Source organism: Curtobacterium sp. 9128 (assembly GCF_007673775.1).
Taxonomy (GTDB): Bacteria; Actinomycetota; Actinomycetes; order Actinomycetales; family Microbacteriaceae; genus Curtobacterium.
Map to the genome: position 1 here is coordinate 229027 of NZ_VEAF01000003.1, position 230686 is coordinate 459712.

Annotated in this window: 218 protein-coding genes, 1 tRNA gene and 3 pseudogenes (1 of these 222 cut by a window edge); 111 read left to right on the forward strand and 111 right to left on the reverse strand. The window is 70.1% G+C overall.

The genetic code is table 11. From position 1 onward, the window contains the following. Positions 1–38: 38 nt before the first annotated feature. Together FS641_RS07340 and FS641_RS07345 are read left to right on the forward strand one after the other, a co-directional pair. Entirely contained in the window at positions 39–683 is a 645-nt protein-coding gene (locus FS641_RS07340; RefSeq protein WP_144762137.1) for a HEAT repeat domain-containing protein, read from the forward strand. Positions 684–1076: 393 nt separating this feature from the next. Further along, positions 1077–2411: a sodium:proton exchanger gene (locus FS641_RS07345; protein ID WP_260855728.1), complete on the forward strand. Its 1335-nt coding sequence runs from the start codon at positions 1077–1079 to the stop codon at positions 2409–2411. Positions 2412–2607: 196 nt separating this feature from the next. Here the strand turns inward: FS641_RS07345 and FS641_RS07350 are convergent, their stop codons facing one another. Next, positions 2608–3297, reverse strand: a complete 690-nt coding sequence (locus FS641_RS07350) for a metal-dependent transcriptional regulator (RefSeq protein ID WP_144762140.1) — start codon at positions 3295–3297, stop codon at positions 2608–2610. 21 nt (positions 3298–3318) lie between these two features. Between FS641_RS07350 and FS641_RS07355 the strand changes: the two genes are divergently transcribed. The 3 genes from FS641_RS07355 to FS641_RS07365 all read left to right on the forward strand — a co-directional run bounded on the left by FS641_RS07355 (position 3319) and on the right by FS641_RS07365 (position 7160). Then, the gene (locus FS641_RS07355) at positions 3319–4200 is read left to right on the forward strand and encodes a CPBP family intramembrane glutamic endopeptidase (protein WP_186317627.1); all 882 of its coding nucleotides are present in this window, start codon (positions 3319–3321) and stop codon (positions 4198–4200) included. Between the two features lie 135 nt (positions 4201–4335). Then, positions 4336–6096: a phosphatase PAP2 family protein gene (locus tag FS641_RS07360; protein ID WP_222122061.1), complete on the forward strand. Its 1761-nt coding sequence runs from the start codon at positions 4336–4338 to the stop codon at positions 6094–6096. A 188-nt stretch (positions 6097–6284) separates the two neighbouring features. Next, a complete protein-coding gene (locus FS641_RS07365; RefSeq protein WP_144762148.1) occupies positions 6285–7160 on the forward strand; it encodes a L,D-transpeptidase in 876 nt (291 codons plus the stop codon). Positions 7161–7292: 132 nt separating this feature from the next. Here the strand turns inward: FS641_RS07365 and FS641_RS07370 are convergent, their stop codons facing one another. After that, positions 7293–8081, reverse strand: a complete 789-nt coding sequence (locus FS641_RS07370; RefSeq protein WP_144762151.1) for a trans-aconitate 2-methyltransferase — start codon at positions 8079–8081, stop codon at positions 7293–7295. Between the two features lie 2 nt (positions 8082–8083). Continuing rightward, the gene (locus FS641_RS07375) at positions 8084–8881 is read right to left on the reverse strand and encodes an HAD-IIA family hydrolase (protein WP_144762154.1); all 798 of its coding nucleotides are present in this window, start codon (positions 8879–8881) and stop codon (positions 8084–8086) included. A gap of 70 nt (positions 8882–8951) precedes the next feature. Here FS641_RS07375 and FS641_RS07380 point away from each other — a divergent pair, with 70 nt between their 5' ends. The 8 genes from FS641_RS07380 to FS641_RS07410 all read left to right on the forward strand — a co-directional run bounded on the left by FS641_RS07380 (position 8952) and on the right by FS641_RS07410 (position 14476). Further along, positions 8952–9614, forward strand: coding sequence for a TetR/AcrR family transcriptional regulator C-terminal domain-containing protein (locus FS641_RS07380; protein ID WP_144762157.1), 663 nt, complete (start codon positions 8952–8954; stop codon positions 9612–9614). A gap of 196 nt (positions 9615–9810) precedes the next feature. Continuing rightward, positions 9811–9951 carry a hypothetical protein gene (locus tag FS641_RS18010; RefSeq protein WP_186317628.1) on the forward strand — a complete coding sequence of 47 codons (141 nt, stop codon included), beginning with the start codon at positions 9811–9813 and terminating at the stop codon, positions 9949–9951. Next, positions 9936–10259, forward strand: coding sequence for a hypothetical protein (locus FS641_RS07385; protein WP_144762160.1), 324 nt, complete (start codon positions 9936–9938; stop codon positions 10257–10259). The genes FS641_RS18010 and FS641_RS07385 overlap by 16 nt, the downstream gene beginning before the upstream one ends. After that, complete coding sequence (locus tag FS641_RS07390) at positions 10256–10762, forward strand: hypothetical protein (RefSeq protein WP_144762163.1); 507 nt, start codon at positions 10256–10258, stop codon at positions 10760–10762. The genes FS641_RS07385 and FS641_RS07390 overlap by 4 nt, the downstream gene beginning before the upstream one ends. A 17-nt stretch (positions 10763–10779) precedes the next feature. Continuing rightward, positions 10780–11526: an ABC transporter ATP-binding protein gene (locus FS641_RS07395; protein ID WP_186317629.1), complete on the forward strand. Its 747-nt coding sequence runs from the start codon at positions 10780–10782 to the stop codon at positions 11524–11526. Further along, on the forward strand, positions 11523–12956 hold the full coding sequence (locus FS641_RS07400) for a hypothetical protein (RefSeq protein ID WP_144762169.1): 1434 nt from the start codon (positions 11523–11525) through the stop codon (positions 12954–12956). The genes FS641_RS07395 and FS641_RS07400 overlap by 4 nt, the downstream gene beginning before the upstream one ends. Positions 12957–13023: 67 nt before the next feature. Next, on the forward strand, positions 13024–13692 hold the full coding sequence (locus tag FS641_RS07405) for a hypothetical protein (RefSeq protein WP_144762172.1): 669 nt from the start codon (positions 13024–13026) through the stop codon (positions 13690–13692). A 106-nt stretch (positions 13693–13798) separates the two neighbouring features. Further along, complete coding sequence (locus tag FS641_RS07410) at positions 13799–14476, forward strand: TrmH family RNA methyltransferase (RefSeq protein WP_144762175.1); 678 nt, start codon at positions 13799–13801, stop codon at positions 14474–14476. Positions 14477–14558: 82 nt separating this feature from the next. On the opposite strand, the gene FS641_RS07415 is transcribed toward FS641_RS07410, so the two are convergent. From FS641_RS07415 to FS641_RS07435, 5 genes are all read right to left on the reverse strand, one after another. Next, complete coding sequence (locus tag FS641_RS07415; RefSeq protein ID WP_144762178.1) at positions 14559–15548, reverse strand: LacI family DNA-binding transcriptional regulator; 990 nt, start codon at positions 15546–15548, stop codon at positions 14559–14561. 172 nt (positions 15549–15720) lie between these two features. Then, positions 15721–16521 (reverse strand): NAD(P)-dependent oxidoreductase, encoded by an 801-nt coding sequence (locus tag FS641_RS07420; protein WP_144762181.1) that lies wholly within the window; start codon positions 16519–16521, stop codon positions 15721–15723. A 174-nt stretch (positions 16522–16695) separates the two neighbouring features. Then, complete coding sequence (locus FS641_RS07425; protein WP_144762184.1) at positions 16696–18927, reverse strand: YhgE/Pip domain-containing protein; 2232 nt, start codon at positions 18925–18927, stop codon at positions 16696–16698. Beyond that, positions 18924–19625 (reverse strand): hypothetical protein, encoded by a 702-nt coding sequence (locus FS641_RS07430; RefSeq protein ID WP_144762186.1) that lies wholly within the window; start codon positions 19623–19625, stop codon positions 18924–18926. The genes FS641_RS07425 and FS641_RS07430 overlap by 4 nt, the downstream gene beginning before the upstream one ends. Further along, entirely contained in the window at positions 19622–20266 is a 645-nt protein-coding gene (locus FS641_RS07435) for a TetR/AcrR family transcriptional regulator (RefSeq protein WP_144762189.1), read from the reverse strand. The genes FS641_RS07430 and FS641_RS07435 overlap by 4 nt, the downstream gene beginning before the upstream one ends. Positions 20267–20425: 159 nt before the next feature. Here FS641_RS07435 and FS641_RS07440 point away from each other — a divergent pair, with 159 nt between their 5' ends. Both FS641_RS07440 and FS641_RS18015 read left to right on the forward strand, forming a co-directional pair. Beyond that, positions 20426–24034: a S8 family serine peptidase gene (locus FS641_RS07440; protein WP_144762192.1), complete on the forward strand. Its 3609-nt coding sequence runs from the start codon at positions 20426–20428 to the stop codon at positions 24032–24034. A gap of 127 nt (positions 24035–24161) precedes the next feature. After that, entirely contained in the window at positions 24162–24329 is a 168-nt protein-coding gene (locus FS641_RS18015; protein WP_186317630.1) for a hypothetical protein, read from the forward strand. A gap of 76 nt (positions 24330–24405) precedes the next feature. Here FS641_RS18015 and FS641_RS07445 read toward each other — a convergent pair whose 3' ends face one another. Together FS641_RS07445 and FS641_RS07450 are read right to left on the reverse strand one after the other, a co-directional pair. Then, positions 24406–25311, reverse strand: a complete 906-nt coding sequence (locus tag FS641_RS07445; protein WP_144762195.1) for a L,D-transpeptidase — start codon at positions 25309–25311, stop codon at positions 24406–24408. Between the two features lie 125 nt (positions 25312–25436). Next, positions 25437–26531, reverse strand: a complete 1095-nt coding sequence (locus FS641_RS07450) for a hypothetical protein (RefSeq protein ID WP_144762198.1) — start codon at positions 26529–26531, stop codon at positions 25437–25439. A 362-nt stretch (positions 26532–26893) separates the two neighbouring features. On the opposite strand from FS641_RS07450, the gene FS641_RS07455 reads away from it, so the two are divergent. After that, positions 26894–28183: an adenylosuccinate synthase gene (locus FS641_RS07455; RefSeq protein WP_144762201.1), complete on the forward strand. Its 1290-nt coding sequence runs from the start codon at positions 26894–26896 to the stop codon at positions 28181–28183. A 2-nt stretch (positions 28184–28185) separates the two neighbouring features. Next, positions 28186–28752, forward strand: coding sequence for a low molecular weight phosphatase family protein (locus tag FS641_RS07460; protein WP_144762204.1), 567 nt, complete (start codon positions 28186–28188; stop codon positions 28750–28752). A gap of 13 nt (positions 28753–28765) precedes the next feature. Here FS641_RS07460 and FS641_RS07465 read toward each other — a convergent pair whose 3' ends face one another. After that, complete coding sequence (locus tag FS641_RS07465) at positions 28766–29920, reverse strand: TDT family transporter (protein WP_144762208.1); 1155 nt, start codon at positions 29918–29920, stop codon at positions 28766–28768. A gap of 69 nt (positions 29921–29989) precedes the next feature. Here FS641_RS07465 and FS641_RS07470 point away from each other — a divergent pair, with 69 nt between their 5' ends. Then, entirely contained in the window at positions 29990–30934 is a 945-nt protein-coding gene (locus tag FS641_RS07470; protein WP_144762211.1) for a LysR family transcriptional regulator, read from the forward strand. A gap of 359 nt (positions 30935–31293) precedes the next feature. On the opposite strand, the gene FS641_RS07475 is transcribed toward FS641_RS07470, so the two are convergent. The 17 genes from FS641_RS07475 to FS641_RS07555 form a co-directional block, all read right to left on the reverse strand. Then, a complete protein-coding gene (locus FS641_RS07475) occupies positions 31294–32394 on the reverse strand; it encodes a M20 family metallopeptidase (RefSeq protein WP_144762214.1) in 1101 nt (366 codons plus the stop codon). Then, a complete protein-coding gene (locus FS641_RS07480; RefSeq protein WP_144762217.1) occupies positions 32391–33248 on the reverse strand; it encodes a nitrilase family protein in 858 nt (285 codons plus the stop codon). The genes FS641_RS07475 and FS641_RS07480 overlap by 4 nt, the downstream gene beginning before the upstream one ends. Positions 33249–33269: 21 nt before the next feature. Further along, positions 33270–34127 (reverse strand): ABC transporter permease, encoded by an 858-nt coding sequence (locus FS641_RS07485; RefSeq protein ID WP_144762220.1) that lies wholly within the window; start codon positions 34125–34127, stop codon positions 33270–33272. Next, entirely contained in the window at positions 34127–34897 is a 771-nt protein-coding gene (locus FS641_RS07490) for an ABC transporter ATP-binding protein (RefSeq protein ID WP_144762223.1), read from the reverse strand. Before FS641_RS07490 ends, FS641_RS07485 begins: the two co-directional genes overlap by 1 nt. Continuing rightward, complete coding sequence (locus FS641_RS07495; protein WP_144762226.1) at positions 34894–35562, reverse strand: M24 family metallopeptidase; 669 nt, start codon at positions 35560–35562, stop codon at positions 34894–34896. The genes FS641_RS07490 and FS641_RS07495 overlap by 4 nt, the downstream gene beginning before the upstream one ends. Beyond that, on the reverse strand, positions 35559–36317 hold the full coding sequence (locus tag FS641_RS07500; protein ID WP_144762229.1) for a glutamine amidotransferase: 759 nt from the start codon (positions 36315–36317) through the stop codon (positions 35559–35561). Before FS641_RS07500 ends, FS641_RS07495 begins: the two co-directional genes overlap by 4 nt. Further along, complete coding sequence (locus FS641_RS07505) at positions 36314–37345, reverse strand: ABC transporter substrate-binding protein (protein WP_222122062.1); 1032 nt, start codon at positions 37343–37345, stop codon at positions 36314–36316. The genes FS641_RS07500 and FS641_RS07505 overlap by 4 nt, the downstream gene beginning before the upstream one ends. A 150-nt stretch (positions 37346–37495) precedes the next feature. Next, on the reverse strand, positions 37496–38440 hold the full coding sequence (locus tag FS641_RS07510) for a PfkB family carbohydrate kinase (RefSeq protein WP_144762232.1): 945 nt from the start codon (positions 38438–38440) through the stop codon (positions 37496–37498). Next, positions 38437–39549: an AIR synthase-related protein gene (locus FS641_RS07515; protein ID WP_144762235.1), complete on the reverse strand. Its 1113-nt coding sequence runs from the start codon at positions 39547–39549 to the stop codon at positions 38437–38439. The genes FS641_RS07510 and FS641_RS07515 overlap by 4 nt, the downstream gene beginning before the upstream one ends. Beyond that, positions 39542–41044 (reverse strand): amino acid adenylation domain-containing protein, encoded by a 1503-nt coding sequence (locus FS641_RS07520; RefSeq protein ID WP_144762238.1) that lies wholly within the window; start codon positions 41042–41044, stop codon positions 39542–39544. The genes FS641_RS07515 and FS641_RS07520 overlap by 8 nt, the downstream gene beginning before the upstream one ends. Continuing rightward, the gene (locus tag FS641_RS07525; RefSeq protein WP_186317632.1) at positions 41041–41292 is read right to left on the reverse strand and encodes an acyl carrier protein; all 252 of its coding nucleotides are present in this window, start codon (positions 41290–41292) and stop codon (positions 41041–41043) included. Before FS641_RS07525 ends, FS641_RS07520 begins: the two co-directional genes overlap by 4 nt. Beyond that, positions 41282–42514, reverse strand: coding sequence for an MFS transporter (locus FS641_RS07530; protein ID WP_144762244.1), 1233 nt, complete (start codon positions 42512–42514; stop codon positions 41282–41284). Before FS641_RS07530 ends, FS641_RS07525 begins: the two co-directional genes overlap by 11 nt. Further along, positions 42511–43719 carry a condensation domain-containing protein gene (locus FS641_RS07535; protein WP_144762247.1) on the reverse strand — a complete coding sequence of 403 codons (1209 nt, stop codon included), beginning with the start codon at positions 43717–43719 and terminating at the stop codon, positions 42511–42513. The genes FS641_RS07530 and FS641_RS07535 overlap by 4 nt, the downstream gene beginning before the upstream one ends. Further along, positions 43716–44678 (reverse strand): aldo/keto reductase, encoded by a 963-nt coding sequence (locus FS641_RS07540; protein WP_186317633.1) that lies wholly within the window; start codon positions 44676–44678, stop codon positions 43716–43718. Before FS641_RS07540 ends, FS641_RS07535 begins: the two co-directional genes overlap by 4 nt. Then, positions 44675–45376, reverse strand: coding sequence for a hypothetical protein (locus FS641_RS07545; protein ID WP_144762253.1), 702 nt, complete (start codon positions 45374–45376; stop codon positions 44675–44677). Before FS641_RS07545 ends, FS641_RS07540 begins: the two co-directional genes overlap by 4 nt. After that, positions 45373–45963, reverse strand: coding sequence for an ATP phosphoribosyltransferase (gene hisG / locus FS641_RS07550; RefSeq protein WP_144762256.1), 591 nt, complete (start codon positions 45961–45963; stop codon positions 45373–45375). Before hisG ends, FS641_RS07545 begins: the two co-directional genes overlap by 4 nt. Further along, positions 45960–46574, reverse strand: coding sequence for a MazG nucleotide pyrophosphohydrolase domain-containing protein (locus tag FS641_RS07555; protein WP_186317634.1), 615 nt, complete (start codon positions 46572–46574; stop codon positions 45960–45962). Before FS641_RS07555 ends, hisG begins: the two co-directional genes overlap by 4 nt. A 323-nt stretch (positions 46575–46897) precedes the next feature. Between FS641_RS07555 and FS641_RS07560 the strand changes: the two genes are divergently transcribed. Further along, positions 46898–47890, forward strand: a complete 993-nt coding sequence (locus FS641_RS07560) for a LacI family DNA-binding transcriptional regulator (protein WP_144762263.1) — start codon at positions 46898–46900, stop codon at positions 47888–47890. Between the two features lie 16 nt (positions 47891–47906). Here FS641_RS07560 and FS641_RS07565 read toward each other — a convergent pair whose 3' ends face one another. The 5 genes from FS641_RS07565 to FS641_RS07580 all read right to left on the reverse strand — a co-directional run bounded on the left by FS641_RS07565 (position 47907) and on the right by FS641_RS07580 (position 54606). Further along, entirely contained in the window at positions 47907–48896 is a 990-nt protein-coding gene (locus FS641_RS07565) for a helix-turn-helix transcriptional regulator (RefSeq protein WP_144762266.1), read from the reverse strand. A 252-nt stretch (positions 48897–49148) separates the two neighbouring features. Next, positions 49149–49898 (reverse strand): hypothetical protein, encoded by a 750-nt coding sequence (locus tag FS641_RS07570; RefSeq protein WP_144762269.1) that lies wholly within the window; start codon positions 49896–49898, stop codon positions 49149–49151. Then, complete coding sequence (locus FS641_RS07575) at positions 49891–52584, reverse strand: FtsK/SpoIIIE domain-containing protein (protein WP_186317635.1); 2694 nt, start codon at positions 52582–52584, stop codon at positions 49891–49893. Before FS641_RS07575 ends, FS641_RS07570 begins: the two co-directional genes overlap by 8 nt. A gap of 35 nt (positions 52585–52619) precedes the next feature. Continuing rightward, positions 52620–53777, reverse strand: coding sequence for a hypothetical protein (locus FS641_RS18020; RefSeq protein ID WP_186317636.1), 1158 nt, complete (start codon positions 53775–53777; stop codon positions 52620–52622). Positions 53778–53784: 7 nt separating this feature from the next. Continuing rightward, on the reverse strand, positions 53785–54606 hold the full coding sequence (locus tag FS641_RS07580) for a hypothetical protein (protein WP_186317637.1): 822 nt from the start codon (positions 54604–54606) through the stop codon (positions 53785–53787). A gap of 40 nt (positions 54607–54646) precedes the next feature. Here FS641_RS07580 and FS641_RS07585 point away from each other — a divergent pair, with 40 nt between their 5' ends. Both FS641_RS07585 and FS641_RS07590 read left to right on the forward strand, forming a co-directional pair. Further along, complete coding sequence (locus FS641_RS07585; protein ID WP_144762277.1) at positions 54647–54976, forward strand: hypothetical protein; 330 nt, start codon at positions 54647–54649, stop codon at positions 54974–54976. Positions 54977–55043: 67 nt separating this feature from the next. Beyond that, positions 55044–55373 carry a hypothetical protein gene (locus FS641_RS07590; protein ID WP_144762280.1) on the forward strand — a complete coding sequence of 110 codons (330 nt, stop codon included), beginning with the start codon at positions 55044–55046 and terminating at the stop codon, positions 55371–55373. A 154-nt stretch (positions 55374–55527) separates the two neighbouring features. Here FS641_RS07590 and FS641_RS07595 read toward each other — a convergent pair whose 3' ends face one another. Together FS641_RS07595 and FS641_RS07600 are read right to left on the reverse strand one after the other, a co-directional pair. Further along, positions 55528–56835: a PP2C family protein-serine/threonine phosphatase gene (locus tag FS641_RS07595; RefSeq protein ID WP_144762285.1), complete on the reverse strand. Its 1308-nt coding sequence runs from the start codon at positions 56833–56835 to the stop codon at positions 55528–55530. Positions 56836–56949: 114 nt separating this feature from the next. Continuing rightward, positions 56950–57672 carry a CPBP family intramembrane glutamic endopeptidase gene (locus FS641_RS07600; RefSeq protein ID WP_144762288.1) on the reverse strand — a complete coding sequence of 241 codons (723 nt, stop codon included), beginning with the start codon at positions 57670–57672 and terminating at the stop codon, positions 56950–56952. 153 nt (positions 57673–57825) lie between these two features. Here FS641_RS07600 and FS641_RS07605 point away from each other — a divergent pair, with 153 nt between their 5' ends. The 15 genes and pseudogenes from FS641_RS07605 (at position 57826) to FS641_RS07675 (ending at position 74856) form a co-directional block, all read left to right on the forward strand. Further along, positions 57826–59274, forward strand: coding sequence for a polysaccharide biosynthesis tyrosine autokinase (locus tag FS641_RS07605; protein WP_144762291.1), 1449 nt, complete (start codon positions 57826–57828; stop codon positions 59272–59274). A gap of 11 nt (positions 59275–59285) precedes the next feature. Continuing rightward, on the forward strand, positions 59286–60248 hold the full coding sequence (locus FS641_RS07610; protein WP_144762294.1) for a hypothetical protein: 963 nt from the start codon (positions 59286–59288) through the stop codon (positions 60246–60248). Between the two features lie 8 nt (positions 60249–60256). Then, entirely contained in the window at positions 60257–61705 is a 1449-nt protein-coding gene (locus FS641_RS07615) for a sugar transferase (protein WP_144762888.1), read from the forward strand. A 389-nt stretch (positions 61706–62094) separates the two neighbouring features. Then, on the forward strand, positions 62095–62859 hold the full coding sequence (locus tag FS641_RS07620; protein WP_144762296.1) for a glycosyltransferase: 765 nt from the start codon (positions 62095–62097) through the stop codon (positions 62857–62859). A 19-nt stretch (positions 62860–62878) separates the two neighbouring features. Further along, the gene (locus FS641_RS07625) at positions 62879–64150 is read left to right on the forward strand and encodes an O-antigen ligase (RefSeq protein ID WP_144762299.1); all 1272 of its coding nucleotides are present in this window, start codon (positions 62879–62881) and stop codon (positions 64148–64150) included. After that, positions 64125–65249, forward strand: a complete 1125-nt coding sequence (locus FS641_RS07630) for a glycosyltransferase (RefSeq protein WP_144762302.1) — start codon at positions 64125–64127, stop codon at positions 65247–65249. The genes FS641_RS07625 and FS641_RS07630 overlap by 26 nt, the downstream gene beginning before the upstream one ends. After that, a complete protein-coding gene (locus tag FS641_RS07635) occupies positions 65246–66331 on the forward strand; it encodes a glycosyltransferase (RefSeq protein ID WP_144762305.1) in 1086 nt (361 codons plus the stop codon). Before FS641_RS07630 ends, FS641_RS07635 begins: the two co-directional genes overlap by 4 nt. Positions 66332–66357: 26 nt before the next feature. Then, positions 66358–67257: a glycosyltransferase gene (locus FS641_RS07640; RefSeq protein ID WP_186317638.1), complete on the forward strand. Its 900-nt coding sequence runs from the start codon at positions 66358–66360 to the stop codon at positions 67255–67257. After that, positions 67254–67934, forward strand: coding sequence for a hypothetical protein (locus FS641_RS07645; protein ID WP_144762311.1), 681 nt, complete (start codon positions 67254–67256; stop codon positions 67932–67934). Before FS641_RS07640 ends, FS641_RS07645 begins: the two co-directional genes overlap by 4 nt. Beyond that, complete coding sequence (locus FS641_RS07650; protein WP_144762314.1) at positions 67931–68809, forward strand: glycosyltransferase; 879 nt, start codon at positions 67931–67933, stop codon at positions 68807–68809. The genes FS641_RS07645 and FS641_RS07650 overlap by 4 nt, the downstream gene beginning before the upstream one ends. A gap of 290 nt (positions 68810–69099) precedes the next feature. Beyond that, positions 69100–69315, forward strand: a pseudogene (locus tag FS641_RS18025) (DapH/DapD/GlmU-related protein); the annotation flags it as partial. A gap of 55 nt (positions 69316–69370) precedes the next feature. Beyond that, positions 69371–70498 carry a glycosyltransferase gene (locus FS641_RS07660; RefSeq protein WP_144762320.1) on the forward strand — a complete coding sequence of 376 codons (1128 nt, stop codon included), beginning with the start codon at positions 69371–69373 and terminating at the stop codon, positions 70496–70498. Continuing rightward, complete coding sequence (locus FS641_RS07665) at positions 70495–71943, forward strand: lipopolysaccharide biosynthesis protein (protein WP_144762323.1); 1449 nt, start codon at positions 70495–70497, stop codon at positions 71941–71943. The genes FS641_RS07660 and FS641_RS07665 overlap by 4 nt, the downstream gene beginning before the upstream one ends. Before the next feature lie 175 nt (positions 71944–72118). Continuing rightward, a complete protein-coding gene (locus tag FS641_RS07670) occupies positions 72119–73867 on the forward strand; it encodes a DUF4012 domain-containing protein (RefSeq protein ID WP_144762325.1) in 1749 nt (582 codons plus the stop codon). A 443-nt stretch (positions 73868–74310) separates the two neighbouring features. After that, entirely contained in the window at positions 74311–74856 is a 546-nt protein-coding gene (locus FS641_RS07675) for a sortase (protein WP_144762328.1), read from the forward strand. A gap of 76 nt (positions 74857–74932) precedes the next feature. On the opposite strand, the gene FS641_RS07680 is transcribed toward FS641_RS07675, so the two are convergent. From FS641_RS07680 to FS641_RS07685, 3 genes are all read right to left on the reverse strand, one after another. Beyond that, positions 74933–75118: a hypothetical protein gene (locus tag FS641_RS07680; protein ID WP_144762331.1), complete on the reverse strand. Its 186-nt coding sequence runs from the start codon at positions 75116–75118 to the stop codon at positions 74933–74935. A gap of 147 nt (positions 75119–75265) precedes the next feature. Then, entirely contained in the window at positions 75266–75397 is a 132-nt protein-coding gene (locus tag FS641_RS18425) for a hypothetical protein (RefSeq protein ID WP_260855730.1), read from the reverse strand. A gap of 49 nt (positions 75398–75446) precedes the next feature. Then, positions 75447–76298 (reverse strand): VanZ family protein, encoded by an 852-nt coding sequence (locus FS641_RS07685; protein WP_186317641.1) that lies wholly within the window; start codon positions 76296–76298, stop codon positions 75447–75449. Between the two features lie 195 nt (positions 76299–76493). Here FS641_RS07685 and FS641_RS07690 point away from each other — a divergent pair, with 195 nt between their 5' ends. Next, positions 76494–82304, forward strand: coding sequence for an S-layer family protein (locus FS641_RS07690; RefSeq protein WP_144762337.1), 5811 nt, complete (start codon positions 76494–76496; stop codon positions 82302–82304). Positions 82305–82467: 163 nt separating this feature from the next. On the opposite strand, the gene FS641_RS07695 is transcribed toward FS641_RS07690, so the two are convergent. Continuing rightward, on the reverse strand, positions 82468–83127 hold the full coding sequence (locus tag FS641_RS07695; protein ID WP_144762340.1) for a peroxiredoxin-like family protein: 660 nt from the start codon (positions 83125–83127) through the stop codon (positions 82468–82470). Between the two features lie 125 nt (positions 83128–83252). Beyond that, a complete protein-coding gene (locus FS641_RS07700) occupies positions 83253–84077 on the reverse strand; it encodes an SOS response-associated peptidase (RefSeq protein ID WP_144762343.1) in 825 nt (274 codons plus the stop codon). Between the two features lie 135 nt (positions 84078–84212). On the opposite strand from FS641_RS07700, the gene FS641_RS07705 reads away from it, so the two are divergent. Beyond that, entirely contained in the window at positions 84213–84638 is a 426-nt protein-coding gene (locus FS641_RS07705) for an organic hydroperoxide resistance protein (protein ID WP_144762346.1), read from the forward strand. Between the two features lie 25 nt (positions 84639–84663). Continuing rightward, on the forward strand, positions 84664–85053 hold the full coding sequence (locus FS641_RS07710) for a YchJ family protein (protein ID WP_144762890.1): 390 nt from the start codon (positions 84664–84666) through the stop codon (positions 85051–85053). 9 nt (positions 85054–85062) lie between these two features. Here the strand turns inward: FS641_RS07710 and FS641_RS07715 are convergent, their stop codons facing one another. Then, on the reverse strand, positions 85063–85938 hold the full coding sequence (locus FS641_RS07715) for a shikimate dehydrogenase (RefSeq protein ID WP_144762349.1): 876 nt from the start codon (positions 85936–85938) through the stop codon (positions 85063–85065). A 58-nt stretch (positions 85939–85996) separates the two neighbouring features. Here FS641_RS07715 and FS641_RS07720 point away from each other — a divergent pair, with 58 nt between their 5' ends. Continuing rightward, positions 85997–87013, forward strand: coding sequence for an iron-siderophore ABC transporter substrate-binding protein (locus tag FS641_RS07720; RefSeq protein ID WP_260855731.1), 1017 nt, complete (start codon positions 85997–85999; stop codon positions 87011–87013). A 513-nt stretch (positions 87014–87526) separates the two neighbouring features. On the opposite strand, the gene FS641_RS07725 is transcribed toward FS641_RS07720, so the two are convergent. Next, the gene (locus tag FS641_RS07725; RefSeq protein WP_144762352.1) at positions 87527–87931 is read right to left on the reverse strand and encodes a DUF1304 domain-containing protein; all 405 of its coding nucleotides are present in this window, start codon (positions 87929–87931) and stop codon (positions 87527–87529) included. 78 nt (positions 87932–88009) lie between these two features. Here FS641_RS07725 and FS641_RS07730 point away from each other — a divergent pair, with 78 nt between their 5' ends. Together FS641_RS07730 and FS641_RS07735 are read left to right on the forward strand one after the other, a co-directional pair. Then, a complete protein-coding gene (locus FS641_RS07730; RefSeq protein WP_144762355.1) occupies positions 88010–88315 on the forward strand; it encodes a chorismate mutase in 306 nt (101 codons plus the stop codon). Then, positions 88312–89421 (forward strand): beta-propeller fold lactonase family protein, encoded by a 1110-nt coding sequence (locus FS641_RS07735; protein ID WP_144762357.1) that lies wholly within the window; start codon positions 88312–88314, stop codon positions 89419–89421. The genes FS641_RS07730 and FS641_RS07735 overlap by 4 nt, the downstream gene beginning before the upstream one ends. Before the next feature lie 195 nt (positions 89422–89616). Here the strand turns inward: FS641_RS07735 and FS641_RS07740 are convergent, their stop codons facing one another. From FS641_RS07740 to purS, 4 genes are read right to left on the reverse strand one after another with little or no spacing between them, the layout of a single operon-like run. Next, positions 89617–90537, reverse strand: a complete 921-nt coding sequence (locus FS641_RS07740) for a 2-hydroxyacid dehydrogenase (RefSeq protein WP_144762360.1) — start codon at positions 90535–90537, stop codon at positions 89617–89619. A gap of 9 nt (positions 90538–90546) precedes the next feature. Then, on the reverse strand, positions 90547–92928 hold the full coding sequence (gene purL / locus FS641_RS07745; protein WP_260855732.1) for a phosphoribosylformylglycinamidine synthase subunit PurL: 2382 nt from the start codon (positions 92926–92928) through the stop codon (positions 90547–90549). Between the two features lie 38 nt (positions 92929–92966). Then, positions 92967–93662 carry a phosphoribosylformylglycinamidine synthase subunit PurQ gene (gene purQ, locus FS641_RS07750; RefSeq protein ID WP_031263015.1) on the reverse strand — a complete coding sequence of 232 codons (696 nt, stop codon included), beginning with the start codon at positions 93660–93662 and terminating at the stop codon, positions 92967–92969. A gap of 5 nt (positions 93663–93667) precedes the next feature. After that, positions 93668–93931, reverse strand: coding sequence for a phosphoribosylformylglycinamidine synthase subunit PurS (gene purS / locus FS641_RS07755; RefSeq protein WP_056123105.1), 264 nt, complete (start codon positions 93929–93931; stop codon positions 93668–93670). Between the two features lie 144 nt (positions 93932–94075). On the opposite strand from purS, the gene FS641_RS07760 reads away from it, so the two are divergent. Further along, on the forward strand, positions 94076–94684 hold the full coding sequence (locus FS641_RS07760) for a PadR family transcriptional regulator (RefSeq protein WP_144762366.1): 609 nt from the start codon (positions 94076–94078) through the stop codon (positions 94682–94684). Beyond that, positions 94681–96336, forward strand: a complete 1656-nt coding sequence (locus FS641_RS07765) for a DHA2 family efflux MFS transporter permease subunit (protein ID WP_144762369.1) — start codon at positions 94681–94683, stop codon at positions 96334–96336. Before FS641_RS07760 ends, FS641_RS07765 begins: the two co-directional genes overlap by 4 nt. Positions 96337–96901: 565 nt before the next feature. Here the strand turns inward: FS641_RS07765 and FS641_RS07770 are convergent. Both FS641_RS07770 and FS641_RS07775 read right to left on the reverse strand, forming a co-directional pair. After that, positions 96902–97720 (reverse strand): cytochrome c oxidase assembly protein, encoded by an 819-nt coding sequence (locus tag FS641_RS07770; RefSeq protein ID WP_144762372.1) that lies wholly within the window; start codon positions 97718–97720, stop codon positions 96902–96904. Positions 97721–97860: 140 nt separating this feature from the next. Further along, the gene (locus FS641_RS07775; protein WP_144762375.1) at positions 97861–99153 is read right to left on the reverse strand and encodes an acyltransferase; all 1293 of its coding nucleotides are present in this window, start codon (positions 99151–99153) and stop codon (positions 97861–97863) included. Between the two features lie 168 nt (positions 99154–99321). Between FS641_RS07775 and FS641_RS07780 the strand changes: the two are divergent. Both FS641_RS07780 and FS641_RS07785 read left to right on the forward strand, forming a co-directional pair. Continuing rightward, a pseudogene (locus FS641_RS07780) lies at positions 99322–99744 on the forward strand (Fur family transcriptional regulator); the annotation flags it as partial. Positions 99745–99923: 179 nt separating this feature from the next. Further along, positions 99924–101438, forward strand: coding sequence for a catalase (locus FS641_RS07785; protein ID WP_144762378.1), 1515 nt, complete (start codon positions 99924–99926; stop codon positions 101436–101438). 156 nt (positions 101439–101594) lie between these two features. On the opposite strand, the gene FS641_RS07790 is transcribed toward FS641_RS07785, so the two are convergent. The 3 genes from FS641_RS07790 to FS641_RS07800 form a co-directional block, all read right to left on the reverse strand. After that, complete coding sequence (locus tag FS641_RS07790) at positions 101595–102161, reverse strand: GNAT family N-acetyltransferase (protein ID WP_186317642.1); 567 nt, start codon at positions 102159–102161, stop codon at positions 101595–101597. A 108-nt stretch (positions 102162–102269) separates the two neighbouring features. Beyond that, a complete protein-coding gene (locus FS641_RS07795; RefSeq protein WP_144762384.1) occupies positions 102270–103139 on the reverse strand; it encodes a VOC family protein in 870 nt (289 codons plus the stop codon). 51 nt (positions 103140–103190) lie between these two features. Then, a complete protein-coding gene (locus FS641_RS07800) occupies positions 103191–103967 on the reverse strand; it encodes an SDR family oxidoreductase (RefSeq protein WP_144762387.1) in 777 nt (258 codons plus the stop codon). A 107-nt stretch (positions 103968–104074) separates the two neighbouring features. On the opposite strand from FS641_RS07800, the gene FS641_RS07805 reads away from it, so the two are divergent. Then, positions 104075–104629, forward strand: a complete 555-nt coding sequence (locus FS641_RS07805) for a hypothetical protein (protein WP_144762390.1) — start codon at positions 104075–104077, stop codon at positions 104627–104629. A 73-nt stretch (positions 104630–104702) separates the two neighbouring features. Here FS641_RS07805 and FS641_RS07810 read toward each other — a convergent pair whose 3' ends face one another. Then, complete coding sequence (locus FS641_RS07810; protein WP_144762393.1) at positions 104703–105023, reverse strand: hypothetical protein; 321 nt, start codon at positions 105021–105023, stop codon at positions 104703–104705. A gap of 104 nt (positions 105024–105127) precedes the next feature. Here FS641_RS07810 and FS641_RS07815 point away from each other — a divergent pair, with 104 nt between their 5' ends. Next, positions 105128–106330 (forward strand): PP2C family protein-serine/threonine phosphatase, encoded by a 1203-nt coding sequence (locus FS641_RS07815; protein ID WP_144762395.1) that lies wholly within the window; start codon positions 105128–105130, stop codon positions 106328–106330. A gap of 76 nt (positions 106331–106406) precedes the next feature. Here the strand turns inward: FS641_RS07815 and FS641_RS07820 are convergent, their stop codons facing one another. Continuing rightward, positions 106407–107282: a phosphoribosylaminoimidazolesuccinocarboxamide synthase gene (locus FS641_RS07820; RefSeq protein WP_144762399.1), complete on the reverse strand. Its 876-nt coding sequence runs from the start codon at positions 107280–107282 to the stop codon at positions 106407–106409. After that, on the reverse strand, positions 107279–108559 hold the full coding sequence (gene purD, locus FS641_RS07825) for a phosphoribosylamine--glycine ligase (protein ID WP_144762402.1): 1281 nt from the start codon (positions 108557–108559) through the stop codon (positions 107279–107281). Before purD ends, FS641_RS07820 begins: the two co-directional genes overlap by 4 nt. 162 nt (positions 108560–108721) lie before the next feature. On the opposite strand from purD, the gene FS641_RS07830 reads away from it, so the two are divergent. Continuing rightward, entirely contained in the window at positions 108722–109084 is a 363-nt protein-coding gene (locus FS641_RS07830) for a sterol carrier family protein (protein ID WP_144762405.1), read from the forward strand. A 377-nt stretch (positions 109085–109461) separates the two neighbouring features. On the opposite strand, the gene FS641_RS07835 is transcribed toward FS641_RS07830, so the two are convergent. Next, complete coding sequence (locus tag FS641_RS07835; protein ID WP_144762408.1) at positions 109462–112035, reverse strand: LuxR C-terminal-related transcriptional regulator; 2574 nt, start codon at positions 112033–112035, stop codon at positions 109462–109464. 108 nt (positions 112036–112143) lie between these two features. Here FS641_RS07835 and FS641_RS07840 point away from each other — a divergent pair, with 108 nt between their 5' ends. Then, positions 112144–112539, forward strand: coding sequence for a hypothetical protein (locus FS641_RS07840; RefSeq protein ID WP_144762411.1), 396 nt, complete (start codon positions 112144–112146; stop codon positions 112537–112539). A gap of 84 nt (positions 112540–112623) precedes the next feature. Here FS641_RS07840 and purF read toward each other — a convergent pair whose 3' ends face one another. Beyond that, positions 112624–114081 (reverse strand): amidophosphoribosyltransferase, encoded by a 1458-nt coding sequence (gene purF, locus FS641_RS07845; RefSeq protein ID WP_144762414.1) that lies wholly within the window; start codon positions 114079–114081, stop codon positions 112624–112626. A 72-nt stretch (positions 114082–114153) separates the two neighbouring features. Between purF and purM the strand changes: the two genes are divergently transcribed. After that, entirely contained in the window at positions 114154–115248 is a 1095-nt protein-coding gene (gene purM, locus FS641_RS07850; RefSeq protein WP_144762417.1) for a phosphoribosylformylglycinamidine cyclo-ligase, read from the forward strand. Between the two features lie 289 nt (positions 115249–115537). On the opposite strand, the gene FS641_RS07855 is transcribed toward purM, so the two are convergent. Next, positions 115538–115759: a DUF3073 domain-containing protein gene (locus tag FS641_RS07855; RefSeq protein ID WP_144762420.1), complete on the reverse strand. Its 222-nt coding sequence runs from the start codon at positions 115757–115759 to the stop codon at positions 115538–115540. Between the two features lie 161 nt (positions 115760–115920). On the opposite strand from FS641_RS07855, the gene FS641_RS07860 reads away from it, so the two are divergent. Next, entirely contained in the window at positions 115921–117036 is a 1116-nt protein-coding gene (locus FS641_RS07860; RefSeq protein ID WP_260855733.1) for an NAD(P)/FAD-dependent oxidoreductase, read from the forward strand. Positions 117037–117086: 50 nt separating this feature from the next. On the opposite strand, the gene FS641_RS07865 is transcribed toward FS641_RS07860, so the two are convergent. The 7 genes from FS641_RS07865 to FS641_RS07895 all read right to left on the reverse strand — a co-directional run bounded on the left by FS641_RS07865 (position 117087) and on the right by FS641_RS07895 (position 123440). Next, positions 117087–117527 (reverse strand): DoxX family protein, encoded by a 441-nt coding sequence (locus FS641_RS07865; protein ID WP_144762423.1) that lies wholly within the window; start codon positions 117525–117527, stop codon positions 117087–117089. Positions 117528–117651: 124 nt separating this feature from the next. Continuing rightward, positions 117652–117894 (reverse strand): DUF3072 domain-containing protein, encoded by a 243-nt coding sequence (locus tag FS641_RS07870; RefSeq protein ID WP_144762426.1) that lies wholly within the window; start codon positions 117892–117894, stop codon positions 117652–117654. A gap of 77 nt (positions 117895–117971) precedes the next feature. Continuing rightward, a complete protein-coding gene (locus FS641_RS07875) occupies positions 117972–118706 on the reverse strand; it encodes a hypothetical protein (RefSeq protein ID WP_144762429.1) in 735 nt (244 codons plus the stop codon). Between the two features lie 30 nt (positions 118707–118736). Next, complete coding sequence (locus FS641_RS07880) at positions 118737–120995, reverse strand: APC family permease (protein ID WP_144762432.1); 2259 nt, start codon at positions 120993–120995, stop codon at positions 118737–118739. A gap of 207 nt (positions 120996–121202) precedes the next feature. Next, entirely contained in the window at positions 121203–121775 is a 573-nt protein-coding gene (locus FS641_RS07885) for a PadR family transcriptional regulator (protein WP_144762435.1), read from the reverse strand. Continuing rightward, positions 121772–122689 (reverse strand): DUF4097 family beta strand repeat-containing protein, encoded by a 918-nt coding sequence (locus FS641_RS07890; protein ID WP_144762438.1) that lies wholly within the window; start codon positions 122687–122689, stop codon positions 121772–121774. The genes FS641_RS07885 and FS641_RS07890 overlap by 4 nt, the downstream gene beginning before the upstream one ends. 112 nt (positions 122690–122801) lie before the next feature. Then, positions 122802–123440 carry a YitT family protein gene (locus tag FS641_RS07895; protein ID WP_144762441.1) on the reverse strand — a complete coding sequence of 213 codons (639 nt, stop codon included), beginning with the start codon at positions 123438–123440 and terminating at the stop codon, positions 122802–122804. 61 nt (positions 123441–123501) lie between these two features. Between FS641_RS07895 and FS641_RS07900 the strand changes: the two genes are divergently transcribed. The 3 genes from FS641_RS07900 to FS641_RS07910 all read left to right on the forward strand — a co-directional run bounded on the left by FS641_RS07900 (position 123502) and on the right by FS641_RS07910 (position 129063). Continuing rightward, the gene (locus FS641_RS07900; protein WP_144762444.1) at positions 123502–124947 is read left to right on the forward strand and encodes a PLP-dependent aminotransferase family protein; all 1446 of its coding nucleotides are present in this window, start codon (positions 123502–123504) and stop codon (positions 124945–124947) included. A gap of 155 nt (positions 124948–125102) precedes the next feature. Continuing rightward, positions 125103–125771: a DUF6518 family protein gene (locus FS641_RS07905; RefSeq protein ID WP_144762447.1), complete on the forward strand. Its 669-nt coding sequence runs from the start codon at positions 125103–125105 to the stop codon at positions 125769–125771. Positions 125772–125865: 94 nt separating this feature from the next. Beyond that, positions 125866–129063: an efflux RND transporter permease subunit gene (locus tag FS641_RS07910; RefSeq protein ID WP_144762449.1), complete on the forward strand. Its 3198-nt coding sequence runs from the start codon at positions 125866–125868 to the stop codon at positions 129061–129063. Between the two features lie 24 nt (positions 129064–129087). Here FS641_RS07910 and FS641_RS07915 read toward each other — a convergent pair whose 3' ends face one another. Both FS641_RS07915 and FS641_RS07920 read right to left on the reverse strand, forming a co-directional pair. Beyond that, on the reverse strand, positions 129088–129333 hold the full coding sequence (locus FS641_RS07915) for a hypothetical protein (RefSeq protein ID WP_144762452.1): 246 nt from the start codon (positions 129331–129333) through the stop codon (positions 129088–129090). A 258-nt stretch (positions 129334–129591) separates the two neighbouring features. Next, positions 129592–130593 (reverse strand): alpha/beta hydrolase, encoded by a 1002-nt coding sequence (locus FS641_RS07920; protein WP_186317643.1) that lies wholly within the window; start codon positions 130591–130593, stop codon positions 129592–129594. A gap of 147 nt (positions 130594–130740) precedes the next feature. Between FS641_RS07920 and FS641_RS07925 the strand changes: the two genes are divergently transcribed. Next, positions 130741–131595 (forward strand): polyphosphate kinase 2 family protein, encoded by an 855-nt coding sequence (locus FS641_RS07925; RefSeq protein WP_144762458.1) that lies wholly within the window; start codon positions 130741–130743, stop codon positions 131593–131595. Positions 131596–131861: 266 nt separating this feature from the next. Further along, on the forward strand, positions 131862–134000 hold the full coding sequence (locus tag FS641_RS07930) for a DEAD/DEAH box helicase (RefSeq protein ID WP_144762461.1): 2139 nt from the start codon (positions 131862–131864) through the stop codon (positions 133998–134000). 91 nt (positions 134001–134091) lie between these two features. Here FS641_RS07930 and FS641_RS07935 read toward each other — a convergent pair whose 3' ends face one another. Next, positions 134092–134601, reverse strand: coding sequence for a mycothiol transferase (locus tag FS641_RS07935; RefSeq protein ID WP_144762464.1), 510 nt, complete (start codon positions 134599–134601; stop codon positions 134092–134094). A 25-nt stretch (positions 134602–134626) separates the two neighbouring features. Beyond that, entirely contained in the window at positions 134627–135124 is a 498-nt protein-coding gene (locus FS641_RS07940; protein WP_144762467.1) for a MarR family winged helix-turn-helix transcriptional regulator, read from the reverse strand. A gap of 119 nt (positions 135125–135243) precedes the next feature. Here FS641_RS07940 and FS641_RS07945 point away from each other — a divergent pair, with 119 nt between their 5' ends. Beyond that, a complete protein-coding gene (locus FS641_RS07945; protein ID WP_144762470.1) occupies positions 135244–136413 on the forward strand; it encodes an exonuclease SbcCD subunit D in 1170 nt (389 codons plus the stop codon). Beyond that, entirely contained in the window at positions 136413–139469 is a 3057-nt protein-coding gene (locus tag FS641_RS07950) for an AAA family ATPase (RefSeq protein ID WP_144762473.1), read from the forward strand. The genes FS641_RS07945 and FS641_RS07950 overlap by 1 nt, the downstream gene beginning before the upstream one ends. 527 nt (positions 139470–139996) lie before the next feature. Here the strand turns inward: FS641_RS07950 and FS641_RS07955 are convergent. After that, positions 139997–140179, reverse strand: a complete 183-nt coding sequence (locus FS641_RS07955) for a hypothetical protein (protein ID WP_260855734.1) — start codon at positions 140177–140179, stop codon at positions 139997–139999. Beyond that, the gene (locus tag FS641_RS07960; RefSeq protein ID WP_260855735.1) at positions 140176–140988 is read right to left on the reverse strand and encodes a class E sortase; all 813 of its coding nucleotides are present in this window, start codon (positions 140986–140988) and stop codon (positions 140176–140178) included. The genes FS641_RS07955 and FS641_RS07960 overlap by 4 nt, the downstream gene beginning before the upstream one ends. 110 nt (positions 140989–141098) lie before the next feature. Here FS641_RS07960 and FS641_RS07965 point away from each other — a divergent pair, with 110 nt between their 5' ends. Further along, a complete protein-coding gene (locus tag FS641_RS07965) occupies positions 141099–141563 on the forward strand; it encodes a GNAT family acetyltransferase (protein ID WP_144762476.1) in 465 nt (154 codons plus the stop codon). Positions 141564–141590: 27 nt separating this feature from the next. Here FS641_RS07965 and FS641_RS07970 read toward each other — a convergent pair whose 3' ends face one another. After that, complete coding sequence (locus FS641_RS07970) at positions 141591–142604, reverse strand: EamA/RhaT family transporter (RefSeq protein WP_144762478.1); 1014 nt, start codon at positions 142602–142604, stop codon at positions 141591–141593. Positions 142605–142640: 36 nt separating this feature from the next. Here FS641_RS07970 and FS641_RS07975 point away from each other — a divergent pair, with 36 nt between their 5' ends. The 6 genes from FS641_RS07975 to FS641_RS08000 all read left to right on the forward strand — a co-directional run bounded on the left by FS641_RS07975 (position 142641) and on the right by FS641_RS08000 (position 149060). Next, positions 142641–143771 carry a CPBP family intramembrane glutamic endopeptidase gene (locus FS641_RS07975; RefSeq protein ID WP_144762481.1) on the forward strand — a complete coding sequence of 377 codons (1131 nt, stop codon included), beginning with the start codon at positions 142641–142643 and terminating at the stop codon, positions 143769–143771. Positions 143772–143780: 9 nt separating this feature from the next. Next, complete coding sequence (gene recQ, locus FS641_RS07980) at positions 143781–145640, forward strand: DNA helicase RecQ (RefSeq protein ID WP_144762484.1); 1860 nt, start codon at positions 143781–143783, stop codon at positions 145638–145640. Positions 145641–145736: 96 nt separating this feature from the next. After that, entirely contained in the window at positions 145737–146465 is a 729-nt protein-coding gene (locus FS641_RS07985; protein ID WP_144762901.1) for a 1-acyl-sn-glycerol-3-phosphate acyltransferase, read from the forward strand. A gap of 111 nt (positions 146466–146576) precedes the next feature. After that, positions 146577–146969, forward strand: a complete 393-nt coding sequence (locus tag FS641_RS07990; RefSeq protein ID WP_144762487.1) for a hypothetical protein — start codon at positions 146577–146579, stop codon at positions 146967–146969. A 17-nt stretch (positions 146970–146986) separates the two neighbouring features. Further along, positions 146987–148105, forward strand: coding sequence for a M23 family metallopeptidase (locus FS641_RS07995; RefSeq protein ID WP_222122063.1), 1119 nt, complete (start codon positions 146987–146989; stop codon positions 148103–148105). Between the two features lie 112 nt (positions 148106–148217). After that, positions 148218–149060, forward strand: a complete 843-nt coding sequence (locus tag FS641_RS08000) for an NAD(P)-dependent oxidoreductase (RefSeq protein ID WP_144762490.1) — start codon at positions 148218–148220, stop codon at positions 149058–149060. Here FS641_RS08000 and FS641_RS08005 read toward each other — a convergent pair. Continuing rightward, the gene (locus FS641_RS08005; RefSeq protein WP_144762493.1) at positions 149057–149272 is read right to left on the reverse strand and encodes a hypothetical protein; all 216 of its coding nucleotides are present in this window, start codon (positions 149270–149272) and stop codon (positions 149057–149059) included. The two genes, FS641_RS08000 and FS641_RS08005, sit on opposite strands and share 4 nt — an antisense overlap. A 9-nt stretch (positions 149273–149281) precedes the next feature. Further along, positions 149282–149800: a MarR family winged helix-turn-helix transcriptional regulator gene (locus tag FS641_RS08010; protein WP_144762495.1), complete on the reverse strand. Its 519-nt coding sequence runs from the start codon at positions 149798–149800 to the stop codon at positions 149282–149284. A 132-nt stretch (positions 149801–149932) separates the two neighbouring features. Between FS641_RS08010 and FS641_RS08015 the strand changes: the two genes are divergently transcribed. After that, entirely contained in the window at positions 149933–150829 is an 897-nt protein-coding gene (locus tag FS641_RS08015; protein ID WP_186317645.1) for an alpha-E domain-containing protein, read from the forward strand. A 150-nt stretch (positions 150830–150979) separates the two neighbouring features. On the opposite strand, the gene FS641_RS08020 is transcribed toward FS641_RS08015, so the two are convergent. Beyond that, positions 150980–152326, reverse strand: a complete 1347-nt coding sequence (locus FS641_RS08020; RefSeq protein WP_144762499.1) for an MFS transporter — start codon at positions 152324–152326, stop codon at positions 150980–150982. A gap of 125 nt (positions 152327–152451) precedes the next feature. Next, positions 152452–152643 (reverse strand): annotated as a pseudogene (locus FS641_RS18570) (MarR family winged helix-turn-helix transcriptional regulator); the annotation flags it as partial. Positions 152644–152908: 265 nt separating this feature from the next. On the opposite strand from FS641_RS18570, the gene FS641_RS08030 reads away from it, so the two are divergent. Further along, positions 152909–153661, forward strand: coding sequence for an SDR family NAD(P)-dependent oxidoreductase (locus tag FS641_RS08030; protein ID WP_144762503.1), 753 nt, complete (start codon positions 152909–152911; stop codon positions 153659–153661). A gap of 91 nt (positions 153662–153752) precedes the next feature. Here the strand turns inward: FS641_RS08030 and FS641_RS08035 are convergent, their stop codons facing one another. The 3 genes from FS641_RS08035 to FS641_RS08045 are packed head-to-tail and all read right to left on the reverse strand — an operon-like array spanning position 153753 to position 156139. Continuing rightward, positions 153753–154682, reverse strand: coding sequence for an acetamidase/formamidase family protein (locus FS641_RS08035; RefSeq protein ID WP_144762505.1), 930 nt, complete (start codon positions 154680–154682; stop codon positions 153753–153755). Between the two features lie 29 nt (positions 154683–154711). Further along, the gene (locus FS641_RS08040) at positions 154712–154981 is read right to left on the reverse strand and encodes a hypothetical protein (protein ID WP_144762507.1); all 270 of its coding nucleotides are present in this window, start codon (positions 154979–154981) and stop codon (positions 154712–154714) included. Positions 154982–154993: 12 nt separating this feature from the next. Further along, positions 154994–156139 carry an inorganic phosphate transporter gene (locus tag FS641_RS08045; protein WP_144762509.1) on the reverse strand — a complete coding sequence of 382 codons (1146 nt, stop codon included), beginning with the start codon at positions 156137–156139 and terminating at the stop codon, positions 154994–154996. Positions 156140–156218: 79 nt separating this feature from the next. Between FS641_RS08045 and FS641_RS08050 the strand changes: the two genes are divergently transcribed. From FS641_RS08050 to FS641_RS08060, 3 genes are all read left to right on the forward strand, one after another. Beyond that, entirely contained in the window at positions 156219–157091 is an 873-nt protein-coding gene (locus FS641_RS08050; protein ID WP_144762511.1) for an alpha/beta fold hydrolase, read from the forward strand. A 9-nt stretch (positions 157092–157100) separates the two neighbouring features. Next, positions 157101–158150 carry a biotin/lipoate A/B protein ligase family protein gene (locus tag FS641_RS08055; RefSeq protein WP_144762513.1) on the forward strand — a complete coding sequence of 350 codons (1050 nt, stop codon included), beginning with the start codon at positions 157101–157103 and terminating at the stop codon, positions 158148–158150. Between the two features lie 308 nt (positions 158151–158458). Then, entirely contained in the window at positions 158459–158794 is a 336-nt protein-coding gene (locus FS641_RS08060; RefSeq protein WP_144762515.1) for a hypothetical protein, read from the forward strand. Between the two features lie 41 nt (positions 158795–158835). Here the strand turns inward: FS641_RS08060 and FS641_RS08065 are convergent, their stop codons facing one another. After that, entirely contained in the window at positions 158836–159120 is a 285-nt protein-coding gene (locus FS641_RS08065; protein ID WP_144762517.1) for a GNAT family N-acetyltransferase, read from the reverse strand. A gap of 151 nt (positions 159121–159271) precedes the next feature. Here FS641_RS08065 and FS641_RS08070 point away from each other — a divergent pair, with 151 nt between their 5' ends. The 3 genes from FS641_RS08070 to FS641_RS08080 all read left to right on the forward strand — a co-directional run bounded on the left by FS641_RS08070 (position 159272) and on the right by FS641_RS08080 (position 162784). Next, positions 159272–160552 carry a hypothetical protein gene (locus FS641_RS08070; RefSeq protein ID WP_144762519.1) on the forward strand — a complete coding sequence of 427 codons (1281 nt, stop codon included), beginning with the start codon at positions 159272–159274 and terminating at the stop codon, positions 160550–160552. A 79-nt stretch (positions 160553–160631) separates the two neighbouring features. Next, the gene (locus FS641_RS08075; protein WP_144762521.1) at positions 160632–161858 is read left to right on the forward strand and encodes a hypothetical protein; all 1227 of its coding nucleotides are present in this window, start codon (positions 160632–160634) and stop codon (positions 161856–161858) included. Between the two features lie 26 nt (positions 161859–161884). Beyond that, a complete protein-coding gene (locus FS641_RS08080) occupies positions 161885–162784 on the forward strand; it encodes a site-specific DNA-methyltransferase (RefSeq protein ID WP_144762523.1) in 900 nt (299 codons plus the stop codon). A gap of 249 nt (positions 162785–163033) precedes the next feature. On the opposite strand, the gene FS641_RS08085 is transcribed toward FS641_RS08080, so the two are convergent. The 9 genes from FS641_RS08085 to FS641_RS08125 all read right to left on the reverse strand — a co-directional run bounded on the left by FS641_RS08085 (position 163034) and on the right by FS641_RS08125 (position 173501). After that, entirely contained in the window at positions 163034–165619 is a 2586-nt protein-coding gene (locus tag FS641_RS08085; protein WP_144762525.1) for an MDR family MFS transporter, read from the reverse strand. A gap of 238 nt (positions 165620–165857) precedes the next feature. Continuing rightward, positions 165858–166751, reverse strand: coding sequence for a hypothetical protein (locus tag FS641_RS08090; RefSeq protein ID WP_144762527.1), 894 nt, complete (start codon positions 166749–166751; stop codon positions 165858–165860). A 3-nt stretch (positions 166752–166754) separates the two neighbouring features. Further along, positions 166755–168374: a phosphoglucomutase (alpha-D-glucose-1,6-bisphosphate-dependent) gene (gene pgm, locus FS641_RS08095; protein WP_144762529.1), complete on the reverse strand. Its 1620-nt coding sequence runs from the start codon at positions 168372–168374 to the stop codon at positions 166755–166757. Between the two features lie 191 nt (positions 168375–168565). Continuing rightward, positions 168566–168817, reverse strand: a complete 252-nt coding sequence (locus tag FS641_RS08100) for a hypothetical protein (RefSeq protein ID WP_144762531.1) — start codon at positions 168815–168817, stop codon at positions 168566–168568. A gap of 130 nt (positions 168818–168947) precedes the next feature. After that, positions 168948–169616, reverse strand: a complete 669-nt coding sequence (locus tag FS641_RS08105) for a bifunctional 2-polyprenyl-6-hydroxyphenol methylase/3-demethylubiquinol 3-O-methyltransferase UbiG (protein ID WP_144762533.1) — start codon at positions 169614–169616, stop codon at positions 168948–168950. Continuing rightward, positions 169613–170266, reverse strand: coding sequence for a DUF2064 domain-containing protein (locus tag FS641_RS08110; RefSeq protein WP_222122064.1), 654 nt, complete (start codon positions 170264–170266; stop codon positions 169613–169615). The genes FS641_RS08105 and FS641_RS08110 overlap by 4 nt, the downstream gene beginning before the upstream one ends. Beyond that, positions 170263–171135, reverse strand: a complete 873-nt coding sequence (locus tag FS641_RS08115; RefSeq protein WP_260855737.1) for a glycosyltransferase family 2 protein — start codon at positions 171133–171135, stop codon at positions 170263–170265. The genes FS641_RS08110 and FS641_RS08115 overlap by 4 nt, the downstream gene beginning before the upstream one ends. A gap of 366 nt (positions 171136–171501) precedes the next feature. Then, positions 171502–172572 carry an NAD(P)-dependent oxidoreductase gene (locus FS641_RS08120; RefSeq protein ID WP_144762535.1) on the reverse strand — a complete coding sequence of 357 codons (1071 nt, stop codon included), beginning with the start codon at positions 172570–172572 and terminating at the stop codon, positions 171502–171504. Then, entirely contained in the window at positions 172569–173501 is a 933-nt protein-coding gene (locus FS641_RS08125; RefSeq protein ID WP_260855738.1) for an MTAP family purine nucleoside phosphorylase, read from the reverse strand. The genes FS641_RS08120 and FS641_RS08125 overlap by 4 nt, the downstream gene beginning before the upstream one ends. Positions 173502–173607: 106 nt before the next feature. Between FS641_RS08125 and glp the strand changes: the two genes are divergently transcribed. From glp to FS641_RS08155, 6 genes are all read left to right on the forward strand, one after another. Further along, positions 173608–174846, forward strand: coding sequence for a gephyrin-like molybdotransferase Glp (gene glp / locus FS641_RS08130; RefSeq protein WP_144762539.1), 1239 nt, complete (start codon positions 173608–173610; stop codon positions 174844–174846). After that, the gene (gene moaC / locus FS641_RS08135; RefSeq protein ID WP_144762541.1) at positions 174843–175358 is read left to right on the forward strand and encodes a cyclic pyranopterin monophosphate synthase MoaC; all 516 of its coding nucleotides are present in this window, start codon (positions 174843–174845) and stop codon (positions 175356–175358) included. Before glp ends, moaC begins: the two co-directional genes overlap by 4 nt. Continuing rightward, entirely contained in the window at positions 175355–175867 is a 513-nt protein-coding gene (locus FS641_RS08140) for a molybdenum cofactor biosynthesis protein B (RefSeq protein ID WP_144762543.1), read from the forward strand. Before moaC ends, FS641_RS08140 begins: the two co-directional genes overlap by 4 nt. Further along, complete coding sequence (locus FS641_RS08145) at positions 175864–176298, forward strand: molybdenum cofactor biosynthesis protein MoaE (RefSeq protein WP_144762545.1); 435 nt, start codon at positions 175864–175866, stop codon at positions 176296–176298. Before FS641_RS08140 ends, FS641_RS08145 begins: the two co-directional genes overlap by 4 nt. Before the next feature lie 45 nt (positions 176299–176343). After that, complete coding sequence (locus FS641_RS08150; protein WP_144762547.1) at positions 176344–176742, forward strand: PLDc N-terminal domain-containing protein; 399 nt, start codon at positions 176344–176346, stop codon at positions 176740–176742. A 480-nt stretch (positions 176743–177222) separates the two neighbouring features. Next, positions 177223–179076: an ABC-F family ATP-binding cassette domain-containing protein gene (locus FS641_RS08155; protein WP_144762550.1), complete on the forward strand. Its 1854-nt coding sequence runs from the start codon at positions 177223–177225 to the stop codon at positions 179074–179076. 85 nt (positions 179077–179161) lie between these two features. Here the strand turns inward: FS641_RS08155 and FS641_RS08160 are convergent, their stop codons facing one another. Continuing rightward, the gene (locus FS641_RS08160) at positions 179162–179656 is read right to left on the reverse strand and encodes a MarR family winged helix-turn-helix transcriptional regulator (RefSeq protein ID WP_144762553.1); all 495 of its coding nucleotides are present in this window, start codon (positions 179654–179656) and stop codon (positions 179162–179164) included. 77 nt (positions 179657–179733) lie between these two features. On the opposite strand from FS641_RS08160, the gene FS641_RS08165 reads away from it, so the two are divergent. Further along, positions 179734–179805, forward strand: a tRNA-Gln gene (locus FS641_RS08165). Between the two features lie 245 nt (positions 179806–180050). On the opposite strand, the gene FS641_RS08170 is transcribed toward FS641_RS08165, so the two are convergent. Both FS641_RS08170 and FS641_RS08175 read right to left on the reverse strand, forming a co-directional pair. Then, on the reverse strand, positions 180051–181895 hold the full coding sequence (locus FS641_RS08170; protein ID WP_144762556.1) for a hypothetical protein: 1845 nt from the start codon (positions 181893–181895) through the stop codon (positions 180051–180053). Beyond that, the gene (locus tag FS641_RS08175) at positions 181892–182785 is read right to left on the reverse strand and encodes a hypothetical protein (protein WP_144762559.1); all 894 of its coding nucleotides are present in this window, start codon (positions 182783–182785) and stop codon (positions 181892–181894) included. Before FS641_RS08175 ends, FS641_RS08170 begins: the two co-directional genes overlap by 4 nt. Before the next feature lie 453 nt (positions 182786–183238). On the opposite strand from FS641_RS08175, the gene FS641_RS08180 reads away from it, so the two are divergent. Then, positions 183239–183808 (forward strand): helicase associated domain-containing protein, encoded by a 570-nt coding sequence (locus FS641_RS08180; RefSeq protein ID WP_144762562.1) that lies wholly within the window; start codon positions 183239–183241, stop codon positions 183806–183808. 16 nt (positions 183809–183824) lie between these two features. Here the strand turns inward: FS641_RS08180 and FS641_RS08185 are convergent, their stop codons facing one another. Beyond that, positions 183825–185018, reverse strand: a complete 1194-nt coding sequence (locus FS641_RS08185) for a hypothetical protein (protein ID WP_186317646.1) — start codon at positions 185016–185018, stop codon at positions 183825–183827. Positions 185019–185124: 106 nt separating this feature from the next. Here FS641_RS08185 and FS641_RS08190 point away from each other — a divergent pair, with 106 nt between their 5' ends. The 5 genes from FS641_RS08190 (at position 185125) to FS641_RS08205 (ending at position 188309) form a co-directional block, all read left to right on the forward strand. After that, on the forward strand, positions 185125–185538 hold the full coding sequence (locus tag FS641_RS08190; RefSeq protein ID WP_144762568.1) for a hypothetical protein: 414 nt from the start codon (positions 185125–185127) through the stop codon (positions 185536–185538). 112 nt (positions 185539–185650) lie between these two features. Beyond that, positions 185651–186211: a hypothetical protein gene (locus FS641_RS08195; RefSeq protein WP_144762571.1), complete on the forward strand. Its 561-nt coding sequence runs from the start codon at positions 185651–185653 to the stop codon at positions 186209–186211. A gap of 884 nt (positions 186212–187095) precedes the next feature. Then, complete coding sequence (locus FS641_RS08200) at positions 187096–187557, forward strand: hypothetical protein (RefSeq protein WP_144762574.1); 462 nt, start codon at positions 187096–187098, stop codon at positions 187555–187557. 231 nt (positions 187558–187788) lie between these two features. Next, positions 187789–187956, forward strand: a complete 168-nt coding sequence (locus FS641_RS18030) for a hypothetical protein (RefSeq protein WP_186317647.1) — start codon at positions 187789–187791, stop codon at positions 187954–187956. Positions 187957–187988: 32 nt separating this feature from the next. Further along, the gene (locus FS641_RS08205) at positions 187989–188309 is read left to right on the forward strand and encodes a hypothetical protein (RefSeq protein ID WP_144762577.1); all 321 of its coding nucleotides are present in this window, start codon (positions 187989–187991) and stop codon (positions 188307–188309) included. A gap of 271 nt (positions 188310–188580) precedes the next feature. On the opposite strand, the gene FS641_RS08210 is transcribed toward FS641_RS08205, so the two are convergent. Continuing rightward, on the reverse strand, positions 188581–188955 hold the full coding sequence (locus FS641_RS08210; protein WP_144762580.1) for a hypothetical protein: 375 nt from the start codon (positions 188953–188955) through the stop codon (positions 188581–188583). A 237-nt stretch (positions 188956–189192) separates the two neighbouring features. Between FS641_RS08210 and FS641_RS08215 the strand changes: the two genes are divergently transcribed. Then, positions 189193–189489, forward strand: a complete 297-nt coding sequence (locus FS641_RS08215) for a VanZ family protein (RefSeq protein ID WP_186317648.1) — start codon at positions 189193–189195, stop codon at positions 189487–189489. Between the two features lie 196 nt (positions 189490–189685). Continuing rightward, positions 189686–190102, forward strand: coding sequence for a helix-turn-helix domain-containing protein (locus FS641_RS18575; RefSeq protein WP_395879260.1), 417 nt, complete (start codon positions 189686–189688; stop codon positions 190100–190102). A 374-nt stretch (positions 190103–190476) separates the two neighbouring features. Here the strand turns inward: FS641_RS18575 and FS641_RS08225 are convergent, their stop codons facing one another. After that, positions 190477–190884: a MerR family transcriptional regulator gene (locus tag FS641_RS08225; RefSeq protein ID WP_144762590.1), complete on the reverse strand. Its 408-nt coding sequence runs from the start codon at positions 190882–190884 to the stop codon at positions 190477–190479. An 89-nt stretch (positions 190885–190973) separates the two neighbouring features. Between FS641_RS08225 and FS641_RS08230 the strand changes: the two genes are divergently transcribed. Then, the gene (locus FS641_RS08230) at positions 190974–191957 is read left to right on the forward strand and encodes an aldo/keto reductase (RefSeq protein WP_144762593.1); all 984 of its coding nucleotides are present in this window, start codon (positions 190974–190976) and stop codon (positions 191955–191957) included. 67 nt (positions 191958–192024) lie between these two features. On the opposite strand, the gene FS641_RS08235 is transcribed toward FS641_RS08230, so the two are convergent. Then, positions 192025–193080, reverse strand: a complete 1056-nt coding sequence (locus tag FS641_RS08235) for a hypothetical protein (RefSeq protein ID WP_144762596.1) — start codon at positions 193078–193080, stop codon at positions 192025–192027. Positions 193081–193257: 177 nt separating this feature from the next. Here FS641_RS08235 and FS641_RS08240 point away from each other — a divergent pair, with 177 nt between their 5' ends. Both FS641_RS08240 and FS641_RS08245 read left to right on the forward strand, forming a co-directional pair. Further along, a complete protein-coding gene (locus FS641_RS08240; protein WP_144762599.1) occupies positions 193258–193854 on the forward strand; it encodes a hypothetical protein in 597 nt (198 codons plus the stop codon). 112 nt (positions 193855–193966) lie between these two features. Then, on the forward strand, positions 193967–194659 hold the full coding sequence (locus tag FS641_RS08245) for an MFS transporter (RefSeq protein ID WP_186317649.1): 693 nt from the start codon (positions 193967–193969) through the stop codon (positions 194657–194659). 159 nt (positions 194660–194818) lie between these two features. Here the strand turns inward: FS641_RS08245 and FS641_RS08250 are convergent, their stop codons facing one another. Then, the gene (locus FS641_RS08250; RefSeq protein ID WP_144762604.1) at positions 194819–195685 is read right to left on the reverse strand and encodes an AraC family transcriptional regulator; all 867 of its coding nucleotides are present in this window, start codon (positions 195683–195685) and stop codon (positions 194819–194821) included. 92 nt (positions 195686–195777) lie between these two features. Here FS641_RS08250 and FS641_RS08255 point away from each other — a divergent pair, with 92 nt between their 5' ends. The 6 genes from FS641_RS08255 (at position 195778) to FS641_RS08280 (ending at position 204896) form a co-directional block, all read left to right on the forward strand. Further along, positions 195778–199089: a DUF5107 domain-containing protein gene (locus tag FS641_RS08255; protein ID WP_186317650.1), complete on the forward strand. Its 3312-nt coding sequence runs from the start codon at positions 195778–195780 to the stop codon at positions 199087–199089. Positions 199090–199147: 58 nt separating this feature from the next. Next, on the forward strand, positions 199148–200158 hold the full coding sequence (locus FS641_RS08260; RefSeq protein WP_144762610.1) for a substrate-binding domain-containing protein: 1011 nt from the start codon (positions 199148–199150) through the stop codon (positions 200156–200158). Positions 200159–200232: 74 nt separating this feature from the next. Continuing rightward, positions 200233–201834 carry a sugar ABC transporter ATP-binding protein gene (locus FS641_RS08265; protein ID WP_144762613.1) on the forward strand — a complete coding sequence of 534 codons (1602 nt, stop codon included), beginning with the start codon at positions 200233–200235 and terminating at the stop codon, positions 201832–201834. Then, entirely contained in the window at positions 201831–202880 is a 1050-nt protein-coding gene (locus FS641_RS08270; protein WP_144762617.1) for an ABC transporter permease, read from the forward strand. Before FS641_RS08265 ends, FS641_RS08270 begins: the two co-directional genes overlap by 4 nt. A 1-nt stretch (position 202881) precedes the next feature. Continuing rightward, positions 202882–203973: a zinc-binding dehydrogenase gene (locus tag FS641_RS08275; RefSeq protein ID WP_222122065.1), complete on the forward strand. Its 1092-nt coding sequence runs from the start codon at positions 202882–202884 to the stop codon at positions 203971–203973. Then, a complete protein-coding gene (locus tag FS641_RS08280; protein WP_144762620.1) occupies positions 203970–204896 on the forward strand; it encodes a DUF4380 domain-containing protein in 927 nt (308 codons plus the stop codon). Before FS641_RS08275 ends, FS641_RS08280 begins: the two co-directional genes overlap by 4 nt. A 104-nt stretch (positions 204897–205000) precedes the next feature. On the opposite strand, the gene poxB is transcribed toward FS641_RS08280, so the two are convergent. Beyond that, positions 205001–206725, reverse strand: coding sequence for a ubiquinone-dependent pyruvate dehydrogenase (gene poxB, locus FS641_RS08285; RefSeq protein ID WP_144762623.1), 1725 nt, complete (start codon positions 206723–206725; stop codon positions 205001–205003). Between the two features lie 294 nt (positions 206726–207019). Next, positions 207020–207499, reverse strand: a complete 480-nt coding sequence (locus FS641_RS08290) for a heme-binding protein (RefSeq protein WP_186317651.1) — start codon at positions 207497–207499, stop codon at positions 207020–207022. Between the two features lie 279 nt (positions 207500–207778). Here FS641_RS08290 and ctaD point away from each other — a divergent pair, with 279 nt between their 5' ends. Then, entirely contained in the window at positions 207779–209521 is a 1743-nt protein-coding gene (ctaD, locus tag FS641_RS08295; RefSeq protein WP_260855740.1) for a cytochrome c oxidase subunit I, read from the forward strand. 11 nt (positions 209522–209532) lie between these two features. Here ctaD and FS641_RS18035 read toward each other — a convergent pair whose 3' ends face one another. Beyond that, positions 209533–209790, reverse strand: coding sequence for a hypothetical protein (locus FS641_RS18035; protein WP_186317652.1), 258 nt, complete (start codon positions 209788–209790; stop codon positions 209533–209535). Positions 209791–209845: 55 nt separating this feature from the next. On the opposite strand from FS641_RS18035, the gene FS641_RS08300 reads away from it, so the two are divergent. After that, positions 209846–210742 (forward strand): AraC family transcriptional regulator, encoded by an 897-nt coding sequence (locus FS641_RS08300; RefSeq protein WP_186317653.1) that lies wholly within the window; start codon positions 209846–209848, stop codon positions 210740–210742. A 1-nt stretch (position 210743) separates the two neighbouring features. Here the strand turns inward: FS641_RS08300 and FS641_RS08305 are convergent, their stop codons facing one another. Beyond that, positions 210744–211331 (reverse strand): TetR family transcriptional regulator, encoded by a 588-nt coding sequence (locus tag FS641_RS08305; RefSeq protein ID WP_144762633.1) that lies wholly within the window; start codon positions 211329–211331, stop codon positions 210744–210746. Between the two features lie 93 nt (positions 211332–211424). Here FS641_RS08305 and FS641_RS08310 point away from each other — a divergent pair, with 93 nt between their 5' ends. The 9 genes from FS641_RS08310 to FS641_RS18580 all read left to right on the forward strand — a co-directional run bounded on the left by FS641_RS08310 (position 211425) and on the right by FS641_RS18580 (position 218398). Further along, on the forward strand, positions 211425–212639 hold the full coding sequence (locus tag FS641_RS08310) for an MFS transporter (RefSeq protein ID WP_144762636.1): 1215 nt from the start codon (positions 211425–211427) through the stop codon (positions 212637–212639). A 33-nt stretch (positions 212640–212672) separates the two neighbouring features. Further along, the gene (locus FS641_RS08315; protein ID WP_144762639.1) at positions 212673–213620 is read left to right on the forward strand and encodes an aldo/keto reductase; all 948 of its coding nucleotides are present in this window, start codon (positions 212673–212675) and stop codon (positions 213618–213620) included. 82 nt (positions 213621–213702) lie between these two features. Continuing rightward, positions 213703–214413 carry an SDR family oxidoreductase gene (locus tag FS641_RS08320; protein WP_144762642.1) on the forward strand — a complete coding sequence of 237 codons (711 nt, stop codon included), beginning with the start codon at positions 213703–213705 and terminating at the stop codon, positions 214411–214413. Next, complete coding sequence (locus tag FS641_RS08325) at positions 214410–215174, forward strand: SDR family NAD(P)-dependent oxidoreductase (RefSeq protein ID WP_144762645.1); 765 nt, start codon at positions 214410–214412, stop codon at positions 215172–215174. Before FS641_RS08320 ends, FS641_RS08325 begins: the two co-directional genes overlap by 4 nt. 20 nt (positions 215175–215194) lie before the next feature. Then, positions 215195–216010 (forward strand): heme-binding protein, encoded by an 816-nt coding sequence (locus tag FS641_RS08330; RefSeq protein WP_144762647.1) that lies wholly within the window; start codon positions 215195–215197, stop codon positions 216008–216010. Beyond that, the gene (locus FS641_RS08335; protein ID WP_222122066.1) at positions 216007–216939 is read left to right on the forward strand and encodes an alpha/beta hydrolase; all 933 of its coding nucleotides are present in this window, start codon (positions 216007–216009) and stop codon (positions 216937–216939) included. The genes FS641_RS08330 and FS641_RS08335 overlap by 4 nt, the downstream gene beginning before the upstream one ends. Beyond that, positions 216936–217769 (forward strand): aldo/keto reductase, encoded by an 834-nt coding sequence (locus tag FS641_RS08340; protein ID WP_144762653.1) that lies wholly within the window; start codon positions 216936–216938, stop codon positions 217767–217769. Before FS641_RS08335 ends, FS641_RS08340 begins: the two co-directional genes overlap by 4 nt. Continuing rightward, positions 217766–217918 carry a hypothetical protein gene (locus FS641_RS18040; protein ID WP_186317654.1) on the forward strand — a complete coding sequence of 51 codons (153 nt, stop codon included), beginning with the start codon at positions 217766–217768 and terminating at the stop codon, positions 217916–217918. Before FS641_RS08340 ends, FS641_RS18040 begins: the two co-directional genes overlap by 4 nt. 30 nt (positions 217919–217948) lie before the next feature. Continuing rightward, positions 217949–218398 carry a kelch repeat-containing protein gene (locus FS641_RS18580; protein ID WP_144762656.1) on the forward strand — a complete coding sequence of 150 codons (450 nt, stop codon included), beginning with the start codon at positions 217949–217951 and terminating at the stop codon, positions 218396–218398. Between the two features lie 122 nt (positions 218399–218520). On the opposite strand, the gene FS641_RS08350 is transcribed toward FS641_RS18580, so the two are convergent. The 10 genes from FS641_RS08350 to FS641_RS08395 all read right to left on the reverse strand — a co-directional run bounded on the left by FS641_RS08350 (position 218521) and on the right by FS641_RS08395 (position 228681). After that, positions 218521–219279: an SDR family NAD(P)-dependent oxidoreductase gene (locus tag FS641_RS08350; protein ID WP_144762659.1), complete on the reverse strand. Its 759-nt coding sequence runs from the start codon at positions 219277–219279 to the stop codon at positions 218521–218523. After that, complete coding sequence (locus FS641_RS08355; protein WP_144762662.1) at positions 219276–219590, reverse strand: muconolactone Delta-isomerase; 315 nt, start codon at positions 219588–219590, stop codon at positions 219276–219278. Before FS641_RS08355 ends, FS641_RS08350 begins: the two co-directional genes overlap by 4 nt. Beyond that, the gene (locus FS641_RS08360; RefSeq protein ID WP_144762665.1) at positions 219587–220696 is read right to left on the reverse strand and encodes a mandelate racemase/muconate lactonizing enzyme family protein; all 1110 of its coding nucleotides are present in this window, start codon (positions 220694–220696) and stop codon (positions 219587–219589) included. The genes FS641_RS08355 and FS641_RS08360 overlap by 4 nt, the downstream gene beginning before the upstream one ends. Next, complete coding sequence (locus tag FS641_RS08365) at positions 220689–221660, reverse strand: hypothetical protein (protein WP_144762668.1); 972 nt, start codon at positions 221658–221660, stop codon at positions 220689–220691. The genes FS641_RS08360 and FS641_RS08365 overlap by 8 nt, the downstream gene beginning before the upstream one ends. Continuing rightward, complete coding sequence (locus FS641_RS08370) at positions 221657–222541, reverse strand: SMP-30/gluconolactonase/LRE family protein (protein WP_144762671.1); 885 nt, start codon at positions 222539–222541, stop codon at positions 221657–221659. The genes FS641_RS08365 and FS641_RS08370 overlap by 4 nt, the downstream gene beginning before the upstream one ends. Then, on the reverse strand, positions 222538–223317 hold the full coding sequence (locus tag FS641_RS08375) for an SDR family NAD(P)-dependent oxidoreductase (RefSeq protein ID WP_144762674.1): 780 nt from the start codon (positions 223315–223317) through the stop codon (positions 222538–222540). The genes FS641_RS08370 and FS641_RS08375 overlap by 4 nt, the downstream gene beginning before the upstream one ends. Before the next feature lie 47 nt (positions 223318–223364). Further along, positions 223365–225353, reverse strand: a complete 1989-nt coding sequence (locus FS641_RS08380; protein WP_260855741.1) for a thiamine pyrophosphate-dependent enzyme — start codon at positions 225351–225353, stop codon at positions 223365–223367. A 91-nt stretch (positions 225354–225444) separates the two neighbouring features. Next, entirely contained in the window at positions 225445–226221 is a 777-nt protein-coding gene (locus FS641_RS08385; protein ID WP_260855742.1) for an IclR family transcriptional regulator, read from the reverse strand. Between the two features lie 287 nt (positions 226222–226508). Beyond that, complete coding sequence (locus tag FS641_RS08390) at positions 226509–227696, reverse strand: Gfo/Idh/MocA family protein (protein WP_260855743.1); 1188 nt, start codon at positions 227694–227696, stop codon at positions 226509–226511. Between the two features lies 1 nt (position 227697). Beyond that, positions 227698–228681: a sugar phosphate isomerase/epimerase gene (locus tag FS641_RS08395; protein WP_144762677.1), complete on the reverse strand. Its 984-nt coding sequence runs from the start codon at positions 228679–228681 to the stop codon at positions 227698–227700. A 117-nt stretch (positions 228682–228798) separates the two neighbouring features. On the opposite strand from FS641_RS08395, the gene FS641_RS08400 reads away from it, so the two are divergent. Both FS641_RS08400 and FS641_RS08405 read left to right on the forward strand, forming a co-directional pair. Further along, positions 228799–229317 carry a hypothetical protein gene (locus FS641_RS08400; RefSeq protein WP_144762681.1) on the forward strand — a complete coding sequence of 173 codons (519 nt, stop codon included), beginning with the start codon at positions 228799–228801 and terminating at the stop codon, positions 229315–229317. An 825-nt stretch (positions 229318–230142) separates the two neighbouring features. Beyond that, positions 230143–230331 carry a hypothetical protein gene (locus FS641_RS08405; RefSeq protein WP_144762684.1) on the forward strand — a complete coding sequence of 63 codons (189 nt, stop codon included), beginning with the start codon at positions 230143–230145 and terminating at the stop codon, positions 230329–230331. Between the two features lie 127 nt (positions 230332–230458). Here FS641_RS08405 and FS641_RS08410 read toward each other — a convergent pair whose 3' ends face one another. Continuing rightward, positions 230459–230686 carry the 3' end of a hypothetical protein gene (locus tag FS641_RS08410; protein WP_144762686.1) on the reverse strand. Its footprint extends 801 nt past the window's final position, so the window shows 228 of its 1029 coding nt (coding positions 802–1029); its start codon lies off the right edge, out of view — the gene reads right to left on this strand; its stop codon occupies positions 230459–230461.

The window sequence follows — 230686 nt, forward strand, 5'->3', positions numbered from 1 at the left end:
TTGACAACGTCGTCATGCTCGACTGTGGTGGAGGGGACATGCCGACGCTCGCCTCGTACCTCGCCGATCCCCGACCGATGGTGCGGCTGCGTGCCGTGATGGCCGCCGGTACCGAGCCGTCGCCGGACGAGCTCGAGCTCCTCGTCGAGCAGTGCGCTGTCGAGCCGGACCTGCAGGTGCGGGAGATGCTCACGTGGGCGCTCATCCGCCTCCCGGCCGAGGTCGTCGTGCCGCGACTGCTCCGGGAGCTCGACCGGCCGGAGCCGCAGGCACGCAGCCAAGCACTACACACCCTGTCGAAGCTGCACGACTCCGCCGTGTACCCGCAGGTCGCCGAGCGGCTCACCGACATCGACCCCGGCGTCGTCCGGACGGCCTGGCGCGCAGCCGTGGTGCTCGCGCCGGCGGAGGACCGTCCCGACCTCGCCCGCACGCTCGCCGTGCAGCTCGGCCACGGGGACCGCGAGACCCGCCTTGCCCTGAGCCGCGCGCTCGTCGGGCTGGGTGCCGAGACGATCGCGCCGGTGCTCGCCGCGGCCGCCACGCACCGCACCGAGGCCGTCCGCGAGCACGCCGCCGACACGGAGCGGCTGCTGCACGACCCGGACGCCGGGTCGGCGCTGGCGCGCGAGCGCGCCCGACGCGAGGTCGCGCTCGGCCGCACCCGCTCCGCCAAGGGCTGACGCGACCGTCCGGCGCAGCCGGACGACAGATGCGCAGGCGGGCGCGTGCGCAGACGTCGCTGCGGTGCGCACGGTGCGGACGGGAGGCCCGTGGCGGGGCCGACCCGAGCCTCCAGTCCGGTGCCGCGCGGTTCCGGGGCGGACGCACCAGTCCTCGGATTCGGGTCGCCGAACAGGGCGGATCGGCTTGCGCGTGCGGATCGGAGCGCGCCACAGTGGGTGTCGAAGGGGAGTAGCTCCCAGCGCGCGCATCGACACACTGGCCATCAGGACGATCGGCCCGGTGCGCCACCCCGACCGGTCCCACGCCGGTCCGGGCGAGCGAGACCTTCGGCCGTTCCGCCATGGCCGAAGCGCTCCCGAGCCGCGTCATGGCTCGACCACGAGGACACCATGACGAACACCCTGACCCCCGCACCGGCAGCTCCGCCGGCAGCGCGGATGAGCGCCAGTGCCTGGGGACGCATCGCGATCTGCATCGCGATCGCCCTCCCCGCCGTGGTCTTCCGCATCGGTGGCCTCGCACCGAGCCCCGTCGTCGACCTGCTCGTCTTCGGTGCCGCGGTCGTCGCGGCGTCGTTCCTGCTCGCCTGGGCCGCCGAGGCCGCACAGAAGGACATCTCCGGCGCGCTCGCCATCGCGATCCTCGCGCTCATCGCCGTGCTGCCCGAGTACGCCGTCGACCTGTACTACGCGTTCCGGTCCGGCCACGACCCGTCGTACGAGCAGTTCGCGGCGGCGAACATGACCGGCTCGAACCGGCTGCTGCTCGGGTTCGGCTGGCCTCTCGTCGTGGTCATCTCGTTGCTCGTCGCGCGGCGGTTCGTCCGCGCCGGGTCGATGCCGCCCGTCGCGACGAAGGTGCTCCAGCTCGAGCGGTCGTCGCGTCTGGACATCGGCTTCCTGGCGCTGCTGGCGCTCGTCGCGTTCCTCATCCCGCTGATGGGTTCCATCCCGATGTGGTTCGGGTTCGTGCTGCTCGCCGCGTTCGTCGCGTACCTCTGGCGGGCGTCGAAGGTGTCCGACGACCCGGACGACGACGACGAGGAGCTCGTCGGCATGGCGGGCAACATCGCGTCGATGCCGCAGCGTGCACGCCGGTGGACGATCGTGGCGCTGTTCGTCGTCGCGGCGGCCGTCATCCTGTCGTCGGCGGAGCCCTTCGCGGACGCCCTCGTCGAGTCCGGGAGGGCCCTCGGGATCGACAGCTACTTCCTCGTGCAGTGGCTCGCGCCGCTCGCGACCGAGGCGCCGGAGTTCATCGTCGCGGCGCTGTTCGCGCTCCGGGGCATGGGCGGCGCGGCGATCGGTACGCTCATCGCGTCGAAGGTCAACCAGTGGTCGCTGCTCGTCGGGTCGCTGCCGATCGCGCACGTGCTCGGTGGGGGCACCACGGGCGGGCTGCCGCTCGACTCCCGGCAGGTCGAGGAGTTCATGCTGACCGCGTCGCAGACCCTGCTCGGGGTGGCGATCATCATCGCGCTGCGCTTCCACCGCTGGTCGGCGATCGCGCTCGCGGCGCTGTTCGCGGTGCAGTTCCTCGTGACGGACACGAGCGGGCGGTGGGTGTTGAGCGTCGTGCACCTCGTCGCGGCCCTCGTGGTGTTCTGGATCAACCGGCGGGACATCCTCCCGACGCTCGCGGCCCCGTTCCGCCGGGCGTCGTCCGAGGTTCCGGTCGAGCGTTCGGTCGTGGGTCCCGTCGAGCGTCCCGTCGAGGTTCCGTAGTTAAGGCATCTCGGCGGGGCTGCAGCGCGAGTCGTGGAACCTCCGCGGACCTGAGCGGCGAGTTGTGGAACCTCGAGAGGCGACCAGGCAGCGCGGGACCAGGCAGCGCGGGACCAGGCGCGGGACCAGGCAGCGCGGGGCCACGGCGGCGCGGCAGCGCGGGGCCCGGCGGCACCGCGGGCAGCGCTCCCGAGCGTCAGTCGCCGTCGGGAGCGAGCCAGATCGCGCCGGCGGCGGCAGCGGGCAGGTCGACGAGCGACTCCGTGCCGTCGGCCGAACGCCGAGCGACGGCGATCACCCCCGCGTAGTCCCGCACCTGCTCCACACGCAGGTGGGTCCCGAGCCCGACACCGAGCTCGTCGAAGTACCGCAGCAGCGAGGGGTCGTCGTCCGAGACCCGGTCGACGGTGCCGCACGCTCCCGGCTCGATCGTCCCGAGGAGCGCTCCGGGGGAGTCCGGCAGCGAGCCGTCGGCGCGGGGGATCGGGTCGCCGTGCGGGTCGTGCGTGGGATGCCCGAGGTCGGCGTCCACCCGGTCGAGGAACGTCTCCGACACGGCGTGCTCGAGCGCCTCGGCCTCGGTGTGCACCTCGTCCCACGTGTAGCCGAGCCGCGACACCAGGAACGACTCGATGAGCCGGTGCCGGCGGACCATCGCCACGGCGACCTGGCGACCGAGCGGGGTGAGCACGACGCCGTAGTACGGGGTGTGCTCGATGAGGCCGTCACGGTCGAGCTTCCGGAGGTTGCCGGACACCGTCGAGGCCGAGACCTTCAGCGCGGCGGCGATGTCCCGGGTCGCGAGGCCGTCGTCCCCACGCTCCTGGGCCTTCCACACGAGTTTGACGTAGTCCTCCGCCATGGTCGAGAGCGAAGGGAGGCGCATGTGTCAATGGTACAAACAGGCATGCCGACGAACCGACGCCGCTGGCCCGTCCCGCCGTCCCTGCTGATCGGCCTCGCGCCCCTCGTGGCGTTCGCCGGCGTCAGCGCCTGGCGTTCCCGCCCGAGCGACGACTACCCGACGCTCGGCACCACGGTCGACAGTGTCGTCCGCTCGCTGCTCGTCCCCGAGGGCATCGCGGCGCTGGCGCTCGCCGTCCTCGTCACGGCGCTCGGCTGGTGGCGGATCGCGACGGTCGACACGGAGCGCGGCCGCCCCCGCTGGACGTGGATCGCCCCCGCGCTGATCCTGGTCGTCTGCCTCGTGCGGCTGCCCCTGGTCGACTGGGGTGCGCTGCCCTGGCACTACTTCCCGCTGCTCGCCATCGGCGTGCTCTTCGTCGGCGTCTTCGAGGAGCTCCTGACCCGCGGCGTCCTGCTCGTGGGGCTCCGCCGCCGGCTGCCGGAGTTCGGCGTGTGGATCGGCTCCTGCGTGCTGTTCGGGCTGCTGCACCTGCTCAACGTCCTCGCGGGCGCCGGGGTCGGGCCGACGCTGATCCAGGTCGTGTTCGCGGCGTCCTTCGGGTCGACGCTGTACCTCGCTCGACGCCTGACCGGGAACCTGCTCGCCCCCGTGCTGCTCCACGCGCTGTGGGACTTCGGCTCGATCGCGGTGTCGGCAACCTCCCGCCAGGGCTTCGACGACGTCGTCGTGGTCGGGACCATCGGACTGTTCGCGTTCGCGGTGCTCGCGCTCGGCGTGGTGGCCGGCGGTGTGGTGGCGTGGCGCGACGACCGCCCCCGACGCCTGCGCCGGCGGTGGCGCGACGTGCCGCGCAACGAGGTCGCCGGGACCGCAGCCGACCTGCGAGTCCCCACAGACACTCCGGCCGGTTCACGCAGCTGACGGCAACCGTTCTCCTGACCGACACCGGGCCTCCTTACCGTCGCTGCGATCCCAGCCGGAACGCCGGCCGGTCCACAGGAAGGAGCGCCGCCCCGCCCGGGGCGGCAACCACGCATGCGCACATCCGCACGCGCCATGGCCACGGGGGTGACGGTCGCAGCGATCGCGACGTCCCTGGTCATCGGCAACCCCCTCACGGCGAACGCCGCGGGGTACCCCAGCGACGACGCCAAGCCCGACCTCATCTCCCTGCTGAGCGGCTACGACTCCTTCTGGAAGTCCAGCGGCAGCAACGACCTGCACGGCACGGTCGTCAGCGGTGCCACGCTCGCCCAGAACGACGAGCTGACCAGCTGGATCAACCAGAACGCCACGAAGGCGCAGCAGTTCACGGCGCTCCAGGACTCCGAGTACAAGAACGACCCGACCGGCTACGACCAGTCCTCGACGGTCGGTCAGGGCCTCGGCGACGCCCTCGAGAAGATCTACCTGCAGGGTCGACAGAGCGGTGCCCTGCCGCTGACCGAGGCGCTCATCAACAGCAACACGGGCACGACCGGCGCGTACGTCAGCACCGGCGCCGCGAAGACGCACTTCAGCTACCCGCGTCCGTACCTGCCGACGGACCCGGCGGCGACGCTGCCCGCCGGCGACGACCAGGCGTCGTGCAACCCGGCGACCGTGAACGCCTCCTCGCTCGCGGGCAACCGCACGGGCAAGGCGTGGGCGGACGCGAAGGGCAACCTGACGATCACGCGCGTGCCGGTCCAGACCGACACCACGCACGAGTTCTCGCCGAGCGACGTCGTGCTCGACGCGGGCTACGGCACCAAGGGCATCTGCCAGGGCGGCTCGTACCCGAGCGGCCACACCACGACGGCGTACCAGGCCGGCATCACCCTCGCCACGCTCGTCCCCGAGCTCGCGCCGGAGATCCTCGCCCGCGCGTCCGAGAACGGCAACGACCGCATCGTCCTCGGCGTGCACTACCCGCTCGACATCATGGGTGGTCGCATGGACGGCGAGGCAGCCCTGGCCGCCCGCTGGTCGGACACGCAGTTCCGCACCCAGGTCCTCGAGCCGGCCCGCGCCGAGCTGACGAAGTACCTCGAGGCGCAGTGCGGCAACACCCTGGCGAACTGCATCGCAGCCGAGAAGCCGTACCAGAACGACCCGTACGGCGGGAAGGCCATGCCCGGCGGGACCGCGCAGGTCGTCACCGACCGCGCCTCGGCCGTGGAGGTCTACCGCGAGCGCATGGACTACGGCTTCGCGAAGACCGGCGCGACCGGCCTCGCCCCGAGCGTCCCGACCGGCGCCGAGAACCTGCTGCTCAGCACGTTCCCGACCCTGACCGACGCGCAGCGCACCGCCGTGCTGGCCCAGACCGAGATCGCCTCCGGTGACCCGCTCGACCAGTCCGGCACCGCGAACGGCTCGTGGGAGCGCCTCGACCTCGCCGCGGCCACCAGCGCGACGGTCCACGTCGCAGCCGACGGCTCGGTGAAGGTCGTCGCGACGGGCGGGACCGCGAAGGTCGTGTCCGGCGTGCTCACCGCCCCGAACGGCACCACCGTGCGGGCCGGGTCGCAGCTGGCCCTCGCCGCCACCGGCCTGACCGCCGGAGCGACGTACCAGGTCGTGCTCCACAGCGACCCGACGGTCGTCGGCACGCTCACCGCCGACGCGACCGGCGCCGCCACCGGCAGCGTCACGGTCCCCGCCGGCACCACGGCCGGTGCGCACACCGTCGACCTGGTCGACGCGACCGGTGCGTCGGCGCTCGTCGACCCGCTCGCGATCACCGTGACCGCGGCACCCGTCACCGGGACCGGCACCACCCCGGGTACGACCACTGCCCCGACCGGCATCCACCTGCCCGTCGTCAGCGGCTGAGTCACCCCACCGCGGCCGGCCGACGCCCCGTGCGTCGGCCGGCCACACCCGTCCCGGTTCCGGCCACCCGGACTGGAGGCTCGGCTCGCCGCCGCCACGGACCCCACGTCCGGCTCGGCTCGCCCCGCCACGGACCCCACGTCCGACTCGGCACACCCTCCGTCCGCCCCACCGTTGAGGAAGACCCCGTGCAGAAGCGCACTCTCTGGACCTCCGTCGGCATCGCCGCCGTGGCCGTCGCCGCCGCCGGCGCGATCGCCGTCCCGCTGCTCGGGAGCGCCTCCGGAACGCCGCACACCGCGGCGGCACCGCCGACGCCGAGCGCCACGGCGACCGCCCCCGCGGTGCCGTCCGTCAGCGCCCAGGCCCTCGCCGCGCTCCCCGAGGCGCAGTACTCCGCCGTCGTCCCCGGCCTGATGCCGTTCGCCGAGACCGTCACACACGACACCGTGTTTCACCTCCGCTCCGACGCCCCGCTCTTCGGTGCCGACCGGACGACGCCCGTCGCCCGGTTCGCCGCGCAGGACTTCCTCCAGCAGCCGAGCACGGTGGTCGGGCTCCGCCGTGAGGGAGCCTGGGAGCTCGTGCTGACCCCGGCACGGCAGCAGCTCCCCTCCGCCGCGGGCGCATCGGGTGCCGCGGCGCAGACGTCGGCGTGGGTGCCGGTCGCCGCGCTCGAGGAGACCGCGACACCGACCTCCCGCGTGGTCATCTCGACGAAGGACCAGCGCGTGTCGATCGTCACCGCGTCCGGCACCGTGCAGCAGTCCTTCGCCGCCGGCGTCGGCACGGCGGACACCCCGACGCCGACCGGGGTCACCGGCTACCTCGAGCAGCGCTACGTGGACCCGACGCAGGGCACCGGGACGCACCCGATCCAGCTGACCTCGCTGCACTCCGCCGCGGCGGACGAGCCGTACGGCGGCCACGACGGCGGCCTCATCGGCGTGCACTGGAACGCCGACACCTCGGGTGCGGTGTCGCACGGCTGCGTCCGCCTCGACGCCCAGGCCGTGGCGGCGATCGACGCCCTGCCGCTCGGCACCCTCGTCACCGTGGAGTGACCCCGCCGCACGCGCGTCGCGCGGTTCGCCGGAGTGCTCCCTCCCCGGTTCGCACCCCTGCACGGACATCGCGCCCCGTCGACCCGGGGCGCGATGTCCGTGGCGGGGTGCGACGTCGAGGTGACGGGGGTGTCAGCGCCGGTGGGCGACGGCGAACACCCTCCGGAAGGGGTAGACGGTCCCGTGTCGAGAAGCCGGGTACGCCTGACGCAGGCGCTCGGCGTACGCGGCCTCGAACGCGGCGGTCGTCGCCCCCGTGGGGTCGGCCTGGTCGAGCGCCGCCAGGGCCGGCCGCAGCCCGGTGCCGCGGACCCAGGCGAGCACCGGGTCCTCGCCGGGGAGCAGCTGCATGTACGTCGTCTCCCACGCGGTCGTCGCGAACCCGGCGTCCTCGAACAGGTCGAGGTACGCGGCCGGGTCGAGCACCGGGTCCGCGCGGAGGACCCCGTCGAGCGCGGCCGCCCACGGGCCCTCGGCAGCGACGGCACGCATCAGGGCGTGCGAGGGGGAGTCGAAGTTCCCCGGGACCTGCATCGCGAACCAGGAACCCGACGGCATCGCGGCGAGCCACCCGGGGAGCAGCTCGACGTGCGACGGGACCCACTGGAGCGCGGCGTTCGTCACGACGACGTCGTCCTCGGCGGTCGGTGTCCAGTCCTCGATCGCGCCCTGTTCGAACGACAGGTTCGGGAGGCGCTCGGCCGAGGGTGCCGCCTCCGCCAACATCTCCGCCGAGGAGTCCACCCCGATCACGTGCGCCGACGGCCAGCGTTCGGCGAGGGTGGCGGTGAGGGCCCCGGGACCGCAGCCGAGGTCGACGACGCGACGGGGAGCCTCCAGGCCGACCTGGGCGACCAGGTCGTGGAAGGGACGCGACCGCTCGTCGCGGAACGCGGCGTACCGGGTCGGGTCCCAGCGCATGGTCACATCTCCACTTCGATGGGCTCCGTGCGCACGAGCTCGTGGACGCCGGAGATCACCTCGCTGGGGCGGAACGGGTAGCGGTCGATCTCGGCCTGGTCGCTGATGCCCGTCATGACCAGCACGGTGTGCAGACCTGCCTCGATGCCGGCCTGCACGTCGGTGTCCATGCGGTCGCCGATCATGCCGGTGTTCTCGGAGTGCGCGCCGATCCGGTTCATCGCGGAGCGGAACATCATCGGGTTCGGCTTGCCGACCACGTAGGGGTGCTTCCCCGTGGCCTTCTCGATCATCGCGGCGATCGCCCCGGTCGCCGGAAGGACGCCCTCGGCGCTCGGGCCGGTCGCGTCCGGGTTCGTGACGATGAAGCGGGCGCCGTCGCGGATCAGGCGGACGGCCTTCGTGATCGCCTCGAACGAGTAGTTGCGGGTCTCCCCGACGACGACGTAGTCGGGGGCGGTCTCGGTCATGATGAAGCCGGCCTCGTGCAGCGCGGTGGTCATACCCGCCTCGCCGATGACGAACGCGGAGCCGCCGGGCATCTGCGAGCGGCAGAAGTCGGCGGTCGCCAGGGCGCTCGTCCAGATGCGGTCCTCGGGCACCTCGATGCCGGACCAGCGCAGTCGCGCACTCAGGTCACGCGGCGTGAAGATCGAGTTGTTCGTCAGCACGAGGAACTCCGTGCCCTCGTCGAGCCACTGCTGGATCAGCTCGGGTGCGCCCGGGAGTGCCTGGTTCTCGTGGACGAGTACGCCGTCCATGTCGGTGAGCCAGCACTCGACCTCGTCGCGGGATGCCATGGGCTCAGACTACTGCTCGCCGGTGTCGTAGCATTTTCGGTACACGTACCAGAAGAAGGAGGCAGAGGCCGTGCTCGCCGAACCCGGATCCCCGACCGAGACCCCGCGACCGAGCGACGAGGCCCGACCGCGTCGACGCCGTGGACGTCCGAACGTGCTCAGTCGGGAGCAGGTGATCGACGCGGCCACCGCGATCGCCAACGAGGAGGGCCTGGACCGTCTGTCCTTCCGTGCGCTCGGAGTGCGGCTCGGTGTCGCTCCGATGACCGTGCACCGGACGATCGGCGGGCTCGACGACCTGCACGCCGAACTGGTCCGCCGCACGGTCGACGAGTTCACCGCCACCTTCGTCTGGCCCGCCGACTGGCGCGAGGTCGTGCGGGTGTTCGCCTGCACCTTCCGCGACCTCCTCCGCACGCATCCGCTCGTGCTCGAGTCGCACAGCCGGCGCGCGCCGCTCGTGTCGAGCGAGTCCGACGCCGTCGTGGCGAAGGTCGTCGGGGCGCTCAGGGCCGCCGGACTGTCCGACACCGATGCCGTGTACGCGTTCTTCGTGGTCTACGACTTCGTGGTCGGGCACGCCAGCGTGCAGGTCGGGCGCGGGGAGTCCGACGCCGGGCGTCCGGAGCGGCAGCAGCTCGTCGGCCAGGTGCTCGGGACGCACTCGTACGACGCTCGGTTCGAGCTCGGGCTCGACGTGCTGCTGGCGGGGATCGAGGCCCGCGGGCGGTAGTGCCTGCTTCCGTGCAGGAGAGGTCCTTGACACTTCGGTTCTGGAGTTCCAGTATTCCAGACACCAGAACAGAAGGGGGTCACCGATGACCATCACATCACCGTCAGTTCGCGCCGCTCAACTGCAGTTGCTGCACGCTCGGCGCGATGCGCACCCCGCCGTTCGTTCGAACGGTGTCGTCCCCATCATCCTGGTCGTGGCAGTCGTCGTTCTGCTCGCACTCGGCGCGACGATCGTCATCGGAGCGGTCGCGCTCTGTGCGGCGAACGGTGGTGTCCTCGACTCCGTCGTCAGTCTCTCCGAGTGGACGGTGAAGGTGTCATGCCACAAGCTCTGAGCGGCACGGCCGCGTCTCCGCACCGCACGGCGTTCTCCGTGCTGCTCGGCGGTCTGTTGGGGCTGCTCGCTGGCATGGTCCTCGACGGTGCGCTCTGGTTGTGGGCCTTCGCATCGGTCCTCGACGGAGCAGGGGCGGTGGACGTCGGGCCCGTCGTGCATGCGTCCGATGCGGGAGGAACCGTCACCGCAGTGGGTGGTCCCGGGGTCTTGCTGCTCCCGCTCGGCCTCGCCTGCGTCGGTGCCGTCGTCGTCTGGCTGTTCCGGGGCCGTGCCGCCCGGCACCCGGCATCGGTCGACGCTGCGTGACCCCGTCGCGACCTGACGTCTGGTGGGCGGCGCTGTCCGCCGCCCATCAGGCGTCCTGGCGGTTGGTCATCGCGGTCTCGGCCGTTGTCGCTCTCCCCGGCAGCGTCATCTGCATCATCGGGGTCGCGGTGTCGGGGGCGGACGTGCTCGTGCCGATGATCCTGGCGTTGGTGCTCGTGTCCCTGTCGCCGTTCGTGCACGAACTCGGACACGTGACGGTGCAGGTCGTGCTCGCCGATGCGGCTCGACAGGTCGTGGCCGGGCGCGGCACATGGTCGTCGGGAGCGGTGCTCCGCTGGGGTCTCGACGTCCACGGTGACGGAGCCGTGGCGATCGCCGGACCACTCGCAGCACTCGGCTGCGGTGTGGTCGTGCTCGCACTTCCCGTCCCGTTCGTCCTCTCCGGCCCAGTGGCGGCGCTCTCCTGGGTCCACCTCCGCAGCCTGCGCCGCACCGCTCCCGACGGCGTCCAGGTGCGTCGAGCGATCCGAGCGAGGTACTGATGCTCGACGTGTGCGCAGTGAGCAAGTCCTACGGGCACTCCGCGGTCCTGCACGACGTGACCATGACGATCCCGGCCGGTGAAGTGGCAGCCTTGGCCGGACCGAACGGCGCGGGCAAGAGCACGCTCATCCACGTGGTCACCGGGCTCGTCGAGCCCACCGCGGGGCAGGTGATCGCGAACGGCGTCCGCATCGGGGCGGGTGGACACACTGGCCTCGGGTTCTGTCCCGACGACCTCCCCATGCCCGAACTCCTGACCGGGCACGAGTACCTCGACTTCGCTGAGACGCTCCACGGATCGAGAGTCGGCAGCCACCACCGCGAGCGGCTGCTCGAGTGTCTGCGGCTGGACGACGCGGCTGACCGGCTCATCGCGACGTTCAGCCACGGGATGAAGCGGAAGCTGCAACTCCTGGCAGCGCTCCTGCGTGTCCCGAGCGTCTTGGTCCTCGACGAGCCGCTGCGTGGGCTGGATCCCGAGTCGGCCGCGCTGCTCCGCGCGGTCATCCACGACTTCGCCGCGCAGGGCGGCGCGGTGCTGCTCTCGACCCACGATCTGTCGTCGGCGCAGTCGATCGCAACCCGGATCCTGGTCCTCCAGGAAGGGCGCCTGATCCTCGACGACGACGTGGCCCGGATGAACGAGGAAGGGCGGTCGATCGAGGACGCGTTCCTCGATGCGACCGGGATCGGCGACTCAGTGGCACGCTCGAGCGCGTCGTTCATCGATGCACTTGCTCGAGCGGAGCGGACGCGGCGGTGAGGCCGACGCTCGCCGTCGCTGCCGTGACCGGCCGTGTCCTCGTCCGACATCTCGAGCGCACGGTCGGTGGCCGGTCGATCGCGCTCGTCGTCGCGACGACGGCGGTGATCGCACTCGTCGCGTACAACGTCACGGTCTTCTCGTTCCTGACGCGGTTCCTGCCGGCGGACACCATCGGCGCGTCACTGCTCGACACGGGGCAACTGGTGGCGACGCTCGCTGCCGCGCAGGTCTCGAGCGCCGGAGGCGTCGCCGTCCTCGTCATGGTCCTGGCGCCAGGGCAGTCCGCAGTCCGGATCTCCGCTCAGGTCCTGTCAGCAGGCCGGTGGGCAGCGCGCGTCGGCGAGTCCGTGCCGTTCGTGGTGCTCGTCGCTGTGTCGTCGGGGAGCCTCACCATCGGCCCGTCCGTCTACCTCGCGACGCTGGTCCCCGATGGGTTGCTCGCTGCTCCGACGTTCATCGCCGTCGACGTCGCGACGGCACTCGGCATCGTCCTCGTCGCCGAGGTCGTCCGGTGGGTCGGGGCAGCTGCGCGCCTGAACCCGTCCGCGCTCCAGCTCATCGCAGTCCTGAGCGCTGTGGCCATGGTCGCCGTGTCCGTGCTCGACTCCATCGCGGCGGCGCGTGCGGCGAGGACGCCCGCTGCCGCAACCTGGACCGCGGTACTCACAGGGATGCGCGGGGTCGACGCGTCCGTTGCGGCCTTCGCAGCGACCCTGTGCTGCGGTGCGGTCCTGCTGGCAGCGGTGCTCCTGGTCCGCTCGTTGCAGCGTTCGGAACCACTTGCTCACCCGCAGAGGATCCTCACCGTGCGATGGTTGCCGCGGCGCTGCTCGTGGTTCGCCCGCGAGGTCGTCATGACCGTGCGACATCCCATCGGTCAGGTGTCGCTCGCCGTCGCGATCGTGGCGGTCGTGCTGCTCGGATGGGCGGCCCGGAGCGGCACAGTGCCCGTGTCAGTGGCGCTGTCGATCGTGGCGATGCTGGCCGCGGCACCGCTCGAGCTCTCCTGGGGCCGAACGGCGAAGTGGCAGTGGCTGTACCGCTTCCACCGGGTGTCTGCTGCTCGGATCGTCGCCGCGCAGTCCGCCGTGGGTCTGCTGTGGGCTCTGGTGCTCGGCGCGCTGATGTTCGGCCTCATCGGAGCTGTGCCACGACTCGCGCTGGTCCTTCCGCACGCGGTCGTGTTCCTCGCCGTGGCGTGCATCGCCTACGAGGCCGGGGTCCTCGCGCCCGCAGACGCCGAGGTACCCGCGTCGGTCGCGGTGACGTCCGTGCTCGCCGTGCTGGGTGAGACGGTCGCGGTCTGGGCCGGGTCGGAGCTCGACGGTCTGCGGCCAGGACTCGGCTCAGCATTCTTCGTCGTGGTGGCCCTTGCCGCGTTCTTGGGATCGTGCGCGAGGGTCCGTCGTCGCCTCTACGCGGATTGATCGAGCATCGAACGCGGCCAGCATCGCACCCGAGCGGCGCGGGGGCAGTGCGCTACGGTCGTGCTCCGTGGGGACACCGACAGCCGAGGAACGCGTCGCACGCGCGCTCGCCGTGTTCGAACGTGGAGACCGTCGTGCCGCGTGGGAGTCCCTCCGTGCGATGGCGCGGCGTGAGCCCGGAGAACCGGCCTACCGCCGTGCGCTCGTCACGACCTACCGAGCGGCCGGACACATCGACCAATCCGCGCGCTGGGGAGCCGCCGACCCCGCGTCCCTGGACGATCGGGAACGCCGGATCCTGCGGCGGCGAGCGGCATCGTCGGCGTCCGAGGAAGCGCTCCGCGCCTACCTGGTGCTGCCCGGCGTGCTGCCGGCCGAGGTCGCCGAGGCACTTCCGTCCCGGGCCAGGCGACGACGGGGTCGCTCGGAGTCGGCCGCCCAGGGGCTCGTGCAGGCGGCGGCCATCACGGCAACGCTGCTGGTGGGGCCGGCCGTGGCGATCGGGATCGGGATCACGCTCGTGCAGGCGTTCCTCGGGCACGGTGCCGCGTTCGGTGCCGCGCAGATGACCGCGGTCATCGTGCTGCTCGGTGTCGCCTGGTTCGGTGTGCTCGGGCTGCTCGTGTCGGTCCTGCGTGGTCGGTGGATCCGTGCAGTCCTGATGCTGGTACCCGTCGTGGTCGCGGTGGTGGTGCTCGGTCATGCCGACATGACGACCACGACACCGTTCGGCTGACCAACGGACCGCCCGGGCTCTGGAGCCCGTGGAGCCCGGCCCCGCGAGCCCGACCGACGCAGGCCCGTCGCGCGGTCCACGACTCCGACGCACCTACGCTGGAGCGGTGACCGACCAGCCCGAACCGTCGCAGGAGCGCACCGAGGACGGCCAGCACCCCGAGCCGTCGCACGAGCGCACCACGCACGGGGTCGGCCCGCACCCACGACCCTGGCCGGACGACCCCCGGCTCGACCCGGAGCTGCTCGAACACGGCGACACCCGCAACGTCGTCGACGCCTACCGGTACTGGTCGATGGCGGCCATCGTCGCCGACCTGGACACCCGCCGCCACGGGTTCGACGTGGCGATCGAGAACTGGCAGCACGACCTCAACATCGGGTCGATCGTCCGCTCGGCGAACGCGTTCCTCGCCGGCACCGTGCACATCATCGGACGCCGACGCTGGAACCGCCGCGGGGCGATGGTCACCGACCGGTACCAGCACGTGCGGAACCACCCCGACGTGACGTCGTTCCTCGCGGCGATGCACGCCGAGGGGCGTCCCGTCATCGCTATCGACAACACCCCTGGTGCGACGATGCTCGAGTCGACGGCGCTCCCGGAGCGGTGCGTGTTCCTCTTCGGGCAGGAGGGGCCGGGGCTGACCGACGAGGCCGTCGCCGGCGCGGACGGGCACCTCGAGATCGCGCAGTACGGGTCGACACGGAGCATCAACGCGTCGGCCGCCGCCGCGATCGTCATGCACACCTGGATCGTGCAGCACGCGACGCCGCCGCGCTGACCCTCGAACGCGCAGACGGTCGGGGCGCCCGCTCCGGCCGAGCGTGCCTGTCGGCGGCGAGCCGAGCCTCCAGGCCGGCGCGTCAGCGCTGCGCGGTCGTGCGGCGTGCGACCAACCGGGGCTCGACCAGGTGTTCCTCGGCGACGAGCGACGGGTCGGCGATCCGGGCGAGCAGGCGCTCCCCGGCCCCGCGGCCGATCTCGACGCTGCGGTCGTCGATGCTCGTCAGCCCGACGTAGCGGGTGGCCGCCACGGGGGTGTCGTCGTACCCGATCACGGAGACGTCCTCGGGGACGCGGAGGCCACGTTCCGCGAGTGACGACATCACGCCGAGCGCCATCACGTCATTCGCGCCGAACACGGCCGTGACGTCGGGGTGCTCGTCGAAGAGCGTCCGCGCCGCGCGGAACCCGGCGTCCTCGGTGAGGTCCTCCGCCAGGGTCGACACGTGCACGACGCCCGCCTCGCCGACCCCGGCGCGGAACCCGGCCAGGCGTTCGGCGGCCGCGGCGGACCGGGCGCCGACGAAGCCGAGCCGCGTGTGCCCGAGGGCGAGGAGGTGCTCGGCGACCACCCGGCCCCCGGCCCGGTCGTCGTTCGCCACGGTGTCGGCGCGGGGGATCGCCACGCGACCACCCGCGATGACGAGGGGCATCCGTGCGGGAATGGCGAGGTCGGTGTCGGGCTCGCCGGCGATGACGATGCCCTCGACGCGCATGGACAGGAAGCCCTCGACGGGGGAGACGTCGAGCCCGGTGTTGAGGAACCGGTCGGCCACGACGAGGCGGTGTCCCTGGTCCTGCAGTGCCTCGCGGAGTCCGGTCAGCAGGTCGACGAACCACTGGTTCCGGAAGTCGTCGAGCACGACCCCGATCGTCCGGCTGCGCGTGCCGGCGAGCGACACCGCGGCGGTCGACGGCCGGTAGTCGAGCTCCTGGATCGCCTGCAGCACGGCGGCCCGGCGTTGCTCGCTCACCTTGGGGGACCGCTGCAACACGAGCGAGACGAGCGACTTCGACACCCCCGCCCGGGCAGCGACGTCGTAGATCGTCGCGGGCTTCGCGGCTCCCATTGTCAGCATCGACCTCCGGTTTGCGTCCTGGCGATCGTATCGGTGGAGGCTGTGGCCCCGGTCGGCCGCGCCGCCGCCGGCCCGGCAGGTGGCAGCAGCCGAGCCGCCACCGGGCCGGCAGGTGGCAGCGCTCCGAGCACGCCGAGCGTCAGCGCCCCGGACACGCCGAGCGTCAGCGCCGTGGGTGCCCGAGCGGCATGTCGGCCATCCCGCCGCCGAGGAAGGTCATCTCCTCCGGCGGCAGAGCGGCTCGTTCGTCAGCGTCGAGGACGGTCGACGCGTCGTCCTGCGGGTGGAAGCCGATCCGTTCGCCAGCCGTGAAGTCGGCCGGGGCGCCGGAGTTCCGCGACACCGCCCACACCACGTGGTGCCCGGGGTCGGTGAGGGCGACGGTCGCCTCCACCAACCGCGCGAGGTCGTCCGGGGAGCTCCACATGAGCAGTGCCCGACGTGATCCCGGCCGGTCCCCGAACGCACCGATCCGTGCGGAGACGATCGACATCGCGTGCCGGTCGGCGAACAGGCTGCCGAGGAGCTCCATCGCCGCCTTCGTCACGCCGTAGTACGAGTCGGGCCTGGGGAGCCGGTCGCCGGGGACGCTGCCGGCGGGGGTGTCCTCGGGGACGCGCCCGACGGCGTGGATCGAGCTGGCCTGCACGACGCGGAGCACCCCCGCGGCCGCCGCTGCCTCGAGGACGTTCTTGGTACCGGTGACGTTGGCGTCGACCAGGGCGTCCCAGGTGTCCTCGGTCGGGATGCCGGCCAGGTGCACGACCGTGTCGACGCCGGGGAGCGCGAGCTCGAGTGCGTCCCGGTCGTTCACCGAGCCGGGGACGAACCGTTCGCGTTCGCCGACGGCCGGGTCCGGGCTCCGCTCGTCGAGCAGCACGAGGTCGTGTCCGGCGTCGAGCAGCCGTGGTCGCAGCGCAGTCGCGATGCGTCCGGCCGCGCCGGTGATGAGCAGCGTCGCCATGCGTGCGACCGTACGCGGTCGTGTCGGCGACGGGCCGGAGCGCCGCACGGCACCTCGGAACGGACACAGCACCGCGGCGATGCGCGGTGCTGTGTCCGGAACCGGGTTCGGCGGCGAAGGGAGTGGGCGAAGTGGGCGGAGCGGGCGAGCGGCGGGGCGAGCGAGCGCCCCGCGCTACCCGATCAGGCTCGGCCGCAGGTCGCGCAGCGTCCGGGAGCGGCCCTGGCGGGCGGCGACCACGAACGTCACGAGCAGCGCGCCGAGCAGCCAGCACGCGAGGGTCGCCGCGTCCGACCACGTCGCACCCACCGACCCGCCGTACATCGTCTGGCGCAGCGCGTCGACGGAGTACGTCATCGGCAGGGCGAAGTGGAGCGCCGCCAACGGTCCGGGCAGGGTCTGCCACGGGAAGGTCCCGCCGGCGGTGACGAGCTGCACGAGCATGAGCACGAGCCCGAGGAACTGTCCGACGGACCCGAGCAGCACGTTGAGCGCCATCAGGATCGCCGCGAACGTCGCCGACGCCAGCACCATCACGCCGATGGTCGCCCCGGGCCGCACGACGCCGAGGTCGAGCGCGAACCGCACGATGAGGAACAGCGCGACCATCTGCACGACCCCGAGCACCACGGGGGTGAGCCACCCGCCGAGCACGATCCGCAGCGGCTTCCGCACCGCGGTGATGGCCCGCTTGGAGATCGGCTTGAGGATGAGGAACAGCGCGTACATGCCGATCCACGCCGCCAGCGAGATGAAGAACGGTGCGAGTCCTGCGCCGTAGTTGTCCGCCGCCGCGACGTTGTCGTCGCCGACCTTCACCGGGTCGGAGATCACCGACGCCTGGTCGTTGCGCTGCGAGGCCGTCGACGCCGGGATCTTCGTCCGTCCCGCGTCGAGCTTCGAGGCCAGCTCCGACGAGCCGGACTGCAGCGAGTGCAGGCCACTCGCGAGTGACTGCGCACCGTCGTTCGCCGAGGCCGTGCCGTCGGCCAGGGTCGCAGCGCCGTTCGACAGCGTCGGTGCCGCGGCGGCGAGTGCCGACGTGCCCGAGGCGACCTGCGAGGCGCCGTTCGCCAGCGTGGACGCGCCCGACGCGGCCGAGCCGATGCCCGAGGTCAGCGCGGGAGCCGCGCCGGCGAGCTGGTCCGTCCCGGCCACGAGCGTGTCCGACCCGTCGGAGAGCTGCTGGATGCCCGAGGTGAGCTTCGGCGCCTGCGCGGCGAGCTGTCCGGCGCCGGCGGAGACCTGCGCGCTGCCGGTCCGGAGGTCGCCGAGGCCCTGCGACACCGCGGTCGCTCCGGCGCCGAGCGTGGCGCTGTCCGTCTGCAGCGTGTCGAGCTGCGCGAGGAGCGCGGCCTTCTTCGTGGCGTCGAGCGCAGAGTCCTCGACGATCGGCTTGAGCGTCGCGACCAGGGCGGGGGAGTCCTGCGCGAGCTGCTGCACGCCGCTGATGAACGGCGCTGCCGTGTCGGCAACCTTCGCGTTGCCGTCCGCGACCCGAGCCGCTCCCGCCGCGAGCTGCTGCGACTGCGCGGGCAGCGAGGCCGTCTGGTCGCGGGCGTCGTGCAGGCCGCTCTGGAGCTGCTTCGCCCCGGTGTCGAGCGCGGCGGTCTGGGACGGCAGGTCGGCGGTCCGCTGCTGCAGCGTGGACAGCCCGGACGCCAGGCTCGACGCGCCGGAGGCGACCTGCTGCGCGCCGTCGTTCAGCTTCGTGGTCTGGGACGGCAGGTCGGCGGTCCCTGATGCGAGCTTCGACGCACCGGTCGCCAGCTGGGACGTCCCGGACGCGAGCTGGTCGGCGCCCTGCGACGCCGTGGACGCCCCGGATGCGAGCTGGCCCGCGCCGTCGACGGCGTCACCGAGGCTGTCGCGCACGTCGGCGAGCCCGACGAGCAGGGTCTTCGCCGCCTTCTTGCCGACCTGCTCCGCGACGGCGGTCCGCATGGTCTTGCCCGCCTGCTCCGCGATCGTGGAGGCGAGGTAGGAGTTCGTGTCCGCGGTCGTCATCACGAGCTCGGCACGCTTCGGGTCGTCGGTCTGCGCGGACACCAGCGACTCGGAGAAGTCGTGCGGGATCGTCACCACGAAGTCGTACGTGCCGTTGCGGACACCGGAACGGGCCTCGGCCGCGGAGGCCTTCTCCCACTTGAAGTCGCCGCCGTCGATCGCCCGCTTCGTGACGTCGTCGCCGTAGTGCACGGTGTCGCCGTCGAGGGTCGCGCCGGCGTCCTGGTCGACGATCGCCGCCGGCACCTGGTCGAGCTTGGCGTACGGGTCGCGGTTGGCCCAGAGGTAGGCGCCGCCGTAGAGCAGCGGCACCACCATGAGCGCGATGAACGCGAGGCGGGCGAGCGGGGTCGCGGTGAGGCGCGCGAGTTCCGCGCGGATGAGCGAGGTGATGGTCACGAGCGGGTCTCCAGGGAGTCCGACGGGAGGCTGTGGTCGCCCCCGTCGTCGGAGGTCGCGTCGTCGGGACCTTCGGTGGTGGTGGGTTCGGGGATGGTCGCCAGGAGGTGCTCGGCGGTGGTCGCCGCGGCCTTCGAGGTGACGAGGAGGACGGTGACGCCGCGCATCGCGACGTCGCGGACGACGGCGAACCAGCCCTCGACGGCGCCGCCGTGACGTTCCGGCGAGGTGATCACGACGCCGGTGACGCCGTCGCGGAGCAGCGCGAGCTCGACGAGGAGCCGCACGCGGACGTCGGTCGGCACGCGCTGCACGTGCGTGTCGGCGTAGGCGCCCATGCCGAGCTCGTCGAGCACGGTGTCGACGTGCTCGCGGGAGGGGCGCTGCCCGGCGAACGCGAGCTCCTCGCGCACGATCCGCCGGAGCGTCATCACGGGGAAGGGCTCGGCGACGCCGGGGGTGTCCACGAGCGCGAACGCCCGCCGAAGTGCGGCCGGGTCGTCGTGCCCGTCGATGAGCACCCGCCCGGTCTCCGGCTTCATCCGACCGCCGGCGACGAGCGACGCCAGCACGGGCGCCTGCTCGGTCTCGACGGCGACGATGCCCGGACGGTGGGGTCCGGCGACGGCGGACACGACGGGCAGGGCCGCGCCCGGCTCCTCGCCGATGCCGGCGGTGTCGATCTCGAGCGTGGTCATGCCAGGTCCTCCGTCCGGGTTTCGACGGGCTCGGACAGGAGCGCCGTGCGCCAGTCGACGCCGGCCATCCCGAGCGCCGAGATGACCACCATGCGGCGGCCGTCGTCGTCGGGGGTCGCGGAGCGGGTGGCCTCGTCGAGGACGGCGATGCACGCTCCCTCGACCAGGCGACCGAGCGTCGCGGCGTCGACATCGGCGCGCATCGAGCCCTCCGCGATGCCGATCGCGCACGCGTCACGGACCTGCGCCCGCAGCGGCGCGAAGACCTCGGCGACGGACTCGGCGAACGGGCTGCGGACGGCGATCCTGGCCATCGAGCGGACGTGCGACACCTCGGACCAGAGCGTCACCGCGAGCCGGGCGATCCGCGCGGCGGCCGGCAGGTCGGCGAGGTCTGCCGAGGTCGGCATGGCGGCGGCGATCCGGGTCGCCCCGGCGGTCACGACGGCGCGGACGAGGTCGTCGCGGGAGGGGAAATGTCCGTACACCGCACGCCGGGAGAGTCCGGCGACGGCCGCGATCGTCTCGATCGAGGCGTCCGGATCCTGCTGCAGCGCGGTCTTCGCGGCGTCGAGCAGGGCCGCGCGGTTCTCGGTCGCGTCGCGGCGGGGCGCGCGGACTGGGGCGTCTGAGCTGGTCACCCGCCCATCGTACTAAGTTGCACAGTGCTGTGCAAGATCGCAGGACGAGCACCCCCGAACGAGGGCCGTCCCCCAAAGTGCCGACTGCCGGACCTGAACGTCGACCCATAGCTTCTGAGGAATTCCCCAGCAACACGCCACGGAGCCAGGAGGGCCCCAGTGAACCGTGCAACTCCCCTGAACACACCCCACCCGAACCCATCCCGACAGCACCACGCGCGACCCGTCACCCGCATCCTCACCGCACTCGTCGCGGCCGGCGCCCTGACCTGCGGCGGACTCGCCATCGGCGGCCCCGCATCGGCCGCGCCGACCGGTCGGTCCTCGGCGGAGCTCAAGCTCGCCGCGCCGCTCCGGAGCGCGAAGCCCCAGACGACGATCGCCGCCTTCGTGCGGACGACCGGCGAGGGGGCGCTCGCCGTGGACGCGAAGGCGAAGGGCGGCGACCTCACCCGGTCGAAGACCCCCTCGGCCGCCGCGAAGCAGCGTGTCAGCGCGATCAAGTCCACGACCGCCGACGTCAGCGACGCCGTGCAGTCCGCCGACGCCGACGCGAAGCAGCTGTACACGACCGAGTACACCGTCCCCGGTGTCGCGGTCGTCGCCGACGTCGCCGCGCTCCGCGAGATCGCCGCGCGTCCCGACGTCGCGAGCGTCATCCCGCTCACCCCGAAGAAGATCGTCGACCCGACGGTCGCCGACAGCGCGGACGCGGCCCCGAGCGGCGTCGACCCCGACACGGTGAAGCCAGGCGCGGACGGCGTCAGCCCGAAGAACGCGGCGAGCGACGTCTACACGCGCTCCCTCGACGCCTGGCAGCAGACCGGCCACACCGGCAAGGGCGTCAACGTCGCCGTGCTGGACACCGGCCTCGACTACACGCAGGCCGACTTCGGCGGCCCCGGCACCACGGCCGCCTACGCCGAGGCGCTCGCGAGCACCAGCGCTCCGGACCCGAGCTGGTTCGACGCGGAGAAGTTCCTCGGTGGCCACGACTTCGCCGGCCCGACCTACAACGCGGACTCGAGCTCGGCGGCCTACCAGCCGATCCCGGCGCCTGACGACAACCCGATCGACGGCAAGGGCGGCGACCACGGCACGCACGTCTCCGGCACCATCGCCGGCTACGGCCTGGCCGCCGACAAGACGACCTTCCACGGCGACTACCGCAAGCTGACCACGCAGTCCGTGCAGGACATGTGGATCGGCCCGGGTACGGCTCCGGAGGCCGGCCTCTACGCACTCAAGGTGTTCGGTGACGGCGGCGGCTCGACCGACCTCACCGGCGCCGCGCTCGACTGGGTGGGCCAGGCGCTCACCGAGGGCAAGGACATCAACGTCCTGAACCTGTCGCTCGGCTCCGACTACGGCGCACCGGACGACCCCGACAACGCGAAGATCGACGCGCTCACCGCCCGCGGTGTCCTGCCCGTGATCGCCTCGGGCAACGCCGACGACTTCACCGACATCGGTGGCTCGCCGGGCAACGCCGAGGGCGCCCTGACGGTCGCCGCCAGCGCCACCGGGCAGAGCCTCTACGACGCCGTCCGCGCCACGGCCCCCGCCGACGTCGCGAACACCTACCGCGCGCAGTACTCGCAGAACTACCAGGGCACGCTGCCCGTCGAGGGTGACGTCGTCGTCCCGACGAGCAACGTCGACGGCTGCTCGGCGTTCAGCGCGGCGGACGCCGCAGCCGTCAAGGGCAAGGTCGTCTGGCTGAAGTGGACGGACGGCGCCCTCGAGTGCGGTTCCGGTGTCCGCTTCAACAACGTCCAGGCCGCCGGCGGTGTCGGTGTCCTGCTCGCCGGGACGATCAACACCTTCGACTCGGGCATCGCGGGGAACGCGACCATCCCGGGTGCTGAACTGACCAAGGACAGCGTGGCGAGCCTCCAGTCCGCTGCCCAGGCCGGGACCCTGCACGTGCAGTTCGCGAACGAGCTCAAGGGCTACCAGCTCGCGACCGACGCCGACACGGTGAACACGCTCGCGCCGTTCACCAGCCGTGGCGTGCACGGCTCGTTCGACGACATCGTCAAGCCGGACATCGCCGGCCCCGGGGTCAACGTGATCTCCGCGGCCAACGGCACCGGCGACGGCCGCCTGTCGATGAGCGGCACCTCGATGGCCACGCCGGACGTGGCGGGCATCGCCGCCCTGACCTTCGAGTCGCACCCGACGTGGTCGGCGCCGGACGTCAAGGCGACGCTCATGAACACCGCCACGCACGACGTGCGTGACGGCGACGGCACCGCGACCCTGCTCCGCCAGGGGACCGGCCGCGTCGACGCGCTCCAGGCGGTCACCGCCGGCACCACGGTGCGGAGCATCGAGAACGACCAGCTCGTGACGGCCTCCTTCGGTGTCGTCGAGGTCGCCTCGCCGACCACCGAGAAGCGCACGCTGCAGATCACGAACACCGACGGCCGACCGCACACGTACGCCGTGGCGTACGAGTCCCGCGTGGCGCAGTCGGGGGTCGCGTTCTCGGTCGACAAGTCCCGCGTCACGGTCGTGCCGCACGGCACCGCCACCGTCACCCTGACGATGACGATCGCCGACCCGACGAAGGTCGGGCGCACGATCGACCCGACGCAGGACGCGGTGCAGTCCGGCTACGAGCGCGAGTTCGTCGCGGCGGCCACCGGCCTGGTCACGTTCACGCCGACCGACTCCAAGCTCAACCCGCTCCGGCTGGCGACCTACGCCGCGCCGAAGGCGGTCAGTGCCGTGCACGGTGCCGACGTGTCCTTCGCGGCGGACGCGACCCAGGCCTCCGTCCCGCTGACCGGTCGTGGCGTCGACGGCGCCCTGGTGGCACCGTTCGTCCTCGGCGGGACCGACCCGCAGGAGTCGTTCCCGGACGGCTCGGCCAAGCAGTCGCTCCAGGCGGCGGACATCCGGGCCTTCGGTGCGAACGCGGCTGACGGCACGCTGGCGTTCGGCGTCCAGACGAACGGTCCCGACGCCAACCCCGGCGCCGTGACCAACGTCGAGGTGTCCATCGACACGAACCGTGACGGCACGCCGGACTACCTGGTGTACGACGCGAAGTCGGCCACGGTGGACGCGACGTTCGCGACGACGATCGACCTGGCCACCGGTGCCACGGTCGACTCGCAGCCGCTGAACGGCGGGGCACCCGGGCAGGACGTCAACACGTTCGACAGCGCGGTGAAGGTGCTGACCGTGTCGCAGGACGCGATCGGCGTCACGGGCGCGTTCGACTACTCGGTGCTCACCGAGTCGGCGTACGCACCGGCCCTCGCCACGAGCGGCTCGTACGTGGTGGACGACACGAAGACGGCGACGTACGACCCGTCGGCTCCGGCGCTGTCCTTCGGCGGGGTGCTGTTCCCGGACTCCGGCTCGCTGCCGGTCACGCGGACGGCGACCACCACCTCCGCCCAGGCGCTGCTGCTGCACCTGCACAACGCGGCGGGTGACCAGGCGGACACCGTGTCCGCCACGGTCGCGGCCCCGGTGCTGGCGCTCCGAGACGGCAGTGCGGTCACGGTCTCCGGGACGCCGAAGGTCGGCAAGAAGCTGACCGCCGGCCACGGGGACTGGAACGCCCGCGGTGTCTCGTACTCCTACCAGTGGCTCCGTGACGGCGAGGTCGTCCCGGGTGCTGTTGACAAGAAGTACAAGCTCGGCACCTCCGACGTCGGTCACCGGTTCCAGGTCCGGGTGACGGCGACGGCGAAGGGGTACCAGGACGGCACCGCGACGTCGGCGGCGACCGCGAAGGTCACCAAGAAGTAAGGAACGGCACGACAGGAGGCGCCGGGTCCGGTTCGGATCCGGCGCCTCCGGCGTTCCATGCGTCTGCATGTGCGTGTCTCGGACAGGTAGTTAGACAAACTAGTGAAACGGTGGCACCGTTGCAGCCATGCAGCACTCCACTCTGATGCAGCTCCGCCAGAACCCGCTCGAGTGGCGGCGTCGCGGGCTGACCCCGCCCGACGTGATCCAGGCCATGATCGAGGAACGGCTCGCCGAGCCGGGGCACAACGTCCCGATCGCCGACCCGAGCTACGCGGACTTCTTCCGCGGCTGACGCGGCGGGTCGCGTCGGCGGACGGGAGGCGCGGTGCCGGCTGGCACCGCGCCTCCCGTCGTTCGTGGACTCGCGGTCAGGCGACGATCTGGACCACGGTGCCGAGCGGCAGCTGGTTCACGGCGTCGACGGCGTCGCCGTCGAGACGGACGCACCCGTGGGACACTGCGCCGCGGGCGACGGACTCGTAGTGCACCCCGATCAGGCCGCCGTCGTCACCGCCGTACGGCTCGTCGGCTGCGGCCGAGTGGAGGGACGTGAGGTTGATCGGGTGCACGGTCTGGTCCTGGGCGGGATCGAGGTACCGCGCCTGGATGTACCCGGCGATGCCGGTCGGCGTCGGGGTGCCCCCGGCACCGATGCCGGCGGGGAACTGGTGGAGGGTCGTGCCGTCATGGTCGACGATGGACACGGTCTGCGCGCCGACGGCGACGACGACGTGGTCGGGGAGCGCGTCACCGCGCGTGAGCAGGTCGCGACGGATCCACGCGACGGTCTGGGCGGCGGCGGCGCCGTTCGTGGCGGACGGCAGCGCCTGGCGGGCGGGCGTCATCACGAGCGCCCAGGCGCCGTCGAACCGCACCGGCACGATGACCGAGGGCTGACCGAGGAAGTTGTGGGCCGCGAACCGCGCGACCGGTGTGGTCTTGTCGTCGCCGTAGAGGGGCGCGTCCGCGGTGATCGTGTACGCGTGGTCGGCGGCCTTCGGGACGTCCGGCTCGTACGAGGGCAGGAGCCCGCCGATGACCGCGTTGTACTTCGCCTCGGGCAGCGCTGCCACCGCGGCGGCGGACGGTGCCGTGGAGGGCGCGGCGGTCGGCGTCGCGGAAGCGGACGCGGTGGCGCTCTGCTTCGCCGAGGCGGTGTCGGCACCGGCGTGGCAGCCGGTCAGGCCGACGGCCAGGAGCAGTCCGATCGCGGCGGCCCCGACGGCGGCGCGAGCGCTGCGCCGGGTCCGCGGGGAGGGGGTGGTGTGGGACATCGGGACCTCGTCGGGTCGTCCGGCACCGGTCGTGACGGTGCCTGTTGCTGGGGTGTCGGGACGGAACGCCAGAGGGCGGGGGACCGGCGCGCGGTGCGCCGGACCCCCGCCCTGCCTGCTGTGTGTCAGCCGCTGACGACCGGGAGCGCCGGGGCGCCCGGGGTGGTGCCGGTGGCTGCGGTGGTGCCGGCAGTCGTGCCCGTGGTGCCCGCCGCGGTGCCGGTGGCTGCGCCCGTGCCCGTGCCCGTGCCCGTGCCCGTGCCGGTGCCCGGCTGCGTGCCGGTGCCGCCGCCCGGGGTCACGGCGACCGCGGGGAGCGTGATGGTGAAGTCGACCTCACCCTGGCCCTGTGCGCCGCCGATCTGGTTGACCGAGAGGTTCTGCACGGTGGCGGCCGAGTCCGAGAACGTGCCCGTGGTGGTCCACGTGCCGTCCGCGGCGACGAGCACCTGCGGGGCGGCACGGTTGCCGGACGCGTCGAGCACGTTCACCAGGTCGCCGGGGGTGCCGGTGCCGGTGTACGTCACGGTGCGCGAGGCGACGGTGCTGCCGTTCTTCGGCGAGGTGAGCGAGAACTGCGACGCCGGGGTCGCTGCCTCGGCCGCCGCGGTGAAGGACCCCTGCGCCTGGACCCGGAAGTTGTTGTCCTCTTCCAGGACCGTGTACTGGTGCGTGTCGGTGTCGGTGCCCGGGATCTGGAACGTGAACGACCAGGAGCCGTCCGCCGCGATCTGGTGGCGCACGATCGGGGCCGACTGCGGGTCGATCTGGACCGTGTTGTCCGGGTTGCCCGTGCCGGACACCGTGACGGTACGGCCGGAGACCGTGTGGCTCGTGATCGCGAACGCGGGCGTGGTCGGCTGGGCTGCGGCGGTGACCGTGGTCTCGCCGTCCTGGTTGAGGCCGGAGGGCAGGACCTGCTCGATCGTGTAGGTGTGCTGGGCAGTGTCGGTGCCGGGGATCGTGTACGTGATCGTCCACGAACCGTCGGTACCGATGGTGTGCCGTGTGCCACGGACGTCGTCGTCGAGCTGGATGTACTCACCAGCGGTGCCCTGGCCCTGCACCGTGAGCACACGACCAGCGACGGACTGGGACGTGACCTTGAGGTCGGCCGGGTCGGCGTTCGCGGGGCTGGCGACGAGCGTCATGCCACCGATCACGATCGCGGCGCAGGCCGGGATGGCCAGCGCCTTCTTGCTCCAGAGAGCCTTGTTCATCGTCGAACTCGTTCCTGTGCCCCGGAGGGCACGGTCAATGCGCGTTCCGGCGTGTGGTCACGCCGGTCCGCAGCCCGGCGTGCGGGCACGCCGAACAGGCCGCGCGGATCTCGCACGGCGTCGATCTGCACGCAGGGACGTGCGACCGTCAGATGCGCTCCGTAGGGAAACGACGGAGCGTGGCGGCGACGTTACGTGATTTTCGTTGCGCCCATACAACTCTTTCGTGATTGTCCCCCGTTCTGGGGACTCTCCCTCGTGACATCGTCCGGAACCCGCATCATGGGCGTCGTTCGATAGGGTGGGGTGGACCACCGGCCCGACGGTCGCGTGAGGTCCTCCGCCAACGTGAGGAGAACCAGATGCCCGCAGCAGTCATCATCGGCGCCCAGTGGGGCGACGAGGGCAAGGGGAAGGCCACCGACCTCCTCGGCAGCCGCATCGACTACGTCGTCAAGTTCAACGGCGGCAACAACGCGGGGCACACGGTCGTCGTCGGCGGCGAGAAGTACGCGCTCCACCTGCTGCCCTCCGGCATCCTGACGCCCGGCGTCACCCCGGTCATCGGCAACGGCGTCGTCGTCGACCTCGAGGTGCTGTTCCAGGAGCTCGACGCGTTGAAGGCCCGCGGCGTCGACGTCTCGAAGCTCCGCGTCTCGGCGAACGCCCACATCATCACGCACTACCACCGCACGATCGACAAGGTGACCGAGCGCTTCCTCGGCAAGCGCCAGATCGGCACCACCGGCCGTGGCATCGGTCCGTCGTACGCGGACAAGATCAACCGTGTCGGCATCCGGATCCAGGACATCTTCGACGAGAACATCCTGCGCCAGAAGGTCGAAGCCGCGCTCGACCAGAAGAACCACCTGCTCGTGAAGGTCTTCAACCGACGCGCGATCGACGTGGACGAGGTCGTCGAGTCGCTGCTGTCCTTCGCGGACCGCCTGCGCCCGATGGTCGCCGACACCGCGCTCGAGATCCACCGTGCGCTCGAGCGTGGCGAGACCGTGCTGTTCGAGGCCGGTCAGGCGACCATGCTCGACGTCGACCACGGCACGTACCCGTTCGTGACGTCCTCGTCGGCGACGGCCGGTGGCGCGGCGACCGGTTCGGGCATCGGCCCGGGCAAGCTGCAGCGCATCATCGGCATCGTCAAGGCGTACACGACCCGCGTCGGCGCCGGCCCGTTCCCGACCGAGCTGTTCGACGAGTCGGGGGAGTTCCTCCGCGCGAACGGCTTCGAGTTCGGCACGACGACCGGGCGCCCGCGGCGATGCGGCTGGTACGACGCCCCCATCGCCCGCTACACGGCGCGCATCAACGGCGTGACCGACTTCGTGCTCACCAAGCTGGACGTGCTGACCGGGCTCGAGACGATCCCGGTCTGCGTGGCGTACGAGGTGGACGGGGAGCGCGTGGACGAGGTCCCGGTGTCGCAGTCGGACTTCCACCACGCCAAGCCGATCTACCAGGAGTTCCCGGGCTGGACCGAGGACATCACCGGTGTCCGGACGTTCGAGGACCTGCCGGCGAACGCGCAGGACTACGTGCTGGCGGTCGAGGCGATGTCCGGCGCCCGCATCTCCGCGATCGGCGTCGGACCCGGCCGTGACGCCATCGTCGTGCGACACGACCTGCTGGAGTCCTGAGTATGCGGGTCCTGTTCGTCTGCAGCGGCAACATCTGTCGGTCGCCGCTCGGCGAGCAGCTCCTCCGCAGCATGCTCGGCGCGGACCCGGTGTCCGCCGACGCGTTCGTCATCGAGTCGGCGGGCACCATCGCGCAGGACGACATGGCGATGGACGCCACCGCCGCGGCGCAGTCGACGCGCCTCGGCGGTGACCCGTCGGCGCACCGGTCGCGCTACCTGACGGAGTCGATCGCCGCCGGTGCGGACCTGGTGCTCACCGCCGAGCGCGCGCACCGCGCGGACGTCGTGCGGCTCGCCCCGCGCGCCGCCAAGCGGGCGTTCACGGTCAAGCAGTTCGCGCGGGTGCTCGACGGCCTCGAACCGTCGGACCTGGCGGATGTGCGGTCGCCCCAGGAGCTCGTCGAGCGGGTCGCCCGACTCCGCGGCACCGTGCCGCCGCCGGCCGACCCCGCGGACGACGACGTGGACGACCCGTACCGCCGCTCGGAGGCGACGCACGTCCGCGTCGCCGACGAGCTGGACCGGGCACTCCGGACCATCGCTGACGCCCTGCGCGCGGTCGCGTAGCAGGACCTGCGTCTCACGCCGGTCGCGGCGGTGCGAGCAGTGTGCCCCGGATGACGGAACCGTGGAAGGTGCGGACCGCGACCGTGCCCCACGCTGCCACCAGGCCCGCGTCGTAGACGACCGCGAGGACGGACACGACGGTGAGGCCGGAGTGCAGCGCGAGTCCGTTCAGGCCGGTGACGCAGGTGCCGACGGGGAACGTGAACGACCACCACGTCAGGCTGAACGGCAGGTGCTGCCGGACGGTGCGGGCGGTGACGGCGAGGGCGATGATGGTCCAGAGCAGCGCGAAGCCGAGCATCCCGAACCCGTAGACCAACCCCACGATCAGGAGCGCGTGCGCGGTGCTCGCGTCGACGACGGTGGGCGCGTTCGACGCCAGCAGGTTCACCGCGGTGATTGACTGTCCGACCGGGCCGAGGACAATCCACAGCGTCGGCACCATGCCGGGTGCGCCGACCCTGTGCTGGACGAGCCGGTTCCAGATGAGGGTGATCACGACCAGGGACGCGATGAGGCTGAGACCGAAGAAGCCGTAACAGGCCCACAGCAGCGTCGCCCGCGCCTGACCAGCGGGCGCGTAGGGCACCAGGAGCGCTCCGGTCGAGGCCGAGACCATCGGGGGGACGATCGGCATGAGCCACCCACCGAACGCGGAGTCGGGCGCGTTCTCGTGCCGGGTGAACGCAAGGTACGGCACCAGGGCCGCTGTGAGCAGTCCGCCGACTGTCCCGATCGTCCAGAGCACCCAGTCGACGGTCACCGCGGCGGGCAGCCCGATCCAGTCCTTGCCCAGCAGGAGCGTTCCGGCGCCGACCGTGAGGAACGCCATCGGCGGGGCGCCGTAGAAGTGCGACGCCACCGGGTGCAGGTGGTGGCGCGCGGCGATCTCGCGGTACCGCACCCAGTGCAGTCCGGTCGCGATGGTGAGCGCGACCAGCAGGACCGCAGCGATCGCCCAGACGACCGTCGCGCCGGTGCGCAGCGCCGGGAACTGCAGCGGCAGGGACGCGGCAGCGACGGCGACGATCCCGGTGCCCATGATCGACGCGAACCAGTTCGGGGTCAGGTTCGAAACGATCTCCCCCGGCCCCTCGAGCTCCCGGAACAGCCGTCTCGGTGAGCGCGCGGCTCGCTGCGGTGATTCGAGCGTGATGTCGACTGCCATGCGCCCAGCCTGATCACGGTCGTCCGCGCCCGGAACAGCGGTCGCGTTGTCGGGGCACAATGAGTCCTTGTGGCGACGCGGCGGCTGACGGACCGGACCCTGGACCTCGACACCCTCGAGGTGCTCGAACGCATCGCGGAAGCGGGCTCCCTCTCCCGCGCGGCGGACACGCTCGGTGTCACGCAGCAGGCTGTCTCAGCACGACTCGCCGTGGCGGAGCGGGCGCTCGGGCAACCGCTGGTGTCCCGTTCCGCGACCGGCTCCACGATGACGGAGACGGGACGGCTGCTGCTGAGCCTGGCAGGTCCGGTGCTCGACGCCTCACGTCGTCTCGAAGCGGCCCTGGTGGCGTTGCAGCGCCCGGTCGGGACGCTCGTCGTCGCCGCGTCCCAGACGATCGCCGAGCTGTTGCTCCCGGGCTGGCTGCTGCGGTTCCCGGAACGTGAGCCCGACGTGACCGTCCGGCTCATCGCCGGGAACTCAGCCGCCGTCACCGACCTCGTCCGTTCCGGTACCGCCCACGTCGGGTTCGTCGAGACGCCGATGGACCTCGTGGGACTGTCGTGGAGCGTCGTCGCAGAGGACGAGCTGGTCGTGGTCGTCGCGCCGGACCATGCATGGAGCAGGGTGACCGACATCAGCGCCGACGAGCTCGCTGCGACGCCGCTGCTGCTGCGGGAGGCAGGATCCGGGACGAGGGCGACGCTCGAGGAGTGGCTCCGACGGACCGGGGCGACGCTCGCGACACCGGCTGCGGTCCTCGAGACGACCGGGATCGTCCGTGCGAACGCCTGTGCCGGGATCGCGCCGGCGGTGATGAGTATCTGCACCGTCCACGCCGACCTGGCCTCCGGGGCGCTCGTCCGGGTCGCGCTCGACGGGCCGCCGCTCCACCGTCCGCTCCGTGCGATCTGGACCGGGGACCTGCAGGGACACGCGGCGACGCTGGTGGACGTCGCCCGTACGGGCCCCCATCCGCCGGCCGGGGCCGTCGACGGCGCGGCGCGGCGGTGACGTCGGGGCGGATGCTGCGCGTCGACTCACCCACGTCCGGGCACCGTTGACCGTGAGCGCCGTCGACGCACCGGGAGAGCGACCGTGAACGGCGTCCCAGACGCTCGCGTGTTCCGGCCCGTGCGGCGCCGTCGGGGACGACGCCGTCGAGCCCGGTCGGGGTCCCCGTGCTGGTCGCGTCCGGACCCCGTGCCCGTCTCGGCCGGGTGGCGGCCGGCGTCTTCGGAACGAGCGACCTGCCGTTCCCGGTGCTCGGGGTCACCGGCACGAACGGCACGACCTCGACCGTGCACCTGCTCGTCGGGAGCGTCAGCAGTTCATCGAGATCGCCGACGCGGTCCTGTCCAACAGCCCGCGTGTCACCGCCCCCCGTCGGGTCCCAGACCTTCCCGGCTCCAGCTGTCGAGCAACCGTTCGTAGATCTCGGTCGCCTCGCTGATCCGCGCCGTCGAGCACCACTCGTTCGCCGTGTGCGGTTGCGACGGGTCGCCGGGGCCGACGATGTACGCGCCGGCAGATCGTGGTGCGAGAACCGCCGCATCGGTGAAGTAGCTGGTGCCGGAAGGGTGTCCAGCTCGTCCGGTGGTGTCGGTGACGATCGAGGCGACCGCTGCGGACAGCGCCGATCCCGGATCGGTCCAGACCGGGCCGAGGCGGAGGAGTTCGTCGACCGTGTCGACCGCCGGCTGGTCACGCAGACGGGCGATGAGTGGTTCGAGATCCGTCCCGGGCGGGATGCGGAGGTCCACCATGGCCGATGCCGTGGCGGGAACGATGTTGATCTGCTGTCCCCCCGCGATCATGCCGAGGTTGCTCGTGGTGGTCCCGAGTACCGGGTGCGGCTCACGGGGGAGCAGGCGCTCGAGTTCCCCGAGCGCGCCGACGAGCGCGGTGATGGCGTTCACGCCACGTTCCGGCGTCGAGCCGTGAGCCGCCCTGCCGATCGTCGCGATCTCCAGCCAGGTCACCCCGCGGTGACCGTACCGGATGTCGTTGCCCGTCGACTCGGCCACGATGAGGATCGATCCGTCCGGGAGGTGACGCTCGATCTGCCGGGCGCCGGTGCAGCCGGTCTCCTCCCCGGTGGTGATGACGAGGTCGAAGCCCTTCCCGTTCGGGGTCCGCATCGCATGACGGGTGGCGGCAGCGCAGAGCGCCGCGATGCCGCCCTTCATGTCACTCGAGCCGCGGCCGATGAGACGGTCACCGGCCCTCGTCGCGGCGAGGGGGTCGGTGGCCCACTGTCCGCGGTCGAAGGCCACGGTGTCGATGTGCCCGCTGAGGACGAGGCGCCCTCCGCCGTTGAACCGCGCGACCAGGTTCCCGGCGACGGGCTCGTCGACGACGAACCCGTGGGGTTCGAGCACTCCGCGGAGCACGGCGGACGACGCACCTTCCCCGCCGTGCACCGTGTCGATCGCGATGAGCCGTGTGGCGAGTTCGACGGGGTCGAGGTTCATGCGTCCGCGGTGGTGTGCGACGGGTGCCCGTGCCCGGTCGTGTACGTCTCGGGCCGGCGGTCCAGCACGGGGTCGTTGTTGTCGTTCCAGGTACGGCTGGCCCGGATGGCCGCCACGTCGACGTCCGCGGTCAGCACGGCGGTGCCGTCCTCGGCGGCGGGACCTGCGAGCGGCCAGCCGGTGTGGCTGACGATGAGGCTCTGTCCGATGAACTTCTGTCCCCGTTCAGTCCCGGTACGGTCCGCCGCTGCCACGACGAGGCCGTTCGAGTGTGCGCTGGCCATCGACAGGATGGTGGCCATCGCCTGCTGCCCCTCGGCCTGGCCCGGGATCGGCACCCAGTTGGTCGGGACGCAGACGATGTCGGCCCCCTGGAGAACGAGGCTGCGGTAACTCTCGGGGAACCAGCCGTCATAGCAGACGAGCATGCCGACGCGACCCAGGTGGGTGTCGGCCACCGGGAAGCCCAGGTCGCCGGGAGTGAACCAGCGGGCTTCCGCGTCCCAGAGGTGCACCTTCCGGTACTTGGCGATCACGCCGCCGGGGCCGACCATGACCGCGGTGTTGAAGTAGCGGCCGTCGTCCTCCTCGGTGAGGCCAGCGACCACGTGGACACCCAGCCGTGCGGCGGCGGCGGTCCATGCGAGCGAGGCAGGTCCTTCCCCGACGACCTCGGCGAGGTCTGCGAGTTCGGTCTCGGAGGAGAACATGTACCCCGAGTTGCACAGCTCCGGGAGCACGACCAGTTCCGCGCCCTGTGCGGCGGCCTCCGAGATCAGCCGGACGGTCGCAGCGATGTTGCCGGCGACGTCCCCGAAGACGGGTTCGAACTGCAGGACGGCGATGCGGGCCATGATCTGTCCTCTCGTACGGGTTCAGTGGTTCGGTTGCGCGATGGTGAGGTTCGCCGTCGCCGCGGGTTCGTCGGCGGCAGTGCGGTAGCGTCGGCGCCTCGGCGCGATGCTCGTCCGGCGCCATGGGGTGATGGACAGCTCCCAGGCTGCGATGACGAGGAACGCGATCAGGCCGACGGCCGCGAGGACGACGACGGCAGCGAACACGCCAGGTGTGTCGAACCGCGACTGGTGGATCGACAGGTACACCCCGAGGCCCCCCGTGGTGGAGGCGGTCGACTCGCCGAGCACGGCACCGGTGACGGAGAACGTCGCGGACATCTTCAACGCGGAGAACAACGGCGTGTACGTGGCGGGGAGCCGGACGAGTCGGAACGTGCGCCATCTGCTCGCACCCATGGCACGGGCGAGGTTGACGGCGTCGACGTCCACCGACCGGAGACCGTCGAGGACGTTGACCAGGACGGGGAAGAACACGATGAGTCCGACGATGAAGAGCTTCGGAGCGAGCCCGAAGCCGAGCCAGATGACCAGCGCCGCGCCGATCGCGACGACCGGGATCGCCTGCGTCACGATGAGCACGGGGTACAGGAAGCGGTAGAGCAGCAGCGACTGCGACATCACGACTGCGAGCAGGAACCCGACGACCGTCCCGATCACGAAGCCGAGCACGAACGACTGGGCTGTGACCAGGACGTCCGACCAGATCGTCGGCCAATCGCCGGCCAGGGACGCGAACGTCTGCGCCGGCGTCGGCAACACGAACTCTGGGATCCGGAACGCCAAGACGACGCCCCACCAGATGACGACGATCCCGACGATCGACGCGATCGGGATGAGCAGGTCCACCCACCAACGGCGGCTGATCGTGGTGTCCATCAGGCGGTCTCCAATGCCGGTGCGCCGTAGATCAAGCTGAGGATGCGCCGTTTCAGCGCCATGAACCGCGGGTCCGTGAGGTCGTCGAGTGTCCGCGGTCGCGGCAGGTCGACGTCGATCACCTCCGTGATCCGGCCCGGTCGGGGGGACATGACGACGACACGATCGGCGAGGAACACCGCTTCCTCGACGTCGTGGGTCACGAAGAGGATCGTGCTGCCGAGCTCCGTCCACACGCGGAGGAGCCACTGCTGCATCTCGAACCGTGTCTGGCTGTCGAGCGCACCGAAGGGTTCGTCGAGGAGCATGACGTCCTTCGCGAACGCGAGGGTCCGCATCAGCGCCACGCGCTGGCGCATCCCGCCGCTCATGGCGTGCGGGAAGTGGTCGAGGAAGTCGCCCAGGCCGTAGCGCTCGGCCATGGCCGCGGCTTCGTCGCGGTCCTCCTTGGTCACCTTCCCGGTCAGCGCTGCACCGAGGGTGATGTTCTCCAGCGCTGTCCGCCAGGGCAGCAGCAGGTCCTTCTGGAGCATGTAGCCGACGTGTCCCGGTCGCCCGGTGACGTCGCGGCCGTCGATGCTCGCGCTCCCGGCGGTCGGTCGGAGGATCCCGGAGAGGATGTTGAAGAGGGTGCTCTTGCCGCATCCCGACGGCCCGACGACCGACACGAACTCTCCCGCCTGGACGGTCAACGAGGTCTGGGACAGCGCCACGTTCCCGCCGAACCGCTGTTCGATGTCGCGGAGCTCGATCTTGCTCGGGGCGGTCATGCGATCACCGTGCAGCGCTCGTCGCCGAACCAGATGACGTCCTCACGCTTGACGCCGTACAGATGATTGCCGATGAAGGGCTCCACTGCCCACGCTCCTGTCATGACGGTCTCGTTGTGCCGGTCGATGTAGCCCTCGTCGTAGGAGGACGCGTGCCCCAGCGAGTGCCCGATGTTCTGCAGTCGGTCGAGCAGCACCATCCCGGTCGGTGGCAGCAGGCGATCGAACACGGCGAACAGGTCACAGGCGCGCATCCCGGGCTGCGCTGCGGCGAGCAGCTCCGCGTGCAGCGTCTCGAGCGCGGAGAGCGCGCGCTGCTGCGGCACGTTGTCGCCACGGATGAAGGACCGGGTGCAGTCCCCGAACCATCCGTCGGTCGTGGTCGGGTGGACGTCGACCATCCCGAGGTCGAGGTTCCAGAGCGGCCGAGCGGACGGTACATCGGTCGGGAAGCAGCTGAGCGTGCCGGCTCCGAACCCGACGACCGTCGGGGTCCAGACACCGACACTGCCGAGCTCGGTCATGAGCGCGTCTGCCCGGTCGCGGACCTCGATCTCGGTCTGGCCGGCCTCCGTCGTGTCGCTGATGCGTTCCGCCGCCTGGATCGCGATGCGTTGCGCCCGGACGAGACCGTCAGGCGGCCCTGCTCCGACGGCCCGGTTCACGAAGCCTCACGCCCCGGCGCGACGGCGAGCCACTCGACGAGGCCCCGCATGAGGTCGCTGTACCCCGGCCACTCCAGGAACTCGGTCGGGACCCAGTGCGGGCCCATGTCGGTCCCGAGCGCGGCGCTCCTGCCGCGACCCACACGGCCGAGGACAGCGAGCGGGTGGCCTTCGATCTCAGCGACGACCGTGGCATCGGCCTTCGCAGAGAACCGGTGGTAGCCGAGCAACGGGGGCCACGGTCCCTCGGCGACGGGGAAGGGCGCTTCCGACGTCAGCGAACCGATGGCGCCGTGCGGAGCCTCGACGCGGTCGTCGCCGATCTCGAGTTCGACGGGGAGGGCTGCCGCGAGCGGGCTCCCGCGGTAGTTCGCCTTCGCTTCGATGCCCTGGAAGCTGAGGTACCCGCCGACCATGAGCAGCGCACCGCCGGCATCGACCCAGTCGGCGAGCACCTGCAGGCGGTTCGGCCGGCGGATGCCGTGCAGGAACACGCTGCTCGGGAGCAGGAGCGTGTTGGCGCCGATGTCGCTGAGGACGACCACGTCGTAGTGGTCCAGTTCCGTCGCCGTGTACGGGAAGCGATCTGCCGCGATGTGGTTCGGCTGGTACTCGACCTGGTGGCCGGCATGCTCGAGCACCGCGATGAAGTGTTCGGCCCCTTCTTCGTAGACCGAGGTCGTGAACGAGTCGAATCCCTTCGTGTGGACCGACGTCGTGGTCCAGGACTCGCCGGCGAGGAGGACGCGACTCATCGGTTCGTCACCGCGCTGTTCGTGAAGTAGGACGACGCGGATCCGGTGGTCTTGATGACGCCGTACTCCTTGGCCGCCGCGGCGATCTCCTTCCACTGCGCCTCGGACTGCTCGAGGTCGGACGCGGTGATCTGCTTCCCGGTCTCGCCGAGCAGGGGAGCGGTGTCAGCCCACTGCAGTGTCGAGAATGCCTTCGTCTCTGCGTCCGGGTACGCCTTGAGGAACATGGCGACGGCCTGCTTCGGGTGTGACCGGGCCCAGTTCATGCCCTTGATGGTGGCCGTTATGAAGCCCTTGGCGAGCTTCGGGTTCTTCGCGAGCCAGTCCTTGTTGGCGGCGAGCGAGAACACCGGGGCGTCCGGCGCGCCGTTGTCCTTGGCGAGCGCCACACTGTACTTCTTGCCCAGCGAGGTCAGCTCGCTGCCCTCCGCGTTCGTCACTCCGGTGATCGCCGCCACCTTGCCCTGCACCAGGAGCGGGACGGTGTCGTCGGTCGCGGTGACGAGGGTGACGTCGTCGAGCTTCAGGCCAGCGTGCGCGAGCATGATCTGCAGTTGCGCTTCCGACCAGGAATCGGTGTAGGTGCCGATCTTCTTCCCCTTCAACGACGCGGGATCGACGGGCTCGGGCGTGGAGGACATGAGGCCCCAGTTGTTGCCGCTGCCGTACCGCGCGATCGACGTGACAGGGACACCCTTGGAGGCACTGGTCACCACGTCGACGGAGGTCGCGAACGCGAGGTCCGCGCGCCCGGTGCCGAGGTACTGCATCGTCGCGGAGGTGTTCGGCGGAGCCATGATGTCGAGGTCGATGCCCTCGGCCTTGTAGTACCCCTGCTGCTTCGCGACGATCCACGGGATCCAGAAGCTGTCTCCGGTCGGCCACTCCTGGATCATCTTCACCGTCGTCGTCCCCGACGGGGCGGATGCACTCGAAGTCGCTGTGCAGCCCGCGAGTGCGAGTGCACTGGCGGCCGCGATGGCCAGAGCGGTGATGGCTCGATGCCGGAGGCTCGGGATGACGGACATGTGTTCTCCATCGGGTTGGTGGAACAACGGCGTGCACCGGCGGTGGACGTGTCTTCACGGTAAACGATTACCAAGACGAACGCGAGAGCCTTCGGGGATCTTCTCCCGCTGGAAACACCGGCGAAACACGCCGTCGCGGTGTCACCGGCGTCAGGCGCTGGAGTGGAGGCCCAGGTCCAGCTGGACGCGCGGCGGCGCCGTGGCCGGTCCGCGTCGTGTCACCGAGAGCGCCGCTGCGAGGTTCGCGCGCTGAACGGACTCGACCGCGCTGAAGCCCTCAGCGAGGCTGGCGATGAACGTCCCCACGTGGCAGTCACCCGCCCCGGTCGTGTCGACGGCTCTCCGAGGACCGCCGGGTACCGGCACGTGTCGACCGACACCGTCCGTCTCGGTGACCAGCCAGCAGCCGTCCGGACCGGTCCTGACGATGATCCCGGCGAGGGAGGGGTGGTCGCGCAGGAGCACCTGCGCCGCCGCCGCGGGTCCCAGACCGGTCATGAGATGCGACTCGCGTTCGTTCAGCGAGAGCCACGTCGCCCGTCGGAGGACGGGTTCGAGGAGGTGTGGTCGGAGTGAGGCCACGAGGGGGCCCGGATCGAACACCGTCGTCACACCGTCGGGGAGTGCCGTGAACCACCGTGCGGCGGTTCGCCCGTGGGCGAAGGCGAGCTCGTACCCCGACAGGTACACGACGTCGCCCTCGTCCGTGACGACGCCGTCCAGGTCGTCGTCGGTGAGGGAGCCGTCGACCCCGGGGACGGTGACGTAGGTACGTTCCCCGGACGCGTCCACGAGACCGATGCAGAACCCGGTGTCGCCGTCCTCGGTGGGGGGCAGGAGGAGCTCGATGTGTTCCGCGTGGAACGCGCCCCGGATCCTGTCACCGTTCGGTCCCGTTCCGTGCCGACCGACCAGGCCGGCGCGCATGCCGTGACGCGCTGCCGCCGCCAGCACGTTGAACGCACCGGCCGCCGACGTCTCGGACGCTTCCGCGAGGACGTCTCCGCCCTGCTCCGGCAGCGCCGGGACGAAGGCGACGACGTCCACCGCGGCGCTGCCGACGACGAGCAGCCGCCTCCCCGCCGTCGGCGTCAGCGCGCGCCCGACTGGGGGAGGTGTGACTCAGCGCCCTCGTACACGACGCCCAGGGGCCGGACGTCGACGGATCGGCGCCCGTCCTCGACATGCCCGGCGACGAGCGCGGGGAGGCCGACCGACTCGGCCGCTTCGACGATCGCGCGACCGCCGCCGGGCTCGACGATCACGACCATGCCGACGCCCATGTTCAGGGTCGAGTAGGCGTCACGCTCGTCCATGCCGGCTGCGTCCGTCAGGATGCGCAGGGCTTCGGGCACCGCGGGGAGGTCCTCGATGACGTACCGCACCTCCGCGGCGCTGCGCATGACCTTCACGAGGCCGTGCCCGGTGATCGGGTTCAGGTACTTGGGCCAGGCGTCCCGCTCGTGCAGCGCGCGCACGAACGGCGCGTAGATGTGCGTCGGTGTCAGCAACGCCTCGCCGAGTGTCTTCCCGTCGGACAGTCGTTGACTCCAGGACAGTTCCGTCGAATCGACGATGTGGCGCGCGAGCGAAGCGCCGTTGGCGTGGAGTCCGCTGCTCGCGACGAAGACGATCTCGTCACCGGCTGCGATCCGGTCGCCGAGGACGGCACGTCGTCCCTTCGGTACCTTGCCGAGCGCGCACCCGGCGAGTTCGAGCGCCCCGGGCACGACGACGCCGGGCAGCGCGGGGGACTCCCCGCCGCCCCAGCTCGCTCCGGCGAGCCGGCATCCCTCGGCCCATCCCTCCAGCAGTGAACGTGAACGATCGACGTCGGCGTACCAGTTCGCGTCGCCCGTGGCGAAGTACGCCAGCACGGTGACCGGGAGTGCGCCGACGGAGACCAGGTCGTTCACGATGGCGGCGACGGCGTCGATCGCGATCGCGGCGAAGTGGTCCTCACCGGTGGCGTCGAGGTACTCCTGCGCGAGCAGCGCCTTGGTGCCGAGGCCCTCCATGACGATCCCGAGCTGCTCGTCCCCTGTCTCGAGGACGTAGGCAGTCGTGCCTCGAGCGCCCGCGAGTTCGGACATCCCGGAGCCCTCGAGCGAACCTGCGGAAGCAGCGGCAGTCGTCACCGCCATTTGTTTGACGACGTCGAGGACGTCGTAGTCGACTCCAGCGTCCCGGTACAGATCAGCCACGGGTCTTCTCCTCGAGGGTTGGGTTGTCCGACGCTAGCAGCCGGCTGATCGCGCGTCGATCGACCTTGCTGCTCGCCGAGAGGGGCAGTGTCGGCACCAGGACGATGCGGACGGGGACGACGGGCAGAGCGATGCGGTCTACCAGCCGTGCGCGGATCTCGCGGCCCGTCATGTCGACCGCGTCGTCGAGGACGACGACGGCGCCGAGGCGCTGCGCGGAGCGCGCGTCCGTGAAGACGCCGACGGCGCAGTCAGCGATGCCGTCGAGCGACCGGACGGCCTGTTCGACCTCGCCGATCTCGACACGGTGCCCGGCGATCTTGACCTGGTCGTCGTCGCGACCGACGAACTCGAGACAGCCGTCCTCGCGTCGGCGGACGACGTCCCCGGTCCGGTAGGAACGGGCGCCGTTCCCGTCGAGCACGAACCGCTCGGCCGTGAGCGCCGGACGACCGACGTACCCGGTGGCGATCCTCGCACTGCTGATCCAGAGCTCCCCGGACTCGCCCTGGTGCACATCCGCTCCTGAGGGGTCGGTGATCCGTGCCGTGGTATCGGGCAGGATGTTGCCGATGCTCGTCCAACGTGCCTCCGTGGTGGCCAGGACGTCGATGCGTTCGAACGTGGCGACGATCGTGCACTCGGTCGGCCCGTACATGTTGACGACCTGCGGCGGCTCGCCGGGAACACGCCGGCACCAGGTGCGGGTCGCCTCCAGGTCGAACGCCTCTCCGCCCGTCACGAGGAGACGGCAGTCAGGCAGCCCCGAGCCGGTTCCTCGCTCGGCGTCGACGAGACGGCGCAGCACGGACGGTACGAGGTGCAGCACGCTGACCTGTTGCGTACGGAGGAAGTCGAGGAGCCTGTGCGGGTCGTGCACGACGTGGTCGTCGGCGACCACGAGGCAGGCGCCTGAGGCGAACGCATTCCACATCTCCCAGATCGAGTAGTCGAACGCCGGCGAGTGCACCATGGAGAACACGTCGTCGGGCCGGTACGCGAACTCGGACGTCGACCACTCGAGGAGCGATTCGAGGCTCCCCCGCGAGATCTCGACTCCTTTGGGCTCGCCGGTCGTACCGGAGGTGTAGATGACGTAGGCGGCCGTCTCGGCGAGCGGCCCCTCCACGTCGGTGAGCCGGCGAAGTGCGAACTCGCTCCCCGGCTCGATGAGCGCCCCGGCCCCGCTGTCAGCGAGCACGAAGTCACGGCGCGCAGCGGGCATGTCGGGGTTCACCGGGATCCAGGCGAGGCCGGCGTCGACGACGGCGAGGATGCTGATCACGGTCGTCGCCGACCGCTCCGCCATGACCGCGACGCCCGCGCCCGGCTGCAGCTCGAGGGCGCGGAGCGCTGCGGATCGTGCCCCGACCACTTCGGACAGCGCTTCGTACGTCCAGGTGGAATCGCGGGTCCGGAGCGCCGGACTCGTGGGACGTGCGCGGGCCTGTTCCCGGATGATCTGCGGCAGTGCGACCGAGGGGAGCGTGCTCACGTCGTCGGCTCGTCTCGGAGACGGCCGAGGGCCTCGGCCATCTCCCGCGGGGTGGACAGGGCGTAGAAGTCAGCCATCTCGGGTTCGATCCCGAGGTCGCTGTGCGCTCGTTCCGCGATCTCCTCGGCGGCGAGTGAGTCCCCGCCGAGCTCGAAGTAGTCACTGTCGACGCTGACCGGAGTGTCGAGGACGTCACTCCAGATCGCGGCGAGTCGGGAGGCTTCCGCCGTGTGCGGGTCAGTGGTCAATGGAGGTGCTCCGTTCTGTCTTCTGTGGGGCGTCGGGAACCCGGAACGCGGCGGTCGCGGCGACGGCGCCGGCTGCGGCGACCGTTGCGGCCACCACGAACCAGACAGGCGCACCGTGTGTCACGCCGAGTGCGGCCGTCGCGGGCATCACCGCAGCCACGATCTGTGCGGCGAGGCCGAACAGCGCGACGTCCTGAGCCTGCGAAGTGTCTCTGGCGATGTCGTAGGACATGGCCCAGGCTCCGGCGGCGGCCAGGACTTCGGCGCTCGTCGCGAGGAGCGTGATCAGTCCGATGCACACGGTGGCGCCGGCAGGGCCACCGTGCGTCGCGAGCGGGAGCAGCGACAGCGCTGCTGCCAGTGCGCCGGCGGCGAGTGCGTTCGCGGTTGCCCCCCGTCGGAGCGTGTCGACCCGGGAGGCGGCGCGGCGCTGGAGTGCGATGGAGAGCACGGCGTTCAGCACGAAGACCCCGCTGATGGTCCAGACCGGTGCCGCGGTGTTCCGCGTGATCTGCAGCGGCAGGCCGGTCTCGAGTGTGCCGGCACCGACACCGACGACCACCCCCGAAGCGAGCGCGAACAGCGCGAAGCGCATCTGACCGGCCGGCCGGGTCCGTTGCGGCGACGGGTCGGTGGTCGACAGCCGCCCCGCCCGCCCGCCCGGGAGCGTCAGCGTCGCGACGGACACCCCGAGGAACGACACCGCGTTCACGACGACCAGGGTCTGCAGTGCGGGGGTGGTGTCGATGGCGAGCGGGACCGACGCGACCAGCGCACCGACGGCCGCACCGATGTTGAAGCTGTTGCGGAGGGACGCCCTGGCGACCACACGCTGTGGTGCCGGCGTGAGGAGGAACAGCAGCCGGAGCTGTGCAGGCCGCGCGGCAGCTTCACAGCTCGCAGCGATGACCACGATCACGAAGTACGCGCCGAGCGAGTCCGCGGCGGGCAGGACGGCGAAGACGATGACCCTGGCGACACCGCAGAGCAACAGCAGCTGTCGGGGGCTGCGACGATCCGCGTAGCGACCTGCAGGGACGGTGACGAGGATGCCGGCCACGACCGCTGCGGAGGCGGTCACGCCGATGGCTCCGGTGCTCTGGCCGAGGACGTCCGATGCGTAGACGACGGAGCCGGTCAGGAACGCACCCGTCCCGACGGCGTCGACGAAGGAGATGACGATCAGGGTCCGCAGCGGTCCCTCTGCCCGAGGACGTCTCATGCGTTCTCCCTGCGGGCTTCTGCGAGGAGCGCTGACAGCCCGTCGTTGAAGGACCTGACGGCAGAACGCACCGCATCGCGGTCGTAGGCCGCGGTCCGGTACAGCACGTCGACGCTCACCACGTCGCCCAACGACACGTAGACGCACAGGTCCCGACGGGTCGCGTCGTCGGGCGGCACGATCTCGGACGCGGCTCCGCGCGGTGTCGCCGACCGGGCGCGGCGCTCGTCGACGACGGTGAAGAGCATCGTGTACGGGGCGTCCCGTCCGAGCACCTCACGCGCGACGGTGTCGACGTGCGCTCGCTGGTGGTCGGCTCCGGCGAGGATCTCGTCGCGGATCGTGTGGACCCGTTCCGAGGCGGACGCCCCCGGTGGGATCACCGGTGCGAGCAGGAGCGCGTTGGCGAAGTAGCCGACCGAGGTCCGAGCCTCGCGCGGGCGGCCGGCGGTGTGTGTCGCGATCACGGGCCGTCGGACGTGCGCCAGCGCGGACCCGGCCCAGGCCGCCATCGAGATCGCAGTCGCGGTCGCTCGGAGGGCCCCACCTGCCTGCCGGAGCTCGGCAGGCGAGACGTCGAGCTCCCGCTGGTACCAGGACGCCGACGGACGTGCGTCGTGCACGCCGGGGGTGCGGCCGACGATCCCGGTGGACCACTCTGCCTCCTTGATGCGTCCGAAGTGCGAGGCGTACTCGCTCCGGGCCGTCGGCCACCACTCCTGCTGGGCGACGGCGAACTGTTCGTAGTCTGAACTCCCCGTCGGCTTCCGTCCGGCCAGCACCGCTCGGACGTGGTCCGTGATGACGCTCTGACTGACGCCGTCCGTGACGAGGTGGTGCACGGCGACCCAGAGCACCGCTCCGGCGTCGACGACGCCGGGCGCCAACACGAAGCTCCGCAGCAGGGGTCCCGTCGAGTCCGCCTGCAGCGACCCGAGACGTTCCCGCGCCTCGTCGACCGTCGTCACGGTCACGATCGGCGCCGGGGGAGCGTCACGCTCCACACCGTCCTCACCGCTCGTGTACCGCAGTGCGCTGTGCGAGCCGACCAGAGAGGTGATCGCGTGCTCGGCGCGGGAGACTTCGTCCTCGGTCGGGAGGGGGAACGTGAGGTGCTCCCAGTACATGCGGAGCCCACGGCCCACGGTCGCGGTGAAGTCCGTCATCGCCTGCTGCTGTTGCGACAGCACGGCGGCGGTGGTCATGCTCGCGCAGCGGCGGACAACGCCGCCGCGGTGTGGGCGCGCAACGGCTCGGTGACGGCGGCGACGTTCCGCGCGACGTGGTCGGCGTTCGTGGTGCCGACCAGCGCTCCGGTCACGCCGCGCTGCGCGACGACCCACTGCAGCGCCGCATCGACGAGTTGCACGTCTCCCTCCGTCGCTGCAGTCGACAGCGCCTCGAGCCGCTGGTCGATCCCCGTGCGAGCCTCCGGCGCGAAGAAACGGAGGTAGTTCTCGTCGACGAAGAAGTCGTCCCGCGCCACCGCGCCGCCACGCCAATCGTCGTAGTGGCGGCGCTGTCGCTCGGCGAGGAGTCCGTATGCGAGGGTGCCGTACGTGACGATGCCGGTCCCGTACTGGGTCGCGCTGTCGACCTGGTCGTCGTACGTGTCCAGGTCCAGCAGGCTCATCGGCATCTGGAGGACGTCGACCGGTGCGACCGACCGGCAGAGCGTGACGTCCGCGGAGCCGTAGTTCGACAGCCCGATCGCGCGGACCAGTCCCTCGGCCTTCAGGTCGTTCATCGCTCCCCACGTCTCCGCGAGGGGAACGACGTCCGATGGCCAGTGCAGCAGGTAGACATCGACGTGGTCACGACCGAGGCGTTGGAGGCCGGCCTGGAGCTCGCGACGCATGCCGGCAGCTGTGTAGGCGTCGTCCGGCTCGGGAGCGAGCTTCGTCGAGACCTGGACATCCGGGTGGTCCGCCAGGACCTGGCCGACGATCGCTTCGGAACCGCCTCCACCGCCGTACACGTGCGCGGTGTCCACCCAGTTGACGCCGAGGTCGACGGCGCGGGCGAGGGCGCTGGCAGCCGCGTCGGCGTCGACCTTGCCCCACGTCGTCCCGCCCCCGATCTCCCACGCGCCGAACCCCAGGGTGGTCAGTTGCACGCCGGAGCGACCGAGGGGCCGCTGCTCGATGGTGTCCGCCCGGCTCACGTGAGCACCGGAACCGGGAGTTCGAGCGCGCGTTCCCATTCGTGGCCCTCCCCGTCGTCGCGCGCGGTGAGGCACGCGCTGAGGTGTCGTGCGTAGGCGTCCGCGTGGCTCGCGACGTGCGAACGGACGGCGTCTCGCGCGTCCCGGCTGATCTGCCTGCTCCACTCGAGTGTCGCGAGACGCTCGGCCAGGAGCCTGCCCCAGCCGTTCAGGCGACACTGACGCTCGACCGAGTGCGTGCCTCGGAACTTGTACGCCACAGGGAACCGGTACATGAGCTCGGCGAACTGGAGAGCGGTGAGGAGCTCGGCCAGGTCGTCCGCGCGCCGCGTGAGCTCGGCCACGCCGAGTACCGCATCCACCGCGGCCTCCGAGGCGAGGTAGACGTTGCCGACGAAGACACCCGAATCCCGGCACGCTGAGTCGAACGCGTCGAGTGCGATGACGAGTTGCGCGACCGCGTACAGGGGCGAGTCCTCCGCGGGTGGCGCGGCCCACCGCGCTTCGAGTTCGGCGACCAGGTCGTCGCCCGACTGGTCCGTCTCGAGCCGGGCGTCCGGGTCGGAGAAGGACCGGAGACGGAGGGCGGCTGCCGAGCCGTCCCGATCGGGCAGGAGGAGGTCGACACCGTCGACTTCGTCGAGCGTGAGTATCCGGAGGTCCGGACGGACCTCTCGGAGCGGGACACGGAAGGTCATGCGTTCTCCAGACGGTAGTTGCCGATGGTCCGTCCCGCCGCTTCGAGGAGCTCCTCGGGAAGGGTGAGGCCAGGTCGGGCGATGAGGACCACGCTGCAGCGCATCAGGTCGTCGACGGCCACGAGCCCACGCGCACGGAGCGTGTCGCCGGTCTCCACGCAGTCGATCGCCGCGGAGGCGAGACTCGGGACGTACGTCTCCGTCGATCCGTGCGTCGGGATGACCCGGACCGCGTTGCGCGTGTGCTGCGCGATGTAGCGGCGAGCGAGGTTGGGGTACTCGGACGCCACGGTCACGCCGGAGACCGGTGCGTCGAGATCGAAGTCGGGATCCCGAGCGATCAGACTGAGCCTGATCGAGTACCAGTGCAGGTCCAACAACTCGTCGACGACAGCACCGGACTCCGCGATCCACTCCTCGCCGGTGACACCCGCGTCGAGGTGACCCGTGGCGACCAGACCCGGGATGTCCTGCAGCCGGAGCGAGTAGACGACCGCGTCGATGCCTGCAGTCGCGATGGCTGCGGCCAGGTGGGTGGAACGTTCTCGGAGCCTGCCCTTCGGCAGGCCGATCCGGAGCCCGGTCACCGGACGGCACCGTAGGGACGGAGCTCACCGTACGCGGTGCGTTGCCGACGGACCTCGGCACGGACAGCGGCCTGGAGCGCGCTCTCCACGTCGACCCCCGTGATGTTGCCCAGGCAGTACACCCACGCAGCGAGCTGCCCCAGCTCCTCCGCGAGTCGCTGCGGAGACTCTCCCCGTCGCGCCGCCTGGGCGTACTCGCCGAGCTCCTCCATGGTCCAGGTCAACGCCCTGTCGAGCTCCAGACGCCCGTACACGGCGTCGATCGCGGCCTGCGTCCTCGATGCTGATGCACCCCGGAGATGGAGAGCAACCGACGTCGGTTGGTCGTCCCCGGCCCCGTCGTGGTCGAGCATCTCGCATGCGCGAGCCTCGTCGTCCTGCGCAGCGACGACGACGTCACGGTCCCACGCCAGGTCTGAGTACACGGAGATCGCGTCCTGACGCGCCTGGACATCTGCGAGCAGATCGAGGCCCTCGTCCTCGCGACGCGACATCGCCAGCAGGAGAGCGGCCGCTTCCTTCTGCGGGAGGAACCGCGGCTCTCCGGCCCGCCGCAGGGTCAGCACGAGTGGACCACCGGAGCGGAGCAGGTCCTCGGCGGTCGCCCGCACGGAGCCTGCTTGCTCCACCAGGGACACTCGCGTGTAGCGGAGCCCGCCCGTGGTGGAAGCCGTTGCAGCCCAGACCCACCGATCGGCTGCGATGGCGGGAGTCGGTTTCGACGATGGTGCCGAGAGCATTGCCACTGTGGTGACTCTTTCGGTCGGTGGTGCCTCATCCGGTCAGGTGCTGCGCCGCCTCCATCGCGGAAACTCCGATGGTAAACGTTTGCCCTCACTAGGATGAACGGGTAGCGATCGGCTTGTCAAGACCGCTGGACCCGGTGCATCCTCGTTCAGCCCGAGGGCTGCACCGATCCAGGAGGCACGACGCCATGGCGAGCACCGAGCTGTCACGAGCGAGCATCAAGGACGTGGCACGAGAAGCCGGAGTGTCGACGGCGACGGTCTCCCGCGTCCTCACCGGTGCTCGCGCAGTTCGCGAAGAGTCCGTCCAGGCGGTGACCGACGCCGTCCAGAAACTCGGGTACCGTCCGAACCAGCTCGGCCGTGCGCTGCGGCTCCAGTCGACGGCGACGGTCGGCATGGTCGTGCCCAGGGTCGACAACCCCTTCTTCCCAGCGATCATCCAACGCGTCGAACAGCAACTGCACGACGCCGGGTTCGAGATGTTGCTGTGCACGTCGAACGACGACCCGGACCTCGAGTCGGAGAAGGTGCGAACCCTGCTCGGACGGCAGGTCGACGCGCTCCTGATCAGCGCATGTGATGCCGTCAAGAGCGGCCCGATCCTCCAGGAAGCCTCGCGACGTGTGCCGGTCGTGCAGATCGACCAGGTGACCGCCGATTGGGAGGGGGACTTCGTCGGGGTCGACGACGACGGCGGGATCCGGGCCATCGTGGAGCACCTGCGTGGCAGTGGTCGACGGCGCCTGGCCTACATCGGGTCCGGCGACGAGAACTCCTCGGGAGCGGCGCGCAGTCGGGCGTTCCGAGCCCTCGTGCCCGGCGCGCCGATGCGACTCGGTGCGTTCAACGCGCAGTGGGGGGAGACCGCTGCCATCGATCTGCTCGATGGAGATCACCCACCTGACGCGATCGTCTGTGGCAACGACATGATCGCGCTCGGAGCACTGCGAGCGTGCGAGGCCAGGTCCGTCCGGGTGCCGGACGAGGTGTCCGTGACGGGGTTCGACGACGTCGAACTCGCCGCAGTCCTCCGACCTGCGCTGACGACGGTCCGGCAACCCGTGCAGGGCCTCGTCGACGAGGCGGTTCGGCTGATCGTCGAGCGCACGACGGGTGTGAGCCGCCCGGGCGTCCGCGTGACGTTGCAGACCGAGCTCGTGCAACGGCAGAGCGCCTGAGGGGCGCCGGCCGGTCCTACTCCGCGGCCAGCGTCTCCCGAGGGCTCTCGCCGAACCGCTCGCGGTACTGCACCGCGAACCGGCCCAGGTGCACGAAGCCCCAGCCGCGCGCGACCTCGCCCACCGACGTCTCGCCGACGCGTCCGGCTCGGAGCGCGTCGCGGGCGGCCTGCATGCGCACCTCGCGGAGGTAGTTCATCGGCGTGGTGTCGAGCACCCGGTGGAACGCCTCCTGCACCCCGCGCACGCTCAACCCGCACGCCGCCGCGATCTCCTGGACCGTCAGGTTCTCGGCGGCGTGCGCGTGCACGAAGTCCACCGCCGCGCGGAGGCGGACGTTGCCGGCGGCGGCGAAGGCGTCCGTGATCGGTTCCGCACGGAAGCGGTAGAGGTCGAGCAGGCGCCGAGCGACGTCCCGCTTGGCCTCGTGCCACGCCAGCGACGTCGGTCCGGCGCCGCGGAACGCCGCGACCGCAGCGGCGACCGCCTCCCGCCAGGCGGTGATGGCCGCCGGGGGTGGGCTCACCTCGCGGTCGAACGTGACCGCGCCGGTGACCAGGTAGCGCTCGGCCGCGACGTCGAGGAGGAGCGTGCGGCTGATGTGCACCAGCCGCTGGTCCCAGTCCTGGTACTCCATCTCGAAGCGCTGCTCGACCGGGAAGAGCGTCGGGACGCCGAGCTGCAGGTGCTTCTCGTTCTGGCCGACCTCGATGCGGGCGGTCCCGGAGTCGATCCACTGCACGACGACCTCGCCCTCGACGGCGACGTCCCCGCGCAGGTAGCCGTGCATCTGCGAGCGGCGCACGCTGAGGTCCGCGTCGCCGATCGCGACGTACCGGTACCAGTAGTCGTCGGCCAGGTGCCGGGAGTACCAGCGGCGCCCGGCGTACATCCCGGCGAGGTCCGTGATCGCGCCGTCCGTCTCGACGCCGGCGACGGAGACCAGCGGCGTCGGGGCAGCGCGGTGGTCCGACTCCGCGGCGTGGCCCGCTCGGTCCGTGCTCACGTGCCCTCCGAGAACTCGACGTCGGTCTCTGCGCGCTGCGCCTCGCCGTCCTCGACGACCCGGCCCAGCGGCCTCCCCCTCTGCGGAGGGTACCGCGACCGACGTCGTCCGAGGCCGGAACCTCCGCAGAACGCGGATCCGACAGTGATGGGGTGGCGGTACGGGGAGGACGGCGGTGAGCAGCGACCGGTTGCCGGCGCTGGCTCGTTCGACCTGCGACTGCTGTCCGTACGATCCTTCGGCTTCAGTACGTCATCGGAACACTCGGCTCACCCGGAACGCGGACGTCCCGATGAGCGGTGCTGCTGCCAGCACGATGATCCACATTCCGAAGCTGTCGAGGTGTGTGAGTCCCCCGACCAAGCACACGAGCCCGAAGACGAGTCGGAAGGCGAACCACACCCCGCGCTTGGGACGATCGTTCTGCTGCGAGCGCGTCCGGCCTCCGGCGAGTTCGTGGAAGAAGCGCCCACCGACGACGGCAACCGGGATCGTCGCGAACAATCCCGTGACTGCACCTTGCGTGAGCACGTCGAAGAACCCACCCCAACCACTGGCCGATCCGAGCACGCTGAGGATGCCGAAGAGCAGGAGGGCTCCGACGATGGGCAGTGCGATGGCGTCACGGCGCTGCGATCGGCTTCGCGCGCGGAGCGCAGGCAGCGCCTCGAACACCGCTCGCACTTCGTCGGCACGTCGCTGCAACGCAGCATCGACCATGCTTCCGTCGTGGTGTTCCGGGAGGTCTGCCGGTGGCTGCGGCTGCACGGTGAGTCGAGCACCAGTGGCCGTGACGGCCGTGCGGGCCTGCGTGACGACGCGGGCGTGGTCTGCCCCGGACCGTCGCCGCCGCGTTGACGCTGCTTCGGCCGAAGCGAGCCGCTCGTCGGCCTCCTGACGCAGCCGTGCTTCGTGCTTCCGCAACTCCATCGGCACGACGACGAGGGTCGCAGATGCTGCGGCAGCAGCACTCCGGAGGTCGGTCGCGTCGAGATCAGGCATCTGCGGCTCCCGTCAGGAACGGCTCACCGGGACGTCTCGCCTCGGCGAGTACCTCGAGTTCCGAGTCGGTGGGCAGCGTGTACGGCACGACTGTCCGAGTCGTGTTCGCGTCGTCCGCAGTCCAGGTCACGATGCGATCTCCGTCCGGCTTCGTGTGACGGGGGAGGGAGAGGGTCTGGCGATCGGTGACGCTGACGTCGACCTCGATCTGGGTCGCGAACAGCGGCAGCACCTTCGCGACGCCGTTGACCGGCTTGGAGAGGGCTCGGGTCACCAGGTCGGAGAAGGCTCGAACCCAGATGATCGAGTGGACTCCGCGCGCCGGACCTGCGTGGAGCACGTTCTCGAGGACCCCCGTCGGGTCGAACTGATGAACGTCGAGCACCACGAGGAGACGATCGCGCTCGAGCTCACCCTCGGCGATGGCCGAATCGAGTTCGGCGACGAGGAGGGACACCTCATCGCCCCAGATCCTGAGCGGGATGTCGGTGGCTGCTGCGTACCGTCGGAGCACCTCGGTCGCCTCTGCGATGCCGTCGATCTCCTCAGATGCAACGACGTCGATCTGCACAGGTCGCCTCCCGGAGGTCGCGCCGATGACCATCGGGACGACCGTTCGGCCGGCCAGTCGCGCGTCCCCGCCGAGAAGGACGGCGTTTCCGCCCATGCGGCGCCGGAGCAATGGACCGGACGGCACATCGATCGTGGTCGGAGCGCCGACCCAGGTCCGGCGTTGCAGCGGTCGCGCTTCGAGCGCTGCGAGGAGTGGATCGCATGTCGTGACAGGGTCTCCCGCAGCGTCACCGAACACGAAGCGTTCAACGACGGGAACACCGATCAGCCCGCGGCCCCGTGCCTCATCCGCGAGTTGGGCCACGCGGGAGGAGCGGTCCTCGCGTGGTTCGAACGCGACCTGGACGAGCTGCGGCTCGCCGCTGTCGTCGCCGAGACTGCGTTTGACGTACGCCTGGCCTGCGCCGGTCAACCGAGCTGCTCGGTGGTCTCCGCCGAGCATCTGTTCGCTCGTTGCTTCGTCAGATCGGAAGGCAACACGGAGCCCGAGGTTGTCGAAAAGGGCCTTGTTCTCACCGCGCGCGCCGAGTCCCGCGGTCGACTGCGTCGCCAGCACGAGGTGGATACCGACCGATCGGCCCTGCTTGGCGATGTCGGTCAGGTAGCGAGCGGCGGTCTCGCGGTAGCGGTCGTCGGTGAGGAGGACGTGGAACTCGTCGAGGACGGCGACGTATCTCGGAAGTCGCATGATCGGGTCGAGGCCGACGAGGTTGGCCAAGCCGTGCTGCTTGAGGAGCAGCGCGCGGCGTCGCATCTCGGCGTCGAGGTACTGCAGGACGGAGACGTACATCTCGACATCGGACTCGACGGCGACGACTCGAGCATGCGGGAGCCCTGAGCGCCCCGTCCGCGGATCGTGCGCGTACATGCCCATCTCGACGCCGCCCTTCCCGTCGACGAGGAAGAACTGCACGTCGTCTGGCGAAAAGCGCTCGGCGAGACCGAGGATGAGTGCGTGGAGCAGGCTCGACTTACCGGAACCGGTCTGCCCGACGACGAGCGCGTGGACGTCTCCGCCCTCGATGTGGAAACCGAGGTCGACGCGCTCCTCTCCTGCCATGCCGATCGGCGTCGTCGCCGCTGCGGCGGGTCGACTGGCCCAGCGGTTGCCCGAGGCGTGGAGGAGGTCGAGATCGATCCGCCGCTGCGAGAGTCGTTCCTTGTAGTCCCCGACGACGGCGTCGAGAGCGCGGTGGATGAAGGAGGTGACCGGTCGATCGTCGAGGCGAACGGGTATGCCGACACCGTCGCGGTGGATCACCGCGCCGTCTGCCCCGACCGTCACCTGGACACCCCCGTCCGGGCGGAACGGCGTTCCGTCCAACGAGACCGTGATCACGTGCAGTCCAGCCGCGTGGCCCGTGCGGATCAGTCTGGCGAGCTGCGATGACGCCCGCTTCTCCAGCCCTCCCGGGTTGATGACGACGACGAACCGATGCGCTTCGGGGAGCAACGACTTCGCGAGAGCCGCTCGGTTGTAGTCATCGATGTCCGCGTACGCGCCCCGCAACTTCGTGGTGGTGATCTCGGCGACGATCATCGACAGCTCGTCGAGCTGGTTGGCCGTGGCGTTCTCGGTCACGGTGGTCTTCGGGACGACGGCGCTCCGACCCGGCGAGAACGCGGCGACCAGACGCCCGTTGCCATGCGTGTCGACGCTGTGGAGCACGGGGTCGGACGTGGTGAGGAGTGCCCGCAGCAGGAGCGAGTCGAGGAGTCCCGCAGCGTCAGCCTCGGCGCCGACGCGAACGGCCAGGTGGATGTGCTGCTGCGCAGGGTGGTCCAGCAGAGCCGCTGCCGAGGTGCCGGTGACGGTACCGATCCGGACCAGCGCTCCCGGACGTGATCCCGGGGGTTCAGCGTGGAGACCATCGGACCAGATCGGATGTGTCCAGGTCGACGTGAGTCGTTCTCCGAGGGCTTGGACGATGCCCGCCAGTGCGATCTCGGCATCGCCCGTCCGGCTCGCCGCCGTCGCGCGAGCAGACGCGAGCGCCGCATCGGTCTGGGCTGCCGTACGTCGAGCGGTAGCGGCGAGCGACGCGCGTTCGATCTCGTCCAGTCGCCCGGCGAGCCAGAGCACCTCGGCGGATCGTTCATCGAACCAGCGCACCGCACTGTTGTGGTCCGTGGGGTACGACGCGCGCATCACGAGGAGTAGTCGTCGAGCATCGAGGCCTTCGTACGGACTTGCTCCGCGAGGGAGCTCGCGGTCTCGGCGGGATCGATCGATTGGAGCATCTGCGCCACTTCGCCGTCCGTCGTGTCGAAGAACGAGTCGTCCCATGACTCCTGCGCGGCTGTGCGTGCGCTCTCGAGCGTCGACTTCGCGGCCTCGATCTCTTCTGCGAAGGTGTCGAGTGCGTCCGCGTAGGTGCGGAGCGCTTCGGGATCGGCGTGGACAGCCATGGTGGTTCCTCCAGTTGTGGGGGGCGTTCCTGATGCGAGTCCAGCGGCGCCCCCGGCCGCCGTACCCGGAGCCGAGCTGGTGCTCGGTCCGCCCGCCACTGTCGGCGTGCCCGTCCCCGACGCCGCGGCCGTCCCCGCAGAGCCGCCACTGTCCGGAGCCGAGGCCGTCGCGGCTGCAACCACGCTGGCCACGCTCGCTCCGGCGCCCAGACCACTGATCGGCGCCGACGGCCCGGGCGTGGGAGCTCCTGGAGACGTTCCCGAGGTCTGTTGCGGGAGACCGGAGCCTCCGGTCGCCGATGGCGGTGGTGCCGTCAGCGTGTTCGTCGCCGCCGAGGCGGCGTCGAGTCCTCCCTGCCGCTTCTCCAGGTATGCGGAGAACCGTGACAGGGCGTAGGCCACCATCGGCGCGCTCATGCTGATGGCGATGACGGCGGTCGGATTCGACAGCGTGGCGAACTTCGCGAACTTCGGAGTGTTCCCGACGATGACTGATGCATGCTTCGCAACCTCGCTCAATGCACGGTTGCGCTCGGCCTTCGCGGCGGCCGTACCACTGTGATGCGAGAGCACGTTGGCGAGGTAGTGACTTGTCGCTCCGACGAGGCGTACGGCGCTGCTCAGGGTCTCCGGAGCCGCGATCGCCGCCTCGGCGATGTTCTTCACAGGGTCGAGGCTGAGTGCGTGGCGGACTCCAACCAGCGGGCCGTCCTCCGGCGATGCCTCGACGGTGTCCTTCGCGGCGGAGCCGAACCCCGTGTACGGCTCCGCGAGTTGGTCGACCCTGTCGGCCACCTTCGGGAGTGCTCGTCCTGCGCGGTCGAGGTGCTGTGCGGTCGTCAGCCGCATCGTGTTCGCGATGGACGCGGCTGCCGCGAGCTGTGTCGCGAGCGTCATGGCCCGCTCAGTCGTTTTCGAGTGCGCGGTCCAGCGTCACGCAGCTCGCGAGCACCAACGCCGGCAGGGCGACTTCGAACTCCGTGACGATGTCTTCCGCACTGCGGCCCGGGAGGAGCTGCGCGACGATCTGCGCCGCCTGCCGTACAGAGGCGGACGTCGTCGAGTACGCCCAGGTCCAGTAGACGGTCTCGCTCACGTTGGTCGTTCGTCCGCCCGGGCCACGGAGCCTGAAGGAGACCGTCGCATCGTCGAGGCCGTCTGCGGACCCGGAAGCCAGGACGCGCAGTCCCTCTGTGTCGATCCGTTCCGTCGCAGCGAAAGCGAGGAGAACACCTGCGTCGACGAGGCGACGGGTGTTCTCGTCGTCCTGGAACGGTGCGGCCGTGCCATGGCGTTCGAGCAGTGCTGCAGCGTCCGGAGCGAGCTCGATGACGCCGTAGCCCTGGCGGAGAGCACAGACTTCGACGAAGGTGTCGTTCTCACCGCTGGTGAGTACCCGTCCGAGTACTTGCCCGACCACGACCGCGTGAGTTCTGTCCTTCGGCATCCGCATCCCCCCGATTTCACGTGCGCGACGTCCCGAGAACGCTATCGGCCGGCGCGTCCCTCCGGTTAGACCCTCCTTCTGGGGGACCGACAGCGCGAGGTCCGATCCCCCGACTCTGTGGACTGTCCACGGAGCGAGTACCCCGGTGGGGGACGTGTACCCCGGAAATCTGACGCACTCTCCCGTGAATCCGGGAGCAGTCGATGGTGCGCATGAACAGAACCCGTGAATCGACGGGCATCGCTGGCGAGCGGACGTCGCGCCGTCATACGGTTGCACCACAGCACGATGTACCCCGGAACGCGACAGGAGCAGCGCCATGAGCACGACCGCCAGCACGAAGACGCAGCGTGAGGTCACCCTCGACACCGACACGGTCGACACCATCGCCGTGCTCGAGGCCGAGATGGAGAGCGCTGCCCGCCCGGCTCGCGCCAAGCTCACCTGGACGCAGGAGGACGCCGGCGAGTGGATCGCCAACTACGGCGGGTACTTCGGCGGCTCGGTCGACAAGCGCGACGGCCGATACGTCGCCTCGGACACCTTCGGCCTCGTCGTCGGCGAGTTCGCCTCGCTCGAGGACGCCCAGAGCCACCTGGCCGATCAGCTGCACATGATGCTGCCGCCGGTCATCCGCCCGGTCGTCTGACCCAGCACGTCCGCACCACCTGCACTGCAGCACCGCCCGCACCACCGCACGTCCTGAGGAAGGCACCATGAGCATCGCCGAGTTCCACCGCCCCACCACCGAGGCGAAGCTGGACACCGAGACGATCGACGTCATCACCGCGATCGAGGCCGAGGTCGTCACGCCCGAGACCGTCGACCACGCACGGATCATCTGGTCCCGCCCGGACACGCGCCTCTGGGCCGCGAACTACGGCGGGTACTACGGCGGCACCGTCGACCTGCAGGGCACGCACTACTTCGTGTCCGACACCTTCGGCCAGTACGTCGGCGACTACCGCACCATCGAGGAAGCCAAGGCCGCACTGGTCGAGCGCCTCGCCCGCGTGCTGCCGACGATCTCGCGCCCCGCGTCCTGACCGACTGACCGTCCCGCTCACGCCCCGCCGAACACCGGCGGGGCGTTCTGCTGTCCGGACACCGGCGAGCGCCCCGCCGGACACCAGCGAGCGCCCCGACGGAGATCAGCGAGTGCCCCGCCGGACGTCAGGGCGCACCAGCCCAAGACCCGCGTCAGCGCGCCGACACGTACCCGGTGTGCGACGGCTCCGACCCGGCGGCCTCGTCGTCCGCCGGCACCGGGTCTCGCCGCAGCGCGATGACCGTCACGTCGTCCTCCTGCTCGACCGAGCGCGCGAGGGTGATCAGGCGCTCCACGACCTGCTCCGGCCGGGTGTCGTCGCGGGCGATCTCGGCCACGCGGTCGACGGTGTTGAGCGAGCCGCCGAACAGGTCGAGCACGCCGTCGCTGAAGCAGACGAGGACGTCGTCCGGCCCGAGTCGGGTCTCGTTCGTCCGCCACGCCTCCTCGAGCCCGAGGCCGATCGGCAGCGACGAGGACGCCAGGCGTTCCACGGTGCCGTCGTGCCGCGCGATGACCGTCAGTCCGTGCCCGGCGTCGACCCAGCGGAGCACGTCACCGTCGAGGCGCGCGTGGAAGAGCGTCGTGAACCCGGCGGTCGCCTCCGCGCGGTCCGGGTCGGTTGCGAGGCCCTGCGACGCCCGCTCCACGGCGGCGGCGGGGTCGGGCTCGGTGCGCGCGCTGCGCAGCACCGCGCGCACCGCGGCGGCGAGCAGCGCCGAACCCACGCCCTTGCCCATCACGTCGCCGAGCGTCAGCGCCAGGCCGCCGTCGGTCTCGTACCAGTCCAGGAAGTCGCCACCGACGCTCTTGGCCGGGAGGCACGTCCCGGCCACCGAGAACCCGGACACCGTCCCGAGTTCCCGCGGGAGCAGTGAACGCTGGATCTCGGCAGCCCGCTCGATCTCGGCCTGCACCACGGCCTCCCGGTCGCGTGAGCGACGCAACTGTGCGCCGTGCAGCCGGCTGAGCTGGTTGACGACGACCGCGAGCATGCCGTAGGCGATCAGCACGACGCCGAGCCGGACGAGTTCGCGGGTCGGGTCCGTCACGGCGGAGTCGAACACGAACGGCATGAGGATCACGACGGCGACGCCGATCACCGCGTACGCCACGGCCCGGCGGACCTGCTCGGCCGCGAGCCACACCAGGGGGAGCACGACCATCGCGGTGAAGATCGACGTGGACGACCCGGTTGCGATCCGCATCATGCCGAGCGCCACGAAGTCGATGGCGGGGACGATGTTCGCCAGCGTCGACGCGGAGTACCCGCGGAGCGTGAGCGCAGCGGCCCAGAGGGTGGCGACGAGCGTCAGCACGATCGACGCGAGCAGGGCGTTGCCGTCGGTGACGGTGAGCTGGGGGAGCGCGAGCGAGAGCGCGGATCCCAGGGCGACGAGCAGGGCGAACGGTACCTGCTTGACCAGCGGTGTGAGCAGCCAGCGTTCTCCGCGACGCATGGGCTCCACCTCCAGGTGCTCAGCTCCGGACATGAGCGTCATTCGGAGTCGTCCGCATCAACGCTAGGTCGATGCGGGGCGTGGACGCACCCCCAGAGCGGGTGGGTCTGACGGTCATCGGGGCCAGGTCGCGACCACCGCCACGGCGTTGAAGACGGCGTGCGCCAGGATCGCGCCGCCGATCCGGTTGGTCATCGCGACCAGGGTGCCGGTGAGCAGCCCGAGGAGGAACGTGGTGACGAAGACCTGGAAGCCGCCGAGGGTCGTGGTCGACGCCCCGAGCAGCAGGTGCAGGACCGCGAACACGACGGCCGTCACGAGCACCGCCAACCAGCGCGTGCGCGGCGTCAGCTCGGCGGCGAGGCGGCGTTGGAAGAGCCCGCGGAACAGCACCTCCTCGAGGAAGGGGCTGACGAGCACGATGCCGATCGCCGCGACGACGAGCAGCCCGATGTCCGGTGTACCGAGGGTCGGCGCGGGGGTGAGCCCGGTCGTCCCGGTGAAGCTGATCGACATCGCGACGTCGACCGCGCGGCAGACGATCACGATGCCCAGGGCGAAGACGACGTCGCCGAGGTCGACCCGCAGCCGACTCCGGACCGCCGACGCCGTCGTGCCGCGGAGGACCCAGGCGATGCCCACGACGAGCGGGATCCAGACCGCCGCGTCCGCCGCCAGGACCTGCAGGACGGGGGACGGAACGTGTCCTGCGCGGGTGACACCACCGACGATCCGGGTGAGGACGACCGCCGCACCGAGGGCGATCACCAGGACGACGAGGTCGCGCTGACGTCGGGCATCCGGCTCGGCGGTGTTCGGGGCCGGCTCGGACAGCATGGCAACAACCGTAGGCCAACGAAGGCCGAGTTCGGCAGTGATCCGCGAGACTGACTCAAACGTGTGACAGTATTTCCCTGCCACGCGCTGGGATCAGGACCGGTGCACCTGTACGGGACACAGGATCGGCACGGGAGCGGGGAAGGTCAGCGCTTGGAGCTACGCGACTACATCACGGTGCTGCGCAAGGGATGGGTCCTCATCCTCGTGTTGGCGCTGGTCGGCGTGGCCGCGGCCGCCGGGTTCTCCCTGCTCAAGAAGCCCGTGTACTCGGCATCTGCCCAGGTCTTCGTCTCCACCGAGACGTCCGGCAGCGCGAGTGACCTCGCCCAGGGCAACACCTTCACGCAGCAGCGCGTGCTGACGTACTCGAACCTCGTGTCGACGCCGATCGTGCTCCTGCCCGTCATCTCGTCGCTCAAGCTCGACATGACCGCCGACCAGCTCGCGAAGATGGTCACGGCGACGGCACCGACCAGCACGACCCTGATCGCCATCTCCGTCAGCGACACCGACCCCGTGCAGGCGGCGGACATCGCGAACGCCACCTCGCAGAGCCTGACCAACGTCGTGCAGGACATCGAGGCCACCGACGCGAACGGCGCCAGCACCGTCAAGCTCACCCGCGTCAAGCAGGCGGACGTCCCGAGCGCGCCGATCAGCCCGAACGTGCCCGTCAACGTCGCGCTCGGCCTGCTGGTCGGCCTGGCGCTCGGCGTCGGCATCGCGGTGCTCCGCGAGACGCTCGACAATCGCGTCCGCACCGAGCTCGATGTCGAGAAGCTCAGCGACAAGCCCGTCGTCGGCGGCATCGCGTTCGACAGCAAGGCCGCCGAGCGACCGCTCATCGTCCAGGTCGACCCGCGCAGCCCCCGCGCCGAGTCCTTCCGCACGCTCCGCACGAACCTGCAGTTCCTCGATCTCGGCACCGGCTCCCGGACCTTCGTGATGACGTCGTCCGTGCAGTCCGAGGGCAAGAGCACCACGATCGCCAACCTGGCCATCGCCCTCGACAGCGCCGGCTTCCGCGTGATCCTCATCGACGCCGACCTCCGCCGCCCCCGTGTGGCGCAGTACATGGACGTCGACGGCAGCGCCGGCCTGACCGACGTGCTCATCGGCCGGGCCAGCCTGGAGGACGTGGCCCACCCGTGGGGTCGCGGCAACATGGTCGTGCTGCCGTCCGGTGCGATCCCGCCGAACCCGTCCGAGCTCCTCGGCTCCCGGGCGATGCAGGACCTGATCGCCACGCTCGAGCAGCAGTTCGACTACGTCCTCTTCGACGCGCCGCCGCTCCTGCCCGTCACCGACGCGGCGATCCTGGCGAAGAAGGCCTCCGGCGCCATCCTCGCCGTCGCCGCCGGCAAGACCCACAAGGGCCAGCTCAGCGCGGCGGTCGCCTCGCTCGAGAACGTCGGCGCCCCGATCGCCGGGTTCGTCATCACGATGATGCCGGTCAAGGGCCCTGGTGCCTACGGCTACGGCCGCTACGGGTACGGCTACGGGTACGGCAACGACGAGGACGACGCGACGCCGAACCGCGTCCTGCCGCCCAAGGGCGTCGGCAAGAAGGCCGGCGTCCTGCGCCGCGCCGAGCGCTGAGGGCCACCGGCATGGAGGATCGCCGAGGGACCCGTCGCCTCGGCCGTCTGCGCCCTCGGACGGCGCTGATCTGGATCGCCGCCGTGGTCGTGGTGCTCGTCGCCGTCGACGTCGTGCTGGTCAGCCTGGCGCTCGGCCGCACCGCGCCGGGTGACCACCGCGAGCCCGGTCCGATCCCCACCTACACGAGCACGCCCGCCCCCACCGCGCCCGCGACGCCCGGTGCCTCCGCCACCCCGTCCGCATCGGCGTCCGCCGGTTCGGCGGACGCCGCGTCTGGCCGCCGTCTGCTGTCCGCAGTCGACAGCCGGGAGGCATGGCGAGCCTCCAGTACGTCCTGTTCCGCCGCGCAGGCGGTGCTGGAGCACTCCGTGGACGGCGGGGCGACGTGGGTCACGGTCCCGCTCGCCGAGGACGTCCGCTCGGTCACGGGGCTGCGCGCCAGCGCGGGCAGCGTCTCGATCCTCGCCGGGGTCGGCAAGGACTGCACCCCGACCGTCCGCACCAGTGCCGACGGGGGCGACACGTGGATCGCCGGCAAGGCCGGCGCAGCAGGCGCCGGCATCAGCGGATCCTCGCTGCAGCTCGCCACCGGCAGCGTCGACGCACCGTGCGCGGATCCTGTCGACGCCTACCAGGGGCAGTACACGACCGTCGTCGCCTGCGCGTCTGAGGTCCAGTGGCGGAGCGGCACCGGCGCGTGGGTCGGCGTGCCGCTGACCGGCATCCTGGCGATCGCCGATGCGGGGAGCACGTACGCGCTCGCCCGGGTCGGGTCCTCGACCTGCGACGGCGTCGAGATCGTGCGGCTGCCGGCCACCGCGGTGACCTCACGCACCCCGGTCACGCCGATCGGGTGCTGGTCCGACGGGGGGAGCGCGGCCCCCGTGGCCATCGACATGGCCGGCACGGCGCTCTGGGCGTGGGCCGGCGACGAGACCGCGGTGTCGGGGAACGGCGGGGCGTCGTGGTGACCGTACCGATGCGAACCGCCCAGCGCCGAGACGGCTGGGAGATCAGCTACGCGCGCCGCCTCGTCGTCACGGATGCGCTGGCTCTCATCTGGGTGGCCTTCGGTGTGCAGATCGCCTGGTTCGGTCTGGACAGCCGGGTCGTGGACGGATCCATCGCAGACCTGGCCGTCGGGTACACAGCTGTCTCGGTCATCATCGTCGTCGCGTGGCTGATCGTCCTCGCGCTCTACGACACCCGTGATCCTCGGTACATCGGCACCGGAGCTGGTGAGTACCGGCGGATCGTTGACTCGGCGATCCGTCTCTTCGCATTCGTGGCGATCGCGGCTTACGCCCTGAAGGTCGACCTCGCGCGCGGATACATATTCATCGCGTTCCCGCTCGGCGTTCTCCTGCTGGTGCTCACCCGATGGATGTGGCGCCAGTGGCTCAACGCTCAGCGGCGGAACGGGCGATACTCGGCTCAGGTCGTCCTCGTCGGGTCGAGCGCATCCGTCGAGCACATCGCTCGCGAATTGATCCGCCATCCCGAAGAGGGGTACCGAGTCGTCGGAGCTTGCGTCCCCACCGGCGCGATCGGTCAGCAGCTCGGGACCACGGGAGTCACCGTGCTGGGCCGTATCTCGGACGCGGTGGTCGCACTCCGCAGTGTCGGAGCAGACACGGTCGCTGTGACGAGCTCGGATGACCTCGGAGCACAAGCGGTCCGCGAACTCAGCTGGGAACTCGAAGGAGGGCGCGAGCACCTCATCGTCGCGCCGAGTCTGACCGAGATCAACGGGCCGCGAATACACACCCGCCCGGTCGCCGGTCTGCCACTCATCCACGTCGAGATGCCGCGCTACGACGGATCGACGCTCTTCCGCAAGCGTGCATTCGACATCGTCGGGTCGTCGCTCCTCATCATCGCTCTGTCGCCGCTTCTGGTTGCGCTGGCACTCGCCGTACGGTTCACCAGTCCAGGGCCGATCCTCTACCGGCAGGAGCGCATCGGCCTCAACGGGCAGCCCTTCGACATGCTGAAGTTCCGGTCGATGCGGGTCAACGCCGACGACGAACTGGCTGCGCTCCTCGCCGCACAAGGCAAGGGGGACACCCCGTTGTTCAAGCTCGACGACGATCCACGGATCACTTCGATCGGCCATGTGCTGCGTCGTCACTCGCTCGATGAGTTCCCGCAGCTGTTCAATGTGCTCCTCGGGTCCATGAGCTTGGTCGGGCCCCGCCCGCAGCGAGAGGGAGAAGTGGCGCTGTACGACGACGCGGCTCGTCGCCGACTGCTGCTCAAGCCCGGTATGAGCGGTCTGTGGCAAGTAGGCGGTCGATCGTCCCTTGGATGGGAGGACGCGATCCGGCTTGATCTCTACTACGTCGAGAACTGGTCGATCACCGGAGACCTCGTCATCCTGTGGCGCACGGTGCGGGCGGTTCTGTCTCCGGGGAACGAGGCGCGCTGATGACCGGACCGGATTCACAGCAAGCCGGAGCGGCAGGGCCCATCGTCATCGTGTGTCCGACGTCACGCGGAGGGCACATCGAGCATGCGTTCGACCTGGCTGTCGCGGGCTACAGGCGGACGCGGCAGCGCTCGATTCTCCTCACGCGAAGAGGGGCTCACGAATACCTACCCCAGCGAGCAGGAGAGTTCGTCGACATCCGGGAAGTCCTACCGCCACTTCCGAAGCGACGTGGACCGGCCTCACTTCTGTGGTACTTCCTCAATCTTGTACGCGAGCACGCTGTGATCATGCGGGTCGTCCGAGCTGTTCGACCGTCCACGGTTCTCTTCGAGGAACCTCGTTACCCGTTCCCGTCGGTTCTCGGTCGGACCAGGGGTACAAGGCTCGTGCTTGTTCTGCACAACGTCGTCGAACATGACGGTCTCCGCTCATCGAACCCTGTCGTCGACTGGATACGACTGCGATCCGTCCGCAAGTTCCCGTCGGTCCTGGTTCACGGCCGAACACAGCAGCGGCTGCTTGCAACGCAGGTGGGTCGTGTTGCGGCGTGGTCTGATCTGCCTGCTGATTCCTACGCCGAGTGGCTTTGGTGCCAGGAGAAGTCAGGAGACCGCGCCACGAGGGTCGGGCCACCGGCGTTCCTGTGTCTGGGCGAGATCCGAGCCAACAAAGGCATCGAGACCGCCATCGGTGCCGCGCGTCTGGCCGGAGTTCGGTTGTCGGTGCGAGGCAAGGGTGTCGACGAACCGTACCTCGCTGAGCTCCGCCGACTTGCGGCGAATTCAAAAGACATCGCCATCGTGGACTCGTTCATGTCGCCCGTCGAATTTTCCGACGAGATCGACGCTTCGCTCGCTCTTGTGATCCCCTACACGTCATTCGAGGCCCAGAGTGGTCCGCTCGCGAAGGGGATGGCACGCGGGAAGTGGATCTTGTCGTCGCAACTCCCCTCGCTGATGGACCAGGCAAAGGGTTATCCGTCCATCTCGTTCTTCGGAGTAGGGGACGAGGAAGCTCTTGCGGAGCTCATGCGGAGCGTGGTGGAAAGCGGGACCACGCAGGGGCGCCCATCGCGCAGTGGTCAAGACCCAGCTGGCTCAGACGGAGACGCATGGGACGCGACGATTGAGGCGGTGTTGACGGATGGTTAGCGTCCAGAGGTACGGAGTAGTGCAAAGCGGGGTGAATGCCGCAGATGAAGGCGCGTCCCCGAGTCGTATCCAGATCCTCCAAGTATGGAGTCTCGTCGTTCTGACCTTCCTCCCGTACTTCGCTATACCGCTCGGAAGCAACACCAACGTCCCGCTCAGCTCGATCGTCGCACTGACAATGTTGCCCACTGCCGCCAAGTCGAAGCACATGCTGGGCCCACTGTTCCTGCTCATCATGATTCCGACGACGACGACCTTCGCGGGATACCTGACAACGCCTGGTGAGATCAACGTCCAGGCGCTCATCGCATGGCCGCTCCATGTGGTCGTACTGACAGGGTTCGCGGTTGCGGCTCGGGTGGCCCGCTCTCACCTGCAGCGTGTGGTTCGAGTATGCCTCTGGCTGACCGTTGTTCTTGCGGTGGTACAGAAGTACGTCTTCCTCGACCGCGGAAGCATTCCCTTCCTCGGATACTACTCGACACCCGGCTACGCCAGCGTTGCGAACAACGCTTTCGAGATCGCCAACTATGTTCGTCGGCCCTTCACTACTTTTCCGGAGCCGTCCTTCATGGCCGGTTCCGTAGCGCTCGCCTGCGCAGCGCTGCTCATCTTGTTACCGGAGCGACTCAAGATGGCGGACTATCTCCTCGTGGGTGGCTCTCTGATTGCCATCTACTTGTCCAGCTCCGGGAGCGGTATCGCTTCGATGGGGTTGCTACTCGTACTTGCGGTGTATCGCGGGCGTATCCGAGTGCGTCGCGCGATGCTCCTGGTGGTGGCACTCGTGTGCGCCTTCGTCCTCGGGTTGAGCCTGTACGGATCACGGTCGTCGGCGAGCAACTATTCCTGGGGAGACCGTCTGACGTCGATCGAGGCCGCGTTCCGTTACCTCGTGGGTCACGTCGGGCCGTTCCTACTGGGAACAGGCACCGGTACGGCGTCGACGCTCTACGAAAACGGCACCATTTCTCTTGACGGCCTCACTTACCACTCCGACATCCCGGACCTCTTCTCGACCTTCGGCCGCATCGTGCTCGAGACAGGTGTCATCGGCGGGCTCGCGATGATGGTGATCCTCATGCAACCCGTGGCAAGGGCAGTGCGGCAGGATCTCGGAGTCGTGGCCGCGATCGCTGGGGTGCTGATCGTGCTCATCGTCGGTGGCTTGACGATCTCCTATCAGTCGGCTGCTTGGTTGTGGGCCGTACCTGGGATCTGTATGGGGTTGTTGGCCAGTCGCGATCCGATGAGAGGGCAGATTGATGCGCATCGCATTCGTGGTCAATGACGCAGACACCGGGGGCGCGCAGACCCTCATCGAGGGACTCTCTCGTGCCTTCGCCGCATCGGATGAGGTACACGTCATCGTGTTGCTCGGTCGAGGTGCTCTCTCAGACAGGCTTGAACAGGCAGCTCATCACGTGCATCATCTCGGGATCGAGAAGCGATCGGTAGGTGCGCTCGATGCCGTGCGACGCTTACGTGCGTTATTGCGGCGGATCGCCCCGGATGTCGTGCATTCACACCTCCTTCAAGCTGACCTCCTGACGATATTCACATCCCCTCGCAACGCTGCGTTGGTGAGCACGCTGCACACGACGGGCATGACCACGAGCGATCCATTGCGGTCTCGGATGATCGGCTTGTTGGCAGGCTGGTTTGCTCGCGTCCGCACACAACGAGTCGTTGCGTGCGGTGCCGGAGCCCTCGCCTATGGGTTCAGATACGGGTACCCACGAACTCGACTATCGACGGTTGACAACGGGACGGAGCTCCCAGAGGCCGCAGTTGCCGGAAGGTCGAAGGCGGGATCCATACTGACTCTCGCGCGGTGGCATCCGATGAAGGACTACCCGAACCTGCTACGAGCGTTCAAGGCGACCCTGTCTGCGCATCCCGAAGCTGTCCTCACCTGCGCGGGCAGTGGAACGAACTGGGACAACCAAGAACTCACCCGGCTCATCGAAGAAGAACAGATACCGAGGCGGTCGCTCAAGTTGCTGGGCGTGACCACCGAGCCACGGGTGATCATCGCGGAAGCTGACGTGTTGGTCATCGCAAGCAGCTACGGCGAAGCGTTGCCCATGGCCGGTATCGAAGCTCTCGCTGTCGGCACTCCGGTCGTGTCGACTGATCTCGGAGATTGCGGGCGTCTGACGATGAAGCCGGAGTTCCTCGTCCCTCCCCGAGATCCAGAAGCGCTCGGCCGCGCCCTCACCCGAGTCCTCAGCGGATCGGAAGCGGAGTACCGGAGCCTGCAGGCAGCCGGCCGGGAGGCAGCCACCCGACACTTCGACATCGCGAAATGTGCCGCGGCCTACTACGCGCTCTACCTGGACGCTCGGGATGAACTCGGACGACGACGCAGGATGAGCGTGCTGCGGTGAGCGCCGTCGTGCACATAACAGACGCTACGGCGGCCGGTGTCCTGCATGTACTGGTCGGGTACGCAAATGGTCAGGTGGAGCGGGGCCAGCAAGTCACTGTTCTCTACGTGACGCGGGACGACACTCCGAACGACCTGAGCAGCTACTTCGACTCTCGTGTGTGCCTCAGAGAGATGCATGGACGCACCCGTCTGATGGCCCTCTGGAGAGCGGCCAAGACGGCGCGGGCGGCGATTGAGGACGATCCCGACGCCGTGGTCCACGCGCATTCGACGAGGGCGGGGATTGCTGTTCGAGCACGAGCGATGATCACAGGGTTCAGCGGCCAGGTCGTGTATTCACCGCACGGCTTCGGCTTCCTGCGCGAGGACCTGCCGAAGCCTGTCCGGATGCTGCTCAGGATGGCGGAACGCTTTCTAGTTCGAGGCTGCAGGCGACTCATCCTCGTCTCGCCTTCTGAATCGCGGGTGGCGCTCGGCCTTGCCGCGGTCGAGAAGTTGGCTGTCGTACCGAACTCTGTGCGCATCAAGTCCGCTGATGCCGCCCGCGTACCCAGGGATCCGGATCGTCCACTTCGAGTCGTCACAACGGGCCGGATCACGGCGCAGAAGGCCCCAGAACGTTTCGCTTCGCTCGCATTGAGCGAGCCTTCCCGAGCAGAGTTCGTTTGGGTAGGTGACGGTGACTCTGCGGCTCGCGAGGCGCTCCAGGAAGCCGGAGTCATTGTGACCGGCTGGGTCGACGGAAGCGAAGTGATTGAGCAGTTGGCGCAAGCCGACGTCTTCGTCCTGCTGTCTCGATGGGAAGGCATGCCGCTCGCGCTGCTCGAGGCGCAGGCGATGGCGCTGCCTTCGATTGCCTCCGATGTGATCGGCAATGTCGACCTCATTGCGGATGGCTCGAACGGCTTCCTCGTCTCCGATGGAGCTGGGGCCCGGGCCGCGCTCCAAGCTTTGGCGGCGTCCCCTGCCGAGCGTCTCCGTATGGGGCAGAACGCGCGCGCGAACGCAAGTTCCTACAGCCCATCGGCCACTCTCCGAGCGCTCGTCAGAGCGTATTCGCGAGAGGAGAACGTGCTATGAGGCCTCCGCAGCTCGTGGTGTGGATGGTGAACTTCTACTCCTGGGAATTGATCAAGGCGTCGATCGAATCGATACCCCCTTCTGCGTGCGGCAAGATCGTTGTGTTGGACAACTCGAACGACCTCGAGGAGTGGGCACGGCTGCTCGCGCTCCAATCAACAGACCGTCGCCTCAGCGTGCATAGATCCTCCTCGAACGTAGGATTCGGCGCCGCGATGAACAGCATCGCGAAACTTGACGTCGGGCACCCGGAGGACGTGATTTGGCTGCTGAACCCGGACACCGAGGTCCTGACATTGGATCCCGATGAGGTCAGGCGAGTACTGAACGATGGGCTTGCCATCGTCAGTCCGATGATCGTGCAGGGGAGAGCTTCTGAGGTGCACCGCGTTTGGTTCGACGGTGGGACTGTTGACATCGAGCGTGGGCTCGTGCAGCATCTCCGGTTCGGAGATGAAGTGCGCCCAGGCGAGCGGGAAGTCCACCGGACAGAGTTCATGACTGGTGCTGCACCATTGATGTACCGGCGTACTTTCGATCGCCTCGGCGGCTTCGACGAACGACTCTTCCTGTACTGGGAGGATGTGGACCTATCGATCCGTGCCGCACGCCTCGGGCTACACATGGCTGTTCTTCCCTCCGCAGTGGTCTGGCACCTCGAAGGCGGTTCCGGCGAGGGCGAAGCGGGACGGAGTCGGCGATATCACAGGTACATGGCTCGTAACCGGCTTGTTGTGAGCCGGCGGCACGGTGCTCGCCTGACGACTTTGCTGATTGGGGCAGGTGCGGTCGAGACTTTGAAAATCGTGGCACGCCCGCTCGTCCGTGAGCATCACGGGAAGCTTGGCAAGGCCCTCGCCGCGCTCGTAGGAACTCTAGAAGGCGCCGCATCGCCCGTTTCGAGTGAGGAAGTGACTCGGCCATGACAAGTCTCCACATCGCGGTTGTCGAGGATGGCCTTGGCAGTGATACCGCTGCACCACCAAGGCTCGACATTGTGTCTAGGGAGGGAACGGGCTTCGACGAGCTCCCAGGCTTCGAGAGGTACGGAAGCGCGCTCCTCGCTAATGACGTGGTGGCGGCGCAACGGGGATCGGTGGTGTTGATCGGTGCTGAACCTGAGCCACGCGCCGCTCTGGTCGACGCCTGCCTCAAACAGCTCGACCATGCGAGCCGCGGGCGCGCAGGATCATGGGCGGATGAGGTGGCTAGGTTGTGTGATGCCGAGGACAGGTCGTCCGGGTTGTTTGCCATCCGACGCTCTGACTGGGATCGCCTTGGCGGATTGTCCGAGCACCTGCCGTTCGGATTCATTGGGGACCTGGAGCGGCGAGCGAGGCACGCCGGGCTGCCGGTCGCGCAGACACCGGGCCGTTGGGGCGATGAGGCGGCGAGTGATGACCAGCTCGCGTATGGATTGACACTCCTCGCTCGAGTCTCGCGGAGCAGGGAGGGGCAGGCTGCGGCACGGAAAGCGATCAAGCGACTGATCCGAGAGGGACGACTGACGCGCGGAAGCGCCATGACGGACGTTCGCGCAGCGATCATTGCTGCCAGAGACGTTCTTTTCCTCAAGAGTGACGAACGAGGGACCCGCCGATGACGCCCATTTCTGCATCCGGTGCGACCGAGTCGCCCATCGTCGACGTGCTCATGATCAGTCATAAACGCGCCGATTACTTCCGGAGAAGCCTCGAGTCACTGCTCGAAGCGGCGAAGGGAGACGTGCGCGTCTGGTTGTGGCACAACGGTTCGGACCCTACGACGCAGCAGGTCTTCGATCAGTATCGAGACGATCCCAGGGTGTTCAGGTCCCACCATTCTGAGTTCAACGCGGGGCTGCGAGGACCGACCAACTGGGTCTGGGCCGAAGGCGAGGGACAGTACGTCTCGAAGGTTGACGATGACTGCGTTGAAGACCAGGGATGGCTCGACCGATTGCTCCGTGCCCATCAGGCTGAAGAACTGGGCGCGATCGCGGCATGGCGTTTCTACCCGGAGGACTTCCTCGGAGCACGATCTCTGGCCCGCGTCGCACGATATCAATCTGGTGTCCGTATCATGCGGAGCAATTGGGTGCAGGGGAGCGGCTACCTGTTGCCGAGGCGCACGATCGACCGATTCGGACTACTAGGAGATCACGAGAGTTTTCCGGACTGGTGTGTGCGCAGCTCGCGCGGCGGGGCGCAGCATGGATGGCTGTTCCCCTTCATTCATGAGGAACACATGGATGATCCTCGTTCGCCCCTCACGATGTTCACCGACGACGCTACGTTTGTTGAGAACCGCCCGCTGCATGCACGGCTCCGAGATGTTCGCACCTTAGGAGCATGGGAAGAGGAGCAACGGGAGGCGGCACGAATCGTCCAAGCCGCCGGGCTCGCCTGGTATGGCTACGAGTCACCGATGCGCCGCCGCGTGCAGCAGCTGCGAGCGCTTCCTTCGCGAGCGAAGCACGTGTTGAAGCGGAGTCGATGATGCAGATTCGAGAAGCGGTGTACGACCATGTTCACGGGCTGATCCACCTAGTGGGTTTTTGCGCAGGTCGCGTACCGGTGCATCAATTTCGACTTTTCGTGTACCGGCGGATCCTTCGCATGCAGATCGGAGCTCGGAGCTCGATGCACTGGCGTACAGTCTTCTACCATCCTCGGGGCGTTGCGATCGGCAGTAACACGATCGTGGGTAACGATGTGTTCCTCGACGGTCGCCGAGGGATCCGAGTGGGGAACAACGTCAACATAGGCGGGCACGTGCAGATCTTCACGATGGAACACGACCCGGATTCAGACACGTTCGCTGCGACAGGTGGAGAAGTCCGGATTGAAGATCACGCCTACATCGGAAGTCGCGCAACGATCCTGCCCGGTGTTGTCGTCGGCGTTGGCGCAGTCGTGGCCGCTGGTGCTGTGGTAACCAAGAACGTGGAGTCGGGCATGATCGTCGGAGGAGTGCCCGCCAAGATCATCCGCAAGCGGGCGAGTTCGCTGAAATATCGACTCGACTATCACCACCCGTTCCAGTGACGAGGCTCCCCGAATGACAGTCGCAAGACGACCACGCACGGGTCCGCGCGTTCTCTACTCTTTTCGTGCGGGGAACGTTGACGACAACGAGTATCTGGCGACTTTGCTCCCGGAACACGGGGCGAGTTCGTTCCGGTACTTCTCGTGGGGCTTTGCGGTGTTCGGGCGCTATCAAATCTTCCATCTGCATTGGCCCGAGCTGCTCCTGGCTTCGCCAGGCCGCATTCGTCGCTTGGGTAACTTGATCCTGCTTGGCATGTTCGTCCTGCGCCTCGTCGTCACGCGAACGCCGGTCATCCGTACCGTGCACAACCTGCGTGCCCATGAGGACGTCGGCCGAGCTTCCCGGTGGAGCGAAGCGCTCTTGCGGCGGCTCGCCAACCTGACAATCTTCCTCAACGAGTCGGGCGAGAATGATTATCGCCGCGGCGTTGTGATCCTGCATTCCTCCTACGCTCCGGCGAGCCTCGTGAAGCCTGCTGATCCTGCCTCGCCCTCGCTGCTCTTCTTTGGACTGCTTCGTCCTTACAAGGGCATCACGGAACTGATTGATGCATACAGCTCGCTCAGTTCCGCGGAACGTTCCCAGCCGCCACTTGTCATCGCGGGAGCCCCTGCCGATCGCGACTACGTTGCGGACCTCCGGACGGTCATCTCCGATCTACCGGGAGTAACGCTCGTTCCCGAATTCTTGCCGAAGGACGCACTCGAGCGCCTGGTCTCCTCATCGTCGATGGTGGTTCTTCCTTATCGGAACTTGTACAACTCAGGTGCTCTTCTCCATGCCCTGTCGTGTGAGAGGCCGGTGCTCGTACCCTCGACCGCGGCGACGTCGGCGCTTCGACGAGAATTTGGAGCGTGGGTGCAGACGTTCGTTGCTCCGTTGACGGCGCGAGATTTGGAGGTGCCGGACAGTGCGCAGTTGAACGGGGGTGCTCTGCGAGATGCGATGGGCCGGCGATCCCCCGCGAAGATCCGTTCTCTGCACGCGCTGGTTTATCGCGAACTCGGCGAAACGCCGTACTCCAGGAGGCGGCGGGGTGCCCTCCTGAACTCCTTCCGGGGTTCGACAGAAGTGCGCCGCGAACTCATCGCCCATTCCGACCGGAATAGTGTTTTCTTTTCGGAGCACGCGTCGTGAGGGGGGTTGGTTCCGTTGCGAGAGACAGCGCAAAGACGCTTGGCGGCCAATGGACTAGGTACATTCTTCAGATCATCGCGCTGGTGCTCTTCTCTCGATTGCTCTCTCCAGCGGACTACGGAATCATGACGATGGCCACCGCGATCACGAGCGTGGCCTTCGTGGTCGGTGACTTCGGATTGTCTCTGGCTGCGATCCAGGCTCCGTCTTTGTCCGACGGCCAGCGCTCGGCTTTGTTCTGGGTCAACACCGCGCTCGGAGTGGCGATAGCCGGCGCCGTGTTCGCGAGTGCTCCACTCGTAGCGGCGTTCTACGGCAACGAAGCGGTCGGCGCGGTCGTTGCGTTGCTGAGCGTTTCGTTCGTGTTCAACGGCGTCGGCGTTCAGTACCGGGTCGAACTCACTCGTCAAGGGAGGTTCGGGTTACTTGCAGGGCAGGACGTAATTGCACAGTTCATTGGGATGGTCGTTGCATTCGTCTGCATCCTCTGCGGCCTGCAGTACTGGTCTCTGGTTTGGATGCAGCTCACCATCGCGGTCGTTCCGCTGTTCGTGATGTTGTACTGCGTATCCTGGCGGCCCGGGCGTCCTCGCCTCACCGAGGGCTTGCGCCCGTTCATGACCTTCGGTGCCTACACGTTCGGCACGCAGGTCATCAACTACCTCAGTGCCAATCTCGACTCGATCCTCCTTGGCCGGGCGAGCGGGGCGTCTGCGCTTGGTCTCTACAATCGTGCGTATCAATTCGCCTTCACCCCGATTCAGCAAGTTGCTTCTCCTCTGACGCGAGTGTTCCTGCCTTCGCTCGCTGCGGCTGCACGTAACGGTCAGCTGTTGAGAGCGCAGATCGGACGTGTGCAAACAGTCCTGCTCTACGGCCTCGGGTCTGTTCTGGGGCTCCTCTTCGTCGAGGCACCAGTCGCTCTGCCGTGGATTCTTGGGTCGGAGTGGGTCGGCGCTGCGGGGTTGCTCCAGGTTCTTGCAGTAGCTGCGCTGTTCCAGGTAGGTGGCTACCCGTTCTATTGGGCGCTCCTCGCGCTCGGGAAGACGCGCGTCCTCTTCTACGCGGAACTCGGACCCCGTTTGATCATGTTGGCCGGTCTACTGTTCGCGGCTCCGCGAGGTCCTTCTGTCGTAGCTCTCGTCGTTGCAGGAGGGCAGATCCTCGTGTTGACGGCGCTCTTGGTCGTGTCCGTCCGTGCCATGGGCAATGAGGGTCTCCTCGGGAGCCTGATTCGCCCGATGCTGGTGTTGACCAGCGCGACTGCCGTCGCTGCGTTCCTTCGGCCCTTCCTGGGGCAGATCGGCGAATTGGGTCAGGTCGTCGGCCTCGGAGTCGTGTGGTCCGCCGTGTTCGCGTGTTCACTCCTGGTGCCGGCGGTGCGTCGGGACGTCGCTTCCCTTGCCAGTGTGGTGAGGTCCTTGGCGGGGCGATCGGGCGCGTGAAGCCACGCTCGCGCTGCGGGACGGTGAGAGTGGTGGCGTTCTGATGACATGCAGACTCTTTCCGCCAAGAGGCGTCAAGGCGGACGCACGACCGTAGACTCGCCCCATGTCCGACCTGCCCGAGTCGGGACACACTGCAGTACGCCGGGGGAACAGGGCCCGGATCGTTCTGTGGGTGGTCCTTGCCCTCGTCCTGCTCGTGATCCTCGCCGTCGCCTGGGTGGGGGTGCGTGGTGTGCTCGCGAAGGGGCACCTGGAGCGGGCCGTCGCCGACGTGAGCACGCTGCGGTCGCAGCTGACGAGTGGTGACACCGCGGGTGTGCAGCAGTCCGCGGCGAGGCTCGAGGACGAGGCGTCTGCGGCGCGGTCGTTGACGTCCGACCCGGTGTGGGGAGTCGCGCAGTACACGCCGCTCGTCGGGGCGAACTTCCGCGCGATGCGCGAGGTGTCCGCGGTGGTCGACGACGTCGCTCGAGGCGCGATCAAGCCGGTCGCCGGGGTGGTCGGGACCTTCGGCACCGACTCGTTCGCGCCGAAGGACGGCAAGGTCGACCTCGAACCGATCGAGCAGGCGCAGCCTGCGGTGGCGCGCGCGACGTCCACGCTGGCAAAGGCGGCCAAGGATGCGAAGGCGATCGACACGAGTGGGACGCTCTCGCCGATCACGACGGCCGTCGGGCAGCTGCGGAACGCACTGCAGTCGGCGTCGGCGCAGGTCGACGTGGCGAACCGAGTCGTGGAGTTGGCGCCGGCGATGCTCGGTCACGACGGTGACCGGAACTACCTGCTGCTGTTCCAGAACAACGCCGAGCTGCGCGCGGGCGGGGGGATCCCGGGAGCCGTGGCGCTCCTCCAGGCTCAGGACGGGTCAATCCACCTGCAGAACCAGGCGTCGACTGCGGACTTCGGGCACTTCGACGAGCCAGTCTTGCCGCTGAGCGACCAGACCGTCGGGCTGTACGGCAAGATCACCGGCGAGTACATGCAGGACGTCACCCTGACGCCGCGGTTCGACGTCTCGGCGAAGCTGGCCCAGGCGATGTGGCAGCAGAAGTTCGGCGAGCAGGTCGACGGCGTCCTGGCGATGGACCCGGTCACCCTGAGCTACCTGCTCAAGGCCACCGGCCCGGTGCAGCTGCCGACCGGGGACACCCTGACGTCGGACAACGCGGTCACGCTGCTGCTGAGCGACGTCTACGCCAAGTACCCGGACCCGAAGGTGCAGGACGCGTTCTTCGCATCGGCGGCGAGTGCCGTCTTCGACAAGGTCTCGAGCGGCGGCTTCGACCCCAAGGCGTTCATCGCCGCCATCACGAAGGGTGCCGGCGAGGGCCGCCTGCGGCTGTGGAGCGCGACCGAGTCCGAGCAGCGGCAGATCAGCGGCACGGTGCTCGCCGGTGAGCTGCCCACCGCCAGCGCGCAGACCCGGCAGTTCGGCGTCTACCTCAACGACGCGACCGGCGCGAAGATGGACTACTACCTGCAGAAGACGATCTCGGTCGGCGCGGGGGTGTGCCGGAAGGACGGCCGCCCGACGTCGATCGTCGAGGTCACGCTCAAGAACACCGCGCCGGCGGACGCCGCCACGGCACTGCCGGAGTACGTCACCGGTGGCGGGGACTTCGGTGTCGAGCCGGGCAAGGTCGGCACGATCGTCGGTGTGTACGCGCCGACGAACGCGATCTACCTCGGGTCGACCGAGGACGGCAAGCCGGCCACGGTGCACACGGCGACCGACGACGGCTACCCGGTCGCGCAGATCGCCACCTTGCTCGCGCCGGGGCAGAGCACGACGCTCCGCGTCGCGTTCCTCGGCGACGCGAAGTTCGCGAACGCCGCGCTGCAGGTCCGGTCGACGCCCGGGGTGCAGCAGAGCACGGTCGAGCCGCTCACGGTCGACTGCTCGGACCCGGCGATCGGCTGAAGCGGAGCGGACTCTAGCGCAGGTCTGACGGGCGAACGGACCAGATCGGCCTGCGATTCGTCCAGAACGCGCGATCATGCTGCCCCCTCTTCGGGGGGCCTCGATTTCGAAGCTGGTCGCGCAGACAGCATTCCCAGGGGGACCCCAGCGATGACGCAATGGCCGAGATGAAAGACGCAATCGCACGTGAACTGGGGTTTTCCTGGTCGCGGTAGAACGACCGTTCCACTGCTGCCTCCGAGGGCAGCCATCCCCCGAAACAGGGACGACATGTAAGCCCGAGGAATTCATCCGGGAGAAGTGGCAAGACGCTGGGAGCGTCAGGTACCTTGAGGGAACTTCGTCATGACGCCCGCCACTTTCACCACGGCCAGGGCAGGTTGCGACGGGGGTGCGGGCCTTGAACTCAGGGTCTGAAGGATCAGATCACTAGGGGAAACTTCATGAAGAAGCTCATCGCTGCGATCGTGCTGGCAGGCGCAGCACTCATCGCAACGCCGGCTGCTGCCAACGCCGCCGGTTACGTTCCGTCGTCCAACGTCTCGGTCTCCGGCAGCTCCGTCGCCGGTGGCACGACGATCATCACCTTCGGCCCGGGCTCCTTCGTCGGCAACGAGACCGTCAACATCTCGGTCACCGGCGCCGGTGCGGTCACCCTCGGTGCCCTCCCGACCACCACGGTCTCGAAGGCCTACACGGCTTCCGCCAACGGTTCGGTCTCGCCGCGCGTCACCCTGCCGGTCGGCGCCTCGGGCACCTACACTCTGACCGCGACGGGCGCGACCTCGGGCAACGTCGGCCAGGCGGCCATCACGGCGCGTCCGGCTGACGCTGCTGGCGCTGCTGCGACCGGCACCAACGGCACCCTCGCCTTCACCGGTTCGACCGTCTCCGCCCTCGCCCTCTGGGTCGGCGGCGGCGCGATCGTCCTCGGCGGTGGCCTGCTCGTCGTCCGCGGTTCGGTCCGCCGTCAGCGCGAGACCGTCTGAGTCTCGACACACTGCACGACGCCCCCGGAGCCATCGGCTCCGGGGGCGTCGTCGTGTCGTGGGGCAGCGCGCCGGATCAGACCGCCTGGAGCATGGCGGCGACGACGCCCACCGTCAAGAACGGGGCGACGGCCCAGATCCACCAGGGGAAGACGGTCGCACGCTTGACCTGTCGTTCGGTCAGCGGCACGGACGAGTGGTACGCGTAGGCCGAGCTCGCACGTGTCGGGTACACGTCGCTCGTGCTGCGGGTTCGGGTCATGATCGGGACGATACGGAGCGGTGTCGGCTTGGCGGAAGGTGCGCGGCCCGCTCCTGCGGTGCCCCGCACGCGCAACTGCGGGATCCCCGGTCGGTTGCGGGCTTCCGCAGCGGCGCGGGTGCCGGAGGCTCCGCTGACGCGGGCGGTTCAGCGCGTCAGCAGCGCCAGCACCACCAGGACGACCGCCGCCACCGCCACGACGGCGAGCATGACCCACAGCCAGGGTGGGGTGCGACCCGGGCGCTTCGGCGGGCGGGAGCCCTGCGAACGGTTGCTCATGCGGGGGAGTGTGCGGCACGAACATGTGCCGGGACCCCGCCGTGCCCGCTCAGCGCCTGCGGAGACGTGCAGCCCACCCGAGCACGACGGCGCCCACGAGTGCCCCGACCACGGCCCCGCACGTGTTCGACAGCACGTCGTCGAGCGAGGCGTACCGCGCCGGCAGGAACAGCGCCTGCCCGGTCTCGATCACGGCGCTGACGACCAGTCCCGCTGCCGCGCCGACCCACCACCGGCGAGCCCCGAGCCGCAGCACCACGAGCAACCCGAGCGGCACGAAGAACAGCACGTTCGCGCTGAACTCGAGCGCCCCGTACCCGAACCACCCGGGGACGCCGACCCGGTGCACGCGGTCGAGCAGCTGCAGCAGCCACGGGTGCGCCCCCGCGTCGACGGGTGACCCCCAGAACCCGACGAAGGCCACCCCGATCCCGTAGAGGACGATCACCCACGTCGCGACCCGCCGGCTCCGCTCCGTCGGCAGCGCCCCTCGCGCGTGCACGGCGCCGAGCGCCAGCCACCCCAGCAGGATCCCGGCCGCGGCCGCGAGCACGAGTGACCGCCACGTCGCCCCCGGTGTCGTCGACCGGATCGCCAGGACGCTGACGACGAGCAGCGTCCCCACCGCCGCCCACCCCGTCGCACGCCGAGCGTTCGTCGGCACAGCGGCGGCGAGCAGCGCGGGCAGCGGGATGGTCACCGCCGTCACGGCCATCGCGTCGACGAAGCCGTCCTCGACGGACAGGAGGCCGTGCCCGGCCTGTCGGAGCACCGTCACCACGGCGTGGAACGCGTCCAGGGCCGCGGTCACCACCCAGGGCAGCGACGCGAGCGCGATCACCACGGCGAGCCCGAGGGTCAGGACCGCGCGGGCGAGCGCGGTGCGGGCCGAGGGCGTCATGTCGGCTGACGTTACCGTGCCACGGCTCCTGGACGGGGGAGCGGCGGGGCGTCTGGTGGACATGTCTGTACCCCGATCTGGGGCGCTGTCACAGCCGTCTCGGAGTATTCACAGCCACTAGCGTGAGAGAGCCTCGGAATGCAGCACGGTCGGGGTCGTCTTCTTCCGCCCTGACCCGACAGGACCTCTCTTCTCGTGTTCGCATTTGCGAGCGCTCGTCATCGAGCGCGCCCGAAGTACGCCCGCCGTCTCGCCGTCCTCGGCGCGGCCCTGATCCTCGGCGGTGTCTCCGTCGGCATCACCACGACGGCGGCCAGCGCGGCGACGTCGTTCGACCCGACCAACGTCTCCGGCTACGCGGCCGAGACCTTCACGAACGCCACGGCCTCCGGCGTGCAGGCGCCCGCCGTGCCGAACAACGGCTCGACCGTGATGACGAACTCCGCGTGCCTGACGGCCTCGTCCACCACGGGGACCGCGAGCGGGACCACGATCCCCGGGTGTGGGACCACCCCGGACGCCGCCGGCAAGGGCGCCCTGCGGCTCACCGACAAGACGCAGGACAAGGAGGGCGGCATCGGGGCAACCGGTGCGATCCCGACGGGGCAGGGCCTCGACGTGACCTTCAACTCGTACCAGTACGGCGGATCCCGGGCGGACGGCATCGTCTTCTACCTGGCCGCGACCGACCCGTACGACCCGAAGGTCCCGATGAAGATCGGTGCGAAGGGCGGCTCGCTCGGCTACTCGGCGTCGTACTTCTCCGACACCACCAACGGCACCCCCGGGCTCGCGAACGGCTACCTCGGCTTCGGCCTCGACGCGTTCGGCAACTTCCGCGCCTCCACCTACCAGGGCAAGACCTGCGCCGCGTCGAACGCTGCCCCGAGCATCTCGGTGCGCGGCCCCGGCAACGGCGTCAACGGCTACTGCCTGCTCACCCCGGACACGGACACCACCGGCACCCTCGCGAACACGAACCTCAGCTCCGGCAGCGGCGGTACTCGCGCGAACAGCACCGTGCCGGTCGAGGTCGTCGTGAACACCTCGGACACCGACGTCACGTCCTCCGGCTTCGGCGGCACCCTCACCCAGCAGACCGTCAAGGCCAAGCACTGGGCGATCATCGCCAAGCCCCTCGGCCAGACGACCACGAAGATCGTCTCCGGCGTGCTGCCGTCCCTCGCCACCACGCCCGCCGCCGGTGTCTCCTCCGACTGGTACGACCCGAACACCGGCCTGCCCTACAAGCTGACGTACGGATGGGTGGCCTCGACCGGCGGCTCGACCGACGTCCACGAGGTCAACCAGTTCACCGCGACCTCCGCGAACGGCCGCACCCCGGTGCTCTCCGGCACGGCCGAGGTCTCCGACGCCACGCCGCAGCAGGGCGCTCCCGGCACCTACACCGTGCACCCGGCCGTCACGACCGACGGGGGCGCCGAGCTCGGCAAGGTCCGCATCAGCACCACGTTCGACTCCGGCGTGACGCCGAGGTCCGGCACCTTCAGCACCGACGCGTACTCCTGCTCGACGACCGGCCAGACCGTGGTCTGCACGACACCCTCCGCGCTGAACGTCGGCGCGGGCAAGGCCCTGCCGGACCTCGCGATCCCGTACACGGGCACCGCGGCGATCGGCACCACCGTGAAGGCCGCGTCGACCATCGCCTCGACGGACGCGCTGCGCTCGGCTCCGGCCGGCGCCCAGCTCACCGTCGCGAAGGTCCCGACGACGACCACCGCCTCAGCGTCCAGCACGAAGGTCGTCGCCGGCGACTCGACCACGGTCACCGCGACCGTGGTCGACGGTTCGGGCACCCCCGTGTCGTCCGGCACCGTCACGTTCTCCGAGGGCTCCACCGTCCTCTGCGCGAACGTCGCCGTGCAGAACGGCACCGCGACCTGCGCCTACGTGCCGACGAGCAAGGGCGACCACACCATCACCGTGACGTACAACGGCGACGCCACCCACGCCGGGTCGACCGCGACCCAGGTGGTCAGCGCCTCCGCCCGCAGCACGTCCTTCTCGGTGCAGGCGTCCCCGGCGCAGGTCGAGTACGGCTCGCCTGCGACCGTGACCGCGACGGGGCTGCCCGCGGGTGCGACCGGCACCGTGACCTTCACCTCCGAGGACCCGAACGGCACGACGACCACGCTCTGCACCGTGCCGGCATCCGACGCAGCGACGGGCTGCGCGACCCCGTCGGGGTACGCGATCGGCAAGCACGTCGTGACCGCCGCGTACGAGGGCGACCAGGCCAACGCCGCATCGACCTCGACGAACGCCGCCCGCATCGTCGTCACCACGATCAGCTCGACGCCGTCGGTGACGATCGGCGGCTCCGCGTCCGCGACCACCACCTACGGCCAGACGGCACCGCTCGCGACCACGGGCCTCCCGGCCGACGCGACCGGCACGCTCACGTACTCCGTCGACGGCACCGTGCTCTGCACCGTCGCGGTCGGCAGCGGCTGCGCGACCCCGGCCGACCTGCCCGCGGGGCAGCACGTCGTGACGGTCGCGCACTCGGGCGATGCCACCCACGCCGCGTCCACCTCGGACGCCGCGACGCTGACCGTCGAGCGGGCCACGGCAACCATCACCGTCGTGCCGTCGACGACCACCCCGGTCCACGGCGACACCGTGACGTTCAGCACCGGCGGTCTGCCCGCCGGCGCATCCGGCACCGTGACGTTCCGCGACGGCACCACCGTCCTCTGCACGGCGACCATCGCCGACCAGGCGGCCTCGTGCACGCCGGCCGCGCCCCTGACCACCGGGCAGCACACGGTCACCGTGAGCTGGGACGGCGACGGGAACCACACGGCGACCACCAGCGCGCCGGTGACCCTCACCGTCGCGAAGGCGACCTCCGCGATCGGCGCGACCGTGCAGGACGCCCAGACCGCCACCGTCGCGTACGGGACGGCTGCGACGTTCCGTGCCACGGGCCTCCCGGCCGATGCCGATCCGGCCAGCACCGTGACGTTCCGCGACGCGGACGGCGCGACCGTCGCGACGGCGACCGCCGGCGACCCGACGTACGCGACCCCGACGGACCAGCCGGTGGGTGACCTCGCGCTCACGGCCACGTGGGCCGGCGACGCGGACCACACCGGCAGCACGTCCGGCGCGGCCACGCTGACGGTGACGAAGGCGACCGTCGCGATCACGCAGACGGTCGACGGCGCCACCACGTCGACGATCACGCACGGCGACACCGCCGCACTCCGCACCGTCGGCCTGCCGAAGGGCGCCACCGGCACCGTGACGTACACGGGCGTCGACCACGACGGCACCACCGTCGCGCTCGGCACCGGCGACGCCTCCACGGCGGGTGCTCCGGTCACGACGTCGAAGAAGCTCTCGACCGGCGACTACACGGTCACCGCGGTCTGGTCGGGTGACACCCGCTACACGGCGGCGACCGCGCCGACCGTCGAGCTCGTCGTCGCGCAGGCCAAGCCGACCCTGACCGGGTCCGCCGGGGGCTCGGGGCAGTCGACGTCCACGCCGTACGGCACGCCGACCACCGTCTCGGTGAGCGGCCTCCCCGACGACGCCACCGGCACCGTGACCTTCACGACCGGCACCGGCACGGACACCGTGGTGCTCTGCACCGTGACGCTGCCCGCGACCTCGTGCACGACGCCGGCCGGGCTCCCCGCCGGGACCCACGAGGTCACCGCGACCTACAGCGGCGACCACGACAACGCCCCGAACACCACGCACGACGCCGTGACCATCACGGTCGAGAAGGCCGTCGCACCGATCACCGTCGGCACCTCGGACGCCACCCCGATGTACGGCGACCCCGTCACGCTGACCGCCGGCGGCCTGCCCGCCGACGCCACCGGCAGCGTCGAGTTCCGCGACGGCGACACCGTGCTCTGCACCGCCCCGATCACGAACGGCACGGCGAGCTGCTCGCCGGACGCACCACTGACCGCCGGCACGCACGACGTCACCGCGTCGTGGCAGGGGGACGCGAACCACGCCGCCGTCACCAGCACCCCGGTGACGGTGACGGTCGCGAAGGCGACCGCGGCCATCGGCGCCACCGTCGACGGGCAGTCGACCGCCACCGTCGAGTACGGGACGTCCGCGACCGTCGCGGCCACGGGCCTCCCGGCCGACGCCGACCCGTCGTCGGTCGTGACGTTCACGACCGCGGACGGCACCGTCGTCGGGACGGCGACGGCGGCGAAGCCGACGATCACCACCCCGACCGACCAGGCCGTCGGTACCGTGCAGGTCACCGCGACCTGGAAGGGCGACGCGAACCACGAGTCCGCGACCGCTCCCGCCGTGTCGCTGACGGTCACGCCGGCCACGATCGCCCTGAAGGAGACGGTCGACCGGACCTCGCTGCGGACGATCACCTACGGGAACACCGCGGCCCTCGAGGCGTGGGGGCTGCCGACGGCGGCCACCGGCTCCGTGACCTACACGGCCGTCGACGCCCACGGCACGACGACCGAGTTCGGGACCGGCGACGCCTCCGCGACCGGGGCGCCGTTCCACACGTCGAAGAAGCTCCGCACCGGCGTGTACACGTTCACGGCGGTCTACTCCGGGGACGCCAACCACCGCGCGGCCACCGCGGAGCCCGTCACGCTCGCGGTCGCCAAGGCCTCCGCGGACCTGACCATCGTCACCGGGGCACCGGCGACGCCGTACGGCACCGGCACCTCGGTGACGATCGGCGGCGTGCCCGAGGACGCCACCGGCACGATCACGGTCGCCGCCCGCACGGGCGACACCACCGTCGTCATCTGCACCATCCCGCTGCCGGGCGACAGCTGCACCACGCCGGTCGACCTGCACGCGGGCACGTACACGCTCACCGCGACGTACTGGGGTGACGACCAGCACGAGGTCGACACCACCGCCGAGCCGGCCACGCTCACCGTGACGAAGGCCGCGACGAACGTCGGCACCGGCACGGGCGGCAGCGGGCCGCTCACCGGCACCTACGGCGACCCGGTCACGCTCCCCGTCACCGGGCTGCCCACCGACGCGACCGGCACGGTCACGTTCGAGGACGAGCACGGCGACCCGGTGTGCACGGTCACGCTCCCGGCGACCTCGTGCACCACGCCGACCGACCTGCCCGTCGGGGAGCACACGGTCACGCCGGTGTACTCCGGCGACCAGGACCACGCCGGGTCGACCGGGGCGCCGGTCACCGTCGAGATCCGGAAGGCGGCGACCGCGCTCACCGTCACGGCGAGCCCGTCGCACGTGTGGGGCTCCGCCACGCTGCTGACGATCGGCGGCCTCCCCACCGCAGCGACCGGCAGCGTCGCGCTGACCGTCGACGGGGCACCGCTCTGCACGATCACCCTGCCGGGGTCGACCTGCACGACGGACGTCATCGAACCCGGCACGGTGACGGTCACCGCGACGTGGGACGGCGACGCGACGTACCTCGGCTCGACGGCCACGACGCCCGTCACGGTAACCGCAATCCACACCGTGAACCCGACCCACGTGCAGTCGCCCTCGCGCACCGCGGGGCAGCTCGTCTGGCCGTCGGTCGTCGGCGCCGTGTCGTACCAGGTCACCATCGCGACCGACCAGGGGCTGTCGAAGGACGTCAGGACCGTCACGGTCGCGGCTCCGCTGACGGGCTCGGCGATCGACGGGCTCACGGCCGGCACGACGTACTGGTACCGGGTCACGGCGACCTCGGCCGCCGGCACGGTGCTGTCCACGCACGACGCCGTCCTGGTGACCGCGGCCGCGGCAGGGGCGACGGGCGCCGCCGGTGGTCCGACCGCCGGGCCCGCTGCCGCCATCACTCCGGTGGTGCCGCCGAGGACCCTGCAGGTGGGGCAGCTCGCCTTCACCGGTCCGACCGTGGCGGTGGGCATGATCGGCCTCGGCGCGCTCCTGCTGCTGATGGCCGGTGGGCTGCTGCTCCTGGCGCGGCGCCTCGGCGAGGAGCAGGGACCGGTCGGTCCGCTCCGGACCGGCGTCGGTGCCGTCCCGGAGCGGTAGCGCGGGCTGACGGACTGGAGGCCCGGATCACCGCCGCCGTGTGGCGGACGTGATCCGGGCCTCCCGTCTGTCGGCGCTCGCGCGCCGGGCGCTGCCGTCGTGTGCGGTGCGCTGCCGTTGGGCGGTGCGCTGCTTGCGTCCGGTGCGCTGCTTGCGTCCGGTGTCAGGCGAGCGCGTCGACGGCGGTGAGGACGGTCTGGACCTCGGTGCGTTCCGTGTAGTCGACGTGGACGTCCACGAACCGGACCACGCCGGCCGCGTCGAGGACGAAGACCGAGGGGAACGGGATCCCCGCCGTGTGGTCGGCGTTGCTGTCCGCGACGTCGAAGCCGAGCTCCGTGTGGGCCTCGCGCGCCTCCGGGCTGGGTGCCGTCAGGATGCCGAGCTCCGACGCCAGGGCGTTGCCCGGGTCGGAGCGGACCGGGAACGCCAGGTCGCCGTTCGCGATCGCCTGCTCGGACGCCTCCGGGGTCTGCGGGGAGACGGCGACGAGCTGCACGCCACGGGCGGTGAGCTCCGGGAGCAGGTCGCGCTGGTAGGTGCGGAGCGTCAGGTTGCAGTACGGGCACCAGGCGCCGCGGTAGAACACGATGACCGCCGGGCGACCGCGCAGTTCGTCGGAGAGGGTGACCTCGGTGCCCGCGGGGGTGAGGAGGGTGGCGTCGGGGAAGCGCTGCCCGACGCCGGGGACGGCGGACGGGAGGCCGTCGGCCCGGAGCGCTGCCTGCTCCTGGTCGAAGACGGCGGACAGCGTCGGGCCGATCTGGGCGGTGAAGCCCTCGTTGAACGAGGCGACCTGGTCGGCGAGCAGGGGTTCGGGCATCGGGACTCCTCCGGGAGCGGGCCGGCGCGGGTCGCCGGTTCCCGGAGCATAGGCACGCCGGTGCGTCGTGTGACACGGGTGGTGTCACGGGGTGTCACATCGCGGTCGCGGGTCGCGCGTGCGCTTCAGAACAGCGTGGCGTCCGTGGCTGGCTCGCGCGGCTCGTCGTGGTCCACGGGGTCGATCAGGTGGGGGCCGTCGTTGCGGACGCTGTTGACCGTGCGGGCGACCTCGTACTGCTCCAGGCCGGCGGCGACCGCGAGGGACTCCCGGTCGAGCAGGGCGAGGAGGTCGTCGGTGCTCGGGCCCGTGCTCTTGCCGGTGCCGGTGCCGGTGCCTTCGCCGGTGCGCTCGCCGCCGTCGCCGAGCCAGGCGTCGTAGCCGTCCGGGGTGAGGAACGCCGGCATCCGGTCGTGCACCTCGCCCGGGGCGACGTGGGCGTCGCGGGTGATGATCGCCAGCGACAGCCGCCACTTGTCCGGGTCGTCCTCGGGCTTGGTCGGGTCGGGCCATGCGCTCACGAGGCCGGCCATCGCGAGGGCGCCGCCCGGTTCGTGCACGAAGTGTGGCTCCTTGCCGTCCTCGCGCACGACCCACTCGTAGTAGCCCAGCGCGGGGACGATGCACCGGCTCGTCGCGAACGCCCGCTTGAACATGCCGCTCGTCGCCACGGTCTCGATGCGGGCGTTGATCGGCTTCGGGCGCTGCCGGGTGAAGTCCTTCGCCCAGCTCGGCACGAAGCCCCAGCTGATCGCGGCGAGTTCCCGGTCGCCGTGGCGCTGTCGGACGGCGGACACCGGGTCGGTCGGAGCGACGTTCCAGCTCGTGAGCAGACCGGTGCCGACGACGCCGGTGTCCTCGTCGACGTGCTCGGTGCGGTCGGCGAGCTCGCCGATGAGCTCGGGGAGCAGGTCAGCGGTGGTGTCGGAGACGACGAAGCGGCCACACATGGGTCCAGTGTGCCGCGGGGCACCGACGTGCGCTCGGCCCGGACACGCCCGACGCGTCCGCTCCCGGTCGTCCGCGGTCCGCACCGGGGAGCCGCTCGTCAGCATTCGTCCAGACAGGGGCGGTCATCTGCTGCCATGAGTCTCGACATCGTCTACACCGCCGTCGCCCACGCCTCCGGAGGCGGCCGCGACGGGCACGTCCGCAGCGAGGACGACCGGCTCGACCTGGACACCCGTCCGCCGAAGGAGATGGGCGGCAGCGGCGAGGGCACCAACCCCGAGCAGCTCTTCGCCGCCGGGTACGCCGCGTGCTTCCTCGGCGCACTGCACGCCGCCGGCCGCGAGCTCTCGCTCGACACCACCGGCGCCGAGGTCTCGGCCGAGGTCGGCATCGGCGGGAACGGCTCCGGCGGCTTCGGCCTCGCCGTGGAGCTCGACGTCTACGTGCCGAGCGTCGACGGACCCGCGCGGCAGCGGCTGGCGGAGCGGGCGCACGAGATCTGCCCGTACTCCAACGCCACGCGCGGCAACATCACCGTGACGCTGTCGCTCGTCGACTGAGGTGGCCTTCCCCGTGACCCCGGCCCTGGACGCAGGCGCTCGCTGCCCGTGCCTGAGCGGCAATCCCTACGGCGAGTGCTGCGGCCCCCTGCACGCCGGAGCCGCGGCCCCGACGGCGGAGCGGCTGATGCGCTCCCGGTTCTCGGCGTTCGCGCTCGGTCTGCCCGAGTACCTGCTGCTGTCGTGGCACCCGAGCACGCGGCCCGCGTCGCTCGAGCTCGACGAGGACCAGCGCTGGACGCGCCTCGACGTCCTGGACACCCGGGATGGAGGCCCGTTCGACTCCGCCGGGCAGGTCACGTTCCGAGCGTGGTGGCGCTCGCCGGAGGACCGCGGAACCCTGCAGGAAGCGAGCCGCTTCGTGCGCGAGCAGGGGCGCTGGTTCTACGTCGACGGGGTCGTCGCGGAGGGCTGACCGCCGGCCTCAGGCGCCGATGTGCTCCGGCAGGCCCACCGAGGTGCGCATGGCCCGGCGGACGGCGGCCTCGTCGGGCAGGAGCTCGTCGTCGTCCCCGGAGAGGAAGAACCGGATCTGCCCGATCGCCTGCTCCGCCAGCATGTCGAGGCCGTTCAGCACCCGACCACCCGCGCCCTGCCACCGTGCAGCGGCAGCGGTCGGCCACGGCTCGTACGCCACGTCGAACAGCAGCGCGTCGGGGCCCGACGGCGTCAGCGGCAGGTCGTCGGCGGCGCCACCGGGGAGCGTCGAGACGACGAAGCCCTGCGGCCCCGCCTGCTCGAGGTCGTCGAGGGGGTGCACCTCGAGCGAGACGCCGAGCCGGGTCGCGAGCGTCACGAGGTCCCGCGCCTTCGCCGTGTCGCGGAGGAACACCCGGACGAGTCGGGCGCCGAGCCGCAGGGACGCCGTGAGAGCGCTCGCCGCCGTGGCGCCGCCGCCGAGGATCGTGGCCTCGCCCGGGACGTGCCCGAGCGCCTCGACGGGACGGACGATCCCCTCGACGTCGGTGTTCGCGCCGGCCCGGACGACACGGTCCCCCTCGGTGCGGAAGGCGAGCGTGTTGGCGACCCCGAGTTCGTCGACGAGCGGCGTCGTGCGGTCGAGCATCGGCAGGACCTCGCGCTTGAGCGGCATCGTCAGGCTGAGCCCGCGCTGCTCTGGACCCAGCCCCGCGACGAACGCGTCCAGCTCGCCGGACGCGACCTCGTGCCTCCCGTACGTGAACGGGACCCCGAGCACCTCGTAGGCCGCACGGTGCAGCGCGGGGGAGAGCGAATGCGCGATCGGTGAGCCGATCACGGCGAGGTGGGTGCGGTCGGGATCCGAGTACGTCGTTGCCACGATGCGTCAGCGTAATCGCGCTGGCTGGGCGCCCAGCCGTTAGGGTAGCCTTACCTACGTGATCCGTTCCTCCCTCTCCAAGCGGCGCTTCGGCCGCGTGCTCGCCGCGGCCGGTGCCGTCGTGGCTGCCTCGCTCGTCCTCGCCGGCTGCGCTTCCGGCTCGTCCACCACGTCGTCGTCGGCCTCGAGCTCGTCGTCGGACGGGGCCTTCCCCGTGAAGATCGCGACGGCGATGGGCACGACGACGATCGACTCGCAGCCGAAGCGCGTCGTCGCGCTCGGGTGGGGTGACGCCGAGACGGCACTCGAGCTCGGCGTGCAGCCCGTCGGCGCGAGCGACTGGCTGGCGTTCGGTGGCGACGGGGTCGGGCCGTGGCTCAAGGGGGCTTACAAGAAGTCGCCGAAGATCATCAACACCCTCGAGCCGAGCTACGAGGACATCATCAAGCTCAAGCCGGACGTCATCCTCGACGTGAAGTCCTCCGGCGACAAGGACCGCTACGACAAGCTGTCCGCGATCGCGCCGACCGTGGCCGTGCCGAAGGGTGCCGCGAACTACCTCGCCTCGACCAAGCAGCAGACCACGATGATCGCGAAGGCGCTCGGCAAGGTCGCCGAGGGCAAGAAGCTACTCGCCGGCGTCGACTCCGCCTACGCCGCAGCGCGCAAGGCACACCCCGACTTCACGGGCAAGACCGCCGTCATCGGTGCCTACACGTCCGAGGGCTTCGGGGCGTACGCCTCGGCCGACAGCCGCGCGCAGTTCATGCAGCAGCTCGGGTTCACGATCCCGTCGAAGATCGACCAGGAGGCCGGCAAGGAGTTCTCCGTGCACCTGTCGAACGAAAACCTCGACCTGCTCGACGCCGACCTGACGGTGATCCTGCCGATCTACGTGAAGGCATCGGCGGCGGAGTCCGACCCGCTGTTCCAGAAGGTCCCCTCGGTCGAGGCCGGCCACTACATCGTGTTCGACGACCAGGACGTGTCGTCGGCGTTCTCGATGGGGACGACCGCTGCGATCGAGTGGGCGCTGAAGCGTCTGCCGGACCAGTTCCAGGCGAAGCTGGGCTGACGCCCGGGAGCTCCGATGCTCGGAGGCCCGACTCGTCGCCCATGGGACCGGATGCGGTCCTGTGGGTGGTGGGTCGGGCCTCCCGTGCGTTGCGGCCACCGGTGCACGGTGCACGGTGCACGGTGCGGGGTTGCGTGGGGCGCGCGGGGGCGGTTGTCGCACGGTGCGGGGTTGGCTGGGCGCTCGTGCGGGCGGTTCTCGCACGGTGCTGGGTTGCTCCGCGTGGTGCGGGGTTGGTCGCTTGGTGCCGCGCAACGTCCGCGCACGGAGCGTGTACCGGCGCACGGGGTGACGACCTGCGCACGGTGCGGAGGGCGTGCCCGCGGAGAGCAGGCGGCGCCGTCCTCGCACGGTGCGGCGTTGCTGCTCGGTGCGGAGTTGGTCGGGCGGTGCCGCGCAACGACCTCGCACGGGGCGGGCAACGGCGCACGGTCAACCAACGGTGCACCGTGCTGAGAGCACGGTGCGGAGTTCGGGGCTCGGTGCGCTGCTCGCGAGAGGCGACCGCGAGGGTCAGCTGGCGAACATCGACCCGAGGAACGCGAAGAGCAGCGTGATGAGCGGGAACGCTCCCTGCAGGAACGCGGAGTTGAGGTAGCGGCGACCCGTGCCGGCGAGGACGACCGCGGCACCGAGCATGCTGGCGGTCGCGAACACGACGAGCGTCCACCCGGTGGCGCCGTTGCCCGCGATCACGAAGACGACACCGAGGATCGCGCCGATCGCCAGGAACAGGTTGTAGAAGCCCTGGTTGAACGCCAGACCCCTGGTGGCACGGGCCTCCGCGTCCGAGGCGATGCCGAAGATCTTGCGCACCCGTTCACTCGTCCACGCCACCGACTCGAGGAAGAAGATGTACACGTGCACCAGTCCGGCGAGGACTGCGAACACGCTCGAGATGACGAGGAGGGCCGACATGGACCCCATTCTCCCAGCCTTCTGCACCACTGCGTAACCGACACCTGGGGGCCAGGGTGCGGCCGTTAGGCTCGGGACATGAGCGAGTACGACGAAGTGGCCGTTGCGGAACTGCAGAGCATCCGCCAGAGCATCGACAACATCGACGCCGCCGTGATCCACATGCTCGCCGAGCGCTTCAAGTACACGCAGCGGGTCGGGTACCTCAAGGCCAGCGCCGGGATGCCCGCAGCCGACCCGGCGCGCGAACAGGTGCAGGTCGCCCGACTCCGGTCGCTCGCGGCGGAGTCGCACCTCGACCCGGCGTTCGCGGAGAAGTTCCTGAACTTCATCGTCGCCGAGGTCATCCACCACCACGAGCAGATCGCCGAGGGCGAGGCGTGACGCTCCCGCAGCTCCCCACCCTGCTCGTCGGCTCGTACACCGCGACCGGCGGCGGCACCGCGACCGGGATCTCGATCGTCGAGAACGGTGTCGCCTCGACCGTGGCGGTGCTCGACGACCCCTCGTTCCTCGCCGTCTCCGGCGACCGCGTGTACGCCGTGTCCGAGACCGCCGACGGCAGCGTCAGCGCGTTCCGCCGCACGGAGCACGCGCTCGAGCACCTGTGGGACGCACCCTCCGGCGGGGACGCGCCGTGCCACGTTCGGGTCGACCCGTCCGGTGCCCTCGTGCTGACGAACTACGTCTCCGGAACCGTCACCGCGGTCTCCCTCGCCGCAGCCGAGTCGTACGCGGCGTCGGTGCTCGCGAGCGACGGCGTCGTCGGAGCGCACGGTGCCGGGGACGTGAGCGTCGAGGTCCACGGCGCGGGGGACTCCGTCGTCGTGCCGCCCTCCGCGTTCGACATCGCGGTGCTGCCCGACACCGTCGGCCCCGTCGAGGACCGGCAGGAGGGACCGCACGCGCACCAGTCGATCGCGACGCCCGACGGCACGCTGCTCGTCGCGGACCTCGGCGGCGATGCGCTGCACGAGTTCCGCGTCGACATCGGTGCGGACGCAGACGCGGTCACGCTGCAGCTCGTCCGGGTGCACCACGTCGGCCCCGGCGTCGGTCCGCGGCACATGGCCTGGTACGACGGAGACCTCGTGGTCGCCGGGGAGCTCGACGGTCACGTGTACCGGCTGCGCCGCGACGAGTCGGGATCGTTCCGGGTCATCGCCTCGGCCCCGACCTTCGACGGCGCCGTGGGGGAGTCCCTGCTGAGCCACATCGAGGTCGACGACGACGGGCGCGTGTTCGTCGCCGTGCGCGGTCGGGACCTCATCGTCACGCTCTCCGCGGCCGACGGCGGGCTCGAGTTCGTCGGATCGGTGTCCTGCGGGGGCGTTTGGCCGCGACACTTCGCACTGGTGCCCGGCGCCGTGCTCGTCGCGAACCAGATGTCGAACGGGATCGCTGTCCTGCCGCTCGGGGACGACGGGGTGGTCGGCGAGGCCGTCGGCCAGATCGCCGTCGGCAGCCCCGCCTGCATCGTGGCCGTCTAGCGAGCTGCCCGGCTGCGTGCGCCGCTCGGCTGCGTGCGCCGCTCGGCGCCGAGCAGCGACTCCACGGCGTCACCGACACCTCACGCCCGCGAGACCGCGTGAAGTGTCGGTCAGTGCGTGAGGTCGTCGACGACGCAGGCGCGCGGCCCAGCGCCGGGCGCGCGGCCGCGGCTGACCAGCCACGCCCGCCCGGCGTCAGCGCTCGATGACGTTCTCGAACGGGCGGCCCTCGGCCAGCGCGGCCACCTGCCGCCGCATCAGCGTGATCGACCGCGGGACGCTGAGGTCCGTGTTCCCGCCCACATGCGGCGTCAACACGGTGTTCGGCGTCGTCCAGAGCGGGTGCCCCTCGGGCAACGGCTCCGGATCGGTGACGTCGAGCGCTGCCGAGAGCCGACCGCTCGTGAGCTCCGCGACGAGGGCATCGGTGTCGACGACCTTGCCGCGCGCGACGTTCACCACGAGTGCGCCGTCCGGCAGTGCGGCGAGGAGATCCGCGTCGACGAGCCCTTCGGTCTCGTCCGTCAGCGGGGCGATGAGCACGAGGACTTCCGTCGTGCGGGCGATCGACGGCAGGTCACCGAAGGCATGCACCTGCCGGCCGTCCTGCTCCCGAGCGGTCCGCGCGACGACCGTCACCTCGGTGTTGAACGCCTCGAAGCGCGTCGCGATGGCGCTGCCGATCGCGCCGTAGCCCACCACGGTCACCCGCCGGTCCGCCAGCGACCGTGTCTGCCGAGCGTCCCAGACGCCGTCGGCCCGGTCGAACTGGAACTGGCCGAGCTCCCGGAGGGACGTCAGCGCGAGCCCGACCGCGAGCTCGGCCGTCTCGTCGTCGTGGATGCCCCGACCGTTCGCCAGCAGAGCGTGACCAGGGACGTGCGGCACGGCGTGCTCGTACCCGGCGCTCGGCAGCTGCAGCAGCTCCAGGTTCGGTAGGTCGTGGACGTACTGCCACCGATGCCGCCCCTGGAAGTAGAACGGCAGGAACGTGATCGCGACCTGGTCGGGGTGCGGGTAGGGCGCCTCGACGTCCCACACGTCCAGCTCGACGCCGTCCGGGACGGAGCCGAACCGGTCGACGAGCTCGGCGAACGGCAGCGTGACGATCGACATCGCTGCCGCTCAGCCGTCGGTGCGCGGAGAGAACGTGCCGTCCGAGGCGAGCGGGCCGCGGCCCAGGACGCCCTCGGTCACGGTCTCCTCGATGACGTCGCCGAAGCGGGTCGGCAGCGTCGCACCGTGCGTGCCCCGGAGCTCGTCGACGCTCGCCTCGAACGCACCCTGGACCTCGAGCGCCTGCGAGGCACCGTCGGTCACGCCGATACGGAGCACCGGGAAGCCCCGGCCGTTGCACAGGCCCTGGAAGCGGACGTCGTCCTCGCGCCGGACGGTGACGATGACGCGGCCGGTCGACTCCGAGAACAGGGCGGTGGCGGTGTCGACGCCGTCGCGGGTCTCGAGCTCGTCGAGCACGACCCGCGCACCGACGCCGAAGCGCAGCACCGACTCGGCGAGCGCCTGACCGAGGCCACCGTCCGCCAGGTCGTGGGCACTCGTCAGCAGCTGCTCGTCCGCGGCCGCGTGGAGCAGCTCGGCGAGGGCCTTCTCGCGGTCGAGGTCGACCGCCGGCGGACGCCCACCGAGGTGCCCGTGCACGGTGCCCGCCCACGCGGAGCCGTCGAGCTCGAGGCTCGTCGTGCCGAGCAGGTAGATGTTGTGGCCGTCGTCCTGCCACCCCGAGGGGATGCGCTTGGCGACGTCGTCGATGATCCCGAGGACACCGACGACCGGGGTCGGGTGGATCGGGGTCGTGCCGGTCTGGTTGTAGAACGACACGTTGCCGCCCGTGACCGGGATGCCGAGCTCCATGCAGCCGTCGGCGAGGCCCTCGACGGCCTCGGAGAACTGCCACATGACCTCGGGGTTCTCCGGCGAGCCGAAGTTCAGGCAGTCGGTGACCGCGGCGGGGACCGCACCGGTCACGGCGACGTTCCGGTAGGCCTCGGCGAGGGCCAGACGTGCGCCCTGCTTCGGGTCGAGCTGGCAGTAGCGGCCGTTGGCGTCCGTCGCGATGGCGACGCCGAGCCCGGTCTCCTCGTCGACGCGGATCATGCCGCCGTCGTCGGGGAAGGAGAGCGCGGTGTTGCCGAGCACGTAGGTGTCGTACTGGTTCGTGACCCAGTTCTTCGACGCCAGGTTCGGCGAGCCCAGCAGCTGCAGGAACTGGGCCTTGAGCGCGGGGCCGCTGTCCGGACGGTCGAGTGCCGCGGCGGAGTCCGCCTGCAGCGCGTCGATCCAGGTCGGGTAGGCGACAGGACGGTCGTACACGGGGCCGTCGACGGCGACCGTGCGCGGGTCGACGTTCACGATCTCCTGGCCCTGCCAGTCGATGACGAGTCGGCCGGTGCCGGTGACCTCGCCGAGGACGCTGGTCTCGACCTCCCACTTGGCGACGACGGCCAGGAAGGCGTCGAGCTTCTCCGGCGTGACGACCGCCATCATGCGCTCCTGGCTCTCCGACATGAGGATCTCCTCGGCGGTGAGCGTGGGGTCGCGGAGCAGGACGTCGTCGAGCGAGATGTGCATGCCGCCGTCACCGTTGCTGGCGAGCTCCGAGGTGGCGCAGGAGATGCCAGCGGCACCGAGGTCCTGGATGCCCTCGACGAGCTCCTTCTGGAAGAGCTCGAGGCAGCACTCGATGAGGACCTTCTCGGCGAACGGGTCGCCCACCTGGACGGCGGGACGCTTGGTCGGACCGCCCTCGGTGAAGGTGTCGGACGCCAGGATCGACGCGCCGCCGATGCCGTCACCGCCGGTGCGTGCGCCGAAGAGCACGACCTTGTTGCCGGCGCCGGACGCGTTGGCGAGGTGGAGGTCCTCGTGGCGGAGGACGCCGACCGCGAGCGCGTTGACGAGGGGGTTGCCCTGGTACACGGAGTCGAAGTAGGTCTCGCCGCCGATGTTCGGCAGGCCCAGGCAGTTGCCGTAGAACGAGATGCCGCCGACCACGCCGTGCACGACGCGCGCGGTGTCCTCGTGCTCGACGGCGCCGAAGCGGAGCTGGTCCATCACGGCGACCGGACGCGCGCCCATCGAGATGATGTCGCGGACGATGCCGCCCACGCCCGTGGCAGCGCCCTGGTACGGCTCGACGTAGGACGGGTGGTTGTGCGACTCGACCTTGAAGGTCACCGCCCAGCCGTTGCCGACGTCGACCACGCCGGCGTTCTCGCCCATGCCGACCATCAGGTTCTTGGTCATCTCCGGCGTGACCTTCTTGCCGAACTGCCGGAGGTAGTTCTTGCTCGACTTGTACGAGCAGTGCTCCGACCACATCACGGAGTACATCGCCAGCTCGCCCGAGGTGGGGCGGCGGCCGAGGATCTCGCGGATCTTCGCGTACTCGTCCGCCTTCAGCCCGAGCGCCTCGTACGGCTGCTCCTTGTCGGGCGTCGCGGCGGCGTCCTGCACGGTGTCGGGCTTCGGGCGAACGTGGGTCGTCACGGTGTTGTCATTCCCTGTCACTGGAGTCGGTGCCGCGGTCACTTGACGAGCGTCGACTCGATCACGGAGGTGAAGAAGGTGAGGCCGTCCGTGCCGGAGGCCATGGCAGCGGGCGTGTCCGGCCCGAACCCGGGCTCCGTCGCGTGCTCGGGGTGCGGCATCAGGCCGACGACGTTGCCGCGCTCGTTCGAGACGCCGGCGATGTCGTCGATGGACCCGTTCGGGTTCACGCCGACGTAGCGGAACACGACCTGGCCGTTGTCCTCGATGCGCTTGATCTCGTCGGCGTCGGCCACGAAGCGGCCGTCGGCGTTCTTCAGCGGGATGGTGATCTCCTGCTGCGCCGTGAAGCCGGACGTCCACGCGGTGGCGGTGGTCTCGACGCGGAGCTTCTGGTCGCGACGGATGAACTGCTGGTGCGCGTTCCGGGTGTGCGCCCCGGGGACCAGGCGCGCCTCTGCCAGCATCTGGAAGCCGTTGCAGATGCCGAGCACCGGCATGCCCTTGCCCGCGGCGTCGATGACCTCGGCCATGATCGGGGCCTTCGCCGCGATCGCACCGGCACGCAGGTAGTCGCCGTAGGAGAACCCGCCCGGCAGCACGATCGCGTCCACACCCTGCAGGTCGTGGTCGCCGTGCCAGAGCGCGACGGGGTCGGCACCGGCGAGACGGACCGCACGCTGGGCGTCGCGGTCGTCGAGCGAGCCGGGGAACGTGATGACGCCGATGCGCATCGCGGTCACTCGGCGCTGCTGTGCTCGGCGACGCTGACCGAGACCACGTCTTCGATCACGGCGTTGGAGAAGATGTCCGCAGCGATCTCGCGGACCTCGGCGAGCTTGGCGTCGTCGACGGGACCGTCGACGGTCACCTCGAAACGCTTGCCGATGCGGACGTTGGTGAGGTCGTTCTTGCCGAGGCGGGCGAGGGCATTGCCCACCGCCTTGCCCTGGGGGTCGAGGATCTCGGCCTTCGGCATGACCTCGACGACGATCGTTGGCACGTGTTCACTCCAGCACGGGGGGTCGGGTGGGACCCGAACAGTCTATGCGGCGCGCACGGCGCGCCGAACCGGTTGTGGAGAACTGTTCCAAGGCGTATATTCCAAGTCGAATAGTTGGTCTGGAACACCGGTCTGGAGGCTCGGATGGCGTCGCTCACGCCCCTCGCGTTCGCCGCGCTCGGACTCCTCGCCGAGGCGCCGATGCACCCGTACGAGATGTTCCAGACCATGCTGCAGCGGCGAGAGGACGAGAACGTCAAGGTCCGACCGGGCACGCTGTACCACCAGATCGGGCGGCTCGTCGACCTCGGCTACGCCGAAGCCCTCGGCACCGCCCGCGAGGGCAACCGCCCCGAGCGCACCACCTACGCGATCACCGACCACGGTCGGGACGCCCTCGAGGCGGGCCTCCGCCGCATGGTCGCCGAGCCGGCGGACGAGTACCCCGAGTTCCACATCGCGGTCTCCCACGTCGACAACCTCAGCGCCGACGACGTGGTGACCGCCCTGCGGGCGCGCGTCCAGGCGCTCACCGCCCGACGCGACGAGTACGACGCAGCCGCCACGAGCCTCCAGGACAAACGCCTGGCCGAACGCTTCTGGCTGGACCTGTCGTACGTCCGTGCCATGCTCACCGCGCAGATCGAGTGGCTCTCCGCCACCGCCGAGCGCGTGGCGAGCGGCGACATCCCCTGGGACGGCCCCGCCGTCCCCGCACCGACCTCTCCGAACAGCAAGGAACCCACTCGATGAGCACCACGAGCGCCCCACCGTCCACCACCGAGAAGAAGCCGTGGCCCGCCCTCTGGGCACTCGTCGTCGGCTTCTTCATGATCCTCGTCGACTCGACCATCGTGTCGGTCGCGACCCCGACCATCGCCCAGAAGCTCGACGCGGACATCAACGCCGTGATCTGGGTGACGAGCGCCTACCTGCTCGCCTACGCGGTGCCGCTGCTCATCACCGGCCGCCTCGGTGACCGGTTCGGGCCGAAGGTGTTGTACCAGGTCGGCCTCGTGGTCTTCACGCTCGCGAGCCTGTGGTGCGGCCTGTCCGGTTCGATCGAGATGCTCATCGTCGCCCGCGTCGTGCAGGGCCTCGGTGCCGCGATGATGACGCCGCAGACGATGTCCGTGATCACGCGCATGTTCCCGCCGCAGAACCGCGGCGCGGCCATGGGCCTCTGGGGTGCGACGGCCGGCATCGCCTCGCTCGTCGGTCCGATCGCGGGCGGCCTGCTCGTCGACGGCTTCGGCTGGGAGTGGATCTTCTTCGTCAACGTCCCCGTCGGCGTCGTGGCGTTCGTCCTCGCGCAGCGCCTCGTGCCGCGCTTCGAGCGCAACCCGCACCGCTTCGACTACCTCGGCATCGTGCTGTCGGCGGTCGGCATGTTCCTGCTCGTCTTCGGCATCCAGGAGGGTGAGACCTACGACTGGGGCACCATCACCGGCCCGATCTCGGTCTGGGCGCTGATCATCGCGGGCATCGTCGTCCTCGCGGCCTTCGTGGTGTGGCAGGGCGTGCAGAAGTCCGAGCCGCTGCTCCCGCTCGGGCTGTTCAAGGACCGCAACTTCACGCTCGCGAACATCGCGATCACGGCCGTCGGTGTCGCGATCTCGTCGTTCGCCCTGCCGCTCATGCTCTGGGCGCAGGACGTCAAGGAGTTCTCGCCGACCCAGGCCGCGCTGCTCCTGGTGCCGATGGCCGTCATCTCCGCCGCGCTCGCACCGCTCGTGGGCAAGAACCTGCACCGCTGGAACCCGCGCTGGGTCGGCGCGTTCGGCCTCGCCTGCTTCTCGGGTGGCCTGTTCTGGTTCGCCGGACTCGTCGCCGCGAACGCCGGGTGGCAGCTCATCCTGCTGCCGAGCGCCCTGCTCGGCATCGCGAACGCTTGCATGTGGGGCCCGCTGTCGGTCTCCGCGACGCGCAACCTGTCGCCGAAGCTCGCCGGCGCCGGGTCGGGTGTCTACAACACGACCCGCCAGATCGGTGCCGTGCTCGGTTCCGCCGGGATCGCCGCGCTGATCGAGGCGCGCATCACGGCGAACTTCCCGGCACAGTCCGGCGGCGCCTCAACGGGAGGCGCGGAACAGCAGGTGGGCACGCTCCCGTCGTTCCTGATGGACCCGTTCTCGAAGGCGATGGGCCAGTCCCTGATCCTGCCGGCGGTCGTGCTCGTGGTCGCCATCGTGGCGGCGCTGTTCCTCGCGAAGCCGAAGCAGACCGTCGCGTGGTCCGGGTCCGGGTCCGGGGCCGTCGCGGAACCCTCGGCTGCCGGGTCGACCTCGACTGCGACTGCGTCGGCTCCCGCGGAGCACGGTGTGCACGCTGCCGCGGCGGCACCGGCCACGCCGGAGGAGGAGCTCGCGACGACCGACCACCACGGCCGGCACGCCAGCGCCTGACCTGCACCACGAGGAGCCCCCGGCCGAGCGTCCGGGGGCTCTGTCGGGCATCGGGCGTCGGGCGCGTGCCGACTGTGCCGCGTCGACTCGGAACGACGAGGTCGCTGTCGTACGACAACGACGCTGTCGCTACCCGGCGTCCGCAATGATTGCGTGCCGCAAGGTGCGACACCGTCGATGTCGTGCGACATCGACGCTGTCGTTCCGAGTCGGAAGTGGGGGAGTCGCCAGGGGGAGTCGGGAGGAGGAGGGCGCCGGGTCGGGAGCGGCGGACCGGGAGGGAGAGCGCCTTGGGCCATGCGCTCCCGAGTCGACTCGGAACGACGAGTTCGGCGCCCGTCCGCGTCGACTCGGAACGACGAGGTCGGCGCACATCCCGCGTCGACTCGGAACGACGAGGTCGCTGTCGTACGACAACGACGCTGTCGCTACCGGGCGTCCGCAATGGTTGCGTGACGCAACGTGCGACACCGTCGACGTCGTACGACATCGACGGTGTCGTTCCGAGTCGGAAGGGGGGGAGTCGGGCGGGGGGCGCCAGGGGGAGTCGGCGGGGCCCGTGCCCTCACCCCCGCCGCGAGAGGTGCGCCCGGGTCAGCTCGGCCATCTCCTCGTCGGAGAGCGCGTCGACGGCGTGGGCCTCGCGGCGGTCCGTCCGCTGCCACCGCACGAACAGCGAGATGAGCACGGGGATGTCGGCGACCTCCGCGATGAACCACAGCAGGTCACCCGCGAGGTGCTGGTCCCGCAGCGCCGACGGGAACCACCCTGGCCCCGACGCCATCACGGTCGCACCGTCCAGCACGTGCCCGGTGATCCGCAGCACGATGCCCGGGATCGCATCGAGCATGAGCTCCACGAACGCCAGCAGGAACTCCGCCGTGACGAAGGTCGAGGAGCGGAGCGAACCCGCCTCGGTCAGCGGTGCCAGCAGCCCGAAGCCCAGCATCGGCACGAGCACCGTGATCGCCACCGCCCAGACCGGGGAGGTGCGGATCGCTGCCGACAGCGGGGTGAGCAGCACGCAGAAGAGCGCCAGGGCCACCAGGGGCGAGACGATCGCGTTGCCGAGCACGCGCACCGGACGCGACCCCATGACGGCGGAGGCGGCGTCGGCGAGACGAGCCGGGCCTCCCGTCCGGAGCAGCGTGAGCGGCGCGGCGAACGCGGCGAACGTGGGGACCGCGAAGAAGAGCAGGGCGAGCCTCAGCACGAACGCCCACCGGAGCGTCTGGTCGTAGACGCCGACGATGCCGAACTGCAGGATCCCGAACAGCACCAGTGCGCCCAGGAAGGACAGCGTCCGCCACCAGGGCCAGCGGGCGCCGCGGTGGTGTGCGGCCACCACCCACCACCCGTAGGCGACTGCGGCGACGAGGATCATCGCGGCGGCCAACGGGTCGAGGTGCCAGATGCTCCAGAACTCGGACGGTGACGGCGTGGGGTGCCTCCTGCGGATCGTGCTGCAGGATCATCCTCCGCCCGTGACCCCGCCGACGGCAGGTCGGGGCGGTGAGAACCGGCTCAGATACGTCGGACGCCGACCGCCGGCACCGTGCGGGAGAGGACCCACACGCCGACCGGGATCGTCACGGCACCGATCGCGGCGATGCCGAACGACAGGTGCAGCTGCATCACGGCGAAGGCCGGGCCGATGGTGCACACGACCGCGAACGCCACCAGGGGCCACGCGGGTCGGTCGGCTCCGGGCACCAGGCGGGGGAGTGGCCGGTCGAACCGGCTCAGGGCCCTGGCGACACCGAGTGCTGCGGCGAGGAGCACGACGAGGGCGATCGCCCGCGTCGCCCACCACGTCGCGGAGCCGGGCGCGGGGAACGGCACGCCGATGAACAGGGCGATCCCGTTCAGTGCGATGAACAGCGGCAGGTGCCAGAGGTAGATCGTCATGCCGTCGCGGCCGAGCAGGAACACGGTGCCCTGCGCTGCCCGGGTCTGCATGAGCCGAGTGAGCGGCCCGTGCACGACCTGCACGAGGCACGCCTGCGCGACCGCGAGGAACGCCAGCGGCAGCATCGGCGGGTTGAGGTCCTGCAGCATGTCCGGCGCCCAGAGCCCGACGGAGGTCATCGGCACCAGGGCGGCGTACACCGCGGCGGCGACGGCGACCAGCACGAGCCGGGAGCGCCGAGCGAACCAGCCGTCGGCCCAGAGGAACCCGAGCTGCTGCGCGAACAGCCACACCGGACCGAGGTTGAGGAGCCCGACGTCGGCCGCACCCGTGCCGAGGCGGACACCGTCGATCGCGGCTGCGAGCACGAGGAGCGCGGCGAGCGTCACCCACGGGGACCGCTCGTGCAGGCGCGCCATGAGCGGCACGAGGCACTGCGTGATGCCGTACGCGGCGAGGAACCACAGCGGCGACCCGATGCCGAACGCGACCTCGGCGAGGAGGTCCTGCGGCGTCCCGAGCAGCGTCGCGACGCCGAGCCCCACGGCGAGCACGAGGAACAGCGGCGCCGCCGGGCGGAACAGCCGGACGAGTCGGGTGGCGACCCAGTCGCGGGCTCCACCGCCCCGGGCGACGGTGCTCCGCCAGCCGACGGCGCTCGCGAACCCGCCGACGACGAAGAACAGCGGCATCACCTGCCCCGCCCAGGTCGCCGCGACGTACCAGTCGAGCTCCTGCAGCGGGCTCGTGATGCGGATGCCGGCGTCGTCGGCCGCGACACCGACCATCGTGATGTGCACGAAGACGACGAGGACGACGCATGCCGTCCGGATGAGGTCGACGACCAGGTCCCGCTTCGCGATGATCCCCCGGACGTCCACGCTGGTCGGTGCCTGCTGAGTGGACATGCCGGGACGCTACCGGGCGATCGACCGTTCCCAGGTCCGTTCCAGCGGATCGCGACCGAACCGTGACACATCGTATTCCGGTGCGGGAATGTGCCGACACGCGGCTCCTCAAGCCGGGAGGGCTGTATGGTTGGCATTGTCTTGACCGCTGCAAAAGAGAGGTGCGCCATGGACGTCGACGCCGACCTGCTCCGCGGAGCCGGGCTGCGGGTCACGACGCCGCGCCTCGCGGTGTTGCGCGCCACGGCGACGATGCCGCACGCCACCGCCGACGACATCGTCACGGCCCTGACCGCGGAGCTCCCCACGACGAGTCACCAGGCGGTGTACGGCGTCCTCGCGGCCCTCACCGGTGTGGGGCTCGTCCGCCGCATCGAACCGGCGGGCAGCCCCGCGCGGTACGAACGGCGCACCGGCGACAACCACCACCACATCGTGTGCACCATGTGCGGCGCCATCGAGGACGTGGACTGCGCCGTGGGGCACTCGCCCTGCCTGACGCCCTCGGACGCGCACGGGTTCGCCGTCACGACGGCCGAGGTCACCTACTGGGGGATCTGCGAGCCGTGCGCCGCAGCCGAGCGCGACGACGTCCCGCCGACCGCAGCGGAGCGCGATGACGTCCCCCAGACGGCAGCGGAGCGCGACGCCGTCCCACCGGCGGCAGCCGAGTACGACGCCGTCCCATTGACGGCAGCCGAGCGCGACGCCGTCCCACGAACCACCCGAGCAACCCTGACCGAACCAACCGTTCCACGCTAGGAGGAACCGTGTCCGAACAGAACACCGAGCACACGCCCACCACCACGACCAACAGCGGGGCCCCCGTCTCGAGCGACCAGCACTCCATGGGTGTCGGCGCCGACGGGCCCCTCGCGCTCCACGACCACTACCTGGTCGAGAAGCTCGCCCAGTTCAACCGGGAGCGCGTGCCGGAGCGCGTCGTCCACGCCAAGGGCGGCGGTGCCTTCGGTACCTTCACCGTCACGAACGACGTGAGCAAGTACACCCGCGCCGCGTTCCTGCAGCCGGGCAAGCAGACCGAGATGCTCGCACGCTTCTCGACGGTCGCCGGCGAGCAGGGCTCCCCGGACACCTGGCGCGACCCCCGTGGCTTCGCGCTGAAGTTCTACACCGAAGAGGGCAACTACGACCTCGTCGGCAACAACACCCCGGTGTTCTTCATCCGCGACGGCATCAAGTTCCCGGACTTCATCCGCTCGCAGAAGCGCCTGCCCCACACGAACCTCCGCAACCACGACATGCAGTGGGACTTCTGGACGCTGTCGCCCGAGTCGGCGCACCAGGTGACCTGGCTCATGGGCGACCGCGGTCTGCCCGCGAGCTGGCGCATGATGAACGGCTACGGCTCGCACACGTTCCAGTGGATCAACGCCGAGGGCGAGCGTTCCTGGATCAAGTACCACTTCATCTCGGAGCAGGGCCACAAGACCCTGACGCAGGAGGACTCCGAGCGCATCGCCGGTGAGGACGCGGACTTCCACACCCGCGACCTGTACGAGGCGATCGAGCGTGGCGACAACCCGCGGTGGACCCTCAAGGTGCAGATCATGCCCTACGAGGACGCCGCGACGTACCGCTTCAACCCGTTCGACGTGACGAAGGTGTGGCCGCACGGCGACTACCCGCTCATCGAGGTCGGCACGATGGAGCTCAACCGCAACCCGGAGAACTACTTCGCGCAGATCGAGCAGGCCTCGTTCGCCCCGTCGAACTTCGTACCCGGCATCGCGGCGAGCCCGGACAAGATGCTCCTCGCGCGCATCTTCAGCTACGCCGACGCCCAGCGCTACCGCGTCGGCACGAACTACGCGCAGCTGCCGGTGAACGCCCCGAAGAACGAGGTGCACTCGTACTCGAAGGACGGCGCCATGCGCTTCGACTTCCAGAAGGCCGAGGTGCCGGTCTACGCGCCGAACACCCAGGGCGGCGCGCACGCCGACCCGAACGCCACGGACGAGACCCCCGGGTGGGAGTCCGACGGCACGCTGCAGCGTGCGGCCGCGACGCTCCACCCCGAGGACGACGACTTCGGGCAGGCCGGCACGATGGTCCGCGAGGTCCTCGACGACGCAGCCCGCGAGCGTCTGGTCGGCAACATCGCCGGACACGTCGCGAAGGTGACGCGCGACGACCTCCGCGAGCGCGTGTTCGCGTACTGGACCAACGTGGACGCCGAGCTCGGCGCACGCGTGCGCGCGGCGGTCCAGCCGAGCGCGCCCGGTTCGAACGAGGACCCGGAGAAGGTCGCCGTCGAGGCGTAGTCGGCACCATCCCAGACGGGAGGCACGGTGCGGGTCGGACCCGCACCGTGCCTCCCGTCCGTGGTTGCGGCGCGCAGCTGCGCACCGTGACGACGAGTGCACACGCGGGCGCGTGCGCACTCGTCGTCCTGCTGCGCAGGACCGGCCGCGCTCGCGCTAGACCTGCTGGCCGTTCAGCCAGATGTCGCCGGTCGGCCAGTCCTCGAGCTGTGCCGCCACGGGGAACACCATCCAGCCGCCCTGCTCGGTGTTGCTGAGGCCGGCGCCCTCGGCCGTGAAGGCAGAGAACGTGCCGACCGCATCCGGGAGCTCGTGCCAGCCGAGCTTCGCGTAGAACGGGATGCGGTTCTCGCCGGCGCCGAGGAAGCCGTACGGCACGCGGAGCCCCTCGAGGACGGCGTGCGCGCGGGTCATGAGCTCGCGGCCGATGCCCGTTCCCTGGAGTCGGGGTGCGACGGCCACGATGCCGGTGTCGCCGATGAGGACGTCCTCGCCGCCGACGCTGATGTACATGCGGCGGATGCCGACGTGCGCGAGGACGACCCCGTCCGCATCCCGTGCGAGCACCCGCCGTTCCGGTTGCATGCCGGACCAGCTCCGGCCGCCCACGTACCAGTGCGACCAGTCGGGGAACGCCTGCCCCAGCATCGCCGCGATTGCCTCGTGGTCGGGGAGCGTCAGCGTGCTCTCCTCGACCACCTCCCACCGGATGTCATCGCTCACATGCCCATCCTGCCCGGTGCGGCCCGCGGCGGCCCGGAGCGGCGACCCGACTCCACGCCCGCCGCGCGAGAACTCGACGGTCCAGCGCCGCAGACGCCCACCGCGCGCTCAGCCGCGGCCGGGCGCCGTGACCTCGATGCGGTTCGCCCACGGGTCCTCGAACGCCACGGTCCGTCCGTCGTCGGCGGTCTGCACGCCGGTGTCGTGCATCCGGGACACGAGCGCGCCGAGGTCGTCCGCCCCCGGGACCTCGATCCGCACGAGCCCGAGGCCGAGTGCGAGCTGCCGACGACCGGCGCCGCGGGAGTTCCACGTGTTCATCGCCATGTGGTGGTGGTACCCGCCGGCGCTGACGAACAGCGCCCCTCCCCAGCCGGCGGTGGTCGCGAAGCCGAGCCGGTCGACGTAGAACTTCTTCGCGGTGTCGACGTCGCCGACCGACAGGTGCACATGGCCGACACGACCGGGGCGCGCCGCCGCGTCCGAGAGCGCCGCCGAGGTCAGGTGTTCCTGCAGGAACGCGTTCGCGTCGACGTACTTCGTGTCCATGTCGATCGCACCGTGCGTCCACGACCACTCCGTGCGGGCCCGGTCCCAGTAGAGCTCGACGCCGTTGCCCTCGGGATCGGTGCAGTAGAAGGCGATGCTCACGAGGTGGTCGGCGCTGCCCGTGAACGACTGCGGGTACCGCGTCGCGACGGAGTACAGCGCCGCCGCGAGGTCGGCTCGGGAGTCGAACAGGATCGCGGTGTGGAACAGCCCGGCCTCGTGCGGCGCGGCGTGCTGCATCGCGGGCGCGTGCTCGAGCACCACGATCGGCGTCGTCCCGCGTCCGAGCACCGCGACGCCGGCGTCGTTCGAGAACAGCGACAGCCCGATGCCGTCCCGGTAGTAGCCGATCATCCGGTCGAGGTCGCCGACCCGCAGGGTGACGGCACCCATCCCGGTGTCCGCGGCGAGGAGGTCCTGCGTGTGCATGTGACCATCCTCCGCCCATTTGGTTGACGCGTCAACCAAATGGGCGGAGGATCACCGTGCGCTGAACCCGCCGTCCGACTTCAGGAGCTGCCCGTTCACCCACCCGCCATCAGCGCCGAGCAGGAACCCGACGAGCGCCGCGGTGTCCGACGGCAGCGACGGCCGCCCCAGCGGCGTCTGCTCGGCCGCGGCACGGCGGATCTCGTCCGTCATCCACCCGGTGTCGTTCGGCCCCGGGCTCACGAGGTTCGCGCTCACCCGGACGTCGCCGAGCTCCTGCGCGGCGCCGATCACGAGCCGGTCGAGCGCACCCTTGCTCGTGCCGTAGGGCAGGTTGAAGCCGACGTGGTCGCTCGTCAGGGCGACCACCCGACGACGGTCGAGCGGCGCGTCGACGCCGGCCCGCAGCCGAGCCGCGTACGCCTGCACGAGCAGGAACGGCGCGCGGACGTTCACCGCCATGTGTCGGTCGAAGGACTCGAGCGTCGTCGAGGCGAAGTCCGACGCCACCGACTCGCAGTGCGACAGCACGACGGCGGTCACGGGTGCGCCCGCCTCCGCCTCGGCACGGCCGACCAGCGCGGCCGCCTGGTCCGGATCGGCCAGGTCGACCGGGAGGCGCGTCACGGCCGCACCCGCGTGCTCGCACTCGGCGACGACGGCGTCGATGCCTTCCGGGTCGGCGGCACCGTGCACGCGGGCGTCGTACGGGCCCCACCACGAGACGGCGAGGTCCCAGCCGTCGCGCGCCAACCGCGCCGCGACCGCGGCGCCGATCCCGGCGCGGCGACCGACACCGGTCACCAGGGCGAGGGGTCTGTGGGTCATGGGTCGAGCCTCCCGTCTGGGCGCAGCGGTGCGCCGACGCCGCCAGGGTGGCATCGCACCCGGGGTCCTGTCGGGACGGCGCGCCCGGCGAGGGCCAGGATGGGGTCGTGCCCCGCTCCCGACCCGCGCCCGTGCGCGACCGCCGCCGTCGACCGGGGCCGGGCGACGTCCCCGTCGAGGCCGTGCGCGACCGGATGTCGTCGTACGTCTACGGCAACATCACCGTCCTCGCCGCCGCGATCGCCGTCGACCCCGAGGCGATCCACCACGGTTCGGCGATCTGGGCCGTGCTCGCGACCGCCGTGCTCACGTACCTGGCGCACGTGCTGTCGCACCTCGTGGCCCACGGCATCGGCGCGGAGGAGACCGACGACGCGGCCCGACGCGAATCCGTGGCGTCGATCGTGCGGAACGCGAACCCCATCGCCACGTCCGGGCTGATCCCCGCGGTCCTCTACGCCGTGGCGTGGGCCGGGTGGGTTCCGGCCCCGTGGGCGCAGACCGCGGCGCTCGTCATCCTCGTCGTGCGCATCGGCATGGTCGGGGTGTTCATGCAGCGCCTGAGCGGGCAGCGACCGACGTTCCTCGCGCTCTGGGGCGGCATCGTGCTCGCCGCGATCGCGTTCGTGATCGGCCTCGCGAAGGTGGTGCTGACGCATTGAGCACGACGTCGGCCGCGATCGTGGCCGACTGGAGTCGGTCGTGTCGTTCCGCTGGTCGTTCCCGGCGGCCCGGTCAGCAGCCGGTCGAACGCAGGGTGACGTCGGTGACCTGACCGCTCTCGATCGTCGCGGTCTGCTCACAGAGCCCGTCCGCCCGGACCGTGACCTTCCCGACGGCGACGCCGGCGAAGTCGACCGTGCCGCCGGCGAAGACCCGCTGGTGCGCGGCGAGCCGCCCGTTCGGCACGGACACCCGGACCTCGTACGCGTGGTTCGCCTCGTTCGACGAGACCGTCACCGAGATGCGACCGGTGGAGTCCTGCGCGCCACACCCGGTGAGCGTCAGGGCCGCCGCGAGACCGAGGACGAGGACGGGGACAGCACGGCGGAACACGGGGCAAGCCTACGCGGCGCCGTCGTCCACAGAGCGCACTCGATCGGGCGATGTCCTCCGCACGGGGGACAGGCAGTCTCCGGAGGGCGCGTTAGCGTGGAGGCATGACAGGCGAGACCGCGACGGCCCCGAACCCGAGTGCCGCGACCGACGCCGTCCGACGCGCCGCACTGCTCGCCGCACTCGACGTCGTGAACAGCGGACCGGAGGAACGGTTCGAGCGGATCACCCGCATCGCCCGGGAGGCGTTCGGCGTCTCCGGCTCGTTCCTCAACCTCGCCGGGGAGACCCACCTGCTGCTGAAGTCGCAGCAGTCCGGGCAACGCTTCGACCCGCTCATCCCGCTCGCCGACACCTTCTGCGGACGGACACTCGCCGAGGACGGCCCCGTGCTCGTCACGGACGCGCTGGCGGACCCACAGTTCGCCGACCTCCCCATGGTCACCGGCGACCCGAACGTCCGGTTCTACGCCGGCGTCCCGCTCCGGGCCGGAGCCGACCAGCTGAAGGTCGGCACGCTCTGCCTCATCGACCCGGCACCCCGCACGCTCGACGACGCCGACGTCGCCCTGCTCGAGGAGCTCGGGACCTGGGCCGAGCGCGAACTCGCCGTCGGGGCCGACGAGGACCGGATGCGCGCGGTGCTCGCCGGCCTGACCCCGCGTGACGTCACCGTGCCCGGGTACGCCATAACCGGCATGTCCGTGCCGCACGGCCTCGTCTCGGGCGACTTCCACGAGTGGCACCTCGCCGACGGCGCGCTGTACCTCACCGTCGCGGACGTGATGGGCAAGGGCATGTCCGCCGGGCTCCTCGCCGCCGGCATCCGCGGAGCCGTGCTCGCCCGCGGGGCCGCCGACCCCGTGTCGGCGCTCGCCGCCGTGGAGGACCAGGTCGCGCCGGAGCTCAGCCGCGCGGAGTCGTTCTCGACGCTGTTCCACGCGCGGCTCGACCCCGCGTCGGGGCGGCTCGACACGGTCGACGCCGGACACGGTCTCGTGCTGCAGCTGCACGCCGACGGCACCGAGACGATCCACCGCTCGACGGACCTGCCGCTCGGCTTGCACCCCGTCGGGATGGCACGCGCCGGAGAGTCGCTCGTCCTCGAGCCGGGCGACACGCTCATCGTGGTCAGTGACGGGGCGCTCGAGCTGTTCGACTCCACGCTGGCGTCGCTCTCGCGGCTCGGCGGCGTGTACCGGTCGGCCGGGTCGGCGGCGGCGTTCCTCGAGCGGGTGCGCGAGCGGGCGGCGACGCACGACCCTGGCGACGACCTGACCGTGGTCGTCCTGTCCCGCGACGCCTGAGCTGCGCGCCGTCCCGCGCGCGCTGTCGGTGCTGCAGGGGCGTCCGTCGGGCGTCGTCGGGCGCTTTCGGCGTCCGTCAGGCGCCGAGGCGGTCGATGAGCTCCCGGTAGCGCGCTGCCGTCCGCTCGACGATCTCGTCCGGCAGGACCGGCGGGGTGCCCTGCTTGTCCCAGTTCGCGCTGAGCCAGTTCCGCACGATCTGCTTGTCGAACGAGTCCGTGCGGTTGCCGTCGGCGTACGTCTCGGCGTCCCAGTACCGGCTGGAGTCGCTCGTCAGGACCTCGTCGCCGATCCGGATCTGCCCGGCGGTGTCGTGGCCGAACTCGAACTTCGTGTCGGCGATGATCACGCCGCGCTGGAGGGCGATGGCCGCCGCCTCGGAGTACACGTGCAGCGACAGGTCGCGGAGCTGTGCCGCGACGTCGGCACCCACGAGCTCCTCGGTGCGCTCGAACGAGATGTTCTCGTCGTGCTCGCCCTGAGGGGCCTTGTACGCGGGCGTGTAGATCGGCTCCGGCAGCCGGTCGCCGTTCGACAGGCCGTCGGGGAGCGGCACGCCGCACACACTGCCGGACTCCTGGTACTCGGTCCAACCGCTGCCGACCAGGTACCCGCGGACGACGCACTCGACCGGGAACATCGTCAGGGGCATCACGTGCATGGCCCTGGCCGCGACCTCGGCGGGCACCGGGGTGCTCGTCGCCGACGGGCCGAGGAGGTGGTTCGGCACGTCGCCGAGCTGCGTGAACCAGAACCGGGACAGCCGCGTGAGGAGCTCGCCCTTGCCGGGGATCGGCGGCTCGAGGGCGAAGTCGTACGCGCTCACCCGGTCCGAGGCGACGAGGAGGAGTTCGGTCGCGGTGGCGACGGACGCGGTGTCGGCGGGGACGTAGAGCTCGCGGACCTTACCGGACGAGACGTGCTGCCACCCGTCGACCTGCGGCGCGCTCACCGGGTCACCGCCGCGGCGATGTCGGTGCGGAACTGTGCACCGTCGAGGGTGATGTCGTGCAGCCCCGCGTACGCGCGGTCCCGCGCCTCGGTGAAGTCGGCTCCGGTCGCGACGACGCTCAGCACCCGACCGCCGGTCGCCACCAGATCGCCGTCGAGGACACCGGTCGCGGCGTGCAGCACCGCGACGCCCTCGCGCGCGTTCGCCGCGTCGATGCCGGTGATCGGTCGGCCGGTCCGCGGGTTCTCGGGGTAGCCCTCGCTCGCCAGGACGACCGTCACGGCGACGTCGTCGCGGAACTCCGGCGCGGGTGCTCCGCCGAGCTGCCCGGTGGCCGCGGCGAGCATGAGCGCGCTGAGCGGTGTCGCCAGGCGGGGGAGGACGACCTGGGTCTCGGGGTCGCCGAAGCGCGCGTTGAACTCGATGACGCGGACGCCCTGCTCGGTGACGATGAGCCCGCAGTAGAGCAGCCCGACGAACGGGGTGCCCTCGTGTTCCAGTTGACGGACGGTCGGCAGCGCCACCAGGTCGGTGACCTCGGCCACGAAGGCGGCCTCGGAGCCCCAGCGGTCGGCGAGCCACGGCAGCGGGGAGTAGGCGCCCATGCCGCCGGTGTTCGGACCGGCGTCGCCGTCGCCGAGCCGCTTGTAGTCCTGCGCGGGGCTGAGCGGGCGGACGTCGTGGCCGTCGCTCAGGAAGAACAGCGAGACCTCCTCGCCGTCGAGGAACTCCTCCACCACGACGGGCCCGTGCTGCAGCCAGTAGGCCGCGTGGTCGATCGCCGCCTGGCGGTCCTCCGTCACGAGGACGCCCTTGCCGGCGGCGAGCCCGTCGGCCTTCACGACGTGCGGGGCACCGAGCTCGTCGATCGCGGCGACGGCTTCGTCGATCGTGCCGGCGGAGACCGGACGGCCGGTGGGGACACCGGCGGCGGACATGATCCGCTTGGCGAACGCCTTCGAGCCCTCGAGCGCCGCCGCGGCCTTGCTGGGGCCGAACACCGGGATGCCGCGGGTCCGGACGGGGTCGGCCACGCCGGCGATGAGCGGGGCCTCCGGGCCGACGACGACGAGCTCGATGCCGTTCTCGATCGCGTACTCGGCGACGAGCGCACCGTTCGTCGGGTCGAGCGACACCGTCTCGACGTCGGCCGCGATGCCGGCGTTGCCCGGTGCCGCCGTGATGACGTGCCGCGACCCGTCTGGCGTGGACTCCGCCAGGAGCGCCGTGATGATCGCGTGCTCGCGGGCACCGGAACCGAGGACGAGGATTCGCACCCGATCACCCTACCGAGCCGGGGGAGCCCCACGCATGTGCGCCTCGGGACGACAACTGCACCTGCGCCCGTGCGCGCAGTCGTCGTCAGGGAGAGCAGGTCGGGAGAGCGGGAAGGAGAGCGGGAAGGAGAGCGGGAAGGACCGCGGGGCTAGCCTTGGAGCATGCCGAGCAGGACCATCGACGACGCCGAGGGAGCCGCCGCACTCCGCGCGGTCCTCGGGGGCGCGACCGACCGGCCGAGCACCGCCACCGCCGTCCGCTGGACGCTGCAGCGACTCGCCGAGGACGTCCCCGGCAACAGCGTCGAGGTCCGCGTCCCGCCGTTCGCGGCCGTGCAGGCGGTCCCCGGCCCCCGGCACACCCGCGGCACCCCGCCGAACGTGGTCGAGACCGACGCTGCGACGTGGATCGCGCTCGCGACCGGCACCCTGACCTGGCCCGAGGCGGTCGCGGCGGCCCGCGCGAGTGCCTCCGGGTCGCGGGCGGACCTGACGGCGTTCCTGCCGGTCCGGACGGACGTCTGACCCGGACAGCCGGAGGCTTGCATACCGGCCGGTCTCGAATTAGGTAGGACCTACCGATGTCCTCCGTGCAGCCCGCGCGTAGCGTTGTCGGCGAGCTGGATCGGCTCGGTCCCGCTGAAGTCGCCGGGATTCGGACCCGACCCGAACGGGTCCGAACCCGGCGACAGCGTCAACGGTACGCGATCTCTCCCGATCCGTGGGACTCATCCGGCGTGGCGTGCTGCATTCCGCAACTCCGCACGAGCGTGATGCGGCTTCGGGACGAACTCCGCATGAGCGCGATGCGGCTTCGGGACGAACTCCGCACGAGCACGGTGCGGCCTCGGGACGAACTCCGCACGAGCACGGTGCGGCCTCGTACTGCTGCCCGGCGCCGATCAGAACAGCTCGGCGAGCTCCGCCCTGGCGTGCAGGTCCCACTTCGTGAAGACCCGCGACAGGTGTGCGTCGATCGTGCGGACCGAGAGCCCGAGCTGCTCGGCGATCCGGCGGTTCGACAGGCCCTGCGCCGCGAGCTCCGCGACCTCGTACTCCCGCTTCGTCAGTGGCGCCCGCTGCGCCCGTCCGGCGGTCACCGCCATGCCGTGCGCGGCGAGCGCGGTCTGCGCGTCCGCGATCCGGGCACGGTCACGCGATCGGATCGCATCCGCGTACTCGACGATCGACGCAGCGAGGGGACCGTCGACGCGGCTCGCGGCCGTGCGCATCCGGTCCAGGCTCACGCCGGACTCCCGCCCGTGGAGCATGTCGATCGTGTAGTGCAGTGTCTGCGCGTACATCACGTGCGTCCAGGCGCCGCTCGCGGTCGCCCGCTCCGAGAGCTCGTCCGCGTGCCGGAGCCCCGCCGGGTTGCCGAGCACCGCCTCCGTCCACGAGATGGAGGTCGCGATCTGCTCGCCGGTGATCCGCATCGCCCGAGGCGGGGTCGTCCGGGCACGCTCGAGTGCAGCCAGCGCGGCCTCGGCCTGCCCGGCGAACGCGTACGCGAGGGCGAGCCGTGCCCACGGGTACGCCCCGAACCCGCCGTGGTCCGCCACGGCGTAGCGCTCGCACGCGGCGGAGAACGCGGTGATCGCGTCGTCCCACCGGCGCTGCCCGAGCGCCAGGTTGCCGGCGCCGATGAGCTCGAGGGTGAAGTCGTACTTCATGAACGGGCTCGACCGCTGCAGCGAGACCTGGGTGATGAGGTCGTCGACGTCGCCGCGCCACACCTGGACCTGGTGCATCACGGACATCAGCTCGCCGACGCTCCACGGCGCTTCCTCGACGTGTGCCGACGCGGTCGCGAGCGCGGCCGTCCCCAGCCGCATCGCGTCGTCGAGCCGCCCGGCCGTCGCGAGGGCCATCACGGCGCACGGCGCGATCGCCAGGAACGACGTCGGCACGGTCGGCGCGTCGACGATCCCGGAACGGGCAACCTCGTCGCGGACCTCCTCGAACCGGCCACCCCAGCCGAGGTGCGACAGGCGCAGCTGGCGGAGACGCTCCGCGGCCTCCGGTCCGACGAGCTCCATGGCGGTCTCGGTCAGGGCGACGGCGGCGTCGGTGTCGTCGTCGTGGAACTGCCGGATGTTCGCGAGGGTCTCACACGCCTCGATGACGGACTGGTCGTCGACGTCACCGCCGCACGCGATGCCCCAGGCAGCCTCCGCGTCGGCCCGCCCGGCCTCGCGCCCCAGGCTGTACCCCCGCGCCAGCGACCGGAGACCGTGCGCGGCGACCCGCTCGGACGCGGTGAGGTCGGCCCGCAGCGCGGCGGTGGCCAGGGCGACGGCGCTCTCGTGCTCCTGCAGGCGGACGGCGACCTGCGCGGCGTCGAGCAGCTGTGGCGCGGGCGGCTGCACGCCGCACTCGAGCGCCCACAGCGCGGCACGGAGTCGCGCGGCCGGCAGGGCTCCCGCGTCGTGGTCGGCCCGGAAGGCGTTCGCACGCGCGAACAGCGTCGTCCGTCGGGCGACCGGCACCAGCGACCGGATGACCTCGCCGACCAGGGGGTGCGACGGACGGACGGTCGGCTCGCCGTGCTCCAGGGAGTCGATGCGGGCGAGCCCGAGCGCGACGACACGGTCGACGTCCCCACCGCCGACGAGTCCGAGCAGCCGGGACAGCGGGATCGGGTCGGCCAGCGCGACGATGTCCACGACGTCGCGGAGGTCCTCGGGGAGCGCGCCGAGTTCGCTGCGGTACATGTCCGCGAGGCTGTTCGACGCGGTGATCCGGCCGCGCCAGTACCACCCGGACGCGGTGTGCTCCAGCGCACCGGACGCGAGCGCCGCCCGCACGACCTCGCGCAGGTACAGCGGGTTGCCGGCCGTCGCACGGTGCACCCGCTCCACCGACGCCGACTCGAGCGGTGCGTGCAGGGCGTCGCCGATGAGCGCCGCGGTGTGTTCGAGGTCGAGCGGCTCGAGGTCGATCCGCTCGAGCAGGTCGTCCTGCCACAGGGCGCGGAGCGGTTCGGCGAGGGCGGTGAAGTCCCGGCAGGTGAGCACCAACCGGGCGCCCTCGTTGCGCACGAGCCAGGCGACGTAGCGCGCGGAGATGGCGTCGAGGTGGTCGGCGTCGTCGATCCGGACGAGCAGGTCGTGATCGAGCAGGTCGGCGGCCTGGCGGAGTCGCTGCTCGGCGCCGGCCTCGTCGGCGAGGATCTCCTCCGGCAGCTCCCCGAGCCGCTCGGACACCGCCTGGAAGGGCATCGAGGCTCCGGAGGGCACCGCGGTGATCGGCACGACGAGCGTCCGTCCACTCGTGTCGGCCCGGGCGACGCGGTCGCTGACGCGTGCCGCAGCCGTGCTCTTGCCGAGTCCGGGCGCCCCGACGAGCGCGACACTGCACCCGTGCTCGGCCACCACCGCCACGGCGCGGTCCTCCTCGCCGCGCTGCACGATCGGCCACGAGATGCGCGCCGGGACGTCGGGACGCCGACGATCGGCCGCCGTCGATCCGGTCATGCAGCGTCACCTCCACCCCGGGACGCACCGCGCCCCTGCTCCATCCTCTCCCGGTCCGCAGTGCGCGGACCGGCTGGAGCACGTCCCACAGTGGGGGACAATGGTCGGGTGAGCAACACCGATCCGCACGACGCTCCGGTTCCCGCGCCCGGCACCGTCTCCTCCGCCGACGAGGTCACCATCCGCCGCGCGCCCAAGTTCGGCGTCTTCATCATCGGTGGCGCGCTGGTCGGCTTCCTGGTGACGCTCGTCGTCATCTCGCTCACGATGAACCTCGACCGCGGCGACCAGCAGGAGACGCAGAGCTTCGGCAGCCTGGTCGGCTACTTCGGCCTCTGGGGCGTCGCCATCGGCGGCTTCGTCGGCGCGCTCGTCGCGATCGTCCTCGACCGCGTGCTCTCGCGCCGCGCCGCGCGGCTCACCGCGGAGCGCGTCGAGGTGGAGATGCCGCCGGAGACGGTCGAGGGCGAGATCGAGGACCACGGCGACCAGCCGCGTCCGTAGACGCGACCACCAGCGGACTGGAGGCCCGGGTGCCAGCTGGCACCCGGGCCTCCAGTGCGTCTGGGGCTGCGTGAGCAGCGACGCTCAGCTGAGCTGGTTCGCCTCCACCCAGGCGAGGTACTCCGGCGTCACGGTGCCCGTGACGTACTCACCCGTGAAGCAGCTCATCTCGAGGTCGGTCACGTCGGAGCCCTCGATGATGGCGTCCCGCATGTCGCCGATCTCCTGGTAGATGAGGTGGTCGCTGCCGAGCACCCGGTTGATCTCGGGGATCTTGCGGTCGTGCGCGATGAGCTCGGCCCGCGTCGGCATGTTGATGCCGTACACGTGCGGGTAGCGCACGGGCGGGGCGGCACTCGTGAAGGTGACCTCGTTCGCACCGGCGGCACGGGCCATCTCGACGATCTCCCGACTGGTCGTGCCGCGCACGATCGAGTCGTCGACGATCAGGATGTTCTTGCCCTTGAACTCGGACGACATCGCGTTGAGCTTTTGGCGCACCGAACGCTTGCGCTCCGCCTGCCCGGGCATGATGAACGTGCGGCCGACGTAGCGGTTCTTGTAGAAGCCCTCGCGGTACTCGATGCCGAGCTTCTGCGCGACCTGCATCGCCGCCGGTCGGCTCGAGTCGGGGATGGGCATGACCACGTCGATGTCGCCGGTGGGGGCGTACTGCGCGATCGTGTCCGCCAGGCGGTTGCCGAGTCGGAGCCGGGCGTCGTACACCGAGATGCCGTTCATCACCGAGTCGGGACGCGCGAGGTAGACGTACTCGAACGAGCACGGCACCAGGCGCGGGTTCGCCGCGCACTGCCGGGCGTGCATCGTGCCGTCCATCTCGATGTACACGGCCTCGCCGGGGGCGACGTCGCGCACGATGTCGTAGCCGCCGGACTCGAGCACGAGCGACTCGGACGCGACGACCCACTCGGACGCGCCGGCGTCGTCGAACTTGTGCCCGAGGATGAGCGGGCGGATGCCGAACGGGTCGCGGAAGGCCAGCAGGCCGTGCCCGGCGATGGTCGCGATCGCGGCGTACGAGCCCTCGACGCGCTCGTGCACGCGTTCGACGGCGTCGAAGACCTGCCCGGCGTCGAGCTCGCGGCCGCGCACCTGGCCCTGCAGCTCGTGCGCCAGGACGTTCACGAGCAGCTCGGTGTCCGAGGTGGTGTTGAGGTGCCGGCGGTCGATGTCGAAGAGCTCACGCGTCAGTTCCCGCGTGTTCGTCAGGTTGCCGTTGTGGACGAGGACGATGCCGTACGGCGCGTTCACGTAGAACGGCTGGGCCTCTTCCTCGTTGCTGGCGGCACCCTTCGTGGCGTACCGGACGTGCCCGAGCCCCATGGTGCCGAGGAGCGCACGCATGTCACGGGTCCGGAAGGACTCGCGGACGTGGCCGCGGGTCTTGTGCATGTGGTGGATGCGACCCTCGACCGTGGCGATGCCCGTCGAGTCCTGTCCCCGGTGTTGCAGGAGGAGCAGAGCGTCGTAGATGGATTGGTTGGCTGGCCCCTGCGCAACGAGGCCGACGATGCCGCACATTCGCGGTGTGCTCCAGACCGTAGAATCGGGTGGTACCGAACAAGTCTGCCATGCCCCGACGGAGGACACCGCATGCCCAACCCGTACGCAGAGGCCGGTGTCGACACCGCCGCTGGTGACCTCGCGGTCGAGCTGATGAAGTCCGCGGTCGCGGCGACCCACAACGCCTCGGTGTTCGGCGGTGTCGGCGGCTTCGCCGGGTTGTACGACGTCTCGTTCCTGAAGGACTTCTCACGGCCGCTGCTCGCGACCTCGACCGACGGCGTCGGCACGAAGGTCGCCATCGCACAGGCGATCGACAAGCACGACACGATCGGGCTCGACCTGGTCGGCATGGTCGTCGACGACATCGTCGTGGTCGGCGCGAAGCCGCTGTTCATGACGGACTACATCGCCTGCGGGCGGGTCGTTCCCGAGCGCATCGCGGACATCGTCGCCGGCATCGCCCGCGGCTGTTCTGCGACCGGCACGGCCCTGGTCGGCGGCGAGACCGCCGAGCACCCCGGCCTGCTCGGACCGGACGACTACGACGTCGCGGGTGCGGCGGTCGGCGCGGTGGAGGAGTCCGCCGTGCTGGGCGCCTCGCGCGTGGTCGACGGCGACGTGGTCGTGGCCATCGCGTCCTCCGGGCTGCACTCGAACGGGTACTCGCTCGTGCGGCACGTCCTGTCGTCCCGCGGCGTCGCGGTCACGGACTCGCTGCCGGAGTTCGGCGGCCTCGTCGGCGAGGCCCTCCTCGAACCGACCCGGCTCTACACGTCCCCGCTGCTCTCCGTGATCGACGCACATCCCGGTGCCGTGCACTCGCTCTCGCACGTGACCGGCGGCGGCATCGCGGCGAACCTGGCGCGCGTGCTGCCCGTCGGCTCGTGGGTCGAGGTCGACCGGGCGACGTGGGAGCCCCTGCCCGTGTTCCGGGTGCTCGCGGACATGTCGGGCACGCCGATCGAGGACACCGAGGGCACGTGGAACCTCGGCATCGGGATGTTCGCGGTCGTCGACGCGGCGGCGGCGCCGGCCATCGTCGAGGCACTCGGCACCGCGGGGCTCGCGTCGTGGCTGGTCGGGGCGGTGTCGATGTCGGCGCGGGACCTCGAGGGCTTCGAGCAGGGGGCGAAGGGCGTCGACGGGGGCGCCGTCCGCCTGGTCGGGGCGTACGCGGGCTGAGGCGCTCGCGCGCGGGGTGCTCGCGCGCAACCCTCTCGCCGACTCGGGGCTCTCGCGCGCAACCCTTCTCGCCGACTCGGAACGACAGGGTCGATGTCGTACGACATCGACCCTGTCGTTCGTTGCGCGTGCGGGATGATGCGGGCGTGCAAGAGCGACATCGTCGTTGTCGTACGACAGCGACGTTGTCGCATCGAGTCGGCAGCGCGGGCCGGGGCGGGGCGGCGCGTCGCCCGCACGCGAGAACGCCGCGCCCCCGAGGGGAACGCGGCGTCGGCTGCCCGAGAGGTCAGGCGGACTTGTTCTGGTCCTGCTGGGGCTCGAACTCGTCGTCGCCCTCGTACTGGTCATCCCCGTACTGGTCTGCCCAGCGGTCGACGTAGGAGTTCTCGTCCGAGTCGTGCCCGGCGGAGAGCTCGCGTTCGAGCGCACCGTAGTTCGTCTCCGGGCTGAAGTACTTCAGCTCCCGGGCGACCTTGGTGTGCTTTGCCTTCTGACGGCCGCGCCCCATGCGTGACCCCCTCGTGATCGGCTCGTGTCCGGTGCTACGGGAGACGAGTCATCACCCGGAGAATCCGAACGGTTCGTGGTTGGAAATCTGCCGATCACTCTACCATGTACCCCTATCTGGACATGGCCGGGCGTCAGCCGCGTCCAGCACAATCGGATGTGATGACCGACGCGATGCCGACCTCTGACGACCAGCACGCCCGCGTGGTCGTGATCGGCGCGGGGCAGGCGGGACTGTCGGTCGCGTACCACCTCAGCCGACTCGGACTCCGGCCGGGGGACGAGCTGGTGGTGCTCGACCGGGCGCCGAGCACCGGCGGGGCGTGGCAGTTCCGCTGGGCGGCACTGCGGCTCGGGGCAGCGCACCGCGTGCACGACCTGCCGGGCATGCCGGCGATGGGCCTCCGCTTCGACGACGCCGACCGCGCCCGCCCCGCGCGGGACGTCGTCGGCGAGTACTACCGTCGCTTCGAGCAGCACTACGACCTGCGGGTCCGTCGACCCGTCGCGGTGACGAGCGTCACGCATGCGGGAACCGGACTGTGCGTCGCGACGACGACCCCGGACGGCCGGACGGGACGCATCACAGCGGAGGTCGTGGTGAACGCCTCCGGCACGTGGGGGACCCCGTTCGTGCCGTGGTACCCGGGCCGTGACAGCTTCCGCGGTCGGCAGATCGACACGACCGAGTACGTGTCGGCAGCGGAGTTCCGCGGGCAGGACGTCGTCGTCGTGGGTGGCGGCACGAGCGCGATCGGTTTCCTGCTCGAGCTCGACGGCGTGGCGCGGTCGACGCGGTGGTTCACGCGGCGGCCCATGGCCTGGGCGGACACCGCGTCGCTCGACGTGGAGTCGGCCGTCGCCGCCGTGCAGGAGCAGGACCGTGCGGCCCGGGCGGGGGAGGCCCTGCCGAGCATCGTCAGCGGGACCGGCGTCCCGGTGTCGCGGCGGATCCGCGCGGGGCTCGACCGTGGCGTCCTCCACGACGAGCCGATGTTCGCGGCGCTCGAGCCGGACGGTGTCGTGACGACCGGCGGCGAGCACGTGCACGCCGATGCGGTCATCTGGGCGACGGGGTTCCGCGCCGACCTCCGGCACCTCGCGCCGCTGCGGCTCCGCACGGCGAAGGGCGGGGTGGTCGTCGCGGACGGGCGCTCGGAGGAGGAACCCCGGCTGTTCCTCGCCGGCTACGGTCCCCAGGCCTCGACGATCGGCGCCAACCGGGCGGGCCGAGTGATCGCCCGGCAGGTGCTCGGCGCACTCGACCTCGCGCGCTGACCGACACCCCACAGGACGGTGCACGCGCGGAGCGTCGGCCGTCGCGACCGTCAGGCGGGCAGGGGCTCGGACGTCCCGCGCCGGCGTCGGGCGGCCCGCAGCACGAGCGCGTCGAGTGACAGACGCCCCGGCCCGGTCAGCGCGACGGCGAGGGCTCCGGCGGCCAGCACGAGCACGTACTCGAACCCGCCGTCCTGCGAGAAGAATCCCGACGACGCGTGCACGAGCAGCCCGGCGACGACCATGTCGAGCGCGAGCAGGACGCCCACGACCCGCGTCGCGACGCCGAGCACGAGGAACGCGCCACCGACGACCTCGAGGCCGGCGACGAACGGCGCCGCGACCGAGGCGAAGGGGACGCCCATCCCCGCGAATCCGGAGGCGACGGCGGGGATGCCCTGGCCGAACTTCTGCAGGCCGTGGGCGATGAAGACCACGCCGAGGACGACGCGGAGGACGGTCAGGCCGATCGATGTCGATGTGGTTCGCATGGCCCCGACCGTAACGGGTGACGTGTCATCGATCACCCTCGTTCGGGGGTCTGCCCGGGTCTCCCCAGGACCCACTCAGCCCCGGGTCCTCCGAACGGCGGACTCCGCCGCCGCCCGGAGTGCCTCAGGACTCCTGCTGGCCCCGACCGGTCTTCGACTGCAGGCGGTCGATGTGCTCAGAGGCCTCGGCCTTGGTCAGGTCGGCGGGGAGCTCCTCGCCGGCCTCACGCGCGAGGGTGTCGAGGTAACTCCGCTGCGGGCCGGTCATCGGCTCGTCGCCGGTGACCCACTGCTCCGGGTCCTTGCTCGCGGTGGTGGAGGGGTCGGGACGGGCGCCGCCCAGGGTCTCGCCGGTGTTGTCGCTCATGCGCGGAACGCTACGCGCCACCGGCGACAGCGCCATCAGCCCCGCGACGCGGCGGGGGACAAGGCCGACCGGCCCCGTCAGACCGGTGTCGCCGTGTACCGCACCAGGTCGGCCCCGACCTCGTTCGCCGCGATCGGCACCGACCGCCCGTCACGGGTCACCCACAGCGTGTTGGCCGGCTCGTCGAGACGTTCCACCGGCGACAGCGTCCCGTCGAGGAGCACCGACGCGGTCACGAGCACGGTGCCTGATGCCGGGCGGGGCGGCAGCCCGGGGACGTCGTCCGCGTAGGCCGGGTAGCGCCCCGGTGCCAGCAGCGGGCTGATCGGCGTCGTCACGATCTCCACGCCGGCAGCGCCCGACGCCGTCACCGCGTCGGCCGTCACGGTCACCAGGCGGACCACCTGGTCCTTCGGCAGCGGCATGTCCACGACGCCGGAGCCGGCCAGGGCGCGGAAGGCGGGCCGACCGTCGGGGCCGAGGTGGGCCTCCAGTCCGTCGATGCGGACGCGACCGCGTCCCCGGGTGTCCGCGTAGGTGCCCGGCTGCAGGTCGGAGCGGCGCGCCTCGATGACGGGCACGACCACGCGGTCGGGGCGGTACCAGTCGCGGAGGGTGGCCGGGTCGACCCAGCCGATGCTCGCGGAGCCGACCTCGCGCTCGTCGAGTGCGCCGAGCGGTCGCTCGCCGCGCACGGCGACGAGCCCCTCGTAGCGGTCGTCAGCGTGGTCGAGCACCTCGACGCGCTTGGAGACCTTGCCGTCGTGGCCGTCGAACGTCGCGAAGGTGCGCAGGTCGGGAGCGTCGGTCATGGGTCCAGATCGTATGCCGGGAGGCCCGGGTCACTCCACGGACGTCGGCGTGCGTCCCGGGGACGCCGGCACGAGCACCTGCATCTCGCCGGTGCAGGTGGCCGGGTCGACGCCCTCGGCGGGACCGGCCGGTCGGGTCGCTCGACGCGTCTGCGCACCGGGGCGCACGGTCGGCTGCAGGCTGTTCCGCTGGGCCGACCGGAGCAGGCGGTCGGCCTCGTCGTCCTCGTGCCGTGAGACACCGGCTCTGGCGGCTCCGACGCGGGCGCGGCGGAGCGGCGGGCGGACGGGCTCGCCGCGGCGCTCCTGACCGGGGAAGGGACGCGAGCGACGGCCGTAGAGGAGCTCGGAGGAGTCCAGGAGCCACGGCACGAGAGCGACGGTGACGCCGTGCACGAGCAGGAGCTTCTTCCGGATCCGACGGCCGCGGTGGTTGTGGAGCAGGCCCTCCCACCAGTGCCCGACGATGAACACCGGCGTGTAGACCGTCACCACCTCGGAGCCGTGCTCGGCGCGGTGTGCCTTGATGTAGGAGATGAGCGGCATCGAGATGTCGCGGTACGGGCTCGGCACGATGGTCAGCGGGACCTCGATGCCGTGCTCGGCCCACTGCTGCCGGAGCAGCTCGGCCTCGGCGTCGTCGATGGCGACGTGCACCGCCTCGAGTCCGGCGTGCTCGGCGGCGATCGCGTAGTCGAGGGCCTTCAGCACGGGCTTCTGCAGCCGGTTCACGAGCACGATCGCGTGGTCACCCGTCGCACCGAACTCGGTCTCGACGTCGGCCTCGATCTCGTGCTTGACGTCGCGGTAGTACCGGTTGACGCCGAGCATGAGCACGAACAGCACCGGCATGATGACGAACACCAACCACGCACCGTGCGTGAACTTCGTGATGGTGACGATCACGAGCACCACGAAGGTGAACGTCGCGCCGGTGGCGTTGATCAGGCGGGACCGCACGACCTGCCCGCGGTTGACGGGCTCCGTCGCGGTGCCGTCCCGGTCCTGGCGCAGCAGGCGCGTCCAGTGCCGCACCATGCCCGTCTGGCCGAGCGTGAACGACACGAACACGCCGATGATGTAGAGCTGGATCAGGCTCGTGACGTTCGCGCGGTAGAGCACCAGGAGCGCCGCCGCGACGAGCGCCAGCACGATGACGCCGTTCGAGTAGATGAGCCGGTCACCGCGGGTCGACAGGGCCTTCGGCGCGTACGAGTCCCGCGCCAGGATCGAGCCGAGCAGCGGGAAGCCGTTGAACGCGGTGTTCGCCGCCAGGAGCAGCACCGCGGCCGTGGTGGCCTGGATCACGAAGAACAGGACCGTGTCGTTGCCGAACGTCGCCGCCGCGATCTGGGCGATCAGGGAGCGCTGCGGGGTGGTCGCACAGTTCGCGAAGCCCCGGAGGTCGCAGGCGCTCTCGGCGTAGTGCACACGGGACACCAGCGCCAGCGTGATGAGCCCCACGAACAGCACGATCGCGATGCCACCCATGAACACGAGGGTCATCTGCGCGTTCTTGACCTTCGGGCGGCGGAAGGCCTGCACGCCGTTCGCGATCGCCTCGACGCCGGTCAGGGCGGAGCAGCCGGACGCGAACGCGCGGAGGAGCAGCAGGATGAACGCCGCCTGCGTGGTGTGCTCGACGTTCTGCACGGTGTACGCGGCCGACTCCGCCACCGGGGCGTTGCCGGCGAGCACCCGCACCAGGCCGGTGACGACCATCACGAACACGCTCGCGACGAACAGGTACGTCGGCACCGCGAAGGCCTTGCTCGACTCGCGGACGCCCCGGAGGTTCGCGGCCGCGAGCAGCACGACGAAGACGAGTGCGAGCTCGACGCGGAACTCGTTGAGCACGGGGAGCGCGGAGATGATGTTGTCCACGCCCGAGGCCACCGACACGGCGACCGTCATCACGTAGTCGACGAGCAGGGCGCTCGCCACGACGAGGCCCGCCTTCTCGCCGAGGTTCCGGTGCGCGACCTCGTAGTCGCCGCCGCCGGACGGGTACGCCTTGATGAGCTGCCGGTAGGAGGCGACGACGACCAGCAGCAGGAGCACGACCAGGGCGGCGACCCCCGGTGCGAACGTCAGGAACGACATCCCGCCGAGCAGCAGGATCATGAGGAGCTCCTGCGGCGCGTACGCCACGGAGGAGAGGGGGTCGCTGGCGAAGATCGGGAGCGCCAGGTGCTTCGGGAGGAGCTGTCCCTCGAGCTTCTCGGAGGGGAGCGGGTCCCCGATCAGTCGCGACTTCAGCGACCGGATCTCGTTCGTCACGAGCGGCAAACCTACTCAGTTCCTCGCGGGAGTCAACACTGAGTGGACGGACAGGTGGGCGCGGCGGGCCGGACGGGAGCGTGCGGCGCTCTGCGCCCCGGTACGGACATCGCACCCCGCGAGAACGGGGTGCGATGTCCGGGACGGGGCGCGATGTCGGCCCGATCCGCTCCGGACGGGAGGCGCGGGTCGGCTCCGGCGTCCGGCCGTCGGCCGTCAGAGGGACTTGCGGAGGGCCTCCAGGCCGTCGCGCAGGCGCGTCACCGTATCGGCGCTGAGGGTGCCGCGTGTCGCGCGGCGGCGGAGGTCGGCGCGGACCTGCTGCCGGAACGACGACAGGGCCATCTCGAGCTCCCGGAGGGCGCGGGCGCCGTCGGACGGGACCGACACCGGTTCCTCGGTGCTCGTCGACTCCGCCGAGGCGGCGAGGTCGGCGCGGAGGGAGCGCATCGCGTCGCTGACCGAGGCACGGACGCCGTCGGCGAGGGACTTGACCGAGTCGTTCACGCCGGCCTCGAGCGAGGCGATCTCGTCCGCACGGGCGGCGAGCTCGGCGCGGCCGGCGTCGGTGATCGCGTAGACGGTCTTGCGGCCGTCGGCGGTCTTCGTCACGAGGCCGTCCTCCTCGAGCTTGGCCAGGCGCGGGTACACCGTGCCGGCGCTCGGGACGTACGTGCCGCCGAAGCGGTCCCCGAGGGCCTGGATGACCTCGTACCCGTGCATCGGGTGGTCGGCGAGCAGCGTGAGCAGGTACAGGCGCAGGTGGCCGTGGGCGAAGACGGGGCTCATTCCGACACCCCGCTCTCCGGCGTCGCGATGGTGGGCGCCGTGCCGGTCGGCGTCGTGCTCGTCGGCGTCGTGGTGTCCGGCTTGGTGAGGTCCGGCGTGGTGCGGTCCGGGGCCGACGCGGGCGGCGCGTGCAGCACCGCGATGTCACCGGAGACGGAGTTCACGCGGAGGTCGAGCCAGTGGCCGGAGAGCTCCCCGCCCTGCTTGACGTAGGTGCCGCGGACGCCCTTGATCTCGGCGTCGTCGAACTGCAGCTTCCCCGAGGCGGTGCTCACCGTGCACTGGAACGGCACGCCGTCCTCGAGCCGGACGCTGACACCACCGGAGACGGTGTTCACCTTCGCCGAGTCGGGGGTGCCGTGCAGGTCGAGCACGACGTCGGCGGAGACGCCGTCGGCCGAGAAGCGCGGGATCTCGCCGGTCGCGACGACGTCGCCGGAGACGGTGTGCACCGTGAGGGCGCCGTCGAGCTCGCGGATCGTCGTCGTGCCGGAGACCGCGTTGACCGTGACGTCACCGGCGACGCCGTCCACGACGAGGTCGCCGGAGACGGTGTTGAGCGTCGCGCCGCGGTTCGTGCCGGAGACCAACGCTCCAGCCGACACCACGCCGAGGTTCACCCCGGCGTCGCGGGGGACCAGGATGCTGACGTCCGCGTGGGCCTTGCCGCGGAAGGACTTGAGGAACCCGATCGGGTCGTCCCAGCGGATCTGCGGGTGGTCGACGGTGAGGGTGTCCCCGTCGAGCTCGATCTTGAGCGGCTTGCCGGACACGCTGTGGACCTCCACGCGAGCGGTGGGCTCGTCGTGGGCGACCACGTCGACCTGCCCGCCGACCAGGCCGATGCGGAGTGACCGCACGATCCCGGTGTCGATGACCTTGGGCTCCTCGACGAGCCACTTCTCCTGCGCCATGTCGTCTCCTCGATTTCGCGATGTATCGCGTTGTTGCAACTCACGATATGTCGCGACTCCGGTGCGCGCAACGGTGCGACGACATGCACGGCCGATGTGCAGGTTCCGGCCCTCACGGGACGGGTGCGGGCTCCGTGACGGGGGCGGGTCGGGCCTCCCGTCCGGGACTCCAGGGGAACCGGCGGAAGTGGGGCATGAGCGGCTGCACCAGGGGACCGATCGCGAACGCGGCGACCACCGTGCCGAGGCCGACGTCGCCGCCGAGGAGCCAGCCGCCGGCGACGACGGTGAGCTCGATGACCGTCCGGGCGAGCCAGAGCGGCCAGCCGAACCGCTCGTGCACCCCGACCATCAGCCCGTCGCGCGCGCCGGTGCCGAGACCGGAGCCGATGTAGCACGCCGTGGCGACGGCGAGCAGGAGCAGGCCGGCGACGAACAGGCCGATCCGGGCGGGCAGGCCGTGCGGCGTCGGCACGAGCCACAGCACCAGGTCCGCCGCGGGACCGATCAGCAGGGCGTTGAGCAGCGTCCCGATGCCCGGTCGCTGCCGGAGTGGGATCCAGAACAGCAGGACCACACCGCTCGACACGACCGTGATGAGACCGAACGACCACGGCACCACGTGCTCGAGGCCCTCGGTGAGCACCGTCCACGAGCTGACACCGACCACCGCGCGGACCTGCAGGGCGGTGGAGGCGCCGTAGAGGAACAGGCCGACGAGGAGCTGGACGTACCGGAGTGCCATGGACATGGTGACGATGCTCTCCGCGATTGGACTGCTGGTCGAGAGCCAATCGGGCTACCGTGGTCCCATGACGCCGGTCCTCCTCAGTGCCCGATCCGCCGCCCTGCTGCTCCGCGAGTGGCGCGAGGGCTCCGAGGCGCCCGCGTACGAGGCGCTCGCCGACGCGGTCCGCGTGCTCGTCATCGACGGCCGGATCCCGCTCGGAGCGCGGCTGCCGGCGGAGCGCGGGCTGGCGGAGGCGCTCGGGGTGTCCCGGACGACGGTGGCGAACGCCTACGCCCGGCTGCGGTCCTCGGGCTACCTGGTGTCCCTCCGCGGTTCCGGGAGCGTCGTCCGGTTGCCGCGGGAGCTCGTCGGGCGGCCGGACCCGGAGCGACTCGGCGGGGTGGTCCCCGGCGACGTCCTCGACCTCCGCAAGGCCGCGATGCACTCCGCCCCCGGCGTCGCCGAGGCCGTGGAACGGGCGATGCAGCACGTGCCCGCGGCGCTCGCCGGGATCGGGTACGACACCGTCGGCGACCCGGGCCTCCGTGCGGCGATCGCCGACCGGTACACCGCCAGGGGACTGCCCACCTCGCCGTCGGAGATCGTCGTGACCGTCGGCGCGCAGCACGCCATCGCGCTGCTCGCGCGGGTGCTCGTCCGCCGTGGTGACGCCGTGCTGGTCGAGTCGCCGACCTACCCACACGCGCACGAGGCGTTCCGCGAGGTCGGCGGCCGCCTGGTCGGTGTCCCCGTCGACGCCCGCACCGGATGGGACGTCGGCGTGCTCGAGGCGGCCCTCCGCCGCTCGGCGCCGTCGGTCGCGTACGTCATGCCGGAGCTGCACAACCCGACCGGTGCGACGATGTCCGCCGCTGCGCGCTCGCTGCTGGTCGACGTCGCCGCGTCCGTCGGCACGACCGTCATCGCGGACGAGACGATGGGGGAGCTGCGGATCGACGGGGAACCCGCGCCGCCGCTCGCCGTGGCGTCGCCGGCCGTGGTGATGATCGGGTCCGCCGCCAAGGTCTTCTGGGGCGGCCTGCGGATCGGTTGGATCCGGGCGACGCCGGAGCTGCTGCAGCGCCTGCTGCTCGCCCGCCCGACGGGCGACCTCGGCACGCCGGTGCTCGACCAGCTGGTCGCGCGGGAGCTGATCCCACGGACGGCGTCCGTCCTGGAGGCTCGGCGCGCGTCCCTGCGTCAGGGTCGCGACGACGTCGTGGGCGCGTTGCGCGCGCGGCTCCCGGAGTGGGACGTCCCGTCGCCGGCGGGCGGGTTGACGACGTGGGTCGGGCTCGGACGGCCGGTGTCGAGCGCGCTGGTGCTCGCCGCGCGGACCGAGGGGGTGGTGCTCGCGTCCGGTGGGGTGTTCGGGCCGGACGGCGGGTTCGAGCGGTTCCTCCGGGTGCCGTTCACGATGTCCCCGGCGGACCGGGTGCGGCTCGTCGACGTGCTCGAGCGGGCGTGGGGTCGGGTCGGGGGAGCGGCGGGGCGCGGGGCGCGGGGGTCGCTGGCCGCGGTGGTGTGAGCGGGTGGGGTCGTGCGTGCGCGGTGCTCGTGCTTGGTGCTGGTGCGTGCGTGCGCGGTCGTGTGGTCGGGGTCATCCGATCGGGTGATCCTCCGGTCGGTCGGATCGCTCCGGAGTGGGACGCGCGCGACGCCGTCGTCGGCCAGGCTCGTGCCATGACTCCGATCGTCTCGACCCGCACGGCGACGCCCGTGCCTGCTGTGTCTGCCGTGCCTGCCGTGCCGGCGGCCGCCCGGGCGACGATGGCCCTCGGCGGCGCGCTGCTCGCCGGTGTCGCCACCTCGTACGGGCAGGCCGTCCCGGCGCTGTCCACCCTGGCGAACTCGGCCGGCCCGTGGTTCGCCGTCGCGGTGGTCCTGCTGCTGCTCGTGGGGGTGCGTGGTGGCCGGCGCGGGCTCGTGCTCGCGGCGCTCGCCGGGGTGGTGTTCCTCGAGCTCATGCACGTGGGCTACTGGGCCACCTCGAACCTCCGGGGCTACCCGGACACTCTGTCGATCACGAACCCGTGGGTGCTCATCGGCATCCCGGCCGGCGTGCTGGCCGGGCTCGTCGCGGTGCTCGTGCGGTCCCCGGACGCCCGGTGGCGGGGAGCGGCCCTCGGTGCGTCGGTCGCGGTGCTCGTCGGCGAGGGGATGCGGGCGCTCTTGCAGGTCGCCGGGTCGACCGGGGTGACGCCCTGGGTCGTCGAGATCGCCGTCGGCGTCGCCGTGCTCGTGGGCGGCGTGGTGACGGCGCGGTCCGCTGCGGCACGCGTCGTGACGCTCGGCGTCGGGGTCGTCGGCACGGTCGGCGTGCTCGGTGCGTTCCTGCTCTTCGCCGCGTAGCGACCTTCGGTCGTCGTCCTGTGGACGGCCGTCGTCGTCCACGGATGTGCGCAGTGCGCGCACCGGTGCCCCGTCCAGCTGCGAGGATCGGACCGTGCACCTCCTCTCGGTCTTCAGCCTGCGGAACCGCGCGCTCATCGCGCTCGTCACGATCGTCGTCGCGATCTTCGGCGGGATCTCGCTGTCGAGCCTCAAGCAGGAGCTCATCCCGAGCGTCCAGTTCCCGCAGATCGCGATCGTCAGCGCCTACCCCGGTGCCACGCCGCAGGTCGTGTCGAACGACGTCTCGACGAAGATCGAGCAGGGCATCCAGGCGGTGCCGAACCTCAAGTCCACGACGGCGACGTCGTCCACCGGGCAGAGCGTCGTCTCGGCCGAGTTCGACTACGGCTCCAACCTCGCCAGCGCCGAGGACAAGATCCAGACCGTCGTCAACGCGCTCTCGCTGCCGGACTCGGTCCAGACGCAGATCGTCACCGGGTCCTTCGACGACCTGCCCGTCATCCAGCTCGCGGTGTCCGGCGGCGGCGACCAGGAGCAGCTCGTCGACCGGCTCAACGCCACGGCGGTGCCCGACCTCGAGAAGCTCGACGGTGTGCGGGAAGCCGACGTCTTCGGCAACCCGGGGCGCCGCGTGCTGATCACCCCCGACCGCGACGCCCTCGCCGCGCGCGGGCTCGGCGAGACCGCCATCTCCGACGCGCTCGACGACAACGGCAAGCTCATCCCCGGCGGCACCATCACCCAGGACGGCTCGACGCTGTCGGTGCAGACCGGGCAGCGGATCGCCTCGATCGCCGACATCCAGGCGCTGCCCCTCGCCGGCGGCGTGCAGGCATCGACGATCGGCGACGTCGCCAAGGTCGAGATCGCCGAGTCCCCGCGCACCTCGATCAGTCGGGTCGACGGTCAGGAGTCGCTGACCATCGCGGTCACCAAGACGCAGGAGGCCAACACCGTCGACGTCTCGAAGACCGTGCGCGCCGCGCTGCCCGGCATCGAGTCGAAGATCACCGGGGGCTCCAAGTTCACCGTCGTGTTCGACCAGGCGCCGTACATCCAGCAGTCGATCGACTCCCTCGCCGAAGAGGGGCTGCTCGGCCTCGGCTTCGCCGTCGTCGTGATCCTGGTGTTCCTGCTGTCGGTGCGGTCGACGATCGTCACGGCGATCTCGATCCCGACCTCGGTGCTCCTCGCCGCGATCGGCATGCGCGCCGCGGACTACACGCTCAACATCATCACCCTCGCGGGGCTGACGATCGCGATCGGCCGCGTCGTCGACGACTCCATCGTGGTCATCGAGAACATCAAGCGGCACCTGCAACCCGGCGTCGACCGACGACAGGCGGTGCTCGACGGCGTGCGCGAGGTCGCCGGCGCGGTGACGGCGTCGACCCTGACGACCGTCGTGGTGTTCCTGCCGGTGGCGTTCGTCGCCGAGCTCGTGGGCGAGCTGTTCCGGCCGTTCGCGCTCACGGTCTCGATGGCCCTCGTCGCGTCCCTGCTCGTGGCGCTCACGATCGTCCCGGTGCTGGCGTACTGGTTCCTCCGTGCGCCGAAGAGCCACAAGCACGCGGGCACCGGGCCGACCCCGGTCGCCCGGTCCGGCTCGGCGGCGGACTCCGTCCTCACCTCCGCCGACGACCTGCACGACGCCGGAGCGCCGGACCGACTCCGCCGCGGGTACCTGCCGGTGCTGCACTGGGTGCTGCGCTTCCCGCTGCTCGTCGTGCTGCTCGCCGTGCTCGTCCTCGGCGGCACGGCGGCGGCGCTGCCGTTCGTCAAGACCAACTACCTCGGCGACTCCGGCCAGAACACCTTCACCGTCACGCAGGACCTCGCCCCAGGGGCCTCGCTCGATGTGCAGTCCGACGCGGCGCGCAAGGTCGAGCGGCAGCTCCGCGCGGTCGACGGCGTCGACACCGTGCAGACGACGATCGGGTCGAGCGGACAGTCGATCCAGGCGGCCTTCGGCGGTGGTGGCACCGCGTCGATCCAGTACGCCGTCACCACCGACTCCGGCGCGGACCAGACCCGGATCCAGTCCGACACCCGCAAGCGCCTCGACCGTCTCCGAGACTCCGGCACGATCACGCTGTCGTCCTCCGGCGGCGGCTTCGGCGGCAGCAGCGACATCGAGGTGGACGTCACCGCCCCGACCCAGGCGCAGCTCGAGAAGGCGGCGGACCAGGTCCTGTCCACCATGAAGGACGTCGCCCACACGACCGCGGCGTCGAGCAACCTGTCGGCAGCGGAGCCGTACCTGGCCGTCCGGGTCGACCGCAGCAAGGCCGCGTCGCTCGGGCTCACCGAGACCCAGGTCGGCGGGGTCGTCGCCGCGGCGATCTCTCCCCGGGACACCGGCACGGTCGAGATCGACGACGCCTCACTCGACGTCTACATCGCGAACCCGTCGCCGCCCACCACCGTCGACGCGCTCCGTGCCCTGACGATCCCGACCAGCACCGGCGGGGTCCCGCTGTCCGACGTCGCGACCGTCGAGCAGGCGGACGGCCCGACGACGGTGACGACGTCGAACGCCGTGCGGACCGCGACGATCACCGTGACCCCGGACTCGGCCAACCTCGGCGCAGCCGTGCAGGCGGTGACCACGGCGGTCGACCAGCTCGACCTGCCGAAGGGCGCCTCCGCGACCATCGGCGGCGTCGCATCGAGCCAGTCGTCGGCGTTCAACCAGCTGCTCCTCGCCGCCCTCGTCGCGATCCTCATCGTCTACGTGGTCATGGTCGCGACCTTCCGGAGCCTGCTCCAGCCGCTGCTGCTCCTGGTGTCGGTGCCCTTCGCCGCCACCGGCGCGATCCTGCTGCAGATCGTGTCGGGCATCCCGATCGGCGTCGCGTCCCTGATCGGCGTGCTCATGCTCGTCGGCATCGTCGTCACGAACGCGATCGTCCTGATCGACCTCGTGAACCAGTACCGGCGACGTGGGCTCCGCGTGCGGGACGCCATGGTCGAGGGTGCGACCCGACGGCTCCGCCCGATCCTGATGACCGCACTCGCGACGATCTTCGCGCTCCTGCCGATGGCCGTCGGGCTCACCGGGCAGGGTGGCTTCATCTCGCAGCCGCTCGCGCTCGTCGTGATCGGTGGACTCGTGTCGTCCACGCTGCTGACGCTCGTCGTGCTGCCGGCGCTGTACTTCCTGGTCGAGCGGGCTCGGGAGCGTCGGGCCGACCGGCGCGACGGAGCCGGTGCGGATGGGCGTCCTGCCGCGGATGGGCGTCCCGCTGCGGGGGCTCCGGAGGCCGGGGTCCAGCGGTCGGGGGTCTAGCGGTCGGGGTCTCGCGGTCGGGGTCTAGCGGTCGGCCTCGACCGGGTCACCCGCGCCGGAGAACCACGACACCAGCACGCAGGTCAGCGTTGTGAGGAACACGATCGCGCTGACACCGGCGAGGACCGAGGCGTGCCCGGTCAACGCGCCGAACCCGCCGAACGCCATCGTCGCGAAGAACGACAGGCCGAGCAGCAGCTCCGCGGCGGTGCGGACGGAGGTGTGCTGCCAGCTGGTCGTCTGCGCGGCGCGGGTGGTGGTGTCGATCACCGGGGAAGTCTGCGCGTGGACGACGTCCGACGGCAGTCCCGACTCCGGGTGCCACCCGTTCGGGGTACTCCGCGTGGAGCGGCCGGTCTGGTTGCACCCCAGCAGCCCTCACCCCGCCCGAGGTTCCACGACTCGCCGCTCATGTCCGCCGAGGGTCCACGACACACCCGTGCCAACCGCCGAGGTTCCAGAATTACGGAACCTCGTGCGCCGCCCGCCCGCCCGCACCCGCGCCCCGCCGCTCCCGCGCCCGGCGCCTCAGCCCAGGTGCCGCCGCAGGAACGTCACGACCCGCTTGCTCATCGCCTCGTCGAGCTGCGCGATCGAGTGCGCCGAGCCCTGGACCGCCACGAACGTCACGGGCACGTCCTCGGCCCGGAGCGTCGCGGCGAAGTGCTGCGACTCCCACAGCGGGATGAACTCGTTCGTCGAGTGCCCGATGAAGAACGGCGCCGTCTCCGAGGTCACGTGGTACTCGGGCGACGCCAACCGCGCAGCCGGGCATGCGTCGTAGGAGCTGCACCCGAGGTACAGCAGCTGTTTGCGCTGGAACGCCGCGGAGACCCCGTCCGCCTCGGTCGAGCGCTTCGTGAGGTCCGTCGGCCCGCTGAGGTCGACGACCGCGCGGATCCGGTCCCCGTCGGCGTAGGCGGGGGAGTCGTGGTCCTCGACCGCGAGCATCGCCGCGAGGTTCCCGCCCGCACTGCCCCCGAACACCCCGATCCGGTCGACGTCGACGTCGTAGGTGTCGAGCGTCGCCGGTCGGTACACCCAGTCGAGCGCCCGGCGGACGTCGTCGAGGCCCGCGGGGAACGGATCGGTCGGCGCCAGTCGGTAGTCGACGTTGAACGTGACGAATCCCTCCGACGCCAGGTACTTGCAGACCGACCGGTAGGCGGCGGTCGCCTTGTCACCGTGGGACCAGCTCCCGCCGTGCACCATCATCACCGCGGGCCGCGACCCGGACGACGCGGGCGCGGCGGACGGCGACGCGGTCGGAGCGACGGTCGGTGTGCTCGTGGTCCGCGGCGCACTGTCCGCCGGCAGGCACACGTCGAGCTGCTGCAGTCGGTCCGAGCCGTACGGCACGTCCGACACCACGTCGATGCCGTGGTAGCGCAGCGACAGCGGGTAGATCACCGGGTCCGCCGTGACGGTCGCGTTCTCGTCGCCCGTCGGGCCCGCGCTGCACGAGGCGACCACCCCGAGCACCACGGCCGCGGCGGCGAGCGCGGACAGCGTGCGACGGCCAGACTTCATCGCCGACAACGGTATCCGAGCACCGAGCCGCCGCGGTACGCCGGAGCGCGAGCCGCCGCGCCAGGCCCGACCGCCGCCGTTCATCGCCGGGTGCAAGGATGAGCGCAGAACCGTGGGCGCAACAGCCCCGCCGACGCAGGAGGACCCGTGAGCCGACGCAAGGCCTGGAACGCCGACCCCGAACCGCTCCTCCGCGTCGACGAGGGCTTCCGTCTCGCCGACGTCGACCCGGAGGGCGCCCCCGGGTTCCCCGGGCGCAAGATCGACGGCCTCGAGGCGCTCGCCGCCGGGGCCGATCGTCTCGCCGCCCTGCAGGAGCGACTCTGGGCCTCCGCGACGAGCGGTGACGAGCGCCGCGTGCTGCTCGTCCTGCAGGCGATGGACACCGCTGGCAAGGGCGGCATCGTCTCGCACGTCATCGGTGCCGTCGACCCGAACGGCGTGCACTACGCGGGCTTCAAGGCGCCGACGGCCGAGGAGCGCGAGCACGACTTCCTCTGGCGCGTCGAGCGACAGCTCCCCGCCGCCGGGCAGATCGGTGTCTTCGACCGCTCCCACTACGAGGACGTCCTCATCCAGCGCGTGCGCGCCTTCGCGCCGCCCGAGGAGATCGAGCGCCGCTACGGAGCCATCGTCGACTTCGAGGACCGGCTCGCCGAGCAGGGCACGACGATCGTCAAGGTCATGCTGCACATCTCGAAGGACGAGCAGCGTGAGCGCCTCGGCGACCGGCTCGACCGCCCCGACAAGCACTGGAAGTTCAACCCGGCTGACATCGACGAGCGCCTGCGCTGGGACGACTACCAGGACGCGTACCAGATCGTCTTCGACCGGACCTCGACGCCGGTCGCGCCCTGGTACGTGGTCCCGGCCAACCGCAAGTGGTACGCCCGGCTCGCGGTGCAGCAGCTCCTGCTCCGCACACTCGAGGACATGCACCTCTCCTGGCCCGCCGCCGACTTCGACGTGGCCGAGCAGCGCCAGCGGCTCGCCGAGTCCTGAGCCGCCGCCCGGACTGGAGGCGCGGGACGGCTCCGTCCCACACCCGTCGTCGGTCCGGGGGCTGGCCTCCTGGCCCGCGGTCGCGTAGACTCGCTCGGTCGGCCTTCGACACCGCGGCCAGTGAGTCGCGGACGTGTTTGGGTGTTGTGTAGTTCGAGGGCTGGAATCACGTCGATTCGACGACGGGATGAACCCCCTCTCCACGAGCCGCCCCCGCCGATGTCGCTGCCGGGCTGCGTGGTACGTCTGCACCCCGGAAAGTAGTCATGGCCCCGTACGACAAGGGCGCGAACTCCCGCGCCTCCGACCGTGTCCGTCACCCGAACGGCACCCCCGCCGCTCGCAGCAACAAGCACCGCGGTTTCCGCGCAGCCGAGCCGGCCGCTCCGCGTCAGAAGCAGCGCTGGGACGCCGAGGACCGCCGCAATCGCTCGTCGCAGGGAGAGCGCACCGGTCGCCCGAACTGGGAGCCGCGCGACGGCGCCCGCTCGTCGTGGGAGCCCCGCGGCGCCGGACGCCCGACGCGTGGTGACGACCGCGCGCCCCGTCGTGAGGACGACCGTGGCGGGCGTCGCTTCGACCGCGACGACCGTGCTCCGCGTCGTGACCAGGACGACCGTGCCCCCCGCCGCTTCGACCGCGACGACCGCGCTCCCCGTCGCTTCGACCGTGACGACCGTGCGCCCCGTCGTGACCAGGACGACCGTGCTCCGCGTCGCTTCGACCGGGACGATCGCGCCCCGCGTCGCTTCGACCGCGACGACCGCGCTCCCCGTCGTGACCAGGACGATCGTGCCCCGCGTCGCTTCGACCGCGACGACCGCGCTCCGCGTCGCTTCGACCGTGACGACCGCGCTCCCCGTCGTGACCAGGACGATCGTGCCCCGCGTCGCTTCGACCGGGACGACCGCGCTCCCCGTCGTGACCAGGACGATCGTGCCCCGCGTCGCTTCGACCGCGACGAGCGTGCTCCGCGTCGTTTCGACCGCGACGAGCGTGCTCCGCGTCGTTTCGACCGCGACGACCGCGCTCCCCGTCGTGACCAGGACGACCGTGCTCCGCGTCGTTTCGACCGCGACGACCGCGCTCTCCGTCGTGACCAGGGCGACCACGCCCCCCGCCGCTTCGACCGCGACGACGCCCCGCGCAGGGGGTTCGTCCCGGCCGACGACGTCAAGCTCGAGAAGCTCCAGGCCGAGGCGACCCTCGCGGCCGACGTCGAGGGTGTGACCTTCGCCGACCTCGGCATCGGCGGCAACATCTCCCGCGCGCTCGGCGAGCTCGGCGCCACCAGCCCGTTCCCGATCCAGGCGGCGACGATCCCCGACGTGCTCGCCGGCAAGGACGTCCTCGGTCGGGGCCGCACCGGCTCCGGCAAGACGATCGCGTTCGGTGCGCCGCTCGTCGAGAAGCTCATGGAGCACGGCGGCGGCACGAAGCGTCGTATGGGCCGTGCCCCGCGCGCGCTCATCCTCGCCCCGACCCGCGAGCTCGCCCTGCAGATCGACCGCACGGTGCAGCCCATCGCCCGTTCGGTCGGCCTGTTCACGACGCAGATCTACGGCGGCGTGCCCTACGGCCGTCAGGAGGGTGCACTCGAGCGCGGCGTCGACATCATCGTCGGTACCCCCGGTCGCGTGCAGGACCTCATGAACAAGGGCAAGCTCGACCTCAGCGAGGTCGTCATCTCCGTGCTCGACGAGGCCGACCACATGTGCGACCTCGGGTTCCTCGAGCCCGTCCAGGAGATCCTCGAGGCGACCGCCCAGGTCACCCCGCAGGGCGACCGTGCCCAGAAGCTGCTCTTCAGCGCGACGCTCGACACCCAGGTGGCGGCCCTCGTCGAGCAGTTCCTGCACGAGCCGAGCGTGCACGAGGTCGCCGGCGAGGACCAGGCGTCCTCGACGATCGACCACCGGGTGCTCGTGGTCGAGCAGCGTCAGAAGGACCAGCTGCTCGAGGAGCTCGTCGCCGGTTCCGGCAAGACGATCGTCTTCGCCCGCACCCGCGCCTACGCCGAGCGGCTCGCCGACCAGTTCGAGGACGCCGGCATCCGTGCCACGTCGCTGCACGGCGACCTGAACCAGTCGCGGCGCACGCGCAACCTGCAGCTCCTCACGAGCGGTCGGGTCAACGTGCTCGTCGCCACCGACGTCGCCGCCCGCGGCATCCACGTCGACGACGTCTCGCTCGTCGTGCAGGCCGATGCGCCGGACGACTACAAGGCGTACATGCACCGCTCGGGCCGGACGGGTCGTGCGGGCAAGGAGGGCACCGTCGTGACGATCGTCCCCCGCGGTCGCGTGCGCAAGATCGAGGGCATCCTCGAGCGCGCCGAGATCGAGGCGGACCTCGTCCAGGCCGCGCCCGGCGACGGCATCGTCGCGGAGCTCGCCGCGCGCTGATCGCGGAGCGACCACCTGACGGACTGGAGGCCCGGTGCCAGCTGGCACCGGGCCTCCAGTCCGTCCACGGTCGCGTCGGGACCGGACGTGCTCAGCGGTTGAAGAAGAGCAGTCCCCGGACGTAGCCGGCCTGGCCGGCGTGCTGCGTGCAGTCGTTGAGGATGCTCACGAGCCGCGCCCCCGCCGTGACGGGCGGGTCCCAGGCGTCGTCGACCACGGTGTCGAGGGCGTCGGGGCCGAGCGTGCGTAGGTGGGCGACGGTGCGTTCGTGCACGGCGTCGAGGTAGCCGGTGAGCAACGTGGCCGATGCGCGGACCCGGCCGACGTCCTCGCGGGACATCCCGTAACCGAGCGCGTCGGCGGAGAACGGCAGGTCGAAGCGGTCGTACCAGCCGTCGGCGGTCCAGACCTGCTCGGTCCCCGCGAGGTCGGCGACCTGGACGTCCTGTCCGCGCGCGATGTGCCACGCGAGCCAGGCGAGCGTGTTCGCTCCGGCCGCCGGGCGGGAGGCGAGCTGGTCCTCGGAGAGCCCGTCGACGGCGCTCCTGACCGTCGACGGGATCCGGGCGAAGGCTTCGATGAGGACGTCGGAAGGGGTCATGCCCCGAACCTACGCCCGACCGGAGTCACTGCCGCCGACGGGTGGTGGAGGCGCGTGCGCGGCCGGCTGGTGAACGTCGTCCGAGGGCATCGCCGAGTCGGACGAGCGCCTCGGCGAGGGACGCTCGCTCCGTCTCGGGCACGGCTTCGCCGAACGACGCGGCGTAGAGCGCGCCGATCTCCTGCGCGACGGCGTCGCCTGATCGGGTGAGGTGGAGGAGGACACTCCTCCGGTCGTCGGGGTTCGGACGTCGCTCGATGTGCCCGCGGTCCTCCAGCCGGTCGATGAGCGACGTCATCGCGCCGGTCGAGAGCTCGAGGTGCTCGCCGGCCTGACCCGGTGTGACCCCGGCCCCGCCCGCTGCGGCGAGGAAGAACACGAACCGGCTGTCCGTCGCGTGCAGTCCTCGGGCGGTGCTCTCGTGGTGCAGCACCCGGGCGTGCTGGATCTGCAGGTGCCGGAACGCCGTGACGAGCTGGACGACGTCCGTGTCCGTCGGCGCCGGTGCGGTCATGCTGCTCATCACACAAGTATCTCAATGGTTGAGATAGTTGGGCAAGTCCGCGGAGCGGTGTCCCAGGTTGTCCACAGGAGCCCGCGGGGTGCCCTGGGATGTCCGAGGACGGCGCTACCGTGGCGGGCATGCGCATCCTGCACACCGGCGACTGGCACCTGGGCCGGACGCTGCTCGGCGCCGATCTGCTCGAGCACCAGGCGGCCTTCCTCGACCACCTGGTCGGGGTCGTCGTGCAGCGGTCGGTCGACCTCGTGGTGATCGCTGGCGACGTCTACGACCGTGCCATCCCGCCGGTCGACGCCGTGCGCATGCTCTCCACCGTGCTCGAACGGCTCGCGGCCGTCGCCACGGTCGTCGTGACGCCGGGCAACCACGACTCGGCGGCCCGACTCGGGTTCGGGTCCGCGGTCATGAACGAGCGCGTCCGGATCCTCGCCGAACCGACCAGGGTCGGCGATCCCGTCCTCGTCGACGACCCGGACGGGCAGGTGGCCGTCTACGGCATCCCGTACCTGCAGCCCGACATGGTGCGGCACGCCCTCGCCCCGGTCCCCGACGAGCCGCTCGCGCGCTCGCACCACGCCGTCGTCGGCGCCGCGATGGACCGCATCCGTGCGGACCTCGGTCGACGTCCAGGGGCCCGCAGCGTGGTCGTCGCGCACGCCTTCGTCGGCGGAGCCGAGCCGAGCGACAGCGAGCAGGACATCCGGGTCGGCGGGGTCGACCGTGTGGCCGAGTCCGCGTTCGACGGCGTCGACTACGTCGCCCTCGGGCACCTGCACGGGCCGCAGCGGGTCGGCGGCTCGGACCGGATCCGCTACGCCGGGTCGCCGCTGGCGTTCTCCTTCGGGGAGCGCAACCACACCAAGTCGGTGACCCTCGTCGACCTCGATGCCTCCGGTGCGGTGACCGTGGAACTCCTGCCGACGCCGGTGCCCCGCCGTCTCGTCGACGTCCGCGGCACCATCGACGCCATCGAGTCCGGCCTCGGCGCCGAGGACGCCGATGCCTGGGTCCGCGTCGCCGTCACCGACACGGTGCATCCCGAGCGCATGTACGCCAGGGTGAAGGACCACTTCCCGCACGCGCTGGCGATCACCCACGAGCCCGCCGATGCCCCCACACACTCCGCCTCGCGGACGGTGACCGCCACGTCCGACCCGGTCGAGGTCGCAGCCGACTTCGTGACCTTCGCCACCGGTGCCGCCCCCTCGGACGACGAACTCCTCGTCCTGCGCGACGCGTACGAAGCCGCGGCCGCGACGATGTCCGACCACGACCGGACGGCGCACTGATGTACCTGCACCACCTCGAGCTCCGAGCGATCGGCCCCTACCCGGACCTCGTGTCGATCGACTTCGCCGCCCTCGCCGCATCCGGGGTGTTCCTGCTCGAGGGACCCACGGGGTCGGGCAAGTCGACCATCATCGACGCGGTCGTGTTCGCGCTCTACGGTGGACTCGCCGGCTCCGACGCCAGCAGTGACCGGTTGCACAGCCAGCACGCCGACCCCTCCGTCGAGCCGTTCGTCGAGCTCGTGTTCGAGACGAGCGCCGGTGTGTTCCGCGTCCGACGACGTCCGGCGCACGACCGCCCGAAGAAGAAGGGCGGTGGAACGACGCGCGAACAGGCCGCCGCACAGCTGCACCGCCTGTCCAGCCCGGGTGACACCGTCGGCGAACCCGTGTCCGCCCGCGCGCAGGAGGTCGGTGTCGAGGTCGCCCGCATCGTCGGGCTCGACCGTGCGCAGTTCCTGCAGACCGTGGTGCTGCCGCAGGGCGAGTTCGCCCGCTTCCTGAAGTCCCCGGGAGAAGACCGTCGGAAGCTCCTGCAGTCCCTGTTCGGTACCGAGATCTACGACCGCACGGCTGACGAGCTCGCCGCGCGACGCCGGGCCGCCGCGGCAGAGGTCGACGCCGCCGACGACCGCGTCCGCGATGCCATGGCCCGGTTCGCCGAGGCGTCCGGGCGACCCGACGTCGCCGAAGCCGACGTCGCTGCCGTCACGACGACCCTCCGGAGCGCGGCGGACTCGGCGGCGGAGGCCCGGGCCGCGGCCGTCGTCGCCGCACAGACCGCCGCCGAGCACGAGCAGGTGGTCGTGCAGCGCCTCGCAGCACTCGAGCGTCGTCGTGCGCTCCTCCGGCGGTCCGCCGCGCTCGACGACCAGGCGGAAGTGGTCGCCGACGCCCGCGCTCGGCTCGCGCTCGGCGAGCGTGCGGCACGGGTCGCGGTCGTCGCCGACGGACTGGACGCCGCACGGACCCGCGCACAGGCGGCCGCCGACCGCCTGGCGATGCTGCGTCGCGCACATGACCTCGACGTCGAGGACGCGGCTGCTGCCCGCGAACGACTCGTCGGCACCGTCGGCGCGGTGCGGCACCTGGTGCCCGTGGCCGACGGACTGCCGGGCCGTCGTCGCGCGATCGAGGCTGCGCGCACCGACGCCGAGACGCTCCGGTCCCGGTTGGCGGAGCTCGACGTGCTGCTCGAGGCACGGCCCGCCGAGCGCGCGCACATCGTCGAGGCCGCCCGAGTCGCCGCGGGGATCGCTGGCGACGCCGAGGCCGCTCGTCATGAGGCCGACGCCGTGCGTGAGCTCCGTCGTCTCGTCGCCGACCTCGCGGCGGTGCGGCAGCGCGTCGACGAGGCCAGCGCGGCGGTCGCGACGGCGCGCTCGGCAGCCCACGATGCCCTCACGACCGAGCAGCAGCTCCGGGAACGTCGGATCGCGGGACTCGCTGGCGAGCTCGGGCAGGCGCTCGAGCCCGGCGATCCCTGCCCGGTCTGCGGCTCGTCGACGCACCCCGCGGTCGCCACCCCGCAGGACGACCACCCGACCCCGGCGCAGATCGCCGCTGCCGCTGCCGCCGCTCACCGCGCCGACGAGTCCCTCGCCGATGCCGCCACCACCCTCGCGGTCGAGCGCGCGGAGCTGGACCGCCTCGCCGCAGCGGTCGGCACCGTCGACGCGGCCGAGCTCGACCGTCGCCAGATGCTCGCGGACGACCGACTCCGTGCTGCCAGCGCCGCCGCGACCGCGGTCGCCGAGCGCGAGCGCGAACGGGCCGCACACGACGAGGCCACCCGCGCGCTGGAGCAGCAGCGCAACGAGGTCGATGCCCGGTGGCAGGTGCTCCTCGCGACGACCGACGCCGAGGCCGAACGGATCGCGCAGGACACGGCGGCGGTGGCGGACGCACTCGCTTCGCTGACGGAGCACCTCGCCGGCGTTCCCGAGGCCCGCGGTGCTGCCGCGGAACTCGGTGCTCCTGCGGATCCCGGTGCTTCTGCGAACCGCGATGCTCCTGCGGACCTCGGCGCAGCAGTGGCGGAGCTCGACCGGCGGGCCGAGGCACTCCGGACGATCGCCGATGCCGCGGCGCAGGTCTCCGCGACGAGAACGGCCGTCGCCGAGCGGCAGGCCGAGGTCGACGTCGTGGTCGCCGGGACGGGGTTCCCGGACGTCCCGGCAGCGCGTGCGGCCGTGCTCGACGCCGACGAGGCCGCGCGCCTCCGTGCCACCGTCGACGCTGCCGACCGGGAGCGGGCCGTCGTGGAAGCCGGACTCGCCGAGCCCGCGGTCGTCCGGGCTGCCGAGGACGACGCCGCGGAGGACGGCACCGCCAGCCTCGACCTCGACGGCGCGCGGGCAGCGCTGGCGCGGACCACCGATGCGCTCGACGCCGCGACCCGGACCGCGGCGACGGCTGCCGACCGGGCCGAGGCCGCCGAGCGGTGTGCGGGGGACCTCGCGCGGGCACTCGCGGCGCGTGCGGCCACGTCCGCGCGCAGCCGAGCCGTGGTGCGGCTGGCGGACATCGCCGCCGCGGCGCCGGGACACAACCCGACCGGCATCACCCTCGGCACCTACGTGCTCATGCGCCGCTTCGAGGACGTCGTGGCCGCGGCGAACGACCGACTCCGAACGATGCTCGGCGGCCGGTTCACCCTCGAGACCTCCGACGAGCGCGAGACCGGTGCCCGAGCCCGGCGAACGGGACTCGCCCTCGCCGTCCGTGACCACGCCACCGACACCACCCGCGACCCGCGGAGCCTCTCGGGCGGTGAGACCTTCACGTTCTCGCTGTGCCTGGCGCTCGGACTCGCCGACGTCGTCCAGGCCGAAGCCGGCGGTGTCTCGCTCGGCACGCTCTTCGTGGACGAGGGGTTCGGGACGCTCGACCCGGAGACCCTCGACGACGTCATCGGGCAGCTGACCAAGCTCACCGCGGGTGGTCGGCAGGTCGGCATCGTCAGCCACGTCGAGGAGCTCAAGCAGCGGATCCCGGAGCGCATCGCCGTGCGTCGGGCCCCCGGCGGTGGCTCACTCGTGCACACGACGGTCTGACCGCAGGCCGCACCCCACCCCACCTCCTCCGGCGCCGCCGGCCGCCCGGGAGCACCGTGCGGAGTTGGGCGGGGGCGTCGCCCGTCTCCTGCAGCCCCTCCGTCGCACCGTGCGCAGTTGTTCGCGCGGCATCGCCCCGTGCCCCGTTGGTCGCCTGGTGCCGCGTCGTAGCGGGGCACCGAGCGGTCAACCTCGCACGGGGCGCTGACGGCGCACGGTGCGGTGCTGTGCGAGACGGTCATCGGCGCACCGTGCGGTGTTGCGCAGGACGGCCACGGACGCGCGGAGCCCTGACTGCGCGCACCGTGCGGAGTTGGACGGGGGCGTTGCCCGTCTCACCTGCAGCCCCTCCGTCGCACCGTGCGCAGATGTTCGCGCGGCGACGCTCCGTGCCGAGTTGGTCGCCTGGTGCCGCGTCGTAGCGGGGCACCGGGCGGTCAACCTCGCACGCGGCGCTGACGGCGCACGGTGCGGTGCGGTGCTGTGCGAGACGGTCATCGGCGCACGGCGCACCGTGCCGAGGGCGGTCAGGGCGTGGGAGCCGTGGACGTGTCGACGGTGCCGTCGGGTGGGGGGAGGATGTCGGCGGCGATCCAGGGGAAGACCCAGGTGAAGAGGGCGTACGTGATCGCGGCGAGGAGGATGACGAGTTCGAGGACCTTGAGGGCGGTGGGTCCGGGGAGGGCGCGCCAGACGAGGGGGAAGATCACGAGGGGGTCTCCGAGAGTTCCTTGGGGGTGCCGTCGGCGGCTTGCATCCAGTAGTCGAGTTTGGCGTGGACGATGTAGCGCTGTTTGGCGGACCACATCGGGTGGCAGGCGGTGAGGGTGAGCCAGCGGTCGTTCGTGGTGGGGGTGACGCCGGGCTGGTTGGGGACGGGGGCGATGGTCTCGATGTGGTCGGGGGTGACGATCTGGCTGTCGGTGACCTTGTAGACGTACCAGACGTCGAAGTCCTTGGCGGTGTCGGTGACGCGGACGACGATGCTGTCGTCGGTTTTGAGCTCGGCGATCTGGTTGAGGGGTTTGCCGTAGGTGACGCGGTGTCCGGCGACGGCGAAGTTGCCTTCGGAGCCGGGCATCGCGGTGTCCTGGTAGTGACCGAGGCCGATGGTGTTCAGCACCTTCTCGCGGTCGGTGCCCTCGCCGATCGGCTGGTCGTACCCGGAACCGAAGCGCGGGATCTGCATCGTGCCGAAGACGTCCGACACCGCCGGCGGTTCTGCCAGGACCGGCGCTGCGCCACGGTGCTCGGTACCGACGATCTTCTTCGGCTCGGGCTGCGCGAGGTCCTGCACGAGTGCGGCCTGGTGGTTGTTCGCCACCACGTCCGTCCACCACGCCGTCCAGACGACGTAGAGACCCGTCCCGGCGCCGGCGATGATGAGCAACTCCGCGATGAGCGAGACGATCGCGCCCCCGACGGTCTGGCGCGGGCGCGGCTTCCGCTCGCGGTCGCCACGGCCCGCACGGTCGTCCTCGGCGCGGTGGCGCGAGGGAAGGGTTTCGTGTGCAGTCACGTGACTCCCGATCCGGCAGAGTGAGCGATCGTCGTTGGTGGGCGACGGTCAGGTCTATCAGACCACGTCGACGCCCCGGTGACGAGCGTGTCCGCCGATACTGTGGAGACGTGGAGTACGTGATCCGTCAGTTCGTGCCGGACGACACCGAGGCCGTGGTGTCGCTGTGGGAGTCGTGCGGACTGGTCAGACCCTGGAACGACCCGCGGAAGGACATCGCGCGCAAGCTGACCGTCCAGCCCGAACTGTTCCTCGTCGCGATCGAACCCGACGACAGCGCCCACCCCGACAGCGCCGAGCGGGGCGGCGGCACCCTGGTCGGAGCCGGCATGGCGGGCTTCGACGGTCATCGCGGCTGGGTGAACTACCTCGCGGTCCGGCCGGACCTGCAGGGATCGGGGCTCGGCCGGACGTTCATGGGGGAGTTCGAGCGGCGCCTCACGGCGATGGGCTGCCCGAAGCTCAACCTGCAGGTGCGCGCCGGCAACGAGCAGGTGATCGGGTTCTACGCGGCGCTCGGGTACGCCGACGACCAGACGGTGTCGATGGGGAAGCGGCTCATCCCCGACGCCTGACCGGAGAGCCACCGGAGCGCACCGGGTTCACGCCAGCGCCAGCGCCACGGACGCCCCGAGCGCCAGCACGATGCCGAGGCCCTGCAGCACGGTGAGCCGTTCGCGGAGCACCACCCCGGCGAGCACCACCGTGCCGATCGGGTAGAGCGCGTTGAGCACGCTGATCACCGGCAGCGTCGTCGGGTCGGCGCTCGAGTGCAGCCCGGCCTGGATGAACACGTTCGCCATCGCGTCGAACACCCCGCACCCCACGACCACCAACGCGAGTCGACGGACCGAGCCGCCCACGGCAGTGGACCCGACCACCCCGTCGGCGGCGGGCGGCGACGGGACCGCAGCCGAACCTCCCGGCCGCGCCGGACCGGAACCGGCCCGCGCCGGACCGGAACCGGCCCGCGGCGGACCAGAACCGGCCCGCGCCGGACCGGAACCGGCCCGCGCCCGCGCCGCGACCACCGCACCGACCACCGCCGCGGCACCCAGCAGCACGGACTGCAGCACCCGCGCCACCAGCAGCGGCGCCACCCCGGAGTCAGCCGGTGTCTCGTTGAACGCCAGCACGATCCCACCGAACCCGCACCCGGCGATCGCGGCCGCACCGACTCCGCGGGCCGTGAGCCGGGCACCGCCCTCGTCCCGCACCGATGCGACGAGCACGACAGCGACCACCGCGACGACGAGCGCGCCGACCGCCACCGGCGACAGCACGGTGCCGCGCAGCAGGGCCACGAGCACCGGGACCACGGCTGCGAACACCGCCGTCACCGGCGAGAGCACGCTCATCGGACCGATCGCCAGCGCCGCGTAGAGCAGGAGCACCGCGACACCGCCGGTGACCCCGCCGACCGCGCCCCAGACCGTCGCCTGCCACGAGAACCGGCCGCCGACGACGGCCAGGCCGACCAGGAGCGGCGCGATCCCGACTGCCGCGGCGACGGCGGCCACCGTCACGGGTCGGACACGGCGGGAGGCGAGTCCGCCGAGGAAGTCCGCGAACCCGTACACGAGCGCACCGCTGAGGCCGAGCAGCACGGTGAGCACGGGTCCCATCCTGCCGTGCCCGGTACCCTGCGACACGTGAGTGTTCCCTACCACCGCATGTTCCGTGTCGACGGTCGCTGGCGATGGTGGCGCCCGCTGGCGGCGATCGGGGTGTTCCTCGGGTTCTACCTGGCGTCGCAGGTCCTCATCGCGGTCGCCTGGTTCGTCCCCATCGGCGTGCAGAGCGGCCCGGAGGGGCTCCAGCGGTTCCAGGAGAGCCTGACGTCGGGCGCCCTCGACCCGACGGACCCGGTGGTCCTGTCGATGACGATCGTCTCGCTGGTGGTGCTGCTGCCGTCGATCATGGCGGCGGTGCGGATCGTGAAGCTCGGCCCGTTCGGCCAGCTGTCGAGCGTCCGGACGCGGATCCGGTGGGGGTGGATGGCACGGTGCCTGCTGCCGCTCCTGGTGCTCGCGGTGATCATGGTCGGCCTGCAGTCGTGGGGGACCTTCACGGTCGACGGCTCGGGCGTGCACTGGGACACCGCGGTGCTCGGCCAGTCGACGGTGACCCTCGGCACGCTCACGCTGACCATCGTCATGGTGGTGCTGCTCGTGCCGTTCCAGGCCGCCGCCGAGGAGTACGTCTTCCGCGGCTTCCTCATGCAGACGATCGGCGCGTGGATCCCGTGGCGTCGCGTCGGTGCGGTGGTCGCCGTGCTCGTCTCGACCGCGGTCTTCGCGATCGGACACGTCCCGAACGGGTACAACGTCTGGGGCATCCTCGACGTCGGGTCGTTCGGACTCATCGCCGCCGTCATCGTGCTGCGCACCGGCGGCCTCGAGGCGACGATCCTCCAGCACGCGCTCAACAACGTCACGATCTTCGTGCTGCAGGCGCCCGGGTGGTCGAAGGTCGACATCGAGGCGTCCGACGGGACGTGGCAGGGCTGGCTCGTGACGCTCGGCACCTCGCTGCTGTACTGGGGGCTCGTCGAGCTGGTGGCGTGGCGGTCCGGCCTCGACCGCCGGTTCCCCGGCGAGGAGACCCCGCGGTTCCGCGGTGTGGCGCCGGCCTGGGCGGGCGGGTCCCGCTGGGTCCGGCCTGGAGGCTCGGGATGGTCCGGCGCACCGGCCCGCTCCGAGGGGGTGGCCGGTCCGGTCGCCGCACATGTCGGCGCGTCGGGGCCTGTGGAGGACGCTGCGGGTGTCGCCGGTCGCCCGTAGGCTTCCGGCATGAGTTCCACCTCGGCACCGCCTGCTGCTGCGGACGCGGCGTCGCCGACGCGCGCTGCCGCGCTCGACGTGCTGCACCGGGTCTGGGGCTACGACGACTTCCGCGGCGAGCAGGCCGCCATCATCGACCGGGTCGTCGCCGGCGGGGACGCCCTCGTGCTCATGCCGACCGGCGGCGGCAAGTCCCTGTGCTACCAGGTCCCCGCGCTCGTGCGGGACGGCGTCGGGGTGGTGGTGTCACCGCTCATCGCCCTCATGCAGGACCAGGTCGACGCCCTCGCGGCGAACGGCGTCAAGGCCGCGTTCCTCAACTCCACGCAGGGACCGGACGAGCGTGCCCGGTTCGAACGCGCCGTCGTGCAGGGCGAGGTCGACATGCTCTACCTCGCGCCGGAGCGGCTCCGGCTCGAGTCGACGCGCTCGCTGCTCGACCGGACGCAGATCGCCCTGTTCGCGATCGACGAAGCCCACTGTGTGGCGCAGTGGGGGCACGACTTCCGCCCGGACTACCTCGAGCTGAGCGTCCTGCACGAGCGCTGGCCGACGGTCCCGCGCATCGCCCTCACCGCCACCGCGACGCCGCAGACCCACCGCGAGATCTCCGGCCGGCTCGGCCTCGACGACGCCGCGCACTTCGTCGCCGACTTCGACCGTCCGAACATCCAGTACCGCATCGAGCCGAAGACCGGGGCGCTGCAGCAGCTGCTCACCTTCATCCGGACCGAGCACAAGGGCGACGCCGGCATCGTCTACTGCCTGTCGCGCAACTCCGTCGAGCGCACCGCGGCCGCACTCGTCGAGCAGGGGATCCCGGCGCTGCCGTACCACGCCGGACTCGACGTGCGGGTGCGGGAACGCAACCAGTCGCAGTTCCTCCGCGAGGACGGCATCGTCATGGTCGCCACGATCGCCTTCGGCATGGGCATCGACAAGCCCGACGTGCGCTTCGTCGCGCACCTGGACCTCCCGAAGTCGGTGGAGGGCTACTACCAGGAGACCGGTCGAGCCGGTCGTGACGGGCTGCCGTCGACCGCGTGGCTCGCGTACGGGCTCAACGACGTCGTCCAGCAGCGGCGGATGATCGACCAGTCCGAGGGCGACGCCGCACACCGTCGGCAGCTGAGCGCCCACCTCGACGCCATGCTCGCGCTCTGCGAGACGATCGAGTGCCGCCGGGTCCGTCTGCTCCGGTACTTCGGCCAGGAGTCGACCGCGTGCGGCAACTGCGACACGTGCATCGCGCCGCCCGAGTCCTGGGACGGCACCGTCCCCGCGCAGAAGCTCCTGTCGACGATCGTGCGGCTCGAGCGGGAGCGCGGCCAGCGGTACGGCGTCGCGCACCTCGTCGACATCCTCGTCGGCAAGCAGTCGCCCCGCGTGCAGGAGCTCCACCACGAGACCCTGGCGACCTTCGGCATCGGCTCGGACCTGTCCGAAGGTGAGTGGCGGGCCGTCGCCCGGCAGGTCCTCGCGCAGGGGTACGCCGCGGTCTCCGGCGACGGGTACGGCACGCTCGTGCTCAGCCAGAGCAGCGCAGACGTCCTCGCCGGTCGAGTGCAGGTCCGGATGCGACGCGATCCCGTCCGCGCTCCCCGAGCCGGTCGGGCCCGACGGCAGGTCGTCTCCGACATGCCGCAGGAAGCACTCGGTCTGTTCGAGGCGCTCCGTGCCTGGCGTGCGGCGCAGGCGCGGGAACAGGGGGTGCCGGCCTACGTGGTCTTCAACGACGCCACCCTCCGGGGCATCGCGGCGGTACGCCCCGCGGACGTCGACCAGCTCGCCGAGATCTCCGGCGTGGGCGCCGCCAAGCTCGAGTCCTACGGTCGTGCCGTGCTGGACGTGGTGGCCGCCGCGGAGTGATCCGGCGTCCATGCCCCGAGCGGCATGGACGCTCCGTTCGCCTGGCTACACTCGGGAACTCCCGTCCCGAGGAGGCTGCCGGTGCCCGGTCCGTCGATGTTCCCGTCCGTGTTCGCGCGTGCCGTGGTGGCACCGCTCGCGCGGGTGCTCTGGCGTCCGAGGATCGTCGGCCGGAAGAACGTCCCGAAGCGCGGACCGGTGATCCTGGCGAGCAACCACCGGTCGTTCATCGACTCCCCGGCGATCACGATCATGGCGCCGCGGAAGGTCTCGTTCCTCGCGAAGCAGGAGTACTTCACGGGGACCGGGTTCCGCGGAGCGGTGTCCCGCGTCTTCTTCGGCGGCATCGGCGCGATCGGCGTCGAGCGCGGGGCCGGTGCGGCGGCGCAGCACGCACTCGACCTCGGGCTCGAGCGGCTGCGGGAGGGCGAGGCCTTCGCGATCTACCCGGAGGGGACCCGGTCGCTCGACGGGCGCATCTACCGTGGTCGGACGGGTGTCGCGTGGCTGGCCCTCACGAGCGGCGCACCCGTCGTGCCCGTCGCGTTGACCGGCACGGAGGACGTGCAGCCCGTCGGGTCCCGCGTCCCGAAGCTCGCGCGCGTGACGATCGAGTTCGGGAAGCCGATGGACCTGTCGTCGTTCGGCGAGGCGTCCTCGGGGCGTGCCAGGCGGCACGCGACCGATGCCGTGATGGCGGCGATCCAGGAGATGAGCGGCCAGGAGCCGGCGAACGCGTACAACAACCCGCCGGCCACGATCGTGGAGCGAGTGCGTCGAGTCCTGCACCGGGACGACCCGAGCGAGGCCGTCGAACCTGACTGAGCGCACCAGCTGCATTGCGCATGTGAGATATCAGTGGTTCAATGGACGCACTCCTCCGCCGGAAGCCCGAAGCCGTCCGGCGCTCCGCCCACTGATCGGAAGGTCTGCAGCATGTCCACCACGCCGCTCTTCGACTCCATCGCACGGCGCCGTCACGCGGCCGACGAGGGCGGCGCCGCGCCGGCACGGACGGTTCCCGCCGTGCACGCTGTGCGTGTCGCCGTCCCCGGTACCGCGTCCCGCGCCTCCGTCCCGGTCTCTGCTCCCGACGCTGGCCGTACCGCCCCGGGCGCGCAATCGCAGCTCCTCGTTCCGCCGGCCCTCGTCGCCGCCATCGACGCGATCCCCGCGCGCCTGGCTGCCCGGCTGCCGGAGCGGCACCTCGTCAGCGACGAGCAGCTCGCGTTGGTCGAGGCGGCGGCGGACGCGATCACCCGAGCCGCCGTCGACGCCGTGGTGGCCGAGCTCGACCGGATCGCCGCCCAGGGCATCGTCCGCCGCTGACCCCGGTGGTGGACGACATGACGAACGACGGCCTCCCGATGCGCCCGCGCGGCGCAGCACGACGCGCGGCGAACGCCGCGGTCGCGTCCGGTGGTGCCCCCGACCGCGGGACCGTGCCGACCCTCCGGTCGCCGGCCCGCCGACCGACCCCCGGGGCGGCGGTGCCGACACCCGCCGCCTCGGGTCCCACCACAGCACGCCCGGGGAGCCGGACGGCACGCGCCCGGAGTGCGATGTCGACCCGCGGAGGGACGGCCCGGGGTGACCGTGCCCGAGCGGCGCAGTACCGCCGCATCGGGGTGGCGCAGTACCACCGAACCGGGGCGCCTGCGGCCGTGATGACGGCTTCGGCGACGGCGCCGGACGCGGACGGGCTCGGAGTGCCGCGGAGCAGGCGTGCCGCTCGGCGGGCGGAGCGACCCACCGCCGCACGGGCGACCCGGGCCGTCGCCCGCGCGGCGGCTCGCCCCGTCGCGGCCGTCGGCGAGGCCGTCGTGGCCGCGAGGGCCGTTCCGCTCACGGCGACGGCGATCGTCGCGTGTCTCGTGGTCACGGTCGCCTCGCCGCAGTCGGCGTTCGCCGCGCCCGCGACCCGCACGGCGGTCCCCGTCACGGACGTCCAGCGGTTCACCGCACCGGGTGCCGAGGCGATCGCGATCAGTCGGGACGGGTTCACGGTCGGCAGGACGGCCTCCGGTGCACGGGTGTCGTCGATCGGGCCCGGGGGCGTGGACGTCGTCCGCCCGGTCGCCGGAACGGTCCCGACGGCGGGCGGCTTCGGCTCGCGACAGGTGGCCGGATGCGGCGCCTGCTCCACCAGCCACCAGGGACTCGACTTCGCCGCACCCACGGGGACCCCGGTCCTCGCGGCGATGACCGGCACCGTGGTGTCCGCCGGGGTGTTCGGCGGCTACGGCAACCAGATCCTGCTCCGGCACCCCGACGGCACCGAGACCCGCTACGGACACCTCTCGCAGATCGGCGTCCGCGTGGGACAGCCCGTCATCGCAGGGGAGCGCATCGGCGCAGTCGGGAGCACCGGCGTCTCGACGGGGTCCCACCTGCACTTCGAGGTCATCGTGCGCGGCGTTCCGCAGGACCCGGCGCCGTGGCTCGCCGCCAGGGGACTGCTCTGAGCACGGTCGAATCCCGAGCAGGGTCTGTTCTGCGCGTCGTCGTAGGGAACGCGCGTAACGTCCAGCGCGTCGTCGGGCGGGTGCCCGACCGGAACGGAGGACGCTCGTGCGGGTGACGGTACTGGGAACCGGGGCGATGGGGGCCGGCGTGGCAGGATCCCTGCTGCGCGAGGGACACGACGTGACGGTGTGGAACCGCAGCCACGACCGCGCAGCACCCCTCGGGGAACGCGGTGCGACGGTCGCCGACGACCCCGGCGCAGCGGTCGCCGAGGCGGAGGTCGTCCTGCTGACCCTGTTCGACACCGACGCGGTCGTGGACGTCCTCGAGCAGGCCGCTGGCGAGGCGCCGGCCGACGCGGTGTGGGTGCAGTGCTCGACCGTGGGTGTCGAGGGCACCGAGACGGTGGTCCAGATCGCGGCGAAGTACGGCATCACCCTCGTCGAGGCGATGATGCTCGGCACGAAGGCCCCGGCCGAGCAGGGCACGCTCACGATGCTCGCTGCGGGTCCCTCCGCGGTGCTGGACCGCATCGACCCGGTGCTCGACGCAATCGGTGCGAAGACCGTCCGTGCCGGTGAGCGGGTCGGTGAGGGGACCGCCCTCAAGCTCGCCGCGAACGCCTGGATCGCGTCCATCACGGCGGCGACGGGTCAGTCGCTCGCCGTGGCGAAAGGACTCGGCATCGACCCGGCGCTGTTCCTCGAGGCGATCGACGGATCGGCGAGCGACTCCCCGTACGCCCACACGAAGGGCGAGTCGATGCTCTCCGGGCAGTTCCCCGCGCAGTTCGCCCTCGACGGACTCCGGAAGGACATCGGCCTCATCACGGACGCGGCGCGTGCGAGCGGGGTGTCGACGACGCTCCTCGAGGCGCTCGGCCGGGTCTACGCGGACGCCAGCGCCGCCGGGCACGGCGACGACGACATCGCCGCGGTGGGCACGGCCTTCTAGCGCCGGCGTCGGAACCACTCGCGGACGCGGGAGCTCAGACGCCCCACCGTCTCGTCGTTGAGCGTGTTCGCCAGGTCGAAGGCCTCCCGCGCGGGGTCGCTGCCGTCCCGGATCCGGCGGAGTGCAGCCTCGGCCCGTGCGCGGGCGTCGAGTTCGGCGGCGGGCATGTCGTCCTCGGGCTCGTGGTGCCGGGTCGGCCGTGCCTCGCTCATGCCACCAGGCTACGCGCGGCGGTCTCCGAGGTCGGCGTCGGTCTCGCTGACGACCGAGGTCATCTCGTCGAGGAAGTCCGCGACGATCGCCGCTTCGTCCGAGGGCAGGCGCTCGGCGACCTCGGACACGCGGCCGTCGAGGTCGTGGATGACGCGCAGGGCCTGCCGCATCGCAGGGCCGGACGCGGTGAGGATCACGCCACGGCGGTCGTTCGGGTCCGGCTGACGCTCGACGTGGCCGCTGCGGACGAGTCGGTCGACCAGCGCCGACGTCGAGGCGGCGGTGATGCCGAGCCGGTCGGCGAGCTCCTTCGAGTTCACCGTGCGCCCGGTGGCCTCGGCGTCGAGGAGCGCCCGGAGCGCGAGCATCGCGTTCTCGCCGATGCCGAGTGCCTCGCGCGCTCGGCGCTGGGCGGCGCTCTCCGCGGTGCGGTAGCGCCGGAGTGCGTTCAGCAGGTCGACCGCATCGACGCGGGCCCCGTCGTCGTACCAGAAACCCGCCGCGTGTGTCGTCACCTCCGAAGTCATGGACACAATGGTAGACGATCTAGTTAGAACGTCTAGGGATCGTGGCCGTCGGCAGGACGCAACATCGGTGACGCGGCGCGGAAACACCGACGCAACGAGCGGTCAGTAGGTTCGCGGCATGCAGGAGCCGCGGTGCTGAGCCGACTCGCCGGGAGTGTGTTCCGGGTCGGGGCCGCGGTGGAGCGGGCCGACGTGCTCGCCCGGTTGCTCGACGTGTACCTGGCCAGGGCGGAGCCGGTGGCAGGTGCCGAGGAGCAGACCGTCTGCCGGGAGCTCCGCCGGGTCGCCGGTGCGGTCGTCCGTCCGGGGATCGTGCTCGACCGGGTCACGACGTTGGAGTCGCTGGCCCTGGATCGGCACGAACCGGCCTCCATCGCGACCGCCGTCGCCGTCGCCCGGGACGACGCCCGACGCGCGCGGGACGTGGTGTCCACCGAGCTCTGGGACTGCCTCAACGTCACGCGGTCCCGCATGCCGCGCAAGATCGCCGGCGGTCGCGAACACGAGTTCCTGGGGTGGGTCCGCGAGCGCAGTGCCCTGGCGATCGGGGTCGTCGAGGCCGATGCCAGTCGCGACGAGGTGTGGGAGTTCTTCACGCTCGGCCGCTCCCTGGCACGGTGCGCGGCCACGGCGAAGCTCCTGGCCTCCGACCTGCTCGTGCCCGAGTCGGCGTCCTCGTGGGGCACGGCACTCCGTGCGTGCGGCGCGGGGGAGGCCTTCCAGCGAGCGACCGGGTCCGGCGCTCCCGCGTCCGACGCCGCCGCGTTCCTGCTCCTCGACGACCGGAGTCCCCGGTCCGTGCTGTTCCTGACGCTCCGTGCCGAGGAGTGCCTGGAGGACGTCGCCCCCGCGGTGGTCACCGAGGCGCTCGACGACCTGCGCGGTGCGCGGCGTGCGCTGCAGGCCCTGGCCCCGGCGGAGGCGATCGATGCGGCGCGGGCGGCCGGTCGACGGCTCGCCGAGGTCGCGGACCGTGTCGCCGGGGCCCTCGACGCCCGGGTCTTCGCCGCCGCCGGACCGACCCGCTGACGCGCCCGCTCCCGCTCGTCTTGACGACGACTGCGCACGCGCCCGCGCGCGCACCTGTCGTCACCGCGCGCACTTCGCGGGGAAGGGGTGGCAGGAGAAGGGCGGGGGCGGCAGGGAAGGGGACAGGGCTGCAGGCGGGGCGGGTGCGCGTCACACCCCGCTGGACCGCTGCGCGACCGCCTCGTCCCGCTCGATGTCACGGCGGACGGCGTCCCGTGACGCCGGGGTCCCGAGCACCGGGATCGAGTGCGTGAGGGCCATGTGCAGCCGGTTGTCGGCGTCGTAGCGCACGCGGTAGTGCTCGAAGCGGACGAGCCACACGAGCGCGATCCCGAGCGCGACGAACCCGGAGGCAGCGCCGACGCCGATCGCCCACCGGGGTCCCCAGGCATCGGCGACGGCCCCGACGATGGGCGCGCCGATCGGGGTTCCGCCGGCGAAGATCGCCATGTAGAGCGCCATCACCCGACCGCGCATCGCCGGCGCGGTCGTGGTCTGCACGAGGGCGTTCGCGGTCGTCATGAACGTCAGGGACGCCAGGCCGACGAAGACGAGCACGACGGCGAACGACCAGTAGGTCGGCGCGAACGCCGCGGCGGTGCACGCCAGGCCGAAGCCCGCACTCGCGATGACGAGCAGGCGCATGCGTGGACGGTCTCTGCGGGCGGAGAGGAGCGCGCCGAGCACCGAGCCGATCGCCATCACCGAGTTGAGCAGCCCGAACTCGCCCGCGCCCTTGTGGAACTCGACCCGCGCCATCGTCGAGGTGAAGATCGGGAAGTTCACGCCGAACGTGCCGACGACGAAGATCATGCAGAGCACGACGACGATGTCCGGCCGTTTCCGGACGTAGCGGACGCCGGCGAGGATCTGGCCCTTGCCGCGCTCGGCCTTCGGACGGTCCGCGAGCTGCTCGGGGTCCACGAACCGCAGCGCGAGGAGCACGGCCGCGAACGACGCCGCGTTGAGGACGAACACCCAGCCGGACCCGATCGCGGCGATGAGCACGCCCGCGACGGCCGGTCCGATGAGGCGGGCGGCGTTGAACGAGGCGGAGTTCAGCGCGACGGCGTTGGCGACGTGCTCGCCCGTCACGACGTCGGACACGAAGGCCTGACGTACCGGGGTGTCGAACGCGGCGACGATGCCGAGCGCGAGTGCGAACGCGTAGAGCCACAGCAGCGTGGCGGTGTGCGTGACGACCATGATGCCGAGCCCGAGGCCCAGCAGCGCCATCAGCGCCTGGGTCACCATGAGGGTGCGTCGGCGGTCGAAGCGGTCGGCGACGAGCCCGGTCCAGGGCAGCAGCACGAGCTGGGGGCCGAACTGCAGGGCCATCGTGGTGCCGACGGCGATCGCGTTGTTGTTCGTGAGCTGCGTCAGGACGATCCAGTCCTGCGCGGTCCGCTGCATCCAGGTGCCGACGTTCGACACCAGGGCACCCGCGAACCAGATGCGGTAGTTGCGTCCCGACAGGGACCGGAACATGGCCGTCACTGGTGGGCCAGCCTCCTCATGATCTCGGTGGCGTCGGCGAGGACGCGACGGTCGGCCGGGCTGAGCGCCGCGAGCCGCGGGGTGAGCCAGTCGTCACGACGACGACGGGTCTCGACGACGAAGTCCGCTCCGGCCGCCGTCGCGCCGATGAGCACCTTGCGGCGGTCGTCGCCGTGGCCGCCCTTCGACAGCAGACCGCGGTCGACGAGCGCGGCGACGGTCTTCGTCATCGACGGCGGCGTCACGCCCTCGTTCCGGCTCAGCTCGGCGAGCGTCATCGGGCCGTCGCGGTGGAGTCGGGCGAGCGCGGAGAACATCGCGTCGCTGACGCTCGTGTCCGCCTTCTGCGCGCGGAGCGTCCGGGACAGTCGGTTCACCGCGACGCGGAAGTCGGAGCTGAGGAGGGCGTGGGGCGCCGCGCGGGGGCGTTCAGCGAGGGGTTCGATCACGGACACGATCGTTAGCCTAGCAAATTAGTTCAGCGAACGAACTGGTTCGAGCGGGCCGGAAGCATGCAGGTGTATGGTTCTGGACTGTAGACAACAGGTGTTGCCGACGAGTCGAGTAGGAAGAAGCACAGACATGTCCGAGTTCGAGGGCAAGGTCGCCATCGTCACCGGTGGTGGCAGCGGGATCGGCGAGTCCATCGCGAAGGAGCTCGCCGCGGCGGGCGCATCGGTGGTGGTCACCGACGTGAAGCTCGACGCCGCACAGCGCGTCGTCGACGAGATCGCGCAGGCCGGCGGTACCGCGGCCGCGATCGACGCGAACTCCGCGGTGGCCGCGGACAACGAGAAGGCCGTGCAGTTCGCGGTCGACACGTACGGTGCGCTGCACCTCGCCGTGAACAACGCCGGCATCGGCGCCGCCCCGCAGCGGATCGGCGACTACGACGTGAGCGCGTGGGACCGCGTCCGTGCGGTGGACCTCGACGGCGTCTTCTACGGGCTCCGCTACGAGATCCCCGCGATCCTCGCCGCCGGCGGCGGCGCGATCGTCAACATGTCGTCGGTGCTCGGCTCGGTCGGCATCGCCCAGAACGCGGCGTACGTGGCGTCGAAGCACGCCCTCGTCGGCCTGACGAAGGTCGCCGCGCTCGAGTACACCGCGCAGGGCGTCCGCACGAACGCCGTCGGCCCCGGCTTCATCGACACGCCGCTGGTCCGGTCGTCCCTGTCCGCCGAGGAGCTCTCGGCCCTCGAGTCCCAGCACGCCAGCGGTCGACTCGGCACCGACGCCGAGGTCGCGGCGCTCGTGCTGTTCCTGCTGAGCGAGAAGGCGTCGTTCATCTCCGGCAGCTACCACCTGGTGGACGGCGGCTACTCCGCCCACTGATCCGGGGATCGGACTGGAGGCCCTGCTCACGTCGGCGACGTCGCGGAAGCGAGCAGGGCCTCCAGTGCGATCCGGTGGTGACGTGGTCCGGTCAGCGCACGATCGCGTCGTGGGGGAGCAGGGCGTGGACGCCCCAGGTGCGGTTCGCGACCTGTGTGACCCGCATGCTGACCGCGACGCTCGCCATGGCGAGCGCCTGGGCGCGGGTGACGTCGTGCAGGCCGGCGATCCAGTCGACCATCCGGTCGAGGGCCGTCATGGTCGCGGCGTTGAGGTCGGCGTCGAACCCGAACGTGATGCGTCCGGCCGGGGTGTCGGCGTGGATCCCCGCCACCGGCGCGGTGTCGAGGAGCGTCAGCGTCATCGTGGTCGTCATGCCGCACTCGACCGCGGTGCCGGACACCTCGCCGTCGCCCTGCGCAGCGTGGCCGTCGCCGACCGACAGCAGCGCGTCCGGAACGGTCACCGGGAGGTACAGCGTCGCTCCGGCGACGAGCTCGCGGCAGTCGACGTTGCCGCCGCCCACCGGACGCGGCGGGATCGTCGAGTGCTCGCCCGTCGTCTCCGGGGGCAGCCCGACCACACCGAGGAACGGCGCCGTGCGGACGCCGAGCCCCAGCTGGTTCCTGGCCGTGCCGGCGGTCGCGTCGATGTCCCACAGGAGCGGCCCGCGCGACGCCGGGTCGACGAGGTCGAGCGCCCGGGTGACCGGGGAGTCGACGCCGCCGGAGCCCGTGTACCCCCAGTCGTCCGGCACCAGGTCGTCGAAGCGGACCGCGAGCACCTGTCCGGGACGGGCTCCCGTCACCGCGATCGGACCGACCAGGCAGTGGCCGCGACGGGACGCGATGAGGGTCGGGGCCTCTGCGCCCGGTTCGGCGAGCCGTTCGGTGTAGCCGGCGGCGTTCAGGGAGTGCACCGTCACGGTGTCGCCGGGGTCCACGCGGAGCACGGGCGTGCGCTCCGCGTCGAACACGTCGGCGGCGGTGGCGAGCGAGGCGTCGATGCGGTGTGCGGTCATCGTCCGATCCTCGCAGCCGGACGCCCGGTTCAGTGGAACTGGGGGATGGTCAGCCAGATCCCGTACAGCACCGCGGCGGCGCAGAGGGCGAAGCAGAGCACCGCGCCCGCCGTCGCCCCGGCGGGGGTGCGGCCGGAGCGGGGCGTCTCCTCCGCGTACTCGGTGCGCTCGCCGGCGGCGTCCACCGGCTGCCCGGTGCCGAGCAGGCGCAGACCGATCGTGTAGAGCAGCACCACGCCCACCGCGGACACGAAGCCCACGCCGGCGACCGTGGCGATCGCGCCGAAGTCGATGTCCATCGTCGTCCCCGTTCAGTTCTTCGCGGCCGCCACGGGCTCGCGCTCCGTGTCGGCGTCGTGGATGTCCGCTGCCGAGACCGGCTTGCGCTTGGCGAGGGCGTAGAAGGTGAGCCCGGCGGCGAGGGCCATGACCGCGACGAGGACGAGCCCGATCACCGAGGTCGAGGCGAGCCAGGTGGCCAGCCCGCCGACGAGCGCGGCGGCGGGGAGCGTGATCACCCAGGCGATGACGATCCGACCGACGACGCCCCAGTGCACGTCCGCGAGCTTCTTGCCGAGGCCGGAGCCGACGACCGAGCCGCTCGTGACGTGGGTGGTCGAGAGCGCGAAGCCGAGGTGGGAGGACACCAGGATCGTCGCGGCCGAACTGGTCTCCGCCGCGAACCCCTGGGGGGACTGCACGTCGGAGATCTTCTTGCCGACGGTCTGCATGATGCGCCAGCCACCCACGTAGGTCCCGAGACCGATCGCCAGCCCGCACGCCAGGATCACCCAGAGCTCGGGGCCGGTGCCGGCGTCCTGGTAGTTCGCGGCGATCAGGGTCAGCGTGATGACGCCCATCGTCTTCTGCGCGTCGTTCGTGCCGTGCGCGAGGGACACCAGCGAGGCCGAGATGGTCTGACCGTGTCGGAAGCCCGTCGCCGCACCGTGCGTCGTGGCGTTCTTCGTGATCGTGTACGCCAGGTACGTCGCGACCAGGGCGATGACCCCGGCGATGACGGGGGAGAGCAGCGCCGGCAGCACGACCTTCGACACGACGGTGCCCCAGTCGACCGAGTTCAGCCCCGCGCCGATGATGGAGGCGCCGATGAGGCCGCCGAACAGCGCGTGCGTGGAGGACGACGGCAGCCCGAAGTACCAGGTGGCGAGGTTCCAGAGCACGGCCCCGACGAGCCCCGCGAAGATCATCGTCGGCGAGATGTGGATGCCGTCCTGCCCCTCGCGGATGATGCCCTGCGAGACGGTCTTGGCGACCTCGGTGGACAGGAACGCGCCGACGATGTTGAGCACGGCGGAGATGAGCACGGCGGTCCGGGGCTTGAGTGCCCCCGTGGCGACCGACGTGGCCATGGCGTTGGCGGTGTCGTGGAACCCGTTCGTGAAGTCGAACACGAGGGCCACCACGATCACGAGCACGACGATGACGAGGACGTCCATGGCCGCGACGCTAGGCCGGAGCGCGACCGGCCGCGTGAACGGCGGGTGAACAGGTACGCCGGTCTGCGAGGATCGACCCGTGCCCACGTTCTCAGCTGCCCGCGGTGACTCCTCGTTCGTCGACGCGCACGGGGTGGAGATCGTCTACTCGACCTGGCGTGCCGGCCGGCCGAAGGGGGTCGTCCAGCTCGCCCACGGCGTCGGCGAGCACGCGCTGCGCTACGACCGCCTCGCGCAGGACCTCGTCCGCGCTGGGTGGACCGTCGTCGCGAACGACCACCGCGGGCACGGACGGACCGGCCTCGGACAGTGGGGCGGCGACCACGCGAAGCTCGGCCGGCTCGGCGTCGGCGGGCTCCGGGCAGCGATCGCCGCCGTCGAGCAGATGACCGCCGTGGCCCGCCGGGAGACCCCAGGCGTCCCGCTCGTGCTCCTCGGACACTCGTGGGGGTCGCTCATGGCGCAGCACATCGTGAACACCTCGAGCGAGGCCTACGACGGTGTCGTGCTCTCCGCCACCGCCTACCGCCTGCCGGGGCTGATGAACGGCGGCGACCTCAACAAACGGCACGCCGCGCTCGGGACGACCCGGTTCGAGTGGCTCAGCCGCGACCCGGCGGTGGTCGCCGCGTTCGACGCCGACCCGCTCACGGTCGACGCCGCCGTGATGGCGCTGTTCGGCATCCCGGACACGCTGCGGCTGCTCGGCGTCCCGCGTCGGCAGATCCCGCACGACCTGCCCGTGCTGCTGCAGGTCGGGTCGGACGACAGCCTCGGTGGGCCACGGTCCGTCGAGCGGCTCGCGCGTGCGTACCGCCGACGCGGCGGCCTGACGGACGTGACCGTCCAGGTCTACGAGGGGGCGCGGCACGAGATCTACAACGAGACGAACCGCGACGAGGTGGTGGCGGACCTGGTGGCGTGGCTGGAGCACGTCGGCTCCCGCGCGTAGGCTCGCGGCGTGCACGGTGAGTACAAGGTCCCAGGTGGCAAGCTCGTCGTCGTCGACCTCGAGGTGGTCGACGACACCATCCAGGAGTTCCGGCTCGCCGGCGACTTCTTCCTCGAACCGGACGACGCCCTCCCGCTGATCGACCAGGCGGTGACCGGGCTGCCCGCGACCACGGACGCGGCCGGCATCGCCGCCGCCGTGCGTGCCGCGCTCCCCGAGGACGCCGTGCTGCTCGGCTTCACGCCGGAGTCCGTCGGCGTCGCCGTCCGCCGGGCGCTCTCACGGGCGTCGACGTGGCAGGAGTACGACTGGCAGATCGTGCACGAGGGGCCGATCAGCCCGAACGAGCACCTCGCGCTCGACCAGGTCCTCACCGAGGAGGTCGGTGCCGGTCGCCGTGGGCCGACGCTCCGCATCTGGGAGTGGGACCAGCCCGCGGTCGTCATCGGGTCGTTCCAGTCGTTGAAGAACGAGGTCGACCCGGACGGTGCCGCGAAGTACGGCGTGCAGGTGGTGCGGCGCATCTCCGGCGGCGGTGCGATGTTCATGGACGCCGGCGCGATCATCTCGTACTCGCTCTACGTCCCGACCGACCTCGTGCAGGGGATGACGTTCGCGGACTCCTACGCGTACCTCGACGAGTGGGTGATCGAGGCGCTGAAGTCCCTCGGGATCGACGCGTACTACCAGCCGCTCAACGACATCACCTCGACGAAGGGCAAGATCGGCGGGGCCGCGCAGAAGCGCCTCGGTACCGGTGCGCTGCTCCACCACGCCACCATGAGCTACGACATGGACGGCGAGAAGATGGTCGAGGTCCTGCGCATCGGGCGCGAGAAGATGAGCGACAAGGGGACGACGTCGGCCGCCAAGCGGGTCGACCCGCTGCGGTCGCAGACCGGGCTCTCGCGGGCGGCGATCATCGAGTCGCTGATCGGGACGTTCACGAAGCTGTACGGGGCGACCCCCGGGACGATCACGGACGCCGAACGGCAGCGGGCGCAGGAGCTCGTCGCGTCGAAGTTCGCGACGAAGGAGTGGCTCGAGCGGGTGCCCTGACGGGCTGCTCGCTCGCCGGCTGCGTGGTCGGCGGCCGGGCCGTGGTGGGGGCTGTGGGGATCCCGGCGTGCGTGGTCGGCGTCCGGGCCATTGAGGGCGCCGCGGGGATCCCGGCGTGCGTGGTCGGCGGCCGGGCCATTGAGGGCGCCGCGGGGATCCCAGCGTGCGTGGTCGGCGGCCGGGAGAGGGGGGATCCCGGCCGCCGCTCCTCGAGTGTGGACGTCATCCCCAAGAACGAGGCGTGTGGATCATGAGAATCCTCCGCGCGGCTGATCCGGCGCCTCGGACCGCCACGTAGCCTCGCTTGCGTGAACTGGTTGATCCTGCTGGGGGCGGTGGCCGCTGCGGTCGTCGTGACGTGGATCGCCGATCGCCTGGGGTGGATCGACCTGTCGAACAAGTCGACCAGCAGCGGGGGATCCGGTGGCGTCGTCTCGATGATGGACGAGGTGTTCGCGCCGACGCGCCACGAGACCCAGGCCGAGTACGAGCGACAGGCCCGGCTGCCGCGCGAGGCGCCGACACCCGCCGACGACGACCACGACCTGCTGAGCGGGACGGTCCTCATCAAGGTGCCGACCGTCCGGTCCTCCTCAGCCGGGCGCCACGAGGCGCGTCCGGGGACGCACGACCGCTCGTACTGAGCCGTCGTCGGCCGCACAGGGGGCCAGCACGGGGGTCGGGCTCAGCGCGTCGTGAGCTCCTGGTAGTCCGGGTGCCGTTCGATCCACGCGGCGACGTAGCTGCACTGCGGCACGACGCGGCGGGACGACTCCGAGCGGACGTCGTCGAGGGCGTGCTGAACGAGGACCGAGGCGTGACCGCCGCCGCGGTGCGCCGGGTCGACCTCGGTGTGCACGAAGCGGATCTCGTCGTCGTCGGTCTCGTAGGCGGCGAACCCGATCACGTCGCCGTCCTCGACGAGGGAGTACTGCTGCTGATCGGTGTCGTTGCGGACTTCCAGTGCCATGGCGGCGACCCTACGCCCCGCCGCCGGACACGGGCTGGAGCGGCCGATGCCGCTGGTGCCGTCGGCGATCGTTCCGTCCCGGAGGCCTGCGGCGCGCCGAACGCCCGAACGGGGGACACCAGGTGAGGCCGGATCGCACTACTGTCACTCCGTGCACGACCAGACCCCGCCCCTGCGCTTCCGGACCCCGCCAGGCTGGCCCACCCCGTCACCGGAGTGGACGGAACTGTTCCAGGGTGCCGAGCCCGCTCCCGGCTGGAGCCCGGCTGCCGACGTCCCGCCGGCGCCCTCGGGCTGGCCGTTCTGGCGCCCGACCCGCGCCCTGCGGCGTCGTGTGCCGCGGTCCTCTCTGGTCCTGCTCGTCGTCGGAGCTGCCCTCGCGATCGTCTCCTTCGCCGGCGTCGCCGTGCTCTGGACGGTCGACGGCCCGGCGGCGCTCGCACTGGCCCCGATGGTCGCCGGCATCGCGCTCTGGATCGTCGGCGCGAACCGGTACCGGGACGGGATCGTCGCCGCGTGGGACGACGTCCGGTCGTGGTCCGCAGCACGTCGCGCCGAGCAGCGTCCGGAGGACCCCGCCGCGTGGGACGCCGCCGCGTGGTCGGTGCCGGACGCTCGTCCCTTCGAGGAGGGCCCGCCGTCGCGGATCGTCGCAGTCGTCAACCACGCCCTCGTCGTGTCCACCGCCGTGGTCGCGACGCTGGTGCTCGTCGCCGGAGCCACCATCGCCGCGCAGCCGGCCGTCGACGTCGTCGCGCAGGCCGTCGGCGACGGGTCCGCCCTGGCCGACGACAGCCCGCAGCCCGAGTGGTCCTCGGACGACGGCAGCATCCAGACGTACTGGCTCGCGGCCGACGACGAGTGGGAGGCGACGTGCGACATGACGCCGGGCGACTCGAACTGCGACGCGTACGAGATCGACAGCGACACGAGCTGCACGGCGATCGTCACGGTCGGGTTCTTCGCCTCGGCGGACGACGACCAGCCGAGTCGCGTGGAGGAGCGGGCGGTGTCGCTCACCGAGGGCATCCCGCTCGTCCTGGTCGAGAACTACGACGAGGAGATCTCCGGGATCGGTGACGTCTCGTGTGCGACCGGGAGCGACGCGAGCGGGGACCGCGTGACCGCGACCCAGGAAGCCGACGACCACGTCGCCGACGCCGACACCCCGGCCGGCTGCGACGAGGAGGACTGCGTCGCGTTCGCCGTCACGCCGAGCGCGGACTGCGACGCGGCGACCGTCCAGTTCGAGGTCGACGCCGCGATCGGCTCGGTGACGGCGCCGCACGACCTCGCCGTGGTGACCCCGCTCGACGCGGGGAAGGCGACCGACGTGTTCGTCGGCGGCACCGACCGAGCGTCCGACGTGCTGCCGGGGCAGGTCACCTGCCGGGCGTCGTCCGACGGCAACGGCGACGCGCAGGACTCCTGAGGCCATGCGCGACCGACACCCCGCTCGACCCGTGCGGTTCCGTCCGCCTCCCGGATGGCCGACGCCGTCACCGGCGTGGGTGGAACGCCACCACCTGCTCGAGCCGGCGGTGGGCTGGGTACCGGCCCCGGGCCTCCCGTCCGCACCCTCGGGCTGGCGCTTCTGGGACGTGGACCGACGTGCGCTCACGGGAGACCCGCGCAGTCGCGTCCTCCTCTGGTCCGGGCTGGTGCTCGTGGCCGTCGGGCTCGCTGCGGTCGTCCTCAGCGTGCTGAGCTCGCGGCTCGGCGGCCTCGCCGCGTTCGGGCTGGTACCGGTCGTTGGTGGGGCTGCGCTCGCGGTGACGAGCAGCGTCCGTCGAGCCGCCGACCGGGAGGCCGTGGTGCGGCGGATCGCCGACCTCGCGCAGTCGTCGCGAGCCGTGGAGCCGGCGGAGGCCTGGGGCGTTCCGGACGCGCGGCCGTTCGTCGCTGCCGACGGCGCCCGGCCGACGTCGCCGGGACGTCGTCGCGATCGCGCCGTGGTCGCCGCCACGGCCTCGGTCGCAGTGCTCGCCACGGTCGTCGGTGCGTCGTTCGCCGTGGTGCCGCTCGTCCAGGCGGTCAGCGGCGGGACCGGCAGCATCGTTGCCGGTCGTCCCCGGGCCGACGCTCCTCCGCCAGCGCCCACGGTCCCCAGCACACCGGCGCCGGCCCCCACCGCACGACCGGCACCGTCGAGCATCCCGGTGGCCGGTACGCCGGAGCAGGGGACGGCGCTCGAGGCCGACTGCGCGGTCGCGGCCGGTCGCGACGGCGCTCCGCGGTGTTGGGCGTGGACGATCACCGCGCCGGCCGCGTGTGAGGCCGCGATCACGGTGCACTTCGGTCCCGACCAGGCGTCGCCCGCGACCCGGACCATGCGTCGCTTCGTGTCGCTCTCGCCGGGTGTGCCGCTGTCCCTGGTGCTCCGGGGCGCCGAGGCGACCGCCACGATCGACCACCCCGCGTGCGTGGCGGCCGGAGCGGCTCCGTACCCGATCTGGACCGGCGACTCCGGCGCCGAGCTGCCCGACGCGGACTTCCCGAAGGGCTGCGACGACTGGGGCTGCGAGGGGCTGGTCTTCGACGCCCTGTCGTCGTGCCCGGCGGCCACGATCGAGGTGCACGTGGACGACGCCGCCGCGGACCGGCTCTCGCGGGACTACGCCGTGGTCCAGGCCGTGGTGTCCAGCTCGAGCACGTCCCACAACGAGGTGTTCGTGCCCGCGGTGGACGGTCGGGAGCCGGCGGACGTGTCCGTGGCCTCGGTGACCTGCGAGGACTGAGCGCACCGGTACGCGAGGATGAGTGGGTGAGCAGGGACGATGACGGCCAGCGACCCGACCGGGGTGCACGCGACGTCGGTCGGGGCCCCGACCGGGTCGTCCTCGGGGACAACCTCGACGTGCTCGCCACCCTGGCGGACGGCTCGTTCACGGTCGTGTACCTCGACCCGCCGTTCAACACCGGGCGGTACCAGCGGCGGCACGCCTCCTCGGCGGTGCCGAGTGTCGGCGGACCGGTGACCGGGTTCCGCGGTCGCACCTACGAGCGCGTGCGTGGTGACCTCATGCGCTTCGACGACCGGTTCGAGGACTACTGGACCTTCCTCGAGCCCCGGCTGCTCGAGGCGTGGCGGGTCCTCGCGCAGGACGGCACGCTGTACCTGCACCTGGACTACCGCGAGGCGCACTACGCGAAGGTCCTGCTCGACGCCGTGTTCGGGCGGGACTGCTTCCTCAACGAGATCATCTGGGCGTACGACTACGGTGCGAAGTCCCGCTCCCGGTGGCCCACGAAGCACGACACGATCCTCGTCTACGTGAAGGACCCCGACCGGTACCACTTCGACTCGTCGGCGGTCGATCGGGAGCCCTACATGGCGCCGGGGCTCGTCACGCCGGAGAAGCGGGAGCGTGGGAAGCTGCCCACCGACGTCTGGTGGCACACGATCGTGTCGCCGACCGGCCGGGAGAAGACCGGCTACCCGACGCAGAAGCCCGAGGGCGTGGTGCGGCGGATGGTGCAGGCGTCGTCCCGCGAGGGGGACTGGGTCCTCGACTGCTTCGCCGGCAGCGGGACGACGGGGGCGGTTGCTGCTGCCCTCGGACGGCGCTTCGTGCTCGTGGACGACAGCCCGACGGCGGTCGAGGTGATGCGGAAGCGACTGCCCGGTGCGGCGTTCGAGGTCGCCGGGGGCGCGTCGGCCTGACGCGAGGGCTCGGTCGGGGTGCCGGCCGAGCGCGGTTCGGGGCCGGTCGGGGACGCCTGCCGAGCGCGGTTCGGCTCGGCCGCAGCGACACCGTTGATGTCGTACGACGTCGACGGTGTCGTCTGTTGCGCGTGCAACTGGTCGATGGCCTCGGAAACGACGAAGTCGCTGTCGTGCGACAGCGACTTCGTCGTTCTGCGTCGACCGGTCCCGGGGCTTCGAGGATCGGGGAACGGGCGACCGGGGCTCCTACTCCGCGGAGTGCCGCCCGTGCGGGTGCGGCGCGGACTGGGCCTGGCCCGGGTTGCCCTGCGCAGCGTCCGCCTGACCTGCCTCGGACTTGCCCGCGTCCGCCTGTCCTGCATCGGCCCGGGGCTCGACCGGGGCGGCGTGGGCCGCGTGCCGGGTCCGGAGTGCTCCCGTGGTGGTCGGCGGCTCGTCCACCGGGGCCGCGGCCGAGTGCGCACCGTGCGTCGGCGCGTCCGGGAGCGGCGCACGGGTGTCGGCGGACGACACGTCCTCCGGCAGGACCGAGACGTCGGGGGAGCCGACCCCGCGTGCGGAGCGGGGCTGTGCCGGGAAGTCCGACGAGCCTCCGCTCCGGGCGGAGCGCGGCTGCGCAGGCACGTCCGGCGACTCCGGCACCGTCACTGAGCGGGGCTGCGCGGCGACGTCGGGCGAGGTCGGCACGACGTTCATCGAGCCGGTGTCGGGCGAGACGAGCGAGCCGGTGTTCGCGGCCGCGCCCTGCGCGTCGACGGTCAGGCGGTCGTGGTCGCCGTCGCCCTTGCCGGCCGCGGCGGCACGGGCCGTGTCGGCCTGCTCCTGGAGCGCCGACGTCTTGCGGAGCGGCGGCACCCGGAAGAACCAGGTCAGGACGAACGCGATGAGGATCACGCCGAGCCCGACGTAGTACACGGTCACGGCCGAGCCGCTGAACCCGACGAGGAACGGCCGGGTGAGGCGCTTGTCGGCGCCGTTGAGGAACGAGGTGTCACTCGTCGCGGACGCCGAGGACGAGTCCGCCTTCGAGTCGCCCTTCTTCAGCTGCTTGATCAGCGTCGGAGCGACCGAGTCCACGACGTTCTTCCGCTGGGAGGCGTTGGAGTAGTCGACCTGGAGCGTGCCGTCCACAACGTCGGCCTTCGCTTTCGACGCGGCGGTCTCGAGTGCCTGCTGCTCGGCGTTCGGCTTCGCGGCGGCGACCTGCGCATCGATGACCGACTGCGCCTGGGCCGAGGGCACCTGGCCGGCGGCGACCTGCTGCTGCACGGCTGCCGTGACCTGCTGGGTGACGGCGGAGTCGGCCGCCTCCTTCGCCTGCACGGCGCCCTGGTTCAGGCCGTCCTGCACCTTCTGCTTCACCGGGCCGACGATGGGCGACCAGATCTGGTCCATGACGCCCTTGTTGTCCTTGGCGTTCGCCACGGACGGCGTCAGTGCGGCGTTCAGCGCGCTCGTCAGGTCCGACTTGTTCTGCATCGCCGTCGTGATGTTCGTCGGCATCAGCGTGAAGAGCACCGACAGCAGCACCGCGGTGCCCATGGTGCCGCCGATCTGGCGGAAGAACGTCGCTGCGCTGGTCGCGACACCGATGTCCCGCGGGCTCACCGAGTTCTGGGCCGCGAGGGTGAGGGTCTGCATGAGCTGACCCAGACCGAGCCCGATGCCGAACATGCCGAGCATGAGGAACCAGAGCGGGCTGTCCGCCGTGAGGAACGTCAGGACGGTGAACCCGAGCGCCGTGAACGCCGTTCCGGTGACCGGGAAGACCTGGTAGTTGCCGGTGCGGGAGATGATCTGACCCGAGGCGATCGAGGCGATCATCAGGCCGAGCACCATCGGCAGCATCGCGAAGCCGGACTCGGTCGGCGTGACGCCCTTCACGATCTGCAGGTACAGCGGGATGGTCAGCATCGCGCCGAACATGCCGAAGCCGACGAGCACGGAGAGCACGGCCGCCATGGAGAAGACGCGCGAGCCGAAGAGCTTCAGCGGCAGGATCGCGTCGTCCTTCATGGCGCGCTCGACGATGATGAACGCGACGAGTCCGACCGCGCCGGTGACGTAGCAGGCGATCGACCGCGGGGAGTCCCAACCCCAGGTGCGGCCCTGCTCGGCGACGAGGAGCAGCGGGACGAGCGTGACGATGACGAGCGCGGCGCCCCACCAGTCGATGCGGGGCTTCGACTTGCGCTCGCCGACCTTCGGCAGGTGCAGGAACGTCAGCACCATGATCAGCGCGATGATGCCGATCGGGACGTTGATCAGGAACACCCAGCGCCAGCCGGCGATGAACACGATCTCGTTCGCACCGGCGAAGACGCCGCCCACGAGCGGGCCGATGACGCTGGAGATGCCGAAGACGGCGAGGAAGTAGCCCTGGTACTTGGCGCGCTCACGCGGGGCGAGCATGTCGCCCATGATGGCCAGCGGCAGCGACATCAGACCACCGGCGCCGAGGCCCTGCAGGGCACGGAACCCGGCGAGCATGAGCATCGAGGTCGAGAACGACGCGGCGAACGACCCGACGATGAAGATGCCGATCGCGGTGAGGAACAGCGGCCGGCGTCCGAAGATGTCGGAGAGCTTGCCGTAGATCGGGGTGGTGATCGTCGAGGCGATCAGGTAGCCCGTCGTCACCCACGCCTGCTGGTCGAGGCCGTGCAGGTCGTCGCCGATGGTGCGGATCGCGGTGCCGACGATCGTCTGGTCGAGGGCGCCGAGGAACATACCGGCCATCAGGCCGTAGATCACCAGCAGGATCTGCCGGTGGTTCATCACGACGTTCGAGGTCGTGGTGGGTCCCGCGGGTGCGGTCGCCGTCTGGGTCATGTGCAGGGTCTCCCGGTACCGATGCGCTGTCGATCAGAATTTTGCGCTGTCTGCAAAGTTACATCTGCCGCAAGGTGTGTCGTCACGCCAGGGCCGCTTCCTGTGTGGATCAGCAGCAATGCGCGGGACGAACGTGGAGGTCGCACCGAGGTGCGCTCGACGGCATCACGGTACGCCGGACCCCCGTCACCGGTCCGCAGCTGACGGAGCGCACGGTGCAGCGGCACAGCGCCGAACCTCAGACGGCTCCCGCCTCCTCGAGGGCAGCTCGGAGCCGTTCGTCCATCAGGAGCCGCAGCGCCCCGCCGTCGCCGTCGAAGTCGGAGACGACGCTCACCTCGCCACTGCGCCAGAAGAGCAGGTGCGGCGACAGCACACCACCGGGGTGCGTCGCGTGTTCCAGCATGTGGACGAAGGCACCTGCCATCGTCCGGATGGCGGCGATGCTCTCGGGGCCGACGATCGGCACGGCCAGCAGCAGGTGTCGGTTCGGGACCGCGAACACGATCCCGTGGGGCACGGGCCCGAAGAGGGCCGGCATGTTGGCCGCCTTCGACGCGGTGAAGAGGGAGTCTCCCTCGACGACGTGCATCCCCGGTGCCATCTCGGTGTGGGCGTCGATCGGTTCGTCGTCCGTGCGGAGCTGCCCGATCGCGAAGAGCTCGTCGACGCCGAGTGCCAGCTTCGGGATCGTCGAGGCCGACAGCGTCACCACGGTGGTCGGGTTGTCCACGCAGAGACCGAGGACGAGCCCCGGTGCGAACGGGCGCGCGTAGGACAGGTCGGGCATCTCGCCCGCCACCGACTCGACCATGAGGCGCAGACGGATCCGGTCGCGCAGTGCATCGGCACTGAGGTCCTCGGCATCGGGCTCGCGCTCCGCTCGGAGCATCCGGTCGAAGTGCGCGGCCACGATCGCGTCCCGACGCCGGGGACGCTCGTCGCGGACCTGCTCGGCGAGGTTGCCGAGCAGGTACACCTGGCCGCTCGCTGCGACGAGGCGGACGCTCCCCAGGTCGTCGGCGTCCCCGTCGATCCGGGTCTCGACGCCGAGCTCGGCGAGGGTGCGGTGGGCGAGTTCGACGAGCGACGGCGCATTGCCGTCGCCCTTCCCCCGGCCGAACCACCCCAACCGTCAGGCGCCCAGTGCGGCGTCGACGATCTCCTTCGCCTCGCGCTGCACCTGCTCCAGGTGCTCCTGCGAGACGAAGCTCTCGGCGTAGATCTTGTAGACGTCCTCGGTGCCGGAGGGGCGGGCGGCGAACCACGCCCGGTCGGTGACGACCTTGACGCCGCCGACGGCCGCGTCGTTGCCGGGGGCCTTCGACAGCTTCGCCGTGATCGGGTCACCGGCGAGCGTGTCGGCGGTGATGGCGTCGCCGTCGAGCTTCGACAGGCGGGCCTTCTGCTCCTTGCTCGCCGCCGCGTCGACGCGCTGGTAGACGGGGGCGCCGAAGCGCTCGGTCAGCTCGGCGTACAGCTGCGACGGGGTCTTGCCGGTGACGGCGACGATCTCCGAGGCCAGGAGCGCGAGGATGATGCCGTCCTTGTCGGTCGTCCACGCCGTGCCGTCCGTGCGGAGGAACGACGCACCGGCCGACTCCTCGCCGCCGAACGCGACCGAGCCGTCGATCAGTCCGGGGACGAACCACTTGAAGCCGACCGGGACCTCCCACAGGCGGCGGCCGAGCGACTTCGCGACGCGGTCGATGATGCTCGACGACACCAGGGTCTTGCCGATCGCGGCGTCCTCGCGCCACGCCGGTCGGTGCGCGTAGAGGTACTCGATCGCGACGGCGAGGTAGTGGTTCGGGTTCATCAGGCCGCCGTCCGGCGTCACGATGCCGTGCCGGTCGGAGTCCGCGTCGTTGCCGGTCAGGACGTCGAACTCGTCCTTGTGGGCGAGCACCGAGGCCATCGCGGACGGGCTCGACGGGTCCATCCGGATCTTGCCGTCCCAGTCGAGCGTCATGAACGACCAGGTCGGGTCGACGTCGGGGTTCACGACGGTCAGGTCGAGACCGTAGTGGTCACGGATGAGGTTCCAGTACGGCAGGGACGCGCCGCCGAGCGGGTCGGCGCCGATCTTCACGCCGGCGCGCTTGATCGCGTCGATGTCGATGATGTTCTCGAGGTCCGCGACGTAGGTGTGCAGGAAGTCGTAGCGGTCCGGGGTGGCGTGCTCGGTGCGCTGGACCTCGGCGTTGCCGCCCTCGATGATCGCGTTCGCGCGGTTCGCGATCCACGACGTCGCGTCGCTGTCCGCGGGGCCGCCGTGCGGGGGGTTGTACTTGAACCCGCCGTCGCGGGGCGGGTTGTGGCTCGGCGTGATGACGATGCCGTCGGCGGTGTCCGGGTTGCCGGCACGGTTGTAGCGGATGATCGCGTGGCTGAGCGCCGGGGTGGGGACGTAGCCGTTGTCGCTGTCCGCGAGGACGTGCACCCCGTTCGCGGCGAGGACCTCGAGCGCGGTGCGCTCGGCGGGGCCGGAGAGTGCGTGGGTGTCGCGACCGATGAAGAGCGGGCCGTCGGTGCCCTGCTCCGTGCGGTACTCGACGATCGCCTGCGTGATGGCGGCGATGTGTGTGTCGTTGAACGCGGTGTCGAGCGAGGACCCGCGGTGCCCGGAGGTGCCGAACACCACCTTCTGCTCGGGGATCGAGACGTCCGGGACCCGGTCGTAGTAGGCGGCGATCAGTGCGTCGAGGTCGACGAGGTCGTCTGCGGTCGCTGGGGTGCCGGCGCGGTCGTTCATGTACCCATCCTGGCATCGCCCGGTCCGTGGCGCTCAGCTGGGGCCGCCCGGACAGGAGCGAGCGCGTCCGTGGCGCTCAGCTGGAGGCGCCCGGACACGAGCGAGCGGCCACCTGGCCCGGGTGGAAGGGGGGAACCCGGGACGAGCGGCCGCTCGCGGTCTGGGGGTGCTCGGCGTGCCCGAGCACCGCGTCACGCCGTGCGGAACGACCCGGTCGCGGTCCGGAACGAACCGGTGACGGTCCGGTTGGACGCCGTCGACGTGCCGGGGCGTGCGGACTGCGTGTCCACGAACCGGCCGAGTCGGCTGCCCGTCGGCACGCCGGTGTAGGTGCCGATCGTGTGGGCGGTGCGTGCGGTGGTGCCCGTGTAGGTGCCGAGCTCGTCGCGCTCGCCGAGCCCGGACACGAAGCTGCCGCCGAACGGGGAGGTGCTGTTCGTCATGGTGGTCTCCTCGATGTGTGGTCCGCAGCATCGAGAACCGCCTGGTCGACGGCCCTGACGCCGTCGGCTTGCACGGTCCACTGTACGCCCTTGTCTTGCACAATGCAAAAGAAGGGCGCGAGGGCACCGCTCAGGCGATGAGCTCGCAGAAGTTGCGGCCCTCGGCCGTCCAGCTCTGGCGGGCGACGAGCCCCGCCGCGGCGGCGTGCCCGTGCAGCGCGTCGAGGCCGACCTCGGCCCACGGGAACTCGGCGCTCTCGTGCCCGTCGGCGTCCATCACGCGGGCGCGGTAGGTCCGGTCGGCGGTCGCGTCCGCGTGGGTCTCGACGACGACGCGGCCACCGGCCCTGACGATGTCGCGGCACCGTGCGAGCAGTGCCGCCGGGTCGCCACCGATGCCGATGTTGCCGTCGAGCACGAGTGCGGTGTCCCAGCGGCCTTCGTCGGGAACCGCCTCGAACACGGATCCCTGGATCGCCCGTCCGCCGGAGCGCTGCGCGATGGCGACCGCCTCGGCGGAGACGTCGACCCCGAGGGCCGGGATGCCGAGCGTGCGTGCGGCGACGAGCATGCGCCCGGGGCCGCAGCCGATGTCGATCACGGGGCCGTCGACGTCGTCGAGCAGGGAACGGTCGACACGGTCGGCGGCGGCACTCCACCGGCCGACGTCCATCGTCACGACGACGTCGGGGCGAGCGGGGTCCGTCAGCCGCAGGCGACCGTCGGTGCGGAGCGCGCGGGCGTACGGCTCGTCACCGCCGGTGCCGAACGTGACGGGGGTCTGGGTGACGTCGGTCATCGGGTGCCTCCGGCGGTCAGGGCGTCCTCCGCGTGCAGGGCCGCGGCGAACGCGGAGTCAGGTGCTGTGGTCGCGACACGGAGCGCGTCGTCGATCTCGTCGACGTCGAGCAGCTCCGCGAGCATGCCCACGTCGAGTCCGGCGGTCCGCAGCCGTTCCAGCTGCACCGCCCCGGTGTCGTCCTGCGACATGGGGACGCCGCGCAGCAGGTCGCCGTCGGGGTCGCGGAGGTACAGGGACCAGAAGCCGCCGTCCTCCGCTGGCCCGAACCACGCGTCCCGCTCGGGCTCGGCGAGGACCGGCGCGAGGTCGGACGACGACACCTGCGGGGTGTCCATGCCGACGAGCAGCGTCGGTCCGGACATCGTGTCGAACAGGAACCCGAGGCGCTCGTCGAGGCCGCCACCGGGCTGGTGGAGCACGGTGAAGCCCTCGGCTGCGGCCGGGGTCACGGTGCCGTCGAAGAAGAGCACGCGGCGCTCGACGGGGAGCGCTGCGACGGTACGCAGGGTGTCGTCGAGGCTGGCGCTCGCGACACGGGCGGCACCCTCGGCGGTGAGTGCCGGTGCCAGTCGGGTCTTCACCCGGCCTGGCAGGCACTCCTTCGCGATCACCACGACGGTGATCGGGGCCGTCTCGGTGGTGGTCACGAGTGCACCTCCTCGGTGGTCGCCGGAGCGGCGGTCGTCGTCGCGGTCGTGGCCGGACTGGAGGCCGTGGTCGCCGCCGCAACGTTCGCTGCGGTGGCGGGTGGGGCGGTGGGGCCGGCCGTGGGCCGGACCGCGGCGGGCGCGACGGCGCGGGTGGGAGCCTCCCGGCGGTACGCGCGGAGCAGGCGCGACATGTCCCGGATCGCGTTGACGGTGCCGCGGAGCGTGCCGGTGACCTTGCTGTCGCCGACCCGCTGCGCGTAGCCGATGTCGGACTCGTCGACGCGCCATCCGGCGGCGTGCGCTGCGAGGACCATCTCGAGCGGGTAGCCGCTCCTGCGGTCCTGCAGGTCCAGGGCGACGAGGTCCGCGCGACGCATCACGCGCATCGGGCCGAGGTCACGGAGGCGGTAGCCGGTCGCACGGTGCATGAGCACGGCGAGGACGCTGTTCGCGAAGCGGGCGTGCGGGGCCCACGCGCCCCGTGTCGTGGGGACGCGGCGGCCGAGCGCGAGGTCGACGGTGCCCTGCTCGACGCGGCGCACCAGCGCCGGCAGCTCGGCGGGGTCCATCGACGCGTCGGCGTCGCAGAACGCGACGTACTCGGCGGTGGCGGCGGCGACGCCGGCGGCGCAGGCGCTGCCGAAACCACGGCGCGGTTCGGTCACCACGAGGGCGCCGTGTGCGCGGGCGACGTCGGCGGAGCCGTCCGTCGAGCCGTTGTCGACGACGATCGCGCGGTAGCCCTCGGGGAGGCGGCCGATGACCGTCGGGAGGGCCTCGGCCTCGTCGAGGCAGGGGAGGATGACGTCGACCTTCATGCCGTCCATTCGGTGCGGACGGCCGTTGCGACTGGTGGACGTTGCCATGCGCACCAGCCAACCGACGGATTCCTGAGAGTGTTCAGGCTCGGTGACCGGCGTACCCCGTCAGGTCCACAGGTTGCCCCTCGAACTGGGTGCACCGCGCGAGGGGGTGCGCGCGAATCGGCTGGTGGGGGTGCGCCGGGGTCGTGTCCGTGTGTCGGCTGCTCGCGGCGGGGCCCGAGTGGTCGCGACTCCCTGCTCAGGTCTGCCGAGTGGTCACGTGTGGCGCTGCCGAGTGGTCGCGACTCCCCGCTCAGGTCTGCCGAGTGGTCACGATCCGTCGGGCCGGGGCGCGCCGAGCGACGGATCGTGACCACCCGGCGCTGCGCCCGCGGGATGTCGTGACCACTCGTGCGGGCCCGACGCGCCTCAGCGCACCGCGGCCCGGAGCGGCGCCGTCGCGAACTCGCGCATGCCCCGCTCGAAGTCGACCTCGGCACGCCAGCCGAGCTCGGCGGCGATCCGCTCCGACGAGGCCGTGACGTGCCGGACGTCGCCCAGGCGGTACTCACCCGTGACGACGGGCTCGAGCCCCGCCGTCCCGGCGATCGCCGCGGCCATGTCGCCGATCGTGTGCACCGTCCCCGACCCGACGTTGTAGGCGCGGAACGAGTCCGACGGCATCGTCTCGGTCGCACCGATCGAGGCGAGGTTGGCCCCGGCGACGTCGTCGACGTGCACGAAGTCGCGCCGCTGGGCACCGTCCTCGAAGACGCGGGGTGCCTCGCCGCGGGCGATCGCGCTGCGGAAGAGCGACGCCACGCCCGCGTACGGGGTGTTCGCGGGCATGCCCGGGCCGTACACGTTGTGGTAGCGGAGGGCGACCGCCCGACCACCGGTGGCACGCGCCCACGAGGACGCCAGGTGCTCCTGCGCGACCTTCGTCTGGGCGTAGACGTTCCGTGGGTCGAGGGCAGCGGACTCGTCGATGAGCCCGGGGACGAGCGGCTGCCCGTCCGGACCGATCGGGTCGAACCGACCGGCGTCGAGGTCCTCCCGGCGGCGCGCCGGTGGTCGAACGGGGTCCCCGGAGGCGGTGGCGTAAGCGCCCTCGCCGTAGACGACCATCGAGCTCGCGACGACGAGGCGTCCGATGCCCTCGCGGTCCATCGCCGCGAGGACGTGCGCGGTGCCGGCGTCGTTGCTCGAGACGTAGTCGGGGGCGTCCTGGAAGTCCACGCCGAGGCCGACCTTCGCCGCCTGGTGACAGACGACGTCGATCCCCTCGAGCGCGGCGTCGAGTGCGACCCGGTCGCGGACGTCGCCGTGCACGAACGTGATGCCGCGCTGCTCGAGCTCGGCGCGGACGGCGTCGGGGTCGCCGTGCACGTCGCTGCGGAGCGAGTCGAGCACGCGCACCTCGTGACCGTCGGCGAGGGCGCGGCGGACGATGGCGGAGCCGATGAAGCCGGCGCCGCCCGTGACGAGCAGGCGGGTCACCGGTCGGCTCCGGTGGTGCCGGCGCCGGTCCCGGTTCCGGTGTGGGCGTCGCCGCTGGTGCTGGTGCCGGTGCTGGTGCCGGTGTCAGTGCCTGCGTCGTCGCCTGCGTCCCGTCGGAGCACGCTCGCGCTCGCCTCGGCCGGCACCAGCTCGCGCGGGGTGAAGTCGTCGGGCACCGCGGCGACGATCGACCCGATGGCGCGGACGATGACCTCGTTCGCACGGGCCAGGCGCTCCATCACCATGCCGTGCGTGACCGGGGCCTCGCCGTCGGTGGCGTCCTCGGCGGGCGCGAGCCCGGCGTCCGCGTCGGTCACGAACGACAGGTTCACGGTGCCGATGCCGAGCTCGGCGGCGAGCGGGACCTCCGGCGTCATCGTCATGTTGATCGTGTGGCCGCCGGCCTCACGCATCCACACCGACTCGGCGCGGGTCGAGAACCGTGGTCCCTGGATGACGACGCACGTGCCCGTCGGGCGGAACGGCACGTCGAGTGCGGCGATCGCATCGACGGCCGCGCGGCGCAGCACCGGGTCGAACGGGTCCGCGAAGGACAGGTGCTGCACCTGGTCCTCGAAGAACGTGTCCGCTCGCCCCCAGGTCCGGTCGATGAGCTGGTCCGTCACCACGAAGGTGCCCGGCGCGTAGTCCGGGTGGAGGCCGCCGACGGCGCTCGAGGAGACGATCGCCCGGACGCCGAGCGACCGGAGCGCCCAGACGTTGGCGCGGTGGTTGATGCGGTGCGGTGCGACTGAGTGCGACCGGCCGTGGCGCGTCAGGAACGCGACGCGCTTGCCGGCCATCGTGCCGACCGTCACGGGGGAGGAGGTGGGTCCGAACGGCGTCTCGACCACGAGTTCGTCGGCGGTCCCGGGTGCGAACAGCTCGTACAGACCGGATCCGCCGATCACACCGATCGTCGCAGTCACGTCGTTCTCCACAGGTCCTCCGGTTCGTCGATGGCGCGGGTGCGCGCTCGTTACGCTACTGACACGCGCCGAGTGGCGGTCGCGTCAGAGTGGTTCGGAGGCCCCCGTGCGGACGATCGGTCAGCATCGCGACGACGTCGAAGCGTTGGTCGCGCCGGTGCTGGGCCTCGGACAGGAGGCACAGCTCGTCGACGACCTCGCCGCCGACGCCGACGCCGGCGCCGGGCACGGGTACCGCGTGCTCGCTCGGGCCGTCGTCGCGCCGGGTCCGCTGCCGGCCTTCGACAACAGTCAGATGGACGGGTTCGCCGTGCGGGCCGCGGACGCCGGTACGACGCTCCGCGTCGGTCCGCCGATCCCGGCCGGCACCGCGCCCGCACCGCTCGCGCCGGGCACCGCGGCGCCGATCATGACCGGTGCCCGCATCCCCGACGGCGCCGACGCCGTGTTCCCGGTCGAGGCGACAGCGCCCGGGTCGTTCCCCGCCGCCCTCGCGCTCGAGACCGTCTCCGTCCCGACCGACCTCGTCGCGGGCACCTTCGTGCGGGCGATCGGGTCCGACCTGGGTGCCGGCGCGGTCATCGTCGACGCCGGCGCCCCGCTCACGCCCGCCGTGCTCGGTGCGCTCGCCGCAGCCGGGATCGACCGGGTCGACCTGGTCCGGCGTCCGCGGGTGCTCGTCGTGTCCACCGGGTCGGAACTCGCCGCCGCTGACGGGCCGTCCGCGGGGCCGGCCGTGATCCACGACGCGAACGGGGTCATGCTCCGGGCAGCCCTCGCGGAGGTCGGCGTCGAGTCCCGCGTGGTGCGCGTCCCCGACGACGAGGACCGCTTCCTCGCCGCCCTCGACGACGCCGTGGGGGACTGGGCCGACCTGGTCCTCACCACCGGGGGCATCAGCGCCGGCGCGTACGAGGTGGTGCGTCAGGCCCTCGAGCCCCGGGGCCTGCGGGTCACTCCCGTGGCGATGCAGCCGGGCGGACCGCAGGCGTCCGGCACGGTGGGCATCGCCGGCCGCCAGGTGCCGGTCGTCGCCTTCCCCGGCAACCCGGTGTCCGCGCTCGTCTCGTTCGAGGTCTTCCTGCGCCCCGTGCTCGCCCACGCGGCCCGGATGCCCGATGCACGGCCGTCCCAGGAGCTCCCTGCGGCGTCGGCGGCGTCTTCCCCGGTGGGGAAGCACCAGGTGCGGCGTGGGCGCGTCGAGGACGGCACCGTGCACTTCGTCGGCGGTCCGAGCTCACACCTGCTCGCCCACTACGCCGAGGCAACGCACCTGGTGCACGTGCCCGTCGGCGTGGCCGCCGTCGAACCCGGCGATCCCCTCACCGTCTGGAGCATCCGATGAGCGACGAGTCCGACCAGTCCACCCAGCCCGTCGAGTCCTCGCGGTCCGACCTGTCCCACGTCCGCGCGGACGGCAGCGCGCACATGGTGGACGTCTCCGACAAAGACGTCACCGCACGCTCCGCAACGGCGACCGCGACCCTCGTCACCCGGCCGGACGTCGTCGCACGGATCCTCGACGGCTCCCTCCCCAAGGGCGAGGTGATCGGCACCGCCCGCATCGCGGCGATCATGGCGGTGAAGAAGACCGCCGACCTCGTCCCGCTCTGCCACCCGCTGCCGATCGCCGGCGTCGAGGTGGACATCACCGGCGCGGACGACCGCGTCGTCGTCGAGGTGTCGGTCCGCACGACGTCACGCACGGGTGTCGAGATGGAAGCGCTGACCGGCGCGAGCATCGGCGCACTGACCGTGTACGACATGGTGAAGGCCGTCGACCGGGCGGCCACCATCACGGACGTCCGCGTGCTCGAGAAGCACGGCGGACGCTCCGGGGACTGGAGCGCACGTTGACCTCGCAGCCGACCAGGGGCCGCGCCGCGGTCGTGGTGGTGTCCACCTCCGCAGCGGGGGACCCGACGCTCGACACGACCGGACCGACGATCGCCGGGTGGCTCCGAGCGCGCGACTTCGCGGTCGACGAACCGCACGTCGTGGCCGACGGTGGGCCCGTCGCCGAGACGATCACCGCCGAGCTGGCAGCCGATGCACGGGTCGTGATCACCACCGGCGGCACCGGGGTCACCCCGACCGACCGCACACCCGAGGCCGTCGAGCCACTCCTCGCACTGCAGGTCCCCGGCGTCCTCGAAGAGGTCCGTCGCCGCGGGCTCGCCGGTGCCGGACCCACGGCGCTGCTCAGCCGCGGTGTCGCCGGCATCGCGGCGAACGGGGCCTTCATCGTCACGCTGCCCGGATCGCGCGGCGGGGTCGCCGACGGTCTCGCGGTCCTCGACGGGCTGCTCGATCACGTGCTCGCACAGGTGCACGGTGCCGGTCACGCGCCGAGGAGCGCCCCGTGACCGGCGGTGCGGACCGAGTCGTCGTCGCCGACGTCGTCGACCGCGCGATCACCGTCGACGAGGTCTCGGCCGTCGTGGCCACCGACCAGGACGGCGCCGTCGTGACGTTCGCGGGCGTCGTCCGTGACCACGACGGCGGCAAGGGCGTCACCGCGCTCCACTACGAACGGCACCCGAGCGCCGGCGACGTCATCGCCGAGGTCGCCGCCACCATCGCCGATCAGCACCCCGAGGTCCGCATCGCCGTCCTGCACCGGGTCGGACCGCTCGGCGTCGGGGACGTCGCGCTCGCCGCGGCCGTGTCGTCGGCGCACCGGGGACACGCGTTCGCGGCGTGTGGCGCGCTGATCGACCTCGTCAAGGAACGCGTGCCGATCTGGAAGCACCAGCGGTTCACCGACGGTTCGGACGAGTGGGTGGCGTCCCTCTGACGAGGGCGTAGCGGTCGTTCCCAGCGCTTCCATAGACTCCAGCGCATGAGCGTACTGCTGCCCGGGATCACCATCGTCCTGCTGGTGTTCGCCCTGATCGACATCCTCACGAAGACCGACGACCAGATCCGCGGACTCCCGAAGCTCGCGTGGGTGATCCTGGTCGTACTGGTCCCCGTGGTCGGCAGCATCGTGTGGTTCGCGATCGGGCACGACTGGGCTCCCGGTGCCCGCAACCACGGCCGGTACCTCGAGCCGACCCGCCACGAGGACTCCTACGCCTCGCTCGGGCACGCTCGAGCGGCGCACGGTGATCGGCGTGTGAGCACGACCGAGCAGGAACTCGCCGACCTCGACCGCGAGATCGAGTACTGGGAGGCGAAGGCTCGACTGCGGCGCGCGAAGGAGGCCGCTGGCGAGGCCGAGACCGCCCCCGGAGCCTGACCCGCTCGCGTCCCCGCGGCCTGACTCGCATGCACGCGGCCCGACCGGCACCCGCTGCCCGCGCTGCCCCGCACGGACCCGTTCCCGGCGCACCGTGCTCCGAGCACGGTGCGCCGTTCCCCGCCCGTGCGAGCTTGATCGCCCCGTGCGGCGCGACAACCGGGCACCACGCGGGCAGCCCCGCACGAACCACGAACCCCGCACGGTGCGCCGCCGCGAACTCCGCACGGTGCGCCGTTCGCCGCCCGTGCGAGCTTGATCGCCCCGTGTAGCGCGACAACCGTGCACCACGCGGGCAGCTCCGCACGAACCACGAACTCGGCACGGTGCGCCGCCACGAACCCCGCACGGTGCGCCGCCGCGAACCTCGCACGGTGCGCCGCCGCCCCCGCCCCAACCGAACCCCGCCCCAACCGAACCCCGCCCCAACGGATATCCCCCGCGAACCCCACACCCCCGCACGCCGCCTACCCTTGACGGGTGGCACATCTCCTCGGCGCCGAGAACCTGCATCTCGAGTTCCCCACCCGCACCGTCTTCGACGGCGTCACCATCGGCATCGACGAGGGTGACCGCATCGGCGTGGTCGGACGCAACGGTGACGGCAAGTCGACGCTCCTCAGCCTCCTGTCGAAGCGCCTCGAACCCGACTCCGGCCGCGTGACCCACCGCGGCGGCGTCACGGTCGGCTCGCTCGACCAGCGCGACGTGCTCCCGGAGGGACAGACCGTCGGGGCCGTCGTCGTCGGCGACCGCGAGGAGCACGAGTGGGCCGGGGACCCGAAGATCCGCGACGTCATCGGCGGCCTCGTGTCGGACATCCCGTGGGACGCCCTCGTGGACGACCTCTCCGGAGGGCAGCGCCGCCGGGTCGCCCTCGCACGCCTGCTCGTCGGCGACTGGGACGTGCTGTTCCTCGACGAGCCGACCAACCACCTCGACGTCGAGGGCATCCAGTGGCTCGCCGACCACATCAACCGACGCTGGCCGGCGAACCAGGGCGGCATGGTCGTCGTGACCCACGACCGCTGGTTCCTCGACGCCGTGTCGACCGACACCTGGGAGGTGCACGACGGCATCGTCGAGCCCTTCGAGGGCGGCTACGCGGCGTACATCCTGCAGCGCGTCGAGCGTGACCGGCAGGCCGCCGCGAGCGAGCAGCGCCGCCAGAACCTCGCTCGCAAGGAGCTCGCCTGGCTCCGCCGCGGCGCCCCGGCCCGGACGAGCAAGCCGAAGTTCCGCATCGACGCGGCGAACGCCCTCATCGACGACGTGCCGCCCATCCGCGACACCGTCGCCCTGTCGCAGACCGCGACCGCCCGGCTCGGTAAGGACGTCGTCGACCTGCTCGACGCCGGCGTGACCTTCCCCGAGGCCGACGAGCCGACCCTCCGTGCGATCGAGTGGCGCATCGCGCCGGGGGAGCGCACCGGCATCCTCGGGCCGAACGGCGCCGGCAAGTCGACGCTCCTCGGCCTGGTCTCCGGACGCATCCAGCCCACGACCGGCCGCGTGAAGACGGGCAAGACGGTGCAGGTCGCCGTCCTCGACCAGCAGCTCGCCGACCTGGCGCAGTACGCCGGTGACCGCGTCCGCGAGGTCGTCGCCCGCAAGAAGACCAGCTACGTCGCCGACGGCAAGGAGATGACGCCGTCGCAGCTCCTCGAACGCCTCGGCTTCACCTCCGAGCAGCTCTCCACGCCCGTCAAGGACCTCAGCGGTGGGCAGAAGCGCCGCCTGCAGCTCATGCTTATCCTGCTCGACGAGCCGAACGTGCTCATCCTCGACGAGCCGACCAACGACCTCGACACGGACATGCTCGCCGCGATGGAGGACCTCCTCGACACCTGGCCGGGCACCCTCCTCGTCGTGAGCCACGACCGCTACCTGCTCGAGCGGGTGACCGACCAGCAGTACGCGGTCCTCGGCGGTCACCTCCGCCACCTGCCGGGCGGGGTCGACGAGTACATGCGGCTCCGAGCCTCCGGGACCGGTGGGTCCACCGCTTCAGCGGCTGCCGCCGCGACGACCGGGAGGCCCGACACGGTCTCCGGGACCGGCTCGGCCGGCACCGCGGCCGGGTCCACCGCCGCCGGCGCGTCCGGCCTGTCCGGTGCGGACCGGCGGGCGGCCGAGAAGGAGATGGCGGCCCTCGACCGCCGGATCGCCCGCGTCGGAGACGACCGCAAGCAGCTCCTCGACGCGTTCGCGACGCACGACCAGTCCGACTACGAGGGGCTCGGGGCGCTGCAGACGAAGCTCGGCACCCTCGAGGCCGAGATCGAGCAGCTCGAGGAGCGCTGGCTCGAGGTCGCGGAGCAGCTCGGGGTCTAGCGGCCCCTCGCGGCGATCGCCCTGACGACGACTGCGCACGCGCCCGCACGTGCACCTGTCGTCCGTGCGAGCAGGACCGCGGGGATCAGTCGCCGAGGCCCAGGATCAGGCGCCGCAACAGCCCCGCGAGCTGGTCCTGCTCGGCGTCGGACACCCCGGCCAGGATGTCCCGCTCCGCCGTCAGCAGGTCCGCGATCGCCGCGTCCACCGCGGTGCGCCCGGCCGCCGTCAGCGACACGAGGATCCCACGGCCGTCCCTCGGGTCCGTGCGTCGCGCCACCAGTCCGCGCGCCGTGAGCCGGTCCACCCGGTTCGTCATCGTGCCGCTCGACACCAGGGTCTGCTGCAGCAGGGTCTTCGGGCTCAGCTCGTACGGTTCGCCCGCACGGCGCAGTGCCGAGAGCACGTCGAACTCCCACGGCTCCATGCCGCTCGTGTCGAACGCCGCCCGACGCGCACGATCGAGGTGCCTGGCGAGCCGGTCCACCCGGGACAGCACCTGCAACGGGGCGAAGTCGAGGTCGTCGCGCTGCCGTCCCCACGCCGCGACGATCCGGTCGACCTCGTCCTCATGCGGCATCCCTCCATCTTGGCCGAACGCCGCGCGCACGGCCACCGTTCCGGTCATGGGAGGATGGACGGGCCCTCCGTGGGCGTTCCGCCTTGGTGTAATGGCAGCACGACGGCCTTTGGTGCCGTTAGGTCCGGGTTCGAATCCTGGAGGCGGAGCTGGGGCCTGTTCGGTCTTTGCGCGATTTCTGATCATTCTTTTGCTCGCGAGGTGTGTGGGAGCTGCCCGACGCGGTCTGCCCACCGCCCCGAGACTCGTGCTGACCGTCGAATGAGCCCGAACTGTTGGCGCACGAGCGGATCCGCGAACGACGAAAGCCCCCTGACCCGTTTCCGGGCAGGGGGCATCGGCTCGGCTATCGAGCGAAATTGGTCTGTGTTCAGTTCGGGGCGAGCGACGGCGTCTAGCCGAGAATCTCGTCGATGGGTATGAGGTAGTACTCCGGAGGCTCGGAATCTGCTTCGGTCGCGTCTGGCTGCTCGACCCGCACGTTGGGGTTCTGCTTGGCGTACGTCATCCAGTGGTTGCGGTTCTTGGCGCTCATGCGCTTGAGCGCGAGGCGGTCCTGGAGGAAGTGGATCAGGCGGCGGAGGTTCTGGGAAGCTGCGGCAAGTGCGGCAGCGATCTCCGCGAACCACGGGCCACGACCACGGCGGTTCAGTGGGTCGTGGAGTCCCTCCGCTTGGGGGTCCTTCACTCGTGAGTTCACGGACTCGATCGTGTTGCGAAGTCCGTACCAGCCGCGCCACTCTTCGGACTTGTACTCGAACTCCTGTCCGAACTTGAGGTGCTTCGTACCATCCCCGTTATTGCGCTTGTCGGTGACGAGACTGCCGGGGATCTTGACCGTCTTGCCGGGGATGGGAGTGTCGAACTGTTCGCCTGTTGTGCTGTCGAAGTCGATGGAGTCGAGTCCGGTCGGGTAGAAGTACTGACGGGAGCCGTCGGCGTTATGACGGCCTCGCGGCTTAAGCCGATACTTCGCGCGCTGCTGACGACGCTTGGTGACGAGGTCGTGTCCAGCGGCAAGCGTCGCCTCACGAGCCACGGGGTTCGTCATCGTCGATGCGGCGTTCCGGGTCTCCGCCCAGGTACGTTCGGCGAGCTTGAGGGTCTCGGGCATGAACGCGGGGTACCAGGAGCCGTCGCACATGACGAGACTGTGCTTGCCGTCTTTGCTCGCGTAATAGGCCTGGATGCCGAGCCTGTCGTGGGGGTAGTCCATGACAGCGTTCGCACCGTTCGTTGCTATGGGGAGCTGGAAGTCCTCGGACTTCGCGCCCGGCAGGTAGGCGCGGTCGGCGATGACGGTTGTGATCGGGATTCCGCGTTCGTTGCAGGAGTCGAGGAAGCGCTTGCCTTGGCCGGCGACCTCTCCGGGCTTGTGGCCGCCGAACCAGATGATGAAGAGCGGGGCGTCGATATCCGCTCCGGGGCTGTTGCGAGTGAGCGTGCCGAATTCGGCTTCGCGACCGAAGATGCGCTTCCCCGGGGCAGAGTTGGTGCCGTCGTGGTCGCCCTCGCGGATGTAGAAGCCGCAGCCGTAGTTGACGGATGCAGTGTCGTCGCCCGTCATTTTGTCGAGATTCTTCTGCATGCCGCTGACGGGGATGACGGTTGCATCGATTGCTGCAGTGCCGCCCATTCGTCCACGGAGTTCCTTCGGCAGAAGGAGCCAGGTTCCTTGGAGTAGCTGGTTGCAGATGGTCATCATGCGGCCTTCGAGCAGCTCAAGCCGATCCGGGTCGGAGTAGAACTCCGCTTTGATCTCGGCAAGACGTGCCGGGCTGGGGCGGACCCAACGGGGGCCGGGGTCACGGTCAAGCAGGTCCTTCAGACGGTGTACGGCTCGCCAATACGCGTCGTAGAGGTCCCCTCGTTCGAAGAGGCTGGGGTCGATACCAAGCATCTCGAGCTCTTCGTCCGTCGAGTCGACGAGGAGGTCGGCGCCCGTCCTAATGCTGACGGTCCCCTTGACGCGCATCGTGACGAACATCAGCGCCAGTGCGCTCGTCGTACTCATGTACGCGCGGCGACCTCGGCGCGAAGGGTGGTCTTCGAGCCAGTACTGCTCCAAGAGTTCCTCGATGCCGCCGAGCGCGATGACCTTGCTTGTCTCACGGACGGCCCGATGGAACGCGTCTCGCTTGCCCATCTTGAGGTACATGAGCATGGACATGCCGAAGCTGTCTTGCATCCACCGTTCGGCCTTCTCGAAGTCGTGATGCTTGGCCTTCGGCGCGGTCATCGTGCGACCGCCTCGGCACGAAGCTGCTTACGGTACGACGCAGCGTCGAGGGCGGGGACGTGTGCGGCGAGCTGGTCGAGGTGTTCGAACTTCGTGACGCCGGCGGCGGTCATCAGGGCGCGCATGTTCGTGCCGGCGATGAGGTGGGTGATGAGCCACGTGTTGCGCATGCGGGGCGTGACCGGGTCGGGTTCCCGACCCCGGTCGGTGTCGTAGAGGAACGTAGTGAGGGTGCTGATGCCGTGCTTGATGCGCTTGGGCGATCCGAACACCCAATGGTCAGCTTCGACATCGGCGACCGAGTCGAGGAGCAACCGTTCGAAGCGGGCGAGCAGCGGAACCGCCCGGCCGCCGTTGGCCACGGTGACGACGATGCCGTCGCGGTCTGCCGTGATGTCGGAGCGGCGCACCTGGAGGAGTTCATTGGCCTTCAGTCCTGCGCCGGTGCAGAGCGCGAGGACTACACCGGCGCTGCGGCGGCGCGCGGCGGTCGACTGTCCGCGTGCCCAGCTCTCGAGCAGGTGAAGGTCGAGGTCGTCGTACGGGGCGGCGGTGTTCTGCGGTGTGGTCGGTGCGAACGGCATCGGCACGTCGCCGATGAGGACCTTGGACATCCGGAGGAGCGCTGACCGGTAGGTGCGGCGAGTGGTGTCCGACCAGGCGACATCATCGCGGGTGACGTAGCGCCGCACCATGACGGGGTGGAACACGACCGCGGTCGTTGTCGGATAGCCGTTGACGTTCACCACCCAGTCTGCGAACGGCGCCGCGATGACCGTGAGTCGGTCGCGCTTGAGCCCAGTCGATGCCGCCACCTTCGAGGCCGCCTCTGCGACGAGCGCGCGGACGGTGTCCCAGCGGTCCCCGGAGAAGGTCGGCTGATAGCTCATCGCACGGACGGACCGAAAGGCAGCAATGACCGTGAGGCCGTATGCCAGCAGCGCGCCGCCACCGTCAGCGGTCTGGGGAATCGTTCGCATGCGGGGCCTATGCCGCGGTGATGGAGTCGGGTCCGATCTTGGATCCAAGATCGTTGATTCTGGCCGCTCACTTCCGCACAATCTCAGGGAAGTAGGTCCGACACGCCCGGGATCCGCGGGGGGCTCCAGGAGCCGCGGTGAGCAGTGCTGGCGAGGTCCGGGTCGCGTGACACGGTTGGTGAGCGTGCAAGTGCTTCAGCGCCCCTTTCCTGTCGCGCGGATTCAGCCACCGTAGGGAGCGCGCGTGCGGGATGGGTCCTGTTCCTGGACCCGGTTCGCCCCGACCCCGCCGTGTCGCCGAGTTTTTCGCGGGTCCGCGCATACCCACTCCGCGACCGATGGCCGGTCGCGGAGAGGATCCGCATGTCTACGCCCACGGCAGCGCTTGGTGCGTTGTGGTCCGAGTACGCCGCCCTGAGCGATCAGCCCTCCCGGCTGCTGTCGCTGGAACAGCGCCGCGGGGTCGAGTACTACCTCGCCGACATCGCCCCGGACGCTGCTTCCCGGCCGTTCGTGCGGCGGTGGATCGATCGCGTGCACGAGCTCGAGTCGTTCGTCATCGCGACCGGCCGAATGCCGCTGGCAGATCGTCGCCGTCCACGGCCCGCGACGACGGAGCAGTCATTGGTTGATGCGGTCGCCTACTTCCGGCAGGTGCATGCCGCCGGCGGCTACTGCGACTATCAGGTGCGTCGCATCGAAGCAGTGCCCGGGTTTGCGTGGTCGCCGAGAGACGCGCGCTGGGAGACGATGCTCGCTGTACATCAGCAGTTCTGGGCCGAGCACGGTTTCGCACCGCGACGGCGATCGTCGGACCCGGCTGAGGTGGCGATCGGCCGGTGGGTCGCCCAGCAGCGCGCCCTGCACTCGCGCGGGCAGCTGCAGCCAGCGCGAGCCGCCCGTCTGCGACACGCCGCATACCGGGTGCTGTGACCGCCGCCTTGCCCCGTCAGTGCCGACGACTCCTGACGTCGCGAGCTTCGCGGATCACGCGGCGACGCTCGTCCGGGCTGTGCAGCGCCGGAATGTGCGCGAGCGAAGTCGCGAGGTGCTCCGGCTTGGTCAGGCCGCCCGCAGCCATGATCAGATCCGCTGGTGTCCGGGCGGCGAGATGCGTGACGATCCACGTCTGACGCATCCGAGTCGGGACAGGCGTCGGCTCGTTCCCGCGGTCGGTCCGTCGAATGAACGGGGTGATGGCGTTGAACGTGCTCGTGCGCGTCGCCGGACCGAACACCCACTCACGACCCGACCGACCCATCAACGAGTCGCGGACGAGATCCTCCCATCGCTGCAAGACGGTGACCTCGCGAGGAACCGACCCGGCGACAGTCACACGCACTCCGGCGCGGCCAACCACAACGTCCTCATCACGAAGATGCTGGATCTCCCACGGGTCAAGTCCCGCCCCAGCAGCGAGACCGAGGATGAGGCCAGCGTCCCGACGACGCTGCGCTGAGCTCTGCCCACGAGCCCACGACTCGAGCAGGCCAAGCTCGCGGTCGGTGTAGGGCAGGGTCGGCGCCTCCGTGTTCAGCGATCCAAACGGGATAGCGCCAGCCTCTGGAACAACGACTTCGGCAATCCGAAGCAGGAGCGACCGGTAATCACGCCGCGTCTTGTCCTGCCACGGCTTGTCGTCCCGACTGACGTAGCGGCGGATCATGACAGGGTGGAAGACGACCCGCATCAATGCCGGGTAGCCGCACACGTTGACAACCCAATCGACGAAGCCGCTCGTGACCACCATGAGCCGCTCCGCGAGGTAATGGCATGCGGGAGCAATCACCGCCACCGCGTCGGCCACGAAGAGACGGATGTGCTCCCAACGGTTCCGGTCGAACTGCGGTCGAAACCCTTGGATCGCGTGGGCCGCGCCCGGTTGCAGAAACGCGACTACAGTCCCCCGCTGATATTTCTCGGGGTCGAGGAGGTCCCCACTGAGGGGGTCCGGCTCCCAACATCGCGTGTGCGCGCAACCAGCAACCAGGCCGGGTCGTCCGAAGGGCTTGCCGTAGGCACGACCGGTCGGGCGCCCCGGATTCCCGGGGGAGTGGACAGTTCTCTGCACTGGGATGATCTGTTCGTCGACGACAGTGGCGGCTCGGAGCAGGGCACGTTCGCGGGCGGTGAGGTGACGCATGCAGGCGTCTATGCGCTTACCCCGGGGACGGCTGTCGTTCGGCGTGTCGCACCTGTGGAGTCTGGGCTGGTCAGAACAGCCGTGAGCGCGGGATGAGGATGGAGGGGTGACAACGAATGAAGACCAGTACGAAGTTGACGTGCAAACGCCCGCGCTCGACCCGGTTCTGATGCAGTACCGCGAGAGCAAGCTGACCGCAGCGATCAGGAGCGGGGACGTGGATGCGGTCGACCGTGTCCTCGCGGAGAACTTCATCGCCTTCGACGGTGACGAGCGACTCGACCGCCGTGAGTTCCTCCGACGCGTGCTCTACTCCGAAATCGTCGAACCCGCCGGCGAACCGGCCTGGAGTGTCCGCGACGACGAGACGCCGCCCAACGGCATCTCCCACACCTGGATGGACCCCGACGGGCACCACCACGTGCGCATGTCTTTCTGGAAGGCAGACGAGGAAGGCCTGCAGCTCCAGAAGCACTTCTCCATGACGCGGCGCTTCAACGGCACCGGGATCCGCCGGTAGCTCGTGGTCGCGGCGTTCTACGGCCCACCGTGGGACGCCGCGACACGCCGGCTAGGTACCCGATGGGAGGGACGAGGCATAGGGGCCAGGAGAACAACTCCTGGAGGACCCCTTGGACTACCGCACCGCCACCCGCGAAGAACGAGCAGCCGAGTTCATCGACTTCGCCACGAAGCTGCACGACGGCCGCTACGACTACCGCCACGTTGAGCGTCAATACGTCAACGGCGATACGGAAGTCACCATCGTCTGCCTCGCACACGGCCCGTTCGAGCAGACCCCTCGTGAGCACCGACGGGTCCGCACGACGAAGTACGGCACACAGCGCGGTCAAGGGTGCCGTGACTGCAAGGGCTTCAACGCGAGCGTCGAGCTCCGCCGCGAGCGGTTCATCGCGAAAGCAGGTCAAGTGCACGCTGACCGCTACGACTACACCTTGGTCGTTTACGTCGACGCGAAGACGGACGTGATCGTGTTGTGCCCAGAGCATGGCGGGTTCGTCGTGCGCCCTGACAACCACACTTCGAAGTTCCCTGTCGGCTGCCCGGACTGCGCGCTTCGAGCGCATCGCGCGGCTTCTCGGTTTAAGAAGGCGCCACGCAAGGGGCAGTGGCGAAGCCGACCGGCGGGCACAACCACGGGGCGGACGCGGCCGATACGCAACGCTTCCTAGCTGCCAGTCGGTAGCGCTGACGAACCGATGTGCGTACCCCCCCGCGTACGTATGGCGTCCCGCTGATGCGATTCAAAACGGACCACTCATCCGCGACACCCCGGCCCAGTCAGCTGCGCAGACGACCTCAACGCGCCAGGCCGCGCGTTTCACGACCGGCTTTCGGACGGTGAAGTCGGAGATGACAGTTGCTCTCCGAGCATGACGATCAGCGGGTTCGGGTAGACGAAGCGACGATGCGCACATGGGCTGAGATTGCCTTGAAGATCCGCGCGTCCAGTCACCTCGTTCACACTGTGTCCATTCCGAAGACCGAATCGGCTTTCGCGACGACCGACGACCTATACCCGACCGAGTCGTCGAGTCAGTGGGCTCGAGAGCCCCTCCGGTCAGCGGTTGCCGGAGCGGGTAGACGCCGTGCACCGCATCGCGCACCTTCCGATCCGTTGAGAACATGTCAGAATCGGCAGGAAGGACGAGCTAGGAGCAGCATTGAGATATCTCCAGCGTCTCGAGGTCAAGAACTCGAGGCACGTTATCGACACTCTCTCGGCAGCGGATGCCTCGCTCGCGCCCGTCCCGCAAACGATCCCCTGTCACATCACAGCGGAAGTGCATGAAGGTGTCCGGCTCTCGATCGGTGGGCGACAGGCGTACCTCTACCGGTGCCGGCGCATGTGGTGGGCGAGGCTGTCGGACACATATGATCTGCGCCCTCTTGAGCCATACGAGCTCTCGTCGCGAGTGCTCGAAGGACGAATCGACCTTGAGCCGACACCGGTAGCCCGGATGAAGGGCGGCTCGACTGAGCAGGCGATCGCCATTGCCGCCGCGACCGACCATCTCGTGAAGACCCGCAGTGAAGACACTGCCGGGGGCTCCAAGTGAACAGCGCGTTGCCGCCGCAGCCGAACCTCAGCGGACCCGACAAGCCGAAGCCCACATTCGGATGCGGTGCCCTCATCGCCATCGGCTGCGGCGGGATCGTCGTCCTCGCCGTGTTGTTCGGCGTCCTCTCGACGATCGGCAGTGGAAGCGATGAAGACGACGCGGGTCGCGGAGGCGACGACAGCACGTCGAAGTACACGCAGACGTGGAGCAAGCAGTACTCCGACACCACCTGCACCGACTGGAACCATGAGATGACGGCGCAGCAGCAGTTCGCGGCCGCCGCGGACATCCTCAGCTCGGCACGCAATAAGATCGACGACGGCACCGGTCTGCCATCCGACGCGCTCATCGGTGAGTTCGAGGGCGGCATCACGAACGTCTGCGTCGAACCCACGATGACGCTCACCGACGCAACGTACGGCCTCTACGCGACTGAGCCCCGGTTCCACCCCTGAGGACCGTGCATGGGGTCGGGCGCGTGCCTGGGGACAGGCTGCACGATGTCGATCACGCCCCAATGCTGCCGCCTACACCGAGGGTGCGTTTTGCACCATATCTCACTATAGGTTGGGGTTGTTGCAGTCACTAGGGGACTGCAGGATCAGGGCAGTCCCCGTGGGTACACGCTCCTGGCAGCGCGGTCCTCGTGCTGGATGGGGTCGTGCATGTTGGGGTCAGCGGCTACAGTGCTCGAACCGCAGAACCCCGACTTGGATCAGGAGCAGATCGTGGGACGACCAAAGGACGACTGGACTGAGCAGCTGGCGGACGAGGAAATGGAGTCCTGGGGTGAGGGTGCTCGTCGGGAGATGCTGGACTACGGCGACAGTAACGACGAGGCGGCCGAGAGCTAGGGCGCGCTCGCGTGCGGAGGATCGCCGGCGGTATGCCGATCGTGCGAGTCAGCTTCGACCGGTACGCGCGACTCGACGGGAGCGGGATGCACGGTTACGCGTATCGGTGGCCGTTTGACCGTCCCGCGGAGGTCGGCGACGTCGTCGCCACGGACAACGGTGTCGAGGTGACAGTGATCGGTTTCGGGACCGACCACAAAGGGGCGTTGCAGACGTGCGCCTTCGACTACGGGTTGAACCGTCAGGTGATCGGCTGGGATCAGTGGCCGTTGCCGCCGCGGCTGTCGTTGGAGTCGGAGCGGCCGAAGCGGTCAGTTCGGTGGTTCCTCGGTCGGCTGTTCCAGCCCCGATAGACAACGCGTCACCGGACCTGGACTTGGCTGAGGACGCTGTTAGTCCCGGATCCTCGAACAGGGCTCGCTGGCGCGGTCCGGCGTGGGTTCGTTTGCCTACGGACGAATTGGGGCACCGATTCCTGCTGCGCTGGTGCTGGTCACCAGCGCGCCAGGAATCTGCTGGCTCGGTACCGGCTTCTGGTTGTGGCGTTGCGGACTCCGCAAGTCGTAGCGCGGCGAAGAGCGCGATAGTGCGGTCTGCCGATCCGCGCCGGACGGCGCCCGCCAGCTATTTAGCGGTGAGGGCTTTGAGGAGGACGTACCCGGTCGCGGTCAGTAGGAGGAGACCCCCGAGGCCGGCGACCGGGTATGGGACGCCGCTCCTGCGAGTGCGGCTGCGGATGCCTGCAGCGCCGGCGGTGATGACGGCGCTGAACCCTCCGAAGAGAGTGAGGCTCATGCCGGTGAACCAGCCTGCGTCACCGCCGCTGCAGTCTGCCTCACGGGCAGCGCACGTGCTGTACGAGATAAGGCTCTCGTTGAGGAGGAACCCGACGCAGCCGGTGGCGGTCAGCAAGCCGATGATAATCACGACCCAGAAGAGGGCGAGGCTCCAGGCGGCGGCGCGATTGCTGAGCGGCGCGCGTCGGATGCCGTCCGTCACCGGTCCTCCCTTCATCTCGCTGTGTATCGATTCAAGCAGCGGAACCAGGTGCCCACACCTAGCCCGGCTCGAACGGGCTGCGTCCCTCTCCCAAACTCGGCCGAGCCCTGTCGGCGGGTGACCGGCGAGGGGGTACTGCCGCGCCGATGCGGCATGCGTCAACGTTCGGTAGAGGATCGCCGGCTGAGAAGCGGGTGGGGCCGCATCGGTTGGTGAGTCCGGGGCGCGATCACCAACGTGATCGTGTTCGCCCCGTTGGGCATCTTGATACCGCTGCTGATGCGCCAACCGTCTTGGGTGAAAGTGGTCTTTGCCGCCGCGGCGGTCAGTCTTGCGATCGAACTTCTGCGGATCGTCACGGACGGGCTTTTCGGCGGTGGTCATGTGGCGGACGTCAACGACTTCCTTTGGAACACCGTCGGCGGGGCCGTCGGGTTCGCGATCTTCCTCGTGATGTCGCGCGCTCCAGGCTTGTCGCGTCTCGTTGAGCTGTTCCGCTGGCACCCGGCCACGAGGGGCACGCGCACCGCCTGAGGTCAGCACGAGTAGATCGGCAACGCCCGCGGAGCATTAGGTTCTCTGGGGGCGCTCCTTCGTCTCGGTGGACCATCTCGTAAGGGGCGCCCCTCGTTGACTCGCTTCTGCAAGACTCCGTTGTGTGGATGTGTTGCCGCTCCTCCGTCTAGATCTCAGCGAGCTTCGCGGAGAGGTCGATCGCGCGCTGCGATTCATGGACCGCGAGCATCATCTTCCGATAGTGCTCGACGACATCGCTGCCGCAGCCGGAATCAGCCGACGCCGCCTCCAAGAGTTGTTCCGAGAAGACACGCCTGCGACTCCCATGTACTTCCTCCGGCTTATTCGTCTCCTGCACGCACGACGGCGCCTGCTCGACCCCGAAGAGCAGGGGTCGATACGTGAGATCGCGATAGCTGAGCAGATCCTTCACGTGCCACGCTTCACCCAGCGGTACGCGACGATGTTCGGCGAGCTCCCTTCGGCTACCGTCGCTCGAGTCCGCTCGCAGCGTCCACCGGTGGTCGCGGAGCCCAGCGGCAGCTACTTCGATGTCCAGACGATGGAGCACCGCCAGAGCGAAGGCCGACCGCCGAGAGATCCGGGCACCGCTCTTCGAGCGTCCCGATAGCCGGTCGACCAGCGGTCGCGGACGAGGACGGCTGCGACAGCTGCCAGCGACCAGTTGACCGTCTCGCTGGCCGATCGGCCATCGAGGCGCTCGGCTGTCGAGCGTAGGAAGGCCTACAGCAAGCGGTCTGAGGTGTAAAGGACTCAGTACCGTCCAGCTATGCATGTGCTCTTGATCATCGTGGTCGCCGTCGTCTTCGTAGGAGCCGGCGTTGCTCAGACGTACTTCACGGTTGGCCCGGGCGGCAAGAAGCGACGGAAGTAGGCCGCAGCTCGGGATCCCGGTACGACTCATCTGCATCGATGGCTGACAAGTCCAGTTGTCCAGCAGTCACGCCATGCGCGTGCGGTAGACGATGGGGAAACGGACAAACGTCAAGCTGCCGTTTGTGCCCCAGTTGCGGCGATAGCTTCGCGGTACGCGGCGATCTTTCGTTCCAGCGCCGCGAGATGCCGCTGCACCTCGGCTTGCCGGATGAGGACGGCCGCGTGATGCTGCTCGAGGAGCGTCAGCCGTGCGACGTCGTCGGCGCCGGCCCGGTACGCGGCCGCGTATTCGCGCATCTCCCGCACGCTCATCCCGGTGCCGCGGAGCATCACGGTTCCGGCGAGCCAGCTCAGCGCCGCCGTGTCGTACCGCCGCCACCCATCCGGCCCACGCTCCGGAACGGGCGCGATGCCTTCCTTCTCGTAGTAGCGGATCGTGTCGACCGTGGTGCCGAGCAGCTCCGCCGCAGCACTGATCGTGACCGGCTCATCGACGTGGACCTCGGGAAGCAGCATGAGCCGAGTCTCCCACTTGACATGGTGTGCACACCAGGGTGGAGGGTCGTCATCGTCCGGGTGCTCCCGGCGACGAACGGAGAATACGCATGCAGCAGATCCCTCTCGGCTCCCAGGGCCTCGTCACGTCCGCACTCGGGCTCGGATGCATGGGCATGAGCGCCTTCTACGGCGGCGCGACCGAAGCCGGCTCCGTCGACACCATCCGGCATGCTCTCGACCTCGGGATCACCCTGTTTGACACTGCTGAGGCGTACGGGCCGTTCGAGAACGAGAAGCTCCTCGGCCGCGTCCTCGGCACCGACCGGGACCGGGTGGTCGTCGCGTCGAAGTTCGCCACCGACTTCACCGACGACGGCCAGCCGATTGGTCTCGACGGCTCCCCGGAGCACGCACGTCGCGCAATCGACCGGTCCCTCAGTCATCTCGGCACCGACCACGTCGACCTCTGGTACCTGCACCGGGCAGACCCGAACGTGCCCATCGAGGACACCGTCGGCGCGATGGCCGAAGCCGTCACCGCCGGCAAGGCCCGCTACATCGGCGTCTCCGAGACCTCAGCCGAGACCCTGCGCCGGGCGCACGCGACGTTCCCGATCACCGCGATCCAGTCCGAGTACAGCCTCTTCGAGCGCGACGCCGAGCACAACGGCGTCCTCGACACCGCATCGGAGCTCGGTATCGGATTCGTGCCGTTCTCCCCGCTTGGTCGCGGGTTCCTCTCCGGCACCATCACTCGGAAGGACGACCTCCCCGAGGGTGACGCACGACGAAACCTCCCCCGCTTCTCCGACGAAGCGATCGACGCGAACCTGCGCGTCGTCGAAGCACTCAAAGCCATCGCCAACGAGAAGAACGTCACGACCGCGCAACTCGCCCTCGCCTGGCTGATCCAAGCCGGCACCGTCCCGATCCCCGGAACCACCAAGGCGTCGCGAGTGGAGGAAAACGTCGCCGCAGCCGACATCGTCCTCACCACACGGGACCTCGAACGCATCGAGGCGGCTTCCCCGCACGGTGTCGCGGTCGGTACCCGCAACACTGAAGCCGGGATGGCACGCGACCGCGGCTGACCCGCACCAAACGCCCCGCAGCACCAGTCAGTGCAGCGGGGCGTTTTCGTGTCCAATAGCCGATGGTCTAGCGGGCAGCGGAGATGCTTGGGACAGTAGGGGGCGCGGCCGGGGAGGCGTCAAGCTGTCCGACAGCGGTCGTGCCGCGTGGCATCGCGTGCGCGCCGATGTGCGCCGGTCGGCGTCGGCGTGCCTCCCGGGCGGCACGGACGGCCATCGCAACGAGTGCCAGGAGGCCCCCGGCGACGGCCCAGATCGCCAGGCGTGCGATGGGCCAGCCGGCGGCTACGCCATCGAAGTACTCCACCGAGCGCAAGCCGTCAAGGGCAGCACCTTGCGGGAAGAGCAGCGCGATGCCCTGGAAGAAGTTGTCCTGCATGCCCGTGCCGACGGGGCCGCCGGAGGAGGAATTCCCGAACACGACGAGGAGGATGATCAAGCCGACGCTGGCGAACGAGCCCAGTACGGCGGCGACGCCCGTGACGGCACCGCCGACGGCGAGCGTGTAGAGCCAGAGCAGCCCGAAGACCTGCCACGGCTCGTGGGTGATGCCGCCGAGGACGATGTTCTCCCACCACGCAGCGCCCGCGCTCAACAGGCCCGTGAATACCAGGAGCACAAGGCCGCGTTCGACGAACCCGCGGGCCGTATCGACGGTGCCGAGGATGCGACCGAAGAGCGTCGCTCCGAGGGACGCACCGATGCCGAGGAAGAGCACGACGTAAAACTCGAGTGTCCCGGCCGGGTCCGCGGACGGCAGCGGCGCGACGTCGGTGACGATGGCGGTCGTGTGGGCTTTCGCGGCGACGGCCGTGCCGACCTTCGTGACGGCGAGCGCGGTCGTCTTGCTGGCGCCGCTGGCGATCACGGTCGTGACCGGTCCGGAAGTGACGGGGAAGACTAGGCCGCCGACGGTGTTGCGGTCGAGCACGGAGCGGCGGACCGCGGCGGCGTCCTTGACGACGGTGACGTCGAGTTCGTCCTGTTGCTCGAGGTGGACGATGGCGGTCGGGCTGCCGGCGACGGCGATAGGGAGGTGGTTCGGGGTGGGCTGGCCGAACGCGCCGGAGTAGCTGATGACCATCCCGAGGACCAGCACAAGCAAGCCAATGCCCGCGATCACCAGCGCCCGGTACCGGTGCGGAGCTCCCGGTCCTTCCGATCCGATGGCTCCGCCCGCGAGTGCGTCTTCGTACGCCGGATGTGCGGTGTCACGTCCACCGTGTTCGAGGTGGTCATTGTCGCGCTGGTTCATCCTGGCGCCTTCCCTTCATTACTTGACAGATGTAATGTAAACGTCATGGGACAACAACGCGATTCGAGTTCGTTCAGAGGCGCGGACGAGGATCCCCGGGTTCGCCGCACTCGGCGCGCACTGCAGCAGGCGCTGGCGGAGCTGGCGGAGGAGCGTGCCGACGTGACGATGAGCGCCGTCGCGCAGCGAGCGGGTCTGAGTCGCCAGGTGCTGCACACCCACTACGCGTCGCTCGGCGAGCTGGCATCCGAGGTGCTCGTCCGCCGGATGGTCGAGGGCACCGGCCACGACGTTCCGTCCGATGTCCGGTCCGCGGTACCCGCCCTCGTCGAGGCGGTCCGGAGCGAGGGTTTGGCCCCGTTCCTTCAGTTCATCAGGGACGATCGTGCGGTCTTCATCGCCTTGCGCACCATCGCGCACCGACAGAGCGCTGCTGTGCTCGCTCAGGTGTTCGCCGGACGCTTCCTCGATTCAGATCCCACCCCAGAACAGCGTGAAGCGGCGCTGTTCGCCGCCGGCGGGATGACGACCGTCGTCGAGCGCTGGCTCGTCGACGAGGATGCTCCGTGCGCAGCACGCCAAGCGGAGAACCTCGAGCGCTACGCTCGCGCCGTGCTCACCGTCGTCACCGACCAGCGCTGATCCGCACGACCAGGCCGGCCAGATCCTTCTCGTCTGCCGCTGCTGGCGGACCGGTGAAACCTCGCAATAACCGCAGTACCTCCTCGCTCCTGTCGCCATCGTCGGGGCCGAAGTGATCGCTGCGTCAGCGAAAGACTCGGCGCCGCACCCGCCGACCACAACCGACTCCACCACGATTCGAGGCGTTGTTCGCACCCACCGACGAACATCTGCAACAGTTGGCATCGGTGTCCTTCTCCTGTCAGCGACCCGGCAGGCTCGTCAACTGGTCGTGCCGCTATGGGCAGGCCACCTGCACATCGACGCTGCGCACACCGCGCTCATCGTTGGACTATCGACTGGCGTTGAGGCGCTCGTGTTCTACCCGGCTGGCATCGTCACTGACCGCGGGCAGCGACGCTCCGTCGCCGCAACATGCTGCCTCATCCTCGCCGCCACCGTCGCACTGATTCCCCTGGCCGGTACCGCGGCGTGGCTCACCGTCACCGCGCTCGCCCTAGGGTTCGGTAACGGCATCGGCTCGGGCATCGTGAACACCATCGGCGCCGACCTCTCTCCCGCAATCGGACGTCCCGTGTTCCTCGGCATCTGGGCAGAGATCGCCGACACAGGCTCAGCACTCGGCCCCATGCTGCTCTCCCTCGTCGCGGCCATCTCCACCGCAACCATCGGCATCGGTGCAATCGGCGCGGTCGGCGCAGTCGGCGGCGTCATGCTCTGGAAATGGGTCCCCCGCCGCACGCCCACGGGAGAAGAGGAACACGCCACAACTGTCGATGAACCGTCGCCGGAGACAAGTCGGTAGCCGGGCGGTCCCTGTCAAGAATGACGTCACGGCTCGGGAGGCCAGTTGAACTGACAGCTCGAAGAGGCCGTCGCGGTATCGGCTGCGTGGACGGAAACGGCGGAACGTAGTCCTTGGAGGAGCCAACAGCATGGTGCGGGCCTCGTCTAGCGCATGCAGTCACGCGCGCCTCGAAGCACGGTACGAGGTCGGCGTCTCGTCGTGGACAGCTCGGAACACGCGGCTGAAGTAGAACGCGTCCCCGTACCCGACTTCGGTGGCGATTGACTCGACGCTGCGCCCTGTCGTGTCCAGGAGTTCCCGCGCCCGACCCATCCGGACCTGCGTCTGGAACTTGATCGGGCTCGTCCCGACCCGTCGTCGGAACTGGGACGCGAAGTGTGATGGGCTCATCCGCGCCATGGCGGCCAGCCGCCCCACGGTGACCGGTTCGGCCGGGTGCGCCACTATGTAATCTCGCGCGGCGTCGATCACGGGCAGTGCGTTCGCGCCGGCCACCTGTTCCGCGCAGAGCTGCGCCATCAGGTGCCAGGCCGCGCCGGACGCTGCGAGCAGGCTCGCGTCCGTGTCGCCGCGCTCCATCGCCCCGACGATCTCCTCGATGAGGGACACCGGTCGGTACACGTCCCGCAGCTGCCGCACGGGCTGCTCCGCCGTCATCCCGCTGCTCCGGAGGAACTCCGCGAGATCACGACCGAGCACATGCACCCACCAAAGCGTCCAGGGGTCGCGGTCGTTCGCCTCGTACGCGTGCGGCACACCCGGCGGCAGTACGACGACCTGGCCGCGGCGGACTTCGTGCACGGCGCCGGCGACCCGCACACGACCGGCTCCGAGCACGCAGACCAGGACGACACACTGCTCGATGCCCTCCGGCCGGATCTTGCCGTGTGCCTGCGCGGTGGGGAAGTAGCCGGCGTCTGTGACGACAAGGTGAGCGATCCCCGGCTGGGTGAGGGCCTGCGCGACCCGGCGTGCGGGGAGAACGCGGAGACGTTGTCCGGGGAAGCCGTCTTCGATGAGCACACCTGATGATCCCCCGGACACAGTCGTTTCGTCCAGGTATTCCGTCGGATACTGCGTTCCGGGGCAGGGTGCCGCGTTCGTACGATCGGTGCATGCTCAACGAAGAGTCGAGGCTCGACCTCCCTCCGATCCCAGCGGATCAGCACGGCCTCGCAGTTGCCGCCTGGTCCGAACCGCTCGTCATCGACACGTACGAGCCTGAGGAGCCGGACCGGTTCCCGCAGTTCTTGGACCGTCGCGTGTACCAAGGATCGTCCGGGCGGGTCTTCCCGCTGCCGTTCCACGAGCGCATCGCCGCCGAGAAGCGCCCGCACCGCTGGGAGGCGGTGCACCTCGAGAACCGGTGGGTACGCGTCGTGGTCCTGCCGGAGCTCGGCGGACGCATCCACATCGGCTACGACAAGGTCGCCGACCACGACTTCTTCTACCGGAACAACGTCATCAAGCCGGCGCTCGTCGGGCTGACCGGACCGTGGATCTCCGGTGGGGTCGAATTCAACTGGCCGCAGCACCACCGTCCCGCGACGTTCCTGCCGACCGACGTGTCGATCGAGCGGGAAGCCGACGGGTCCGTCACCGTCTGGTGCTCCGACCACGACCCGTTCGCCCGGATGAAGGGCATGCACGGGATCCGCCTCCGACCCGACTCCTCGGCGATCGAGGCGCGCGTCCGGCTCTACAACCGGAGCGAGCGCACCGAGACGTTCCTGTGGTGGGCCAACGTCGCGGCCGCCGTGAACGACGACTACCAGAGCTTCTTCCCGACCGACGTCCACCATGTCGCCGACCACGCGAAGCGCGCGGTCGCGACGTTCCCCGCTGTCGACGGTACGTACTACGGCGTCGACTACCCGGCGAGGGTGGACGCGAACCACCCGGACGCTGACCGGCTTGACTGGTACCGGAACATCCCGGTCCCGACGTCCTACATGGTCACCGACACGGACGACGCCTTTTTCGGCGGCTACGACCACGGCCGAGAGGCCGGGTTCGTGCATTGGGCCGACCGCACCATCTCGCCGGGGAAGAAGCAGTGGACCTGGGGTGACGCACCCTTCGGGCACGCATGGGACGCCAACCTGACCGACACGGACGGCCCGTATGTCGAGCTCATGGCCGGCGTCTACACCGACAACCAGCCCGACTTCTCCTTCCTCGAGCCGGGGGAAACGAAGACGTTCTCGCAGTTCTGGTACCCGATCAGCGGCATCGGACCGGCTATGCAGGCAACTCGGGAGGCTGCGATCCGCGTCGACGTGCCGGAGCCAGGCACCCTGCGTATCGGCGTCGCGACGAGCGTCGTCGCGGATGACTCCGCCGTCCGCATCGAGTCCGCAGACGGGTCGCTGCTCACCAGCCTGGAGGTGCGGCTCACCCCCGACGCACCGGTAATCCTCGAATGGACGGCGCCGTCCGGCACGGACGCCGCGACCCTGCGGGTCGCCGTCGTCAACGGTGACCACGAGCTGGTCCGGTTCGCCCGACGCCCCGCCGACACCGACACCGACGCGCCGGCGCCCGCTGTCGCCCCGCCCGCGCCGCAGGACGTCGCGACGACCGAGGAGCTCGACCTCATCGGCGACTACCTCGACCAGTACCGGCACGCGACGCGCTCTCCGGAGCCCTACTGGCAGGAAGCGCTCCGGCGCGACCCCGGGGACATCCGAGCGCACGTCGCGCTCGGAACACGCCGATATGCCGCCGCCGCCTACGACCAGGCGGTCGAACACCTGCAGGCCGCGGTCGACCGGCTCGTGTCCTGGGCACCGAACCCGTCCGACGGCGGCGCGCACTACAAGCTCGGGCTCGCGCTGGTGCGTGCCGGGCGTGTGGAGGACGGCCGTCGCGCACTCGGCAAGGCCACCTGGAACGCCGCCGAAGCCGCACCCGCGCACATCGCCCTGGCGCGGAGCTCCGCGGCCGAGGACCCGAGTGGGTCACTCGAGCACGTGCAAGCAGTGCTCCGGAAAGACCGTGAGCACCTGCAGGCGCGGGACACCGCGGTCGTGCTGCTCCGCCGGCTCGGTCGGTCAGCGGAAGCCGAAGTCCTGCTGGCAGAAACGCTCGCGATCGACCCGCTCGACCAGTGGGCTCGCCACCTCGCCGGTCGCCCCGTCAGCGACGACGCCACCGTCCTGTTGGACGTCGCCCTCGAGTACGCCTCGCTCGGCGCGACCGCGGAGGCGCTGGACGTCCTCGGCCTCGCCGAACAGCGCGCAGACCGGCAGGCGCTCGGGCAGGTGAACGTCCGGCCACTCGTCGCAGCGCACATCGCCGACCTCGCACTCCGGAGCGGACGCACCGACGACGCCCACCGAGCCGTCGCCTACGCCGCGGCCGTGGACTCGACGTACGCCCTCCCCTCCCGACTCGACGACATCGACGCGCTGCGCCGGGTGCTCGCCTTCGACCCGTCCGCAGCGGTGCTCTGGTCCATGCTCGGCTCCTGGCTCTACGACCGCGGTCTCGCAGCAGATGCGGTTGCCGCCTGGGAGCGCGGAGTTGCGGCCGGTCCCCGCGCCCACGACGCAGCAGTCCTCCACCGGAACCTCGGCGTCGCCGCGGTGAACGTTGCCGGGGACGTCGCGCTGGCAGCTCACCACTACGCCGCCGCACGCTCCGCGATGCCGGATGACGCCCGGCTGCTCTACGAAGCCGACGAGCTCGCAGCACGATCCGGCCGCTCGGCCGAGGACCGACTGCGGCAGCTCGACGAGCGACCAGAGCTCGTCGCGGACCGCGACGATCTGACCTTGAAACGTGTCGGGCTGCTCCTCGACCTCGGACGTGACGACGAGGCCCGCGCCGTGCTGCGGGCGCGCCGCTTCCAGCCCTGGGAAGGTGGCGAAGGCATCGCTCTCGCCGCCTGGGACCGCGCGGCACTCGCGCTCGCACGGCGGTCACTCGCCGCGGGCGACCCCGTCGCCGCAGCGGACGCGGTGGAGTCGGCGCTGCACACCCCCGACTCGCTCGGTGAGGCGCGGCACCCGCTCGCCACGACCGCGGACCTGCACCTCACACTCGGTGACGCGCTCGCTGAGCTGGGCCGCACCTCCAGTGCAGAGACTGCCTGGCGGACCGCAGCCGCCGCCACCGGCGACTTCACTGACATGGCGACGGCGCCGTTCACCGAACGCAGCGCATGGTCGATTGTCGCCCTCGACCGGCTCGGGCGACGGGACGAGGCCCGCCAGCGGCTCGACGACCTCGCCCGGTACGCCGACGACCTCGCTGTCGCACCGGCCGAGGTTGACTACTTCGCAACCTCGCTGCCGACCATGCTCCTGTTCCACACCGACCAGGCCTCGGAGCGCGACACGACCGTCGCCCGGCTCCGCTCCCTGCACGCGGAACTCTCCGCGTCTCTCACCGAGCACGTCGCGGACGCCGTCCGCGACGCATGACCACGGGCGATCCCGCTCGACCCGGCAACGTCGCCGGTTCCCGGAAGGAAGCATCACCATGACCCGAACCCAACTCCGACGGGGCGCGATCATCGCTGCCGGCATCGCCGCAGTGGCGCTCGCCCTCAGCGCCTGCTCCGTCCCCACCGCCGGCACCGGCAACGGCTCGAGCCTGCGCATCGGCGCGATGTACCTCGACTCACAGGGGTTCTACGGCGGCGTGAAGAAGGGCGTCGAGGACGCCGCCGCGGCAAGCGACACGAAAGTCAAATTCCTCGAGTCCACCTCGGCCGGTGACGTGTCGAAGGAGAGCTCCTTCATGAACACGCTCGTCTCGTCCAACGTCAACGCGATCATCATGTCCGCCGTCTCGACCGACGGCAGTCTGCCCGCTGTGAAGCAGGCGTCCAAGGCCGGGATCCCCGTCGTCTGTTACAACACCTGCGTCTCCGACAGCGCGGTGAAGCAGTACGTCTCCGCCTACGTCCTCGGCGACCCTGCGAAGTTCGGCTCGATGCTCGGCGACAAGGCCGCCGAGTACTTCAAGCAGGAGGGCATCGAGTCGCCGAAGATGGGCGTCATCAACTGCGAGCAGTACGAGGTGTGCAAGGAACGCTTCGCCGGGTTCAAGGACGCCCTCACAAAGGCGCTGCCGGGAGCGACTTTCGTCGCGAACCAGGAAGGCGCCGAAGTCGACCAAGCCGTCCCGACCGCCGAACAGATGCTCAGCGCCCACCCCGACCTCAACGGGCTCTACGGTGAAGCCGGCGGCGCGACCGTCGGGGCCTACAAGGCCGTCGAGAACCGCGGGCTCGTTGGCAAGGTCGCGGTCTTCGGTTCGGACATGACCAGCGACATCGCGAACGAGCTGAAGAAGGGCACCACACTCAAGGCAGTGGTGGACATCTCCGGCATCGCTGCGGGGAAGCTCGCGTACGAGGCGGCCGCTACGGCGATCGACGACAAGGGCAAGGGTGAGAAGGGCGAGGTCATCCCCGCGCCCGTCGACCTCTACCAGCCGAGCGACGCCGCGAAGTGGCTCGAGACCCACAAGGACGGGCTGCCCTGATCGCAGGCACCGAACACGGTGGGGTGGCCTCGGTCACCCCACCGCCCCACCTTCCCGCAACGAGAGGTCCGTCAATGACGACAACACCGCCTCCGGCCACCCGCACGGCCATCGCCGAGGTGCGCGGAGCACGCAAGCAGTACCCCGGGGTCCTCGCCCTCGACGACGTCGACTTCACGATCGTCCCCGGCGAGGTGCGGGCGCTCCTCGGCCAAAACGGCGCCGGCAAGTCCACCCTCATCCGCCTGCTATCCGGCGTTGAACGACCCGATGTCGGCGCCGTGGCGATCGACGGTGAGCCGCTGACCGGCGGCGTCACCGAGGCTGGCCGACGCGGTGTCGCCACCTGCTACCAGGAGCTTTCCCTCATCCGTGACGTCACCGTCGCCGAGAACCTCAGTCTCGGGAAGTGGCCGACCGGGCGGTTCGGCATCGACCGACGTCGCATGGTCCGGTCCGCCAGGGCGACACTCGAACGACTCGGCGCCGACATCGACCCCGACGCCGTCGTCAGTTCGCTCACCCTCGCCCAGCAGCAGATCGTCGAGATCGCCCGGGCCGTGCAGGAGGAACCGAAGCTGCTCATCCTGGACGAGCCCACCTCGGCGCTCGCGACCGCCGAGGTCGACATCGTCCTCGCGACCGTCCAGCGCCTGAGCGCCGAAGGGGTTGCGGTGATCTACGTCAGCCACCGCATGGATGAAATCCGCCAAATCGCCGACTCCGCCACAGTAATGCGGAACGGGCGAGTCATCGAAACGGTGAGCATCGCCGGAGCCGACACGAACCGGATCATCCACCTCATGCTCGGCGAAGCGCTCGACTCGGCCCCCACCGTGCGCCGAGCACGGACGGACGGCGAGGTGCTGCTGCAGGTCGAGGACCTCGCCGTCGCGCCCAAACTCGACGGCGTCACGTTCGACGCCCGTGCCGGGGAGGTGCTCGGGATCGCCGGGCTCCTCGGGGCCGGCCGCACCGAGCTGCTCCGGGCGATCGCAGGCCACGACCGGATTCGCTCCGGTACGGTGTGCGTCCGCGGGACCACCGAGCCGCGACCGACGCCGCGACGCATGCGCCAGCTCGGGATCGGCATGACCCCGGAGGACCGCAAAGGCACCGGCATCATCCCCGGACTGGGCATCGACGAGAACATCGTCATGTCGGACTGGAAGCGGGTCTCCTCCGGCGGCTTCTTGGCAAGCGGTCGCATCCGTGCAGCGACGAAAGTGCTCGGGCAACGGCTCTCAATCAAGGCCGACGACCTGACGCGCCCCATCAACACCCTCTCCGGAGGAAACCAGCAGAAGGCCGTCATCGCGCGCTGGCTTCACGCCGACAGCGACGTGCTCCTGCTCGACGAACCGACCCGCGGAGTCGACGTCCAGGCAAAGGCCCAGATCTACGACATCATGCGCCAGGTCGCGGACAGCGGGAAAGCCGTCGTCTTCGTCTCGAGCGAGGCCGAGGAACTGCCGCTCGCTTGCGACCGGGTGCTCGTCCTGCGAGGCGGCCGGATCCGCGAAGAGTTCACCGCCCCGCACATCACCGTCCCCGACGTCCTCGCGGCATCCATGGGCGCCCACGGCTCGACCGACGAGACCGTCCCCGTCCACTCCCCACCGACCGACACCACCGCCTCGGACATCGCCGTCCACCGAGTGAAGGACCCATCATGACCACCACCGTCGAGACCCCCAGCGGCACGACGAACAACGGATCGGCCGACGGTCGCCCCAACGCGTTCACCCGCGTCCGACGCGCGATCGGCGGCAACACCACCCTCGTGAACATCGTCGGTCTACTCGTCGCGATCGTCCTGCTCTACGCGTACCTCACGTTCAACGCCGTGGGCTTCTTCACCGCGGCGAACCAGAGCGGGCTCCTGCGCGACGCCGCCCTGATCGGGGTGGCCGCCACCGGAATGACACTCGTCATCATCGCGGGCGAGATCGACGTGTCCACCGGCCCCGCGGTCGCGCTGTCCAGCGTCATCGTGGCGTCGGGAATCTCCCAGTGGGGTCTCCCGACCATCGTCGCGATCATCGTCACCCTCGCGATCGGCACCGCATGGGGTGCTGTCGCCGGTGTCCTGCGCGCCCGATTCGCGGTGCCGTCGTTCATCGCCACGCTGGGCTTGTGGAGTGTGCTCCGTGGCCTCGCGCAGTTCGTGACGAACGCGCTGCCGGTGCAGATCCCCGACTCCGACCCGATCATGGACTTCCTCAACGCGGACGTCCTCGGGATCCCGACACCCGCGATCGTGATGATCGTGGCCTTCCTCGTGTTCGGCTTCATCGCCCGGAAGACCTCGTTCGGCCGGTCCGTGTTCGCGATCGGCGGGAACGCCCCTGCTGCCCGACTCGCCGGCATCGACGTGCGCCGGGTGCGCATTGCTCTCTTCGCAATCATGGGCTTCCTCGGGGCGCTGTCCGGCGTGCTCCTCACCGCACGTCTCGGCTCCGGCAACTCCACCGCCGCGAACGGACTCGAGTTCGACGTCATCGCCGCGGTCGTCGTCGGTGGAACCGCGATGACCGGAGGGCGCGGCAGCCTGATCGGCACGTTCCTGGGCGTGATCTTCATCACGCTCATCGGCAACGGCCTCGTCCTGCTCGGCGTGAACTCCTTCCTGCAGAACGTGGTCCGCGGCGTCATCATCGTGCTCGCGGTCCTGCTCAACGTGACCCTGTCCCGCCGCCGCGGGGCTCGAGAGGAAGACTGACATGACCATCACCGACACCACGACCATGCACGGTGCGTTCCTGCCCGGGGATGCGACCGCCGAACTTCGCGCAGTGCCGATTCCCACGCCAGGCCACGGCCAGGTACTCGTCCAGGTCGGCGCCTCCGGGATCTGCGGCAGCGACATCGGCTTCATCTACCGCGGGTACAAGACCCACAAGGGCCTTGACGGAGCGCCCGCATACAAGGGCGTCGTCGCCGGACACGAACCGTCCGGGCGGATCGTCGCCGCAGGACCCGGCGTCACCCGCTTCGGCGTCGGCGACGACGTGATCGTTTACCACATACAGGGATGCGGCCGCTGCCGCAACTGCCGCAGCGGGTACTTCATCAGCTGCACTGACCAGCCGCACAAAGCGTCCTACGGCTGGCAGCGCGACGGCGGGCACGCCGAGTACGTCCTCGCGGACGAGTCCACGCTCGTACCGCTCCTCGGCGACCTGACGTTCGTCGACGGCGCGCTGATCGCGTGCGGGTTCGGCACCGCGTACGAAGGGTTGGTCCGCACACGGGTGCACGGCGGCGAGGACCTGCTCGTCGTCGGACTCGGTCCGGTCGGCCTCGCCGCCGCGATGCTCGGCAAGCTTCTCGGCGCGCGTCGGGTCATCGGCGTCGAGCGGAGCCCCGAGCGCATCGCGTTCGTCGAGTCCACCGGCCTCGTCGACGACGTCGTGGTCGCCGACGAGCACGCGGTCGATCGGATTCTGGAGCTGACCGGCGGCGTGGGGTGCCAGGTGACCGTCGACTGCTCGGGCACGACGCCCGGCCGGTCCACCGCCGTCGAGGCCGCGGCCGAGTGGGGCCGCGTCGGACTCATCGGCGAAGGCGGCCGACTCGAGACCGAGGTGTCGGACACCCTCCTGCACAAGCAGCTCACGCTCACGGCGTCCTGGGTGACGTCGCTGCAGGGCATGGAGGACGTCACAGGGATGCTCGCTGCCGCCAGACTGCACCCCGAGATCGTCGTCTCGCACCGTCTCGACCTCGCCGACGTCGACGAGGGCTACCGCATCGCTGCGGCAGGCGCGACCGGCAAGGTCGTCCTCGTACCGAGCACGGCGCCCGAACGGTGACCAACCCACTGCCGCTCGTCGCCCTCGCAAGCGGCCCGCTTCACGCCGTCTTCGCTCCGACACGAGGCGGCCGGCTGCTCTCGCTGCGGACCGGCGACGAGGAACTCCTGTGGCAGAATCCGACACTCGTCGACGCACACCTCCGCCCAGTCGTGCCCGTCGACACCTGGCCGCACGGTGACGGTGGCATGGACTCCTGGGCGAACCTCGGCGGCTCGAAGACCTGGCCGGCACCGCAGGGCTGGTCGAGCGCCGACGAGTGGGCCGGCCCTCCGGATCCGGTGCTCGACTCGGGCCCCTGGGCCGTGGTCGATCACACCGACACTGCCGTCACCGTGCGGAGCGCCGCCGACCCCCGCACGGGTCTGTGGATCGAACGGGCGTTCGCCGTCACGGACGGTGGGCTGGAGGAGCGGATCACCTTCACGAACACGGGGGACCGCACGACGGCATGGGCGCCGTGGGAGGTCTGCCAGGTGCGTACCGACGACGGGGGCACCGTCGTCGTCGACGGGGCGACGCTCGACGACGAGGTCGACCTCGGAACTTGGGAAGGTCAGCTCACGAGCCGAAGCGGGCCAGGCGAAGTCGCCCTCCCGGTCGCTACCGGCGTCGCCAAGCGCGGCTACCGGTCCGGTCGTGCGGTCACGTACCGGCGCGCGTCCGGGACGACCCTTGCACTGTCCGCCGCGGACGAACCGGACGACGGATCGCCGTTCCCCGACCAAGGCGCGCGATTCGAAGTGTGGTTACAGCGACCCGTCGCTTCGCCCATCGCTGCGCTCGACGGGCTGCAACCCGACGCGCACCTCGCAGAACTCGAGGTCCTCGGTCGACGCAAGCCGCTCGCACCTACTATGAGTAGGACGACCATCGTGCAGTGGACGATCCGGCCTGCCGAAACAGCAGCCAGCCTGCGCTGAAGCGGCCTGTTTCTTCCGCCGTCTCCGCCTGTCTGCCCACCGGACCTGAATGCTGTGCCTACCCAATGCTCGACCACCGGAGGGTCTGACGAGCGCACTGTCGTTCAGAACAGCTGGCGGGCGTTGGTGGAGGCGAGGTCGAGGAGCTCGTCGCCGCGGCCGGACAGCACGGTCCGGATCGCGTAGAGCGTGAAGCCCTTCGCCTGCTCGGCGGTCACGGCCGGTGGCATCGACAGCTCCTGCCGGTTGGCCTGGACCGAGACGAGCGCGGGACCGTCGTGTGCGAGTGCCGCGGCCAGGCCGTCCTCGAGCTGGTCGGAGTGGTCGACCCGGATGCCCCTGATGCCGATGGCCTCGGCGACGGCCGCGAAGTCCGGGTTCTGCAGCTCGGTGCCGTAGTTCACGAAGCCGGCCGCCTTCATCTCGAGCTCGACGAAGTTCAGCGAGGAGTTGTCGAACACGACGATCTTCACGGGCAGCTTGTTCTGGACGATCGTGATGAGCTCGCCGAGCAGCATCGCGAGCCCGCCGTCGCCGGCCATCGCGATGACCTGACGGCCCGGGTGCGACGCCTGGACGCCGATGGCCTGCGGAACGGCGTTGGCCATCGTGCCGTGCACGAAGGACCCGATGAGGCGGCGCCTGCCGTTCATCGTGAGGTACCGCGACGCCCAGACCACGGGCGAACCGACGTCCGGGATGAAGACGGCGTCGTCGGCGGCGAGCCGGTCGAGCGCCCTGGCGACGTACTGCGGGTGCAGTGGCTTGTGCCTCCCGGCGGGGACGGCGAGGTCGTCGAGCTTCGCACGGGTCTTCGCGTAGTGCCTGCGCGCGTCCTCGAGGTGCTTCGTCGGGTGGGACCCGGTGAGGAGCGGCACGAGCGCCAGCGCGGTGTCCTGCACGGTGCCGACGAGTCCGATGTCGACCGGGTGCCGGCGGCCCAGTTGCGAGCCGCGGACGTCGACCTGCACGTGCTTCGCCTTCGCGGGGAAGAACTGCTGGTACGGGAAGTCCGTGCCGAGCATGAGCACGACGTCCGCGTCCTCCATCGCACGGTACCCCGACGCGAAGCCGAGCAGCCCCGTCATGCCGACGTCGTACGGGTTGTCCCATTCGATGTGCTCCTTGCCGCGGAGCGCGTGCACGATCGGGGCTTGCAGGCGCTCGGCGAGGGCGAGGACCTCGTCGTGCGCGCCGGCCACCCCGGCCCCGGCCAGGATCGTCACCTTGTCCGCGCCGTTCAGCAGGTCAGCGGTGCGGCGGAGCTCCTCGTCGGACGGGACGATCCGCGGGCGGGAGCGCTCGATGCGGGTGACCCGGGTGTCCTTCGCCTCGGCGAGCAGGACGTCGCCGGGGACGACCAGGACGGCGACCCCGCGCTGCTCGACGGCCTCGCGCATCGCGATCTCGAGCAGTCGGGGCATCTGCACCGGGTCCGCGACGTACTCGACGTAGACCGAGCACTCGCGGAAGAGCTCCTGCGGGTGGGTCTCCTGGAAGTACCCGGAGCCGATCTCCGCCGTCGGGATGTGCGCGGCGATGGCGAGCACGGGCACCCGCGACCGGTTCGCGTCGTAGAGGCCGTTGACCAGGTGCAGGTTGCCCGGGCCGCAGCTGCCGGCGCACACCGCCAGCTCGCCGGTCATCTCCGCCTCGGCCCCCGCGGCGAACGCGGCGGCCTCCTCGTGGCGGACGTGCTCCCAGCGGATCGTGCCGTCCTTCCGGAGGGCGTCGGTGAAGCCGTTGAGCGAGTCGCCGGGGAGCCCGTAGACGCGCTGGACGCCGTTCTCGCGGAGGCTGGCGACGATGGTCTCGGCAACGGTGGGCATGTAGTTCCTCTCGTCACGACAGTTGCTGACGCTACTGCAACGCATGGGTCGGCTCCGGGATACACCCGTTCAATACCCGTTCCGGGGGACTCGGTCACCGTGGGGGAGCCTCGTCGCGGCCTACATCTCGGTCGTCCATGCACGCGATGATGAAGATTGCTCCGAAAGCGATGGTGCTTGCGACCAAGTCCCACCCCAGCAGCGGAAACGTGCGGACCGTCGCCAGGCTTCCGATCGCCGCGGTGATCGTCAGGATCAATGCAGCGAGGCGACTGAAGAGCTTCTTGGTCGGTCTCATTCTGCGGCTCGCCCCGTCCCGCGACGCTCCCACGCCGTGATGACTGCACGCAGAACGAGTCCGGCGCGCACTGGTGTCGCGCCGCCGACGCCGATGCTGCCGACAATCGCGCCGTGCCTGGTCAGTGGTGCTGCGAGTGGGTCGATGACGCAGCTCATGGCGGCGACCCGGTCCCCGTGCGTGACGGCGTTCATCATGGCGTGCTCGAGGATGTGCTCCTGCGGGTCGCCGAATTCGAAGGACAGCAGAGCGGCGCTGTGAGCGTCGTCTTCCGCACCCGGGCGTGCGCCGTGCATGGATCGCCGGGCCACGCGTTCCCCGTCATTGCCAATCACCACCACACTGACCGCGGCGCCGATCTCGCCGGCGGCATTGACCGCATCGCTCATCAGCTGCTCGATGTCGGCCTCGTCCAGCGGCGCGTCTCCTCGAAGGCAAGTGACGTTGTCGAGCGGCGAGGTCGGCCAGATGTCCACGATTCCATCAGGCCTCACCGCCTCCGCCGGCCTGTGCCAGCGCAAGCGCAAGCGACCAACCATGCCGCGCTCCGCCCTTCGTGTTCCGGTGTGGACAGCGATTCGACGCGTCCGACGTGTTCCAGTGTCGAACCGCGCGCATGACGCAGCGGTAACGATGCGTGGATCGTCCTGGTCGTCGCGCTGTTCTGCACGGCTTTCGGAACCGCATCTTCCTACCGTTAATTGGGTCGCCGGGAGCCGGTCCGCTCCTTCGGTGATGCAGTGGAAGGAAGCCCTATGACGAGCACAGCGCGGCCCCTCGTACCGCAGCCTGCCCACCCCTTCGGGGGTGCGGAGACCGTCGCCGGACGGCGGAAGGGCAACGTCGTCGTTCGATGGGTGACGTCAACCGACCACAAGACGATCGGTTACCTGTACATCGCGACGGCGTTCACCTGGTTCCTGCTCGCGGGTGTGATGGCCCTCGTCATCCGTGCACAGCTCTTCGAGCCCGGACTGCATGTGGTCGCGACGAAGGAGCAGTACAACCAGCTGTTCACGATGCACGGCACGATCATGCTGCTGCTGTTTGCGACCCCACTGTTCTCCGGTTTCGGCAATGCGGTCATGCCCTTGCACATCGGTGCGCCGGACGTCGCTTTCCCGCGGCTGAACGCGTTCTCGTACTGGCTCTACCTCTTCGGCGGACTCATCACCGCCGGGGGGTTCCTGACTCCGCAAGGCGCAGCGTCGTTCGGGTGGTTCGCCTACGCGCCGCTGAGTGACACGACGTTCACCCCGGGACTCGGCGGGACGCTCTGGGCGTTCGGGCTGGTCCTCACCGGCTTCTCCACCATCCTCGGCGCGGTGAACTTCGTCACCACGATCATCACCATGCGCGCACCCGGCATGACCATGTTCCGGATGTCCATCTTCACCTGGAACATCCTCGTGACGAGTGTCCTGGCGTTGATGGCCTTCCCCGTCCTCGCCGTCGCGTTGGTGGGACTGGGGATGGACCGTGTCTACGGTTCCCAGATATTCAACCCGGCGAACGGTGGGGCGCTGCTGTGGCAGCACATGTTCTGGTTCTTCGGTCACCCCGAGGTGTACATCATCGCGCTGCCGTTCTTCGGCATCGTGTCGGAGGTCTTTCCGGTGTTCAGTCGGAAGCCCATCTTTGGATACAAGACTCTCGTGTATGCGACGGTGTCTATTGCGGCCCTGTCAGTGACGGTGTGGGCGCACCACATGTACGTCACCGGTTCCGTGCTGCTGCCCTGGTTCTCTCTGATGACGATGCTGATCGCGGTGCCGACGGGGCTGAAAGCGTTCAACTGGGTCGGCACCATGTGGCGCGGTTCAGTCACGTTTGAAACCCCGATGTTGTGGGCAGTCGGCTTCCTGATCACCTTCACGTTCGGTGGTCTCACCGGCGTGATCCTGGCGTCCCCGCCGCTCGATTTCCACATCTCTGACTCCTACTTCGTCGTCGCCCACTTCCACTACGTCGTGTTCGGATCCGTTGTGTTCGCAACCTTCTCCGGGTTCTACTTCTGGTGGCCGAAGTGGACCGGCAAGATGCTCAACGAGCGGCTCGGCAAGATCCACTTCTGGCTGCTGTTCATCGGCTTCCACACGACGTTCCTCATCCAGCACTGGCTGGGCGTCATCGGCATGCCGCGTCGGTACGCGACCTACCTGCCGAACGACGGCTTCACCTGGATGAACCAGCTGTCGACGATCGGCTCGATGATCCTGGCGATCTCGTTTCTGCCGTTCATCTTCAACGTCTACGTGACCGCGCGGAACGCACCGAAGGTCGCCGTGAACGACCCGTGGGGCTACGGCCGCTCGCTCGAGTGGGCGACCAGCTGCCCGCCGCCGCGGCACAACTTCACATCAATCCCGCGGATCCGTTCCGAGTCCCCGGCCTTCGACCTGAACCACCCCGAGGCCGGTGTGCCGATCGGTGTCGGTCCGGCGAAGGACGCTCCGGATGCTCCGGTGAGCGGTGCCGATTCCGGGGAAGCATCGTGACACCGACGCCATCACGGCGCCGGCCGGCCGATGCGCTCGACGTGCATGAAGCGTTCCGCATCTCCGAACACGCACGCATCGGACACCTCGACCTCACCGACGCCGACATCGCCCGAGTGGTCTCCGACGCAAACCAGCTCGTCGTGCGGTCGCAACTCTGGGGCGAGGTCCCCGTCAACCAGAGTCGTCGCCGTCGCCGCCTCCTGGCCGTCGGACTCTCTGTCCTCATCGGCGTGTGCACACTCACCGTCGTCGCTACTGCGGCTCACGGCTGATCCCGTATGGTCGTCCTCCGGAATGCTCGAGGACGATCGGAGTGCAACCATGCGGACGCTCGGAGAAGCCGAGGTCATCCCGTTCACCCGGGGTGCCGTGGCCGTCGAACACCTTTCGCTCCGCCGACCGGTCGAAGCGCACACCCACGACTTCCTCGAGCTCGCAATCATCACGGGTGGATCCGGCGACCACCACGGCGAGTCAGGGCTCGTTCCACTCTCCCGAGGCTGTGTGCTGCTGATCCCGGTCGGGACCTGGCACGCCTACGACCCCCTGTCCCACCTCACCGTGACAAACATCTACTTCTCGAAGACGTTCCTCGCGTCGCAGCTGTCGTGGATGCAATCCCTGCCACAGATCGGTAGCCACTTCGACGGCGCTCCGAGCGCGGTCGCACCCGCTCTCGTGGAACGTCTCGGAGCTGCGGAGCAGCGGCCGCTCGGCGCCGCCGTCGCAGCGGTCGAAGCTGCTGTCGAGGGCTCCCCCCTGCGCCTAATCTCTGCGGTATTCGAGCTCCTCGACGCGGTTCCGATGGTCAGCCGCGCCGCACGGAACGAGCCAACATCGATGCGGATCAGAGCATCACACGATCCGATGTCGGCTCGAACGATCAGGGGTATGCGCTACCGGACGAGTGTCGCTCGAGTCGTGTCGCTTCTCCACGAACAGATCGACGCAGCCTGGTCGCTGCGAACACTCGCCGAAGAGGCGCGGCTGTCCCCGTCGCAACTGACACGCGTGTTCCGTGAAGACACTGGAGATGCTCCGCTGGCGTACCTACAACGCATCCGCGCTGAACGTCTCGCATATCTCCTCCGGACGACCGGGGTCACGGTTGCCGAAGCGGGGCGAGCCGTCGGGTGGGCTGACCCGGCTTACGCCGCACGCCGGTTCCGCTCCTACTGGGGCACGTCACCGACGCAGTACCGGAGCGGGCTGCTGTGAGTCAACGAGGCGCGATCATGCGTGCCGCCATCTCGATGAGGTGCGCCCGGTAACGGCGGCGGAGGTTCGGGTCCGTCGGGTCACCAACGACCATGTCCGTGATCTGCGGCGCGGCGACGAACCAACTCACGAGGCTGATCAGCGTCATCACCACGAAACGTGCATCAAGGTCTGAGTCGACGTTCCCCGCAGCCTGAGCAGACCGCACCGCTGCCACCTTCTCGTCGTAGTGCTCTTTGCGCGGACCACGATGCGGGATCTGGTCGAGGGCAAAGTGGCACACCTCGTGCTGCACGAGCCGGAGCACGTCCGGGTTAGACGTCATGAAGTCGAAGAGGTCACCGATGTAGTCGCCAACCCGGTCCGGTCGAAGCTCGACTGCTTCAGCGAGGTCGGTCAACCTGCTCTGCAGCACGGTCGCGAACAGCTGCTCCTTGTTGCCGAAGTAGCTGTAGATGAGTGCTTTGTTGCTGTCGGCTCGTTGTGCGATCCGGTCGACGCGTGCTCCGGCGATTCCCTCAGCGGCGAACTCCTGCACCGCGGCGTCGAAGATGCGACGAGTGGTCTGGGCGCGGTCGTAGGGAGGCATCGCACCATCCTCTCAACTCGTCCCCCGATTCCTGAACCACCGGAGGCTGCGCAGCGTACGATATAACCAACGGGTTAGAAATATTGGAGGATCATGACGAACCGAACCGACGCCGGAGGATGGACAGGACGGCTCGCGGTGATGTCCATCGCGGCGGCGATCGCGGTGAGCGTCATCTACCTGCCACAGCCGATGCTCTCGAAGCTCGCGTCGAGTCTTGGAGTGGGCACCGGGACGGCAAGCATCATCGCCACGGCCGTGCAGGTGGGTTACGCGGCGGGCATCTTCTTCCTGGTGCCCCTGTCCGAGCGGGTACAACCGCGTCGCCAGATCACCGTGCAGACCATCGTCCTGTTCGTCGCCCTCGTCGCGACCGCGATTGTGCCGGGTGTAATCGGTGTTGCTCTTGGCTTCCTCGCCATTGGTTTGGTGGCGAACATCGCGCAGCTCGTCATTCCGGCTGCCGGGAAGCTCGCACCTGAGGGGCGGAAGGGAGCCACGACGAGCGCACTGGTCGGTGCGCTGCTCTGCGGCATCTTCGGCGGCCGAGTTGTGTCGAGCGTGCTTGTCGACGTCATCGGCTGGCGCTGGGTGCTCGTCGTGTTCGCGATCCTCGTAGCGCTGACCCTGCCGGCCCTTCGATGGGCGCTGCGGAAGGATGTCCCGCTTGGCGCAGCGAAGGCAGCCTACGGGCCCCTCCTCTGGTCCACCCTTCGTCTGGTGTGGACCAACTCGACGCTCGTCCAGTCGGCGGTCATGCAATTCTTCGCGTTCGCGACGTTCAACTCGATCTGGACTGTGATGACCCTGCACCTCACCGGGGCTCCGTTCCACTGGACCGTGCTGCAGGCCGGGCTCTTCGGCCTCATCGGCCTCGCTGCCGGCATCGTCACACCACTCACAGGGCGACTCATCGACCGGCACGGCGCGCTGCCCATCGTCGGCGCCTTCCTCGCTCTCTTGGTCGTCGCCACGCTGGCAACGGTCTTCGACCCTACGGTGATCTGGCTCTTCGGGATCTCGACGTTCCTGCTCACCTGGGCGAACCAGTCGATGCAGGCCGCGAACCAGAACCGCGTGCTCGTGGCCACCCCGGACGCATCCGCGCAGGCCAACACACTCTTCATGGTGTTCGTCTTCCTCGGCGGATCCTTCGGAGCCTTCATGGGCCCCCTCGCGTTCGGTATCGGCGGCATGCGCGCCGTCGCAATCCAGGGAGTCGTCTTCACCGTCATCTCACTCGTCGGATGGGTCCTCGCTCGAACGGTCTCCCGACGCCGCGAACGAGTTGCCGCACCGGCTTCCTGAGCTCCACCGCTCACCACACAACGAAAGGCACCCATGTCTGTCCTTGGAACTTCAACGATCGACGTCTTCCCCCTCGCCCTCGGCGGGAACACCTTCGGCTGGACAAGCGACGAACCCACATCGCTCGCCGTCCTCGACGCCTTCGTAGCGGGCGGCGGAAACTTCATCGACACCGCCGACGGGTACTCCGCATGGGCGCCGGGCAACTCCGGCGGCGAATCGGAGACCATCATCGGTACCTGGATGGCGTCGCGTCGAAACCGGGCTGACGTCGTCATCGGAACAAAGGTCAGTCAGCACCCCGAGTTCCGGGGGCTCGCGGCGTCGAACGTCCGTGCAGCCGCGGATGCATCGCTGCAGCGACTGCGAACCGACTACATCGACGTTTACTACGCGCACTTCGACGACGACAGCGTCCCGCTCGAGGAAACCGTCGAGGCATTCGATGGGCTCCGCACCGCCGGCAAAATCCGCGAAGTCGGGGTGTCGAACTACTCCCCGGAACGCCTCCAGGAATGGATCGACATCGCGATCCGGCGGGGGTTCGCACTCCCGGTCGCCCTGCAGCCGCACTACAACCTCGTCAAGCGCACCGGCTACGAGACCGGGCTCGCACCGATCGTCGAGGCACATGGCCTTGGAGTCGTGCCGTACTTCGCCCTCGCGAGCGGGTTCCTCACCGGCAAGTACCGGTCCCAGGCTGACCTCCGCGGCGCATCGCGTGAGCAGATGGCGAACGCATACATGAGCGCCGAAGGGCTCGCAGTCATCGAGGTCCTCGACCGCATCGCGACGACTCGCGACACTCCCATCCCCACCATCGCCCTCGCCTGGCTCCGAGGCCGGCCCGGCATCGCCGCACCGATCGCAAGCGCCCGCACCGTCGAGCAGCTCCCAGCGCTTCTCGCATCCGCGACGTTCGAGCTCACCGACGAGGAGCGCACAGCACTGGACGACGTGTCCGCACGCGTCGGCGGCTGACCGTCCCCACCCCGCAGCCCCGAACGGCTCATTCCAGCACGACTGACTCGCTACCGAGTCCACCGAACCGAAAGGCACCACCATGACCACGAAGACAATCCTCATCGTCGGCGGCACGTCCGGCATGGGTCGAGCAGTCGCAGACCTCGTCGCGGCCCGCGGAGATATCGCGATCGTCGCAGGCCGCTCTCAGGAGCGCGTCGACCGTGTCGCGAAGGAGATCGGCGGCACCGCACGCGGTGTCGTCATGGACCTCACCGACGAGAGCTCAATCAAGCAGGCAGTTGAGACCGTCGGCTCAATCGACCACCTCGTGCTCGCCGCGGCCGCGCTGACCTACGCGCCGTTCGCCGAGCTGAGCATCGACGACGCGAAGGCAGTGTTCGAGAACAAGTTCTGGGGCTACTACCGCGCTGTGTCGATCGTCGCACCGGAGCTCCCCGAGGACGCGAGCATCACCATCTTCTCCGGCGTCGCCGTGGACCGCCCAGCGCCTGGCACTGTCGCAGTGACCGCCGTGAACGCCGCACTCGAGGGCCTGACGCGCTCTCTTGCCGTGGAGCTCGCACCAATCCGTGTGAACTCGATCAGCCCGGGGACCGTGGACACCGAGGCGTACAACCACATGAGCGCGGACGAGAAGGCGAAGTCGTTCGAGGAGCAGGGCAAGGCGCTCCTGGTTGGCCGCGTCGGTCGACCGGAGGACATCGCATCCACCGTGGTGCACCTGATCGACAACGGGTACACCACAGCATCGAACGTGCACGTCGACGGCGGAGCGCGACTCGTATGAGCCGCTTCAGCGACAAGGTCGTCATCGTCACCGGCGGTGGTTCCGGAATCGGAGCAGCCACCGCCAAGCGATTCGCTGAGGAGGGCGCACACGTCATCATCACGGGCCGTCGCCGCACAAATCTCGAGGCGGTCGCCGCAGCAGCGCCTGCCGGGTCGATCACCATCGAGGCCGCCGACTCCTCCGACTTCCAACAGCTCCAAGACGTTGTCGCGCGCACAGTCGAGGCGCATGGACATCTCGACGTCCTCGTGAACAACGCCGGCATCGTCAGCCGTGGGACCATCGCTGACCTTGATCTCGACGACTGGCAGAAGGTCCTCGACATCGACCTCAGCGGAACGTTCTACGGGATGAAGGCGGCACTGCCGCACCTCATCGCCTCCGGCGGATCGATCGTCAACGTCACCAGCGTCTCGGGCGTGCGCGGCGACTGGTCAATGGCGGGCTACAACGCAGCGAAGGGCGGAGCCACAAACCTCACCCTCGCCGCCGCGATGGACCACGCAAAGGACGGCGTCCGCATCAACGCCGTCGCTCCGAGCTTCACCCTCACCGAGATGACAGACGACATCAAGGACGACGAGGAAACCCTCGCCGCCATGGCGAATCGCATCCCCTTGGGTCGCGGCGCGCACCCCGAAGAGATCGCCGCAGCGATCGCGTTCCTCGCAAGCGACGACGCGTCCTTCATCACCGGAGCCGTCCTGCCCGTCGATGGCGGGGTCACGGCCAGTAACGGACAACCGAACCCGGCGTAGCCGGGAGGAAGCAGACACACATGCATCCCCTCACAACCACAGTCACGCACCTGACGGCGCACACAGCGCAGGACATCGTCACTGCCGCCATCCGACACAGCAGCGTTCTCGGCAACAACTCCGCGATCGCGGTGGTGGACGCCGCAGGGAATCTGCTCGCATTCGGCCGCATGGACGGCACGGTGACACCCTCCACTCAAGTCGCGACTGACAAGGCCTACACCGCGGCGGCATTCGGGGCTTCCGAAGGGTGGCTCGAGCAAGGTCGTGCGTTCGGTGACGCCGGCACCGCAGTCGCGACGGCCGCCGTCGAACGATTGGTGCCGCTGCCTGGCGGCGTCCCTGTCATCGAAGGGGGCACTGTCGTGGGTGCCGTCGGTGTCAGCGGCGGAACGGCAGACGAGGACAAGCAGGTCGCGTCCGCCGCAATTGAGGACGTCCTTGGAAAGGCGGCGGAGGAGATTCCCGCCGCGATCCGCGGCTACTTCGCCGCCCTCCGCGCCAACGACCCTGAGGCATTCGCTGCGTGCTTCGCGGATGGCAGCGTCGGCCACGACCCTGTCGGCGCACCCCCGTTGCACGGACGCGACGCCGTGCGGAGCATGCTCGCCGACTTCTTGCCGACCTGGGGGCGCTTCGATGGCATCACCGAGGACGAAGTCTTCGTGTCGGGCAACTCCGTCGCGGTCCGCTGGACAGGAAGCGGCATGAGCTCCAGCGGATCTCCGGTCGTATGGACCGGCATCAACACCTTCCTCCTCGCCGAGGACGGCCTCATCGAAACCCTCTACGCGACCTTCGACGCGCCGAGCATGTCTCGGCAGCTGAGCGCGTGACCACCACTGAGAGGAACACATTCATGCGGACCGACATTGAATTCAACGCCGACGGGACGACCCTGCGCGGCTGGTTTTACACGCCCGAAGGGAGCGGCCCCTTCCCAGCCATCGTGATGGCGCACGGTTTCGCGGCGCTCAAGGAGATGGGGCTCGCGCCCTACGCAGAGCGTTTCGTCGAAGCGGGATTCGCCGTCCTCGCCTTCGACCACCGCAACTTCGGAGCGAGCGACGGGACACCCCGCTTCGAAATCGACCCGTGGCAGCAGATGACCGACTATCGCCACGCGGTCACCTACTTGCAGCAGCGAGACGATGTTGACTCCGACCGCATCGGCGCCTGGGGTACGAGCTACTCGGGTGGCCACGTCATCATCCTCGGTGCCATCGACAAGCGGGTGAAGGCCATCTCGTCGCAGGTGCCCGTTGTCAGCGGCTACTCCGCTATCCAGCGGCTCGTGCGTCAGGACCTGTTCCCCGACCAGCGCAAGGCGTGGGAGCAGGACCGCGCAGCCCGATTCGCTGGCGCCGACCCAGCCATGATTCCGATCATCGATCCGGACTCGATGGCGAACGTTGCGTTCCCGACTGCGGACTCCTACGAGTGGTTCAGCTCCGCGGCGAAGGACGCGCCGCTGTGGGAGAACACCGTGACGGTTGCAAGCCTCGAGAAACTGACCGAGTACGAACCGCGGGCGTATATCGGCAGGATCAGCCCGACGCCGTTCCTGCTGATGGTCGGACAGGACGACACCGTCGCATCAACCGACCTCCCGCTGAGCGCGTTCGAGCAGGCGCTCGAGCCGAAGCAGTTCGCTGTGCTCCCCGGCGGCCACTACGCACCCTACGGCGGTGTCGCCTTCGAACCCGCCGTCACCACTGCACGCGACTTCTTCGTCGAGCACCTCGGGTCGAAGGCAGACCGATGAACGCACCGCTGATCACCCTCAACGACGGCCGCACGATCCCGCAGATCGGTGCTGGCACCTGGCCGCTGTCCGAGAGCGAAGTCCCGGCAGTCGTCGCCGCGGCGATCGAAGTGGGCTACCGCCACATCGACACCGCAGCCGCGTACGGCAATGAGCGCGGCGTCGGGGAGGGCATCCGGCGCAGCGGACTTCCTCGTGAAGACGTATTCGTAACGACGAAGATCGGCAACGACAACCACGGACGGAAGAAGACCCGTCACGCTCTCGCGCAGTCGCTCCGACGGCTCGGCGACGACCACGTGGACCTTGCCCTCATCCACTGGCCGATGCCGCAGGTCGGGAAGTACATCGAAACGTGGGAGGCGCTCATCGAACTGCAGCAGGAGGGAAAGGTGGGCAGCATCGGCGTCTCCAACTTCCGGCCGGAGCACCTCGACCGGATCATCCGAAGCACCGGCGTCACCCCTGTTGTGAACCAGATCGAAGTCAACCCAGTCGTAGCCCACAAGGACCTCCGTGCGGCGACGCTGTCGCGAGGAATCGCCATCGAATCGTGGTCACCGCTCGGCCCGTCGACGAACGCGCTCCAGGATGAAACCGTCACGGCGATCGCAACTCGGCTCGGGAAGACCCCCGCGCAGGTCATCCTGCGGTGGCACGTCGAACACGGACTCATCGTGATCCCGAAATCAGCGTCTACGGAACGTCTCCGGCAGAACCACGACGTGTTCGACTTCACACTCGACGCCGCTGACATCGCCGCAATCGACGGACTCGACCGAGGTACACCCGCGTCTTACGCCACGCAGCTCGCAGGCGACAGCGCATGAGCGACGTCGGCCCGGTCCGCGCCGGCATCGTCGCGGCGCTCGCGCTGCTCGCACTGACCGGATGCAGTGACCAGGCCGACCATCCGACCCCAACCGGTTCCCCGTCAACCACGTCCGCATCGCCCGGTCGGGCCGATGCGACCACCTAAGGCGAGAGGACATGGCAGTCCGCGCCGTCCATGCCGTCCGCCCGAACCGAGGTGACGGCCGCGACACTAAACAGCAGGATCTCTGTCGTCGGCGGCCTCGATGCCGACGGCAATTCGCTTGCAACGGTCGAGGTGTTCGATCCTGAGCGCGAAGCTTGGAGCGACGCGGCGCCCTTGCCAGAAGGACGAGACCACCAACGCCTCGCTGTCCTTCGCGGCCGGGCTGTACTCAGTGGGCGGATTCAGCCGCTTCCTCGGCCCGCCAGCCGCCGTGTGGGTGTGCGACGAACACATCGACCGGTGGAACGCAGTTGCGTCCCTCCCGCAACCGCGCGGCGCACACGCCACGGCTGTCGCGGATGGGCGCATTTAGGTCTTCGGCGGTGTCGGTGCAGACGGCGACACCACGCTGTCCTACGACCCAGCTGCCGACCACGTCCCCACAGATCAGGAGTCAACCGGACCGACAGCAGTCCCTGACTTGCAGGGAGATCAGTCAGTTCGAGGCGGGCAACGGGCTCAAAACCGACGTGGGAACATCGGTGCACGTACCTGCAACAGTGCCCTCCGTCGAGTACGGATCGTTCCCTGTGTGTTCTAGGTCAGTACCAGTTGCCGTCGATCGTCATCCCTCCGTCGACGTAGAGGGTGTGTCCGGTGATGTAGCTCGCTTCGGAGGATGAGAGGAAGTAGATCGCAGAGGAAAGCTCGTGGGGCTCTGCAAGTCGGCGCATCGGCGTCCGCGCGATGACGGGCTCGAGGCCCAGCTGTCCCGATGCGATGAGCCCCCCGATCATCTGCGAGTTGACGTAGCCCGGTGCGACGGCGTTCACCCTGATGTGATCGGGCGCCCACTCCACCGCGAGCGCTTTCGTCAGGCCCTCCACTCCTGCTTTCGCGGCGCAGTAGCTAGACCGTCCCGGCATGCCAGAAACGGCGGCGACGGATGAGATGTTAACGATGCTCGCTTGGTGCGACGCTTGCAGGTAGCGGTGTGCGGCACGGTTGACTCGCATGGTCCCGTTGAGGTGGACATCGACCAATCTCGTCCACTCTTCGTCGGTGGCGTCGGCGGCGCGAGCAGGGCGAGCGATGCCGGCGCAGTTGACGACGGCGTCCAGCACTCCGTCGTTCCTGGAAGCGCTTGCAGCGACGGCGGCCCTCACCGCGTCGTCGTCCCGGACGTCGATCGCGGATCCCATCGCTCGGTCATCGCCGCCGAGCATGTCAACGGTGCGGTCGATAGCGTCCTGGTCGAGGTCGAGCAGAGCGATTCTCCCGCCTTCTCTGGTCCATCGCTGTGCAAATGCCAGCCCGATGCCTGATGCGCCTCCGGTTACCAAGGCGAGGGGTGCAGTCATCGTTGATCCGTTCGTTGGTTGCAGTCTCCGTCAGGGTCTGAAGGGTGCCTGACGACGGGACTAATCGTGATGGTCATGAGCGATCGGAGAGGGAGGGAGTCGAGGGTCGAGCGCAGCGCAGCTTCGTCGTCTGCGGCCCACAGCCCGATGTTTGCCCAGCGGGTCGGGATGCGCCAGAGCCGGATGAGCGCACCGGCCTCCGCGAGTTCGCGGGCACGGACTGTCTCTTGAGCCCTCAGGCTGACAAGCGTTTCTGCAGACAAGTCGTCGGGCGCGGCAAGCTCGATCTGCACGATGAAGTGACTAGTCATGCGCGATGCGTCCAGGTTGCGTCGGCGTGGGCGGCGACGCGCTCCCAATCGAGTGGCAGGTAGAGCCCGTCACCGGGCGGTGTGATCCATCTGCCGTCCGAGATTGGGAACGGCTCGCGCAGGACGAGGTCGATCGGGTCAGCCCCTGTGTCGTGCGGGATGATCTCGATGGCGGCGACCGCGGTCATCGAAGCGGCGAGGGGCATGTGGATGTGGGGCCAGACATGTGGGGCGACCTTGGCCTGGTAGGAAGTCGCGCGCGCGATGCCCTTGAGCGCGGCGGTGTAGCCGCCCGATGCCGTGGCGTCGGCTCGCAGGTACCCAACGCCACCTTCGATGAGATCCTGCAGGACAGACGGCGTGCTCACGTCTTCGCCGGAGGCGATCGGCGTTGACAGCGAGTCTGCGACGTCGCGGACGGACGGCACTTCGTAACTCGGGAACGGATCCTCGATGAAGCGCAGTCCGAGGTCGTCGAAATTCCGGCAGTATGCAATCGCCTCTTCAACATCGGCGAATGCTCCGTGGAAGTCGATGGCCAACTGCACCGACGAGGGCAGGACATCCTGGACCCGCCGGACGAGGGCCAGGTCCGAATCGAGATCGTGGCCAGGAACGATGAGCTTGATCGTCTCGTAACGATCGTCGACGAAGGAACGGACCTCGTCGACGATCTCGCCTTGCCCACGCTGGTCGAGGAAGTAACCAGCCACGACCATCAACGGCACGTCTCGCGCTGCCGACCCGAACAAGTTGGAAAGAGGGACACTCTGGCGGCGCGCCTCGATGTCGGAGAGCGCGATCTCGATCAAGGACGCGGCGCGGACGAGGGACGCCCAGCCCGGCGCGAAACGCCGTTTCAGCATGTCAGCAGCTTCGGCTGGCGTGCCCTCGAACGAAGCAATGTGTGGCCCGAGGAGAGTGAGTGCCTCGAAGAGTGGAGTGTCGCGGGTGTACCCGATGGCTGAACCGGTGACTCCGTCATGCGTGGTGAGGCGGACGATGACGTAATCACGCGAGGTATAGGTGATGGCTCCAAGATGGAGTGGGCGGGGCATCGGCAGTGCGCAGTGCCAGACTTCAAGCTTCTCGACACGGTCAAGCATGGGACACAGCTCCCGATCTACTCATGGCCGTCACTGGACGGTGATCCGACAGGAGAGACATGGTGAGCCAGGATGCCACCGTCTCGCCCGGGCCGACGATCACCGCTTGGTTTCGTTCGACGGCGCCGGCGAGTCCGTCGAACGGGTGATACCGCTGCGGCTCGATGCCGATCATCCTTGCGCGTCCGTACCAAGGGAAGGAGTTGTCGCCGTTTTGCAGCCAAATCCACAGCTCGGGATACGCCTCAACGTCCCACGCCATCGCGACGCCCGGGAGCGCTGCGCCGATGGGGTTGCGGAGCGCTGCCCATCCTTCGTGGAGACCGTAGAGATAAACCAGGCGCACCATGTCCGTTTCGGGGATGACGCTGAGGTCGACGTCATCGCCGGAGCGGGCGTTGACGGCTGCCGGCCAGATCCCGCGAGTGGCACGGAGATCACCGGGCGTCGCGGGCTCAACGTCGAAGTGCGCGTGAGGCATGTCGAGATGGGCGCCGGGTACGGCGGGGAACGTCGGGTGGTGTCCCCACAAAAACGGGACCGTTTCCGCGCCGACGTTGGTGACACGCTCCTCGACGAACAGCGTCGGGCCGTCGTCGGAGAGTCGGATGGACCGGGTTAGTTCGAGGGGCAGCCGAGCGCCGGTGCGTACGGTCAACCTCGTGCGCTCCTGCTCGACCAGCCTGACGGGCGCGAGCGATGCCTCCCCGTGGAAGGCGACAGCTGTGCCACCCCAGACCGATTCGGCTCCTGAGTTGGGAAAGAGGAACTGCCATCCCGCACGATACTTCGTGAGCCAGTCGCGTTCCGTCGCACCGAACGACGGGCCGTCTGGAATCGGCGCAGCCCAGTCGAAGTAGCTCAGGGCGTTGGCCCCGGACACCGAACGGACGGAGCTAATCTCTCCGCCTCGATCTAGCTCGACCGTCACGGTGAGATGAGCGGACTCGAGCGTGACGGTCATCGCTCCACCTCCGGCCGCACGAGAGGAAGACCGGTGATGCCGAGCCCGGTCGCGACGTTCACGTGCCTCCCGCAAAGGTTGGCGCTGGCGAGTTGGTCGAGTTCCGGGCCGACAAAGGCGATGTTCGTCGGCGCCTGCATGTGCTGACCGCTCCAGTCGTGGAGGAGGAGCTCGCTCTCACCGGTGGCCATGTCGACGACGTAGATGGAGTCGGGGGTGTAGCAGGAGATGTAGAGATCGCCGGCGGCGTCGAGCGTGACGCCGTCCGGCACGGTGTCGGGGACGTGCCAGACAAGTTTGCGAGCGCCCGCGCTGCCGTCCTCGCGGACTTCGATCCGCCAGACCTTCGATGCCGCAGACTCGACGACGTAGAGGAAGGCCCCGTCTTGCGAGAAGGCGATTCCGTTGGGGAAGTTGCTCGGAACGGTCGACCAGACGGAGGTCTCACCGTGCGAACTCAGCGTGAAGACAACACCGTCGTCAGCACCCCACGTTCCTGAGTCGGTCACCAAAAGCCGACCCGATACATCAAAGGCTGCGAAATTCGGGCAGATCATCGGCCGTGATGGCGTGCCGCGCGATAGCTCGACCTGCTCGAGAGATTCGCTATCGATCCGAAGGAGACGGGAGTTGCCCCGTTCGCAAACGTATAGATCCCCCCGTGCATCGAGTGCGAGCCCGAGGACGAAGGCGTCGGTCCCGCAGTCTGCGATCTGCTGCCAGTTATTGTCGAGATCTCCGCGGTAGATCTCTCCGCGTTCACCGCCGGCGTACAGGAGATTGCGGTCGCCGTCCCAGACGATGGACTCGGGATGGTTCACACCGGTCCAGATCGTCTTGAACGCCGAGACCGGGAATCGTGCCGTCATCGTCATCGTCATCGTCGCCGGTGTCCGACTGAGCCGTTGAGGAGGAGGCCTCCATCGACCGTGATCACCTGGCCGGTTATGTAGCGCGAGGCATCGGAACCAACGAACAGGATGGCATCTGCGACTTCCTCCGGGGTGGCGATCCGATGCAGCGGTATGCGCTGACGATAGGTCTCGCGGACGTCATCGGTCCACGAGTCCGTATTCAACGGCGTTTCCGTTGCACCGGGCGCGACGGCGTTGACGGTGATGCCGTGCTCGCCGAGTTCGACAGCAAGCGCACGGGTGAGACCGGTGATGCCCCCCTTTGCCGTCACGTAGCCGGTCATCTCGGTCGGCGGTTGTTCCGCCACAACCGAACTGACGTTCACGATCCGTCCTGACCTGGCTGGCACCATCGTTGTGGCGGCTGCCCGAGCGCCGCGGACGTAGCCCATCAGGTTTGAGTTGATGATGGACAGCCAGTCATCGTCGCCCATTTCCATGAACGGCTGCACGAGCAGCCGGGCGGCGTTGTTCACCCAGACGTCGACGCCTCCCCACGCCGCTGAGACGGCGTTGGCCAGTTCGTTGACGTCCGTAGTAGAACCGACGTCCCCCTCGTGGATGAGCGCCCGACCACCGCGCTGCTCGATCTCCTCGATCAGCGAAGGAGTGACTGCAGGGTCAGTGCCGCGATGGATGCCTGCGACTGCGTAGCCCTTCTCGGCTGCGCTTAGGGCAAGGGATCGGCCGATGCCGCGGGAGACACCCGTGATGACGATACGGCGGCGATTGTTGTCAGACATGCTGTTTCACCTCAGTGTGAACGGCGGGGACTCGATGGCAGCGTTGACTACGCGTGGGTGCTTGACAGGCCGGCGAGCCCTCGCGCGGCCTCTGCAATGGAGTCTTCCGTCGGCAGGAGTGCGCTCTGCAGGCTTGCCGCTGCCGGCATACGGCTGTCTGCCGTGCCGAGCCGCTGAACGGGCGCGGACAGGTCGCTGAAGTGCTGCTCCTGGATACGCGCAACGATCTCCGCGCCGAATCCGCCGGTGCTGTTGGCTTCGTGCACCACGAGGACCCGCCCGCCACCTGTTTGGACGGCTTCGGCGATCGCGGCGTCGTCGAGAGGGTTGAGCCAGCGCAGGTCGAGCACGGTGGCTTCGATGCCGGAGGTGGCGAGGACATCCGCCGCGGCAAGGACACGGTGGAGCGGAGCACCCCAGGTGATGATGCTGAGGTCTGCGCCACGACGGTGGAACCTCGCGCCTCCGATGTTTTCCGCCTCAGCATCGAGGTGAACATCGCCCTTCATCTGGTACAGCTCACGGGCTTCGATGAGGATGACCGGGTCATCGTCGGCAACCGCAGCGCGCGTCATGGCGTACGCGTCCGCTGGGGTCGATGGGAGTCCAACCCGGAGGCCCGGAATGTGGACAAGCAGAGCCTCCAGGCTCTGGTCGTGCTGCGCGCAGGAGCCGGCAGTTGCGCCCTGTTGCGTGCGCACGACCAGTGGAGCATGCAGGACCGATCGCGTGCTGTAACGCACGTTGGCGGCTTGGTTCACGAGTTGGTCGAGTGCGACGAGAAGGAAATCAGCCCACATGATCTCGACGATCGGGCGCATACCCTCCATCGCGGCGCCGACTGCAGATCCGAGGATGGCGCTCTCCGAGATCGGCGTGTCGAAGACCCGGCTGGACCCGTGCGTCTTCTGGAGACCCCGACTGACCCCGAAGATGCCGCCGGCGAAGCCGACGTCCTCACCGTAGACAAGGACCTCGGGTCGGTTGGTGAGCTCTGCGTCGAGCGCCTTGTTGACAGCGCGCTGGTATGTCAATTCGGTTGCAGCACCTTGACTCTGGGGCCCGGTCGGGGTCGCCAACGGACCGTAGACGTGACCCACCGCGTCCCCAGGGGCCGGCGCTGGCATGGCGCGGACGGCGGCCGTAGCTGCGTCGATCTCCGCGAGGACCTCTTCTTCGATCTTTCGCACGTCTTCGTCAGGAACGCCCATCGACTCCAGCTGCGCGCGCATGCGGATGATCGGCTCTGCTATCGCTGCACTCTCCGTGTCCGCCTTCGGACGGTAGTGCTCGATGTCGCGGTTGTAGTGCCCGCGGAGCCGCACCGTCTTGCAGACCAAGAGCGTCGGACCTTCGCCGGCTCGGGCGCGCTCGGCGGCTCCGCTCATCGCGTTCGCCACCGCTACCGGGTCGCATCCGTCGACGGTCACGGCCGGGATGCCGTACCCGGCGGCGCGAGACGTCAGGTCGGGCGTCCGCAGGAGCGTCGCCGTCTCGGTCATCTCGGACCAACCGTTGTCTTCGATGATGTAGACGACGGGGAGGTTGTAGGCGGCGGCGAAGATCATGCCTTCGTGAACGGAACCCTGGTTCATCGCACCGTCACCGATGGAAACGACGGCGATACGGTTTGATTTCTGGTGCTGCGCGGCCAGTGCCACACCGCCGCCAATGGGGATGCCCGCACCGACGATCGAGTTCTCCCCGAAGAAGGAGTGCTCGGGAGAAGTGAGGTAGGCCGATCCGCCCCTGCCGCCGTTGATGCCACCTGCTCGTTGCGCAATCTCGGCGAGAAGGCCCTCGAGGGGAATGCCCGCGGCGATCGCCCATCCGTGACCGCGATACGTGGGAAGGACCCGGTCGCCGGGGCGGATTGCGGCCCGCACGCCGACCGGGATGGCCTCCTGCCCAGTGCTGGTATGGACCGAGCCAGGGTAGAAGCCCTCGGCGCTCAGCTCGAGGCAACGCTCCTCGAAGACGCGGATGGTGACCATCGCCCGAAAGGCGTCGAGTGGGGTGAGTGCGATCTCCGACAATGGGTCCTCCTTGACTCATCTGACTGCTGCCTCACACTGTCACGTGGAGGAATTCGTTGTCAAGATATGGACACGAGTTCAGATGGTGAAATCACGAGGTTGAGGCGTCCGCGGTGGCTCGCAGCAGCGCATCAACGAGCTGCGGCTCAGTGGAGACGAACCGGTCCTTCGGGCACGCCAGGGTGAAGCACGCAACGACGGCACCGTTGTCGCGAATGGGTGCACTGATGCACTCGACGCCTTCCCGGAACTCCTGATGGTCGTACGACAACCCAGAAGCCGCGATGTAGTCGAGTTCCCGCCGGAGCGCGGCTCGTGACGTGATCGTGTGCTCCGTCACCTTTCTGAGCACCAGCCGCTCCAGCAGGGGTTCGCGAACGGCCGGAGGTGCGAATGCCAGCAAGAGCTTGCCACTCGCCCGCGCGTGCACGTTGTCCGAGTAGCCGGTGGAGAGTCCCGCGACGCGCACGGCATGAGACCCCTCGACTGTGGCGAGGACGGTGATCGCCCCGTTGCGCCATCCGCTGAGGTACGCCGTCTCGCCGGAAGCGTTCGCAAGCGCGTGCAGGCCTTGCAAGTGGCGAGCGGAGATCACGTTGCGGCGGTTGTGGGCCTCCGCGATCACCGCAGCGGCGGGTCCTAATGTGTAGCGACGTCGCTGGTCCTTGAGGAGAGCTCCCTCGTGCACCAGCGTGTTCAGCAGGTGGTATGCCGTCGGCCTCGACAGCTCGAACTGGTCGGCAACCGCCTTCACGGAGAGCCCGTCATCACTGCTCGCGATCGCCATGAGGATGCGCATCGCACGACTCACCGATTGGATGAGCGTCGCGGGCGCCGCTGCACCGGGCGCTTCAGGCTCGCTAGTCACGGCCTGATGCTAGTCGCCTGCGGGGCGGCAACGCATAAAGAGCAGCACTCGATCAACGGGCTTTGTGCGGGCATCTCTGATCCTTCGAGACACGACGCCAGCACGTTCAAGCGAGCGGTGCATCGTGAGCCGAGACCGCGGATGCCCGGGTTGTAATGGGCATCATCTTCCGGTCGGCTCGCTGGCGGAGCGGGACATTCACGACCCGTTGGGGCGCTGAGCCAAGCACTCCCTCGCCTAACGCCCCACGGCGACCGCCCCAGGGCGTCAGGCGGGAAGGGCAGACCTCAGGGCGATCGGTACGCGATGTCCTGGCGATGACCGGTAGAAGCCGATCGGACGATGGCATCGCACACCTCTGCGCAACGGTAACCGTCTTCGAGCGTGGCGCCGTGCGGTCCGATCGGTGCATCGTGCACGACCGCCTCGAGCAGGTGCCCGAGCTCGTGCACAAAGCTGTCTTCCCACCCGATCATGTGCCCGTGCGGCCACCAGTGCTCCCAGTACGGGTGGTAGGCCTCGGAGACCAGGACTGTCCGGAACCCCTGAGCATTCTGAGCCGGCGTGGAGTCGATGAGATGCAGCTCGATCTCGTTCATTCGCTCTTGGTTGAAGATCACCGTGCCCCTGGTCGTGCTGATCTCGAAGCGCATGTGGTTCTTTCGGCCGGGCGCGACACGCGTGGCCTCGAGCGTACCCGTGGCGCCATTGCCGAAGGTGATGATTGCATCAAAGGCGTCGTCGACATCCACATGCCCGCCTGGGCGTTCATCAGCGAAGGTCACGAGGTTTGCCGACACCGTCACCGGTTCCCCAACCAGGTACCGAGACAGGTCGATGATGTGCGCGCCGAGGTCGCCGAGCGCGCCAGACCCAGCGATATTCTTGTCGAGCCGCCACGACGTCGGACTGTTGGGATCGACCAGCCACTCTTGGTGGTAGCGGGCCCTGAAATGCCGGACCTCACCCAACGTCCCGTCATCCAGGAGCCCCTTGATCAGACGTATCGCGGGGAAGAAGCGGTAGTTGAAGGCGGTCATCGCCTTCACCCCGGTCTTCTCGACCGCCGCCCAGATCTTGAAGGCCTCGTCCGCGGTCCTTCCGAGGGGTTTTTCGCAGATGACGTGTTTGCCGGCCCGGGCAGCGGCGATCGTCGGCTCGAGGTGCTGGTCGTTCGGACCTGTGTTGTCGAAGACGTCCACCGCAGGATCGTTGACGATGTCGGTCCAGTCGGTGGTCGACCGCTCGTAGCCGTAACGCCGGGCTGCCTCAGCGACCGCGGCCCCGGAGCGTCCTGCGAGTGCGATGAGTTTCGTCTCCGCAGGTGGTGGCCAATACGTGTAGGAGAGTTTCTTGAGCGCGTTTGTGTGTGCGCGGCCCATGAAGGAGTAGCCGAGCATTCCGATGCCGAGAGTCGGCACTTCCTGACCGACCGCCTTCATCTCGCCTTGGTTGAAGAAGGATGTGTCGCTCACGTCAGACCAGCCAAAAGTGCTGTGCTTCGGGATCCATCGGTTCCTTTACGATGAGGGGACGGAGGTAGTTAATGGCCTTCTCTGCGCCGTCCCGCTCACTCATCACCGGGTCTTCGTGTTCGTAGGACATCACATAGTCGTAGCCAACCTCGAGGAGAGCTGTAATGACGCGCTTCCAGGGGACCTGCCCCCATCCGACGACACGGTACCGAGCAGCGCGGTGCATGTTGCGCCACGAACCAGTTGACAGCACCCCGTCTCGGCGGATCTCGTCTTCTTGCACCTCAAAGTCCTTCGCGTGCACGTGGAGGATGCGGTTTCCGAACGTCTTGATGAACACGACCGGGTCGATCTGCTGCCAGATGAAGTGGCTCGGGTCGAAGTTGAACCCCCAATCATCACGATCGAGCTTCTCGACCGCCGTCTGCGCGGTAGTGATGTTGTAAGCGATCTCCGTTGGGTGCACCTCGTGCGCGAACTTCACACCGAGCTTCGCAAACTCGTCGAGGATTGGATTCCACCGCTCAACGAAAAGATCCCACCCCTCGTTGTAGATCTCGAGGTGTTTCGGAGGCCAGGTGTACCAGGACCCCCAGACTGTTGAACCGAAGAACCCGTTGACGACGGGGATCTCGAGGTCAGACGCGGCCCGTGCCGTCTTCAGCAGGTGCGCCTTTCCGTACTCGAACATCTCCTGCTTGTCGGTGACGGGGGACCAATCGTCGAAACTCGCGTCCTTTGGAGGAAGCACCTGCTGAGCTGAAAGATGGTCCGAGAGGGCGGAGATCACCAGCCCCCGCGAGTCGAGCATCTTCTTCAGGTTCCGCCCGTACTGCGCGTCAGTTGATGCCTGCTCCAGATCGAAGTGGCCCGAGCCTGCCCACGTAGTGAGCTCCACCGCCTCGTAGCCGAGGCCGGACACGTAAGTAGCGACTTCTTCCAACGGTTGCGCGTCGAACAGAGCCGTAAGGATCCCAAGCTTCATTGCTACCTCTCCTTTGAGGGTTGTCTCCTGCACCGCCAAGCGGTGAGGGCATCCTGTCATGCACCCACTGGTGGTGTCTATATGGAGTTCCGTTCACATGCTGAAATCATCTCGGAGGTGGTAGCGGGCGCGCGGGGTCCTATCGGCAGGTCCTGTGCGTCCACCATCGCCGGCCAGAGAGTCTCCTTCGTTGAGCGTCACTCCAGGCGGATCAAGGCGCCGGGGCAGGCGTTCACCTACAACGGGGCGCAGCAGCTGACCTCGTCCACCAAGGACGTCGTCACCACGACGTACGAGTGCGCGGGCGCTGACATGAACAAGGTCCTGTCGCAGTCCACCGACGGCGGTGCGGAGTACGACTACACGTATGGCACCACCGACCGGCACGGCGTTCCCGTGATCACCAGCCGCACTGTTGCCGGCACGGGCACTGCGTCCGTGATCAGCGACCCGGTGACCGGGCAGCCGCTGGACCTGCAGACCACCGACGACACCACGAGCATGTGGGTCGTCGACGGGATCGGCAACCCGACCGCAGCGATCACCGACGCTGGTGAGAAGGCGTACGAGGTGCACTACGACCCGTACGGCTCGGAGCGCATCACCGATGAAGACAAGACCAGCGTCCAGTGGTAGCAGAACCCGTACGGATTCAAGGCAGGCCTCCACTCGAGCAGCACCGACAACGGGCTGACCAAGTTCGGGTACCGGTGGCAGAGCAGCACCACCGGCGGCTGGATCGAACGCGACAACCTCGACGCTCCCCTCAGCCCCACCAACGCAAACCGCTACGCGTACGCCGGCAGCGACCCCTACAATCAATTCGACGCGAATGGTCGCAACACGTTCGGCACGACCTGCACATTTGAAGGTCAATTCGCGGCTTTCGGAATCTACGTAGGAGGGTCGAGTCTCGCTCTGGGTACGCTTGGGAGCGTTTTTCCAGGTATCGGAACGACGGTTGGTGGTGGTGTTGGCGTACTGGGTGGCAGTCTCGTCACTGCCTATGTGATTTCGGTCGACTGCTATGGCCAGAGCCCCTATATTCGGCCCGTGCTCAAATGAAATCGACAGGACTGCGAGTTGCGCTTGCCATCGTGCTGGCTCTCGGCATATTAGCGGGTGTGACCAACCTCATCATCAATACCCAGAATGCTGCTGCTTGGCTTCCATTGCTAGACGTGTGCGTTCCGACGTTCACCTACTTGGTCTGGGTCGAGCGTCCAAGCGGCAGCGACAAGAGGGATCTCATGATTCGAATACGAGGCAGTGCCGTACCAATGGCAATACTTGGGATTTCACGCTTCGATCGGGTCTTACATTCCTGCTTGGTCCTCGTGCGACAGATCCAAGCGTGGTCGGTCTCCCATTGTGGGCGCTGGCAGTTGTAGCCAAAGTCTTCTCTGTTTGAATCTGGTCGTGCGTGGCGTACGCACTCGTTCCGAGAAGGCGGGGAGAGTAATGGGGCAAACGTCTCTTGATACTGCGCATTGGCTCGGTCTCGGCGCTTGCTTTCTGGCGGTCATCGTCTTTGCCTCTCTGCATGTGACTCAATTCGTCGCTCTGCCGGCCGGCTTTGTCGTCGCTATCATCGTCTGGCAGATCGCGGTCGTGGTCTTCAAGAAGCGGCGCGAAAGGTCAAATTGCTGAACATCGAGCTGCGTGATACTTGTACCGGGTGTTGGGTCTAACTGCCATCCTCTGCAGAGACCTGCGCGGAATGGGATGATCTGAGTGGACGCTCCAAGTCGCGCCACCGCGTCGTCGGCTCGGCCTGTCAGCTCGGCAGGTTGTGTCGGAGGTCGTAGCCGGTGTCGGCGAGGAACTGCAGCCGGTTCCGCACTTCCTCGAGCGATGCCGCATCATCGGCGTTGCGCCAGTCAGCGCGGAGGAGCGTGTTCGCGGTGATGATGTCGTCGGTACGGTCGGCATATCCGGCGGCAGCAGCGGTGAGGAAGACCGTCGGGTCCGCTGGCCGGATGAGCTCGGTGCCGGCGAAGCCGAC

Coding starts and splice junctions, on each gene's coding strand:
- FS641_RS07340 (WP_144762137.1), top strand. CDS start 39: ATGCCGACGCTCGCCTCGTACCTCGCCGATCCCCGACCGATGGTGCGG.
- FS641_RS07345 (WP_260855728.1), top strand. CDS start 1,077: ATGACGAACACCCTGACCCCCGCACCGGCAGCTCCGCCGGCAGCGCGG.
- FS641_RS07350 (WP_144762140.1), bottom strand. CDS start 3,297: ATGCGCCTCCCTTCGCTCTCGACCATGGCGGAGGACTACGTCAAACTC.
- FS641_RS07355 (WP_186317627.1), top strand. CDS start 3,319: ATGCCGACGAACCGACGCCGCTGGCCCGTCCCGCCGTCCCTGCTGATC.
- FS641_RS07360 (WP_222122061.1), top strand. CDS start 4,336: ATGGCCACGGGGGTGACGGTCGCAGCGATCGCGACGTCCCTGGTCATC.
- FS641_RS07370 (WP_144762151.1), bottom strand. CDS start 8,081: ATGCGCTGGGACCCGACCCGGTACGCCGCGTTCCGCGACGAGCGGTCG.
- FS641_RS07375 (WP_144762154.1), bottom strand. CDS start 8,881: ATGGCATCCCGCGACGAGGTCGAGTGCTGGCTCACCGACATGGACGGC.
- FS641_RS07385 (WP_144762160.1), top strand. CDS start 9,936: ATGCCACAAGCTCTGAGCGGCACGGCCGCGTCTCCGCACCGCACGGCG.
- FS641_RS07415 (WP_144762178.1), bottom strand. CDS start 15,548: ATGGGAGCCGCGAAGCCCGCGACGATCTACGACGTCGCTGCCCGGGCG.
- FS641_RS07420 (WP_144762181.1), bottom strand. CDS start 16,521: ATGGCGACGCTGCTCATCACCGGCGCGGCCGGACGCATCGCGACTGCG.
- FS641_RS07430 (WP_144762186.1), bottom strand. CDS start 19,625: ATGACCACGCTCGAGATCGACACCGCCGGCATCGGCGAGGAGCCGGGC.
- FS641_RS18015 (WP_186317630.1), top strand. CDS start 24,162: ATGCAGCACTCCACTCTGATGCAGCTCCGCCAGAACCCGCTCGAGTGG.
- FS641_RS07445 (WP_144762195.1), bottom strand. CDS start 25,311: ATGTCCCACACCACCCCCTCCCCGCGGACCCGGCGCAGCGCTCGCGCC.
- FS641_RS07450 (WP_144762198.1), bottom strand. CDS start 26,531: ATGAACAAGGCTCTCTGGAGCAAGAAGGCGCTGGCCATCCCGGCCTGC.
- FS641_RS07455 (WP_144762201.1), top strand. CDS start 26,894: ATGCCCGCAGCAGTCATCATCGGCGCCCAGTGGGGCGACGAGGGCAAG.
- FS641_RS07460 (WP_144762204.1), top strand. CDS start 28,186: ATGCGGGTCCTGTTCGTCTGCAGCGGCAACATCTGTCGGTCGCCGCTC.
- FS641_RS07465 (WP_144762208.1), bottom strand. CDS start 29,920: ATGGCAGTCGACATCACGCTCGAATCACCGCAGCGAGCCGCGCGCTCA.
- FS641_RS07475 (WP_144762214.1), bottom strand. CDS start 32,394: ATGAACCTCGACCCCGTCGAACTCGCCACACGGCTCATCGCGATCGAC.
- FS641_RS07480 (WP_144762217.1), bottom strand. CDS start 33,248: ATGGCCCGCATCGCCGTCCTGCAGTTCGAACCCGTCTTCGGGGACGTC.
- FS641_RS07485 (WP_144762220.1), bottom strand. CDS start 34,127: ATGGACACCACGATCAGCCGCCGTTGGTGGGTGGACCTGCTCATCCCG.
- FS641_RS07490 (WP_144762223.1), bottom strand. CDS start 34,897: ATGACCGCCCCGAGCAAGATCGAGCTCCGCGACATCGAACAGCGGTTC.
- FS641_RS07500 (WP_144762229.1), bottom strand. CDS start 36,317: ATGAGTCGCGTCCTCCTCGCCGGCGAGTCCTGGACCACGACGTCGGTC.
- FS641_RS07505 (WP_222122062.1), bottom strand. CDS start 37,345: ATGTCCGTCATCCCGAGCCTCCGGCATCGAGCCATCACCGCTCTGGCC.
- FS641_RS07530 (WP_144762244.1), bottom strand. CDS start 42,514: ATGAGACGTCCTCGGGCAGAGGGACCGCTGCGGACCCTGATCGTCATC.
- FS641_RS07535 (WP_144762247.1), bottom strand. CDS start 43,719: ATGACCACCGCCGCCGTGCTGTCGCAACAGCAGCAGGCGATGACGGAC.
- FS641_RS07545 (WP_144762253.1), bottom strand. CDS start 45,376: ATGACCTTCCGTGTCCCGCTCCGAGAGGTCCGTCCGGACCTCCGGATA.
- FS641_RS07560 (WP_144762263.1), top strand. CDS start 46,898: ATGGCGAGCACCGAGCTGTCACGAGCGAGCATCAAGGACGTGGCACGA.
- FS641_RS07570 (WP_144762269.1), bottom strand. CDS start 49,898: ATGCCTGATCTCGACGCGACCGACCTCCGGAGTGCTGCTGCCGCAGCA.
- FS641_RS18020 (WP_186317636.1), bottom strand. CDS start 53,777: ATGACGCTCGCGACACAGCTCGCGGCAGCCGCGTCCATCGCGAACACG.
- FS641_RS07585 (WP_144762277.1), top strand. CDS start 54,647: ATGAGCACGACCGCCAGCACGAAGACGCAGCGTGAGGTCACCCTCGAC.
- FS641_RS07590 (WP_144762280.1), top strand. CDS start 55,044: ATGAGCATCGCCGAGTTCCACCGCCCCACCACCGAGGCGAAGCTGGAC.
- FS641_RS07595 (WP_144762285.1), bottom strand. CDS start 56,835: ATGCGTCGCGGAGAACGCTGGCTGCTCACACCGCTGGTCAAGCAGGTA.
- FS641_RS07600 (WP_144762288.1), bottom strand. CDS start 57,672: ATGCTGTCCGAGCCGGCCCCGAACACCGCCGAGCCGGATGCCCGACGT.
- FS641_RS07610 (WP_144762294.1), top strand. CDS start 59,286: ATGGAGGATCGCCGAGGGACCCGTCGCCTCGGCCGTCTGCGCCCTCGG.
- FS641_RS07615 (WP_144762888.1), top strand. CDS start 60,257: ATGCGAACCGCCCAGCGCCGAGACGGCTGGGAGATCAGCTACGCGCGC.
- FS641_RS07630 (WP_144762302.1), top strand. CDS start 64,125: ATGCGCATCGCATTCGTGGTCAATGACGCAGACACCGGGGGCGCGCAG.
- FS641_RS07645 (WP_144762311.1), top strand. CDS start 67,254: ATGACAAGTCTCCACATCGCGGTTGTCGAGGATGGCCTTGGCAGTGAT.
- FS641_RS07650 (WP_144762314.1), top strand. CDS start 67,931: ATGACGCCCATTTCTGCATCCGGTGCGACCGAGTCGCCCATCGTCGAC.
- FS641_RS07660 (WP_144762320.1), top strand. CDS start 69,371: ATGACAGTCGCAAGACGACCACGCACGGGTCCGCGCGTTCTCTACTCT.
- FS641_RS07675 (WP_144762328.1), top strand. CDS start 74,311: ATGAAGAAGCTCATCGCTGCGATCGTGCTGGCAGGCGCAGCACTCATC.
- FS641_RS07680 (WP_144762331.1), bottom strand. CDS start 75,118: ATGACCCGAACCCGCAGCACGAGCGACGTGTACCCGACACGTGCGAGC.
- FS641_RS18425 (WP_260855730.1), bottom strand. CDS start 75,397: ATGAGCAACCGTTCGCAGGGCTCCCGCCCGCCGAAGCGCCCGGGTCGC.
- FS641_RS07685 (WP_186317641.1), bottom strand. CDS start 76,298: ATGACGCCCTCGGCCCGCACCGCGCTCGCCCGCGCGGTCCTGACCCTC.
- FS641_RS07695 (WP_144762340.1), bottom strand. CDS start 83,127: ATGCCCGAACCCCTGCTCGCCGACCAGGTCGCCTCGTTCAACGAGGGC.
- FS641_RS07700 (WP_144762343.1), bottom strand. CDS start 84,077: ATGTGTGGCCGCTTCGTCGTCTCCGACACCACCGCTGACCTGCTCCCC.
- FS641_RS07705 (WP_144762346.1), top strand. CDS start 84,213: ATGAGTCTCGACATCGTCTACACCGCCGTCGCCCACGCCTCCGGAGGC.
- FS641_RS07725 (WP_144762352.1), bottom strand. CDS start 87,931: ATGTCGGCCCTCCTCGTCATCTCGAGCGTGTTCGCAGTCCTCGCCGGA.
- FS641_RS07730 (WP_144762355.1), top strand. CDS start 88,010: ATGAGCGAGTACGACGAAGTGGCCGTTGCGGAACTGCAGAGCATCCGC.
- FS641_RS07740 (WP_144762360.1), bottom strand. CDS start 90,537: ATGTCGATCGTCACGCTGCCGTTCGCCGAGCTCGTCGACCGGTTCGGC.
- purQ (WP_031263015.1), bottom strand. CDS start 93,662: ATGCGCATCGGCGTCATCACGTTCCCCGGCTCGCTCGACGACCGCGAC.
- FS641_RS07760 (WP_144762366.1), top strand. CDS start 94,076: ATGGCGTCGCTCACGCCCCTCGCGTTCGCCGCGCTCGGACTCCTCGCC.
- FS641_RS07765 (WP_144762369.1), top strand. CDS start 94,681: ATGAGCACCACGAGCGCCCCACCGTCCACCACCGAGAAGAAGCCGTGG.
- FS641_RS07770 (WP_144762372.1), bottom strand. CDS start 97,720: ATGATCCTCGTCGCCGCAGTCGCCTACGGGTGGTGGGTGGTGGCCGCA.
- FS641_RS07775 (WP_144762375.1), bottom strand. CDS start 99,153: ATGTCCACTCAGCAGGCACCGACCAGCGTGGACGTCCGGGGGATCATC.
- FS641_RS07795 (WP_144762384.1), bottom strand. CDS start 103,139: ATGCACACGCAGGACCTCCTCGCCGCGGACACCGGGATGGGTGCCGTC.
- FS641_RS07800 (WP_144762387.1), bottom strand. CDS start 103,967: ATGACCCACAGACCCCTCGCCCTGGTGACCGGTGTCGGTCGCCGCGCC.
- FS641_RS07815 (WP_144762395.1), top strand. CDS start 105,128: ATGACAGGCGAGACCGCGACGGCCCCGAACCCGAGTGCCGCGACCGAC.
- FS641_RS07830 (WP_144762405.1), top strand. CDS start 108,722: ATGCCGAGCAGGACCATCGACGACGCCGAGGGAGCCGCCGCACTCCGC.
- FS641_RS07835 (WP_144762408.1), bottom strand. CDS start 112,035: ATGACCGGATCGACGGCGGCCGATCGTCGGCGTCCCGACGTCCCGGCG.
- purF (WP_144762414.1), bottom strand. CDS start 114,081: ATGTGCGGCATCGTCGGCCTCGTTGCGCAGGGGCCAGCCAACCAATCC.
- purM (WP_144762417.1), top strand. CDS start 114,154: ATGCCCAACCCGTACGCAGAGGCCGGTGTCGACACCGCCGCTGGTGAC.
- FS641_RS07855 (WP_144762420.1), bottom strand. CDS start 115,759: ATGGGGCGCGGCCGTCAGAAGGCAAAGCACACCAAGGTCGCCCGGGAG.
- FS641_RS07860 (WP_260855733.1), top strand. CDS start 115,921: ATGACCGACGCGATGCCGACCTCTGACGACCAGCACGCCCGCGTGGTC.
- FS641_RS07865 (WP_144762423.1), bottom strand. CDS start 117,527: ATGCGAACCACATCGACATCGATCGGCCTGACCGTCCTCCGCGTCGTC.
- FS641_RS07870 (WP_144762426.1), bottom strand. CDS start 117,894: ATGAGCGACAACACCGGCGAGACCCTGGGCGGCGCCCGTCCCGACCCC.
- FS641_RS07875 (WP_144762429.1), bottom strand. CDS start 118,706: ATGACCGACGCTCCCGACCTGCGCACCTTCGCGACGTTCGACGGCCAC.
- FS641_RS07885 (WP_144762435.1), bottom strand. CDS start 121,775: ATGAGCCCCGTCTTCGCCCACGGCCACCTGCGCCTGTACCTGCTCACG.
- FS641_RS07890 (WP_144762438.1), bottom strand. CDS start 122,689: ATGGCGCAGGAGAAGTGGCTCGTCGAGGAGCCCAAGGTCATCGACACC.
- FS641_RS07895 (WP_144762441.1), bottom strand. CDS start 123,440: ATGTCCATGGCACTCCGGTACGTCCAGCTCCTCGTCGGCCTGTTCCTC.
- FS641_RS07900 (WP_144762444.1), top strand. CDS start 123,502: ATGACGCCGGTCCTCCTCAGTGCCCGATCCGCCGCCCTGCTGCTCCGC.
- FS641_RS07905 (WP_144762447.1), top strand. CDS start 125,103: ATGACTCCGATCGTCTCGACCCGCACGGCGACGCCCGTGCCTGCTGTG.
- FS641_RS07920 (WP_186317643.1), bottom strand. CDS start 130,593: ATGAAGTCTGGCCGTCGCACGCTGTCCGCGCTCGCCGCCGCGGCCGTG.
- FS641_RS07930 (WP_144762461.1), top strand. CDS start 131,862: ATGGCCCCGTACGACAAGGGCGCGAACTCCCGCGCCTCCGACCGTGTC.
- FS641_RS07935 (WP_144762464.1), bottom strand. CDS start 134,601: ATGACCCCTTCCGACGTCCTCATCGAAGCCTTCGCCCGGATCCCGTCG.
- FS641_RS07940 (WP_144762467.1), bottom strand. CDS start 135,124: ATGAGCAGCATGACCGCACCGGCGCCGACGGACACGGACGTCGTCCAG.
- FS641_RS07945 (WP_144762470.1), top strand. CDS start 135,244: ATGCGCATCCTGCACACCGGCGACTGGCACCTGGGCCGGACGCTGCTC.
- FS641_RS07950 (WP_144762473.1), top strand. CDS start 136,413: ATGTACCTGCACCACCTCGAGCTCCGAGCGATCGGCCCCTACCCGGAC.
- recQ (WP_144762484.1), top strand. CDS start 143,781: ATGAGTTCCACCTCGGCACCGCCTGCTGCTGCGGACGCGGCGTCGCCG.
- FS641_RS07985 (WP_144762901.1), top strand. CDS start 145,737: ATGTTCCCGTCCGTGTTCGCGCGTGCCGTGGTGGCACCGCTCGCGCGG.
- FS641_RS07990 (WP_144762487.1), top strand. CDS start 146,577: ATGTCCACCACGCCGCTCTTCGACTCCATCGCACGGCGCCGTCACGCG.
- FS641_RS07995 (WP_222122063.1), top strand. CDS start 146,987: ATGACGAACGACGGCCTCCCGATGCGCCCGCGCGGCGCAGCACGACGC.
- FS641_RS08005 (WP_144762493.1), bottom strand. CDS start 149,272: ATGAGCGAGGCACGGCCGACCCGGCACCACGAGCCCGAGGACGACATG.
- FS641_RS08010 (WP_144762495.1), bottom strand. CDS start 149,800: ATGACTTCGGAGGTGACGACACACGCGGCGGGTTTCTGGTACGACGAC.
- FS641_RS08030 (WP_144762503.1), top strand. CDS start 152,909: ATGTCCGAGTTCGAGGGCAAGGTCGCCATCGTCACCGGTGGTGGCAGC.
- FS641_RS08035 (WP_144762505.1), bottom strand. CDS start 154,682: ATGACCGCACACCGCATCGACGCCTCGCTCGCCACCGCCGCCGACGTG.
- FS641_RS08040 (WP_144762507.1), bottom strand. CDS start 154,981: ATGGACATCGACTTCGGCGCGATCGCCACGGTCGCCGGCGTGGGCTTC.
- FS641_RS08045 (WP_144762509.1), bottom strand. CDS start 156,139: ATGGACGTCCTCGTCATCGTCGTGCTCGTGATCGTGGTGGCCCTCGTG.
- FS641_RS08065 (WP_144762517.1), bottom strand. CDS start 159,120: ATGGCACTGGAAGTCCGCAACGACACCGATCAGCAGCAGTACTCCCTC.
- FS641_RS08085 (WP_144762525.1), bottom strand. CDS start 165,619: ATGACCCAGACGGCGACCGCACCCGCGGGACCCACCACGACCTCGAAC.
- pgm (WP_144762529.1), bottom strand. CDS start 168,374: ATGAACGACCGCGCCGGCACCCCAGCGACCGCAGACGACCTCGTCGAC.
- FS641_RS08100 (WP_144762531.1), bottom strand. CDS start 168,817: ATGACGAACAGCACCTCCCCGTTCGGCGGCAGCTTCGTGTCCGGGCTC.
- FS641_RS08105 (WP_144762533.1), bottom strand. CDS start 169,616: ATGACCGACGTCACCCAGACCCCCGTCACGTTCGGCACCGGCGGTGAC.
- FS641_RS08115 (WP_260855737.1), bottom strand. CDS start 171,135: ATGGCAACGTCCACCAGTCGCAACGGCCGTCCGCACCGAATGGACGGC.
- moaC (WP_144762541.1), top strand. CDS start 174,843: ATGAGCGACGAGTCCGACCAGTCCACCCAGCCCGTCGAGTCCTCGCGG.
- FS641_RS08150 (WP_144762547.1), top strand. CDS start 176,344: ATGAGCGTACTGCTGCCCGGGATCACCATCGTCCTGCTGGTGTTCGCC.
- FS641_RS08160 (WP_144762553.1), bottom strand. CDS start 179,656: ATGCCGCATGAGGACGAGGTCGACCGGATCGTCGCGGCGTGGGGACGG.
- FS641_RS08170 (WP_144762556.1), bottom strand. CDS start 181,895: ATGACCGCGCCGAAGGCCAAGCATCACGACTTCGAGAAGGCCGAACGG.
- FS641_RS08175 (WP_144762559.1), bottom strand. CDS start 182,785: ATGAGCTATCAGCCGACCTTCTCCGGGGACCGCTGGGACACCGTCCGC.
- FS641_RS08180 (WP_144762562.1), top strand. CDS start 183,239: ATGTCTACGCCCACGGCAGCGCTTGGTGCGTTGTGGTCCGAGTACGCC.
- FS641_RS08185 (WP_186317646.1), bottom strand. CDS start 185,018: ATGCGTCACCTCACCGCCCGCGAACGTGCCCTGCTCCGAGCCGCCACT.
- FS641_RS08205 (WP_144762577.1), top strand. CDS start 187,989: ATGCCGATCGTGCGAGTCAGCTTCGACCGGTACGCGCGACTCGACGGG.
- FS641_RS18575 (WP_395879260.1), top strand. CDS start 189,686: ATGGACCGCGAGCATCATCTTCCGATAGTGCTCGACGACATCGCTGCC.
- FS641_RS08225 (WP_144762590.1), bottom strand. CDS start 190,884: ATGCTGCTTCCCGAGGTCCACGTCGATGAGCCGGTCACGATCAGTGCT.
- FS641_RS08230 (WP_144762593.1), top strand. CDS start 190,974: ATGCAGCAGATCCCTCTCGGCTCCCAGGGCCTCGTCACGTCCGCACTC.
- FS641_RS08240 (WP_144762599.1), top strand. CDS start 193,258: ATGGGACAACAACGCGATTCGAGTTCGTTCAGAGGCGCGGACGAGGAT.
- FS641_RS08255 (WP_186317650.1), top strand. CDS start 195,778: ATGCTCAACGAAGAGTCGAGGCTCGACCTCCCTCCGATCCCAGCGGAT.
- FS641_RS08260 (WP_144762610.1), top strand. CDS start 199,148: ATGACCCGAACCCAACTCCGACGGGGCGCGATCATCGCTGCCGGCATC.
- FS641_RS08265 (WP_144762613.1), top strand. CDS start 200,233: ATGACGACAACACCGCCTCCGGCCACCCGCACGGCCATCGCCGAGGTG.
- FS641_RS08270 (WP_144762617.1), top strand. CDS start 201,831: ATGACCACCACCGTCGAGACCCCCAGCGGCACGACGAACAACGGATCG.
- FS641_RS08275 (WP_222122065.1), top strand. CDS start 202,882: ATGACCATCACCGACACCACGACCATGCACGGTGCGTTCCTGCCCGGG.
- poxB (WP_144762623.1), bottom strand. CDS start 206,725: ATGCCCACCGTTGCCGAGACCATCGTCGCCAGCCTCCGCGAGAACGGC.
- ctaD (WP_260855740.1), top strand. CDS start 207,779: ATGACGAGCACAGCGCGGCCCCTCGTACCGCAGCCTGCCCACCCCTTC.
- FS641_RS08300 (WP_186317653.1), top strand. CDS start 209,846: ATGCGGACGCTCGGAGAAGCCGAGGTCATCCCGTTCACCCGGGGTGCC.
- FS641_RS08305 (WP_144762633.1), bottom strand. CDS start 211,331: ATGCCTCCCTACGACCGCGCCCAGACCACTCGTCGCATCTTCGACGCC.
- FS641_RS08310 (WP_144762636.1), top strand. CDS start 211,425: ATGACGAACCGAACCGACGCCGGAGGATGGACAGGACGGCTCGCGGTG.
- FS641_RS08315 (WP_144762639.1), top strand. CDS start 212,673: ATGTCTGTCCTTGGAACTTCAACGATCGACGTCTTCCCCCTCGCCCTC.
- FS641_RS08320 (WP_144762642.1), top strand. CDS start 213,703: ATGACCACGAAGACAATCCTCATCGTCGGCGGCACGTCCGGCATGGGT.
- FS641_RS08325 (WP_144762645.1), top strand. CDS start 214,410: ATGAGCCGCTTCAGCGACAAGGTCGTCATCGTCACCGGCGGTGGTTCC.
- FS641_RS08330 (WP_144762647.1), top strand. CDS start 215,195: ATGCATCCCCTCACAACCACAGTCACGCACCTGACGGCGCACACAGCG.
- FS641_RS08340 (WP_144762653.1), top strand. CDS start 216,936: ATGAACGCACCGCTGATCACCCTCAACGACGGCCGCACGATCCCGCAG.
- FS641_RS18040 (WP_186317654.1), top strand. CDS start 217,766: ATGAGCGACGTCGGCCCGGTCCGCGCCGGCATCGTCGCGGCGCTCGCG.
- FS641_RS18580 (WP_144762656.1), top strand. CDS start 217,949: ATGCCGTCCGCCCGAACCGAGGTGACGGCCGCGACACTAAACAGCAGG.
- FS641_RS08350 (WP_144762659.1), bottom strand. CDS start 219,279: ATGACTGCACCCCTCGCCTTGGTAACCGGAGGCGCATCAGGCATCGGG.
- FS641_RS08355 (WP_144762662.1), bottom strand. CDS start 219,590: ATGACTAGTCACTTCATCGTGCAGATCGAGCTTGCCGCGCCCGACGAC.
- FS641_RS08360 (WP_144762665.1), bottom strand. CDS start 220,696: ATGCTTGACCGTGTCGAGAAGCTTGAAGTCTGGCACTGCGCACTGCCG.
- FS641_RS08365 (WP_144762668.1), bottom strand. CDS start 221,660: ATGACCGTCACGCTCGAGTCCGCTCATCTCACCGTGACGGTCGAGCTA.
- FS641_RS08370 (WP_144762671.1), bottom strand. CDS start 222,541: ATGACGATGACGATGACGGCACGATTCCCGGTCTCGGCGTTCAAGACG.
- FS641_RS08375 (WP_144762674.1), bottom strand. CDS start 223,317: ATGTCTGACAACAATCGCCGCCGTATCGTCATCACGGGTGTCTCCCGC.
- FS641_RS08395 (WP_144762677.1), bottom strand. CDS start 228,681: ATGAAGCTTGGGATCCTTACGGCTCTGTTCGACGCGCAACCGTTGGAA.
- FS641_RS08405 (WP_144762684.1), top strand. CDS start 230,143: ATGGGGCAAACGTCTCTTGATACTGCGCATTGGCTCGGTCTCGGCGCT.